This is a genomic window from Mesorhizobium sp. M0030, from assembly GCF_040323695.1.
In the GTDB taxonomy this organism is placed as follows: Bacteria; Pseudomonadota; Alphaproteobacteria; order Rhizobiales; family Rhizobiaceae; genus Mesorhizobium.
The window spans coordinates 55137-221618 of record NZ_JAMYVE010000012.1 but is presented as its reverse complement, the minus strand read 5'-3'; the positions used below and the strand labels follow the sequence as shown (position 1 = coordinate 221618).

164 protein-coding genes, 1 tRNA gene and 3 pseudogenes are annotated in these 166482 nt (G+C 61.8%); 94 read left to right on the top strand and 74 right to left on the bottom strand.

Translation table 11 applies throughout. The annotated features are described in order from the left end of the window. Positions 1-349 precede the first annotated feature (349 nt). Entirely contained in the window at positions 350-1564 is a 1215-nt protein-coding gene (locus NKJ80_RS23500; protein WP_023834259.1) for an AI-2E family transporter, read from the top strand. On the opposite strand, the pseudogene NKJ80_RS23495 reads toward NKJ80_RS23500, so the two are convergent. From NKJ80_RS23495 to NKJ80_RS23485, 3 genes and pseudogenes are all read right to left on the bottom strand, one after another. After that, positions 1552-2447, bottom strand: a pseudogene (locus tag NKJ80_RS23495) (DMT family transporter). The gene NKJ80_RS23500 and the pseudogene NKJ80_RS23495 sit on opposite strands and share 13 nt — an antisense overlap. 119 nt (positions 2448-2566) lie before the next feature. Then, the gene (locus NKJ80_RS23490; RefSeq protein ID WP_023682417.1) at positions 2567-3331 is read right to left on the bottom strand and encodes an arginyltransferase; all 765 of its coding nucleotides are present in this window, start codon (positions 3329-3331) and stop codon (positions 2567-2569) included. 139 nt (positions 3332-3470) lie between these two features. Beyond that, the gene (locus NKJ80_RS23485) at positions 3471-3941 is read right to left on the bottom strand and encodes an RDD family protein (RefSeq protein ID WP_023673020.1); all 471 of its coding nucleotides are present in this window, start codon (positions 3939-3941) and stop codon (positions 3471-3473) included. A gap of 190 nt (positions 3942-4131) precedes the next feature. Between NKJ80_RS23485 and sthA the strand changes: the two genes are divergently transcribed. Continuing rightward, complete coding sequence (sthA, locus tag NKJ80_RS23480) at positions 4132-5520, top strand: Si-specific NAD(P)(+) transhydrogenase (protein ID WP_352498391.1); 1389 nt, start codon at positions 4132-4134, stop codon at positions 5518-5520. A 57-nt stretch (positions 5521-5577) separates the two neighbouring features. Here the strand turns inward: sthA and NKJ80_RS23475 are convergent, their stop codons facing one another. Beyond that, positions 5578-6249: an alpha/beta hydrolase gene (locus NKJ80_RS23475; RefSeq protein WP_023682414.1), complete on the bottom strand. Its 672-nt coding sequence runs from the start codon at positions 6247-6249 to the stop codon at positions 5578-5580. A 217-nt stretch (positions 6250-6466) separates the two neighbouring features. Here NKJ80_RS23475 and NKJ80_RS23470 point away from each other — a divergent pair, with 217 nt between their 5' ends. Beyond that, positions 6467-7702 carry an OpgC family protein gene (locus tag NKJ80_RS23470; protein ID WP_352498390.1) on the top strand — a complete coding sequence of 412 codons (1236 nt, stop codon included), beginning with the start codon at positions 6467-6469 and terminating at the stop codon, positions 7700-7702. Between the two features lie 15 nt (positions 7703-7717). Here NKJ80_RS23470 and NKJ80_RS23465 read toward each other — a convergent pair whose 3' ends face one another. Beyond that, positions 7718-8800 (bottom strand): LacI family DNA-binding transcriptional regulator, encoded by a 1083-nt coding sequence (locus NKJ80_RS23465; RefSeq protein ID WP_023682412.1) that lies wholly within the window; start codon positions 8798-8800, stop codon positions 7718-7720. 146 nt (positions 8801-8946) lie between these two features. Here NKJ80_RS23465 and NKJ80_RS23460 point away from each other — a divergent pair, with 146 nt between their 5' ends. Both NKJ80_RS23460 and NKJ80_RS23455 read left to right on the top strand, forming a co-directional pair. Then, positions 8947-9090: a hypothetical protein gene (locus NKJ80_RS23460; RefSeq protein ID WP_023673015.1), complete on the top strand. Its 144-nt coding sequence runs from the start codon at positions 8947-8949 to the stop codon at positions 9088-9090. A gap of 63 nt (positions 9091-9153) precedes the next feature. Next, positions 9154-9297, top strand: coding sequence for a hypothetical protein (locus tag NKJ80_RS23455; protein ID WP_023673014.1), 144 nt, complete (start codon positions 9154-9156; stop codon positions 9295-9297). Between the two features lie 39 nt (positions 9298-9336). Here the strand turns inward: NKJ80_RS23455 and NKJ80_RS23450 are convergent, their stop codons facing one another. Further along, positions 9337-9711: a DUF423 domain-containing protein gene (locus tag NKJ80_RS23450; RefSeq protein WP_023673013.1), complete on the bottom strand. Its 375-nt coding sequence runs from the start codon at positions 9709-9711 to the stop codon at positions 9337-9339. A gap of 43 nt (positions 9712-9754) precedes the next feature. Then, positions 9755-11020, bottom strand: a complete 1266-nt coding sequence (locus tag NKJ80_RS23445; RefSeq protein ID WP_023734152.1) for a multidrug efflux MFS transporter — start codon at positions 11018-11020, stop codon at positions 9755-9757. A 149-nt stretch (positions 11021-11169) separates the two neighbouring features. On the opposite strand from NKJ80_RS23445, the gene NKJ80_RS23440 reads away from it, so the two are divergent. Both NKJ80_RS23440 and NKJ80_RS23435 read left to right on the top strand, forming a co-directional pair. Beyond that, positions 11170-11835 (top strand): GntR family transcriptional regulator, encoded by a 666-nt coding sequence (locus NKJ80_RS23440; protein WP_023689520.1) that lies wholly within the window; start codon positions 11170-11172, stop codon positions 11833-11835. A 109-nt stretch (positions 11836-11944) separates the two neighbouring features. Continuing rightward, complete coding sequence (locus tag NKJ80_RS23435; RefSeq protein ID WP_245259900.1) at positions 11945-12178, top strand: DUF982 domain-containing protein; 234 nt, start codon at positions 11945-11947, stop codon at positions 12176-12178. 72 nt (positions 12179-12250) lie between these two features. On the opposite strand, the gene NKJ80_RS23430 is transcribed toward NKJ80_RS23435, so the two are convergent. Next, positions 12251-12409, bottom strand: a complete 159-nt coding sequence (locus NKJ80_RS23430) for a hypothetical protein (protein WP_023673009.1) — start codon at positions 12407-12409, stop codon at positions 12251-12253. Positions 12410-12587: 178 nt separating this feature from the next. On the opposite strand from NKJ80_RS23430, the gene NKJ80_RS23425 reads away from it, so the two are divergent. After that, positions 12588-13559 (top strand): glycosyl transferase family 90, encoded by a 972-nt coding sequence (locus NKJ80_RS23425; RefSeq protein ID WP_352498389.1) that lies wholly within the window; start codon positions 12588-12590, stop codon positions 13557-13559. A 20-nt stretch (positions 13560-13579) separates the two neighbouring features. On the opposite strand, the gene NKJ80_RS23420 is transcribed toward NKJ80_RS23425, so the two are convergent. Then, positions 13580-14623: an aldo/keto reductase gene (locus tag NKJ80_RS23420; RefSeq protein ID WP_352498388.1), complete on the bottom strand. Its 1044-nt coding sequence runs from the start codon at positions 14621-14623 to the stop codon at positions 13580-13582. Positions 14624-14866: 243 nt separating this feature from the next. Here NKJ80_RS23420 and ppk2 point away from each other — a divergent pair, with 243 nt between their 5' ends. Then, positions 14867-15787, top strand: a complete 921-nt coding sequence (ppk2, locus tag NKJ80_RS23415) for a polyphosphate kinase 2 (RefSeq protein WP_023682405.1) — start codon at positions 14867-14869, stop codon at positions 15785-15787. Positions 15788-15972: 185 nt separating this feature from the next. On the opposite strand, the gene NKJ80_RS23410 is transcribed toward ppk2, so the two are convergent. Continuing rightward, positions 15973-16617 carry a dihydrofolate reductase family protein gene (locus NKJ80_RS23410; protein ID WP_352498387.1) on the bottom strand — a complete coding sequence of 215 codons (645 nt, stop codon included), beginning with the start codon at positions 16615-16617 and terminating at the stop codon, positions 15973-15975. 109 nt (positions 16618-16726) lie between these two features. After that, positions 16727-17422, bottom strand: a complete 696-nt coding sequence (locus tag NKJ80_RS23405; protein WP_023697455.1) for a winged helix-turn-helix transcriptional regulator — start codon at positions 17420-17422, stop codon at positions 16727-16729. Between the two features lie 176 nt (positions 17423-17598). Here NKJ80_RS23405 and NKJ80_RS23400 point away from each other — a divergent pair, with 176 nt between their 5' ends. Beyond that, positions 17599-17925 (top strand): DUF1330 domain-containing protein, encoded by a 327-nt coding sequence (locus tag NKJ80_RS23400; protein ID WP_023673003.1) that lies wholly within the window; start codon positions 17599-17601, stop codon positions 17923-17925. Between the two features lie 140 nt (positions 17926-18065). Beyond that, positions 18066-18830: an imm11 family protein gene (locus tag NKJ80_RS23395; RefSeq protein WP_023713510.1), complete on the top strand. Its 765-nt coding sequence runs from the start codon at positions 18066-18068 to the stop codon at positions 18828-18830. Positions 18831-18832: 2 nt separating this feature from the next. On the opposite strand, the gene hemB is transcribed toward NKJ80_RS23395, so the two are convergent. Both hemB and NKJ80_RS23385 read right to left on the bottom strand, forming a co-directional pair. Then, entirely contained in the window at positions 18833-19888 is a 1056-nt protein-coding gene (hemB, locus tag NKJ80_RS23390; protein WP_352498386.1) for a porphobilinogen synthase, read from the bottom strand. Positions 19889-19976: 88 nt separating this feature from the next. Continuing rightward, positions 19977-20483 carry a pyridoxamine 5'-phosphate oxidase family protein gene (locus NKJ80_RS23385; protein ID WP_352498385.1) on the bottom strand — a complete coding sequence of 169 codons (507 nt, stop codon included), beginning with the start codon at positions 20481-20483 and terminating at the stop codon, positions 19977-19979. 179 nt (positions 20484-20662) lie between these two features. On the opposite strand from NKJ80_RS23385, the gene NKJ80_RS23380 reads away from it, so the two are divergent. The 18 genes from NKJ80_RS23380 (at position 20663) to NKJ80_RS23295 (ending at position 39799) form a co-directional block, all read left to right on the top strand. Next, positions 20663-21700: an enoyl-CoA hydratase/isomerase family protein gene (locus tag NKJ80_RS23380; RefSeq protein ID WP_023689512.1), complete on the top strand. Its 1038-nt coding sequence runs from the start codon at positions 20663-20665 to the stop codon at positions 21698-21700. Further along, positions 21697-22119 (top strand): DUF6163 family protein, encoded by a 423-nt coding sequence (locus NKJ80_RS23375; RefSeq protein ID WP_023682398.1) that lies wholly within the window; start codon positions 21697-21699, stop codon positions 22117-22119. Before NKJ80_RS23380 ends, NKJ80_RS23375 begins: the two co-directional genes overlap by 4 nt. 202 nt (positions 22120-22321) lie before the next feature. After that, entirely contained in the window at positions 22322-22837 is a 516-nt protein-coding gene (ldtR, locus tag NKJ80_RS23370; protein WP_023672997.1) for a transcriptional regulator LdtR, read from the top strand. A 378-nt stretch (positions 22838-23215) separates the two neighbouring features. Next, complete coding sequence (locus NKJ80_RS23365; RefSeq protein WP_023682396.1) at positions 23216-24469, top strand: L,D-transpeptidase family protein; 1254 nt, start codon at positions 23216-23218, stop codon at positions 24467-24469. Between the two features lie 182 nt (positions 24470-24651). Beyond that, positions 24652-26298, top strand: a complete 1647-nt coding sequence (locus tag NKJ80_RS23360; protein ID WP_352498384.1) for a Na+/H+ antiporter — start codon at positions 24652-24654, stop codon at positions 26296-26298. A 171-nt stretch (positions 26299-26469) separates the two neighbouring features. Then, positions 26470-27783 (top strand): serine hydroxymethyltransferase, encoded by a 1314-nt coding sequence (gene glyA, locus NKJ80_RS23355; RefSeq protein WP_352498383.1) that lies wholly within the window; start codon positions 26470-26472, stop codon positions 27781-27783. 79 nt (positions 27784-27862) lie between these two features. Further along, positions 27863-28447 (top strand): invasion associated locus B family protein, encoded by a 585-nt coding sequence (locus NKJ80_RS23350; protein WP_023753655.1) that lies wholly within the window; start codon positions 27863-27865, stop codon positions 28445-28447. 136 nt (positions 28448-28583) lie between these two features. Further along, positions 28584-29078, top strand: a complete 495-nt coding sequence (gene nrdR, locus NKJ80_RS23345) for a transcriptional regulator NrdR (RefSeq protein WP_023669351.1) — start codon at positions 28584-28586, stop codon at positions 29076-29078. Between the two features lie 2 nt (positions 29079-29080). Next, positions 29081-30211, top strand: a complete 1131-nt coding sequence (ribD, locus tag NKJ80_RS23340; RefSeq protein WP_352498382.1) for a bifunctional diaminohydroxyphosphoribosylaminopyrimidine deaminase/5-amino-6-(5-phosphoribosylamino)uracil reductase RibD — start codon at positions 29081-29083, stop codon at positions 30209-30211. A 1-nt stretch (position 30212) separates the two neighbouring features. Further along, positions 30213-30830, top strand: a complete 618-nt coding sequence (locus tag NKJ80_RS23335) for a riboflavin synthase (protein ID WP_352498381.1) — start codon at positions 30213-30215, stop codon at positions 30828-30830. A gap of 93 nt (positions 30831-30923) precedes the next feature. Beyond that, entirely contained in the window at positions 30924-31418 is a 495-nt protein-coding gene (gene ribH / locus NKJ80_RS23330) for a 6,7-dimethyl-8-ribityllumazine synthase (RefSeq protein WP_352498380.1), read from the top strand. After that, a complete protein-coding gene (nusB, locus tag NKJ80_RS23325; protein WP_023682390.1) occupies positions 31415-31915 on the top strand; it encodes a transcription antitermination factor NusB in 501 nt (166 codons plus the stop codon). Before ribH ends, nusB begins: the two co-directional genes overlap by 4 nt. Next, positions 31912-33129, top strand: a complete 1218-nt coding sequence (locus NKJ80_RS23320) for an MFS transporter (protein WP_023682389.1) — start codon at positions 31912-31914, stop codon at positions 33127-33129. The genes nusB and NKJ80_RS23320 overlap by 4 nt, the downstream gene beginning before the upstream one ends. A gap of 177 nt (positions 33130-33306) precedes the next feature. Then, positions 33307-34218, top strand: a complete 912-nt coding sequence (osmF, locus tag NKJ80_RS23315; protein WP_023689505.1) for a glycine betaine ABC transporter substrate-binding protein OsmF — start codon at positions 33307-33309, stop codon at positions 34216-34218. 316 nt (positions 34219-34534) lie between these two features. Continuing rightward, the gene (locus tag NKJ80_RS23310; RefSeq protein ID WP_023689504.1) at positions 34535-35698 is read left to right on the top strand and encodes an ABC transporter permease; all 1164 of its coding nucleotides are present in this window, start codon (positions 34535-34537) and stop codon (positions 35696-35698) included. Beyond that, entirely contained in the window at positions 35695-36633 is a 939-nt protein-coding gene (locus NKJ80_RS23305) for an ABC transporter ATP-binding protein (protein WP_023689503.1), read from the top strand. The genes NKJ80_RS23310 and NKJ80_RS23305 overlap by 4 nt, the downstream gene beginning before the upstream one ends. Further along, positions 36630-37397, top strand: a complete 768-nt coding sequence (locus tag NKJ80_RS23300) for an ABC transporter permease (protein WP_023689502.1) — start codon at positions 36630-36632, stop codon at positions 37395-37397. Before NKJ80_RS23305 ends, NKJ80_RS23300 begins: the two co-directional genes overlap by 4 nt. A gap of 260 nt (positions 37398-37657) precedes the next feature. Then, positions 37658-39799 (top strand): sodium-translocating pyrophosphatase, encoded by a 2142-nt coding sequence (locus NKJ80_RS23295; RefSeq protein WP_023689501.1) that lies wholly within the window; start codon positions 37658-37660, stop codon positions 39797-39799. Positions 39800-39876: 77 nt separating this feature from the next. Here the strand turns inward: NKJ80_RS23295 and NKJ80_RS23290 are convergent, their stop codons facing one another. Further along, the gene (locus NKJ80_RS23290) at positions 39877-40875 is read right to left on the bottom strand and encodes a glycosyltransferase family 2 protein (protein WP_352498379.1); all 999 of its coding nucleotides are present in this window, start codon (positions 40873-40875) and stop codon (positions 39877-39879) included. 1 nt (position 40876) lies between these two features. Then, on the bottom strand, positions 40877-41422 hold the full coding sequence (locus NKJ80_RS23285; RefSeq protein WP_245259899.1) for a dTDP-4-dehydrorhamnose 3,5-epimerase family protein: 546 nt from the start codon (positions 41420-41422) through the stop codon (positions 40877-40879). A gap of 299 nt (positions 41423-41721) precedes the next feature. On the opposite strand from NKJ80_RS23285, the gene NKJ80_RS23280 reads away from it, so the two are divergent. Further along, the gene (locus tag NKJ80_RS23280; RefSeq protein ID WP_352498378.1) at positions 41722-42183 is read left to right on the top strand and encodes an anthrone oxygenase family protein; all 462 of its coding nucleotides are present in this window, start codon (positions 41722-41724) and stop codon (positions 42181-42183) included. A 75-nt stretch (positions 42184-42258) separates the two neighbouring features. After that, entirely contained in the window at positions 42259-42816 is a 558-nt protein-coding gene (locus NKJ80_RS23275; protein WP_023682381.1) for a hypothetical protein, read from the top strand. A 43-nt stretch (positions 42817-42859) separates the two neighbouring features. On the opposite strand, the gene NKJ80_RS23270 is transcribed toward NKJ80_RS23275, so the two are convergent. Beyond that, on the bottom strand, positions 42860-43774 hold the full coding sequence (locus tag NKJ80_RS23270; RefSeq protein ID WP_023700544.1) for a LysR substrate-binding domain-containing protein: 915 nt from the start codon (positions 43772-43774) through the stop codon (positions 42860-42862). Positions 43775-43983: 209 nt separating this feature from the next. Between NKJ80_RS23270 and NKJ80_RS23265 the strand changes: the two genes are divergently transcribed. Continuing rightward, positions 43984-45024: a helix-turn-helix domain-containing protein gene (locus tag NKJ80_RS23265; RefSeq protein ID WP_352498377.1), complete on the top strand. Its 1041-nt coding sequence runs from the start codon at positions 43984-43986 to the stop codon at positions 45022-45024. Positions 45025-45124: 100 nt separating this feature from the next. Here NKJ80_RS23265 and NKJ80_RS23260 read toward each other — a convergent pair whose 3' ends face one another. Continuing rightward, on the bottom strand, positions 45125-45637 hold the full coding sequence (locus tag NKJ80_RS23260) for an outer membrane protein assembly factor BamE (protein ID WP_023669368.1): 513 nt from the start codon (positions 45635-45637) through the stop codon (positions 45125-45127). 115 nt (positions 45638-45752) lie between these two features. On the opposite strand from NKJ80_RS23260, the gene NKJ80_RS23255 reads away from it, so the two are divergent. The 7 genes from NKJ80_RS23255 to NKJ80_RS23225 all read left to right on the top strand — a co-directional run bounded on the left by NKJ80_RS23255 (position 45753) and on the right by NKJ80_RS23225 (position 50551). Beyond that, the gene (locus NKJ80_RS23255; protein ID WP_023689497.1) at positions 45753-46295 is read left to right on the top strand and encodes a ubiquinol-cytochrome C chaperone family protein; all 543 of its coding nucleotides are present in this window, start codon (positions 45753-45755) and stop codon (positions 46293-46295) included. 15 nt (positions 46296-46310) lie between these two features. Beyond that, on the top strand, positions 46311-46859 hold the full coding sequence (locus NKJ80_RS23250) for a YceD family protein (protein ID WP_352498376.1): 549 nt from the start codon (positions 46311-46313) through the stop codon (positions 46857-46859). A gap of 147 nt (positions 46860-47006) precedes the next feature. Then, positions 47007-48077: a phosphate acyltransferase PlsX gene (plsX, locus tag NKJ80_RS23245; protein WP_023669372.1), complete on the top strand. Its 1071-nt coding sequence runs from the start codon at positions 47007-47009 to the stop codon at positions 48075-48077. 9 nt (positions 48078-48086) lie between these two features. After that, complete coding sequence (locus NKJ80_RS23240) at positions 48087-49058, top strand: beta-ketoacyl-ACP synthase III (protein ID WP_023669373.1); 972 nt, start codon at positions 48087-48089, stop codon at positions 49056-49058. 104 nt (positions 49059-49162) lie between these two features. Continuing rightward, a complete protein-coding gene (locus NKJ80_RS23235; RefSeq protein ID WP_006201891.1) occupies positions 49163-49486 on the top strand; it encodes an integration host factor subunit alpha in 324 nt (107 codons plus the stop codon). 134 nt (positions 49487-49620) lie between these two features. After that, positions 49621-50163, top strand: a complete 543-nt coding sequence (locus NKJ80_RS23230; RefSeq protein ID WP_352498375.1) for a MerR family transcriptional regulator — start codon at positions 49621-49623, stop codon at positions 50161-50163. A gap of 85 nt (positions 50164-50248) precedes the next feature. Further along, positions 50249-50551 carry a hypothetical protein gene (locus tag NKJ80_RS23225; RefSeq protein ID WP_023669375.1) on the top strand — a complete coding sequence of 101 codons (303 nt, stop codon included), beginning with the start codon at positions 50249-50251 and terminating at the stop codon, positions 50549-50551. A 73-nt stretch (positions 50552-50624) separates the two neighbouring features. Here the strand turns inward: NKJ80_RS23225 and NKJ80_RS23220 are convergent, their stop codons facing one another. Continuing rightward, positions 50625-50894 (bottom strand): hypothetical protein, encoded by a 270-nt coding sequence (locus NKJ80_RS23220; RefSeq protein WP_023669376.1) that lies wholly within the window; start codon positions 50892-50894, stop codon positions 50625-50627. 36 nt (positions 50895-50930) lie between these two features. Between NKJ80_RS23220 and NKJ80_RS23215 the strand changes: the two genes are divergently transcribed. Together NKJ80_RS23215 and NKJ80_RS23210 are read left to right on the top strand one after the other, a co-directional pair. Next, positions 50931-51119, top strand: a complete 189-nt coding sequence (locus NKJ80_RS23215; protein WP_352498374.1) for a hypothetical protein — start codon at positions 50931-50933, stop codon at positions 51117-51119. A 188-nt stretch (positions 51120-51307) separates the two neighbouring features. Continuing rightward, positions 51308-51511: a hypothetical protein gene (locus tag NKJ80_RS23210; protein ID WP_023669377.1), complete on the top strand. Its 204-nt coding sequence runs from the start codon at positions 51308-51310 to the stop codon at positions 51509-51511. A 233-nt stretch (positions 51512-51744) separates the two neighbouring features. Here the strand turns inward: NKJ80_RS23210 and NKJ80_RS23205 are convergent, their stop codons facing one another. Both NKJ80_RS23205 and NKJ80_RS23200 read right to left on the bottom strand, forming a co-directional pair. Next, the gene (locus tag NKJ80_RS23205; RefSeq protein ID WP_084559020.1) at positions 51745-51951 is read right to left on the bottom strand and encodes a hypothetical protein; all 207 of its coding nucleotides are present in this window, start codon (positions 51949-51951) and stop codon (positions 51745-51747) included. Positions 51952-52112: 161 nt separating this feature from the next. Next, entirely contained in the window at positions 52113-52727 is a 615-nt protein-coding gene (locus tag NKJ80_RS23200; RefSeq protein ID WP_352498373.1) for a hypothetical protein, read from the bottom strand. 296 nt (positions 52728-53023) lie between these two features. On the opposite strand from NKJ80_RS23200, the gene NKJ80_RS23195 reads away from it, so the two are divergent. Further along, the gene (locus NKJ80_RS23195) at positions 53024-53305 is read left to right on the top strand and encodes a helix-turn-helix domain-containing protein (protein WP_023689492.1); all 282 of its coding nucleotides are present in this window, start codon (positions 53024-53026) and stop codon (positions 53303-53305) included. A 77-nt stretch (positions 53306-53382) separates the two neighbouring features. Here NKJ80_RS23195 and NKJ80_RS23190 read toward each other — a convergent pair whose 3' ends face one another. Continuing rightward, positions 53383-53835, bottom strand: a complete 453-nt coding sequence (locus tag NKJ80_RS23190; protein WP_023730864.1) for a cupin domain-containing protein — start codon at positions 53833-53835, stop codon at positions 53383-53385. Positions 53836-54079: 244 nt separating this feature from the next. Between NKJ80_RS23190 and NKJ80_RS23185 the strand changes: the two genes are divergently transcribed. Then, positions 54080-54541, top strand: coding sequence for a YbaK/EbsC family protein (locus NKJ80_RS23185; RefSeq protein ID WP_352498372.1), 462 nt, complete (start codon positions 54080-54082; stop codon positions 54539-54541). Positions 54542-54592: 51 nt separating this feature from the next. Here NKJ80_RS23185 and NKJ80_RS23180 read toward each other — a convergent pair. Then, positions 54593-54669 (bottom strand) — tRNA-Pro (locus NKJ80_RS23180). Between the two features lie 143 nt (positions 54670-54812). Here NKJ80_RS23180 and NKJ80_RS23175 point away from each other — a divergent pair. Both NKJ80_RS23175 and NKJ80_RS23170 read left to right on the top strand, forming a co-directional pair. Then, the gene (locus NKJ80_RS23175) at positions 54813-55781 is read left to right on the top strand and encodes a glycosyltransferase family 8 protein (protein ID WP_352498371.1); all 969 of its coding nucleotides are present in this window, start codon (positions 54813-54815) and stop codon (positions 55779-55781) included. A gap of 23 nt (positions 55782-55804) precedes the next feature. Continuing rightward, a complete protein-coding gene (locus tag NKJ80_RS23170) occupies positions 55805-56812 on the top strand; it encodes a glycosyltransferase family 8 protein (RefSeq protein WP_352498370.1) in 1008 nt (335 codons plus the stop codon). A 108-nt stretch (positions 56813-56920) separates the two neighbouring features. On the opposite strand, the gene NKJ80_RS23165 is transcribed toward NKJ80_RS23170, so the two are convergent. The 5 genes from NKJ80_RS23165 to NKJ80_RS23145 all read right to left on the bottom strand — a co-directional run bounded on the left by NKJ80_RS23165 (position 56921) and on the right by NKJ80_RS23145 (position 62391). After that, positions 56921-57610 (bottom strand): FkbM family methyltransferase, encoded by a 690-nt coding sequence (locus NKJ80_RS23165; protein WP_352498395.1) that lies wholly within the window; start codon positions 57608-57610, stop codon positions 56921-56923. A gap of 217 nt (positions 57611-57827) precedes the next feature. After that, positions 57828-59072, bottom strand: coding sequence for an O-antigen ligase family protein (locus NKJ80_RS23160; protein WP_352498369.1), 1245 nt, complete (start codon positions 59070-59072; stop codon positions 57828-57830). Continuing rightward, a complete protein-coding gene (locus tag NKJ80_RS23155) occupies positions 59069-60604 on the bottom strand; it encodes an undecaprenyl-phosphate glucose phosphotransferase (protein ID WP_352498368.1) in 1536 nt (511 codons plus the stop codon). The genes NKJ80_RS23160 and NKJ80_RS23155 overlap by 4 nt, the downstream gene beginning before the upstream one ends. 85 nt (positions 60605-60689) lie before the next feature. Next, positions 60690-61820 (bottom strand): glycosyltransferase, encoded by a 1131-nt coding sequence (locus tag NKJ80_RS23150; protein WP_352498367.1) that lies wholly within the window; start codon positions 61818-61820, stop codon positions 60690-60692. Positions 61821-61827: 7 nt separating this feature from the next. Next, positions 61828-62391, bottom strand: coding sequence for a polysaccharide biosynthesis/export family protein (locus NKJ80_RS23145; protein ID WP_023669390.1), 564 nt, complete (start codon positions 62389-62391; stop codon positions 61828-61830). Between the two features lie 264 nt (positions 62392-62655). On the opposite strand from NKJ80_RS23145, the gene NKJ80_RS23140 reads away from it, so the two are divergent. Then, positions 62656-64881, top strand: a complete 2226-nt coding sequence (locus NKJ80_RS23140; protein ID WP_352498366.1) for a GumC family protein — start codon at positions 62656-62658, stop codon at positions 64879-64881. A 98-nt stretch (positions 64882-64979) separates the two neighbouring features. On the opposite strand, the gene NKJ80_RS23135 is transcribed toward NKJ80_RS23140, so the two are convergent. The 6 genes from NKJ80_RS23135 to NKJ80_RS23110 all read right to left on the bottom strand — a co-directional run bounded on the left by NKJ80_RS23135 (position 64980) and on the right by NKJ80_RS23110 (position 70964). After that, positions 64980-65816: a GNAT family N-acetyltransferase gene (locus NKJ80_RS23135; RefSeq protein WP_352498365.1), complete on the bottom strand. Its 837-nt coding sequence runs from the start codon at positions 65814-65816 to the stop codon at positions 64980-64982. A gap of 5 nt (positions 65817-65821) precedes the next feature. Beyond that, a complete protein-coding gene (locus tag NKJ80_RS23130; RefSeq protein ID WP_352498394.1) occupies positions 65822-66568 on the bottom strand; it encodes an aspartate/glutamate racemase family protein in 747 nt (248 codons plus the stop codon). 2 nt (positions 66569-66570) lie between these two features. Continuing rightward, positions 66571-67389 carry an ABC transporter permease gene (locus NKJ80_RS23125; protein WP_352498364.1) on the bottom strand — a complete coding sequence of 273 codons (819 nt, stop codon included), beginning with the start codon at positions 67387-67389 and terminating at the stop codon, positions 66571-66573. A 1-nt stretch (position 67390) separates the two neighbouring features. Further along, on the bottom strand, positions 67391-68302 hold the full coding sequence (locus NKJ80_RS23120; protein WP_023693286.1) for an ABC transporter permease: 912 nt from the start codon (positions 68300-68302) through the stop codon (positions 67391-67393). A 237-nt stretch (positions 68303-68539) separates the two neighbouring features. Next, positions 68540-69829, bottom strand: a complete 1290-nt coding sequence (locus tag NKJ80_RS23115; RefSeq protein WP_023715413.1) for an ABC transporter substrate-binding protein — start codon at positions 69827-69829, stop codon at positions 68540-68542. Between the two features lie 34 nt (positions 69830-69863). Beyond that, entirely contained in the window at positions 69864-70964 is a 1101-nt protein-coding gene (locus tag NKJ80_RS23110; RefSeq protein WP_352498363.1) for an ABC transporter ATP-binding protein, read from the bottom strand. Between the two features lie 264 nt (positions 70965-71228). Here NKJ80_RS23110 and NKJ80_RS23105 point away from each other — a divergent pair, with 264 nt between their 5' ends. Then, the gene (locus NKJ80_RS23105; protein ID WP_352498362.1) at positions 71229-71939 is read left to right on the top strand and encodes a GntR family transcriptional regulator; all 711 of its coding nucleotides are present in this window, start codon (positions 71229-71231) and stop codon (positions 71937-71939) included. A gap of 3 nt (positions 71940-71942) precedes the next feature. On the opposite strand, the gene NKJ80_RS23100 is transcribed toward NKJ80_RS23105, so the two are convergent. Beyond that, a complete protein-coding gene (locus NKJ80_RS23100; protein ID WP_352498361.1) occupies positions 71943-73172 on the bottom strand; it encodes a GNAT family N-acetyltransferase in 1230 nt (409 codons plus the stop codon). Between the two features lie 91 nt (positions 73173-73263). On the opposite strand from NKJ80_RS23100, the gene NKJ80_RS23095 reads away from it, so the two are divergent. Next, complete coding sequence (locus NKJ80_RS23095; RefSeq protein ID WP_352498360.1) at positions 73264-74322, top strand: polysaccharide deacetylase family protein; 1059 nt, start codon at positions 73264-73266, stop codon at positions 74320-74322. Positions 74323-74337: 15 nt separating this feature from the next. Here the strand turns inward: NKJ80_RS23095 and NKJ80_RS23090 are convergent, their stop codons facing one another. Continuing rightward, the gene (locus tag NKJ80_RS23090; RefSeq protein ID WP_023669401.1) at positions 74338-74553 is read right to left on the bottom strand and encodes a DUF2842 domain-containing protein; all 216 of its coding nucleotides are present in this window, start codon (positions 74551-74553) and stop codon (positions 74338-74340) included. A gap of 150 nt (positions 74554-74703) precedes the next feature. Between NKJ80_RS23090 and NKJ80_RS23085 the strand changes: the two genes are divergently transcribed. Continuing rightward, entirely contained in the window at positions 74704-75828 is a 1125-nt protein-coding gene (locus NKJ80_RS23085; protein ID WP_352498359.1) for a COX15/CtaA family protein, read from the top strand. A 53-nt stretch (positions 75829-75881) separates the two neighbouring features. On the opposite strand, the gene NKJ80_RS23080 is transcribed toward NKJ80_RS23085, so the two are convergent. The 3 genes from NKJ80_RS23080 to speB all read right to left on the bottom strand — a co-directional run bounded on the left by NKJ80_RS23080 (position 75882) and on the right by speB (position 78740). Then, positions 75882-76721: an aminoglycoside phosphotransferase family protein gene (locus NKJ80_RS23080; RefSeq protein WP_023669403.1), complete on the bottom strand. Its 840-nt coding sequence runs from the start codon at positions 76719-76721 to the stop codon at positions 75882-75884. Between the two features lie 61 nt (positions 76722-76782). Beyond that, positions 76783-77709, bottom strand: a complete 927-nt coding sequence (gene argC / locus NKJ80_RS23075; RefSeq protein WP_023669404.1) for an N-acetyl-gamma-glutamyl-phosphate reductase — start codon at positions 77707-77709, stop codon at positions 76783-76785. A gap of 29 nt (positions 77710-77738) precedes the next feature. Then, positions 77739-78740: an agmatinase gene (gene speB / locus NKJ80_RS23070; protein WP_023669405.1), complete on the bottom strand. Its 1002-nt coding sequence runs from the start codon at positions 78738-78740 to the stop codon at positions 77739-77741. 98 nt (positions 78741-78838) lie between these two features. On the opposite strand from speB, the pseudogene NKJ80_RS23065 reads away from it, so the two are divergent. Beyond that, positions 78839-79058: pseudogene (locus NKJ80_RS23065) on the top strand (glycerophosphodiester phosphodiesterase family protein); the annotation flags it as partial. 188 nt (positions 79059-79246) lie between these two features. Here the strand turns inward: NKJ80_RS23065 and NKJ80_RS23060 are convergent. Then, the gene (locus tag NKJ80_RS23060) at positions 79247-80119 is read right to left on the bottom strand and encodes an aldo/keto reductase family oxidoreductase (protein WP_023819361.1); all 873 of its coding nucleotides are present in this window, start codon (positions 80117-80119) and stop codon (positions 79247-79249) included. A 91-nt stretch (positions 80120-80210) separates the two neighbouring features. Between NKJ80_RS23060 and NKJ80_RS23055 the strand changes: the two genes are divergently transcribed. Then, positions 80211-81110 (top strand): LysR family transcriptional regulator, encoded by a 900-nt coding sequence (locus NKJ80_RS23055; RefSeq protein WP_023693291.1) that lies wholly within the window; start codon positions 80211-80213, stop codon positions 81108-81110. 267 nt (positions 81111-81377) lie between these two features. Here the strand turns inward: NKJ80_RS23055 and rpsI are convergent, their stop codons facing one another. From rpsI to NKJ80_RS23040, 3 genes are all read right to left on the bottom strand, one after another. Then, positions 81378-81860: a 30S ribosomal protein S9 gene (gene rpsI / locus NKJ80_RS23050; protein ID WP_023669408.1), complete on the bottom strand. Its 483-nt coding sequence runs from the start codon at positions 81858-81860 to the stop codon at positions 81378-81380. Position 81861: 1 nt separating this feature from the next. Then, on the bottom strand, positions 81862-82326 hold the full coding sequence (gene rplM / locus NKJ80_RS23045; RefSeq protein WP_023669409.1) for a 50S ribosomal protein L13: 465 nt from the start codon (positions 82324-82326) through the stop codon (positions 81862-81864). Between the two features lie 216 nt (positions 82327-82542). Further along, complete coding sequence (locus tag NKJ80_RS23040; RefSeq protein WP_352498358.1) at positions 82543-83007, bottom strand: PaaI family thioesterase; 465 nt, start codon at positions 83005-83007, stop codon at positions 82543-82545. A 146-nt stretch (positions 83008-83153) separates the two neighbouring features. On the opposite strand from NKJ80_RS23040, the gene NKJ80_RS23035 reads away from it, so the two are divergent. The 6 genes from NKJ80_RS23035 to NKJ80_RS23010 all read left to right on the top strand — a co-directional run bounded on the left by NKJ80_RS23035 (position 83154) and on the right by NKJ80_RS23010 (position 87721). Then, a complete protein-coding gene (locus NKJ80_RS23035; RefSeq protein ID WP_023689473.1) occupies positions 83154-83975 on the top strand; it encodes an enoyl-CoA hydratase in 822 nt (273 codons plus the stop codon). Between the two features lie 11 nt (positions 83976-83986). Beyond that, positions 83987-84409: a VOC family protein gene (locus NKJ80_RS23030; RefSeq protein WP_352460135.1), complete on the top strand. Its 423-nt coding sequence runs from the start codon at positions 83987-83989 to the stop codon at positions 84407-84409. Positions 84410-84417: 8 nt separating this feature from the next. Then, positions 84418-85194: an AAA family ATPase gene (locus tag NKJ80_RS23025; protein WP_023693294.1), complete on the top strand. Its 777-nt coding sequence runs from the start codon at positions 84418-84420 to the stop codon at positions 85192-85194. Next, a complete protein-coding gene (locus NKJ80_RS23020; RefSeq protein WP_023669414.1) occupies positions 85191-85712 on the top strand; it encodes a CoA-binding protein in 522 nt (173 codons plus the stop codon). The genes NKJ80_RS23025 and NKJ80_RS23020 overlap by 4 nt, the downstream gene beginning before the upstream one ends. A 167-nt stretch (positions 85713-85879) precedes the next feature. Further along, positions 85880-87160 carry an O-acetylhomoserine aminocarboxypropyltransferase gene (locus NKJ80_RS23015; protein WP_352498357.1) on the top strand — a complete coding sequence of 427 codons (1281 nt, stop codon included), beginning with the start codon at positions 85880-85882 and terminating at the stop codon, positions 87158-87160. Between the two features lie 228 nt (positions 87161-87388). Beyond that, positions 87389-87721 carry a cupin domain-containing protein gene (locus tag NKJ80_RS23010; protein WP_373420123.1) on the top strand — a complete coding sequence of 111 codons (333 nt, stop codon included), beginning with the start codon at positions 87389-87391 and terminating at the stop codon, positions 87719-87721. Between the two features lie 20 nt (positions 87722-87741). Here the strand turns inward: NKJ80_RS23010 and NKJ80_RS23005 are convergent, their stop codons facing one another. The 4 genes from NKJ80_RS23005 to NKJ80_RS22990 form a co-directional block, all read right to left on the bottom strand. Continuing rightward, positions 87742-88269 carry a type 2 periplasmic-binding domain-containing protein gene (locus tag NKJ80_RS23005; RefSeq protein WP_352498356.1) on the bottom strand — a complete coding sequence of 176 codons (528 nt, stop codon included), beginning with the start codon at positions 88267-88269 and terminating at the stop codon, positions 87742-87744. Then, the gene (locus NKJ80_RS23000; protein WP_348625504.1) at positions 88154-88456 is read right to left on the bottom strand and encodes a transporter substrate-binding domain-containing protein; all 303 of its coding nucleotides are present in this window, start codon (positions 88454-88456) and stop codon (positions 88154-88156) included. The genes NKJ80_RS23005 and NKJ80_RS23000 overlap by 116 nt, the downstream gene beginning before the upstream one ends. Before the next feature lie 18 nt (positions 88457-88474). Beyond that, positions 88475-89722, bottom strand: coding sequence for a cytochrome P450 (locus NKJ80_RS22995; RefSeq protein WP_023693297.1), 1248 nt, complete (start codon positions 89720-89722; stop codon positions 88475-88477). A gap of 107 nt (positions 89723-89829) precedes the next feature. Continuing rightward, positions 89830-90420 carry a hypothetical protein gene (locus tag NKJ80_RS22990; protein WP_023689466.1) on the bottom strand — a complete coding sequence of 197 codons (591 nt, stop codon included), beginning with the start codon at positions 90418-90420 and terminating at the stop codon, positions 89830-89832. Between the two features lie 310 nt (positions 90421-90730). Here NKJ80_RS22990 and clpP point away from each other — a divergent pair, with 310 nt between their 5' ends. The 4 genes from clpP (at position 90731) to NKJ80_RS22970 (ending at position 96084) form a co-directional block, all read left to right on the top strand. Next, positions 90731-91360 (top strand): ATP-dependent Clp endopeptidase proteolytic subunit ClpP, encoded by a 630-nt coding sequence (clpP, locus tag NKJ80_RS22985; RefSeq protein ID WP_023682306.1) that lies wholly within the window; start codon positions 90731-90733, stop codon positions 91358-91360. A gap of 295 nt (positions 91361-91655) precedes the next feature. Next, complete coding sequence (clpX, locus tag NKJ80_RS22980) at positions 91656-92930, top strand: ATP-dependent Clp protease ATP-binding subunit ClpX (RefSeq protein ID WP_023682305.1); 1275 nt, start codon at positions 91656-91658, stop codon at positions 92928-92930. A 273-nt stretch (positions 92931-93203) separates the two neighbouring features. After that, complete coding sequence (gene lon, locus NKJ80_RS22975) at positions 93204-95615, top strand: endopeptidase La (protein WP_023682304.1); 2412 nt, start codon at positions 93204-93206, stop codon at positions 95613-95615. A 196-nt stretch (positions 95616-95811) separates the two neighbouring features. Continuing rightward, positions 95812-96084, top strand: a complete 273-nt coding sequence (locus NKJ80_RS22970; RefSeq protein ID WP_023669423.1) for an HU family DNA-binding protein — start codon at positions 95812-95814, stop codon at positions 96082-96084. A gap of 91 nt (positions 96085-96175) precedes the next feature. On the opposite strand, the gene NKJ80_RS22965 is transcribed toward NKJ80_RS22970, so the two are convergent. After that, positions 96176-97198, bottom strand: coding sequence for an aldo/keto reductase (locus tag NKJ80_RS22965; protein ID WP_023669424.1), 1023 nt, complete (start codon positions 97196-97198; stop codon positions 96176-96178). 185 nt (positions 97199-97383) lie between these two features. Between NKJ80_RS22965 and NKJ80_RS22960 the strand changes: the two genes are divergently transcribed. Beyond that, a complete protein-coding gene (locus tag NKJ80_RS22960) occupies positions 97384-97950 on the top strand; it encodes an SIS domain-containing protein (RefSeq protein ID WP_023693299.1) in 567 nt (188 codons plus the stop codon). Positions 97951-97953: 3 nt separating this feature from the next. Further along, a complete protein-coding gene (locus NKJ80_RS22955) occupies positions 97954-98697 on the top strand; it encodes a creatininase family protein (protein WP_023689463.1) in 744 nt (247 codons plus the stop codon). Positions 98698-98930: 233 nt separating this feature from the next. Here NKJ80_RS22955 and NKJ80_RS22950 read toward each other — a convergent pair whose 3' ends face one another. The 3 genes from NKJ80_RS22950 to NKJ80_RS22940 form a co-directional block, all read right to left on the bottom strand. After that, positions 98931-99848, bottom strand: a complete 918-nt coding sequence (locus NKJ80_RS22950; protein WP_023669427.1) for a carbohydrate ABC transporter permease — start codon at positions 99846-99848, stop codon at positions 98931-98933. Between the two features lie 9 nt (positions 99849-99857). Then, positions 99858-100973, bottom strand: coding sequence for a carbohydrate ABC transporter permease (locus NKJ80_RS22945; protein WP_023689462.1), 1116 nt, complete (start codon positions 100971-100973; stop codon positions 99858-99860). Between the two features lie 98 nt (positions 100974-101071). After that, a complete protein-coding gene (locus NKJ80_RS22940; RefSeq protein ID WP_023669429.1) occupies positions 101072-102736 on the bottom strand; it encodes an ABC transporter substrate-binding protein in 1665 nt (554 codons plus the stop codon). Positions 102737-103008: 272 nt separating this feature from the next. Between NKJ80_RS22940 and NKJ80_RS22935 the strand changes: the two genes are divergently transcribed. From NKJ80_RS22935 to rbsK, 3 genes are read left to right on the top strand one after another with little or no spacing between them, the layout of a single operon-like run. Continuing rightward, entirely contained in the window at positions 103009-104064 is a 1056-nt protein-coding gene (locus NKJ80_RS22935) for an ABC transporter ATP-binding protein (RefSeq protein WP_023697414.1), read from the top strand. Between the two features lie 42 nt (positions 104065-104106). Beyond that, positions 104107-104559, top strand: a complete 453-nt coding sequence (locus NKJ80_RS22930; protein ID WP_023669431.1) for an RbsD/FucU family protein — start codon at positions 104107-104109, stop codon at positions 104557-104559. Positions 104560-104563: 4 nt separating this feature from the next. Next, a complete protein-coding gene (gene rbsK, locus NKJ80_RS22925; RefSeq protein WP_352498355.1) occupies positions 104564-105493 on the top strand; it encodes a ribokinase in 930 nt (309 codons plus the stop codon). A 412-nt stretch (positions 105494-105905) separates the two neighbouring features. Here rbsK and NKJ80_RS31495 read toward each other — a convergent pair whose 3' ends face one another. The 5 genes from NKJ80_RS31495 to NKJ80_RS22900 form a co-directional block, all read right to left on the bottom strand. Then, a complete protein-coding gene (locus NKJ80_RS31495) occupies positions 105906-106379 on the bottom strand; it encodes a DUF892 family protein (RefSeq protein WP_488439205.1) in 474 nt (157 codons plus the stop codon). 243 nt (positions 106380-106622) lie between these two features. Further along, positions 106623-107843 (bottom strand): O-antigen ligase family protein, encoded by a 1221-nt coding sequence (locus NKJ80_RS22915; protein WP_245260010.1) that lies wholly within the window; start codon positions 107841-107843, stop codon positions 106623-106625. A 285-nt stretch (positions 107844-108128) separates the two neighbouring features. Beyond that, entirely contained in the window at positions 108129-110099 is a 1971-nt protein-coding gene (gene asnB / locus NKJ80_RS22910) for an asparagine synthase (glutamine-hydrolyzing) (protein ID WP_023734115.1), read from the bottom strand. Positions 110100-110169: 70 nt separating this feature from the next. After that, positions 110170-110964, bottom strand: a complete 795-nt coding sequence (locus NKJ80_RS22905) for a class I SAM-dependent methyltransferase (RefSeq protein ID WP_023734114.1) — start codon at positions 110962-110964, stop codon at positions 110170-110172. Between the two features lie 46 nt (positions 110965-111010). Continuing rightward, on the bottom strand, positions 111011-111529 hold the full coding sequence (locus NKJ80_RS22900) for an NAD-dependent epimerase/dehydratase family protein (protein ID WP_352498393.1): 519 nt from the start codon (positions 111527-111529) through the stop codon (positions 111011-111013). Positions 111530-111931: 402 nt separating this feature from the next. Here NKJ80_RS22900 and NKJ80_RS22895 point away from each other — a divergent pair, with 402 nt between their 5' ends. Both NKJ80_RS22895 and NKJ80_RS22890 read left to right on the top strand, forming a co-directional pair. After that, entirely contained in the window at positions 111932-113062 is a 1131-nt protein-coding gene (locus NKJ80_RS22895) for a glycosyltransferase family 4 protein (RefSeq protein ID WP_023734113.1), read from the top strand. Beyond that, positions 113059-113898 carry a class I SAM-dependent methyltransferase gene (locus tag NKJ80_RS22890; RefSeq protein WP_023713500.1) on the top strand — a complete coding sequence of 280 codons (840 nt, stop codon included), beginning with the start codon at positions 113059-113061 and terminating at the stop codon, positions 113896-113898. Before NKJ80_RS22895 ends, NKJ80_RS22890 begins: the two co-directional genes overlap by 4 nt. A 71-nt stretch (positions 113899-113969) precedes the next feature. Here the strand turns inward: NKJ80_RS22890 and NKJ80_RS22885 are convergent, their stop codons facing one another. Then, entirely contained in the window at positions 113970-115778 is a 1809-nt protein-coding gene (locus tag NKJ80_RS22885; RefSeq protein ID WP_245260009.1) for an ABC transporter ATP-binding protein, read from the bottom strand. 141 nt (positions 115779-115919) lie between these two features. Here NKJ80_RS22885 and NKJ80_RS22880 point away from each other — a divergent pair, with 141 nt between their 5' ends. From NKJ80_RS22880 to NKJ80_RS22870, 3 genes are all read left to right on the top strand, one after another. Then, positions 115920-116828: a hypothetical protein gene (locus NKJ80_RS22880; protein ID WP_156937208.1), complete on the top strand. Its 909-nt coding sequence runs from the start codon at positions 115920-115922 to the stop codon at positions 116826-116828. Between the two features lie 116 nt (positions 116829-116944). Beyond that, complete coding sequence (locus NKJ80_RS22875) at positions 116945-118207, top strand: glycosyltransferase (protein WP_081731240.1); 1263 nt, start codon at positions 116945-116947, stop codon at positions 118205-118207. After that, entirely contained in the window at positions 118208-120232 is a 2025-nt protein-coding gene (locus tag NKJ80_RS22870; RefSeq protein ID WP_155923178.1) for a hypothetical protein, read from the top strand. Here the strand turns inward: NKJ80_RS22870 and NKJ80_RS22865 are convergent. Beyond that, on the bottom strand, positions 120162-122237 hold the full coding sequence (locus NKJ80_RS22865; RefSeq protein WP_352498392.1) for an acyltransferase family protein: 2076 nt from the start codon (positions 122235-122237) through the stop codon (positions 120162-120164). The two genes, NKJ80_RS22870 and NKJ80_RS22865, sit on opposite strands and share 71 nt — an antisense overlap. 5 nt (positions 122238-122242) lie before the next feature. After that, positions 122243-124258, bottom strand: coding sequence for an acyltransferase family protein (locus NKJ80_RS22860; RefSeq protein WP_023734107.1), 2016 nt, complete (start codon positions 124256-124258; stop codon positions 122243-122245). A gap of 359 nt (positions 124259-124617) precedes the next feature. On the opposite strand from NKJ80_RS22860, the gene NKJ80_RS22855 reads away from it, so the two are divergent. The 4 genes and pseudogenes from NKJ80_RS22855 to NKJ80_RS22840 all read left to right on the top strand — a co-directional run bounded on the left by NKJ80_RS22855 (position 124618) and on the right by NKJ80_RS22840 (position 128279). Then, positions 124618-125631 carry an NAD-dependent epimerase/dehydratase family protein gene (locus NKJ80_RS22855; RefSeq protein ID WP_196813567.1) on the top strand — a complete coding sequence of 338 codons (1014 nt, stop codon included), beginning with the start codon at positions 124618-124620 and terminating at the stop codon, positions 125629-125631. Positions 125632-125789: 158 nt separating this feature from the next. Further along, positions 125790-126416, top strand: a complete 627-nt coding sequence (locus NKJ80_RS22850) for an MraY family glycosyltransferase (protein WP_245260008.1) — start codon at positions 125790-125792, stop codon at positions 126414-126416. Positions 126417-126647: 231 nt separating this feature from the next. Further along, positions 126648-127504, top strand: a pseudogene (locus tag NKJ80_RS22845) (alpha/beta fold hydrolase). Positions 127505-127634: 130 nt separating this feature from the next. Beyond that, on the top strand, positions 127635-128279 hold the full coding sequence (locus NKJ80_RS22840; protein WP_352498354.1) for an SGNH/GDSL hydrolase family protein: 645 nt from the start codon (positions 127635-127637) through the stop codon (positions 128277-128279). Positions 128280-128331: 52 nt separating this feature from the next. On the opposite strand, the gene NKJ80_RS22835 is transcribed toward NKJ80_RS22840, so the two are convergent. Further along, on the bottom strand, positions 128332-129345 hold the full coding sequence (locus NKJ80_RS22835; RefSeq protein ID WP_023682293.1) for an NADP-dependent oxidoreductase: 1014 nt from the start codon (positions 129343-129345) through the stop codon (positions 128332-128334). Between the two features lie 92 nt (positions 129346-129437). On the opposite strand from NKJ80_RS22835, the gene NKJ80_RS22830 reads away from it, so the two are divergent. From NKJ80_RS22830 to NKJ80_RS22810, 5 genes are all read left to right on the top strand, one after another. After that, positions 129438-130370, top strand: coding sequence for a LysR family transcriptional regulator (locus NKJ80_RS22830; RefSeq protein ID WP_023689456.1), 933 nt, complete (start codon positions 129438-129440; stop codon positions 130368-130370). Positions 130371-130565: 195 nt separating this feature from the next. Next, positions 130566-130970 carry an MAPEG family protein gene (locus NKJ80_RS22825; protein WP_023682292.1) on the top strand — a complete coding sequence of 135 codons (405 nt, stop codon included), beginning with the start codon at positions 130566-130568 and terminating at the stop codon, positions 130968-130970. 645 nt (positions 130971-131615) lie between these two features. Next, positions 131616-132521, top strand: a complete 906-nt coding sequence (locus NKJ80_RS22820) for an SMP-30/gluconolactonase/LRE family protein (protein ID WP_352498353.1) — start codon at positions 131616-131618, stop codon at positions 132519-132521. Positions 132522-132589: 68 nt separating this feature from the next. After that, a complete protein-coding gene (locus NKJ80_RS22815; protein WP_023724766.1) occupies positions 132590-133762 on the top strand; it encodes an alpha-hydroxy acid oxidase in 1173 nt (390 codons plus the stop codon). Beyond that, a complete protein-coding gene (locus NKJ80_RS22810; protein WP_023682289.1) occupies positions 133755-134444 on the top strand; it encodes an RraA family protein in 690 nt (229 codons plus the stop codon). Before NKJ80_RS22815 ends, NKJ80_RS22810 begins: the two co-directional genes overlap by 8 nt. A gap of 13 nt (positions 134445-134457) precedes the next feature. Here the strand turns inward: NKJ80_RS22810 and NKJ80_RS22805 are convergent, their stop codons facing one another. The 7 genes from NKJ80_RS22805 to NKJ80_RS22775 form a co-directional block, all read right to left on the bottom strand. Further along, the gene (locus NKJ80_RS22805) at positions 134458-135411 is read right to left on the bottom strand and encodes a response regulator (protein WP_023669440.1); all 954 of its coding nucleotides are present in this window, start codon (positions 135409-135411) and stop codon (positions 134458-134460) included. A gap of 64 nt (positions 135412-135475) precedes the next feature. After that, positions 135476-136495, bottom strand: coding sequence for a chemotaxis response regulator protein-glutamate methylesterase (locus tag NKJ80_RS22800; RefSeq protein WP_023705673.1), 1020 nt, complete (start codon positions 136493-136495; stop codon positions 135476-135478). Positions 136496-136517: 22 nt separating this feature from the next. Next, entirely contained in the window at positions 136518-138791 is a 2274-nt protein-coding gene (locus tag NKJ80_RS22795; RefSeq protein WP_023705672.1) for a hybrid sensor histidine kinase/response regulator, read from the bottom strand. Beyond that, a complete protein-coding gene (locus tag NKJ80_RS22790) occupies positions 138788-139492 on the bottom strand; it encodes a chemotaxis protein CheW (RefSeq protein ID WP_023705671.1) in 705 nt (234 codons plus the stop codon). The genes NKJ80_RS22795 and NKJ80_RS22790 overlap by 4 nt, the downstream gene beginning before the upstream one ends. Beyond that, positions 139492-140733, bottom strand: coding sequence for a CheR family methyltransferase (locus NKJ80_RS22785; protein ID WP_023705670.1), 1242 nt, complete (start codon positions 140731-140733; stop codon positions 139492-139494). The genes NKJ80_RS22790 and NKJ80_RS22785 overlap by 1 nt, the downstream gene beginning before the upstream one ends. After that, positions 140730-141197: a chemotaxis protein CheW gene (locus NKJ80_RS22780; RefSeq protein ID WP_352498352.1), complete on the bottom strand. Its 468-nt coding sequence runs from the start codon at positions 141195-141197 to the stop codon at positions 140730-140732. Before NKJ80_RS22780 ends, NKJ80_RS22785 begins: the two co-directional genes overlap by 4 nt. A 23-nt stretch (positions 141198-141220) precedes the next feature. Continuing rightward, entirely contained in the window at positions 141221-142858 is a 1638-nt protein-coding gene (locus NKJ80_RS22775) for a methyl-accepting chemotaxis protein (protein WP_023705668.1), read from the bottom strand. 1103 nt (positions 142859-143961) lie between these two features. On the opposite strand from NKJ80_RS22775, the gene nanR reads away from it, so the two are divergent. The 13 genes from nanR (at position 143962) to ligD (ending at position 156807) form a co-directional block, all read left to right on the top strand. Beyond that, the gene (gene nanR / locus NKJ80_RS22770) at positions 143962-144669 is read left to right on the top strand and encodes a transcriptional regulator NanR (RefSeq protein ID WP_023734096.1); all 708 of its coding nucleotides are present in this window, start codon (positions 143962-143964) and stop codon (positions 144667-144669) included. After that, on the top strand, positions 144669-144974 hold the full coding sequence (locus tag NKJ80_RS22765) for a putative quinol monooxygenase (RefSeq protein WP_352498351.1): 306 nt from the start codon (positions 144669-144671) through the stop codon (positions 144972-144974). Before nanR ends, NKJ80_RS22765 begins: the two co-directional genes overlap by 1 nt. Positions 144975-145021: 47 nt before the next feature. Next, the gene (locus NKJ80_RS22760) at positions 145022-145798 is read left to right on the top strand and encodes an HpcH/HpaI aldolase family protein (RefSeq protein ID WP_352498350.1); all 777 of its coding nucleotides are present in this window, start codon (positions 145022-145024) and stop codon (positions 145796-145798) included. A 14-nt stretch (positions 145799-145812) separates the two neighbouring features. Beyond that, positions 145813-146865: an NAD(P)-dependent oxidoreductase gene (locus tag NKJ80_RS22755; protein WP_352498349.1), complete on the top strand. Its 1053-nt coding sequence runs from the start codon at positions 145813-145815 to the stop codon at positions 146863-146865. 120 nt (positions 146866-146985) lie between these two features. Further along, a complete protein-coding gene (locus tag NKJ80_RS22750) occupies positions 146986-148641 on the top strand; it encodes an extracellular solute-binding protein (protein ID WP_023734092.1) in 1656 nt (551 codons plus the stop codon). 111 nt (positions 148642-148752) lie between these two features. Next, positions 148753-149667, top strand: coding sequence for a carbohydrate ABC transporter permease (locus NKJ80_RS22745; RefSeq protein WP_245260838.1), 915 nt, complete (start codon positions 148753-148755; stop codon positions 149665-149667). After that, on the top strand, positions 149667-150515 hold the full coding sequence (locus NKJ80_RS22740) for a carbohydrate ABC transporter permease (protein WP_023827582.1): 849 nt from the start codon (positions 149667-149669) through the stop codon (positions 150513-150515). Before NKJ80_RS22745 ends, NKJ80_RS22740 begins: the two co-directional genes overlap by 1 nt. A gap of 12 nt (positions 150516-150527) precedes the next feature. Continuing rightward, positions 150528-151622: an ABC transporter ATP-binding protein gene (locus NKJ80_RS22735; RefSeq protein WP_023669457.1), complete on the top strand. Its 1095-nt coding sequence runs from the start codon at positions 150528-150530 to the stop codon at positions 151620-151622. Further along, complete coding sequence (locus tag NKJ80_RS22730; RefSeq protein ID WP_023689442.1) at positions 151619-153592, top strand: D-apionate lactonase family protein; 1974 nt, start codon at positions 151619-151621, stop codon at positions 153590-153592. Before NKJ80_RS22735 ends, NKJ80_RS22730 begins: the two co-directional genes overlap by 4 nt. A gap of 97 nt (positions 153593-153689) precedes the next feature. Next, entirely contained in the window at positions 153690-153995 is a 306-nt protein-coding gene (locus tag NKJ80_RS22725; protein ID WP_023689441.1) for a DUF6894 family protein, read from the top strand. 36 nt (positions 153996-154031) lie between these two features. After that, the gene (locus NKJ80_RS22720; RefSeq protein ID WP_023682271.1) at positions 154032-154526 is read left to right on the top strand and encodes a YidB family protein; all 495 of its coding nucleotides are present in this window, start codon (positions 154032-154034) and stop codon (positions 154524-154526) included. Between the two features lie 55 nt (positions 154527-154581). Beyond that, positions 154582-154941, top strand: coding sequence for a DUF4112 domain-containing protein (locus NKJ80_RS22715; RefSeq protein ID WP_032905106.1), 360 nt, complete (start codon positions 154582-154584; stop codon positions 154939-154941). Positions 154942-155037: 96 nt separating this feature from the next. After that, positions 155038-156807 carry a DNA ligase D gene (ligD, locus tag NKJ80_RS22710; protein WP_023805135.1) on the top strand — a complete coding sequence of 590 codons (1770 nt, stop codon included), beginning with the start codon at positions 155038-155040 and terminating at the stop codon, positions 156805-156807. A 13-nt stretch (positions 156808-156820) separates the two neighbouring features. On the opposite strand, the gene NKJ80_RS22705 is transcribed toward ligD, so the two are convergent. The 5 genes from NKJ80_RS22705 to NKJ80_RS22685 form a co-directional block, all read right to left on the bottom strand. Then, positions 156821-157015 carry a DUF3606 domain-containing protein gene (locus tag NKJ80_RS22705; protein WP_460221718.1) on the bottom strand — a complete coding sequence of 65 codons (195 nt, stop codon included), beginning with the start codon at positions 157013-157015 and terminating at the stop codon, positions 156821-156823. 575 nt (positions 157016-157590) lie between these two features. After that, positions 157591-158631 (bottom strand): sensor histidine kinase, encoded by a 1041-nt coding sequence (locus NKJ80_RS22700; RefSeq protein ID WP_023669464.1) that lies wholly within the window; start codon positions 158629-158631, stop codon positions 157591-157593. Beyond that, positions 158628-160115: an ATPase domain-containing protein gene (locus NKJ80_RS22695; RefSeq protein ID WP_023669465.1), complete on the bottom strand. Its 1488-nt coding sequence runs from the start codon at positions 160113-160115 to the stop codon at positions 158628-158630. Before NKJ80_RS22695 ends, NKJ80_RS22700 begins: the two co-directional genes overlap by 4 nt. Before the next feature lie 174 nt (positions 160116-160289). Then, positions 160290-160493 carry a CsbD family protein gene (locus NKJ80_RS22690; RefSeq protein WP_352498348.1) on the bottom strand — a complete coding sequence of 68 codons (204 nt, stop codon included), beginning with the start codon at positions 160491-160493 and terminating at the stop codon, positions 160290-160292. Between the two features lie 273 nt (positions 160494-160766). Beyond that, positions 160767-161531, bottom strand: a complete 765-nt coding sequence (locus NKJ80_RS22685) for a CGNR zinc finger domain-containing protein (protein WP_156940987.1) — start codon at positions 161529-161531, stop codon at positions 160767-160769. Here NKJ80_RS22685 and NKJ80_RS22680 point away from each other — a divergent pair. Further along, positions 161518-162489, top strand: coding sequence for a DMT family transporter (locus tag NKJ80_RS22680; RefSeq protein WP_023805137.1), 972 nt, complete (start codon positions 161518-161520; stop codon positions 162487-162489). The genes NKJ80_RS22685 and NKJ80_RS22680 overlap by 14 nt on opposite strands. A 274-nt stretch (positions 162490-162763) precedes the next feature. Here NKJ80_RS22680 and NKJ80_RS22675 read toward each other — a convergent pair whose 3' ends face one another. From NKJ80_RS22675 to NKJ80_RS22665, 3 genes are all read right to left on the bottom strand, one after another. After that, entirely contained in the window at positions 162764-163024 is a 261-nt protein-coding gene (locus NKJ80_RS22675; RefSeq protein WP_245260004.1) for a hypothetical protein, read from the bottom strand. 1007 nt (positions 163025-164031) lie between these two features. After that, on the bottom strand, positions 164032-164922 hold the full coding sequence (locus NKJ80_RS22670) for an adenylate/guanylate cyclase domain-containing protein (protein WP_023805138.1): 891 nt from the start codon (positions 164920-164922) through the stop codon (positions 164032-164034). A gap of 419 nt (positions 164923-165341) precedes the next feature. Continuing rightward, the gene (locus tag NKJ80_RS22665) at positions 165342-166370 is read right to left on the bottom strand and encodes a LacI family DNA-binding transcriptional regulator (protein WP_023689433.1); all 1029 of its coding nucleotides are present in this window, start codon (positions 166368-166370) and stop codon (positions 165342-165344) included. Positions 166371-166482 lie beyond the last annotated feature (112 nt).

The window sequence follows — 166482 nt, the reverse complement described above, 5'->3', positions numbered from 1 at the left end:
TCGGCGCGAGAGCGTCGGCCGGTCGCATGGTGCCGAAGGGATTCCCGCGGACCGGGAAATTTGGTTGAAGCTGCTGATCTCCCCCCAAGTGGGGGAGATGGCCGGCAGGCCAGAGGGGGGCGCTGTCCCGCCAGCGCATCAAATGGTCATGGCTCGCCACTCGGTCGCAACTCTTGGGTCTTCAATGTGGGGTGCCAGGCTGGCGATCCTTCGCGCCCCCCTCTGTCCTGCCGGACATCTCCCCCACAAGGGGGGAGATTGGCAGCTTCACCAACCATTTGGACTATCGTCACGATTGCGGCACTATAACAGTGCATAAACGCTGTGTAGGCTGGGGAGAATTGACCGTTTGAAGGAAGCGAAGATCCAGAAGCCGGAACGTCAGCAGCGCCTGTTCGGCCTGTCGACACCGTTGCGATCCGCCGTCATTCCGCCGCTGTCGGCTGCGCGCTGGCTGTTGGTGCTGATCGTCGCCGCCGGCGTCTATTTCTTCCACGGGTTCCTGTTTCCCGTGCTGGCAGCCCTCGTCATTGCTTTTGCCAGCTGGCCGCTCTACCGCCGGCTGCTTGCCGGTGTCGGCGGTAACCGCACCGTCGCCGCGACGCTCGCCATCCTGTTCATCCTCGCCTTCCTGGTGGTGCCGATAGCGCTCGCCGGCACCTACGCCATCAACGAGGTCCGCGAATGGGTGGGCTGGGCGATCGAGACCAACAGGCACGGCGCGGTCACACCGCACTGGATCACCTCGCTGCCTGTCGTCGGCGAGTGGCTGAACGAACAGTGGATCGACAATTTCGGCCATCCCGGCGGCATCGGCGAGCTGATCCAGCTGGTCAGCGGCGCCAATATCGGCAGCATCTATCGCGGCGTGCTGGCTGCCGGCGGCAGCGCCTTCGGCCTGTTGCTGACGCTGCTGTTCATGATGATCGCGCTGTTCTTCGCCTACCGCGACGGCGAACACTTTGCCAGCCAGATCGACCGGCTCGGCGAACGCATCCTGCCGACGCGCTGGGAGCGGATTTCGCGCGTCGTGCCGGCGACCATTTCCTCGACCGTTACCGGCATGACCGTGATCGCCATCGGCGAGGGGCTGGTGCTCGGCATCGCCTACTGGCTGGCCGGGGTGCCGTCGCCGGTGACGCTGGGCGCATTGACCGGCGTGATGGCGCTGATCCCCGGCGGCGCGCCGCTGTCGTTTACGCTTGTGTCGATCTACCTCGCCGCCAGCGGCTCGCCGATGGCGGGTCTGGCGCTGTTCATCTGGGGCGCGGTGGAACTGTTCATCGTCGACAAGACCTTGCGCCCGAAGCTGGTCGGCGGACCGATCAAATTGCCCTTCCTGCCCACCTTTTTCGGCCTGATCGGCGGCGTCAAGACGATGGGCTTTCTCGGCCTGTTCATCGGCCCCGTGCTGATGGCGCTGCTGGTGGCGATATGGCGCGAATGGCTGCGCGAGGTGGAACTGGCCGAAGAAACCGTTCCCGACGGGGCGGCCGAGCTCGAAGGCGGGCCGCCGCAGATCGAGATTGTCGCCGGCCCGGCGAAGAAAAGTCAGGCTGGGTAAGCGACGGCGGGCGCTGCCCGGCGCTTGCGCCCTTCATGCAACTGCCACAGGGAATGCGCGACCAGCGTGACGATCAGGATCACGCCGCCGATCAGGCTGTTGCGCGACGGCGCCTCGGCAAAGATCATCCATATCCAGACCGGCGCCAGAACCGTTTCCAGGAGATAGAACATCGCCACTTCCGGGCCTGAAATGTATTTCGGCCCATTGGCCAGGCAGAAGAAGGCGAACGGCATGATGACGGCGCCGTTGAAAACGATCCACCATGGCGCTTCCACCTGGAACCGGTCCTGGAGACCATGAGCGCCGCCAGCCCGAACGGCAGCAGGACGCCGGTCAGCGCGGTGAATCCCATATCCCTGCCGCTGGCGCGTGAAACGGTGATTGCGCAGGCAATCGCCAAGGCCGAACACAGCGCCATCACATCGCCGAACAGATTTCCCGTACCGACGGAATCGCCGACGATGATCGCGATGCCGACGATCATCAGCGCCATTGCCGCAAGCGTCAGCGGCTGCGGTCGCTCCTTCAGGAACAGCCACGACAGCAGCGCCGAGAACATGGTGGAGAAGGCCAGGATGAAAACCAGATTGGCGGTCGAGGTGTTGTAGACGGCAGTGATGAAGGCGATTGCGCCGAGCCCGTAGAGTGTGGCGACCACGAGCCCCGACCAGCCGGGTATCAGCTGCGGAGCATTCTTGCTGAACGAGCGCCAGATGGCCCATACGATCAGCCCTGCCACGAAGGTGCAGCCGGTGCGCAGCAAAAGGATCGTCCAGGCTTCGCCATGGGCGAGCCGGATCAGGGGAATGTCGATGGTCAGCGCCAGCCCGCCAAGCGCGGTGAGCAGAAGTCCTTTGGTGTGGGCATTGTGAGAGGACATGCAACGGCTTCGCAATGAGTTGAGCAGATGCCGGTCGGCGCAATCGCCCCGCCAACGGGCGGAAGACCAGCATCGTCTCGGCTGAAAATGTTTAGATCAGGATCTGGTAAGAAGAAAAATCAGCGCGTGACCGCTTCGTGGTCGTAGCGTTCCCAGCCCTTCGGGCCGAGATGCTCCTGCGGCATGAAGCGCATTTTATAGTTCATCTTGCGCGAGCCGTTGACCCAGTAGCCGAGATAGACATGGGGCAAGCCCATGGCCCGGGCGCGGGCGATATGGTCGAGGATCATGAAGGTGCCGAGCGAACGGTCCTCGAACTCGGGATTGAAGTAGGAATAGACCATCGACAGGCCATCGGCCATCTTGTCGGTCAGCGCCACGGCGATCAGCTCGCCCTGGCCCTTGCCGGTGATGAATGTGTCGGGGCCGCGGCGCCGGTATTCGATCACCTTGGTGTCGACATGGGTATCCTCGACCATCATGGCGTAGTCGAGCACCGTCATGTCGGACATGCCGCCGCGGCGATGGCGAGCGTCGAGATAGCCGCGAAACAGCGAATACTGCTCGGTCGACGGCTGCGCGTCGTGCATGGCGCCGATCAGATCGGAATTGCGCTGGATCACCCGCTTCATGTTGCGGCTGGCGGTGAACTCCTGCGCCAGGATGCGCACCGAGACGCAGGCGCGGCAGGTCTCGCAGGCGGGACGGTAAGCGATGTTCTGCGAGCGCCGGAAACCGCCTTGCGTCAACAGGTCGTTCATCTCCGGCGCCTTGTCGCCGACCAGATGCGTGAACACCTTGCGTTCGAACTGGCCCTCGAGATACGGGCACGGCGATGGCGCGGTCAGGAAGAACTGCGGCGACTGGGTCGGATGGTGCGTCATCGAACCTTGGGAACACTCCTGCGAATCGCTCTACCTTTGGCTTGGCTGGCGAAAAATTCAACAGGATTGTGAAGGCGGGGTTGAACGGACCCCTTCACATTTGCGCACAAATGCCTGTTGGCGTCGGTTGAACGCCGGTTCAACGGTCGCTGCGGCTGACGACCGTGCCAAGCAGCAGGTCGTGCAGTGTGCGCTTGCGATCGGAAAAAAGCGTCACCAGGAGGACGAGCGGCGTCAGGATGACCGTGCTCGCCCAGAACAGCACCGAATGGACAACGGCGGTGAGGCCGTCGATACGGCTGCCGTCGAGACGATCGAGTCGAATGCCCATCATCTTCATGCCTGATGTGGCCTGGTTGCGACCGCCCAGCGTGTTCCAGATGTAGAGAATGGCGACCGCCGGCACGAGGATGGAATACAGCGCCCAGCCAAGACCGAATGTCAAAAGGCCAAGCACGGCCACCAGGATCGCGAACGGAATGGTGAGCAGCGCCACGATGCAATAGTCGATGATGAAGGCCAGGATGCGCCGCGTGCGCACACCGTCATAGGCCCTGACGTCGTCGAGCCTGCTGGTGATGATTTCGCCGTCAAGTACGCGCGCGTTCATGTCATGTCCTCGCAACAGGCGCCACGCTAGGGTGCGCCGCCACTGAAATGGTGAAGACCGCGGGCGGAATCAAGATCGGTTCGTCCATCGGTCCGGGTCGGCAGTGTGACGCGGTTGAGCCGATTGAATTTGGTGGACGGATGGCGTTAGCTTGCTGCGGCGCAACAAGACGCCGAGGGGACGGGGTTACATGGATTACGACATGCTGGTCATCGGCAGCGGCCCTTCCGGGCGCCGCGCCGCGGTGCAATCGGCCAAGCTCGGCAAATCGGTGCTGGTGGTCGACAGGGGCCGGCGCCTCGGCGGCGTCTCGGTGCACACCGGCACCATCCCGTCGAAGACGCTGCGCGAGACGGTGCTGAACCTGTCCGGCTGGCGCGAGCGGGTCTTTTACGGCCGCGGCTACCGGGTCAAGCAGGACATCTCCATCGCCGACCTGGTCGAGCGGCTGCACAAGACGCTCGACCACGAGGTCGAGGTGCTGCAGCACCAGTTTATGCGCAACGCCGTCAAAAGCGTGCGCGCCATGGCGAAATTCGTCGGCCCAAACAAGGTCAGCCTGACGGCAGACAATGGCGACTACTCGGAGGTTGGTTTCACCAATGCGCTGATCGCGGTCGGCACCAGGCCGCACCGGCCGCGCGACGTGCCTTTCGACAAGATCCGCGTCTTCGACAGCGATGAGATGCTGGAACTCGACCATCTGCCGCGCACGCTGACGGTGATCGGCGCCGGCGTCATCGGCGTTGAATATGCGACGATCTTTTCGGCGCTCGACGTGCCGGTGACGCTGGTGGAGCCGCGCAACACCATCCTCGATTTCGTCGACCGCGAGATCGTCGACGACTTCATCCACCAGATGCGCGACCGCGGCATGACCATTCGCCTCGGCAGTACGGTCAAGGAAATCGTCTCAAAACCCGACTATGCCGAAGTGACGCTCGCCGATGGCCGCACCATCCGCTCCGAGATCGTGCTTTACGCCGCCGGCCGCAGCGGCAATCTCGGCAGCCTCGGCCTCGACGTGGTCGGCATCGAGGCCGATTCCCGGGGCCGCATCAAGGTCGATCCGCAGACCTTCCAGACCAGTGCGCCCAACATCTATGCCACCGGCGACGTCATCGGTTTCCCCAGCCTTGCCTCGACATCGATGGAGCAAGGCAGGGTGGCCGCCTGCCACGCCTTCGGCGTGCAACTGCCACCGCCGCCGGAAACCTTCCCCTATGGCATCTACGCCGTGCCGGAAATATCCACCGTTGGTCAGTCGGAGGAGCAGGTGCGCGAGAGCGGCGCTGCTTATGAAGTCGGTCTGGCGCGGTTCCGCGAAACCTCGCGCGGCCACATCATGGGCGTCAACTCCGGCTTTCTGAAGCTGCTGTTCTCGGTCGAAACGCGCCGCCTGCTCGGCGCCCACATCGTCGGCGAAGGCGCCACCGAACTGATCCATATCGGCCAGGCGGTGATCAACCTCGGCGGCACGGTTGATTTCTTCGTCAACAACACCTTCAACTATCCGACGCTGGCCGAAGCCTACAAGATCGCCGGGCTCGATGCTTGGAACCGGATGGGACAGGGCTAGGCGACGAGCATCTGCTCAGCTGTTCCGCCGGGCGCCGATGCGGTCTACCAAGGTCTCTTAGCCTGCCTGGCGTGCGACCAATGCTGGTCCCGCCAGCCATTGCCGGACGATGGCGGCATCCGGGTCGCCGATTTCGTGACCTGAAGGCACGATGCGCGCATCGACCTCGGCGCCATGTTTGTTGAGCAGCCTCACCAGTGGCGGCGCAAACGGCCCGTAGGTCTCGTCCGCGGCACCAGCGACAATCAGGACGCGCCTTCCTGTCAGATCGGTTGCCGGCGCATCGTCAAGCACGGGCATTGCTCTCAGCAACGCCGCTTTTCGGACGAGGCCGGAGTTGAGCAGCATCAGGCTGGAAACCAGATTGGCGCCGTTGGAATAGCCGAGGAAAGTCGCCCGGGCGAGGTCGAGCCCGTGGCGCTTTGCGGCCTCGCTTGCGAAGGCGGCAAAGTACGATGTTTCGGCACGGATGCTCGCCTGTTCGAAACTGGTCGGCGTGATCCGCTCGAACCAGCGGAAGCCGTCTTCTTGGCGGATGCGGCCACGCACCGCGACCAGCGTGGCGTTAGGGGCGATCTGCCTCGCAATCGGGACCATCGTCGTTTCGTCGACACCCGATCCGTGCAGTAAAAACAGGCTCTCGCCGCCGGCATTCTCCGGCTTGAGGAGGCGGTAGGGAAAGGCCAGATCCTGGTGCAGAAAGGCGTTCTCGTCGCTATATCGATCCACGCTCATATCTCGTTGTTTTCACGGAGACATTGGTCCTTTGCCAGCTTCAAAACGGAATATTTTCACGCTCCGCCAAATGTGATTGCAACAGGCTCATTTCAGACCGTTTCTGCGCCGATATGCTCCCTGCGGGAGGAATCGAAGCGGTGTGCGCCGATGGTCGCATCCCGGCATGAACAACGCGAGCATCCTTGCTCTCCTTTGAGGCCTTTTGTCGATGACCCTGCCAGTCCCGCCCGATCGCGCCCCGCGTATCGCCGATCGCGCTCCGCGTATCGCCGATCGCGCTCCGCGTATCCCCGATCGCGACACGCGCATTGACGTGTTCCGTGCGCTCGCACTCCTGACCATCTATATCGACCACGTGCCGGGCACCGTCTTCGAAACGCTGACCTACAAGAATTTCGGATTCTCGGACGCGGCGGAAGCCTTCGTGCTGATTTCCGGCATGTCGGTCGCACTCGCATATGGCACCAAGTTCCAGCCGGGCGGCCGGCTGCTGGCGATGTTGAAGATGTGGCGCCGGGCCGGCGTGCTTTACAGCGCCCACATCGTCACCACCATGGTTGTGATGGCGTTGTTCTGCGCCGCGGCGGTGTTCGGCCGGCGGCCGGAACTGCTCAAGCTGATCAACATCGAGCCGCTGATGAAGAACACGCCGGAGGTCATGATCGGCATTGTCACGCTCGGCCACCAGCTTGGCTACAACAACATCCTGCCGGTCTATGCGGCGCTGCTGTTGATGGCGCCGCTCTTCCTGCTCTTCGTCAGCTACCGGCCGCTGCCGGCGCTGGTCTTTTCCGGCGCGCTGTGGCTCGTCGCCGGCCTCTGGCAGATCGCGCCGCCGAACTATCCCGAGCCCGGCTTCTGGTTCCTCAACCCGCTGTCCTGGCAATTCCTGTTCAACATCGGCCTTGCCGGCATGCTGCATGTCAGGCGCGGCGGCACAATTCCCGTCAATCGTTGGCTGGTGGGCGCCGCGGCGACCTATGTCGCGGCAGCGGCGGTCTGGGTGCACAGCCCGCTCTGGGGCGAGATAACGTGGTTTAACCTGCCCGTGGTGATCGGCGGCTTCGACAAGACGTTCCTGTCGCTGCCGCGGCTCCTGCACATATTGGCGGTGAGCTATCTGATCGTCGCCCTGCCGGCTTTCACGAACCTGTTCCGTCTCAGCCCGGACCATCCGCTTGCCCTGCTCGGCAAGCGCTCCTTGCCGGTGTTCCTCGCCGGCACGCTGATCGCCATGGCGGCGCAGGTGATGAAGCTGATCAATCCGGGCGGCTTTGCCTATGACGTCTTGCTGATTTCGGCCGGCATCGCCATGCAATTCGCGCTCGCCTTCTATCTTGAGTGGCTGTCCGGCATCGGCTTGGGCAAAAAGCCGGTTCGCAAAGAAGCGCCAGCCGTTCACCAGACCTTCGGCATGCCCGCGATGCCAAGGCTAAGCCGATGATCCCACATCAGCCGCCTAGCTAGCAGGCGAGGGGCCGGACGACCCCCGCACCACAAGATCGACCGGCAGCAATTGCCGGTGCTGCGAGCCGTCATTTTCGAGGATCGCCTTGACGGCCAGCCGGCCCATCTCGGCGATCGGCTGGGCGACAGTGGTTAGTGGCGGCTCGGAGTCGGCGCCTTCCGGCACGCCGTCGAAGCCGACGATTGACACATCGCCCGGCACGGCAATGTTACGCTCGCGCAGCCAGTCGAGCGCATGCAGCGCGATCTTGTCCGACATGGCCAGGATTGCCGTCGGCGTCTGCGGCAGCGCGAAAATATGATCGAGGCCGGCCCGAACGCTCGCCTCGTCATTGAGGGTTTCGTAGATTGGCACTTGCGAGACGTCGATGCCGAAGCGGGAGAGCTCGCCGAAATAGCCACGCAGACGGTCGCGTGTGCCCGAGTAGAGGGATGTCGTCTCGACTTGCTCCTGCGTGACGGGACCAAAGCCAGCGTCGGCAGATTCCAGGGCGAGTACGGCAAAGCTGCGATGGCCGAACTCGGCCAGATGGCGCGCCGCCAGACCCGCGCCGGCGACGTTGTCGACGCCGATCGCAGCGACCGCCTCATTTTCCGAATCGAGATCAAGCGCCACGAAAGGCAGTTTGCGTTCGCGCGCCAGTTCGACCAGCCGCGACCCACCCTCGATGCAGAACACGATGAAGCCGTCGACCAGGGCGCTCTGGATGTTCCAGGCGAGCTGCTCGCTGTTGGCGGCCGAGACCAGCGAAATTCCGGCGCCGGTGGCGTCGCAGGCCTGCGAAATGCTGGCCATCATGACGCGGGCAAAGGGATCGTCGAAGAAATAGGACAATGGTTCCGCCGTTGCCACGCCGATGGCGTTGACCTTGCCGGCGCGCAGCAGCCGGCCCTTGGGATCCGGGCCGGCATAGCCCATCGCTTCCGCCGCCGCCTTGACCCGCTCGCGGACCTCTTCGCGCACGATTTCCGGGCGAGCGAACACGTTGGACGCGGTACCGTGCGAGACCCCGGCCGCCTTGGCGATGTCGGCAAGCCGCACTGGTCTCGTCTTGCCGGAGGTCAATGCCGTCATTTTCGTCTCCTGAACCGGAGCCTGTTTAGCACTTTCGTTGGATCGGTTCAAATTTTCCCTTGATCGGACGGCGGAGAGGGTCTATATTTGAATCGATCCAAGGGATTCACCAAGTATAACTTGGATCGATTCAAGAGGAGGGTGCCGTGCATCCCGTGAATTATCTGTTCGAAGACATCTACGGCAATGATTGGGGCATAGTCTCCGACGCCGCCACCCGCAGGCGCCGCGACAAGGTCGGGCCGTGGAGGCGTGACCTGCAATACCTTGTGAAACGCAAGCGCAGCTGATCGGCCCCGGCATTTTCGTGCCAGCTGATTGGATCGATTCAAGTTCTTGAAGAGGAGACGAACATGCATCCCGTGAAGCATCTGTTCGAAGACATTTATCGCAATTACTGGGGTATCTCGCCTGCCACGGAGCAGCCGGAAAGGCGGCGGCCGACCAAGTCTGCCAAGCGCAACCGCGACCTGCTGCCGCAAAACCGGCAGGATTAAGCCTCGTGTGATATCTGATGGGACAGGGTTCTTGGCTCGTCAGGACCGTTGCCGCACGAGCGCCGAGGCCGCGATCACCAGCCAGCCCGCGATGAGCAAGGTGCCGCCGATCGGCGCCGACATCGGGAACAGCCGCGATCCCACGAAATCCCGTGCCAGCAGATCGCCGCAGAACAGAACAAGCCCGACGAGCAGCACCAGGCTGCCGATCCGCAAGATCCGGTTTGCGCCGGCGAGGCCGACGGCCAAAAACACCGGCGCATGCATGAGCAGGAAGGATGCGGCCGTGCCGACGAAGGCGCCGCCGAGATGCGCTGATGCCGCCGACAGCGCCACGCCCGCCGCGCCGGCAATGCCGCCGGCGAAAACGAGGATGCGCGCGCTGTTTGCTGGTGCTGACTCGGCGATGCTCATGTCTCGGGCTCCGTGATTGACGATAGGCGGCGCGACCTGTCTGTCAGGATTTTTCCGATATCGCCAGCATGTCGCGCGTGCGGCGCGCCTGGGCCAGCCAATTATACGCGGCACCGCCCGCCATCAGCAACGACGTGCCGAGAAACACCGCGCGCATGCCGAAATGGCCGCCGACGAAGCCGCCCAGCAGCGGCCCCGCAACCTGGCCGACATATTGCGCCGAGATTGCCAGGCCCAGCACATTGCCGCCGACCCCATCGGGAACATTGTGGCGGATGACGCTGGTGATGCAGGGCAACAGCCCGCCCAGCACCAGACCCATAAGGAACCGCAGCCCGACCAACTGCCAGCTCTCGGTGACGAAGGCCTGCGGTATCAACAGCAGCGCCGAGACGGCCAGCGATGCGACGATGACGTTCCAGTGGCCGATGCGGTCGGCGAGTTTGCCCAGCCGTGACGCCGACAGGATGGCGCCCAGCGCCGCCGCCGACATGACGACACCTGAGACCAGGGTCACCCGGCTTGCCTCCGCGACCAGTTGCTGGACGTAAACGGTGATGATCGGCTCGATCGACATGTTGGCGAAGGTGAACAGCATGCCGGTCGCCAGCATGGCCACGACAGGGCGTTTGTCGGGGATCTGCGCCCAACTTCCCTTTGGTTTCTCCTCGCGTTTTGCCTGTACTGGCGGGCGAGGCATCTCCTTTATCAGGAACGTCGTCGCCAGCGCCGCCAGGAAAATGACGCCGCCCGCGATGAGGAAGGTGGCGCGAATACCGATCAATGGCGGCAGCGCGCCGCCAAGCAACGGGCCGACCAGGGAGCCTGCGGTGATGCCGGCCGACAGCACGCCAAGCGCCCAGCCGGAGCGCTCCTTCGGCGTCTGCATGGCGACAAGGATCGTCGAGCCTGAGGAATAACCGCCGGCAAAGCCGATCAACAGGCGCAAAAGCACCAATTGCCAGACGGTCTGCACCATGCCGGTCAGCGACATGCAGATCGCCATGCCGAAACTGGCGCGCACCAGCATCACCTTGCGGCCGTAGCGGTCGCCGAGCCGCCCCCACAGCGGTGCGACAAGGGCCGCGGCAAGGAAGGTGGCGCCGAAGGCGATGCCGGACCATTGCACGATCGCCGCGTGGCCCAGGGCGCCCAGCTGTTCGACATAGAGCGGCAGGAACGGCAGCAACAGCGTCATCGCCACAAGCGTGCTGAACGATCCGGCAAAGCACACGAGCAGGTTGCGCCGCCAATGAATGTTGTAGGTGGAAGGCGCTTCGGCGGCCTGCGCTGCACTGTCCTGCGGCATGTCCTGTCCTGTCCGCTTGCTGCGGATACCATTTTGGGATACCAACTTGGTACCTCATGGACGCAAAGCCCGGCTGCTGTCAATCAGGCGCTCTCAATGTGATCGGCAAGACCAACGGGCAAGGCCGATCGCCAGCAATGGAAGCAACTATGTCGCAGATGCAGATCGTCGAAAAAGCGCTTCGCGAGATGATCCTTGGCCTCGAGGTCGGTCCTGGCGAGCGGCTGACGGAGCGCTGGATCGAGAGCCGCTTCGGCGCCTCGCGCACGCCGGTCAGGGCAGCCCTGCTGCGGCTGGAGACGGAAGGGCTGATCTGCCGTGACGGGCGCGGCTGGACCGTGTCGCCGATCAACCTTGCCGAACTGGAACAGATCGCGGTGTACCGCGAAGCGGTCGAGGTCGCGGCGGTCAGGCTGACTTCGGCGCTGGCCGACAGGAGCGCAGCCGATGTCATCGAGGCGATGCTGGACTCCTGCGACACTGCCACGCCGCGCGAGGAATGGCACCGCGTCGGCATGGATTTCCATATCGAACTGGCGCGGCTCTCCGGCAACGAGTTCCTGTTTCGGGCCGTGCGCGATGCCATGACGCGGCTGTCGCGGGCGCGCTGGCTGGAGGTGCGCGACGAGGCGGCCCTTGGCCGCGCCTGGAGCGAGCATCACGCCATTCTGGCAGCGGTGCGGGCCGGCGATGCCGATGCGGCGGCGGCGCGACTTTCCGCCCATATAGCCGGCAGCCGCGCCCGCCTGGTGACGTCGTTGCACAATGACCGGCGCGGCCTACGCGCCAGGGGTTTTGCCGTCGTCGCCGCTTGATACTGGTCACGAAAACGAAAGAATGCCGTCGCGATCCGCTTTCGGCCTCGCTTCGCGGACGCCGATGGCGTAAAAGGCGGCCATGGAAAACAACCGATTTGAAACACCCGTGACCGTTAAGTCGGGCACGGAGGGAAGCACTCAGCTCTTGCGTACGGTGCGCGAGGCTTCCGATTACCTGCTCAACAGCTGGCCCGGCAAGCGCAGCCCCAAGCACCGCGAAGCGCTGCAGGCCTGCCATGACGCGCTGGCCGGCGACAAGCCGGCGATGATTGCAAGACGCGCCTTCATCGCCGCCGCGCGCGAGGTCAACGTCTTCGTCAGCGACAAGGCCCCGGCCTGATCACATCGGCCTGATCAGACCGGCATTTTGCCAGGATCCGGCCCGTTTCGCGGGCCGGTGATCCTGTCTTGCCTATTTTTCTGTCTCGGTGTCGGTTTTCGAACTTGCCTCGTTCTCAGGCTCGGCGCGCTCCTTGGCCGCGACCTTGGCGGCGAGCTTCTCCGCCTTCTTGGCGGCCTTCTGCCGGTCGCGCTCTTTGCGTTCCTGACCGTAATTCGGTGGTCGAGCCATATCGTTTCCTTTCGCTGTGCCTGATCCTGCCTAGAAGCATTGGCCGGCAAACACAACAGCGCCGCGAGGGCAGATGCCAGCGGTTCTGGACTTGCGTGATGGCGAACACAATGGTTTAGAAAAGGCTGCGGGACAGTTGCTGGAGCCGCCGCCGACCGATTTCGAATCAAAACGACCGATGGCCACGCTTCAAAGAAACGCACAGAAGCTGATCTACTATGCGCGCAACGCCATGCGCGACATCGCGCCGCCGGTTCTTTTCCGGCGCCGGCTCGGCCGGCTGCTCGATCAGGCCAGGCTTTCCGACGCATCGGTCCGCCAGCGGCTCAATTACTACAACACGCTGCGGGAGCCTTTTAGCTCCAGCCCCGAGGCCGTGCCGGTCAGCCGGCTGCCGTCGGACCGCAGCATGTACTATTACGATCTGAAGGAGTTCACCCGTTATTTCGACCCAGATCTGCGCATCGACCTGGAATTCGGCGACGTCATCGAAGTGCCGAAGATGCCGTCGATCGTCAAGGACCGGCCGATAGCCGGCGACAACAGCAACGGCGTCCTGTTCAAGTTGAACAAGTTCCGCCATTTCCACATGCCGGCCGACGATGTCGCCTTCGCCGACAAACATCCGCTCGTCGTTTGGCGCGGCGAACTCAACAATCCGATCCGCACCTTGTTGCTGGATGCAGCCCGCAATCTGCCGTTCTGCGATGTCGGCACGCCGAGGGCGACAGCACCGGCGGAATACCGCAAGCCCTATCTCAGCATCGATCAGCAGCGCCGCTACCGCTACATTATCTCGCTCGAAGGCAATGATGTCGCGACCAATCTGAAATGGATCATGAGCTCGAACTCGCTCTGCCTGATGCCGCCGCCGACTTACGAGACCTGGTTCGCCGAGGGGCAGCTCGAGCCCGATGTCCATTATGTGCCGCTGGCGCCCGACTTCAGCGATCTGGCCGAGCGGGTGCATCATCTCGAGCAGCATCCGGCCGAGGCCCAGCGCATCGTTGCGGCGGCCAACGCCTATTGCCGCAAATTCGCCGACGAGCGGGCCGAGCAGGCGATCTGCCTGCTCGTGCTCTACAAATATTTCGTGCTCAGCGGCCAGATCGAGCCCGATCCGCAGGTCTGGCGGTTTATCGCGGGCTAGCGGCTTCCGGCGCCCTTAAGTCAGATGACGCTGCGGTCCATAACCAGATCGGCCGGGCCGAAGCGGTCCTTCGCCGTAAACTGCTGGTGCCAGTAGGGATAGAGCACCGGCGGCCGGCTGACGGCATCGAGACGCTGGCGTTCATCAAAGGACAGCGTCAGGCTTGCCGCGGCGAGATTGTCTTTCAACTGGGCCTCGTTGCGTGCGCCGATCACCAGCGAACTGACGGCTGGCCGGCCGAGCAGCCAGGTCAGCGCCACCTGGGCCGCCGAAACGCCGCGTGCCGCACCGATATCGACCAGCACATCGACGATCCGCCACAGCCGGTCTTCGTCGCGGATCGGCGGTTCCGACCAGCCGCCGATCTGGCGCGCCGTCGGGCTGTCGCGGCGGTATTTTCCCGACAGGAGGCCGCCGGCGAGCGGGCTCCACACCAAAACGCCAAGGCCCTGGTCGACCGAGATCGGCAAGAGCTCATACTCGGCCTCGCGTGCTTCCAGCGTGTAGTGGATCTGCTGGGTGACGAAGCGCGGCTGGTGCTGGCTGTCGCTGATGCCCAGCGCCTTCATGACCTGCCAGCCGGAATAGTTGGAGCAGCCGACATTGCGGATCTTGCCCTGGGCAACCAGCGTGTCGAGCGCGGCGATGGTTTCCTCGAGCGGCGTCGCGCCATCCCATTCGTGCAGGAAATAGATGTCGATGACATCTGTCCTGAGGCGCTTCAGGCTCTTCTCGCATTCGCGGATCAGATGATGGCGCGACAGGCCTTCGTCATTGGGGCCCTTGCCGATCCGCATGCGCGCCTTGGAGGCGATCAGCACGTCGTTCTTGCGCTTGCCGCCGAGCGCCTCGCCGATGATCTCTTCCGACAATCCGTTCGAATAGACATTGGCGGTGTCGATGAGATTGATGCCGGCATCGATGCAAGTGTCGATGATGCGCGAGGCCTCCGCGAGATCGGAATTGCCGACGGCAGCGAACGGCCCGCTGCCGCCGAAGGTCATGGTTCCCAAGGTCAGCGCCGAAACTTTCAAGCCGGAACGGCCAAGCGTGCGGTATTCCATGTCAGATCCTCGTAGTTTTGGTGGGGAGGCGGTTTTAGCAGGAAAGGGCGGGGAAGCCCGAACGGGTCCGCCATTTGTAGGACAATTTGAGCGGCTTGTCGCCATCCCAGGGCAATGGATCGGCAATGCTCGCTGGTTTGCAGTGATCACCGGCTGGCCGGCGGCTTGCAATAAAACCGTCATTGGCGGCCTATATCGAGTCGGCTCAGGGTTTCATGTCAGCCGGCAAGCGGAGCAGTCGAAATGACCGAGTTGAAGCAGAATTCTCCGGCCAGGGATTGGCTGGAAGCCGAACTCGCCGACATGCTCGACGAGGACTATGAGCTTGAAATGTCGGAGCCGGCGCTGTCGCTGGAGATCTCCAAGATCTACAAGAACGCGCATCCGCCGTCGATCGACCGCATGCAGTATTTCCGCGACCTGATCGGCTTGCAGTCGGAACTGATCAAGCTGCAGTCCTGGGTCGCCTACCACAAGAAGAAGCTGGTGGTGGTTTTCGAAGGACGCGATTCCGCCGGCAAGGGCGGCGTCATCAAGCGCATCACCCAGCGCCTCAACCCGCGCATCTGCCGCGTCGTGGCGCTGCCGGCGCCGACCGAGCGCGAAAAATCGCAGTGGTATTTCCAGCGCTACGTGCCGCATCTGCCGGCCGGCGGCGAGATCGTGCTGTTCGACCGCTCCTGGTACAACCGCTCCGGCGTCGAGCGGGTGATGGGCTTTGCCGAACCCGATCAGGTCGAAGAGTTCTTCCGCGATGTGCCGGAGTTCGAGCGCATGCTGGTCCGCTCCGGCGTCACGCTGGTCAAATACTGGTTCTCGATCACCGACGAGGAACAGCAGATGCGCTTCATGATGCGCATCCACGACCCGATGAAGCAGTGGAAGCTGTCGCCGATGGACCTGCAGTCGCGCGTGCGCTGGGAGCAGTACACCAAGGCCAAGGAAGAGACGTTTGCCCGCACCAACATCCCAGAGGCACCGTGGTACATCGTCGAAGGCAACGACAAGAAGCGGGCGCGGCTGAACTGCATCGACCATCTCCTCAAACAGCTGCCCTATGAGGACGTGCCGCACGAAGAAATCACGCTGCCCGAGCGGGTGTTCAACCCGGAGTACGAGCGCCAGGTCCTGCCGCGCGAGCTTTACGTGCCGGAGAAGTATTGAGCACTTTTCCTTCTCCCCGTTTCACGGGGAGAAGGTGCCGGAAGGGCGGATGAGGGGCAGCTCCGGCGACGAATTCACAGCCGTCGGACGCTGCTAACCTCCAAAGCAGCGCTGCCCCTCATTGCCTGCCGGGCATTTCTCCCCGTAGAACGGGGAGAAAGAAGCCTGCGCCTATCACTTCGCCACTACACCCGCTTGATCGTCACATGCGTGGCGAGCGCTGTCGCCACCTGCTCGGTGCACTGGTAACCCAGCTTCAGCATATCCAGCCCGGCAAACAGGCTCTCGCCCCTCCCGAGCAACACTGGCGACACCGCCAGATGCAACTCGTCGATGAGCTTCTCTTGCAGATATTGCCGGATGGTGGAAACGCCGCCGCCGACGCGGACATCCTTGCCGCCGGCCGCGGCCTTTGCTTGTTCGAGCGCGGCGTGGATGCCGCCGGTGACGAAGTGGAAAACGGTGCCGCCTTCCATCGCAATGGGGTCGCGCTTGTGATGGGTCAGCACGAAGGTCGGCACATGATAGGGCGGGTTGTCGCCCCACCAGCCTTTCCAGCTCTCGTCCGGCCATTCGCCGCGGATTGGGCCGAACATGTTGCGGCCGAGGATCCAGGCGCCGACATTGTGGAAGCTGCCGATGGTGAACCGGTCGTCCACATCGGTGGTGCCGCCATCCTTGCCGACCATCTCGTGGAAGGTGCGGGTGCCGGTCATCCATTTGTGCAGATCTTCGCCACCAACGCCGAGCGGATTTTGCAGGTCCTGGTCAGGACCGGCGCCGAAACCGTCGAGCGACAAGGTGGAGGCATTGACGCGCAGTTTGGACATGGAAGACTCCCTTTGGTGACCAGTTGTGATTTGCAATCAGTATTCAAACTGATTGCATTTTGCAACTAGTATTTTTAGAGGCAAGCGATCTGTGGAATGCGCAGGGACCTCAAGCCGCCACGCGCTTCGGCATCACCGCAAACGGGCTGAGCCCAAGCCAGATCTGCATCTTGCCGGCGACGTCGAGATCGCCGGTCAGGCTGATCTTGTCGCGTTCCTTGTGAACTGTCGTCAGCCCCATCCAGATCGAGGTCATGGTGCACAGATCGGTCGAGACGTAGAGATCGACGTCGAAGCCCGGATCGTACCAGCAAAGATCGACCTCGCCCTGCTTTTCGACGATCAGCCACCACGATCGTTTTGACGCCGGCAGGTCATGGTACAGGAATTGTATCACGGTGCGCCCGTCCGGCAGCGGACTGGGGTTCAGATTGCGCCGCATGTCCCACATCAGCAGCGACGGATCGAGGTTTTTGAGCGACAGCCTGGCCTCGACCCATTTCTGGCCCCAAAACCCCATCGCCTCGACAACCGGGCGCAAATCCCGGCCCGCCTCGGTCAGCCGGTATTCGAACACGCCCTTCTCGGTCGCGATCTCGGTCCGCTCGACGATGCCTCCCGCTTCGAGATCCCTAAGCCGTTGCGACAGAAGGGTTGGCGACATTTTCGGCACGCCGCGGCGCAAATCGTTGAAGCGGGTCGATCCCGCCACCAGTTCGCGCAACAGCACCATGGTCCAGCGTGTGCACAACAGCTCCGCCGCCATGGAGAGCGGGCAGAATTGCTTGTAACCGGCTTGTGTCATGTGGTGAGCTCCAAAAGATGTTACCGGACCTTATTCAGAAAACCTGAGTTCAGCCAGTACAGAAGCTGTACTGGCACCCCCGGTACAGTTCTGTGACTGGAGCGGTCCGGCGCCGCCATGCGAGGCAGCGGTCACGTCACCGGGCAGTCCGGTGCCGATCCATGAGGAGTTGGACAATGACCGCTTACGTGATCGCAGACATCAAGGTGAAGGACGACAAATGGGTGCCGGCCTATGCCGCTTCGGTGCATGACCTCGTCCACAAGCATGGCGGCAAGTATCTCGCCCGCAGCGGCAATGTGAAGACGCTGGAGGGCAAGCCGCTCGACACCAGCCTGATCGCCATCATGGCGTTTCCGTCGGCAAAGGCAGCCGAGGCCTTCACCAACGATCCGCAATACGCCCCGTTTGTGGCGGAGCGCCGGAAGGGCAGCGACAGCCGCTTCCAACTGATCGACGATACCGATCTCGCTGGAACGATCCCTTATTTGCCGAAGGCGTGAGGAAAAGCCGGAACCCGGTGTATCAGGGTTCCGGCTAACCCTTCAGCATTTGCGCCACTTCGGGCGCGAAGCAGGTGGACGGGTACTCTCACGCGATTTAGTCTTGAACTCGAAAGTCGGTAAACTGAGCAGGCGCGCACGTGACCATTATTTCACTCATTGCAAAACTGTTTGCCAACCGGAACCGCCCGCAGAATAGGCCAGCTCAAGTCCCAGAGCGGGTTTTCCGCAAAGAGGCGAAATTCAAGAAACATGGAAAATTCTTCCAGATCGGACCGACATATCGCGGCGGGTCCCATTGTCTTCAGCTGGAAAACGCCCAAGCTTTGGTGCCGCCACCCCGCATACTGCTCGGGCCGACGGAGTTTGGGGGATACGGCTTTCCTGAGTACCCGGAGACGCCCAGGCTACGGCCTGAAGCGACAGCCTATTGCAGGCCACCAAAAGACTTAGAAGATTTTCATTGTTACTGGCTTGTATCCGAGCGCCTGAAGGAAGTTCTGCAGTCAGTCGACCCCGATGGGGTCGTGTTTAACGACTGCGACGTATTCTATTTGAGCGGAAAGCCGATCGAACCAAAGCACTACCTTTGCGACATCGTTCGCAAGATTGATGCCGTTGATCTCGAATCGTCGAAGTTTAGGCTTTTGATCGGCGAGAATGGAGGCGTCCACTACGACCGCGCCGGAGGCGCGTGCTTCTATTTCAAGGAGGAGATTGTTGGCGATGCGCATATCTTCAAACAGAAGAACATGGGCATCGTCATTTGCACCGCCAAATTGAGAGAAGCCTGTGTCGAAGCAGGCATCAAGAAGCCCGACTTGTTCCAAGACATGTCGGTTTGCGGGCGTGGTCGGCTGGACTTCGAAACAAGAAATGTCAAAGAGAGTTATGTGCTGGAGTGAATTTATCCCTTCAGCATTTGCGCCACTTCCGGAGCGAAGTAAGTCAGGATGCCGTCGCAGCCGGCGCGCTTGAAGGCGAGCAGGCTCTCCAGCATTGCCTTTTCGCCGTCGATCCAGCCATTGGCGGCCGCCGCCTTGATCATCGAATATTCGCCTGACACCTGGTAGGCGAAGGTCGGCATCTGGAACTCGTCCTTCAGCCGGCGGATGATGTCGAGATAGGGCAGGCCGGGCTTGACCATCAGCATGTCGGCGCCCTCGGCGATATCCTGCTCGGCCTCGCGCACCGCTTCGTCGGAATTGGCGTGGTCGAGATAGTAGGTCTTCTTGTCGCCCTTGAGCAGGCCGGCGGTGCCGACCGCCTCGCGGTAGGGGCCGTAGAAGGCGGAGGCGAATTTCGTCGCATAGGACATGATCGCCACATCCGAAAAACCGTTGGCGTCGAGTGCGTCGCGGATGGCGCCGATGCGGCCGTCCATCATGTCGGACGGCGCGATGATGTCGGCGCCGGCCGCTGCCTGGATGACGGCCGCGGCGGTCACCTGTTCCACTGTCTCGTCATTGACGATGATGCCGTCGCGCAAGATGCCGTCATGGCCGTGCGAGGTGAACGGATCGAGCGCGGCATCGGTGATGATGCCGATCTCGGGCACTGCGTCCTTGATGGCGCGGGTGGCGCGGTTGATGATGTTTTCCGGGTCGAGGATGTGCGATCCCGTCTGGTCGCGCAGGCTGAGTTCAACATTGGGGAAGGTGGCGATCGCCGGAATGCCGAGCTTAGCGGCCCGCTCGGCCTCCTTGACGGCGAGGTCCAGCGACAGGCGGAAGACGCCGGGCATGGCGGCGATCGGCTCGCGCGTGTTCTTGCCGTCGATCACGAAGATCGGCCAGATCAGATCGTCCACGGTAAGCCGGTTTTCCTGCACCAGGCGGCGCGACCAGTCGGCCTTGCGCATGCGCCGCAAGCGGCGGCTGCCGGTGATCTCGTCGACGCTGCGCGCACCGGCGGGCTTTGCCGGTGCGAATTTGTTGCTCGTCGCGGGGGTGAATTTGTTCATCGCAAAAACTCCGGGTCGAGGCGGCTTTTACCACGAGGCCTTGCCTCTGACCAATGCGACACGATTGTGCCAGTCGATAACGCGCTGCTTACGGCTTCGGCGGCCACGCCAGCTCGGGGCCGGTTTTGAAGAACGACACATTGTTGGTGAAGATGCTCTCCGGGGCGGGCCGGATCAGGCGCCCGTCCGGATGGTCGATGTCGGCCACATTGTCGATGAACCAGCGGTTCCAGGTCGCCTCCGGGCCGAGATATTTGTGCAGCAGCCGTTTGAAGCGGTTCGGCGCCATCGCTTCGATGGTGGCGACGCCGCGCAGGCCGAGATGCAGCAGGATGCCGGCCTCATTGTCGAAATGGACGATCTCCACGGCGCAGCGCGGGTCACGTTCGAGGTGTTTGACAGCACTTGCGCCGGTCGAGCCGAGTAGCCAGATCGCAGCGTCCTCCCAGATGAACCACATCGGCGCGTTGCGCGGCGCGCCGTCAGCGGTCACGGTCGCCAGATTGGCCATCAGCGGGCGGCTGAGAACATCATCCGGGTCGAACTTTTTCGGCATCTCCCAGCCATGGCTCGGCGCTGCGGTTTCAAGCGTCATGCGTTTGTCCCTGCATCAGAAGAAAGGCTGTTTGCCCGGCAATTTTGCGCGCATTTCTGTCGGGGGCAAAGCACGGTCGCGTTGCCTTGCGAAAATCCAAACCGCGCCCGCCGGTTGACGCACCCATGCGCCACCTTTAGCACTTCAGTCCCGCAGGCGCGGGGAGGGATTCTCTGACGATGGACTTTGGCGGCGGCGACGAGATCCGCTTCGAACGGTTGGGCAAGGCAGGCGTCGTCACGCTGACGCGGCCGCAGGCGCTCAATGCGCTGACACATCGCATGATCAAGGCGCTGGACAAGGCGCTCGACGCTTTTGAACGCGATACCGGCGTCGATGTCGTCGTCGTCAAAGCCGAGGGCAGAGCGTTTTGCGCCGGCGGCGACATCATGCACGTCTACGAGGCCCGCGCCGGGAAGCCGCCGGTCGAGTTCTTCGCCGACGAATACCGGCTCAACGCCCGCATCAACAGTTACAAAAAGCCCTATGTCGCGCTGATCGACGGGATCGTGATGGGCGGGGGCGTCGGCATCTCTTTCCACGGCTCGCAGCGCGTGCTGACCGAGAACGCCCAGTTCGCCATGCCCGAAGTCGGCATCGGTTTCTTCCCCGACGTGGGCGGCAGCCATCTGCTGCCTGACCTCGGCGGCAGCTTCGGCATGTATCTGGCGCTGACCGGCAACCGCATCCGCTATGGCGATGCATTATGGTCGGGCCTGGCCACCCACACCATCAAGGCCGCCGACCAGGCTGCCTTTCTCGACCGGCTCTGCGCCAATGGCGATCCGGAATCGGTCCTGCGCGGCTTCTTCGTGCCGGCCAGGCGCGAAACCGCCCAGCCGGTGCTGGAAGCCATCGCCCGGCATTTTTCCCAACCCTCGCTCGCCGAAATCCTCGAGAGCCTGGAGCGGGCGGCAGGCGCCGACGAGTTTGCCGCCAAGACGCTGGCCACCATCCGCACCCGCTCGCCGACCAGCCTTAATGTCGCGTGGCGCCAGATCAGCGCCGGGCTGACGCTGTCGATGGAAGCCTGCATGAAGATGGAGTTCCGCATCCTCAACCGCATGCTGGCCGGGCACGACTTCTATGAAGGCATCCGCGCCGTCCTCGTCGACAAGGGTTCGACGCCGCAGTGGCGGCCGGCAAGCCTGGCCGAGGTCGACGCTGCTTCGGTGGACGCCTATTTCGCGCCGCTCGAACGGGAGCTCGAACTGTGAGCGAGGTCACGTCGCGGCGCATCGTGCTGCAGCCCTCGGGTGTCGAGATCATCTTCGCCTGGTTCCAGCGCGTCATAGCGGGCTATTGCCTGCTGTTCGGCATCCTGTACTGGATCCGGCTGATCGGCTTTTATCCCGGCCCGCTGTGGCGCTTCGACCTGATGCCGGTGCACTGGCAGGTCGTGGCGGTGATGCTGGCCGTGTTCTTCCCCTTCGCCGCCGCCGGCCTCTGGATGCTGGCGTCGTGGGGCCCGGTGATCTGGTTCATCTGTGCTGTCACCGAGACCATCATGTATGCCGGCTTCCCCGATCTGTACGGCCACCGGCCGCTCATCGTCTTCTCGCATGCCGCGGTCGCACTGCTCTACATCGCCTTCCGCGTTGTCATCTGGATGCGCAAGCGCCCCGCTCGCGCCTGAAACGCCGCCCCGCAGCCATTGGGTAAATCTTTAGGTTAATTATCCTTGCTCGGGTGACCGTTCGTTAAGCGTCTTGCGAAACCTATTACCGGTAAGCTCTTGTTAGCCCTAGCGTTTAAGTCGAATTTTATGAGTATTCGATAGTGTCGCAATCAAGGTGAAAAACAAAAAATCACCAGGCGACAAACGAGAGGCAAAGACAATGATCAATTCGCGTCCGGCGGCGAAGACCGCCAACGTATCCGACGATCGCCGCGAGGCTATCCGTTCGCTTTACATGGAATCGCTGCAGCTGGTGGAGCGTCTGCATCGCCGTCTGCTTGACGTGATCAAGGACGAGTTCGACCGCAATGGCCGTTCCGACATCAATGCCATCCAGGCGCTGCTTCTGTTCAACATCGGCAACTCCGAGCTGACCGCCGGCGAGCTGCGCTCGCGTGGCTACTATCTCGGCTCGAACGTCTCCTACAATCTGAAGAAGCTGGTCGATCTCGGCTTCATCAACCACCAGCGCTCGCGCATCGACCGCCGTTCGGTCCGCGTCTCGCTGACGCCGAAGGGCAATGAAGTGGCCGAAGTCGTCGCCGGTCTCTATGAGCGCCATGTCGGCTCGATCGAACAGGTCGGCGGCATCAACAGCGAAGAGTTCAAGCAGATGAACCGCGCGCTGCAGCGCCTGGATCGCTTCTGGAACGACACCATCGCCTACCGGATGTAATCAGCGGGCCATTGAATAGCAGCTGCGCCGGAAGAAGCGCGGCCGGAGGAAAGTCTCAGCCAACAGGCCGGTGCCGAAAAGCACCGGCCTTTTCTTTTCGAGCCGCCGGCGCTTCCAAATTCGTCGTAAGCCACGTTGCCGCCATATTCGCGGTGGAAGCGGGGATGCGGGTGATGCGGCGGCGAAAGCTGTTCGCGCGCCTGTAATGTCGCATCGCGGTCCGCTTTTGACGGCCAGGTGACGCAGGTCATGGTTGGCTAATTGTTAACAGTGCCAACTTTAGAGTGCGGGCGATATCGCCCAACATCGAGCACGTAGCCGAACGCTGCAACAGCCAAACGCTACAAGCCAAACACGACAAGAATGTCTGGAACGTCCATGAGAACCAGCCGCCGCTTTTTTCTTTCCGGAGCTTCCGCGCTCGCCGTGGCCATGGTTGCCAATGCCGCCAGCGCGCAGGATGTCATCGATGATATCCTGAAATCGTCGAACCGCGGCAATTGGGACGACCAGTTCGATGCCCGCGCCTCGGAAGGCGGCAAGGTCGCCTCGACGCTGCCGATCTTCAGCCTGCAGACGGTCGCCTTCACCGAACAGGCTGTGGCGCAGTATCAGAACATCGTCGCCCAGGGCGGCTGGGGCGAGGTGCCGGCGACAAAGAAGCTGCAGCTTGGCGTCGACGATCCGGACGTGGTGCCGCTGCGCAAGCGGCTGATGGTTTCGGGCGACCTGGCGCAGAGCGCCGGCATTTCGACGTCGTTCGATTCCTATGTCGACGCCGCGGTCAAGCGCTTCCAGGCGCGCCATGGCCTGCCGGCCGACGGCGCCATGGGCAAATACACCTATGCCGCGATGAACGTTTCGGCGCAGATCCGCCTCGGTCAGCTGCAGACCAATCTGGAGCGCCTGCGCGAAAAGGCCGGCACGCTGGGCAGCCGTTATGTGCTGGTCGATATCCCGGCGGCACAGATCGAGGCGGTCGAGAACGATCGCGTCGTGCTGCGCCACACCGCAATCGTCGGCAAGATCGACCGCCAGACCCCGGTGGTCAATTCCAAGATCAACGAGATCATCGTCAATCCCTACTGGAACGCGCCGGTCTCGATCGTGCGCAAGGACATCATTCCGCTGATGCGGAAGAACCCCGACTATCTCAAGGACAGCCATATCCGCCTGTTTGCGCCGGATGGCAGCGAAGTCGATCCGATGACTGTCGATTGGTCGACGGATGATGCCGCAAAATACCGCTTCCGCCAGGATCCGGGTTCCGGCAACGCCATGGCCTCGGTGAAGATCAACTTCCCCAGCCCCGACGGCGTCTACATGCACGACACGCCGCAGCAGAGCCTGTTCGGCAAGATGATGCGCTTCGATTCCTCGGGCTGCGTGCGTGTCCAGAACGTGCGCGACCTCGTCACATGGATCCTGCGCGACACACCCGGCTGGGATCGCCAGCATTTCGAGGCGACCATCAAGACCGGCGAGAACACGCCGGTGCAGGTCGTCAACCCGGTTCCGGTCCACTTCCTCTATGTGTCGGCCTGGTCGACGGGTCCGGGCGTCGTGCAGTTCCGCGACGACGTCTACGCGCTCGATGGCGCCAGCGAACTGCAGATCACCTCTTCGCTCTAAGCGGCTGATCTCCTTCAGGAAAGGCCACCGCAAGGTGGCCTTTCCGTTCGACATCCCAACAGAAGAAGACTGGTGGCCGCCAGCCATGCAGGCCATGAACACTGCCGGACGTTGCGCCGCAGGCCCATCTGGACGGACTAACGGCAATTGCGCATGGTCCTCAAAACAGCCGGAATCGCGCCATGCAGGTCGCAATCTTCATCCTCGCCGTGCTGGTCTTCGTCGCTCTTTCCGGCGCACTGGTGCGGTTGGTTCGGGTGCCGCTGCCGGTGCTGCAGATTGCCATCGGCGCCGCGCTCGCCTGGCCGGTGAAAGGCATCCATGTCGAGATCGACCCCGAACTCTTCCTGCTGGTGTTCATTCCGCCGCTTTTGTTCGGCGATGCGTATGGAGCGCCCAAACGCGAGCTGATCGCGCTGCGCGGACCGATCCTCGATCTGGCCATCGGGCTGGTCTTCTTTACCATTGTCGGCTTCGGTTATGCCTTGCACTGGTTGGTGCCGAGCATCCCGCTGGTCGTCGCCTTCGCGCTCGCCGCCGTGCTGTCCCCGACCGACGCCGTCGCGGTGTCCTCGATCGTCGACAGAAGCCTGGTGCCGGCGCGGCTGATGCATATTCTGGAAGGCGAGGCGCTGCTCAACGACGCCTCGGGCCTGGTCATGTTCCGCTTCGCCGTCGCCGCCGCCGTGACCGGCAGCTTTTCCTTCGCCGATGCATCGCTGTCCTTCGTCTATGCCGTCGCCATCGGCATCCTGGCCGGCATCGCCGCGTTGTTCATCGCCGCCAGGCTGCTGCAGCTTCTGAATCGCATCGGCGGCGTTCCGGCCGAGGCGCAGGTTCTGGTCATGGTCCTGCTGCCCTTCATTGCCTATCTCGTCGCCGAACATCTGCATGCCTCAGGCATTCTGGCGGCGGTCACCGCCGGGCTTTTGACCGGCGGCTCCGGCGTCTTCCGCTTCCTCGGCGTCTCGGCGCGCATGCAGACGATCTCGCTGTGGACGACCTTGTCCTTCGTCTACAATGGCGCGCTGTTCATCGTGCTCGGCATGCAGCTTCCCGAAATCATTCGCCGCGTGCCGCCCGAACTGACCGGCCATTACCCGATCATCCAGCCGGTCGCGACGGTGATAGCGCTGACGCTGTGCCTGATCGCGCTGCGCTTCCTCTGGATCTGGGTCGGCGATATCGCGGCAGGCCTCAAGGCAAAATGGGGAAAGCGCAAGGCCGAGCCGTTTGGCATGCGTGTGCGGCTTGCCGGCTCGGTGGCGGGCGTGCGCGGCGCGATCACGCTGGCCGGCATCCTGTCGCTGCCGGTTGCCATGCCGGACGGCTCGTCTTTTCCGGCGCGCGACCTGGTGATCTTCCTCGCCGCCGGCGTCATCATCTGTTCGCTCGCCATCGCCAGCGTGGCGCTGCCGAAGATAGCGCACGGACTGGTCGAGCCGGGCGAGGATGGCAGCGCCATCGAGGAGCGTCTCGCCCGCATCGGCGCCGCCAAGGCGGCCATCGCCCGCATCGAAAGCATGGCGGGCGCCAGCGACGACGACCAGGGCGAGGTGCCCGGCGCCAGGCTTGCCGCCGCCGAAAACATCGTCGCCGGCTACCGGCGCCGCATCGCCACCTCGGACGAGGCCGACGACGCCCGGGCGGAGGCCCGCGAAGCCGGGCGGCTGGAGCTCGAAATGCGGCTTGCCGGCATCGAGGCCGAGCGCATCGCCGTGCGCGACATGTTAAGCAGCGGCGCGATCAACGACCATACGGCGCGGGCGCTGTTTACCGAGATCACGCTCACCGAAGCCTTGCTGCAGGGGCGGCAGGAGCGAAAATAGCGGTTCAGGGCCGCTCCGGCGCAATCCGGCCAGCAAATTTCGCGCTGCAGACGTGGCGAGGCGAAAACAACTGTGTTAATGGCGCGGCAATGCATGTCGCCCGGAACCGTGCAGCGGTTTCGGGGCAACGATATGCATAGATAAATGCCCCGAACCGAAGGATTTCAGGCCATGGCAACTGCAGCGGCAGCGTCGAACAAAATCGAATCCTTCTTCGAAACCACGCTGGAAGATGCCGATCCGGAGATCTTCGGCTCGATCCGCAACGAGCTTGGCCGCCAGCGTCACGAGATCGAGCTGATCGCCTCGGAAAACATCGTTTCGCGCGCCGTGCTCGAGGCGCAGGGCTCGATCATGACCAACAAATACGCCGAGGGTTATCCGGGCAAGCGCTATTATGGCGGCTGCCAGTTCGTCGACGTCGCCGAGGAACTCGCTATCGAGCGCGCCAAAAAGCTGTTCGGCTGCAACTTCGCCAATGTCCAGCCGAATTCCGGCAGCCAGATGAACCAGGCGGTCTTCCTGGCGCTGCTGCAGCCGGGCGATACCTTCATGGGCCTCGACCTGAACTCCGGCGGCCACCTGACGCACGGCTCGCCCGTCAATATGAGCGGCAAATGGTTCAAGGTCGTTTCCTATGGCGTGCGCAAGGACGACCATCTGCTCGACATGGACGCGATCGAAAAGACCGCGCATGAGACCAAGCCGAAGCTGATCCTGGCCGGCGGCACCGCCTATTCGCGCATCTGGGACTGGAAGCGCTTTCGCGAGATCGCCGATGCGGTCGGCGCCTATCTTATGGTCGACATGGCCCATATCGCCGGCCTGGTTGCCGGCGGCGTGCATCCGTCACCGCTGCCGCACGCCCATGTCGTGACCACGACCACGCACAAATCGTTGCGAGGCCCGCGCGGCGGCATGATCCTGTGCAATGACGAGGACATCGCCAAGAAGATGAACTCGGCGGTTTTCCCCGGCCTGCAGGGCGGCCCGCTGATGCATGTCATCGCCGCCAAGGCGGTCGCCTTCGGCGAGGCGCTGAAGCCGAGCTTCAAGCTCTATGCCGAGAGTGTCGCCGCCAACGCGAAGGCGCTGGCGTCGAGCCTCAAGGAAACCGGCCTCGACATCGTCTCCGGCGGCACCGACAACCATCTGATGCTCGTCGATCTCAGGCCCAAGAACGCCACCGGCAAGCGCGCCGAGGCAGCGCTCGGCCGCGCCAACATCACCTGCAACAAGAACGGCATCCCGTTCGATCCGGAAAAGCCTTTCGTCACCTCGGGCGTGCGTCTGGGCACGCCGGCCGGCACCACGCGCGGCTTCGGCCAGGCCGAGTTCCGCGAAATCGGCAAGTTGATCGCCGAGGTGCTGGACGGGCTGAAGGTCGCCAATTCCGACGAAGGCAATGCGGCTGTGGAAGCAGCCGTGAAGGCCAAGGTCGTGGCGCTGACCGATCGTTTCCCGCTCTATCCCTATCTCGGTTGACCGCCAGCGGCGCATCGTCTTTTATCCCGCGCTCTGCGCCGCTTGCTGTCCGGGCGGCGCGGCCTGTGGAGATCTGACGATGCGCATGTTCCATCCTGCCGTTCTGGCCTTCCTCGGCTTGCTTGCCACCTTCACTGTGTCGTGCGCGATCGCCGAGGAGCAGACGCAGCCGGGCACGGATATCCCGGCCACCAGCACCTTTGGCAGGTGGACCACGATCATCGATGCGCTCGACACCGGCCAGGATTCGCACAAGACCTGTGCGGCCTCGACAGCCTTTGTCGACGGCAACGGCAATGCCGGCACGCTGACGCTTTCGATCTCGACTGGCGACGCCCTGCCGCCCGATGCCTATCCGGCGATCATGTTCACCATCGCCAACAAGGAGCTGCCGACCGGCAAGAAGATCGCCGCGACCTTTGGCGACCCCGGCGTCAAGGTTTCCGCGACCGTCTATTCCAATGATGCCGGCCGCCCGAGCTGGACCGTCGACAACCAGGTCAAGACCAGTCTCGCTTTGTTGCGGGCCATGCGCCAGGTCATCTCGCTCGATGTGACGTTCGGCAAGCAGGCTGTCGCCAGCATCCCGATGGATGGCTTCACCAAGGCCTACCGCAACCTCGGAACGTCCTGCGGCTTCCCGACCAAGGACGTCGCCCCCTGACATATCTGGCGCGGCTGGCAATTTTCCTCCCGCCTCGCTATCTCTGAGGGCGAGCGGCCGTTGCCGAACCTTTGCCGTCCCGGCAAAAACCTCTAAGCCTATCGTTCCGCCAGAATCGCCAACCCGAAGGCTCTCCATGCGCTGTCCCTATTGCCAGTCCGAAGATACGCAGGTGAAGGATTCGCGCCCCGCCGAGGATGGCGCCGCGATCCGCCGGCGGCGCGTTTGCCCCGATTGCGGTGGCCGTTTCACCACCTTCGAGCGCGTCCAGTTGCGGGACCTCGTGGTGGTCAAGAAGTCCGGCAGAAAGGTGCCGTTCGACCGCGACAAGCTCTTGCGTTCGGTGGAGATCGCGGTGCGCAAGCGCAATGTCGATCCCGAGCGCATCGACCGCGCCGTCACCGGCATCGTGCGCCAGCTCGAAAGCTCCGGCGAGACGGAAATCGCCTCGGGCGAGGTCGGCCGGCTCGTGATGGAAGCGCTGAAGTCGCTCGACGACGTCGCCTATGTCCGCTTCGCCTCTGTCTATCGCAATTTCCGCGAGGCCAAGGATTTCCACGATGTGCTGGGTGAGCTCAAAGGTGACGAACTCAAAGGCGACGAGCTGAAGAGCGAAGAGGACGCCGGCTGAGCATGGCAAGCCAAACGTCAGGGAAGGCCGATCAGCAGGCCCTCGATCGCCGCTTCATGGCCGCAGCGCTGAGGCTCTCGCGCAGAAATGCCGGCCGCACCTCCACCAACCCTTCCGTCGGCACCATAATCGTTCGCGACGATGGCGCCGGCCCGATGATCGTCGGCACCGGCGTCACCGCTGTTGGCGGCCGGCCGCATGCCGAGACCGAAGCGCTGGCTGAAGCCGGCGAGTTGGCGCGCGGTGCCACCGCCTATGTCACGCTGGAGCCCTGCGCCCACCATGGCCGCACGCCGCCTTGCGCCAACGCGCTGGTCAATGCCGGAGTGGCGCGGGTGGTAGGCGCCGCCAGCGATCCCGATCCGCGCGTCTCCGGCAAAGGCTACGCCATCCTGCGCGCCGCCGGCATCGAAGTGGTCGAAAAGGTGCTGGTCGAGGAAGCCGCCGAGCAGATGGCCGGCTATTTGATTCGGTCCCTGAAAAAGCGCCCGGAAGTGATTCTGAAGCTTGCGCTTTCCAGCGACGGCAAGATCGGCAGGCACGGCGCCGGCCAGGTCGCGATCACCGGCGATATCGCCCGCCGCGAAGTCTATCTGATGCGCGCCGAAGCCGATGGCATACTGGTCGGCATCGGCACGGCGCTGGAGGATGATCCGGCGCTCACCGTGCGGCTGCCGGGGCTGGAGAACCGCTCGCCGGCGCGCATCGTGCTCGACCGCCAGATCAGGCTGCCGGAAGCCTCGAAGCTGGTCTCCGGCACCGACCGAGTGCCGCTCTATGTCGCCGCGAGCCTGGGGGCCGATCCGCTGCGGCGGTCGGTGCTGGAGCGTGCCGGCGTGCGCTTCATCGGCACCGAAACCCATGAAGGCGGCATTGCCTTGCCGGAACTGCTCGAGGATCTCGGCGCGATCGGCATGGCCAGCGTTCTGGTCGAAGGCGGCGCCAAGGTGGCCAGCGCCTTCCTCGCCGAGGGATTGGTCGACCGCATCGTGCTGTTCCAGGGACCGGAAGCGATCGGCGAGGGCGGCATTGCATCGCCCATCGACGCCAACCATATCCCGGCAGGCTTCCGCAAATTGCGCGAGATGCGCTTCGGGGAAGACAGCTATGCCGAATGGGTGAGAGATATCTGAAATGTTCACTGGAATTGTCACCGATGTCGGCACTGTCGCGGCCATCAAGCCGCTGAGCGAAGGCGTCGGCCTGCGCATCGACACTGCCTATGATCCCGCGACCATCGCTATTGGCGCCTCGATTTCCTGCGGCGGCGTCTGCCTGACGGTGACGGCGCTGCCAGATGGCGGCTCGAACGCCCGCTGGTTCGAGGTCGAAGCCTGGGAAGAGGCACTGAGGCTGACCACGGCGTCGGGCTGGAAATCAGGCACCAAGGTCAATCTCGAGCGGGCACTGAAGATCGGCGACGAACTCGGCGGCCACATCGTGTCGGGCCATGTCGATGGCATGGCCGAAATCATCGAGCGCAAGGACGAGGGCGATGCCGTGCGCTTCACGCTGGAGGCGCCGCGCGAACTGGCGAAATTCATCGCGCCCAAGGGTTCCGTCGCACTCGACGGCACCTCGCTCACCGTCAACAAGGTCGAAGGCGCCCGTTTCGACGTGCTGTTGATCCATCATTCGCTGACCGTGACCACCTGGGGCGAGCGCAAGGTCGGCGACAAGGTCAACCTCGAGATCGACACCATGGCCCGCTACGCCGCGCGACTGGTCGAGGCGGCGAAAGAGGGGCTTTGAGCCCCCTGGGAAATTAGCCGGGCCTGAGCGTCGGACAAAGCTTGCGAATGCGGCCGCTTCGGCCTAAGTCACCGGCTACCCCCGGAGACATTCATGGCAGGCACATCCCAACACGGCAAAGCGTTCATTCGCCCGAAGAAGAAGGCCCACCTTCTGATCATCGAGGCGCGCTTTCATGACGACCTTGCCGACGCGCTGCTCGACGGCGCGACGACAGCACTCGACGAAGCCGGCGTGACCTATGACGTCGTCACCGTTCCCGGTTCGCTGGAAATTCCAGCAGTGATCACTTTTGCGCTCGACGGCATGGGCGAGGGCGGCAAGGACTATGATGGTTTTGTCGCGCTCGGCACCATCATTCGTGGCGACACCTATCATTTCGACATCGTCGCCAATGAATCGAGCCGCGCGCTGATGGATCTCTCGGTGCAGGAAGCGATTGCGATCGGCAACGGCATCCTGACCACCGAGAACGACGCGCAGGCCTGGACGCGCGCCAAGCGCTCGGAGGGCGACAAGGGCGGCTTTGCCGCGCGCGCGGCGCTGACCATGATCGCGCTCAAAGAGAAGCTGGGAGCGCAATCGTGAGCGAACCCGCTTCGCCCGGCCAGCCCGCGATACGCCACGCCAACAAGCGTGGCGCCGCCCGTCTGGCCGCCGTGCAGGCGCTTTACCAGATGGACGTGGCCGGCAGCGGCGTCTTCGAGATCACCGCCGAATACGAGGCGTTCCGGCTCGGCAAGGAAGTCGACGGCGCGCTTTATCGCGAGGCCGACGCGCAGTGGTTCCGCGCCATCCTGGCCGGCGTCGTCGAGAACCAGACGACCATCGATCCGATTATACGCCAGGCGCTGACGGAAGACTGGCCGCTGTCCAGACTCGATTCGACGTTGCGCGCCATCCTGCGGGCTGGCGTCTACGAACTGATGAAGCGCGACGACGTGCCGGTGGCCGTCATCGTTTCGGAATATGTCGACATCGCCAAGGCCTTCTACGAGGAAGACGAGCCGAAGCTGACCAACGCCGTGCTCGACCGTGTGTCGCGCCGGGTGCGGGGCGAGGGGCGCGGCAAGGACGCATTGTGACCGGCACCGTCCCCGGCGCAGCAAGGGAAGCGCGCCGCACGGCGATCATCCTGGCGACGTCGCAGGCGATTATCGGTTCGGCCGCGCCGATTGCCATTTCCATGGGCGGGCTGGCCGGGCAATATCTGCTTGGCCCCGATAAGTCGCTGGCAACGGCGCCAATCACCGGCTTCAACATCGGCGTGGCGCTCGGCGCGTTGCCGGCCGCGGCCATCATCCGCTGGCTCGGCCAGCGCGGCGGCTTCATGACCGGCACCATCGTGACCGCGCTTGGCGGCGTCATCTCCACGCTGGCACTGTTCCACGCCAGCTTCTGGCTGTTCGCTTTCGCGCTGCTGGTGATCGGCGTCGGCGGCGCCTTCGTCCAGCAGTTCCGCTTCGCCGCCGCCGATAATGCTCCGCCCGAATTCAAGGCGCGCGCCATTTCCTTCGTGCTGGCCGGCGGCGTCATCACCGCGATCCTCGGGCCGCAGATCGTCATCTTCACCCGCGAATTGCTGGCGCCGGTGATGTTTGCCGGCTCGTTCGTGGCCATTCCGGTTCTGGCGGCGGCCGGCGCCATCATCCTGTCATTCCTGCGCATCCCGGCCAAGGCTCCCGGCCACGCGGAAGTCGCGTCAAGCGACGCCCGGCCGCTGTCCGATATCGTCACCCGGCCGCGTTTTGTCGCGGCGCTGTTTTGCGCCGTCGGCAGCTATGCGCTGATGAGTTTCGTCATGACCGGCGCGCCGCTGGCCATGGTCGGCTGCGGCCTGTCGACAGACGACGCCACGCTCGGCATTTCCTGGCATGTGATGGCGATGTTTGCGCCGAGCTTCTTCACCGGATCGCTGATCCATCGCTTCGGCGCCGAACGCATCGTCGCCACCGGCCTGGTCCTGCTCATCGGCTGCGCCGCGGTGGCATTGTCCGGCCTGCATTTGTGGCAGTTCTGGACCGCGCTGATCCTGCTTGGCCTCGGCTGGAATTTCGCCTTCATCGGCGCCACCTCCATGGTCGCCGACAGCTACCATCCGTCCGAAAAGAGCAAGGTGCAGGGCTTCCACGACTTCGTCCTGTTCGGCTCCGTCGCCTTCGCCTCGCTAATGTCGGGCGCCATCTACAATGCCTGGGGCTGGGAGATGCTGAACTGGCTGGTTTTCCCGGTCGTCGCCCTGTGTTTCGTCGCCCTTGGCGCGCTCAAACTGACCGGATCGCGCAAAGCCCGCGCCTGATCCGGTTCTATCTTTGGCTTGGCACGACCTGTCAGCATGGCGCCGACCGAATCGCGGCGACCGCACAAAATTATTGCGTCTGTACCCATTGTTATGAAACCGTGTGCCCCGACGGGGCGTTGAAGCCATGCTCATATGCGGCCACCGCATTTCGGTCCAAAGCAAGGGGTTTTCACAATGTTTTCAGTCAAGATTCTGGCCGGCGCGGCGTTGGCGCTCGGCATCACGGCCGCCTCCGCCAATGCCCAGGTGGTCGTCTCCTCGAAGATCGACACCGAGGGCGGCGTGCTCGGCAACATCATCCAGCTTGTGCTCAACGCCAACAACATCAAGACCACCGACCGCATCCAGCTCGGCGGCACGCCGGTGGTACGCAAGGCGATCACCGCCGGCGAGATCGACATCTATCCCGAGTACACCGGCAATGCCGCTTTCTTCTTCGAGAAGGCCGACGATCCGGTCTGGAAGGATGCCGCCAAGGCCTATGAGACCGCCAAGAAGCTCGACTATGACGCCAACAAGATCGTCTGGCTGTCGCCGTCACCGGCCAACAACACCTGGGCGATCGCGCTGCGCAAGGAGGTTGCCGAGACCAACAAGCTGGCGACCCTGACCGACTTCGGCAAATACGTCGCCGGCGGCGGCACGGTGGTTTTGGCGGCGTCGGCTGAGTTCGTCAATTCGGCGGCAGCCCTGCCGGCGTTCCAGACCACTTACGGCTTCACGCTGAAGCCGGAGCAGTTGATCACGCTTTCGGGCGGCGACACCGCCGCGACAATCGGTGCTGCCGCCAACCAGACCAACGGCGCCAACGCCGCCATGGTCTACGGCACCGACGGCGGCATCGCGCCGTCCGGCCTGGTCGTGCTCGCCGACGACAAGGGCGTGCAGCCGGTCTACCAGCCGGCGCCGATCATCCGCGAAGCGGTGCTGAAAGAGCATCCGGAGATCGAGACGCTGTTGAAGCCGGTGTTCGCCAAGCTCGACCTCGTCACGCTGCAGGAACTCAACGGCCGCGTCCAGGTCGGCGGCGAGCCGGTCAAGGGTGTCGCCGAGGACTTTTTGAAGAAGAACGGGTTTTTGAAGTAGTCAGCGCATAGCTGATCGTGACGCTGGTGCGAGACACCCCTCTCTGGAAGCTGCTGATCTCCCCCCTTGCGGGGGAGATGTCCGGCAGGACAGAGGGGGGTGCTGTCCCGCCGACCTCACAACCGGTAGCAGGTGCGTGCCTCGACAGGGTTGCTTCCGAACAGGCCGACGCTCGAGAGCTGACGATCCTTCACACCCCCCTCTGGCCTGCCGGCCATCTCCCCCGCAAGGGGGGAGATCGGACTTCGCGTCGGCTTGCACCGATCACCAGCGTAGTCTGCGCAACGTGGAAAATCGCTCCTCATGAGGGGCATCCATGACCCTGCGTTTCGACAAGCTCGGCATGGTTATCGCGGCGATCGTTGCCTATGCGGCGTTTCTGGCTCCGTTCGCCACCTTCCGCGCCAATCGTATCGTTCCCGGTCAGGCGCGCTCGATCCTGGAGGCGCTGCCGGCCACAGTCGGGCCGCTACTGCTGGCGATCGTCGTCGTGGCCGCAATTGTTGCCTTGCTGAAAACCCCGCTTGTCCTGCGCCTGGCCGCAAGCGTCGTGGCGCTCGCCGCCCTTGCCATCCTGATCGGTGTCGCCGGCACCTTCCTGACGCCGGCCGGCAACACCTTCGCCCGCATCTCGCCGGCTTCCGGGTTCTGGCTGTTGATCTTTGCCTTCACATTGTTGCTCGCCGACGTGCTGACCAGGCTCAATCTGTCGCCACCGGCCCGCGTCGGCGTGCTCGTCCTCGCGGCGCTGGCCATCGGCTTGTTGCTGATATCGGGGCAGTGGGACAGCCTGTCGATCCTCAAGGAATATGCAAACCGCGCCGATAGTTTCTGGGCCGAAGGCTCCAAGCACATCACGCTGGCGCTGGGGTCGCTGGCGGCGGCGGTGATCGTCGGCCTGCCGCTCGGCATCCTGTGCCACCGCGTCGAACGGTTGCGGGCCGGCGTGCTCAATGTGCTCAACATCGTCCAGACCATACCCTCGATCGCGCTGTTCGGCCTGCTGATCGCGCCGCTGGGCTGGGTCGCCGCGCATGTTCCGGGTGCCGCAGCGCTCGGTATCAGAGGCATCGGCACCGCGCCCGCCTTCGTGGCTTTGTTCCTCTATTCGCTGCTGCCGGTGGTGGCCAACACCGTGGTCGGGCTTGCCGGCGTACCCCGCGCGGCCAATGATGCAGCGCGCGGCATGGGCATGACCGATGGCCAGCGCCTGTTCGGCGTCGAGTTTCCGTTGGCCTTTCCGGTGATCCTCACCGGCATCCGCATCGTGCTGGTGCAGAACATCGGCCTGGCCACCATCGCCGCACTGATCGGCGGCGGCGGCTTTGGCGTCTTCGTCTTCCAGGGCGTCGGCCAGACCGCAATGGACCTGGTGCTGCTCGGCGCCGTGCCGACGGTGGCGCTGGCCTTCGCCGCGGCCATCATCCTCGACGCAGTAATCGAGATGACCGCCACCAGGCGCAGGGTTGAAACGGCATGATCGAGATCGAAGGCATTACCAAGCGCTATGACGCGACGACCGTGGTCGACGACGTGTCCATGGTCGTCGAGCCGCGTACGGTTTGCGTCATTGTCGGTACCTCCGGTTCCGGCAAGACGACGCTGCTGCGAATGATCAACCGGCTGGTCGAGCCGACCGCCGGCGTCATCAAGCTCGACGGCAACGACAACCGCACGCTGCCCGGCTACGAGCTGCGCCGCAGCATCGGCTACGCTATCCAGGGCCACGGCCTGTTCCCGCACCGCACCGTTGCGCAGAACATCGCCACCGTGCCGGTCCTGCTGGGCTGGGACAAGGACCGCATCAAGGCCCGCGTCGATGAGTTGATGACACTCTACCAGCTCGACCCCGAGGCCTATGGCCCGCGCTACCCGCACGAACTGTCCGGCGGGCAACAGCAGCGTGTCGGCGTCGCCCGCGCGCTCGCCGCCGAGCCCAATGTGCTTCTGATGGACGAACCGTTCGGCGCACTCGACCCGATCATCCGCACCAAGGCGCAGGAGGACCTGCTGGCAATCCAGAAGCGCTTCGGCACCACCATCATCCTCGTTACCCACGACATGGAGGAGGCGGTCCACATGGGCGACAAGATCGCCGTCATGGATGCCGGAAAGCTGGTGCAATACGCCAAGCCGGAAGAGATCCTGGCGCGGCCGGCGAACGCCTTCGTCGAAACCCTGGTCGGCGCCAGCGAAAAGCCGTTCCGGCTCTTGTCGCTCGGCCGCGTGCGCGACGCCGTGGAAAAGGGGACTGCCGAAGGCGAGGCGATCCCAGGCGACGCCAGCCAGCGCGACGCGCTGGCCGAGCTTCTGTGGTCGGGCCGGCCGGCGCTGCCGGTCAAGGGCGAAGACGGCAAGCTGCTCGGCCGCGTCACCGTCGACGGGCTGGTGAAGCGCGCGGCGAGGCCGGCATGAAAGGGGCCGGTCTAAAAGCCTGGCTGCCTTCGCTGCTCAGGCTTGCCCTGGTGGTGCTTCTCATAGCCTTCGTCACCAATCCCGGCTGGTTCGAGCCGCTGTTGAAGCCGCTGACCGAAAACAATGCGCCGGCGATCTACAATCAGGGCAGCCTGCTGACGCTGACCCTGCTGCATCTCAGGACCGTGCTGATCGCTACCGTCGCCGCAACCATCGTTGCCGTGGCGCTTGCCATCCTGGTGACCAGGCCGGCGGGCGCCGAATTCCTGCCGCTGTCGCGCAGTCTGGTGAACATCGGCCAGACCTTTCCGCCGGTGGCGGTGCTGGCGCTGGCGGTGCCCGCCGTCGGTTTCGGCGAGAAGCCGACGCTGATTGCGCTGTTTCTCTACGGCCTGCTGCCGATCTTCGAGAACGTGCTGACCGGCCTCACGACACTGCCCGGCAACATCATGGAGGCCGCGCGCGGCGCCGGCATGACGGGCTGGCAAAGGCTGATCAAGGTCGAATTGCCGCTGAGCGCGCCGATCATTCTGGGCGGCATAAGGCTGTCGGTGGTGATCAGCCTGGCCACGGCGACGATCGGTTCGACGGTTGCCGCCAAGACGCTGGGCGAGGTGATCATCGCCGGCCTGCTGTCCAACAATCTCGCCTTCGTCCTGCAAGGCGGCCTGATCGTCGCGGCGCTGGCGGTGCTGATCTATGACGGACTGTCCGCCATCGAGCGCTACACGGCGCGCAAGATGGGGCAGGAGACTGGCGACTGACCTTCGCTGGACTGCGGGCAAAGCATTGACTGACGCGGCGTCATTTCAATCGATCTAATAGCAGGGCATCGGCAATGGGAATGTTGTGGCCTAAACCTTTTGGCTGAAAGCGGGGCAAAAACCGAACAATATCTTGACGTTCCGAGCCCTGTTTCGCATACACCGCTGCGAAGGACGGATTCCGCCTAGGCTTATCCGCTCCCCGCACCAACGGCCCAGGGAGGGGTTCTTTTGGGCCATCAATCGAGGAAAATTCGGCAATGACCATCATTTCTGCCGTCATCGCCTGCGGCTTGCTTTCAATCCTTTACGCCATCTGGGCGACACGATCGGTTCTTGCAGCCGATCAGGGCAATGCACGCATGCAGGAAATCTCCGCCGCCATCCGCGAAGGCGCGCAGGCCTATCTGGCGCGCCAGTACACCACCATCGCCATCGTCGGCGTGGTGGTGCTCGTGCTCGCCTGGTGGCTGCTTTCGATCACCGCCGCGGTCGGCTTCCTGATCGGCGCCGTGCTTTCGGGCGCCGCCGGTTTCATCGGCATGCACGTCTCGGTGCGCGCCAATGTGCGCACCGCGCAGGCTGCGTCCAACAGCCTCGCCGCCGGTCTCGACATCGCCTTCAAGTCGGGCGCCATCACCGGTATGCTGGTGGCTGGCCTGGCGCTGCTCGGCGTGTCGATTTACTACTATATTCTGACCGGCCCGATGGGCCTGCAGCCCAATGACCGCATCGTCATCGATGCGCTGGTTTCGCTCGGCTTCGGCGCTTCGCTGATCTCGATCTTCGCCCGTCTGGGCGGCGGCATCTTCACCAAGGGCGCCGACGTCGGCGGCGATCTCGTGGGCAAGGTCGAAGCCGGTATTCCCGAAGACGATCCGCGCAACCCGGCCACCATCGCCGACAATGTCGGCGATAATGTCGGTGATTGCGCCGGCATGGCCGCCGACCTCTTCGAGACCTATGCGGTGACCGTCGTTGCCACCATGGTGCTGGCTGCCATCTTCTTCGGCGGAACCGCCGCTCTGGGTGCGGCGATGCTCTATCCGCTCGCGATCTGCGGCGCCTGTATCCTGACCTCGATCGTCGGCACCTTCTTCGTCAAGCTCGGTTCCAACGGCTCGATCATGGGCGCCCTCTACAAAGGCCTGATCGTCACCGGCCTGCTGTCGATCGTCGGTCTCGGTGTCGCTACCTCGGCAACCGTCGGCTGGGGCGAGGTCGGCACCGTCGCCGGCATGACCATCATCGGCAAGAACCTGTTCATCTGCGGCCTGATCGGTCTCGTTGTGACCGGTCTTATCGTGGTGATCACCGAATACTATACCGGCACCAACAAGCGCCCGGTGAACTCCATCGCCCAGGCCTCGGTGACCGGTCACGGCACCAACGTCATCCAGGGACTTGCGGTGTCGCTCGAATCGACCGCACTGCCGGCAATCGTCATCGTCGGCGGCATCATCTCGACCTACCAGCTCGCCGGCCTGTTCGGCACGGCGATCGCGGTCACCACCATGCTCGGCCTTGCCGGCATGATCGTCGCCCTCGACGCCTTCGGCCCGGTCACCGACAATGCCGGCGGCATTGCCGAAATGGCCGGCCTGCCCAAGGAAGTGCGCCACTCCACCGACGCGCTCGACGCGGTCGGCAACACCACCAAGGCGGTGACCAAGGGCTATGCCATCGGTTCGGCCGGCCTCGGCGCGCTGGTGCTGTTTGCGGCCTATTCGAACGATTTGAAGTTCTTTGCCGCCAATGGCGACAAATATCCGTACTTCCAGGGCATGGGCGATGTCTCCTTCGACCTCTCCAATCCCTACGTCGTAGCCGGCCTGATCTTCGGCGGTCTGATCCCGTATCTGTTCGGCGGCATCGCCATGACGGCCGTCGGCCGTGCGGCCGGCGCCATCGTCGAGGAAGTGCGCAAGCAGTTCCGCGAGGATCCGGGCATCATGGCCGGCACCTCCAAGCCAAACTATGCCCGCGCCGTCGACCTTCTGACCAAGGCGGCGATCCGCGAAATGATCATCCCCTCGCTGCTGCCGGTGCTGGCGCCGCTCGTCGTCTATTTCGGCGTGCAGCTGATCTCGGGCTCCAAGGCGTCCGCCTTTGCGGCGCTCGGCGCCTCGTTGCTCGGCGTCATCGTCAACGGCCTGTTCGTCGCCATCTCGATGACTTCGGGCGGCGGCGCCTGGGACAATGCCAAGAAGTCGTTCGAGGACGGTTTTGTCGACAAGGACGGCGTCAAGCACCTCAAGGGGTCCGAAGCGCACAAGGCTTCGGTCACCGGCGACACGGTTGGCGATCCCTACAAGGACACCGCCGGCCCGGCGGTCAACCCGGCAATCAAGATCACCAACATCGTGGCGCTTCTGCTGCTGGCCGTGCTCGCGCACGGCTAAGGCAACGCCACTGCTTCAGGAACAAACCCGCGGGAGCGATCCCGCGGGTTTTTGTTTGAGATTTACGCTGGTGGCAGTCAACCCTCATCCGGCTCGGTCCCGGCATCGCCGCGCTTGCTGTAGCGATCGAGCAATTCGCTCACGCCAGGTTCGCGCTCAGGCATCGGCGCCAGGCCACGCAGGCGCCGCAGCTTGGCAAGGAAGGCGCCACGCTTATACTTGCGGCGGAAGGCGCGGGCGCGGGGATGGATGCCAAGAGCCGCCATCAGCCTGCGCCTGAGATAACTCGATGCCGCCAGGCGAATGGGTTCGCCCGCGCAGCCAAGGATTTTCACGCGCAAGGCGTCTGGCGTCTGCATGGCATCCAGAAGATCCTTCTGTTCCTGCGCATTGTCGCCGAGATAGGAACCCTTGCGTATGCCGGAATGCAACTTGATCACCGTGAGGTGCGGCATCGTCGCGATCACCGCGCCCTTTCGCCATGCCCGAAACAGCCAGTCCTGCGAGCTTTCGCAAAAGCACTGGCTGGCGGGTCGCCAAGGTCCGAGCAGGCTGAACGAAGCGCGGCGAAACATGTGTGCCGAGCCAAATCCTTCCGTCGTGACGGGGTCGTAAAAACCATCCTTGCCGATCCCGAAGATCGAATTGACAGGATTGCCGGCCGCCGACGGCGGCTGGATGACGGCACCGCGCGCCAGCACCACGTCGGCGCCCGAGGCGTCGATCCAGCCGGTCATCGCCGCCAAATGGTCGGGAAACCACAGATCGTCGTGGTTGAGCAAGGCGACGAAGCGGCCACGCGCCCTGGCAAAGCCGATATTGTTGGGACCGGACTGTTCGCCGAAATTGACAGGAAGATCGATGTAGACGATGCGGGCATCGTCAAATTCAGCGACAACGGCCGCCGTATCCGGCCTGCAATCGTCGCCGATGACCAAGGCTTCCCAGCCTTGCAACGTCTGGCGCATGACGCTGGTCAATGCCTGCCGCAGTGCTGCCGGCCGGTTGTGCGTCGCGATCACGATCGAGACCAGCGGTTCGCCGCCGGCCTGATCGCGCTGCGCCGATGCTTCCACGCTACACCAGTCTGTAGGGAATGTGGTCAGTGTCTGGCGGCAGGCGCCAATGGTCGGGCTGATCGTAGGCATAGGCCTTGTCGACGAGGTTGAGCAGCACCGCCGTCTCCGCTCCGAGCGAAACAACACCGTGCCATATTCCGGGTGGAATGATGACGACCGCCGGGCGCAACGGGCCGATAATCTTGTGCCAGACGGCGCCGAAGGTCGGCGAGGCCTTGCGTCCGTCAAACAGCGAAATGCGAACGCTGCCGACGCAGCAGAACAGCCGGTCGGTGGTCACCGCGTGTGCATGCCAGCCAGTCACCGCGCCGGCATACAAGGTCCGTTGGAAGACCTGGCCGACCGGCTCCGAATCGAGCTCCCACTCCTCGCGAAAGATCTCGGTCAGATAGCCGGTGGAGGTTGCGACCGGCCTGATCTCCTTGACCCTCACGCCATCGATCGCCACCGGCTCGATGGGTATCCAGTCAGGCGTGACCACCTGGCCGTCAGCCGTTCCGGTCGCCATCCAGCCTGTCGGTTTTGTCCGGGTTTTTTCCGGCACGGATGCTCCTCCCAATTCAGCGTGATGCGCCATTGGCCAGCACGGTCTGATACGAATTTGACCGGTCGCTGGCAAGTACGCGTCAAGGTTTGCTGATGGGTTTCGATCTCACGGCACTTGATGTTTTGATGCAATCGGAGGGCCGCATTGCCCAAACATCGTTCCGTTCTGCCCAAGCCCGGACCGTTCGCCTGCTTTAATACCCCGGTCATTGGCCAGGACATTGCGATCGACGCGGTGTCGGGCTCGCCTCTGCGGCGATTTTGGCCAGGGAAACGACATTCGGGCAGGGAAAAGACATGGACATTTTCTTGATGGCGGCTTCGCTTGCGCTGGCTGGAATTATTGCCGGCATCTACGTCTCGGGCGTAATCCACGATTTTCGCATCGATGATCTTACCGCCGGCCAGTACATGGCCATGCATCAGATGCGCGACCGGACGTTTACCCGGGTGATGCCGTTCGTCAGGCTGACGACGCTGGTGCTGATCGCGGCGATGGCGATGTTTGCGGTCGATGCCGGCCTGCCGCGCATCCTGACCATCGTCGCCGCGGCGCTGGTGGTGCTCGACATTGGCTTCACCGTCAGCCGTCAGGTGCCGCTCAACAAACAGGTGCAGAGCTGGACGCCGGTGACCATCCCCGATGATTGGGCGCAGACGCGCGACAGCTGGGCGGCCAACCACAATTTGCGCCTTGTGCTTGGACTGGCCGAATACACCTGCCTGTTTGCCGCGGTCATCCTGACGCTCAGCCGGTGATTCAGTTTTTACGGAACGCCGCGGCATGGGTCGGCACTTCTGCCGGCCGCCGCCGTTGAAAACAGGAGTATTGCCATGCTGCATCACGCTTCATTCAACGCCCGCGATCCGCAGGCCGTCGCCAGCGTCCTTGCCGAAATGCTTGTCGCCACCGCGGTTCGTGCGCCGTCGCCGCCATTTCCTGAGGGCGCATGGTTTGTCTGCCTCGGCGACGATTTCGGCTCGCTGATCGAAATCCTGCCGTGCGGCACGGTTCTGGACCAGCAAGCGCCGCTCGGCATCGGCTTCGACCCGAACATGCGCCTGCGCTCCGGCTCGCATGTGCTGCTCAGCACGCCCAATTCGACCGAAACCATCCAGGGCATTGCCGCCCGCATGGGCTGGCATAGCGAGCTGATCGATGCCCGCCTGTTCAAGGTGCTCAAGGTCTGGGTCGAGGACGAAACCCTGGTCGAATTCCTGACGCCCGAGATCGCACCGCTATACCGCGCGACATTCGCCTGGGGCGGCATGGCGACACTCGACGCCAAGCTGCGCGAGCTGGAGAGCCAGATGGCGGCAGCGCTTGCCGCCAAGGCGGCGAACCAGTCGGGCCGCAAGGATGAGCAACTGGCCGATACGATGAGTCCGTGAGCCCCGACGCCTTCCGATGAGAGCTCCTGGACGGCCGCCGAGGTCAACCGGCGCCGGTGTTGTCGCCGGCTTCCGCCTTCAGCCAGTTGATGAACGATCTGGCAGGCTCCCAGGCGGAGATGGACGGGTGGACGACGACGTAGTGGTTCCAGTTCGTCGGTATGTCCGTCGTCAGGAGGCGGACGAGCCTGCCGGTCCGCAAATCGCTCTCGACCAGCGACTTCCTCGCGATAGCGACGCCCAGACCGCTCGCCGCCGCTTCGACCGCCAACAAGGTGCCATTCAGATTCATGCCGTCGCCAACCGTATCCAGCGGCAGATTGTTTCTCTCGAACCAGTGGCGCCAATTGGCGCCGCTCTCGTCATTTTCGGCCGTCGTGTCGAGGATGCGGAACAGTCGCAGCACATCGTGCTGGTCTCTGACCGGGCCGTTGGCGGCGAGATAGTCGGGACTGACGACAGGAAAGATCGCATCTGCCATCAGCCATTCGGTCTCGACGGCCGGATAGTGTCCGCCGCCGAAACGCAATGCGATGTCGACTGTTCGCTGCGAAAGGTCGACGACTGCAAGATCCGCATTGATGTCGATCTCTGTTTCGGGATGCTTTTTGCGAAACCTGTGCAGGCGCGGGGCCAGCCAGCGTACGGCATGCGAAGGAATGGCAGTGACCCTCAGCCTCGTGCGCTCGTTGCGCGCGACACTCGCGACCGTGCTCTGGATTTCCAGCAATGCGCGTCGCACGCCCGCGGACAATCGTTCGCCTTCAAGCGTTAGTTCGACGCGGCGGACATGGCGGGTGAACAGAAGCACGCCGAGATCGGCTTCGAGATCGGCGATGCGGTGGCTGAGCGCGCTTGGCGTAACATTCAGCTCATCGCCGGCGCGCTTGAAGCTGCCCAGCCGGGCAATGACCTCGAAAGCCCGAATGGATTCCAGTTGTGGAAGCCGTCTTGTCATCTGCCGTTACCCTATCCTGCCCCTGGGTTTCTTAGCATGAATGAACTAAGCTCATCCATAGCTTCGTAAATAGTCTTTTGTCCAAGTGCGCAAATCATTGTAGCCATCCACTGCCCCCCGATTGCCGCCGTCGGAATGAGAGGCCGTTCATGGAACGAGCCTCGACTACGAACGACAGTGAAATGAAGACAATCGCTTGGGAGTACCCCATGACTATTCGACCCCCCGAGTTTGCGCATGCGCGCTTTTCGACCGCCATGTGGCCGCGAGCGGAATGGCGAAACGTCTATTGCGACCTGTTGCGCCGGATGGTGACCGACATGGATTTTAACGTCACGGAGGAAAAGCTCTCCGTCGACGCGACCATCCTGCGGCTGCCGGGCGTCGGCATTGCCGATTCGAGGACCACCGCCTTCCGCACCATCCGTTCCCGCGCCATGGCCAAGGGGACCGATGATTACATTTTCTTCATGTGTCTGGAGGGCGCTGCCACCTTCTCGCATCTCGGCCGCGAGGCCAGCATCGAGGCCGGCCAGGCAATCCTTCTGTCCTCCTCTGATCCGCATGTGATCGAGCGGGCGATGTCGCATCATCTCTTCATCACCATCCCCAAGGCAGCGCTCGGGCCCATGGCTGCGAATGCGGATGCCGCCCTGATGACGCCGATGTCATGCGTGGGCGAAAAGTTCTTGCTGCTGACCAGCTATGTCCGTCTGCTGATGCAGGAGCCGAACCTGGCCGCGTCCGAATTGCGCTGGCTTGCCGCCAAGCACATACAGGACCTTATCGCGGTCGTGGTCGGGGCAACGCAGGACGCCACCGAGGTCGCCGCAGGCCGCGGCATACGCGCCGCGCGGCTGCGCGCCATCAAAGCCGATATCGAAAGCAATCTGGCTTCCGGCGATGTCGGGTCCGACGCGCTGGCCGGGCGCCACCGCGTCAGCGCGCGCTATATCAGAAAGCTGTTCGAGGGTGAGGGTACCTCGCTGTCGCAGTTCGTGCTTGGCCGGCGGCTGGCGCTGGTTTGCAGCAAGCTATCCGACCTGCGCCTGGCACACCGCACCATCGGCGCCATCGCCTTCGACGCCGGCTTCGGCGATCTCTCGACCTTCAACCACGCCTTCCGCCGGCATTTTGGCATGACGCCTTCGGAAGCGCGGCAGAGTGCGGCTGTGCACCGCGCCTCGCTGGAGCCCGGCGGCCGAACAGGCCACGCGCGGCAAAGCGCGACGGGTGTTGCGGCCGCATGACCTCAAAACAAAAGCCCGCAGGATCGCTCCCGCGGGCTTTTGGTCGCCTGAGATGGTGTCGCTTCGGGGGAAGCAAAAATCTAAGGAAGGCGGTCGCTTCTTAGGCGCCGCCGCCAGGAATGGGGGGCGCCAGTTTGCTGGCGCCTTTGATGATCTGGCTGAGGAAGTTCTGGTCCTTGCCGCCGGTCGGCGTGGTGCGCGAGATGAAGTCGAAAATCTTGCCGTCCTTCAGACCGTAATTGGCAATCTGGGTGACGCGCCCGTCCTCGCCAAAATAGACCGCGAGCACTTTCTGGTCGACCAGGCGCGGCTTGTCGAAAGCGACATAGCGCTTGCGCGTCTGCGAAATGTAATAGAACGCCTCATTGTCGAAGGTGGCTTTCGTCGATGGCGTGCCGAGCGCCAGAAGCACCTGTTCGCGGCTGGAGCCCACCGGCACCGAATCGACCGCCTGCTGGTCGATAACATAGCCCTGCGTCAGCGTCTCGCTAGGGTTAAGGTCGCCGAACATCTTGGACGAATTGCAGCCCGACAGCGCGGAAGCCACCAGCACCAGCGAAACCGCGGCGGTGGCCCCAGGCAGAAAAGTCGACTTGAATTTCAGCGCGCGCAACAACAACTCCATTAGCTGGCCGCAACTTGCGCTGGGCGGCAAAACCGGTAAACCAGCTTGCTTGCCGATGCAACAAGGCCCATTCAAACAATCGGTCCCCAGGAGACCACCCTCAATGTTCCAGCGCCTTTTTGGCCGCGAACGCAACGCCAACCGCGCTATCACCGAGGCGCTTTACGCACAAATCGTGGCGGCGGCGCGGCAGACCGTGTTTTATTCCCACTGGAATGTGCCGGATACGCCGCTCGGCCGTTTCGAGATGTTGTCGCTGCACATGTTCCTGTTTCAGCACCGGCTGCGCGGCGAAGAGGGCGTCGCGCAAGAGGTCGCGCAGGTGCTGATCGACGAGTTCTTTCTCGATGTCGAGCATTCGCTGCGGGAACTGGGCGTTGGCGATGTCGGCGTGCCCAAGCGCATGAAGAGGCTGGCCAAAATGTTCTACGGCCGTACCGCCGCCTATGACGACGCGCTGGGACGCAGCGACCGCGACGCGCTTGCTGCCGCCCTGGCGCGCAATGTCAGACCCGATGCCGGCGCCTGGCCGCAAGCCTTGCCGCTGGCGTCCTATGTAATCGATGCCGCCAGGCAGCTTGAAGCACAGCCGTCCGAATCGATCGTTTCCGGTGCCGTGGCGTTTCCCGTCGCGAAAGCGGAGTGAGGAGGGGAGACCAAGATGAAACATGTGGACACGCCTAGCCTGGTCTCATTCGCGGCCAATGTCGGCCGCCTGCCGCACAAAGGTTTGCAGGTGGTGATCGACGCCGACGCCGCGCAGCGCGCAATGATTGCGCGCGAGCACGAGCTGCTTTCTGTCGAAAACTACCGTGCTGAGCTTTTGGTGGCGCCGTGGAAGCGCAATGGCGTCAAGGTCAGCGGCCGCGTCGAGGCTGATATCACCCAGGCCTGCATCGTCACCCTTGAGCCGGTCGCGGCCCATATCGACGAAGAGGTCGAGGCGCTGTTCCTGCCCGAACAATCCAAACTCGGACGGCAAGGTTTCGAAGGCGGCGGCGAGATCCTGCTCGACGCCGACGGGCCAGACGGCCCGGAAACATTCTCCGGCGACACGATCGACGTCGGCGCGCTCGCCGAACAGTTCTTCGGGCTGGCGATCGATCCTTATCCGCGCAAGGCAGGCGCCTCGCTCGATGCCGCCGGCCCGAACGAGTCCGTCGAGAATGAATTCCAGCAAAAGCTGCGATCCTTGCTTGGAAAATCCTAAAACACAAAGCGATCGGAGAAAAGCCGGTTGTGCGGCAGCCCAAAACCGCTATTTTCGCCGAACCTTCGCGAGCCCCCGAATTTCGCGAGTTTAGTATTTCTTTCGCGGGCCATGTGCCCTGGCCCAAGCTAGTGAGATAAAGACCGCGTGATCAGGATTTCCATCGATGCCATGGGTGGCGATCACGGGCCAAACGTGGTCATCCCGGCACTCATGACGGTCGCCGTCAGGCGTCCCGACATCCGCTTCGTCATCTATGGGCGCGAGGAATTGGTGCGCCCCGAACTCGCCAAATTCCCCAAACTGGCCGAGGTCAGCGAGTTCCACCATTGCGAAGTCGCGGTCAGGATGGACGACAAGCCGAGCCAGGCGCTGCGCCACGGCCGCTGGAAGTCGTCGATGTGGAAGGCTGTCGAAGCAGTCAAGAGTGGCAGCGCGCAGGCCTGCATTTCGGCCGGCAATACCGGCGCGCTGATGGCGATGTCGAAATTCTGCCTGCGCACGATGGCGACCATCGACCGTCCGGCGATCGCGGCGATCTGGCCCACGATGCGCGGCGAGAGCGTGGTGCTGGATGTCGGCGCCACCATCGGCGCCGATGCGCACCAGCTGATCGACTTTGCCATTCTCGGCACCGGCATGGCGCGCTCGGTGTTCGGCATCGACCGGCCGAAAGTCGGCCTGCTCAATGTCGGCGTCGAGGAGATCAAGGGACAGGAAGAGGTCAAGGAAGCCGGGCGCATGCTGCGCGAGGCCAACATGGCCTCGATGAATTATCACGGCTTCGTCGAGGGTGACGACATCGGCAAGGGCACGGTCGACGTGGTCGTCACCGAGGGCTTCGCCGGCAACATCGCGCTCAAGACGGCAGAAGGCACTGTGCGCCAGATCTCAGGCTATCTGCGCGCCGCGATGAACCGCACGCTGATGGCTAGGATCGGCTATGTCTTCGCCAAGGGCGCTTTTGACCGCCTGCGCGAAAAGCTCGATCCGGGCCGCTCCAATGGCGGTGTTTTCCTGGGTCTGAACGGCATCGTGGTAAAGAGCCATGGCGGCGCCGATTCGGACGGTTTCGCGGCGGCCATCGAGCTTGGCTACGACATGGTGCGCAACAATCTGATCGACCGCATCGAGGCCGATCTCGACCTGTTCCATGCGCGCAACCCGCATGCCCAGGCAAACAGGAAATCCGACGCCACCGTCGACGAAAAGGAATAGGAAAGAGCTTTGATCAGATCAGTCGTGCGCGGCACCGGTGCTGCGCTGCCCCGCCGCATCATGAAGAATGCCGATTTCGAAGGCATGGTCGAGACCTCGGACGAGTGGATCGCCCAGCGCACCGGCATCCGCCAGCGTCATATCTCCGCCGATGACGAGACGACGGCGTCGCTGGGCGAGGCGGCGGCGCGCGCAGCGCTCGACAATGCTGGTCTTACGCCTGCCGACATCGACCTGATCGTGCTGGCGACCTCGACACCCAACAACACCTTTCCGGCGACCGCCGTCGAGATCCAGAACCGGCTCGGCATGCATCACGGCTTTGCCTTCGACCTGCAGGCGGTGTGCTCGGGCTTCGTCTATGCGGTGACCACCGCCGACCTCTACATCAGAGGCGGCCTCGCCAAGCGCGTGCTGGTGATCGGCGCGGAGACCTTTTCGCGCATCCTCGACTGGAGCGACCGCTCGACCTGCGTGTTGTTCGGCGACGGCGCCGGCGCGCTGGTGCTGGAAGCGGATGAGGGCACCGGCGGCATTGCCGACCGTGGCGTGCTGGCGATGAGCCTGCGCTCCGACGGCGCCCACAAGGACAAGCTTTTCGTCGATGGCGGTCCCTCGACCACCGGCACGGTCGGCCATCTCAGGATGGAAGGCCGCGAGGTGTTCAAGCACGCCGTCGGCATGATCACCGACGTTATCGAGGCGACGTTTTCGCAGGCCGGCATAACCGCCGACGACCTCGACTGGTTCGTGCCGCATCAGGCCAATAAACGCATTATTGACGCTTCGGCCAAGAAGCTCGGGATTGCTGAGCAAAAGGTGGTGGTCACCGTCGATTTGCACGGTAACACCTCGGCTGCTTCCGTGCCGCTGGCGCTTTCGGTGGCTGTCGCCGACGGTCGCATCAAGAAGGGTGATCTCGTGCTCCTGGAAGCGATGGGCGGCGGCTTCACCTGGGGCGCGGTTCTCGTTCGCTGGTAAGTGCCGAACGGTCCGGTTTCGGTCCTTGACCTTGCCGGATCAATTACTTAGGCTCTGCCTTTACCTGTATCGATTTATGTTTTTTGAACTGATGGGACGGTCGCATGGGGGGAAAGACACTTACGCGCGCCGACCTTGCCGAAGCTGTTTACCGTAAGGTCGGCTTGTCACGCACTGAATCGGCAGAACTCGTCGAGGCGGTGCTGGACGAAATCTGCGAAGCCATCGTACGCGGCGAGACGGTGAAGCTGTCGTCCTTCGCCACCTTCCACGTCCGTTCCAAGAACGAACGCATCGGCCGCAATCCCAAGACCGGCGAGGAAGTGCCGATCCTGCCGCGCCGGGTGATGACCTTCAAGTCGTCGAACGTGCTGAAAAGCCGTATCCTGCGCTCGCACCAGAACAGCAAGGCCAAGGGCGGCAAATAGGTTCTGCCGCAGGCTTCGGTTGAAAACGCCGGGCCGTTTTGACGCCGGGCTTGAATATTGTTTCATAAACCGCTGAAATGATACCCGATTCGGCAGACTGGGCCGGATCGCCGTCCAGCGTGAGGATTTCGCCCATGGACAAGAGCCCCGACGCTTTCCGCACCATCAGCGAGGTCGCGGAGGATCTCGATCTGCCGCAGCACGTGCTGCGCTTCTGGGAAACCCGTTTCAACCAGATCAAGCCGATGAAGCGCGGCGGCGGCCGCCGCTACTACCGGCCACAGGATGTCGAACTGATCAAGGGCATCCGCCACATGCTCTACGACCAGGGTTACACGATCAAGGGCGTGCAGAAACTGCTGCGCGAGAACGGCAACCATTTCCTGGTCGCCATCGGCAATGGCGACATGGCTGCCGTCGAAGCGATCTCGCAGCGCAGGCAGGCCGATCAGGTGCCGCTGACGCCAGCCGCCCAGCCGCGCGGCATGGATGACGAGATGCTGGTCGGTCAGCCCAAGGTAAAACCCAGCCGCCGCTTTTTCGGCCTGGGCAAGAACGAGGAGGAAGGTCCGGTCCAGCCCGGCGCATCGAAACTGTCGCGCGACAACCGGGCCTTGCTGCAGGAGGCGCTGTTTGACCTCCTGGAGTGCAAGCGCCTGCTCGACCAGGTGCGCTAACCTTTCCGCTGCCCTCGGGCAAGCAGACCGGAACCGGTTCTGCGGCCATGCGTTTGGCCTTCTCTCAAAAGAAGGAAAAACAATCATGGTATCGCTTTCGACCCTCTCCGATCTCGATCTCGAAAAGCAGGTCGCGACCCTTTCCAAAGAGCTCGCCGCGTTGCGCAAAGTCGTGGCCAAACGCGGCGGTGCTTACTACGAGGACGGGCGCGATGCCGCTTCGGACTATTATGGGCAGCTTGCCGACCTTGTCAGCGATGCGCTGCCGGCGATCAGGAAGCAGGGCAGGGCGATCGAAAAGACGGCGCGCGATCGTCCGGCAACAGCCGCTGCTGTTGGGTTGGTCGTGGTCGGCCTTCTCGCCAGCCTGTTGCTCAGCCGGCGCTAAAACAATTCACGAAAACAAAAAGAAAATGGCGGCCGTCCCGCGGACGACCGCCATTTCCCTGATCTGCGGCCGATTACTTGGCGAGCTTGATCTTGGCCTGCGGCGAAACCTGCGCGGTCTGGCTGCACTTGCCATAGACAGTGCCATTCTTGTCCGTGGCGTCGGTATAGGTGCCTTTGCACTCGATCGAGAGCACCAGGCAATGACCGGAGCCCTTGCAAACCGCGCCGCCGTCGCCCGTGGGATGCGTGCCGTTGGCGAAAGCCGAGGTCGGAACGGAAGCCGAACCGAAGGCCGAGACGATGAGGGCCGCGGCGAGCGTGATGCGCTTGAAGTTGGTCATTTGAGCATTTCCTTCTCTGGATCGAGGATCGCCACCATGGCGTCCTTCTATGTTGGGATCGCCTTCTCGGCGTCCATGCCGGTTAGTGCGGCCTCCAAAGCAAAGGTTCATGCGTGGTTCGAATTTTCTTCGCGTTTTTTCGCGACGTCGATTTTTAGCCTTCGCCAACGGACGGCGCTTGACGGGGCCGGCATCGATCATGCATTTTCGCGTGAAGGCCGCTGACGTAGCGGCGCGGCATCCCATGCGAAGGTCACACCGTGGCGTGCCCAAATGGCCGGCCAAGACCGAGTCCGCGCCCGGCTCTTGTCAGGTGGCGGCAGCAGTCATTGCCGCCACTTGGCACCGCGCTTTCTGCCACTCCCGGCTGCGACTATAACGCCAGTCCAAAGGTACCGGCGGAGGAGACGGGCGTGGTCGCAAATTACATCGACGAGTTCATCATGTTCTGCGCTGGGCTGTGGATGACAGGCGTTGGTTTTGGGCTGCTCCAAAGTCCTTTTCAGGCCCAGAAAGGTCAGCAGCCATGGTGGCTGCAGGTCGCGAAGCATTTCAAATGGATGGGACCGCTTTTGATTTTGATCGCAATAGTGCTCGCGTTCGCGGCGCCGTCCTAGCGGGTCCGACAGCATTGAGAGACCCGTGGTGTCCTGCAACTGGCAACCGCTGTGTTGTCGGCCTTGCGCCTGATACGTTGGTTGGGGTGCGCTGTGGTTGCTCGCGTTCTGGCGCATCGGCGCCATCGAATCCTGCCTTCAGCTTTTCCACATGTCGCCTGGCAAAAACCAACGGGAAGGCGGCCTTGGCGAGGACTCCAGGGCCAGCCTTCCCGTTGGGCAAGTCGGCCGTGTCAGGCCTTCTTGGCCTCCACCTTCTTGTGGTGGTGGTGGTGGTGGTGATGGTGATGGTGATGGCGGTGATGCTTGTTGTGATGATGATGATGGTGGTGATGCTTCTTGTGCAGCGGTGCTGCGTCGGCGCTGCTGGCGCCGATGAGCGGCAGAGAGACAGCCAGGGCAAAAGCCAGCCCGAGAGCCGACAGGAGGGACTTCTTCATGACTTCGTTTCCTTTTCTGCGCGGGCTGAATTTGGCCGTCACCGAGCAAGATCGGTGCCGGTGAACCCCGCAGTCATGACTATCGCCTCCGAACTTTTCGACAGTTTTTCCGGACTGTAGAATTTTGTTTCTGGATTGTGTCTGGCGGCTTCGTCGGCAACTTACATCGGCGGAATGACGCCGTTTATGCCGACAACGACCCGGCCCGCGGTCAGCTTGCCGTCACTGCCGCGCTCGGCGTTGACGAACACCACAGCGCCAGGCTTGAGGTCGGCGGGCGTCGCCGGCGCGAAGGTCACCACCGGCGTCGTCTGCGGGATCGCGATCTGCTTTTTCTGGCCATTGTCGTAGGTCAGCGTCACCGTGCGACCTGCAATCTCGGTGACATCGGCGACCGTGCCGTTGGTCATCCGGCTGTTGGGCTCGAGATCCCACGGGCGGTCGCCTTCGCCGGCGCCCTTCAGCGCGGCCGGGAAGATCACCACCTCGAGCGCGCCGCTGCCGCCATCGGCCTTCGAAACAGAGGCAATGCCGAGGAAATCGCCTTGCTTGATATCCCCGGCATCCGCCTTGGCGACGCCGGAAATCTTCCACCCTTCAGCCAGCGCGATGGCGTCGGTAGCGCCTTCGCGGGTCTTCACCGTCAGCGTCGCTCCGGCAAAGGCGGTCACCGTGCCGCGAATGCGCACGGCCTCGGCGGCCTGCGCCGCGACCATGCTCGCGCCAGCGAGGCCTGAAATCGTGGCGAGCACGATGGCTGATGTCTTGAATGTCATGGATCTGATCCTCTTGGGAAAAGCTGGCCCGATGCGGCTGCCAGCAACATCAGGCTAACGCGCGAGCGGCGCAAAACCGCTGAACACTTCGGCGTTCGGCCCTTCAAAAGAACTTGATTGGGAGATCGGGGCGGAGATCCTATATGTGCCCTGGCGCCTGCGGTTTTGACGCCGGTTCACGATGCTGTGACGGTCGGTTTGGGCCTTGGCAAATCGCCGTCAAGCGGGCATTGTCCCGGCTCTCAGGCAACACCCTATCATTTGATCCAAAACTCTTTAGCCCCATGGAGTTGCCAATGCCCCAAACTGCAAAACACGAACCCTTCTCCAGGCTGGCGGCCGACGTTGCGCTCGAGCACCCCGGCCTCAAAGCCATCCGGGAGACAAAGGGATACAGTATTGAAGAGCTTTCCCTGACCTGCGGTCTGTCGACCAGCGAGATTGCCGACATAGAGAGCGGCAAGGACACCGATCCGACGAAACTTCGCCGGATCGCCGCAGCATTGCAATTGCCGGAAACGGCCCTGATCGATGCCCCGGCGCCCACGGCGCCTGTGGAAAACCGGTCCGTTTCATAAACAACGGCCAAGCGTCGTTCAACAAGCCCGCCATGGTTTGCCCTGGCGGGCTTGTTGCATTCGCCCAACGGCGAATGTCACTTCTTGCTCGGATCGTCCGCCGGGTTGACGTAGGTGATCGCGAACGGCCCCTCGCCATGAACCTGGACGATCGTAGCGCTTGTCGTCCAGGCGTAATGGTTCATTCCCTGTGGGGCTACGCCGAAGCCGCCGGCGGTCAGTTCGATGCCCTTGGTCTCGTCGAGCTTGTCGCCCATGCCGATATGAAAATTGCCGGAAATCACCGTCACATATTCCGAGGTGGGATGGTTGTGCGCGGCAATCCTGTAGCCGGCCGGCAGCTTCAACCGCAGCACGTAGATGCCATCCTTCGAGGGGTCCCCGGCGATGACAGCCATGTCCGCGCCGGCGGGCAAGACAGCAGGAGCAGGGCCCCATTTGATGGCGTCCGCGTTTATCGGCATGTCGTCGGCAAGCAGCGGCGCCGTCCCGATAAGCAGCAGCGCCAGAGCCGAGGCGAGCTTGAGCATGATGATCTCTCCGGTTGGTCGTGGGAGCACAGCATCAGCGCCGGCCCTGATCCATTGCGACCTACCAATGCAGCAGCCCGAACACATCTCCCGCACGGGGGATGCGCCTTGTGTTGCTGACATGCGGCGCGACCCGCCCGGCCTGGTACCGCTGCAGCCGTCGAGGGGCGGGGAGGTTGCCGCCGACCGAGCGTGAAGCTATCCAGTGTGAACGCTAACCGTTTTCGAATGGGACAATGCCGAGATGAGCCTTGAATCTGTGCGCGCCTTCCTGGCTGCCCATGCGCCCGATGTCGAAGTGCTCGTCACCGAAGCGAGTTCCGCGACGGTGGCGCTGGCGGCTGAGGCGCATGGCGTGGAGCCGGCGCAGATCGCCAAGACCATCTGCCTGCGCGTCGGCGGTGAGACCATGCTGATCGTGGCCGGCGGCATGTCGAGGCTCGACAACCGCAAGTTCAAGGACCGTTTCGGCGGCAAGCCGCGCATGCTTGACGCCGACGAGGTTGTCGCGATTACCAGCCATCCCGTCGGCGGCGTCTGCCCATTCGGCCTGCCGGCGCCGCTGCCAATCTATTGCGACGTCTCGCTGCGCGCCTTCGATGAAGTCGTGCCCGCGGCCGGCGCCACCAACGCCGCTGTAAGGCTCAGCCCGCAGCGCATGGCACAGATTGTCGGCGCCGAATGGGTTGATGTGTGCCAAGGATGAATGTTGGTGATTTGAGAAGCAGGACCTTTGGGGGCATGTCCTGTCTAAAAATGGTCGGAGTGGCCGGATTCGAACCGACGACCCCTTGACCCCCAGTCAAGTGCGCTACCGGGCTGCGCTACACTCCGGACCGCGCAAAGCCATATATTTTCAAGGGGTATGGTGCAAGCGCTAAAACGGCGCGCCGGGCCTGAAAGTCGCCAGCATTCGGCCTTGTCGCCGCAACGCCAAGGCGATATGGCTCGCGCAGTATCGATACGAAGGATTGCGCGTGGCAAATTCCTGTTTTTTTCTGGCGGCCGACGCCAATTATTTTCCGTATGCATGCTTGGCGGCGCGCAGAATTCTGGATGTTTCGGGAGACGCAACGCCAGGCTTCATCCTGCATGTCGGCGCACGTGATGCCGATATGCGTGTTGCTGAACGCCTGCTGAAGAACCGTCTTCGCATAATGGACGTTTCGGGGCTGTTTGCGGAGGCTGGCCATACTTTCCGGCCAAGCAATGTCGGCACTTTTGTTCGGCTTTTCGCCGACCAACTGCCTCAGTTCGCGGACTATGACCGCATCGCCCATGTCGATTGCGATGTTCTGTTCAATCGAGATATCGCGAATCTCGTGGGCCAGACACTTCATGCTCCGTTGTTGGCCGCTCACGACGATTACATGTATTTCCGCCCGGGCTATCGGAACAAACTGTCGATGCAGCCGGGGGCCCCTTATTTCAACGCCGGCATCATCGTCTTCAACATGCCGCCGGTGCGTCAACAGGGACTTTTGCACCGCGCGAGAGATGTTGCCGTTGCTGGGCAAATGAACGATCAGAACGCGCTGAACATCGTCTTCGAGGGCAAGTGGCAGACGATGCACCCGAACTGGAATTTGATGTCCAACGATACGAAGGAGTTTCGGTTCGCCCAAGCCTATGCGCGGCATTTCGCCGGCGGCAAGCCATGGGGGAGCCAGGTCGATGTGGAGCCTGAGGCGCTTGCCGTCTGGCGCGATCTGGCAAGGGATACGCCGTGGCTTGAGCCCTTCCGGCAGCGTATTCCCTTCGAGCGGGGCGTCATGAGGCGGTTCGCCCGCAGGTTCGACGGTATCATGGGGATGTTGCCGAACAAGGACCGGTATCGGCGGCGCGCACGGTACGACGGCAGCAAGGTGCATAAGATATATGCCGAGCATGCTGACGCCGGGGCGATGGCTGTGCAGTTTCCGGAAGTACTCGGTGGTTTCGCCTGAGACCCGCAACGGAGCTCTCGTGAATGGGTCAGGCAACAGGTTGTAGCATGCCGCAAAAATCGTGTTTCTTTTTCGCCACCGACCAGAGGTATTTCCCGTATGCCAGCCTGGCGGCGCGCCGCGTGCTGGATGTGTCGGACCACCTCGACGGCTTTATTTTGCACACCGGTGTCATCTCCAACGAAGACCGAGCTATCGGAGAGCGTCTGCTCGGTGGGAAGATCCGCATCCTGGATGTCACGAAATTCATGAAAGCGACAAACTTCAACCGCGGAACGCACCCAACCCTTGCGACCTACATCAGGCTGTTTGCCGATCAATTGCCGGAGTTCGAACCATATGACCGCATCGCCTATTCCGACGCCGATGTGCTTTTCAACAGATCGATAGAAGACCTCTGCAACGTCCCGCTCAACGCTCCGCTGCTGGCCGCACACGATGAGCAGACCTATTTCGACGTAAAGTATCGACAGCATTTACCGATGCAGCCAGGCGCGCCGAAGTTCAATGCCGGCGTGCTGGTGTTCAACATGCCACTGGTCAGGCAGGAGGGGCTTCTGGAGCGTACCCGGCAGTTGGCCTCCGAGCAGGTTTACGGGATGGATCAAGGTGCATTGAACGTGGCTTTCGAGGGCAGGTGGCAGACGATGCACCCGTTCTGGAACGTGATGACCAACTACACCAGCCAGATTTCTTTCAGCCGCTGCTACGCCCGCCACTTCGCCTGGGGCAAGCCCTGGGACCGTCCGCCGATCGGTGTCGAGGTCGGCGCCATGGCGATCTATCGTGATCTGGCGAAAGGCACGCCCTGGGCCGGCCGTTTCAACAGCAACTGGCCGATCAAGAGAGGCATATTGAAAAACCTCGGCCGCAAGTTCGACGCCATCAGCGGGATTTTGCTGAACGACGAGAAGCGCAAGCGACGGGCGCGGTTCGACGCCGAAAAGGTCAGCGCCATCTTTGCCAGCCATGCGGACAATTCGATGTTGGCCGTGCAATACCCCGAACGGGTAGCTGGCATAGCCAGATAGAACTTGACGCTCCGCCGGGCGCGGTTCCTCCCGCCAATCTTCCTCGATAAGTCTATTGCCTCGCTGGTTGATGCCCTCCGGCTAGCACGCTCAAGGCCGAGCCGATACTTAGCTCCAATCCAGATTGATGTTGCGGATGCCTTCCTGCGCGATCCGGCCCCGCAGCTTGCCGATCCGGTCGGCCAGGTCTGGCGAGAACCGTTCATGTGTCTCGACCAGGATTTGTCCAATCAAACGGTGAATGCTGGCGTCCAGCATGGCTTCGATGCATTCCGCTTCGGCCCCTTCTATGTCCATCTTGACGATGGCGATCGGCTCATGGAGACCTTGCAGGAACTGCACCAGGTCAACCACCTCAACTTCAAAGCTTTTCCCGTTCGTGTGTTCGTGTGTCTGGATCAGGGACGACGATTCGGTCCTGCGGAGATCGCTGACGTCCGGCCTCTGATGGAATGTGGCCGCTCGCGCTGATCCACCAACAGCCTTCGGAATGATCGTCACCCGGTCGTTGTTGCCAAACCTTTTCGTCAAAATCTGGCGAGCAACAGGGTCAGGCTCGAAAGCAATCACCCGCATCCCATAGGCTAGTACATGTCCCGTGACGTCGCCAATATTGGCGCCGAGATCGATGAACAGACTATCGGCGGGAAGCTTTTTCATAAGCTGATGGAAGTCGTATTCGGCCTGCCGCACACGCCGCGGGGGCCTGTGCCATCGGCGATACGCGTACCAGCGCAGCATGAATTCGAAATAGCTTTCCCTCAGCATAACCACGCCCGTCAGATTAGTGGCGCCCACCAACCCGGAATATTATCCAGCCCGGCAAGCACGCCAACTCAATTGGAATTTTGTCAGTCGCGTTTAGCGACGTTTTCCCACCATCACAACATAAATGCGCCGCCGGCAACCGTGCTCAATTCGACCAGGGTTGGAGCAAGCAGATCAAAGCCTGCGAGGGCCTGCACAACCCCGGTATTGGCGTGCGCGGCTGTTCCTGTCCTTTAGGATTACTCGGCTACCTCGGTTGCGCCACCGCCCGCAACCCGCGCTGATGCCTGTATTCCAGCGCGATCGCGCCCCAGATTAGGCCGAGCAGCAGGTAGACATGGCGCCAGTGGTCGATGTCGATGAAGGTGCCGAGCCCGATATTGCCGATGAAAGCGACGTAGGCGCAGAGCAGATAGGGCTGCCACGGCCGGTCGCGCAAAAGGATGCGGAAGCCGGCCGCGATCGTCCACAGCGTCAGCGACAGGAACGAGACGAAGCCGAGCCAGCCATAATCCATCAGCGTCTTCAGCCAGATGTCGTGCGTGTCTTCGCCGAAAATGGTGCCGAACACCAGCGGGCCGATGCCGAGCGGATGTTCGAGCGCCATCTCGAAGCCGATCGTGTAGCGGGCAAAGCGGCCAAGGCGCGCCGTGTCGTAGCTCTGTTCGAGCTGGGCGCGGCTGGAAAACATCTCGCCGACGCCGGGCAGCTGCAGGATGACGATCATGGCGACCACCAGCAGGGTGACGGCGGCAATGCTCATGATGATGACGCGCAGCCGGAACTTGCCGCTGTTGCTTTGCAGGAACAGGGCGCCGGTGAGCAGGATGGCCGAGACGGCGAACATGCCCCAGGCGCCGCGCGAGAACGAAAAGAAGATGCCCGCGGTGATGATCAGCAGCGGCACCGCCAGAAGCGGCATGCGCGCGATTGAGCCGGTCAACAGCAGATAGAGCAGATAGATGCCGGGCAGCACCAGGAACGGCCCGAACACGTTCGGATCCTGGAAGGCGCCCTGGGCGCGGTCGTATCTGGTGAAGATTTCAGCGCCCGGGAAAGCGTGGAAATAGCCGGCAATGCCGAGCAGCGAGGTCACCACCGCGGAGACAACATAGGCGATGAAGATCAGCCGGTAGAGGCCGGGCTGCACCGCCGTCACCGACGAGAAGAACACCGCGGTGAACGCGAGAAACAGCGAGACCGCGAGATAGAGCGGTGTGTTGGCGAGATCGGCCATCTGAGTCATTGCAATCATGCCGCCGATGTTCATCGTGATCAGCAGCACCAGCAGCGGCACGGCCGCGCGAGATATGCGCAGGCCAAACAGCCCCCACACCCCGATCAGCCCGACCATGAAAAGATCGTAAGGCGCCGGCTCGTCGATGACGAAGCCTGACAGGAAGACGCCGAAAAACACCGCGCCCGACGATATCAGCGCGATCAGCTTGGCATTGACCGCAGCCTGCGACAAATCATGGGAAATCGCGCTCAATAGGCGTTTTCCGTGTTGAGCAGCCGCAGCGGCGTCATGAGCAGGATGCGCAGATCGAACAGCATCGACCAGTTCTCGATGTAATAGAGGTCATATTCCGTGCGCATGCGGATCTTCTCATTGGTGTCCATCTCGCCGCGCCAGCCATTGATCTGCGCCCAGCCGGTAACGCCGGGCTTGACCTTGTGGCGGGCGAAATAGCCGTCGACCACCTCATTGTAGAGAAGGTTGTGCGACTGCGCGGCAATCGCATGCGGGCGCGGGCCAACCAGTGACAGCGTGCCGAACAGCGAGTTGAAGAACTGCGGCAGCTCGTCGATCGAGCTCTTGCGGATGAAGCGGCCGACGCGGGTGACGCGCGGATCGTTCTTGGTCACCGTCTGCTTGGCGGTCGGGTCGGAGCGGTCGGTATACATGGAGCGGAATTTGTAGACTTCGACGATCTCGTTGTTGAAGCCGTGCCGCTTCTGCTTGAACAGCACCGGCCCCTTGCTGTCGAGCTTGATGGCGATGGCAGTCGCCAGCATCACCGGTGAGAACAGGATGATGCCGATCAGCGAGAAGACGATGTCGAAGGCGCGCTTGGCGACCGAATCCCAGTCGTTGATCGGCCTGTCGAAGATATCGAGCATCGGCACCGAGCCGATGTAGGAATAGGCGCGCGGGCGAAACTGCAAAGCGTTCGAATGCGCCGAGAGCCGGATGTCGACCGGCAGCACCCAGAGCTTCTTCAGCAGCTGCAGCACGCGCGTTTCGGCAGTCAGCGGCAGCGACACGATCAGCATGTCGATGCGCGCGATGCGAGCGAATTCCATCAGCTCCGAAATGGTGCCGAGCTTGGGATAGCCGGCCACGATCGGCGGCGAGCGCTTGTCGCCGCGGTCATCGAAGATGCCGCAGATGCGGATGTCGTTGTCTGGCTGCTTCTCGACCGAGCGGATCAGCATCTCGGCCGCCTTGCCGCCGCCGACGATGACGGCGCGGCGTTCCATGCGGCCGTTGCGCGCCCAGCGCCGGATCAGCTTCGACATCACCAGCCTGAGGCCGAACAGCAGAAGCAGGCCGACGACAAACCAGGTGCCGAACAGCAGACGCGAATAATCCTCCGACATTTTCATGATGAAAGCCGTCAGCGCCATCAGCGCGAAGGTGCCGGCCCAGACCATCAGTACGCGGCCGAGATTGGAGATCGGTCGCATCAAGGCGGAGATCTGGTAGCAATCGCTGACGTCGAGCAGCACCACGGCCACGAATGACGCCGCGGCAATGGTCAGCGGATATTGCCAGGCGAGATAGTTGAAGAAGCCGACAAAGTGGAAGTAGAGCGCGAGCCCCGACAGGAACAGCAAGCCGAATTCGACGATGCGCAATACGCCGCTGACCATGACGGGCGACATCGTATCGCGACGGTATTGCGAGGCGACCTGGCGGGCAACACTGTTCATGCCGCTGGGCGTGGGGCTCTCGGCAGGACTGTCGAATTTGCGCACCGCATCGGCCGAAAAGCGGCGCGTGGGGTCGGTCTCGTTCATCGGGTTTCCCACAAGCTTCCGCGATGACGATAGCAGAAAGAGAGCTAAAAAAACCTTGAGACAACTTGTGGTTTTGGAGGGTCGTCTATCTGTTGAGCGCGGCGAAATAGGCCTTTTCGATTTCGGCGGCCATCACATCGGCGCCGAATCGCGCCTTGAGGCTGGCGGTATCGGGCATGACGCGCCGGTATGCGTCGAGATCGCGCAGCGCTTCACCCATCTTGTCGCCGAGTTGGCGCGGATCGGGACGGATCAGGGCAGGGGATCCCTCACCGAAGATTTCGGGAATGCCGCCGACGGCCGTGGCGATCATCGGCCTGCCGGCCGCTAGCGTCTCCAGAACGATATAGGGCATGGCTTCCGCGCGGGAGGGGACGACGACCAGATCGGCCAGCGAAAATGCCTCCCTGGCTGGCATAGGCGGCAAGAAGCGGACCTGTTTTTCGAGGCCCAGCCGTTTCACCTGCGCATGGTAGCGCGGCAGGTCGTCGCCATCGCCGACCATGACCGCGGTCAAGCGGCGCTCAAGCTGGGACCCGGCCAGCACCAGCGCCTCGATGAAAATGTCAGGCCCTTTGAGGTCGCGCATCATGCCGATGTAGAGCAGGTCGGCCGCGTCGGGCTGTGCGACCACCGGTTCGAACTCGGCGGCGCGCAGGCCGTTATAGACCAGCGTGTTCGGGATAGGCGGTTCGCCGACCTTCCTGCGATAGGTGCGCCGCTCATAGTCGGAGACGAACAGCAGGCAGTCGGTGAAGCGCGCCATGAAGCGCTCGAGCGCGAAGAACAGCTTCCCGGTCGTCGTCGTTTCATCATAGTGGAGGGAGCCGCCATGCGGCGAATAGAGGCGGGCTACGCGAGACCTAGATACCCGCAACAATGAGCCGAACAGACGGGCATAGGCGCCACCTTTGGCGCCATGTCCGTGCAACACGTCCGGCTGCAATTCCTTGATGATCCTGTAAGTGCGCCAGGCCGAGGCGAAGTCGCCCGGCCCGACATGGCGCTGCATCGGCGTGCGATGGATGCCGAGCGCCAGGCTGTCCTTCATCTGGTCGAACAGGCGTTCCTCGTATTCGCCGCCGGTGGTCGAATCGCAGACGATGCCGACAACATGTCCGGCGGCGAGCTGGGCCTCCGTCAGGTCGCGCACATGCCGGAAGATCCCGCCGACGGGTGAGCGAAAGCAGTGGACGATCCTGAGCTGGTCCGCCACGTTGATGTCAGAACAGGCGTTCGCGAACGTAGACCGTGTCGCCCGGCAGCAGCGGATCGGAGGTAACCACCCGGCCTGTCATCACCTTGCCGTTGATGTCGCGGGTGATGTCGACGCTTTCCTGGTTGGCGCGCGGCGAGAAACCGCCGGCAATCGCGATGGCCTTCTGCACGGTGAGGCCCGGCACGTAGGAATACTGGCCGGCGGCACCCACTTCGCCCATGACGAAGATCGGCCGGTAGCGATCGATCTCGACCGACACGTCGGGGTCGCGCAGATAGCCTTGGCGCAGTTTGTCGGCGAGCGCTTTTTCCAGCTGCTGGGCCGTGTGGCCACGCGCCGGCACCGCGCCGACCAGCGGGAAGGACATGTAGCCGGACTGATCGACACTGTAGGTGTTGGTCAGACCGTCCTGTTCGAACACGGTGACGCGGACACGGTCGCCGGCGCCGAGCCGATAGGGCTGGTCGAGTACCTCGTGGAAGGCCGCCGGCGTCGGCCGGTAGCTGGAGCAGCCGGCGAGCATCGACACGGCCAGCAGAGCGCGAAACAGACCAGCAGCGCTTTTCATGATCGGACACACACCTTCGTCGCTATGGCCGCCAGGACACGGCGGCAAACCTTAAGGATCTGGGTTCGTTATCATCCTGTTAGGGTTAATGGCCGGTAAAGGGACGCGGCCGATTTGGCGGCAATCGACAAAAAGCCGTATAGTTTTGCTGGCTTTGTTTACCGGATGTCAGCAAACCCTAACAGCTGCTTGCCGCGATCTTAACGGCTGAGTTACCATAGTTGTTTACGCTACCATCTAGCCTCATGTCCGGAGCAGGAATGCATGTCCGACCAGTCCGCGGCCGCAGATGTCGATGTCGACCTGAGACAGCTCTTCGCCAGCCTGGCGCGGAACTGGCTGCGCATTCTTGTGATCACGCTTCTCGTCACTGGTCTCGCCTTCGCGTTCGCGTGGCTTGCCACGCCGCATTATAAGGCTACGACGCAGCTGAAAATCCAGTTGAGCGAATCGGCCTATACGCGGCCTGCCGGCACCAATGAAGACGACAAACCTGTGCTCGATGCGGAAGGTGTAGCAACCGAGGTTCAGGTCATTTCCTCGTCCGACATTCTCAAGCAGGTGGCTGCCGACCTTAAGCTGGGCGACAAGTCCGAGTTCAACGATGCGCTCGGCATGTCGCCGGTCACCCGGCTCCTGGTCATTGCCGGGCTGAAGAGCGATCCGGAAGAAATTCCGCTCGAAGAGCGCGTGCTGACGAAGATGCGCGACAAGCTCAATGTTTATGGCGTGGAAAAGACCCGCGTCATCGCCGTCGAATTTTCCTCTGAAGATCCCCAGCTTGCCGCTGACATTCCGAACGCCATCGCCAAGGCCTACCTGGCCTACCAGGCGGACGCCAAGACCAAGTCGAACGCCGCCGCGACCGCCTTCCTCGGGCCGGAAATCGACGATCTGCAGAAGCAGGTCAGGGATGCAGAGGCCAAGGTCGCGGCCTTCCGCTCCGCCCAGTCGGACCTGTTGATGGCTGGCAACAATTCGGTGCTGGCGACGCAGCAATTGTCCGAGCTATCGACCGAACTGTCGCGTGTGCGCGCCAGCCGCGCTTCGGCCGAGGCAACGGCCGAAAGGGTGCGCCAGGCTTTGCAGAATGGCGGTTCGCTGGACGCTGTACCCGAAGTGCTGTCTTCCGATCTGATCCAGCGGCTGCGTGAGCGTCAGATCGAGCTCAGAACCAACATCGCCGATCTTTCCACCACCTTGCTCGACAACCATCCCCGCCTGCGGGCGATGAGGTCGCAGCTTGCCGATCTCGACGGCCAGATCCGCAACGAAGCGCAAAAAATCATGCGCGGGTTGCTGACGCAGGCGCAGACCGCCCAGGCGCGCGAAAACCAGCTGATATCGGACGTCAACAAGCTGAAAGCGGCGTCGTCGCGGGCCGGCGAGGAGCAGGTCCAGCTGGATGCGCTGCAGCGCGAGGCGAACGTCCGGCGCCAGCAGCTTGAATCCTATATGGCGAGCTTCCGCGAAGTGTCCTCGCGCAAGAATTACCTGCCGGTCGATGCCAGCGTGTTTTCCGAGGCGCGCGTGCCGTCGGAACCCTATTTCCCCAAGCTCGTGCCGATCGTCGGCGCCGCCTTAGTCGGCTCGCTGCTGCTGATGTCGGTCATCACGCTGCTGCAGGAGCTGTTTTCCGGCCGCGCCATGCGTCCGGCCCCAGGGGCCCGCTTGGACCGCATCGAACAGGTTGCGATGCCGGCAATGTCGGCGCCGGTCGTCGACCCGGAACCGGCCGCAGTCGTGGCCGAGGAGGTGGTCGATCAGCGGACGGCCATGGAGTCTGAACTGGCGCCCGAGCCGGAGCAGGAGCCGGCTCCTTCAGTGCTGGAAGGAGCAGCGGCTGCCGATCCAGAACCGCAATCCGAACCCGAGCGGGTACGCTCCAGCCTTGGCGAGATCGATGTCGAGAAGGCGGCGGAAAAGCTGATCGCCAGCGGTGCTGCGCGCGCCATCTTCGTGTCGCCCGAAGGCGATGAGGCGGCTGCATCGGCAGTGCTGGTAGCGCGCGAAGTCTCCGACGCTGGCCTGCGTGTGCTGCTGCTCGATCTCACGGCGTCAGGTGCCGCCTCGCGGCCGATGCTGGACAGCGGACTTTTCCCCGGCATCACCAATCTGCTGGCTTCGGAAGCGCAGTTCAGCGACGTCATTCACGCTGACCTCTATTCCGACTGCCATGTCGTTCCCGTCGGCACCGCCGATCCGGTTCGCGCCATGCGCGCCGCCGACCGGCTGCCGATCATCATGCAGTCGCTGACCACTGCCTATGATCTGGTCATTGTCGAATGCGGACCGGCCGATGCGCAAGGCATCAGCCGACTGGTCGGCGACAGCACTGAGGTCTTCATGTCCATGCTGCAGGCGGACGATGAGGTGGCGCAGGCCGCCGTCGAGCTGATCGAAAGCGGCTATCCCGACCTCACTCTGGTGACGCCGATCGGCCACGAGACGCCGGGTAACCCCGTGCCGGGACGACGTAGCGCCGCCTGAGACATCAGACAATTCGACTTAGGCGGCGCTACTACGGATCGGCTCGTCCATCGCCCGCCGGCTCCCGAAAAACCAAGCCTGTCAGTCGGCGCCGGGATCTACCCCAACTCCAGGGTCGTCACGCCAAATATTCGGCGCGAGTCGACCTTCGGAGGCGGGCCCTTGTACATGCGCGTGGTGGTGAAGGTCGGCCTGAAACCAATTGCTGAAAGCGCCGTGGTGAAATCGAAATTTTCGGCAGGAACGTCGATATGCAGGTCGCCACCTTCGCATGCGGCAGCCAGACTGCCCATGAGCTGCATCGCCGTCTCGGTGTCGTCGGCAAACAGCGGGCCGATCTTGTAACCCGAACGGCAGGGACGAGCCACGGCGTAGCCTATGGTGCCGAGTGAACTGATCGCGGCGAACCCGCAATGCGGCGGCTGCGCCCAGCGGTGCAGGAAGGCTCGTCGAGGCGCGGGGAAACAGCGGGCGTCATAGGCGATGATGTCGGGCACGAGTTGCGTGGTTGTCATGCGCACCCCTTCGCTTCGGACGGGCGGGGTCGCGATACGGCCGCTGAAGCGGATGGTTTCGTACGCCGAGCTGAATCCCGTGCGGCGATAATTCGCCAGCTGCGCGGCGACCCCGTCGAGGCCGACCGTTCGGCCGGCCAGCCTGGCCATGCCCGCATTCCAGACTGCTTTGCCATGGCCTTTGCCGCGCATGTCTGGTCGGCAGATGTAGAGACCGATGAAACCGAAGTTGCGGCCATAGGCGACAGCCGAGATGGCGGCGGTCATCTCGTTGTCGACAAAAGCGCCGATGAACCCTTCAGGATCGGTTGGCCGGAACGCGGCGGCATCATCAAGGCCAGGGTTCCAGCCTTCAGCCGCCGCCCAGTCGATGAGAACGGTCAGTTCCGGCGGAGACAATGCGCGGACGGTAGGCTTCATAGCGTTCACTCCGCGGCGATCACCCCCGGCGAGAAGGATTTCAGCACGCCGCGATAGGGCTTGGCCAGCGGACTGGCATAGGCGCCGCGCTTCGAGGTCGACAGGCCCAATGCGATCAGCGCCTCGGCCTGTTTGAGGGCGGCGCCGACGCCGTCGATGACGGGCAGGTCGAACTCTTGCTGCAACCGGTGTGCCAGGTCGGCCATGCCGGCGCAGCCGAGCACGATGGCCTCGGCGCGGTCTTCCGCTATGGCGCGGGCGATCTCGGCGCGCAGTTTCTCGACAGCGCCGGAAGCAGCGTCTTCAAGCGAGAGTACGGGAATGTCGGCGGCGCGCACGCGGGCACGCCCGGCCATGCCATAGCGCTGCACCAGCCCCTCGACAGGGACACGCGAGCGTTCGGTGGTCGTCACCACTGTGAAGCGCTGGGCAATGTAGGAGGCGACACTGAGTGCGGCCTCGCAGATGCCGATGACCGGAATGGAGGCCATGGCGCGTGCCGCATCCAGGCCGGTATCGTCGAAGCAGGCGATGATGGCGGCCTGAGCCCCGGCACGTTCGCCGGCGGCGATCTCCATCAAAAGGCCGGGCACGGCCAATGCCTCGTCATAATAGCCCTCGATCGAGGCCGGGCCCATCGAGGAGGTGACCGCGATCACCTCGGTCCCGGCGCCGGCAACGCCGCGCGCCGCCGCCGCGATCGTCTCGGTCATGCTCGCCGTTGTGTTGGGGTTCACCACCAGTATCTGCACAATCAAACCCTGGCCCGCCTGCGGCCAACATAGAGGATGGCGCCCAGTGTGGCCAGGATCACCAGGAAGGAGAACACGGTGGTCACCGTGCCCAGCGCGTAGAGCACCGGCGTCGTGACATTGGTGGTCATGCCGTAGATCTCGAGCGGCAGCGTGTTGAAGGTGCCCGACGTCATCAGCGTGCGGGCGAACTCGTCATAGGACAGCGTGAAGCCGAACAGGCCGACGCCGATCAGGCTCGGCGCGATCATCGGCAGCACGACATGGGCGAAGGTCTGCCAGGAGTTGGCGCCCAGGTCACGCGCGGCTTCCTCATAGGCGGGCGAGAAGCGGTTGAAGACGGCGAACATGATGAGCACGCCGAAGGGCAAGGTCCAGGTCAGGTGCGCGCCGAAGGCCGATGTGTACCAGGCTGGGCGGAAGCCGACCTGCTGGAAGACGACGCCGATGCCGAGCGAAATGATGATCGAGGGTACTACGAGGCTGGCGACCGCCAGGTAGAACAAAGCGGTGGCGCCACGAAATTTTTGCCGGAAAGCGAGCCCTGCCAGCAGCGACACGACGACGGTGACGATCATCACCATAAGGCCGAGCACGAGCGAGCGCTTGAAGCTGCCGCCGAAATCGCCGACCGCCTGGCGCTCGAACAGATTGGCGAACCAGTGCAGCGACACGCCATTGAGCGGGAAGGTGAGGCCGCCGGTCTCGCCTTGGAAAGAAAGGATCAGGATCGCCGACAGCGGGCCGTAGAGGAACAGCACGAACAGAGTGAAGAAGACCGCAAGCACATAGAACTCGAAGGTGCGTTTTTCGTGGCTCACCTCAAAGCTCCTTGCGGATGTCGACGATGCGCAGGATGCCCGCGACCATCAACAGTACCAACACCAGCAACACTACGGCATTGGCGGCGGCTGCGGGATACTGCAGCAGCGACATCTGGTTCTTCATCATCAGTGCGACCGACGCGCTCTGGCCGCCCGACATCACCTGCACAGTGGAGAAATCGGCCATCACCAGCGTGACGACGAAGATGGTGCCGATCGCCATGCCGGGCTTGGCCAGCGGGATGACGACGTTCCACAAGACCTGCCAGCCGGACGCGCCGGCATCGCGCGCGGCCTCGACCAGCGAGCGGTCGATGCGCATCAACGTGTTGAAGATCGGCGTTACCATGAACAGCGTGTAGAGATGCACCATGGCCAGCACCACGGCGAATTCCGAATAGAGCAGCCATTCGATGGGTTTTGGCACCAGCCCCAATTGCACCAGCGTCGAGTTGATCAACCCGTTGCGGCCAAGCACCGGGATCCACGAGATCATGCGGATGATGTTGGAGGTCAGGAACGGCACCGTGCAGACAAGGAACAGCACCATCTGCATGGCGGTGGTGCGGATATGGAAGGCGAGGAAATAGGCGACCCAGAAGCCGATGAACAAGGTCAGAGCCCAGACGATGGCAGCGAATTTGATGGTGTTGAGATAGGTCTTCCAGGTGACCCATGATCCCAGCACGTCGGAATAGTTCGTCGTCAGGAAATCCGGATACATGGCGGCGAAGTCGTAGTCCCAGAAGGAGACGACGGCGATCATGATGATTGGCAAGAGCAGGAACGCACCGAGGATGAGCGCCAGCGGCGCCGATTGGAGGTAGGGCGTGACGGCACTGATGGAGAAGCGCCGGCGTCTGGCGGGCTTGGCTGCTGCGATGGCGGGGCGTTCGAGCGCGACTGTCATTGGGAAAATCCTCCGCGTGATCGCGATGACTTGCGATCCTTCGCGCCCCCCTCTGTCCTGCCGGACATCTCCCCCACGAGGGGGGAGATCGAACTCTCATAACGGCCTTCGCCAAACTCCAACGTTGCTAACGAAGAGCCGGCCATGACGCTGCCAATCTCCCCCCAAGTGGGGGAGATGTCCGGCAGGACAGAGGGGGGCGCGAAGGATCGCAACATCACAGTGAACGCGTCCGCTCTACGCCGCGATGAACTCGTTCCAGCGCTTCACCATGTAGCGGTCCTCGTCCATGACCGAGTTCCAGCAGGCGACCTTGCCCATGCGCTCTTCGAACGAGCCGCCGTCGCGCACGGCGCCGGCCTTTTCCATGACGGTGCCGTCCGGCGCCTTGATCTCGCCCTTGGCCGGCTTGCCTTCGATCCAGTAGCCCCATTCGTCGTCGGACATGAACTTCTTGGCCGAGACCATATTGGCGGAATAGTAGCCCTGGCGGTTGAGATAGCCGCCGACCCAGCCCGACGTATACCAGTTGATGTATTCGTAGGCCGCGTCGAGTTCGGCGCCCTTGAGATGGGCGGCAAGGCCAAGGCCGCCGCCCCATGAGCGATAGCCCTCCTTGAGCGGCTGGAAGCGGCAGGCGATGCCTTTGGAGCGCACGGCAGCGACGGCCGGCGACCACATAGACTGGATGACCACTTCGCCCGATGCCATCAGGTTGACGCTCTCGTCGAACGACTTCCAGAAGGCGCGGAACTGGCCGGCCTGCTTGGCCTTGATGAGGAAGTCGATCGTCTTGTCGATCTCTTCCTTGGTCATGTTGCCCTTGTCGGCATATTTGATGCTGCCTGTGGCCTCCATGATCATGGCCGCATCCATGATACCGATGGACGGGATGTTAAGGATCGCGGTCTTGCCCTTGAAGGCCGGGTCCATGATGTCGGCCCAGGTGGTGATGTCGCGGCCGACGAGGTCGGGCCGGATGCCTAGCGTATCGGCGTTGTAGATCGTCGGCACCATGGTGAACCACTTGGTCGGCGCCTTGGCGAAGGTCTTTGAGTCCTGCGCTTCGACATAGCCGACCGTGTGCGGCGCGGTGCCCTGGGCAATGATGCTGTCGGGCGTCAGCTTGCCGGTTTTGAACAACGGCACCAGCTCGTCGTAATATTTCAGCTTGCTGACATCCATCGGCTGCAGCACGCCGCTCGGGAACACCTTCTTGCAGATCCAGTATTCGATGTCGGCGATGTCATAGCTGTCGGGCTGGGTCACGGCGCGCTGGGCGGCCGCGTCCGAATCGGTCGCCGTCATTTCCAGCGTGATGCCGAGGTCGGCCTTGCACTTGTCGGCGATCGCGTTCAGGTTCGACACGCCGGTGCCGAACTGGCGCAGCGTGATGTTGGACTGCGCCCAGATGGTCGGGAAGCCTGTAATGGCGCCCGAGCCTGCGGCGAGGCCGACGGCGGCCGCACCTGTCTTGAGCAACGAACGGCGCGAAATTCCGGTCTTTGTTTCTACTGTTTTTGTCATTCCTATTCCCCTGTTTTGTTTTGCTTCGTTGAATTCATGAATGAAGGCGGCCGAGGACGATGGCGTCCTCGGAATCCCAGGCGAGCGGTACGGCGTCGCCAAGGGCGACGGGTTTGGCGAAGAAGTCGGAATCGTCGATGATAACGGTGAAATCGTCGATGCCGCCGCCGGTGACCGACAGCTTCACCGTGGCGCCGCGATATTCGATGTTGGAGACGATGCCGGTGAAGCCGAGGCCGGGAGAGGGTGCTTCGCCGATGCGCACATGGTCGGTGCGGATGGCAATGTCGATCGGCGTGCCCACCTCCTGGCCCGCCTCCCGGCCTTGCCGGCGGGCGGCGAGCGAGGCGCCACTATTGACGTCGAAGACGACCATGCCGCCACGCTCGCCGGTGACCCGGCCGGAGATGACATTGTGGTCGCCCATGAAGCGCGCGACAAAGGCCGTGGCCGGCCGCTCGAATACATCGCGCGGCGGTGCCGCCTGTTCGATGCGGCCGTCATTCATCACCACGATCAGGTCCGCCAAGGCCATGGCCTCTTCCTGGCTGTGGGTGACGTGGACGAAAGTGATGCCAAGCGAGGTCTGCAATTTCTTCAGCTCGGCGCGCATGCGTATCTTCAGGAACGGGTCGAGTGCCGACAGCGGCTCGTCGAGCAGCAGCGCCTCGGGATCGGTGATCAGAGCGCGGGCGAGTGCAACACGCTGCTGCTGGCCGCCGGAAAGCTGCGCCGGCCGGCGCGTCGCATAGGCCTCCATCTGCATCAGCTTGAGCATGTCGAGCGCCTTGGCACGGCGCTGCTCCTTGTCTACGCCCTTCATCTTCAGGCTGAAGGCGACATTGTCGACAAGGTCGAGATGCGGAAACAGCGCATAGGACTGGAACATCATCGCCGTGCCACGCTTTGCCGGCGGCAGGTCGGTGACGACAATGTTGCCGAGGCGGACATCGCCCGACGAAATGCTTTCGTGGCCGGCGATCATGCGCAGCGTCGAGGTCTTGCCGCAGCCGGAGGGGCCAAGCAGGCAGCAATAGGTGCCTGCCGGTATTTTCAGGCTGATGGCCTCGACGGCAGTCGTCGTTCCGTACACTTTCGAAACGGAGACGATGTCGATCTCGGCGGCTTTGGACATTCAGGCTTCCCCGTTTGGTCGCATTAACCAATGCATTATGCGTGCCAATCGGCGGCAATCGGCCCAAGCGTTTGAATCGACAGCAAAATCGGGGTTCTTGCCCACTGCCTAGCCGGTAGGCTATCTTGTGCATTGCACAAATTATGGGCGATTGTGCGCGATCTGCACAAGAATCGTATGCAATCTTTTTTGGCTTCGTGTCCACTTTGCCTCTCGTGCGCAGGCGACGAGTTGCGCTAGAAGAGGCTGGGAACCATCATCGCCATGAACATTGCCGATCAGATCCATTCCGCCGACAGCGCCAACCAGGATCGCGCCCAGGCGATTCGCGACAATCTGCGGGACGCCATCGTCGACCGTCGGCTGACGCCCGGCACCAAGCTGTCGGAAGGCGAGGTCGGCACGCTGTTCGACGTCTCGCGCACCGTCGCGCGCGCGGCGCTGCAGATGCTGTCCTTCGAGGGGCTGGTGCGTACCGAGCGCAACCGTGGCGCCTTCGTCGCCAACCCTTCGCCCGAGGAAGCGCGCCAGGTGTTCGCATCGCGCCGGCTGATCGAGCCGGGCATCGCCATTGCCGCCTGCGGGCGGGTCACAGCCACCGATATCGCTGCGTTCCGAGCGCAGCTCGACGAGGAAGGGCGCTTCATCGCCGAGCGCGGCCCAACCGCCCGGCGCTCCGAAATCAAGGCGTCGGGCGATTTCCATCTGCTGCTCGCCTCCGTCGCCGGCAATGCCATCCTGCAGCGCTTCATGGAGGAGCTGGTGGCGCGTTCGTCGCTGGTGATCGCCCTTTACGGACGATCCGGCGTGTCGGCCTGCGGGCACAATGAGCACACGGAAATGGTCGGCGCGCTGGAGAGCGGTGATTGCGGGTTGGTGAGCCGGCTGATGCTGCACCATATCGACCACATCGAGGCGGATCTCGACCTGCGGGTCAGGGCCGGCCCGGCGCTCCGCGAAGCGCTGAATTTCTGAACGCTAGTTTTCGTCGTCCGTGGGAGCGGGCGCTGCCTGTCCGGCGGCCTTGCGGCGCAGCATCTTGGTCAGCTTCCAGACCGTCGGGTTGTTCTTGATGAAGGCTTTCGCCCGTGCGCCCTGCCGCAGCGCCGACGCCAGGGCGCGTCCCTTCAGCGTCAGGGGCGCCAGCACCTCGAAATGCTGGGTCTCGATATCGCACCAGAGCCGCTTGTAGGGCTCGTCGCCGACCGAGAAATCATAGACATCGAAGCCTGTTTGGCAGGCTTCCTCGATGATGTCGAAGAAAAGGAAATCGCCGGGGCTGGTGTGGCCGAGATCGTCCTCAGCGATGGCGCCGAATTCGCAGATCAGGCGTTTGCCCGAGCGGCTCGAGCCGGTAATTGCGCGCAGCTTGCCGGCCACTTCGAGCCCATGCAGCACAAAGGCCGGTTTCTCCTCGGCCAGCGCGCCGGCGAAGAGGGCACGGAAGAAAGCCTGCACCTCCGGCTCGCCGAAGACATTGGCGATGCCCATCTTGGCGAAGCGGAACTCCTTCATCTCGAAGAAAGCGTCGAGCAGCCGGTTCACGTCTTCGGGTGTCTGCGCCTCGATGCGGCGATGAACGCCGACCGCCTCGAATTTGCGTGTCTGCGAACGGTGCTTCTTGCGCTTGCGCTTGCCGCCCACACGCGACAGCAGCGCATCGAAACCACCGTCGAGATTGACGGCGAGCGACAGGTTTGGGCTCGGAAAGTTGGAGAACGCCACCAGCGGATTGGCAACGCCATCGAGGTCGGGCAGAAGCCTTTCCAAGGCAACGAGATCGATGTCGGGACGCGCCTTGCCGATCGCCGTCACCAGCCTGCGGATCCCCCCCGCATCTGCCTTTGCCAGCCATGCCGGATCGGCGGCGGCGAAATTGCCGTTGGCATGGCGCCCGCCCATGAAGCGGGCGACGCGGAATGGACCAGTTCGCGTGATTTCCAGTGCCAGTGCAAAGACCGGCCTGTCCTCGATTGTCAGCGTGGCAATGACGGCATCGGGATTAGCCTGCGCCGTCCAGGCACGAACCCAGTCCGCGCTTTGCGCCGGCGCAAACAGCGCCGAACGGCAGAATTCGCCGTAAGAGGCGAGCGCGGCAGCATCTGCGATCGACACCGACAGACTGGTCTGGTCGGCAGCCGGCGTGCGCGCAGACGCCTTGCTTGCCGCGAGCCGATTGCCGTCAAATGACGCGGTGGCGTCAACCATACCTCAATCCTTAAGGCGTATTCGTCGCGATCAGGAGTTCGCGTCGGCGCGTTCCGTGCTTGGATCGAGCCTAGGCGCAAAAGGTGAATGAATGATCGACGGTGGTGAGGCAGTTCGGAAACTGGCGCTTAATATCGCCCGCTTTACCGGCCTTGCACCGCTGGCCAAGCCGTTTGTCGGCGGCATTGGCGCCATCCTCATGTTGCATCGGGTCACCGCCACGCCGGAGAAGCCGGACGGCGTTAACCGCCACCTCAACATCGCCCCGCGATTCCTCGACGCTCTCGTCGCCGACATGAAGTCGAGGGGCTATGCCTTCGTCACCCTCGACGAGGCGATCGAGCGCATCAAGGCCGGCGGCAAGGACGGCCAGTTCGCCACCATCACCGCCGACGACGCCTATCGCGACAACATGACCGAAGCGCTGCCAGTGCTCGAAAAGCACGACGCGCCGATCACCATCTATGTCGCGCCGGGTCTGATCGACGGCAGCGCCGATTTATGGTGGGACGTGGTCGAGGATATCGTCAACGCGCGGGAGCGTTTGACGCTGGCGACGCCGAAGGGGCCGGTGACCATAGACTGCTCGACCCACAGCAAGAAACTCCACGCCAATGCGCGTCTGCATGCCTATCTGACGCTCGAGGTGCGCGAGGAGGATCAGCGCGCCGTGCTGCGCGATCTGGGGCACTCGAACGGCATCGACCTCGATGGCTTGCGCCCAAGCACGCTGATGACTTGGGACGATATCCGCGCCGTGGCCGGGCACAGGCTGGTGACGATCGGCGCGCATACGGTCAACCACCGCAACCTGAAGCGGCTCGACGAAGCCGATGCGCGCCATGAAATCGTCGACGTCAGGCGCCAGCTGCAGGCGCAGCTCGGCGAAGACCCACGTCATCTTGCTTACCCCTATGGTTACGCCAGCGCTGTCGGCTGCCGCGAAGTGGGCTTTGCCCGCGACGCCGGCTACGCCTCGGCGGTGACCACTCGCCACGGCGTGCTGCACGCCGAGCACGCCGGCTTCCTGCACGCGCTGCCGCGCATTTCGATCAACGGCCGCTACCAGCGTGTCGCCCATATCCGCACCATGTTGTCGGGCTTAACGACGCCGCTGGCCAATGCCGGCAAAATGGTGGTCACCATCTAACCTGGGGCGGGCTCTTCAGCCTTTCGGCGGCGGCTCCAGGATCAGCCATTTGATGATGCCCATCGCAGGCAGCACCCAGAACAGGCCGCTGAACAGGAAGAACAGGAAGTGCACCAGCGGGCTGGATTGCGACAGCTGCGCGACCGCTATGATCGACGCGACCAGCGCATAGATGATGACCAGCGCCACCAACAGGAAAGTTCCGATCAGCTTTTTCAGGCGGATGGGCATGAGCGTTCTCGTTGATCGCCTCCGCTTAGGCCCAACCGCGCGCCTGTGCAACCCGGGAGATGCGGCGCGACGGCGTGCCGCGCCGTCCGGTCTTGTCAGCCGGGTTGCGATGGTTCACCAATCCGCCACGTCAACCTGCCGGGACCAACCATGGCCGCCATATCAGCCGCCGCGCCTTACATTGACCGCGATCGCGACTTGAAAAATCGGGCGCTGGTGCGCGGCTGTCTGTATGTCGTGCTTCTGGTGCTGTTTGCGCTGGTGCTGGTCGGCGGCGCCACCAGGCTCACCAATTCCGGCCTGTCGATCACCGAGTGGAAGCCGATCCACGGTGTGATACCGCCGCTCAATGACGCGGAGTGGCAGGAGGAATTCCAGCTTTATCAAAAGATTCCGCAATATGCCGAGCTCAACAAGGGCATGAGCCTGGACGCCTTCAAATCGATCTTCTGGTGGGAATGGGCGCACCGCATCCTGGCGCGCAGTGTCGGCCTGGTCTTCGGCCTGCCGTTGCTGGTCTTGTGGGCGACGCGCCGCATCGAGCGCGGCCTTGGGCCAAAGCTGGTCGGTATTCTGCTGCTTGGTGGCCTGCAAGGCGCCATCGGCTGGTGGATGGTGGCCTCCGGCCTGGTCGACCGCGTCTCCGTCAGCCAGTACCGGCTGGCGACGCATTTGACGCTTGCCGCCCTGATCTTCACTGCCACCATGGTGGTCGCGCGCGGGCTGGCGCCGCATTCGGAGCCTGCCGCCGGCCGGTCGACGCAAAGACTGGCCGGTTTCATCGTGCTGCTGGCGCTGGTCCAGATCTATCTCGGCGGGCTGGTCGCAGGGCTCGACGCCGGCCTGAGCTACAACACCTGGCCGCTGATGGACGGCAAGATCATCCCCGGCGAGCTGCTGCTGCTCGAACCGGCCTGGCGCAATTTCTTCGAGAACCCGAAGACGGTGCAGTTCGTCCACCGGCTCGGCGCCTATACGGTCTTTGCCATCGCGCTCTGGCATATGATAGCGACGCGCCGGCGGCTGCCGGGCACGACACACGCACGCCGCGCAACGCTGCTGTTTCTGCTGGTGCTGGTGCAGGCCTCGATCGGCATCGGCACGCTGCTGATGCAGGTGCCGCTGCACATGGCGCTGACCCATCAGGCCTTCGCGCTGGTCCTGCTGGGATTTGCCGCCGCCCACTGGCGCGGCAACAAGGGCGCCTATCCACTGCCAACGCGGCCGCCCATGAACGCAGGTACATCGTCTACGGTGTCTTGGCCGTCGCAATAATCTATTTCGCGAACGAACTGCCTCGCTACGTCTAAAGCGCGAGGCTGCGCCGGTCAGAAGCTGAGCCGCACCTTTCGGATCACTCCCGCAACCGACAGCTCGCGGTTCTCGTCGACCGCATTCTCGTCCTCATGATGCCATGCGGCCGACAGGCAGCCATAGGCGATGGCATGGTCGAGAATGGCAGCCGGCGTCTGGCCGAGTGTCCTGGCGAAGATCTCAGCCATATGCGCGATGCGCTCGGGATCGAGGCAGAGGTCGTCGCGCCCCAGTGGGTTGTAGAACAGATTGGCGGCGTCGAAGCCGGGATCGCCGAGCACGCCCTTCGGGTCGATCGCCAGCCAGCCGCGCGCACCGTGCAAAATGTTGTCGTGATGCAGGTCGCCATGCAGCGGCTTGACCGCATGCGGGGCATCGAGCAGCCGGTCCGCGATTTCGGCGGCCTCGATATAGAGGCTGTGCTCTCCGGCGTCGCGATCGGCTCCGGCCTTTTTGAACAGGCTGGCAAACCGTGTCCGCAGCGGCTGCAGGTCCGGCGGGGCAGGGTGTCTTGAGGGCGAGAACAGTCTCCCCATCAACTCGGCCGCGATTGCGGTCGCGGCGTTGTCGCCTTCTTTGGCCAGAACGTCGGAAAGCAGGGTGTCGCCGGCATATTCGAGCAGCATGCGGTGGCCGTCCCGGCCAAGCAGCCGCACCGCGCCTTCGCCGCGCCGCCATGCGAGATAGTGCTCGCCGCGCAACTCGTCCTCGACATCGTCGAATGGTTTGAGCGCCTTGACGATGGCCGGCGAGCCGTCCTCACGCCGCACCTTCCAGATGCGGCTCGAAAACGTCTCCGCAATGAGCTCGGGCGCGCTGATCTTCCAGCGCTTTGGAAATGCAGGCGCGTCCATTCAGAGCGTGATGCCGAAAAGTGTTAAGCGGTTTTCGGGCAACATGCTCTCTCCAACTGAATTAAAGGCCGAGCATCAGATCCATGTTCTGAACGGCAGCACCCGAGGCGCCCTTTCCGAGATTGTCATAGACCGCAATCAGCAGCGCCTGCGCCCTGTCGTCATTGGCAAAGACATAGACCTTCATGCGGTTGGTGCCGTTATAGACCTCGGGATTGATCTCGGGCAGGCGCTCCACGTGCTCGTAAGGAGCTACCTCGACCACGCCGCCCTTGATGGCGGCAAAATGGTCGGCGATTGCCGCGTGCAGTTCGGCGCCGGCCGGCACATGGTCGAGCCCGCCGAGCTGCAGCGGCACCACTGTGATCATGCCTTGGGCGAAATTGCCGACCGCCGGCTGCATGATCGGATCGTGCGACAGCTTCGCATAGGTGCGCAGCTCCGGCACATGCTTGTGCTGCAGGGTCAGCCCATAGACCTGGAATTCAGAGGCATCCTCGCCCTTGGCGACATAGTCCTCGATCATCGGCCGGCCGCCGCCCGAATAGCCCGAAATGCCATTGACGGTGATCGGGAAATCCGCCGGCAGCAGGCCGGCGGCGACCAGCGGCCGCAGTGTCGCGATCGGTCCTTGCGGCCAGCAGCCGGGATTGGCGACGCGTTTTGCATTGGCGATGATCTTGGCCTGGCCCTTTTCCATCTCGGCAAAGCCATATTCCCAGCCCTCGGCTACGCGATGCGCCGTGGAGGCGTCGATCACCTTGGTGGTGTCGTTGGCAATCAGCGATACGCTTTCCTTGGCAGCCGCATCCGGCAGGCACAGGATGGCGACATCGGCTGCATTGAGGAACTCGGCGCGCGCCGCCGTTTCCTTGCGGCGCTCGGCCGGGATCGAGATGATCTCGAGGTCGCCGCGCTCGGCCAGCAGCGCCCGGATCTGCAGGCCGGTGGTGCCGTGTTCGCCATCGATGAAGATTTTCGGTTTCATGTGCCCGTCAATTCCCTGCTAATTCAGGCCTATATGCCCTGGCCATGGTTTGCCGCGCCATGGTTGCCGCTGTTCAGCTCTTCCGCCCGCGCTTTTCGCTCGGCCACCAGGCCGAGATAGTGCATGGCCACCATCGAGCCGGCGATCGCCGTTATATCGGCGTGATCATAGGCCGGCGCAACCTCGACGACGTCGGCGCCGACAATATCGACTTGGCCGAGCTGGCGCAGCGTCGACAGGATTTTCGCCGAGGACGGTCCGCCGGCAACCGGCGTGCCGGTGCCGGGCGCAAAGGCCGGGTCGAGGCAGTCGATGTCGAAGGTGAGATAGGTCTTCCTGCCGCCGGTGCGGTCGACGATCGCATAGGCGATGTCGGAAGCCCGCATCTCCTCGATCTCGTGACCGTAAAGGATCTTGATGCCGAACGTATCGGGGGCATGCGTGCGGATGCCGATCTGGATCGAACGATCAGGATCGATGATGCCCTCATTGACGGCGCGCCCGACGAACGAACCGTGGTCGATGCGCTTGCCATCGTCAGGCCAGGTGTCCTGATGCGCGTCGAACTGCACCAGCGCCAGCGGCCCATGGATGGCGGCATGCGCCTTGAGCAGCGGCCAGGTGACGAAATGGTCGCCGCCGAGCGACAACAGGAAGGCACCCGATTTCAGGATCTTCGCCGCCTCGCGCTCGATCGTGCCTGGTGTCTTCTGGTGATTGCCCGAATCGAGCAGGCAATCGCCATAGTCGATGACGGCGAGATGCTCGAACAGGTCGCGCGAGAACGGATATTGCGGGTCGTTGTCGAGGATCGCCGAGGCGCGGCGGATCGCCTGCGGCCCGAAGCGCGCGCCCGGCCGGTTGGTGACGGCGGCATCGAACGGAATGCCCCACACGACGGCGTCCGCGCCCTTTGCATCCTTGGTGTATTTGCGCCGCATGAACGACAGCGCGCCGGCATAGGTCGGCTCGAAGGAAGGCCCCGTCTTGGAGCGGGCGGTGAACGCGTTGTCGATGGTCTGGTTCGCCATTACGGGTCCTTCTTTGTTCATCGGGCTGCCACAACTACAGAACCGGCACGCAAGATGCCAGTCACAGCTTGGCGAAGGACTTGTATCGCCAAGGTGCAAGGCCCGGCGGCTTCCTCTCCGGCGGCTGCGGCGATGAACTGGCGGTGCAGGCCGGCATGCCGGCCGAGACCACGGTTTCTGGGCCGAACGCGGCGCCACCATCATCCAGACCGACGAACCGAAGGCTGCCATTGGCTGGCTGGGGGCCAACGGGTTTAGGGTGCCTTATGTGGATGAGGCGAAGCCGGCCGAGCCGCGAATACGGCGAGTATCAATTAGAAATCGTACGTCGGCGCCATCACCCCACCCGGCGCTGCGCGCCGAGGGGAGGTAGGGCGTTGGCGCTTTAGATCCCGACAGTCGTAGCGATTGCGAGGCATGCAAGGCTGCCGCGACCTCCTACCTCCCCTCGATGGGGAGGTCGCGCCGAAGGCGCGGGTGGGGTGACAGCGCCGCCCGCAAAATCTTCACGCCGCTTTCGCCACCCCATCCAATTCCCTTAGCACATCGGCCGACAGCTCCAGTTCCGCCGCCGCCAGGTTCTCTCTCAAATGCCCGATCGACGACGTCCCCGGGATCAGCAGGATGTTCGGCGAGCGGCGCAGCAGCCAGGCGAGCGCAACCTGCAAGGGTGTGGCGCCGAGCCGCGCGGCCACATCCGACAAGGTCGACGACTGCAGCGGGCTGAAACCGCCGAGCGGGAAGAACGGCGTGTAGGCGATACCGGCGCGCGCCAGTTCATCGATCAACCCGTCGTCGTCGCGATGCGCCAGATTGTACTGGTTCTGCACGCAGACGATCTCGGCGATCCCACGGCCTTCCTCGACCTGCGCTGGGGTGACGTTGCTCAGGCCGATATGGCGCACCAGACCCTTGCGCTGCAGTTCGGCAAGCGCGGTCAACTGCGGCTCGATCGAGCCCTCGGCGGGACCCATCACCCCGAACATGATGCGCAGATTGACGACATCCAGCACCTCAAGACCGAGATTCCTGAGATTATCGTGCACGGCCTGCTCAAGTTCCTTGGCGGAATAGGCAGGCAGCCATGAGCCGTCGCTGCCGCGCCGCGCCCCGATCTTTGTGACGATGACGAGGTCTTGCGGATAGGGCGCCAGCGCTTCGCGGATCAGCTGGTTGGTGACATGCGGGCCATAATAGTCGCTGGTGTCGATGTGGTTGACCCCGGAGGCCACCGCTTCGCGCAGCACTGCAATGGCCGCGTCATGATTCTTCGGCGGACCGAAAACGTGCGGGCCGGCAAGTTGCATGGCGCCGTAGCCGAGCCGTCTCACGGTGTGGCTGCCGAGGGTGAATGTGCCGGATTTTTGGATGGTGGACATGGTCGGTCTCCTTTGAGGAGGCGAAGATAGACGCTGCTCAACCTCGGGATAATAAGGTACAATCCGTACAGCTTGTGCGGAATGGCGAACAATGATGGACCTTGGCGACCTGAACGCTTTCGTGACGGTGGCGCGTGCCGGCGGCTTTCGCGAAGGGGCTCGCGCCGGCGGCGGCAGCGCGTCGGGCCTGAGCGAAGCGGTGCGCCGCCTGGAGACGCAGCTCGGCGTCAGGCTGTTCAACCGCACGACACGCAGCGTCGTTCCGACCGACGCAGGTCTCAGCCTGCTCGGACGGCTTGGCCCGGCGCTGTCGGAGGTGGAGGCGGCCCTCGACGTGGTCAATGGCTTTCGCGACAGGCCGGCTGGTTCGCTGCGCCTCAACGTCCCGGTCAGCGCCGCGCGGCTGATATTGCCCGACATCGTTCCGGGCTTCCTCGCCGCCTATCCCGGCATTCGGCTGGAGGTCATCGCCGATGAGAACTTCGTCGACGTGCTGGCGGCGGGCTGCGACGCCGGCATCCGCTATGACGAGCGACTGGAGCAGGACATGATCGCGGTGCCGATCGGACCGCGCGTCCAGCGCTTCGCCACTGGCGCCAGCCCCGCCTATCTCGAGCGCCATGGGCGGCCGCAGCACCCGAGCGACCTGCTTGGCCATGCTTGTCTGCGCGGTCGTTTTGCCAGCGGTGCGATGCTGCCGTGGGAATTCGAGCGCGACGGCGAGGTGGTGCGTGTCGACACGACGGGGCCGTTGATCGTGCGGATCGGCGGGGCGAGCGATCTTGCCGTCCATGCGGCCATTGCCGGCAGCGGCATCGTCGCTCTCTTCGAGGGCTGGCTTCGCCCTCACTTCGAAAGCGGCGCCCTGGAGCCCGTGCTCGAACCGTGGTGGCAGAGTTTTCCCGGACCATTTCTGTACTATCCCGGACGGCGTCTGGTTCCAGCGCCGCTACGGGCGTTTATCGATTACATCAAGGCCGGCAAGTTCTGAGACTTGAACCGAGGCCGGCGCCATCACCCCACCCGGCGCTTCGCGCCGACCTCCCCATCGAGGGGAGGTAGGGTGCCGCGTTTTTATGGTCGAACTGGTTTGCTAGCCGCTGGACCATCGTGGATTGTCCGGGCGGCAAAACTGCCGCGACCTCCTACCTCCCCTCGATGGGGAGGTCGGCGCGAAGCGCCGGGTGGGGTGACTGCCGAGACCCAAAAGAAAAGGCCGCCCGGAGGCGGCCTTTCGATGTCTGGAACGTCGCAGCGCTTAGCGCTTCGAGAACTGGAAGGAACGACGGGCCTTCGCCTTGCCGTACTTCTTGCGCTCGACGACGCGGCTGTCGCGGGTCAGGAAGCCGCCCTTCTTGAGCACGGCGCGCAGTGCCGGCTCATAGTAGGTCAGCGCCTTGGAGATGCCGTGACGAACGGCACCGGCCTGGCCGGACAGGCCGCCGCCGATGACGGTGGCGACGATGTCGTACTGGCCGGCGCGGTTGGAAGCGATGATCGGCTGGTTGAGGATCATCTGCAGGACCGGACGCGCGAAATAGGTCGCGAATTCCTTGTCGTTGACGACGATCTTGCCCGAACCCGGCTTCACCCAGACGCGGGCGATGGCGTTCTTGCGCTTGCCGGTGGCATAGGCGCGGCCCGACTTGTCGAGCTTCTGGACATGGACGGGTGCTGCCGGCTGGGTGTTGGTGTTGCCGGTGGCGGCGCCCAATTCTGCGAGCGAGGAAAGCTCAGCCATCTTATGCAACCTTCTTGTTCTTGGCGTTCAGCGCGCCGACGTCGAGGGTGACGGGCTGCTGGGCGACATGCGGATGTTCCGTGCCTGCATAGACGCGGAGGTTCTTCATCTGACGACGGCCGAGCGGCCCGCGCGGGATCATGCGTTCGACGGCCTTCTCGACGACACGCTCGGGGAAACGGCCCTCGAGCAGCTGGCGCGCGGTGCGCTCCTTGATGCCGCCGGGGTGACCGGTGTGCCAGTAATAGACCTTGTCGGTGAACTTCTTGCCGGTGAACACCACCTTGTCGGCATTGATGACAATGACGTTATCGCCGTCGTCGACATGCGGGGTGAAGGTGGGCTTGTGCTTGCCGCGAAGATGATTGGCGATGACAGTGGCGAGACGGCCGACGACGAGACCCTCGGCGTCGATCAGCACCCACTTCTTCACCACATCCGCAGGCTTCTGCGAAAAGGTTGCCATGGATTTTCTGCTTTCGATTTTGACCTTCCGAAGAAGGCGTTTCTTGTTGCTTGGATTGGCGACAAGGCACTTGCCCGCCGCCAATAACAAAACGGCGGCCTTTGCGGGCCGCTGCTTCGTGACGGCTTATAGGCGAGGGGGTGGTGCACGTCAAGGCTCGGGAAAAGCACGTCTGCTCGTAAAGTGTAATAAAAACAAAGGTTTGATCAAAAGGTATTATTTTACCACATCGGCGGCGCGCTTCGGCGGGATCGAATAGGTGCCGGTCGCATGCGCTACCGTGTGTCCCTTCGGTCCGGCGACGATGTCGATATCGAACACCATCAGGCTCTTGCCCAGATTCAGGATGCGGCAATGGCCGTCGATCGGCCCGGCTTCGGCCTTGCGGACAAAATTGATGTTGAGGTTGACGGTAACCGAAAGCGCATCCGGCCCGGCATGGCTGAGCACGCAGACATAGCCGCCAATGTCGGCCAGCGTGAACAGCGAGGGCCCGGACACCGTGCCGCCGGGACGCAAATGCCGTTCGCTGGCGTTAAGCCGCACCGTGCAGCCGCCGGGAAACACATCGAGCGCCTCATACGACGTGAACTCGTCGTTGAGCTGGGGGTAGACGCTGGCCATCAGCGCATTGACTTCAGCCGCCGTCAGCACCGGCTTGAGATTGTCCTGGGCGGGCATGTCGGTCTCTCGTTCTATGCCGGGCCTGTATGAACGCAATGATGCGCTTCTGGCAACACCTCTGGCGCAAGCGATGGGTGTTGATGAAACTCGATCCGATATTAGATAGTCTGGCGGCGCCCGGCGGAATCGCGGAGACCCTTGTCATGGCCGAAATCCTTTCGATCAAACCTGTTGCCATAGACGGGCCGGTCATCGCCGGGCTGGACAAGGGCGTGCTGCGCCTGACGCTCGCCAATCCGCCCGCCAATGCCTTGTCGCTTTCCGTCATGGCGGCATTGAGCGCCGAGCTCGACCGTGCCAAGGCCAACAAATCGGTCCGCGTCATCGTCTTGGCGGCCGCCGGGAAAGTCTTCTGCGCCGGTCACGATCTCAAGGAAATGACCGCGCGCCGCGCCGACGCCGACAAGGGCAAGGGGTTTTTCGAGCAGACATTTTCGGCTTGCGCGGCGTTGATGCAGCAGATCGTGCGCCATCCGCTCCCGATCATCGCCGAAGTCGATGGCCTAGCCACCGCTGCGGGGCTGCAACTGGTTTGCAGTTGCGACCTCGCCATTGCCTCGCATGAAGCGACCTTCTGCACGCCGGGCGTCAATATCGGCCTGTTTTGTTCGACGCCGATGGTGGCGCTGTCACGCAACGTGTCTCACAAGCACGCCATGGAAATGCTGCTCACCGGCGAGACCATCGATGCCGCAACCGCCAAGGAATTCGGCCTGGTCAACCGCGTCGTGCCGCGCGAATACCTGAATCAGATCGTCACCAAATACGCGCAAACCATTGCCTCCAAATCATCTCTGGTGGTCAAGACCGGCAAGGAAGCCTTTTACGCGCAGGCCGAGATGGGGTTGGCGGACGCGTATGCCTATACCGGCCGCGTCATGGTCGAGAACATGCTGGCCCGCGACGCCGAGGAAGGCATCGGCGCCTTCATCGGCAAGCGCAAACCGGAATGGACGGACGAATAGGTTTTCGATCCATGGAACCGCGCATCTCCATCATCACCATCGCCACCGACGATCTCGAGCGCGCCGTGCGCTTTTACGAAGGCATGGGCTTGAAGCGCCACGCCGGCATCACCGATGGCGTCGCCTTCTTCCAGATGGGCGGCGCCATTCTCGGCCTGTTCCCGAGGCCAAGCGCCGAGGAGGATTCAGGCATTGCCTTCGCCGCAGCACCGTCGGCGGTCTACCTCGCCTACAACACCCGCTCCGATGCCGAAGTCGACGACGTGCTGGCGGCCGCCGAGAAGGCCGGCGGCAGGATCGTCAAGCCGGCAGGCCGCGCCTTCTGGGGCAGCTGGTATGGATATTTCGCCGATGCCGACGGCCATGTCTGGGAAGTCGCACACAATCCGGCCTTCCCGATCGCGGATGACGGCACCATCTCGCTGCCGGACTGAGCGTCCGCATGGGCTATCGCAAGCAACTGACCCGGCTTAAGGCGCCTTATCTCAAACGCATCCTGATTGACCCCGAGCGCGTGGAAGATTGGGACAAGTATCCCTGGAACCTGCCTCTGTTCCGCGGCCGCGAATTCGAGCTCGAATTCACCACGCCGATCACCATCATTGTCGGCGAAAACGGCACCGGCAAATCGACGCTGCTGGAAGCGATCGGCGCGCTGGCCGGTTACGACGAAGCCGGCGGCGGCAAGGGCTACATGCCCGTCGACCACTCCGGCGCCATCGACGAGAGTGGTGCAGCGCTTGCCGACACGTTGCGCGGCCACTGGCTGCCGAAGGTCACAGCGGGTTGGTTCTTCCGCGCCGAATCTTTTTACTCGGTTGCCCGCTATCTCGATCAGGCGGCGCTGGAATCTGGCGGGGCGCCGCCGGATTTCCTGTCCTGGTCGCATGGTGAAGGGTTCATCCGCTTCTTCGAGGAGCGCTGCCGCCGGCAAGGTATCTACATCCTCGACGAGCCCGAAAGCGCGCTGTCGCCATCGCGGCAGATCGAGCTGCTGAAGATGCTGCGGCGCATGGACCGGTCCGGCACGGCTCAAGTGATCATGGCGACGCACTCGCCGCTGCTGATGGCCTGTCCGGGCGCGCGGCTGTTCCGCATCAGCCGCTTCGGCCTCGACCCCACAGATTTCACCGATACCGATCATTTTCGCATGATGCGCGACTTCTGCACGGACCCGCAGTCCTTTATGGAGGAAGCACTGAGGGAGACCGACGAGTGAATCACGATAGCTACGACAATGCCTACATCGGCGGCATCCTCAATTCTGTGAAGACCATCGCCATGGTCGGCGCGTCGGCCAACGATGTCAGGCCGAGCTTTTTCGTGCTGAAATACCTGCTGGCCAAGGGCTTTTCGGTGTTTCCGATCAATCCGGGGCAGGCCGGCAAGGAAATCCTCGGCCGCATGACCTATGCCAGCCTTGCCGATCTGCCTGAACCGGTCGACATGGTCGACATCTTTCGCGCCTCCGCAGCGGTGCCCGGCATTGTCGATGAGGTGCTGAAGCTCGACCCCTTGCCGAAAGTCGTCTGGATGCAGCTTGGCGTGCGCGATGACGAGGCGGCCGCGCGTGCCGAGGCGGCCGGTATCAAGGTGGTGATGAACCGCTGCCCGAAGATCGAATATGGCAAGCTGTCGGGCGAGATCGGCTGGACCGGCGTCAACTCCGGTGTGCTTTCGTCGAAGAAGCCGCTGATGCGGTCGGGATTCCAGAGTTTCGGTGTGCGCCAGAAGTAAGGCAGTGAATGGTGAATGGTGAATAGAAGGATTTTCCTGGAAGCCGGGTAAAGCCGCATATGAGCGGCTTGCAATCAAGGTGGGACTGGCCGACTTTGCGACCACCATTCATCGCTCACCATTGACCATTTCATCATTCACACGTTTACCGCTCAGGGAGGTTTTCGATGACCCGCACGCCCGGTTTCAACACGCTCGCCGTCCATGCCGGCGCCAAGCCCGACCCGGCGACGGGCGCACGCGCCACGCCGATCTACCAGACGACCTCCTTTGTGTTCGACGATGCCGACCATGCCGCCTCGCTGTTCGGGCTGAAGGCCTTCGGCAACATCTACACCCGCATCATGAACCCGACCCAGGCGGTGCTGGACGAGCGGATCGCGGCGCTCGAAGGCGGCACGGCTGCACTTGCCGTTGCTTCCGGCCATGCCGCACAGGTGATCGTGTTCCACAATCTCATGCGGCCTGGCGATAATTTCGTCGCCGCCACAAGGCTTTACGGTGGTTCGATCAATCAGTTCGGCCATGCCTTCAAGAATTTCGGCTGGGAGGTGCGTTGGGCCGACACCAACGACGTCTCCACCTTCGAAAGCCAGATAGACGACAAGACCAAGGCGATCTTCATCGAGAGCCTGGCCAATCCCGGCGGCACCTTCGTCGACATAGAGAAAATCGGCGACATCGCCCGCAAGCACGGCTTGCCGCTCATCGTCGACAACACGCTGGCCTCGCCCTATCTGGTGCGGCCGATCGAGCATGGCGCCGACATCGTCGTCCATTCGCTGACCAAGTTCATCGGCGGCCACGGCAATTCGATCGGCGGCGCCATCGTCGATGGCGGCACGTTCGACTGGTCGAAATCCGGCAAATATCCGATGCTGTCGGAGCCGCGCCCCGAATATGGCGGCCTTGTCCTGCACGAAACCTTCGGCAATTTCGCTTTCGCCATCGCCGCGCGCGTGCTTGGCCTGCGTGACATCGGCCCGGCGATTTCGCCGTTCAATGCCTTCCTGATCCTGACCGGGCTGGAGACCTTGCCACTCAGGATGCAGCGCCATTGCGACAATGCGATCACCGTAGCCGGCTGGCTGTCCAACCACCCCAAGGTCGCCTGGGTCAACTATCCCGGCCTGCCCAGCGACAAGAACAACGCGCTGCAGAAGAAATACTCGCCGCAAGGCGCCGGTGCTGTCTTCACCTTCGGCCTGAAGGGCGGCTACGACGCAGGCATCAAGTTCGTCGAGGCGCTCGAACTGTTCTCGCACCTCGCCAATGTCGGCGATACCAAGTCGCTGGTCATCCATCCGGCCTCGACCACGCATCGCCAGCTTTCCGACGAGCAGAAGGTCAAGGCGGGTGCCGGACCGGACACGGTCCGGCTTTCCGTCGGCATCGAGGATGTCAACGACATCGTCGCCGATCTGGAACAGGCTTTGACCAAGGTTTGATTTTTTGAGTGAGTAGTGAGTAGTGATTAGTGAGTAGTGAGTAGTGAGTAGTGAGTAGTGAGTAGTGAGTAGTAGTCGGTATTCACTAGTTAGCAGTGATTAGTGATCAGCCACCCGCTCGAGGGAGCGCTTTCCGCTCACTACTCACTAGTCACTACTCACTGCACTACTCACTGCACTACTCACTACTCACTAATCTGTTGGAGGCAAACCCTGTCCGCGCATTACTTGGCAATATCGACCGACAGCGTCGACGCCGAACATGGCGCCCCGGCGCCGGATCGTCTGATTGCGGGCGATCCGAAGTTCCGCACCTGGAATGTCGAGGAGCGCGATGGCCGCCTCTATGCCGGCATCTGGGAAGCGACGCCGGGCAAATGGCGCATCGAATATGACGAATGGGAGTTCTGCCACATCCTGTCCGGCGTCTCGGTGGTTGCCGAGGATGGCGGCGAGGCGCGCACGGTCCGGGCCGGCGACAGCTTCGTGCTCAGGCCAGGCTTCAGGGGCAGCTGGGAAGTGCTTGAAACGACCCGCAAGGAGTATGTGGTCAAGCTCTGATCTCGCGGCGCGCTTGGACTTCACAAAAGCCGATCGATGTCAGTGTCGGAAAAGCCGTATCCGCTCATCATCTCCCTGTGCCAGGGACTGCCAAGCAAATCACTGAGGCATAAGTCGACGCGCTGGAGCAGGGTGGCACTGCCTTTGGCGAGAGCGAAAGCGCCGGGCGCTGGCTGTTTTTCGACTGCCGGGACGTCGACGACGTCGAGAGGCGCGTCGGGTCGCCGGCTCAGATAGCCGCGATGCGCGAGCGCTACACTCGCATAGGCATGCACCACGCCGGCCGCGACGGCGTTAGCTGCTTCGGCCTGGATGGCAAATATCCTTAGCCGTTCGGGCTGAATAGCGTTTTGCAGGGCCGTCCGGTGCTGGATCTGGCCCGATATGACGCCGATCAGCGCCGTCCGATCATTGGCGACGGACCGATAGCCATCAAAGGCGCGGGGATTGTCTTTCGCGACCAGCAATCCATCCGCCAGCATCCAGATCGGCCTTGTGAAGTCGACCAGCTTCCGGCGGTCTTCGGAAATGAACAGGCCGGTGGTCATGTCCCACCCCTTCGGCAAGCCCAGGCAGCAGCTCGGCAAACTCGGTCTCGATGGGCAAAAGTTCCAGCCCGAGCGTCAGGCAGACCCTCTTGGCCAGTTGGGCATCGCTGCCGCCCAGACGTCCCGATCCGTCGATAAAGCAGAAGGGTGGTTCCTGTAGAAAGGCGAATCTCATTTTCTCGGGCATGCGTCGGCTCCGCCGTCCTCACAAGCTCACAGTGAGCTTTTCCAGCCCATGGAAATGATAGGTGTCGCGGAAGCGCGGCTGCTCCGCAAGATGGAGTTGCGGCTGCCGCTCGAACAGGGTTTTCAGCGACACCTGCAACTCCAGCCGCGCCAGCGGCGCACCGATGCAGAAATGGATACCGGCGCCGAACGAGACATTCTTCTGGTCTAGTCGGCCGGGCCGGAAGGCGCCCGGTTCGGCAAAGGCAAGCGGATCATGATTGGCCATGCCGAGCAGCAGGCCGACCGTCTCGCCCGGTTGTACGACAACCCCCGATGTCACCTCGACCTCCTGATAGGCGTAGCGGGTGAACATGTGCAGCGGCGCGTCGAAGCGCAGGCACTCCTCGACCGTTGCAGCGGTTGCTTCCGGCGAGGTGAAGAAACGGCCGGGGTCGCCGCCTTGCGCCAGCAACGTGCGCACGGCGTTGCCGGTTTGATGGACGGTCGCCTCGTGGCCTGCATTGAGCAACAGGATGGCAGACGAGACCAACTCGTCTTCCGACAGCTTCTGGCCATCCTCTTGTGCCGCGATCAGCAGCGATAGCAGGTCGTCGCCAGGCTTCTTCCGCCGCTCGGTGACATAGCCGCGCAAAAAGTCGGAAAAATCGTGCGCGGCGCGATTGGCCGCTTCCTCGGTCTCGCGCGTCCGGCCATGCATGTACATGGCCACCATCCGGTGCGACCAGTCGAGCAGTTGCGGCCCCATTTCGACCGGCACACCGAGCATTTCGGCAATGATGGTGATCGGCAAAGGTGCGGCGAAGCTGGGCAATAGATCGACCTGGCGCGGTTCGAAACGGTCGATCAGCTCATTGGCCAGCGCCTCCACGCGCGGCCGCAGCCGCTCGACCTGGCGCGAGACGAAGGCGCGGTTGACCAGGGTTCTGAGCCTGGTGTGCACCGGCGGCTCCAGCTCCAGCATCGAATTGCTCTCGATGCCGTCGAAAGCGGCCAAATGCGAGCGATCCTCGCCGATGCCGCGGCTGTCGGGAATGCCGGCCGGGTTCTGGCGACCGAAGCGGCGGTCGCGCAACAGCCGGTTGACGTCGTCGAAGCCGCCAAAGCACCAAAAGCCGAATTCCTCCCAGAAGAAGGCATTCGATGCGCCATGCAGGACGGCATAGGCGTCGTAGGGGTTCTGGAAAAACGCCGGTTCGTGCGGATCGAGCCGCAGGCGGCGCGTAGCTGGATCAAAGGCGAGGTAGGGCGGCATGGATGTGGTCATGCCAGACCATTACCGCGGCTTGCCGGCTTGGTGCCAGACCGGATGTTGGCACCCGACGGCCCTATGGATTGAGCCAACCGAGGCGGACCTCGGCGAAGTACCGAAGTCTAATCCTCGCAATGCCTGGCAATATGCACGCGGCGCCAGCTGGTCGAGCCTTCCTGCACCACCACCCGGCGCGCCATCCTCTGGTATGACGGCGCTATCTGGGTGACGTGCCGCCGCTCGGGCCGCACCAGCACTTCATGGGCGACGCTCTCATATTCGGCCGGCAGCACAACCCGGCGGGTGCGCTCCGGTTCAACCACCACTGTTTCGGCCACACGCGCGTAGCGGGCCTTGCGCCACACCTTGCACAGCACCTTGCGGCCGTGGATGACGCGCCATTCCCAGGCATAGCCGCCATCGTCGACCTGGACCGTGCGGTAAACGGTGCGGGTTCTCGCCGGTACGATGTCATAGGTGACTCGGGGCGGCGCGATCTGCTCGACGCGCTCCATGGTGCCATAGATCGGCGGATCATAGTCGACCAACTGCCCGCCGGGACTGACCATGACGTCTTCATAGACGGTGTCATAGAGCGCCGGCCTGTGCACCGGCTCATAGCATTCGGCGGCCCGGCCGCCGGCAACCGCATCGGACACCATGCCGAGACCGGCAAGGCCGGAGATGGCGAGGCAAGCAGTTTTCCTGATCATGGCACTCCCCCTGTTTGAACCCGAAACGTGAGGTTCAATGTTGAATTGTAGGGGAAGGTTCTCCGGGGGAAAGCGGTTTCGCCGCATTTCGTTAAGCGACGCGGTTAAGGAATTGCTACACCGCAAAAACGCCGCTGGCCGCGTTCGGACTTTCCCTTGCGCGGAAACCTTGATTCGACTTAACCAGATGGCTAGGAGGAGGCGGCCTTGCGCTAGGGTGAGCCGGCATCCTATTTACATTCTAACCATCAAGAACCGATTCTGCCCGATGTTCCGGCGCCGGAATCCCCATCTCCAAAAAGGGTAGTCCATGAAGAACCCCGTCGAAACCTACATGAACCTCGTTCCGATGGTGGTCGAGCAGACCAATCGCGGCGAGCGGGCCTACGACATTTTCTCGCGCCTGCTGAAAGAGCGCATCATTTTCATCACCGGCCCGGTCGAAGACGGTATGGCGACGCTGGTTTGTGCACAGCTTTTGTTCCTCGAGGCCGAGAACCCGAAGAAAGAGATCAATCTCTACATCAACTCGCCGGGCGGCGTGGTGACCTCGGGCATGGCGATCTACGACACCATGCAGTTCATCAAGCCGGCGGTGTCGACGCTGTGCATCGGCCAGGCGGCGTCGATGGGCTCGCTGCTTCTGACCGCCGGCCACAAGGACATGCGTTTTGCCACGCCGAACGCCCGTATCATGGTTCACCAGCCTTCCGGCGGTTTCCAGGGCCAGGCCTCCGACATCGAGCGGCACGCGCAGGACATCATCAAGCTGAAGCGCCGCCTCAACGAGGTCTACGTCAAACACACCGGCAAGAGCTACGAAGACATTGAAAAGACGCTTGACCGCGACCATTTCATGACAGCCGACGAAGCCAAGGATTTCGGCCTCATCGACAAGGTCATTTCGTCGCGCGAGCCGGTCGAAGGCGCTGCGGCATAATCGCTGCATGGCAGTTGGGTGGCGGGATAACGCGCTTTTGCTGGGATTTGCGGCATTTCGGCCACAATTGGCTGTTCCCTCGGTGGATGGGATTGCCTACGTTAAGGCTATGTTGATTTTCGACGGCTTAGCTTTGTGCAGGGTTGGCGCGAATCATTGCGACGTTTTCTGATTTGTGTTTCGTACGGAATGCGTTGCGGGAGCCGGGACACTGGCGGCGGCGAATTCCCGCGATAGATAGAATATGCGCCCTTTCAGCCAGACCATCGGCGGGCGGCCATGAAAGGACAGGAAAATGAGCAAAGTCGGCAACAACAGCGGTGATTCGAAGAACACGCTTTATTGCTCGTTTTGCGGCAAAAGCCAGCACGAGGTGCGCAAGCTGATCGCCGGCCCAACGGTGTTCATCTGCGACGAGTGCGTCGAGCTATGCATGGACATCATCCGCGAGGAGAACAAGACCTCGATGGTGAAGTCGCGCGAGGGCGTGCCGACCCCGCAGGAGATCCTGAAGGTTCTTGACGACTATGTCATCGGCCAGCCCTACGCCAAGCGCGTGCTGTCGGTGGCGGTCCACAACCACTACAAGCGCCTCGCGCATGCCGGCAAGAACAACGACGTCGAATTGGCGAAGTCCAACATCCTGCTGATCGGCCCGACCGGCTGCGGCAAGACGCTGCTTGCCCAGACGCTGGCCCGCATCATCGACGTGCCCTTCACCATGGCCGACGCGACGACGCTGACCGAAGCCGGTTACGTCGGCGAGGACGTCGAAAACATCATCCTGAAGCTGCTGCAGTCGGCCGACTACAATGTCGAGCGCGCCCAGCGCGGCATCGTCTACATCGATGAAATCGACAAGATCTCGCGCAAGTCCGACAACCCATCGATCACCCGCGACGTGTCGGGCGAGGGCGTGCAGCAGGCGCTTCTGAAGATCATGGAAGGCACCGTTGCCTCCGTGCCGCCGCAGGGCGGCCGCAAGCATCCGCAGCAGGAGTTCCTGCAGGTCGACACCGCCAACATCCTGTTCATCTGCGGCGGCGCCTTCGCCGGGCTGGACAAGATCATCTCGGATCGCGGCAGGAAGACTTCCATCGGCTTCGGCGCCATCGTCGCTTCGCCCGAGGATCGCCGCACCGGTGACGTGTTCCGCCTGGTCGAGCCCGAGGATCTCTTGAAGTTCGGCCTCATCCCCGAGTTTGTCGGCCGTCTGCCGGTCCTGGCGACGCTGGAAGACCTCGACGAGCCGGCTCTGATCCAGATCCTGACCGAGCCGAAAAACGCGCTGGTCAAGCAGTATCAGCGGCTGTTCGAGATGGAAAGTGTCGACCTGACCTTCCATGAGAATGCGCTGTCGGCGATCGCCAAGCGCGCCATCGAGCGCAAGACCGGCGCCCGTGGCCTCCGCTCGATCATGGAAGCGATCCTGCTCGACACCATGTTCGAACTGCCCGCCCTGGAAGGCGTGCGCGAAGTGGTGATTTCGGAAGAAGTGGTGACCGGCAGCGCCCGGCCGCTCTACATCTATTCCGAGCAGAAGGAAAAGAAGGGCAACGTCAGCGCCTGATCTGGCATCTGGCCTAACCTTTTTATGGAACGGCGCCCGCGGGGCGCCGTTTTGCTGTGGTGAGGTACCGATCCTTGTGACGGAGTGGATGAACGAACGTGTCGACCCTTGATCTTTGCCCCTCGTGCATCCAACTAACATCGGAAGGCCGTGGTGCCGAATTCTGTGCTGTAAAACTCCCGTCACAAACGGTGGTAGGCGGAACGATCCTCGGTCGTTAATATGAGATTCGCGGTTGGCTCGATTAGCGGCCGCGACATGAAAGGTTGGACAATGGCCAAAATATCCAAGGCTCCCAGCGACGGCGTCTTCGCAGTCCTCCCACTGCGCGACATCGTGGTGTTCCCGCACATGATCGTTCCGCTCTTTGTCGGGCGTGAAAAGTCGATCAAGGCGCTGGAAGAGGTTATGGGTCAGGAAAAGCAGATCCTGCTTGCCACCCAGATGAATGCCGCCGATGACGATCCCGAGCCCGATGCGATCTTCGACATCGGCACGCTCGCCAATGTGCTGCAATTGCTGAAGCTGCCCGACGGCACCGTCAAGGTGCTGGTCGAAGGCGCGTCGCGTGCCAAGATCGTCTCGTTCACCGACCGTCCGGACTTCCACGAAGCTACCGCCACGGCGCTGGTCGAGCCGGAGGAGGAAGAGGTCGAGGTCGAGGCGCTCGCCCGTTCGGTCGTCACCGACTTCGAAAACTACGTCAAGCTGAACAAGAAGATCTCGCCTGAAGTGGTGGGCGCCGCCAGCCAGATCGACGACTATTCCAAGCTCGCCGATACGGTTGCTTCGCACCTCGCCATCAAGATCCCCGAGAAGCAGGAGATGCTGGCCACGCTGTCCGTCAAGGAACGGCTGGAAAAGGCGATGGGCTTCATGGAAGCCGAAATCTCCGTCCTGCAGGTGGAGAAGCGCATCCGCTCGCGCGTCAAGCGCCAGATGGAGAAGACGCAGCGCGAATATTACCTCAACGAGCAGATGAAGGCGATCCAGAAGGAGCTCGGCGAAGGCGAGGACGGCCGCGACGAGGCCGCCGAGATCGAGGCGCGCATCAAGAAGACCAAGCTCTCCAAGGAGGCCCGCGAAAAGGCGGAAGCCGAGTTGAAGAAGCTGCGGACGATGTCGCCGATGTCGGCGGAATCGACCGTCGTGCGCAACTACCTCGACTGGATCCTGTCGATCCCGTGGGGCAAGAACTCCAAGGTCAAGCAGGACCTGGCGTTTGCGCAGAACGTGCTCGACACCGATCATTTCGGCCTCGACAAGGTCAAGGACCGCATCGTCGAGTATCTCGCCGTGCAAAGCCGCCAGAAGAAGCTGAAGGGGCCGATCCTGTGCCTCGTCGGCCCTCCCGGCGTCGGCAAGACCTCGCTCGGCAAGTCGATCGCCAAGGCGACCGGCCGCGAGTTCATCCGCATGGCGCTTGGCGGCGTGCGTGACGAGGCCGAGATCCGTGGCCACCGCCGCACCTATATCGGCTCGATGCCCGGCAAGGTCATCCAGTCGATGAAGAAGGCCAAGAAGTCCAACCCGCTCTTCCTGCTCGACGAGATCGACAAGATGGGCCAGGACTTCCGTGGCGATCCGTCATCGGCTTTGCTCGAGGTGCTCGATCCCGAGCAGAACTCGACGTTCATGGACCATTACCTCGAGGTCGAATACGACCTATCGAGCGTGATGTTCGTGACGACGGCGAACACACTGAACATCCCTGCGCCCCTGATGGACCGCATGGAGATCATCCGTATCGCCGGCTACACCGAGGACGAGAAGATCGAGATCGCCAAGCGTCACCTGATGCCCAAGGTGATCCGCGATCATGCCCTGCAGCCGAAGGAATTCTCCGTCGGCGAGGACGCGATCCGCGGCATCATCCAGACCTACACCCGTGAAGCGGGCGTCAGAAGCCTGGAGCGCGAGCTGATGAAGCTCGGGCGCAAGGCGGTGACCGAGATCCTGAAGACGAAGAAGAAGACGGTGAGCATCACGGCGGCGAACCTCGCCGATTACCTCGGTGTTCCGCGCTTCCGCTTCGGCCAGGTCGAGGCTGACGATCAGGTCGGTGTCGTCACCGGTCTTGCCTGGACGGAAGTCGGCGGCGAGCTGCTGACGGTCGAAGGCGTCATGATGCCCGGCAAGGGCCGCATGACGGTGACCGGCAATCTGCGCGACGTGATGAAGGAATCGATCTCGGCGGCGGCCTCTTATGTCCGCTCGCGGGCCATCGATTTCGGCATCGAGCCGCCGCTGTTCGACAAGCGTGACATCCACGTCCACTTGCCCGAAGGCGCCACGCCGAAGGACGGTCCGTCTGCAGGTGCTGCCATGGCGACGGCCATCGTATCTGTCATGACTGGTATTCCGGTCCGGGCCGATGTGGCGATGACTGGCGAGATAACGCTTCGCGGCCGCATCTTGCCGATCGGCGGCCTCAAGGAGAAACTGCTCGCCGCACTGCGCGGCGGCATCAAGAAGGTGCTGATCCCGGAAGACAACGCCAAGGATCTGGCGGAGATACCGGACAATGTGAAGAACGGTATGGAGATCATTCCGGTCTCACGTGTCGGCGAGGTTCTGAGGCACGCGCTGGTGCGCATGCCGGAGCCAATCGAGTGGGTCGAGCCAGTCAATCCGCCGGCTTCCACCGATACCGTTGACGATGCTGGAAAGTCGCTTGCACATTAGAAACTACTAAAGTTGCAGTGCACAAAGAGAGAGCCGGGCCTTGAGCCCGGCTTTTTCATGTGAAAAACCCACCATTTCCGGGCTTTTTTCAACTTTTTTCCGGCTTTTTGACTTGGGTTTGCGAGCGCTTCTTTCTAAAGTCCCTCTCCTGCCGGATGAGTCGAAAGTTCCGGTTTTCTCATGGAAGGGAATTTTTATGAACAAGAACGAACTGGTTTCCGCTGTCGCTGAATCCGCGAGCATTTCGAAGGGTGACGCACAGTCGGCGGTTGAGGCGGTGTTCTCCGTCATCACTGGCGAACTGAAGAAGGGCGGCGATGTACGGCTCGTCGGCTTCGGAAATTTCACAGTCTCCAAGCGTGCGGCATCGACTGGCCGCAACCCGCAGACTGGCGCGGAAGTGAAGATTCCGGCGCGTACCGTGCCGAAGTTCTCGGCCGGCAAAGGCCTCAAGGACGCGGTCAACTAAAAATTTTTTCAGAGAATGTTGAAAAGCCGGGTTCGCCCGGCTTTTCTTTTGCCTCAATCGCGGCAGGCCGTCAGCCCGCTGAGGCGAGCCTTCAGCCCACCGGCGCATCCGCACGCATCAGGCCTTCCTGCTTGAGGTCGGCCCACAGCGCCGCGGGCAGCTTGGCATCGAGCAGGGCGCGGTTGCTTTCGACTTCACTCGGCCGCTGGCCGCCGGGGATGACCGACACCACGGAAGGGTGCAGCAGCGGAAACTGCAGCGCCGCCTCGATCAGCCTGACGCCATGGCGCTGGCAGACGGCCTCGATGCGCCCGACGCGATCCATGATGTCCCTTGGCGCCTCGGAGTAATTGTAATAGGCGCCTGGCTTCGGCCCGGTCGCCAGGATGCCGGAATTGTAAGGACCGCCGAGAACGATGCCGATGCCGCGTTGCTCACAGAGCGGCAGGAAGGTGGCAAGCGCTTCCTGTTCCAGCAGCGTGTAGCGCCCGGCCAGCAGGAACAGGTCGAAGTCGCCACGCTCCGCCAGCGTCTGGCAAACCTCCCATTCGTTGATGCCGCCGCCGAAGGCCTTGATCACGCCCTGGTCGCGCAGCGCAACCAGTCCGTTGTAGCCCGAGGCCATGAATTCCTCGATGCGCTGGTCTGACGCCTCCTTGCTGCCATGGGTGAAGATGTCGAGGTCATGGACGAAAAGGATGTCGATGCGGTCGACGCCAAGCCGTTCCAGCGACGCCTCGAACGAGCGCATGACGCCGTCATAGCTGTAGTCGTAGACCTCCTTGCGCGTCGGTGTGTCGAAGAACTTGCCGATGCCGGTTCGTTCCTCCGGCGGGCAGGCGCGCAACAGGCGACCGACCTTGCTCGACAGCACATAATCGTCGCGCTTCCTGCCGCGCAGGAAGGCATTGAGCCGTGTTTCGGCAAGGCCCAGGCCATAGAGCGGCGCGGTGTCGTAGTAACGGCAGCCGGTCGCCCACGCCGCCTCCAGCGTGGCGTTGGCATCCGCGTCGGGGACGGCGCGGTAAAGGTTGCCGAGCGGCGCGCTGCCGAAGCCAAGCTCGGTGAAGTCGAGGCCGCCATTGCCGATGCGGTCGAAATGCCGTGTCTTCATGTCGTGCTGATTTCCTGGATTGATTTGTCTGACATGACACTATCACGCCGCTGGCTCAGCAAAAGCCGCCATGGCCGTTGGACAGGCATTTTCGCGGTGATAGCATGAACAAAAACAAGCCTTTTTCCGAAAGCGCGCAACCCGAAATCACCGGCCACAAACCCAGCCGGACAGATGGGACTCTCATGACGAATGCCGGCTCGGATATGTTTTCGACCGCCCTGCAAGAGCTGGGCGCCGTACTGGCGCGCGTCGACGAAGCCGGCATCGACACCGCCTGCGAAACCCTGGCCCGCGCGCAAAAGATCGTCGTCTATGGCTGCGGCCGCGAGGCCTTGCAGCTCAAGGGTTTCGCCATGCGCCTCTATCACCTTGGCCTTGAGGTGTCGGTGGTCGGCGACATGAACACGCCACCGCTTGGCCCAGCCGATGTCTTCCTGGTCAGTTCCGGCCCGGGCGAGACGACGACGGTGCTTACCTTGATGCAAGTCGCCCGCCAGGCCGGCGCCACCGTGCTTTTGCTCACCGCCGAGGCAGGCAGTAGTGCGGTCGCGCTTGCCGACTTCACCTTGCTGATCCCGGCGCAGACCATGGCGCGTGACCAGGGGCCACAAAAGACATCGCTGCTGCCGATGGGCTCGGTCTTCGAAGGGGCGCTGTTCCTGCTGTTCGAGGTGATGGTGCTGAAGCTCAAGGCGCTGACCGGCCAGTCGTCCGAGGCCATGCGCACCCGCCACACCAACATGGAATAGATCATGCGCTACGAACTGATGTTGCCGCACCAGATCCGCAAGGCGATCGCCGAGAACTGGCCGGTCGCTCTCCCGCTCGGCGTGCTCGAATATCACGGCGAGCACATGGCTGTCGGCATGGACACGCTGGCCGTCGTCAAGACGCTGGAGCTCTACGAGAAGGAGGCCGACATCGTCATCCTGCCGGCTTTCTACTACGGTGCGGCGAGCTATGTGGTGGCAGCACCTGAAGGCAACGGCTCGGTGCAGGTCGGCGGCAACCAGCTGGCGCCGTTCGCCGAAGAATTGTTCTACAGCCTGCTGCGCATCGGCTTTCGTAACATCAACGCCATCATCCACCACCAGACCGAGAACTTTGCCGCCGGCATGCCGACCGATCTCGCCTTCAAGGCCGCCGGCCGCCAGGCGATTTTCCGCTTCCTCGAGAAGCAGCGCGGCGAGGGCTGGTGGGGCTCAGACGAGATGGCCGATTATTATGCCGGGCACGCCGCCGGCGAGAATTTCTTCAACTGGGTGCAGGTGCACCCGCTAATGTCGGCTGCCATGAACGGGAAGTATCCGTTCGATCACGCCGGTGTTGGCGAGACATCATTGATGCTGGCACTGTGTCCGGAAGCGGTCGATGCCGGGCGTTTTGGCGAGAATACCGCGTGGTATACGGCCAGTGCGCCGGAGGCCTCGGCGGAGCTAGGGCAGAAGGGCGTCGCGATGATCATGGATCACCTGAGGGCGATATTGGGGCGCTAGCAGACAAAGTCGCTCTGTAGCGATCCTTCACACCCCCTCTGTCCTGCCGGACATCTCCCCCGCAAGGGGGGAGATCAGATGTCATTTCCGCTTTCGCCAATCACCTACGTCGCAAGAAAAGCGATGCAGCCAAAGCTGCCGATCTCCCTCCTTGCGGGGGAGATGGCCGGCAGGCCAGAGGGGGGGTGCTGTCCCGCCGAGGTCAACAGTAGAGGGGCACGCCGCCTCTCGCCCTACTTCACCGCGCCCGCCGTCATGCCCATGATCAGATACCGCTCAAGCGCAATCCCGATGACCGCCAGCGGTGCGATCGCGGCGGTGGCAAGCGCCGCCATCGACCACCAGTTGATGCCTTGCGAGCCGGTCTGGCTCGCCACCATGACCGGGATGGTCTTGGCGTCGGTCGAGGTCAGCAGCGCGGCGAAAAAATACTCGTTCCAGCACAGCACCATCGCCAGGATGAAAGCGGCGACCATGCCCGGCAGCGCAATCGGCATGACGATGCGGAAAAAAGCGCCCCAGATCGAGAGGCCGTCGACCAGCGCTGCCTCCTCGAGCTCGACCGGGATCGAGTTGAACTGGTCGCGCATGATCCAGATGACGATCGGCAGCACCATCAGCGTGTAGAGCAGGATCAGGCCGATGCGTGTGTCGAGCAGACCGACTTCCCGGTAGAGCACCAGGAAGGGCAGGGCCAGCACCACCGGCGGCAGGATCAGCTGCGACAGGAAGAAGAAGGAGATGTCCTCGTTCTTGAACCAGGCGAACTGATAGCGGTAGCGGGTCAGCCCATAGGCGGCGAGGCTGCCGATGACGATGGCGAGGCTCGACGCGCCGACCGAGGTGATGACCGAATTCATGAAGCGCTTGAAAAACTCCTCGCGCACCGTCGAGGTCTGGAAGATCGAATCCGGCGACAGGCCGAGCGAGCGCCAGCCCTTCCAGTCCGGCTGGAAGTCGACGAACGGGATGAGGTGTCCTTGCGTGACGTCGACCGCGGTCTTGAACGAGGTGGTGATGGTCCAGTAGATCGGGAACAGGCAGATGAAGGCCCAGAACGCCAGCGCGCCATAGATGAAGATGCGATTGGCCAGAAAACCCAGCGGTGAGCGGATTTCCGAGGCAGCATAGTCGGTGGTCTGGACGCTCATTGTGCCTCGTCAGTTCACGTTGCGCACGAAGCGATTGGCGAATTTCAACAGCCAGGTCACGAACACGACGATGATGACGAGATAGGCCATCGCCAGCATGGTGCCGTAGCCGACATTCGAGCGGTCGCGGTATTCGCGGTAGATGAAGCTCGACACCGAATCGGTGGCGCCGCCAGGCCCGCCGGAGGTCACGGTGATGATGATGTCGGCGAGCTTCAACTTGAAGATGATGCGCAGGATCACCGCCGTGACCGACACCGGCAGCATCAGCGGGAAGGTGACCTGCCAGAAAGTCTGCCAGGGCGTGGCGCCATCGACGCGCGCCGCTTCCAGCACGTCGCGCGACATCGCCTGCAGGCCGGCAAGCAGCATGATCATCATGAACGGGATGAAGGTCCAGGCGTCGAGCACCATGATCGAGATGCGGGCGGTGATCGGGTTGGAGAAGAAGGCGGGGTTCTCCCAGCCGAGATGGCGCGCCAGCGTCGCCGCCGGCCCGAAACGGTACTCCATCAGCGATTTGCCGATCATCCAGGATACCGCGACCGGCGACAGCATCAGCGGCATCAGGAAGACGACTCGGAAGAATTTGCGCGCCCGGATCTGCGCGTTGAGCAGCAGCGCCAGGCCGAAGGCAATCACATACTCAACCAGCACGGCGAGCACATAAAGCACCATGTTGAACAGCGCGTTGCGGTAGTAGGGATCGGCCAGCATCTGCCAGAAATTGTCGAGCCCGTTGAACTTGCGGCCGGAAAAGGACGACAGGTTCCAGTCGGTCAGCGCGATATAGAAGCCGAACAGCGTCGGGAAGATCACCATGGCGATGGTGAACAGCAGCGCCGGCAGCAGGAACAGCGCGCGCTGGCCGTCCTCGCCGCGCGTCAGCACCTGGCCGATGCCGAGCGCCACGCCCCACAGAACATAGGCGTAGACGATCGGACGCCAGGTCTCGAAGCCGAGCGTGGTGATCTCGTTCTTGTAGAGGATCTCAAACGCGATCACCGCCAGCAGGCCAAGCGTGGCGGCCGCCATCAGGGCAAAACCCGCCCGCTTGCGGGCCGGCGAGATCAGATCGGCTGGGCCGGCGTTGGCCGGCCATGCATTGGTGGTCTGGTCTGCCACGCGTCCCCGTCCGTTTAAAAAATCAAGCCTGCGACCGGCCCGAGCCGGTCAGGTCCGGCGGCTTGCACCGCCGGACCTGTTGTCACGATAGGATCAGCCTACACGCCGAGCGAGGCCTTGTAGAGCTTGATCTGGTTTTCGCGGCCGATCTGGTCGGTCAGCTTCTCCCAGGCCGCGGCAATGGCGTCGGCGCCTTCCTGCGCCTTCATCTTGCCGGCGAATGTGTTGGCCAGAATGTCCTCGGCAGCCGAATAATACTGGAAGATGCCGGGGATGCGCGGCTCGATCGCCGCGTTCGGATGGTTGTAGCTGTCGGCTTCCGACTTCAGATACGAGGTGATGAACGCCTCGTCGTAGCCTGCCGCCACCCATTCGGGAATGTCGAAATGCGAGTTGCGGTAGGGCTGGAAGCCGGACGGATACATCGCCGTCCAGATTGACAGGTCCTTGCCGCCGAGATGAGCGGCGGCCGACCATGCCGCTTTTTTCTTCTTTTCGTCAGTATCGACGCGGGCCATGACGTAGACGCCCCAGCCGAGATAGGCGCAGTTCGGCGCATAGTTCGGGCCGCTGGCGAGTTTGTCCCAAGCGCCGGTCTTGGCATTGTAGACGTCGTCGGACCCCGGCAGGATCGAGAAGCCGGTGACGTCGCCGATGACCGAGCTATCATTGGTCTTGACGTTGGAGCCGACGTCGCCCCACCAGGTGACCATCGAACCGGTGCCGGCCAGGAACTGCTGGAAGGCTGTCGTGTTCGGGTCGGCGTTGATCTGGTCGGCGGGCTCCGACGGCAGCGCGTCGATGACGTCCTGGATGGCGCGCACCCAGGCCGGATTGTTGATGCGCGGCTTCATCGTGTCGGCATCGAACAGCCAGGCCTTGTCGTCGGGATGCTTGGCATAGGCGGTGGCGCGGCTGCCGAGGAAGTAGAAGCCGAAACCGCCCCAGGCCTTGGGCGCATCGAGATAGCCGAAGACGTCCTGATCCTTGAACTTCTTGCCCTTGAGGAATTTTGTGACGGCCTGGACTTCCTGCCAGGTCTTCGGCACACCCCATTCGGTGGCCGCGCCGCCGTCCTTCCACGCCTTGGCGAGGTCGGCATCGGCAAAAACGTCGGTGCGGTAATTGAAGTTGTGCGCATCGCCATCGACGGTGATCCGGTACTGCTTGCCGTCCCAGGTGCCGACCGGCGGCTGCAGATAGGCCACGACATCCTTCATGTCGATCTGCTCTTTGACCCAGTCGGGCATCTCGGACGTCAGGCCCTTGCCGCAGACATCGCCTTCGAAGGGCGCGCCCATCTCGATGATGTCGAAGTCGACGGTGCCGGTGGCGATCGACTGCTGCAGGCGGGCATTGTAGTCGGCCTGCGCCAGGTCGATCCAGCTGATCTTGGCGCCGGTATAGGCCTCCCACGGCTTCAGGAAGCCGCGGAACAGCACATTGTGCAGGTTCTGGTTGTTGAGGCCCATGAAGGTGAGCTCGACGCCGGCGAATTCGCCTTCCTTGACGTTGGCCTTGGTGGCTTCCAGGCAGAGTTCGCCGACCTTCTGGAAATCGGCATCCGTCGGCTGACCCTTGCCGACGCCGGGGATCTGCAGAATTTTGGAGCGTAGCTCGCTGGCGGCTTCAGCCGGGCGGGTGAAAGCGCCGAGCCCAGCGCCCGATGCGGCGGCGATCGCGGCCATCGAGGCCGCGCCTTTGAGTATGTCACGCCGGGTGGCACCCGCGCGGACGAGTTTTTCGTACAGACCGACTCTCATCTATTCCTCCCAGAACAACAGTCGTGAATTAAATGCCAATCCCTCCGACGCCGAAACGTCGGCGGTTCTCCTTTATCATACGGGGACGTGGGACCCCACCCTGCGTCGCCTGGAGCTCCGATTTTCGGATAAAAATCCGACTGCCGGATTGGCAACAGCTAATATTTGCGTAATCGATTACCTTGTCAACACGAATGGCTTTTTATCGATAACATACCGACTTGCCCTTGCCGTTGGCAATGGCTAGCTTCACCGCGAGAAAAGGGGGGACGATGGCTCAAGTCGCGATCAGCAATGTGGCCAAGGCATTCGGAACCGTCAAGGTCCTGCACGAGGTCAGCGTCGATATCGCCGATGGCCAGTTCGTGGTGTTGGTAGGCCCGTCGGGCTGCGGCAAGTCCACGCTGCTCAGGATGGTGGCCGGGCTGGAGACCGTCTCCGGCGGCACGATCGCCATTGGCGAGCGCATCGTCAACAATCTGCCGCCGGCCAAGCGCGACATCGCCATGGTGTTCCAGAACTACGCGCTCTATCCGCACAAGACGGTGGAGCAGAACATGGCGTTTGCGCTGAAGCTGCGCAAGACCGATCCGGCCGTGGTCGCCGAGCGGGTCAAGCGCGCCGCCGACATTCTCGACCTCAATCCGTACCTGAAACGTTATCCGCGCCAGCTCTCCGGTGGCCAGCGCCAGCGCGTCGCCATGGGCCGCGCCATCGTGCGCAATCCGCAGGTCTTCCTGTTCGACGAGCCGCTCTCCAATCTCGACGCCAAGCTGCGCGTGCAGATGCGCACCGAGATCAAGGAACTGCACCAGCGGCTGAAGACCACCACCATCTACGTCACCCACGACCAGATCGAGGCCATGACCATGGCCGACAAGATCGTCGTCATGCGCGATGGCCGTATCGAGCAGGTCGGCGCGCCATTGGAATTGTTCGACCGGCCGGCCAATCTGTTTGTCGCCGGCTTCATCGGCTCGCCGTCGATGAACCTGCTCAAAGGCGTGGTGCGCAAGGGCGACAAGGTCGAGATAGCAGGCACGCTGTTCCCGATTGCTGCCGGCAGCGCCGCCAAGGAGGGCCAGGCCGTGGTCTATGGCGTGCGGCCCGAGCATCTCGAAATCCATCCCGACGGCGTGCCGGCAAAGATCTCGGTGGTCGAACCCACGGGTTCCGAAACGCTGGTCTTCGTGCGCTTCGGCGACAGCGGCGAGATGGTGGCGCTGTTTCGCGAGCGCCACGACTTCAAGCCCGGCGACACGCTCAATCTCAAGCCGCGCCTCGACCAGGTCCATCTCTTCGACGCCGAGACCGGCAACCGGCTCTGATTTCCAATCGACTTTGACCAAACCTGTTTGACGAGGACTGCCATGCTCAAAGGGATCAACCCATTGCTCAATGCCGATGTGCTCCAGGCGCTCAGGGCAATGGGACACGGCGACGATCTGATCATCGCCGACACCAATTTCCCCGCCGATTCGGTGGCAAAGCAGACCGTGCTCGGCAAGCTGCTGCACATCGACGCCTCGGCGGCCGATGTGGTCAAGGCGGTGCTGTCGCTCTATCCGCTGGACACTTTCGTCGACGATGCGGCCGCGCGCATGGAGATCGTCGGCAAGCCGGACGAGATCCCGCCGGTGCAAAAAGAGGTGCAAAAGGAGATCGACAAGGCCGAGGGCAAGGCCTGGCCGATGATCTCGGTCGAGCGCTACGCCTTCTACGAGCGCGCCAAGAAAGCCTATTGCGTCATCCAGACCGGCGAGCGCCGCTTCTATGGCTGCTTCGCCTTTCGCAAGGGCGTCGTGCCGCCGGACGCCGAGTAGGGCCATGGCGTCGGGCAAACCTGTCGTCATTCTGGGCGTTTTCGTCGCCGACACCGCCTACCGCGCCGATCGACAGCCGCGCATGGGTGAAACCATTCTTGGTAATTCCTTCAAGCTGGGACCGGGCGGCAAGGGCTCGAACCAGGCGGTGGCGGCAGGCAAGCTCGGCGCGGACGTCACCTTCCTGACCCGGCTTGGCGTCGATGCTTTCGCCGACATGGCCAAGGCGACCTGGGCAGAGGCGAGCGTCAAATCCGCCGTCATCGAGACGCCGCAAAGCTATACCGGCGCGGCCTATATCTTCATCGAGGAGACAACCGGCAACAACGCCATCATCGTCAGCCCGGGTGCGGCGATGCTGATCTCGCCTGAAGACATCGAGGCCAACGCCGGCCTGATCGGCGGCGCCGGCGTCTTCGTCACCCAGCTCGAGCAGCCGATCGACGCGGCACTGCGCGCACTCGAAATCGCGCGCGGTGCAGGGGTGACCACCATCCTCAATCCGGCGCCGGCGGCCAAGCTGCCGGACCGCATCTATACGCTTTGCGACTATGTCACCCCCAACGAGACCGAGGCCGAAGAGCTGACCGGCATCAAGGTTTCTTCGATCGACGAGGCTCGCCGCGCCGCCGACAGCCTGCTCAAAAAGGGCGTCGGCGCGGTCATCATCACGCTCGGCGAAAAAGGCGCGCTGCTGCACACGGCCGCTCGGTCCGACCATGTTCCCGTGGTCAGTGCCGGTCCGGTGGTCGAAACCACCGGCGCGGGCGATGCCTTCAATGGCGGCCTGGCCGCCGCACTCGCCAAAGGCGTGGAGCCGCTGCAAGCCGTCCGCTTCGCCTGCGCCGTCGCCGGCATTTCGGTGACAAGGCCGGGTACGGCGCCATCCATGCCGACGCTGCATGAGGTCGAGGCGCTGCTGGCCGAGGGGTGAGGTCGTTGCGGGAGAGATCGAGTTCAGATCCGACCGGATCTGAATTGCCTCATGCAAGACCATGATTCTAGACGATTATGTCACATTTCTCCTGAGGAGAAATGGCGCGAGTGACGGGGCTCGAACCCGCGACCTCCGGCGTGACAGGCCGGCGAAAACGCCTGATTAATCAACGAATGGTTTCAATTCCTCACGCTCTCGAATTTGCGGGAAAAAGCGCGAAATTGAAACATGCTTATCAGAACTCCTCGTCGTAATCCGCGAGTCATTAACTTCCGATCCTCAGCTTATCGACGACGCGTCCGGGGGGTGCACGATCCTTCTGACGACGACGGGCACTGCGCGCGCGTATTTGTAGCAAGCCGCCAGGCTGAAGCTACACAACCGCCGGGCATGTTACTGCCTCGGATCATTAATTTTTCGCTAGCGTTTGATTAAGCCCCTTAGGGCCGGACGTCTGGGCGTTTTGTAATGCACGGCAATAGCCGGGCGGGCGCCGGTCGCCTCCGTCATGTCGCCGCTGCGCCGCGTCAGGCTTCTTTCTCACCAAGCCCGAAAAGTGTTTTCGAGAACTCCCATATCGTCTCCGCGCAAGGTTTCGCACCAATGCAGCGCGAGAGCTTGGGACAAGGAGCCCGGCATTGATCGCCAGGGCTCCTGAGAGAACGGTAGACTCGGCGTCAGAGTCTCGTCGGTGGCCTTTTCCAAGTGCCAGATTGAGGAGCGACACAGCTTCGTCGCGGCCAAGTTCGGAAGCCCATGTGTTGATCGTGCAAAAGCGCGAAATCTCGTAATGCTCGAGGGCTTGGGAAACAGCTAGAAGGCCGGCATCTAGTGCAGGCGCGCCCTTGTATTCTTCCATGATCTCGGCGCCTTCATCCGTGATGCCGACGATAGCCGCGCAGGTCTTTGCCTGTGGCTTCTTGCCGATCTCTTCGAGAACCTCCGGGGCCTTTTAGCTGCCGTTCAGCATTCGATACGCCCCGAAATCGCGGTCACGCGTCTAGTGCCACCGTCGCCCATTGCTCGCCCAAATTGCAGATCCTTAGCGGGAGAGCGCTTCTGCTCTCACCACTCGCAGGCACGAGATATTTCGGTGTTGGCGTGATGCACCTTTTTTCTCCGTCGATCAAAAATGGTGGGGCGGGAGATTCGCTCCCTTTTCGCGCCCCCTAAAAGCAGACGCTTGATTTGTTGACTGACCCTTGGGCGAAATTGTCTGCCCGCAAGCCAAGTATGTTCCGGAAACCAACAAGACCATCAGCGTCGAGTCGAGAATATCATGGCCGACAAGGATGCCTGTCATCCCTCCAGCAACGTATATTATGACGGTGACCACCATTATGGTGGCGCCAAAACGTTCCAGCGGATCAGCACTGATGCGCAGGACTCTTGTCGCATTCCGGATCGTCACGACGAATATTGCAGCCAATGTCAGCGCACCTGCGAGTCCGGCCTGCACCAAAGCCGTAAGGAAGCCGTTGTGAAAGTGGTTGAAGCCTTCGGTGGCGCCAAAGCGCTGTTTGAACCCCTGCCTTGAAAGCATCCGGCCGGCGGCCATTCCGTGACCAAAAACGGGCGCTTGGCGAAAGGCATCGAGCCCGACGTCCCACAACCCGACCCGCAACCCGAGCGGCGTGGTATAATCGCCGTTGACGGCGAGGGCATTCCAGTCCTCGAACAGGACATGTGTGCGATCGGCGACAATCGGAGACGTAATTGCCGTGATGATCAATGTCGATGCGCCGGCAATCACCAGCAACTGCTTCATGTCTGATCGGAAGACCCTTTCGCGATGGGTCACAAGCACCGCTACCAGCGCGATGAGCAAGGCCACCCAGACCATGCGCGAGCCCGAGTAGAGTGTTGCCACCACACCGGCAAGCGCGGCGGCCGTGAGCGGCTTCCACGCTTTCTCGACCCCAGACAGAGCACCTGTAAGACACATCATCACGGCCAGGCAGGTGACCGTGGCAAACACGATGGGGTTTCCGGCCCCACCTTCGGGTCTCAGCATCCCAATCCAGTGGTATTGGACGATGGCCAGCACCAGTGCCCCGACACATGCTGCGGCGCTGGCACGAACGGCAGTGCGTGCGAGGCTCTCCTTGTCCATGATGCTCCACGTCGAATAGGAAATCGGGAACAACAGCAAGGTCATCAGGGGCAAGAAATGAGTGGCATCGGCCCGCAGCGTCCCGTTTACGATCGACGCCAGGATCTGGGCGGCGCAATAGGCATAGATGGCAGTGGTCATGGCAAGCATAGGCCGATCAATGTTAAGGCGCCGCCGGCCGGCCGCCAGCAGCGCCAATGACCAGAGCGCGCCGCCATGGAAGACGAAGCTCACCACCGAACCGAATACCGGCGGCGAAAAGAAGCAGGCGATCGAGAAATACTGGTTGACCTGGTCAGTCGTGAAATGGCGACGGAGCGATTTAAACAGGGTTCAATGCCTTTGCTTCGTTGGCTTCCAGGTCCCTGAGGGTCGGTTCGAACGACCCTGGCGCACGTCGGTTCGCCCTCTCCCTCCCGTATAGCTGCTCGCTTTCGCGTCTGATAGTGCCGAACGTCTCGTCCCTTCCGACGGCATGAGCGGCACCGCAAAGACTAAACCGCCCGGGCTCACCACCCATCACGCTGCGATCGCGTTTGAAAATCCCTTGGTCGCTCCCCGCCAGGACTGGAACATCAACACGTCCCAGAGTAGATATTGGTTGTTTTGGTGCCCGGAGAGGTGCTCGAACCAGGCACGCCGGATCGCTTCAGGCCGGAAGAATCCGTCTTCGCGCAGCCGGCGCTCGTCGAGCAACTCCTCGGCCCATTCGCGCAAAGCGCCGCGCAACCAGGAATCAATGGGCACGCCGAAGCCCATCTTGGGGCGTTCGACAAGCTCTTTTGGAAGATGCCTGTAAAGCAGCTGTCGCAGAGGCCACTTGGTCTGGCCGCCGGCGCGCAGAATTGAGAGCGGTAGCGACAGCACGAAGCTTATGAGTCGATGGTCGAGAAACGGTACACGTGTTTCAAGACTGACGGCCATGGCGGCGCGATCGACCTTCACCAGTATGTCGTCGGGTAGATAGCTCATAAGATCGATGTACATCATCCGCTCGACGCTACCGGGCAAATCCGGCAACGGTTCCAGGCCGGTCAGCATTGTTGGCGGCTCGACCGCATCCGAGATGATCTCGGTCGGATCCCAGTGCGAGCACAGGCGACGGTAGACATCGTCCATGGTCCGCAGCGAAAGCACAGACGCGGCTTTGTGGATCATGTCGCCCACGCGTTCGCGGCGCAGGCGTTGCGGGAGGAGCGGCATGATCCCGCCCGCGAGGTTGTTGTAGAGGCCGGCCGACGGCAATGTCGCCAGGCTAGCAGACGCGCGGCGCAGACCGACCGGAATTCGGGACAACTTGTTCCAGAACGCATCGGCGAGCGCGTATCGGTTGTAGCCTGAGAACAATTCGTCGCCGCCGTCACCCGACAACGCCACGGTAACGCTGCCACGTGCCAGTTTAGAGACGAGGAAAGTCGGGATTTGCGAGGAGTCGGAGAAAGGCTCGCTATAGATGCCCGACAGTTGCGGCACCACGTCGAGCGCGTCGCGCTGGTTGAGATAGAGCTCTGTATGATCGGTGCCGAGATGGCGCGCCACTTGCTTGGCATGGTGCGCCTCGTTGTAGCCGACGTCCTCGAAGCCGATTGTGAAGGTGCGCACCGGCCGCGCACTGATCGACTGCATGACTGCCACGACCGCGGAAGAATCGATGCCGCCAGATAGGAAGGCGCCAAGCGGCACGTCGGCGATCATCTGCCCTTCAAGTGAGCGGCGCAGATGACGCTCGACCTCGTCGACCACCTCTTCAGAGCTGCCCAGGAAAGGCTCGCGCCGGCCTTGCGCTGCGACGTCGCTGGCGCGCCAGTAATTTTCGACGCGCGGCTCATTCATAGGATCGGAGAGGACGAGTAAGTGGCCGGGTCTCAGTTTCCGTATGCTCTGATAGATGCTGTAGGGCGCGGGGATGTAGTTGTGGCGCATCATCAGCGCCAACGCATTGCGGTCTATCTCCGGGCGCCAGTCCGGCAGAGGTTGAAAGGCGCTGAGTTCCGAGGCAAACGCGAAGGCCTTGCCGACACGGCCGTAGTAGAGCGGCTTTTCACCCACGCGATCGCGACCGAGAACCAGAGTTCTTTCACGCCGGTCCCAGACGCCAAAAGCAAACATACCGGCGGCCAGTTCGAGTGCTTTTTTGGTCCCTAGCTCTTCGATTGCGACCAGGAGGACCTCGGTATCGGAATGTCCACGCCACGCATGTACACCAAATTGCTGGTCAAGGTGCGCCCGCATCTCGCCGTGATTGTAGATCTCGCCATTGAAGACAATGACATAGCGGCCTGTGTGAGAGATCATTGGCTGGGCGCCAGCCGAGGACAGGTCGATGATGGCAAGGCGGCGCTGGCTGAGCGCGACGCCCGCCTCGGCGTCGCTCCAGACCCCGTCGCCGTCGGGTCCACGATGTCGGATGTTGTCGGCCATCCGACGCACAGTATGGCCGCCGCCGCTCGTCGCAGCCGCTCCACCCACAATGCCGACGATACCGCACATCCGCCGTTACAGCTCCATATCGGCTTGCCCAAGTTATCCGCGCGTCACCAGACTGGGAAGAAGCCGGTGGCTATAAATCTATCCGCTCGAAACACCATTCACCACAGCCGGTGCCGAAAAGGCCAACTCCCGGCAGCACATTGAAACGCCGATCCGTGCGAAACCCAAGATTTTCCACAGTCCGCTCCAACTCGCTGGCTAACGCGGATTGATAGGGATAGCCGCCAAGCCAGTCGTCGACATCCGCCAGAAATTCCATGCCTCGGCGCGCGCGGTAGTTCCTTACAAACGATATCGGGTCCCGGTGGCGCAGGGTCCTTGCGACCATATAAGCCGAGACAAAGACCGCCTTGATCGGCGGCCGTACCCATCGATGCGAGGCGTAGAACCTCTTTTCGACCGTCCATAGTCCGCACAGCGGCGTCTTAAGATAGATCGCAATACCCAGTCGCCCAGAGCGGCCGACCAAGCCAGCCGCATTGGCGATCGCTGTCCACATATCTCCGGTATGGTGGAGGACCCCCCATGAATAGACGACATCGAACGTGCCGGTGGGCAGCGAGGATCTGTCAAGGATATCGGCCCGCTCAACGGTCCAATCGGCATCGGGTGCAAACCGGGACAGGACGGCCCTGGTCGTCTCCACGCAATCCGCGTCATAATCGAGTGCTGTGACTTTCGCCGCGCCGAGCCGGAGTGCGGCCGCTGAATGCAGCCCCGAGCCGCAGCCGATGTCCAGAAAAGTCATGCCGTTGAGGTCACCCGCCAGTCGACCAAGATCCTCACACGCCCGGTCCAGATGTTCGGCCTCGAAACGCGCGGCAAGCTCGGACCAGTTGCGGCCGAAATCATAGCGCACGTTCATTTGTCGCCCACCTGTCGTCCTTTTTGCGTGGCACCGCCTCTGCGGATCATACCCGATAATACTCCCGATACCATTCGCAAAGCGGAGAACTCCGACCTCTATTGGAATCCGGCCTGGATCCCGTCGCCTCCTCGAGCGAACTGACATCGACGAAAGTTGCCGGCACGTCACCCGGCTGCAGCGGCATGGGATTGCGGTTCGCCTTTAGTCGGAGCGCGTTCTCCAGCACCGCGATCAGCCGTTCAGCTGAACTGGCGAACTGCCGTCGATATTGTGGATTCTGAACGGCGCGTTGCTGATCGCCGGATCCGGCGACGCTTTCCCACTGCGGGTTGGGTGTCGCGGGCTGACGCATGGCGCGGACGATGCCTTCGACAATATCGCCGACATAAGTGAAATCGCGCTGCATGTTGCCATGGTTGAAGAAGTCGATCGGCTCGCCAGCGACGATGGCCTCAGCGAAGATGAGCAGGGCCATGTCTGGCCGTCCCCACGGACCATAGACGGTGGAGAAGCGTAATCCTGTCGTGGGCAGTGCAAACAGATGGCTGTATGTATGGGCCATCAGCTCGTTTGCTTTCTTGATGGCGGCGTAGAGGCTGAGCGAATGGTCAGCCGAATCGGGCACTCAAACGGCATGCGCGTGCTGGGGCCGTAGATCGAGCTCGATGACGCATAGACAAGATGGTTCACCGAGGCGTGCCATCCCAGGCCGATAACAGCAATGCGTTCGGACATAGGCAGGTTTCCTCAGGTAGTGAGTCGACGTCCTTGTATGGTAGGCGTTACGTCAATTCAACGACACGCTGTTGCCAAGGGGCAAGTCTCCGCTCGAAAGCAACTCTGAGGCACTTTTGGCGAAGCATCTGCTCGATGTTGTGGATAACATGCGCCATGATTGGGTTTTGCGTGTCAAAAATCTACAAGGGTCGAATGGGTCGCGAGCAATCTCCCAAGAAATGACTGCATGAAACGAATCGTCGTCATCGTCAGCGAACCAACGTCCCTCGCAAGCACCAGGGGACACTTGCTTCTTGCGCTGCGCGATTCCGGGTACGAAGTCCATGCCATGGCGCCGGTCGACGCCATGACCATTCGTTGGCTGGCCGAGAACGGCGTCCACTTTCATCCATTGCCAATGGAACGAGCCGGGATTGCTCCGTTCGGCGATACGGTGTTGGCTTTTCGTCTCCACAACCGGCTAAGAAAACTCAAGCCTCAGGTGGTGTTGACCTGTGCAATCAAGCCGATCGTCTACGGCATGCCGGCTGCGTTGCTTGCCGGGATCCAGCGACGGCACGCACTTGTCACCGGCCTCGGCTACGCCTTCACGGACCGGCACAAGTCACCACGCTGGAGGATGGTAAACGCAGTGGCTCGGCTCCTCTATGCCGCAAGCCTTCGGGTTGCCACCACGGTCACCTTCCAGAACGACGATGACCGCAACGACTTCCGTCGCCTTGGGCTGCTCGGGCGGACCCAAGCTAATGTCGTCAACGGCTCGGGAGTCGATCTAGACCGATTCAAAGTCGCGCCATTACCCGATCAGCCGCGATTTCTGATGATTGCACGCCTGCTGCGTGACAAAGGCCTCGCCGAATATCTGGGTGCGGCGACGCTGGTTAGGGCTGTCAGACCTGACGCCCGTTTCCACCTCGTCGGAGATATGGATCCAAACCCCTCGGGGTTTCCATTATCGGAGGTTGAGGAGGCAGTCGCCGGCGGAGCCATCCGTTATCACGGACCGGTCGAGGACGTCCGTCACATCATCGCGGATACGCGTATCTTCGTGCTTCCGTCGTATCGCGAGGGGACGTCGCGATCGGTTCTGGAGGCCATGGCGATGGGGCGCCCGGTGATCACAACGGATGCGCCGGGTTGCCGGGCGCCAATCGTGCCCGGGGTCAACGGGCTGCTGGTTCCGGTTGGTGCCACCACATCGTTGGCTGAAGCCATGATCCGCTTGATAGACAACCCCGACGAAGCCCTATCCATGGGCAAGAACAGCCGATCGATTGCCGAACAGCGCTATGATATTCAGAAAGTTACAGCTGACATGATGGGCATCATCGAAGGGGGAGTCCGAGCCGCAGGATGACATTCACAGGCAACCCATCGTCGAATCGGTACGAGTTCGGAGCCAATTGGGCGTCGTTCGTCGACAAACACTACTCGACTGAACGTCGGCAGGTGGCGGCCGACAAGCTTCTGTCCTTCCTCGGCAAGCAGAGCCTGGAAGGAATGGATTTTCTCGATATCGGCAGCGGCAGCGGGCTACACTCGCTTGCCGCCTTCGACGCAAAGGCGGATCGGATACATTCCTTCGACTTTGATCCTCTTTCGGTAAGTACCACCGGCAGGCTTCGCAAATTGGCCGGGGACCCGCCGAACTGGGCCGTCGAACGAGGTGACGTTCTCGATGCCGACTATCTTGAGGCGCTGGGCACTTGGAGCTTGGTCTATTCATGGGGCGTGCTCCATCACACTGGCGCCATGTGGCAAGCAATTGAGAATGCTGCACGAAGGGTAGGGCCTGGCGGCCTTTTCTTCATCGCTCTCTATTCGTCGAATGTCGTAACGCCTTCCGCGCAATTCTGGCTCAATGTGAAACGTCGGTACAATGCCGCCAACCCTCGTCAAAGGCGATGGATCGAATGCTGGTACATATGGCGTTTCGGCCTTGGCAGAAATCCACTTCGGCTGCCAATGCTCCTGAAGCAGATTCGCGAGAAGAAAAAAGGTCGCGGCATGAGTTACATGACCGACGTCCGCGACTGGCTGGGAGGGTGGCCGATGGAGTTCGCCGACGACCAGGCCGTGATCGACTTCTTGAAGCAACGGTTCGATTTCGAAATCGTCAGGATATCCACCGGTGAAGCCTGCACGGAATTTCTCTTCCAGAACCCTGGCAAGGTGCAATCCAAACCGAACTGACGTGGCGGCCTTGCTGCACCGGCGGCGCCAGCCCGATCAGGCACGTTGCCGAACCCGTCCACGCGATGCATTCAAGCGATCTGTCCGCCGGTTGTCGTCGAGATATGCGGCTGGCGGTGTTCAAGGGTTACGATCTCGTCGCAACTTTCAACTGTCGTGAGACGGTGTGCGATGATCAATATTGTCAGATCGGTGGGCAGTTCTCGGATCGCCTCCATGACTGCCGCCTCGGTCTCCATGTCGAGAGCGCTCGTCGCCTCGTCGAAGACGAGCACAGATGCCTGTTTGTACAAAGCCCTCGCGATGCCTATTCGCTGGCGTTGACCTCCCGACAGGCGGACGCCGCGCTCGCCAACACGCGTCTCGTAGCCCTGCGGCAAGCTTTCTATGAAGTCCGCCAACGCGGCCTGCTGCGCCGCGCTGCGGACGCGCTCGTGGTCGGTCCTGGCAGGGTCGATGCCGAAGGCGATATTGTCTGCGATGGACGCATCCGCCAGGAATATGCTTTGTGGCACATGTGCGATCTGTCTTTGCCAGGCACGTCGCGTAGCGCCGTCCAACGTCTGCCCGTCGATCTCGATCGCTCCGCTGGTCGGTTCCAGCAAACCCATGATCAGATCGACCGTCGTGCTCTTGCCGCTGCCGGTCTTGCCTACGAAGCCGACCTTGGTCCCCTTCGGGATTTTGAGATTGAAGCCTTCGAGTATCGGCGGCTGGTCGGAGGCGTAACGAAACGACACGTCCTTGAGTATGATCGCTTGTTCGAATGGCAGGCGCCTGGCTGGAGGCTCGTTCCATTCGGGGCCAAGTGGTGCTTCCAGCGCCTGGAGCACAACTTCGGCGCCGGCAAGATTGCTGAGTATCAACGCCCAATTGCCGTATACAAGCTGCATCGATGGCAGCAGACGCTGGGCTCCCAGCACGAATGTTCCAAGTATTGGCAGTACCTCGCCGGCATTGTTGGATCGGATGATGAGGAAATAGGCGAGGGCCGCGATGATCACCATACCCGCGGCTTCAATCGCGAAACGCGGAGCGCTGGCTGCAAGCGCGTTCGTTGCGTTGGCGCGTTGCAGGCGCAGGTCGAGTTCGCTGTAGCGGGAAAGAAAATATGGCTGTGTGTCGTTGATAATGACATCGCGGATACCGCCCAGCCCCTCCTGTACAGAACGAATGCCTTCGGCCTGCGCGCTAGCGATGATCCGCGCATTCTGCTTGAGGTGTTTTCGGATCACAAGCGACATGGCGAGATACACCGCACCAAAGCCCGCGAAGATAACGAAGGTGATGATCGAACTTAGTATGAAAAGCGCTGCGACGACGAAGACACCGATGATTATGCCGCTGATTGATTGCAACAGTGGCAGCATCACGCCAGCGGTGATTGCTTGTACCTGTCGTAGCGCCGCCAACACCGAACTGGAGTTGCGCGAAACGTGGTAGTTGTAGGGCTGGCGCAGCACTCGGTCATAGACGGTCACGCCCACCTCATGTCCCAGCGAGAAGACGTATGAATTCGTGGCCCAGGTGAGGAGTATACGCACGGCACCGGCCACGATGGCCACTACGGAAAACAAAACCGTGAGCCCGAGCAGGCTGTCAGAAGAGCCGGTCAGCCGAAAGCCTGCAAGCTGACGCGCCAGAAACGACTGTCCGCCAACCGTCTCAGGATTGGCGATGCGCGCAAGAAACGGCAGCAAGGCACCAAGCGTGGCCGCTTCCGCCAGAGCACCGAACACCATCAGGACAAGGAGGCCGAAAAACTGCCTTTGCCGCCGCTGCGATACCTGCCGCCACAAGCGCCGCATTGTGTCGAAAGTGCTGCCCGAGTCTCGGTTTCCGCTCAACGCCAAATCGATGTCCGTATTCAGAGGGCCCAATGCACACGTCCAGCGGGCCACGACAAGCCACAACCGACGTCGATTGGCAATTTATCACAGAAGCGCCGAAGGTGGTCCGTCCACAAATTTCCTCGCAATGGACTAGAAGCCACGGCCGCGACGAGGTGATAGTCTTCGACCATGAATGATGCCTTTGAGATTCGGTATCAAAAGTTGCGGCCAAGCTTAACTGCTGCATTGCTGTGCTCATTCGGCTTCTTCTCGGCAGGGGTTGGGGCGGCTTTCCTGCTGTTTGTCTCGGCCTATCCGCTCGGATTGATCAGCGCTTACCCGGCACCACCTGCCGAGGCAACCGAAGGGCCGCTGGGATTCCAGCAGAAGGTGGTGGATGTCGATGACCTCTACCGCGCTACGGACGAACCCATGCAGGCCTATCTCGAGCGCCTGACAAAGGCTGTCGCGGGTGGAATGGTGCATTATTGGACGGTAGGCGACAGCTGGGCGGCGACCGACACGTCCTACACGCGCATCAGCGTTTTTGACAACTACCTGCTCTGGATGCTCAGCTTCCGGCCGCAATATCGCGAAACGCTGCAAAATTATGAGTTTGTAACGCCCCGCAAAGGGCTTGCCCGGGGGTATGGGTTCTGTTCCCAGGTGTCCAAAATCGTCTATTCCATCCTTGCCGATCAAGGCATCGAGGCGACGATCTACAGTGTCCCCCAACACACCGTGGTAGTGTCGAACGGCAATATTCTGGATTCCGACTACGGCGTCTTTGTTCCTCGCTCGCTTGAGGACGTGCAGAGGGAGCCGTCAATCATCGACACCTACTACGCGCAATTCGCGCCGATGTTGCCCCTGCTGAAGACGGCTTATGGTGGGGCTTGGCAACCGGCTGGCACCATAGAGGACCTCGACGGCGTGCGTGCATACGAGGCAAAGTTCGAGCGGCTCAAATGGGCACCGCCACTCGCCCTCCTGGCAACCGGAATGGTGCTTGCCACGTTCGGGATGATGCTGCGGCATCGTGAAGGACGCAGCCCGTCTGCTGCGCGGCAGGCTGGAGCTGATCTTGCCGGCTCGTGACCTTTTGTGGATTGTATGCGCAATACGACTTCTTCTTGCCGGCTCTGGACGCTATGTGGAAGCGGGACGGGCGAGAACAGGCGGAGGGGTGAGCGACGCTGCGAGAAGACCTTGCGTTGACTAATGCTGAAAGCCGACAGCGCGTTGCCGCGCCTTCCACCGCGCGCCTGAGAAGGACCCGTCGCAACGTGCTCTTCATTATCGGGACGCTCGATCTCGGAGGCACGGAAAGCCAACTGGTGCTGCTTGCCAAGGAGTTGAAGGCGCGGGGCTGGCAGGTCGAGGTCTTTGCCCTCTCGTCGGGCGGTGTTCTTGCGGAAACGCTGAATCGTGCCGGTATCCGAATATCCTACGGGCTTCATCGCCCCAATCCCTTGCCCGCATCACTGACAGCGGCGGGGGCGGAAGAAAAATCGAGCGTTGCCCCCAAGACGCGGCCGAGCGTCAAGGCAATGCTGGTGCTCGGCGCCGCGATCACTTTGCTCGTTGGTCGCATCATTTTGACCCGGCCACGCGTGGTTCACGCCTTTTTGCCATTGACCAACTTTCTGGGCGCGTTGGCAGGTCGGTTTGCGCTGGCCCCACTCGTCATCACCTCCAGGCGCGGTCTCGGCAACCACCAGGAGCGATGGCCGCGGCTGAAGCGCATGGATCGAATCGCCAATCGGTTTTCACATGTGGTGGTCGCTAACTCGCATGCGGTCGCGGCCGACATGGCGGCCCGGGATGGCTATGATCTCGCCCGCGTGCGCGTGATTGCCAATGGTCTCGATCTGAGCCGTTTCGATGGTATCAGCCATCGCCGTGATGAGATCAGGCGCAGCCTTGGTCTTGAACCTGACGATGTCGGGGTCGTCATCGTCGCCAATCTTATTCCCTATAAGGGACACAAAGATCTTATCGACGCTTTCGCAAGCGCAAGCCAAAGTCGGCCGGAGCTGAGGTTGTTCATCGCCGGACAAGATCGAGGTATTGGGCAGGCGCTGATGGAGCAAGCCCAGCGGCTTGGCGTCGGATCGACAGTTCGGCTGCTCGGGGCTCAGGACGACGTACCAGGCCTGCTTGCCGGCATGGACATCGGCGTGATCGCCTCCCACGAGGAAGGCTTTTGCAACGCCCTGATGGAAAAACTCACCGCAGGCCTCCCAGTGGTGGCCACCAATGTCGGTGGAAATCCGGAGGCAGTTTCGGGGATGCCGGGTTGTGTGCTGGTGAAGCCTCGTGACCCTGCCGATCTGGCCCGCGGACTGCTTGCCGTTCTCGAGCGGTTGCCCGAGCAGACAGTGGACCGAAAATTTCGTCAGCGGGCGATGCGCGAACGCTACTCCATAAGGGCTATGGTGGACGCTTATGAAACCCTCTACCTCGCGGGCAAGTGAATGAGCGGGATTGCTCACTTCCAAGGCCCGGTGAATTCGGCGTCTACGCCGCGCAGCATCCTGCCATGTGTCGTCGCCGGGCTGTGTGCATTTGCCATAGTTATCTATCAGTCGTGGTTCATGCCCTATTTTCTGCCGTTCTTTACGGGCCGGGACGAGTTCGCCAGACTGGTTTTCCATGCCCTCTACGGCAGCGTGTTGATTGTTTCGATTGCCGTTCTTGCAATCCGTCGGGACGTGCGTGGCGCGATCCTCCTGCTCGCGATCGCCGGGGCGATGGCGGTTGCCCCGGTTGCGCTTCATCCACTTGGCATCGTCGCAAAGTGTTACCTGATTACCCTTTTCCTTGGCGGCGGGGCGATTGTCCTCATGCTCGCCTCATCGCCCGCAATGGTGCTGCGTCTATGTGCGTCGGTGACGGCGCTCAATGCGGTGGTCTGCTTCCTCGACCTTCTTTTTGCCAACGGCTTCACCAGTACGCTTGGCAGAGCCGCCGGCCTGGCGATCAATCCGAATGTGGCAGCCGCCGGCCTGCTTCTTGGCGCCGCGGCGAGCTATCGCGCCGTCGCGCCAAAATGGCGTGCCACTTTCCTTGTTCTCGTAAGCGCCGCTCTGCTCGTCACGCTTTCCCGCTCGAACATTCTTGCAGCCTGTGGCACCGTGGCGGTGCCGTTTGCCGTTGATATTTGGCAGCAATTTCGGGGTCACCGTCGTTTAAGGCTCGATCCAAGGGGCTGGGGTCGCCCGCTCGCCGTCGCATTAATACTGCTGGGGACAATCGGTGTCGCGCTCGCCACAAATGTTTATTTTCGCGTTTCCGTCGGCAACTCCTTCGCCGGGATGATCTCGGTTGGAAAGGCGCTCGATGAGGCGGCGGATGCTGTCGATTCATCACATAATGAGGTTGCGTCGTCCGCCTTAGACCCGGTTGCGCCGTCGTCTCAACAAGCTCTGGCTGAATCAAGTTCGGCTGCGACGATTGACCAGCCCACGGCAGAACCTTCGATCAGATCAGACCCTCCGCAAGCCGATCCTGCGCGAGCCACTGCCTCATCTGCGCCTCCGTTCAGCGGCCTGCCTTCGTCCGCGACAGGCCAATCCACAAACGCTGCCAAGATCCAGGCGCTAGGCGAACGTCTCGTGGACGAGGGCAAGAGAAATTCGATCTCGGCAAGAGCACTCTTTCTGGAGCGAGGCCTGCTCGCGTACAGAGAAGGCGGCTTCTTCGGTCGCGGCCTTGAGGTGGCGCAGGCTCTCGCGCCTCACAACACCCTTGTCCTTTTCGCAATTGCTTTTGGGCACATCGGCTGGTTGATCCCGATCGGCCTGGTCGCTTCCGCTTTCTGGTATGTCCGCAGCGCCGGCGATCTGGCCCTTGGTGTCGCACTCGTGGGGGTCATGCTGACATCGCATGACCTCTTGCTGACGCCCTCTCTCTTTCTTCCGGTCGCGCTGGGAATTGGTGGGATGCTTGCCGAGCGGCGGGGATTTACTGAAACACATTCCTCAGCAAAAAAAGGCGAGCATCGCAGCTTTGCTTTTGGAGCTAATGCAGGCGTGATGGCCTTTGCGGCTGGCTGCATTGCGATATTGCTCATCACACCGTCGCTTGTTACCGGACGGCTGCAGAACGAGACCATGTTTACCGCAAGAGGCGGGTACGAGACGCTGCTACCACGCTCGCAATTTCCTGGCCTTTTCCAATTTGACAACCTTGTCCTCGATCCCCTGTTGAAGGCTTCAGACCTGCGTGAAGAAGGGACCCCGCTCCACCAAGTTGAATGGGCGCCGAACGCATGGCCGGCTGTTGGCCCGGGCGAATATACTTTTCGCCGGCGGGACGCGGTGCTGTTTTCGGCCACGGATTCGAGCGACCCTCGCCAAAACGGACGAACCTACGCAGTCGCCGTTCCGCTCTCAGTCAGCGCGCTGTGCCTTGCTCTCCTGGGCACAATCATCGCTTGGTCGATTGTGTCGACGTCTGCCTTGACGCCACGGATAAGTCGTCGCGAAGCCTCTCTATGACTTTCGGAACAACAAGGCGTGCCCCGTAGATGGAGAAGTGGTTCTCATCCAGGTAGAGGCTATGCCCTGCGCCGTCCGTCACATCACAGCCATTTGCCGAACAGATGGTTTCGCCGGGATCAAGCAGGTGAAAGCTGGAATGGCTGGCGAAAACCATGAATGCCTGGTCGAAGGCGACGTTCTCCACCCGGGTGGGAACCGGGCAGGGCAAGGAAAGGTAAGTCGGTCTCAAATGGCAGACCACATTGGCGTCCGGCGTGTGCCCGATCAGGATCACCGGACCGCGAAAAGCGGCATAGAGTTTCGCTAAGTCCCCAAGCATGGTCGCATACAGTTTTGCCAGGTCGGGCATCTCGACAGGCGCACCATCCACTTTCCGTTCGAGAAGAGTGCGATATCCGGGCCAGCGCTGCGCTTGGACAATGGCGAGTATGTCACCGGCCTTCAACCAGCGAGCCGCCTGGTCGGTAGCATTCCGGCAGTGCCGCGTGACCGCGCCGTTTGTTCTGGTCTGGAACTCTGCTCCGAAATAGCAATTGCCGGCATCGGCCAGCAGGAAATGGAATTCTTGACCGCCGAGTTCTTGAAGCGCCCGCGTGTATTGGTCGATGTGCGAATCGCCGACCACGAGTATCTTCTTTGGACTTTGAAGGTTGCCGAATTCGCAGAAATCCAAGCAGGCCAACGAGCCGGTGATCGCCTTCAGGGCTGCGCTGTTGGCAAGTTCGTTCCCCGCGACGGAATGAAGACGCCACGGCATTCCGCCCGACATCGCGTAACTGACCACGGAACATGAGAGCAGGCCAGTCAAGGCAAGTCCAAAAGAGGGGAGCAAGCCATGGCCAGCGCGAAAAGGCTGCTCGACGAAATGAAACATCGACATGGCCATGACGAGGGCCAGAAGCCCGACGAAGAGCGCTTCGGTCGGAAGCAGGGGGCGAAGCAAACCGTATTCGCAAAACACGATCAGGGGCCAATGAACGAGGTAGAGCGAGTAGCTGATGCGACCAAGATAGCCGACTGCGCGATTGCGCAAGGCGAAACCTCCCAATCGCGAACGGTTCGCAGACAACACCATCGCGGCGCCGGTGGCAGGGGCAAGCACGTTCCAGGCGGGCGCGCCCGAACGGCTGTCGAAAGAGAACACTGCAAACGCTATGAGGGCCAAGCCCAGCCAGGCGAGCAGCTCGTGGACAAGGACAGGTCGCGGCTTGGGAAGCCAGACCAGCGCCGCGCCACAGGCGAACTCGAACACGCGAAATGGCGTGTTGTAAAACACGGTTGCACGGCCGTCGGCGATCCAGTCCGCCGCCGGGGTCCCCGCAAACGGCCAAAACGATCCGTCCTGGAATGCGACAATGAGCCAGAAACTGAGAATGGCAATCGTGATGATCGACCAAACCATTCGTCCTGGGAATGCGGCAAGCAAAACTGAAAGCAGCATCGGCCAGACGAGATAAAACTGCCACTCCACACTGAGTGACCATGTATGAAGGAGCGGTTTCATCCGCGCGGCGAGATCAAAGTAGCCGGACTCGCGCCAGAAAAAGATGTTCGAAACGCCGTAACTCGATGCCACCAGCGATTTCGCGAAGGTCTCCAGATGTTGAGGCGTAAGCAGAAGAAACGCGGCGATGCATGACAGGGAAAATGTCGCGAAAAATGCCGGCAGCAGGCGGCGAGCCCGGCGCGAATAGAAATGCGCCAGACTGAAACGCCCTGCCTCCACATCGGTGGCCACAATGCGGGTGATCAAAAAGCCGCTGATTACGAAAAACACATCGACGCCGACAAAGCCGCCGGAGAAACCTGCGAATCTCAGGTGGAAAAACAAAACAGCCAGCACCGCGACCGCTCTAAGCCCGTCTATGTCCGTGCGGTGACCGTCCCCAGCCGCTGCCGCACATGACGGGCTGCCGAACTGTCCTCCAACCCGCAACGCGCGGCTGTCTTCCGAACAGGCCATTCCAGCCGTGGTCGAGAGCGGAGCCTGGCCGCTTCGCATCCCGTTCAATTGCTCTTGCCAGCCGTTTGAGACGGGGTGGTGTTGGCGGCCGACAATCGGTTTTGCTCCTGGCCTTTCAGGGCCGGATAGAGACCCATCATTCGCGCGACGGCTTCGTCTGTCTCGGGCTTCAGGTTTCTGCGTATATGCGAACCATCTCGGTAGATGAACTCGCCATTGACGTAGGTTGCGCAGTGTCTGTCTGGACACATCCCTTTGAGCGGATTGACGAAGACGACGTTATTGTCATGAACGAGCGATGCGAGCGCGGACACCATAGGCGACCAGATCCGGAAGACTTGCTCGCTATTCATCTCGGTCGAACAACGCCTTAGCATACCGCTTTCGAGCATCGCTGCGCATGAAGTCAGGTCCAGGCCGGGACCAGGCACTTGGCCAATGATTGCGACGCGCCGATCCGCCCTTTCGACTTCCTGGATGAGGCTACGCAGGCCATCGCGCAACAACAGGACTTTGCTGGTCTGCCTCTCACCATTGTCAGCAAGGACATTGGTGTCGGCAAGGCTTGTCCAGGCTGCGGAGAGCACCACGAGGTAGATGTCATTGCGTTGTTTCAGCATGGCGACCGCGGCCTTTCGCGACGATGAGCAGCTTTCCCGATATCCGGCCAAATCCGGAAAGTCGCGGTGGACACCTTCTCCAAAGGCGGCCGGACAGGCGCGGTAAAGAAAGAAAGCCGTGTTTTCTCTTTTACCTGCGCTGTCTAACAGCGGCGCAAGATGCTCGGCATGGCTGTCGCCCCAGAGCACGGCGTGGCGCGCCGCTTTGTCCCAGGGCGCACCGAACGCGCAAAAGGTACTGCCCAACTCAGCGATGCTGACCATCTGCGGGCATGACCAGTCCCACATCACATCGAGGCTGCGCATTGCCTCGACTTGCTTCGAGATCCTGCTGGTGAAACCACGGGCTTCGAACACGGCATTGGCACTCAGGCAAACCATTGCCACCGCGGCGGCACCAGCGAGAAGCACGCTGGATGGCGGCGCCCGCAGGCGGCGAACGGGTTCCTCGATGAACCGCCAGGACAGATACGCCACCAGCCAGGCAACCGCTACAAGCACGCACGATTCAACCGCCGAGGGCATTGCGGTGCCAATATAATGGCGAAAGAACACGAGGATCGGCCAATGCCAGAGATACAGGCTGTAGGAGATTCTGCCCGTCGATCGCAACGGCGCGCTCGCAAGCACGGCCGAAATCGTCGACTGCGACCGCGGCCAGACGACCAGAGCAGCCCCGATCACAGGACCGAGCGCGAAAACGCCTGGAAACGGTTGGCTCGGCGAGAGAAAAAGGATGCTTGCGACTACAAGACCAAGGCCGCTCAGCTCAAACCATTTGGACGTACGCCCGCGGCCTTTCGGTGGCGCAAAGACGAGCAGGCCGCCGATAGTCAACTCCCAGGCTCGGCTGAAGGGAACATAGAATGCCTGCTTCGGATCGGCCTCCACCAGATTGAGGGCGATCGAGAAGCTGACCAGCGCAACAATGCAGATCAGCGCGACAACGGGGAGCTGGCGGCCGCGTGACAGCCGGTTGGCAACCAGAAGCAACAGCGGCCATACGAGATAGAACTGCTCTTCGACGCCGAGCGACCAGAGATGAAGCAGCGGCAGCAGCGCCGCCTCGCGATCGAAATAGCCGGTATTCCAAAGGAAATAATAGTTTCCCAATCCGAACGTGGAATATGCCGCACTGCGTCCCAGACCTTCATAGTCGCCCGGCAGCAACAGAAACCAGCCGGCAACGAGTGAGAAGCAGATCATCACCAGCATCGCCGGCAATATTCGACGCATGCGTCTGCCGTAGAATTCCACAAGGGACAGTCCGCCGCCTTCAGCCATTAAAAGGCGCGTGATCAGGTAACCGGAGATAACAAGGAAGACATCAACGCCAGCAAAGCCGCCCCGAAAACCGGGCACGTCAAAATGGAAAAAAACCACTGCGACCACTGCGATAGCGCGCAACCCGTCAATATCTGGGCGATAGTCGGACTTCAAAGCTCCCCCCCGGAACAGTCCCTCGGCCTCTTAGCCTAATTGCGCGATATGAGTCGATGGCCTGAGTTATGCAGTGGCGGCACTCGCTGTTGGAGGTGCAAGTTGCATTGCGAGAAACGTGGAGATACCCCCACAATTTGTTTCGGCCAGAACGACGGAAATCTCCACATTGGTGGGGATGTGCCAGAATCAGCTATGGTCTGGTGACCAAAGGACGGAGAACTGGCAGGATTTCGGGTGGGTGTTTGTTCGCTGATGATATCGAGGGCGACGAAAACTCGCCAGCCTTGATATGAAAGTGGTTGTTTGCCCCATCCTCGACTGTATAGATGACGCTCCCGTGGGAGGACGTGGCAACCTTGGACAACCATAGCGCGGACTTGGTCGAATTTGGCCAGCACACACATGTGCTGGTTACTGGCGGAGCAGGCTTCGTAGGGTCGGCGCTTGTCGATCTTTTGCTCGCCCGCCATTGCACCGTAACCGTCATCGACGATCTCTCGAACGGGCTGCTGCCCAATCTGCCCACCGGCAATTCCCGGCTGACGATCCGCACTTTCAGGGTTGGCGATCCGGCATACGGCGCGGCGGTCCACAATGAGGTCGGGTTGGCCGATGCAGTCTTCCACCTGGCGAGTCCGATCGGCGTTCAGCTTGCCCACATGGAGCGTTTTGCCGTCACCAGCCGCATTCTCGAATCAGGCTGTGCGATCGTGGAGGCGTGCAGAGTACACCGACGTCCGCTGCTTTACACGTCGAGTTCAGAAGTCTACGGCTCCGGCCGGGACAGGCCAATCACGGAATCCGATCCGGTGACGACGGACCTGCGACCGAGATGGGGCTACGCAGCTGCCAAGGCCGCGATCGAACATTTAGTGGCGGGACTGTTTTTTGAATTCGGAATCCCGACCTGGATCGTTCGACCATTCAACATGGCCGGACCGCGCCAGCGCTCGGCGACCGGCCTCGTCCTGCCGGTGTTCGTCGATGCAGCGCTGCGTGGTGAACCACTCGTAGTCCATGACGATGGAGAGCAAAGGCGGGCGTTCCTGCACGTTGCCGACGCCGCCGAAGGTCTGCTGCTGGCAATGCAGTGCCCGTCATTGCGTGGCCGGCCAGTCAACTTGGGCGGAAGCGAAGCGATTCAGATTGGAAATCTTGCAAGAATGGTGATTGAGGCCACCGCGACGACCGCGCCCATTATCATGAAACCATCCAGCACGGTGTTTGGTGATCGGTTCGCCGTAACATACGACCGAGTACCTGACACAAGCCTGTTAACAACCATGACCGGATGGCGACCCGTGCGAAGCACGAGGCAGATGGTCCTCGACTGCATAGAGCACATGCGTACCGAACGAGTGGTTGCTTGACGTCTGGCTCCTTGGTCTCGTTCATCGGGGCCCTGCTCATCGCGGTTCCCGGCGTCTGGCTGTTTGCGCGTCTTGCGCGGCGTATCGGAGCCGTCTCCAAGGTCACGAAAGATCGGTGGCACACATCAGGCGAGGTTCCCCGGCTCGCGGGGCCCGCCATGCTGATCGCGATGTCACCATGGCTCCCCGTTGAACATACTCTCCTGCTATCAGCCTTCTGTTTGATCGGGGCGCTCGATGACCTCCGATCTCTTTCTGCCGGTGCCAAGGCAGCAGCGTTGGCCGCCGCAGCTGTTTTGGCCGGTATCATTACGCATCTGTGGTGGGTTCCGATCATCATTTGGATCGCTTGCAACGCCGTCAATATGCTTGACCATGCCGATGGTCTTGCCGCGAGCGCAATCGCGGCCGCCTTCCTCGGGCTGGGCGGCGCTCTCGGTATGGCGGGCGTCGGAGCATGCCTGGGATTTCTATTCTTCAACTATCCGCCGGCACGCGTTTTCATGGGCGATAGCGGCAGCCTTCTCCTCGGAGCGGCAATCGTGCTACTCGCGTCGCAAAGAGGGTTTGACGCTTCCCTGGCGTGGATTGCCGTACCGCTGATTGACGCCGTCTTCGTAATCAGTCGCCGCTTGCTGCAGGGGCGAAAACCTTGGATCGGCGGCACAGATCATCTTGGTCACACCTTGCTCCGCCTGGGCGTGAACCGCCGGGTTTTGCCCGCCCTATATGCAGCGACGGCACTGACGATCGGGCTTATGTTCTCGGTCTGGGCAAACACATAGGCACTTGAAGGCGTTGGGTCGAAGCTTCGGACACACGCCAGCGGCGTGTCGGCTTGCCGTGACTTCAGCCTAAAAGCTGACAGTCCGCTCGCGGCCCCAACTTGTTCTTGGGTTGCTATGACCCATCTGGCGGAAGATGCAACGGCAGAGCTTTGCATCTTGTCGGGGTAGCGCGCGTTGATTTAAAAATATGTGCGCTGGATCGCTTTGGCGACAACCGCGTTGCCAGCGATGGTCTCACACGCGCCTGAACATCGGTTTGTCAACACCGGGAGCATTGGGCTTCACGTCGTCCAGGTTGGGCCTGCCGAAGGCAGGCCGGTCATGCTCCTGCACGGCTTTCCCGACTTCTGGATCGGCTGGAGACGGCAGATCGATGCGCTCGCTACCGCCGGATTCCGGGTCATCGTTCCCGACCAGAGGGGCTACAACACCAGTGACAAGCCGAAAGCCATCCGTGAATACACGCTCCCCAAGCTCGTCGGCGATGTCGTTGCCATCGCCGACGCGCTCGGCATCGGAAGGTTTCACCTCGTCGGTCATGATGGGGCGGTATCGTCGCCTGGGCCGCAGGCGCAAAGCTGCCGCACCGCCTGGAAAGGCTCGTCATCCTGAACGCGCCCCATCCCGAGGTGCTGCTTGCCCATTCCTTGCGATCTCCGACCCAGTTCCTGCGGAGCAGCTATGCGGCCTTCTTCCAGCTCCCCTTGCTGCCGGAGGCTTTTCTGGGGGCGGGGCGCTCGGCTCTGCTGGCACGGGCGCTCATCAAATCCAGCCGAACAGATGCCTTCACGGCGGAGGAAATCGCAGAGTATCGGCAGGCCTGGGAACGGCCGGGGGCGCTGACAGGCATGCTCAACTGGTATCGGGCGCTGCGCTTCCGCCCAAGCCTGAAGGAGCGGATCACGACGCCGACCCTTGTACTGTGGGGGATGCAGGACCAAGCTCTGGAATATGGCCTGGCCGAGCGCAGTCTGGCCCTTTGCAACGATCGGGGCCTGCAGACGTTCGAGAAGGCGACGCATTGGGTACAGCGCGAAGAGGCCAGCGCGGTGAATGCCGCGCTTCTGGCGTTCCTGGACGGCTGAGATGCCGTTCCGTTCTGCAGGTGGCCTGACTCGCCGTGATCTCCTGACCGTGCTCGCTGCCGCGGTCACAACCCACCACCTTACCTCCTCTGCTGATGCAGCATTGGCAGAGGCCTCAACGGAGCATCCGATGCCACACGTCGTCCTTCTCGGGGATTCGATCTTTGACAACGCTGCCTATGTCGCGCACGGGCCCGACGTAGTGCGGCAGCTGCGGGAGCGGTTGCCGGAGGGGTGGCGTGCAACGCTAAACGCCGTCGACGGCGCCGTCACAAGCGGCGTCGAGCGGCAGCTTGAACGGCTCCCCCAGGATGCTAGCCATCTTGTCGTCAGCGTCGGTGGCAATGATGCTCTTCGTCATGCAGGGATTCTGGAGCAGGGGGCCTGTTCGGTGGCCGAGGTTCTGGACAGGATCAGCGATATCCGGGAGGAATTCGAGCACGACTACTGTACGATGCTCGAGGGGGCGCTGGGCCAAAACCTACCCACCGCTGTCTGCACGATCTACGAGGCGCGCTTTCCCGACCCACAGCGTCGTAGACTTGCCGCAACTGCCCTGACGGTCCTCAACGACGTCATCACCCGGGCGGCGTTTTCGCGCGGTTTGCCGCTCGTCGACCTGCGCTTGGTATCGAATGAGGACGCGGACTTCGCCAATCCTATCGAACCGTCAGTGCAAGGCGGCGCGAAGATCGCGGCAGCCATCGCGGCACTTGTAGTCGAGCACGATTCAGCCGGACGTCGGTCGGTGGTCTTCGTCGGCCAAACGGCGTAATCCCGCCCGATCGTCTGCACTCCCGATGGTCGGTCGGACTGAAAGCAACAATTCAGACGGCCAGCACGATCTTGCCTTGAATACTGCCGTCGGCGGCGCGCTCATGTGCGCGCGATGCCTCGGCCAGCGGGAATGTGCTGTCGATGACGACACGCACAAGGCCGTCGTCGAGCAGGCGGGCGGCTTTTGCCAACTGCGCGCCATTGGATCGAACCTGTGTGGATGAGACCGTGATCCCCAGCCTCTCTGTCTCTTCGTGACCAGCGAAGCCCAGTGGGTTGACCAGGAACAGCGCGCCGCCCGGCTTCAGAACATGGAAGAAGCGCTCCATGCCCGCGCCGCCCACCGCGTCGAGGACAAGGTCGACGTCTCGGACGACATCTTCCGCCGCGGTTGTCTTGTAGTCGATGAATTGATCCACGCCGAGATCGCGCATCAGCGCCTCGTTCTTGGCCGATGTCACCGCGATGACGCGCGCGCCCCGCCATTTCGCCAACTGGACGGCCAGATGCCCGACACCGCCTCCGGCACCATTGATGAGCACCGTCTTGCCGTCGAGGGGCACCGGCTCATGCGGTAAGGGCTGGAACGGATTCGGCTCGTCGTGGCCAAGTTCGATCAAGAACTGCCATGCCGTCAGAAGCGACATCGGCGCACCAGCCGCATGAATATGGTCGATGCCGGCTGGTTTCAACGCAACATGCGATGCCGGCACACTGACATAATGCGCGTAGGCATTGCTACCCGTCATCAAGTTATCGGGGAAGCGAACCATTGCGTAGACCTCGTCACCGATGCTGAACTCAGCGACGTCAGCGCCAACCGCTTCAATGACGCCCGACACGTCCGTGCCGAGAATCAGTGGGAAGGACGCGTTGGGTCGCCATTCTGGCGGCAGTGCGCGATAGCCATCCCGCAGATACCAGTCGGGCGGATTAAGCCCGGCCGCCTGGACTCGGACAAGCACCTCGCCGGGCTTCACACCCGGCCTAGGCGCGTCTTCGTACACCAGCATCTCGGGACCACCGAATGCGTGCAGACGGACTGCCTTCATCTTATCGCTCATTGGTGAAATCTCCGCTCATCCATGTCATTGGAGCGAATCTAGCGGCATGACCGCCGGTTGATAATCGGTCTGGATGGCGGTTAAGTAATGCCATGGCGGAACATATCACTTTGGATCGGCTCACTGGCATCATCGCCTTCGCGCGTGCGGGATCGCTGGGCAGCTACACGGCAGCGGCGCGCGCGCTGTCGATTTCCCCGTCGGCGGTCAGCAAGAGCGTCCAGCGGCTCGAGCGGCATTTAGGAGTGTCGCTGTTTACCCGTACAACGCGCTCGCTCACCTTCACGCCCGAAGGGCGCGACCTGCATGAGCGCGCGCTGCGTCTGCTACGCGAGGCGGAGGAAATCGAGCAGGCGGCAATGACCGCGCGCTCCGAACCATCGGGCACGTTGCGCGTGGCCGCGTCGCTGCCGATCGGACTGCATCTGATCGCTCCGGCTTTACCGGCTTTCCGTCGGCTCCATCCGAACCTGATCGTCGATCTCAGGCTGGGTGACCAGATGGTGGACATGATCGAGGAAGGGATCGATGTCGCCATACGCATCGGTGATCTGGCTGACACCCGGCTACTATCACGCAAGCTCGCACCTCATCGGCTTTGCTGCTTCGCCTCGCCAGCCTATCTCGAGGAACGCGGCACACCGACCCATCCCGATCACCTGGAAGGGCACGACACCGTCAACCTTCGATATCAGAGCACAGGCCAGGCCTTTCGCTGGCCCTTCCGGATTGGCGACCGTGAAATCGAGATCGTGCCCAATTCCGGTGTGGTCGCCGATGCCAGCGATGCCGTGCTCATCATGCTGGCAGCCGGCGGTGGGATAGGCATAGGCGCCTCCTTCATGGCGGCTCCCTATGTGAAGCGCGGCGAACTGGTCCCAGTGCTGTCCACGTTCGCGGTCGAGCGAAACAATGTCACCGTGCTCTGGCCGGCAAGCCGACGCGCCAACCCCGCCGTGCGCGCCTTTCTGACCATGCTCGACGCCGCGTTCACTCTGCGAATGGCAGCTTCAAGCATCGACTGATCTGGCGCGGAAGGGTCGCTAAAGGGCGAAAGCGGTCAATCACTGCTGATTGGCTGAACGGCAGCTATTCCGGGCACAACGTCCAAAAGCTGCTATTCCGTTTCGGTCCCACTACAGGCCGCCCCTCCTCGTCGAATAGCATTAGACTAGTTGATCGGCTACAACGACCTAGAGTGCTAGCAACGGGGAGGGCACATGTCGGCGAGTGCTTACGCATTGACTGGCTTCATCTCGTGGGCGCTGGCCCTGCTGATCGTGATGGAAGTTATCCGGAGCTACCTGGTGATCTCTGGGCAAGTCCCGGCAAACGGCTTTACGCCAGATAACGGAGCCCTCTCCCCGTTTATGCGGAGGTTAGCCCGTGCCCACGCCAACTGCATTGAAGGGCTTCCAATCTTCGGAGGTCTGCTCGGAGTCGCGATCATCATTTCAAAGACAGATGTCACGGATCCCTTGGCCTCCACGATGTTAGGCGCACGTATAGTGCAGTCGGTGATCCACCTCGTCTCAACCAGCCAACTCGCGGTCAGTCTCAGGTTCACCGCGTTCGCTGTGCAAATGGTGATTGGTGCGTATTGGTGCTGGTTGCTGTTGATCTGAAGAGTGGCGGAGCCCCGACGCAAAAGTGGGCCACCTCGATTCCGGGAGCCTTGGCAAACCCACTCCGGATCGTGACCCGAAAGACTGTCCCTTTTGACAAGCGAGCGAACCGCAAAACTGGTAGTGGCAAAACCGCCGTTGAGGCATGATATTGCTGTTGGATTTTGGGGCTACTCCCCAGCTTCGGAGAAGGATCGGCGTTCAGAGAGCAATTTGCACGCCTGGACGCTGCGGCGCTCCCCAGCTTTTGGCCACACGCACGCCCTGCAAACGCTCGGCTCAAGAGCGCCTGGCAGCGGAGCAGAGAATTGTTGGACTTTGTGAGTGTTAGAGTGAGAGGAACTGAGATTCAACCTTCTCCACCTGCACTTGGTCCTTGCACGCTGGCCTCAGCAGCACCTAATCCTGCCACGCAACCTGGAGGAGCAAGCCAGTGCTACCGAGCTATGTAGACACCGATCGGCTCGCGCTGTAGCCATAGGCCTCCGCCCGTCGGGGTTCACCGGCGCCGGGGTGGGGGGCCGGCCTAGGGGGCCCAGCAACGCGCACGTCAGCCTAGCTATCTTTGAGTCGCCGGGTCCGGTGACCGCCAGGCTGGATTATACCCGACAAATCTTGATAGGCTGCCGTTCTGGGGGTCGCACGATGAACGAGGTTGAAAAGATGGCCGTCGAGGTTGTCGCGACCGGCCTTGGCTGGCCCGAGGGCCCGACGGTGCTGCCCGATGGCCGAATTGTCATCGTCGAAAGCTATCGCAGCCAGCTGACGGCCATAGATCGCGACGGAAGTGCTCGCCAGTTCGCGTATGTTGCCGGAGCGCCCAACGCCTGCGTTCTCGGATCGGATGACCTGCTCTATGTCTGCCAGAACGGCGGCACGACCGGACCTTGGCGGGCCGCGGACATGACGACGCCATCGATCCAGCGGGTTGCCGAAGGCGGAAAGCCGGAAATCCTGCTGAGCGAAGTCGCGGGCATTCGGCTCAATGGGCCAAACGATCTTGTATTTGCTGCTGACGGCCGGCTCATCTTCAGCGATCCCGGCACATACAACCCGGGGAATCCGGACCCAAGCTACATTTTTGCCGTCAACCCCGATGGCAGTGCTTACCTTGCTCTCGGTTTCGACAAGCCGACCTTCCCCAATGGTGTGGCGATCGAAGCCGACGGCTCGATCATTTGGGGGGAGTCCTATACGGGGCGCGTCAAGCGGCAGCGTCCGGATGGTTCCGTCGAAGACCTGGGCCGCTTGCCTGGGGCCAATCCGATCCCGGACGGGCTGAAGGTCGGAGCCGATGGCCGCCTTTATGTCACGGATATTGCCGCCAACGGCATTCACGTTCTGAAGCCCAACGGCACAGCGGAGGGTTTCTTCGTCTGCGGCAAGGCAACGACCAACTGCGTCTTCTCGGGCGAGATGCTTTGGGTGACAAATGCCGGCGTGCTGGCGACCGGCAGCGATCCCTCCTTTGAGGGAACACTCTCCTGCGTGCGTGTTCCGGGAGGCGGTGGACCGACGCATCATGGTCGCATCGGCGGAAAGCAACCGTGAGTAGCTCGTCGTCCGCCTCAAACACAGGCGATGACCGCGGTGCCGGCGGTGCGGCATCGTCTGCTTCGATGGCGGCGTTGAAGTGCCTGTACAGCGTGGCCGCGGTCCGCGTCGCCGCGCGGCGGACTTTGCCACGCCCGGTGTTCGACTTCGCCGATGGCGGTGCCGAGGATGAGCGAACGCTGCGCCGGAACGAGCAAGCTTTTAACGAGGTTGCCATTCTGCCGCGACCACTCAACGGTGCAACGACGCGAGACCTTTCCCTTGACCTCTTCGGCGCGAAACTTGCCATCCCGCTGGGCATAGCGCCAACCGGCCTGGCTGGGCTGTTCTGGCCCGACGGCGAGCGCGCAGCCGCCCGAGCCGCAGCGGCCGCAGGGACATTCTACTGCGCCAGCCACGGATCGGTCTGCACGCTGGAGGATATAGCAGCCACCGGAAGTAGCCCACGGTGGATGCAGGTGTTCGTCTATACCGATCGCGGCTTCACCCGAGAAATGGTGGATCGGGCGCGTGCCTCAAGCTACGACGCGCTGGTGCTCACCATTGATAACCAGATGCTTGGCAACCGTGAACGCGACATCCGCAACGGTTTTGCCATCCCGCCGCGCTTCGGTGTGGCCGGAACCCTCGCGGCCGCCACCAAGGCGGCGTGGCTTCTTCGTATGCGCACCCGACTCCCGAAACTGACTTTCGGCAACTACGCGCGCCCCGGAGATACGGCGACGGTCGGTGCATTGGCGGGCCGAATGGCCGCAATGCTCGATCCCGGACTCTCCTGGGCCGATGTCGACTGGCTGCGCACTGTCTGGTCCGGACCGTTGTTGCTGAAAGGCGTCCTGCATCCCAGCGAAGCCGCCGAGGCTGTAGCCCGAGGAATCGACGGCATCATCGTATCCAATCATGGGGGACGTCAGCTTGACGGCGCCGCCGCATCCCTGGACGCGTTGACGGCGGTTGTCGCGGCTGTCGCCGGCCGCGTACCAGTGCTTATCGACGGCGGCATCAGGCGAGGCTCTGACGTCGTCAAGGCCCTGGCGCTCGGCGCCTCGTGCTGTCTGATCGGGCGGCCGCAGTTGTGGGGGCTCGCGGTCGCCGGCGAGGAGGGGGTACGCCACGTGCTCGAACTCTACCGCAAGGAGATCGACCGCGTCATGGGACTGATGGGCGCGCGGAGCCTGCGCGACCTCGGGCCGGACTGTATTTCGTTCGTTCAGGGAATGGGGCCGCTACATGATTGAAGACCCACCACTGCTCACCATCAAGCGCCGTTTCGAACGGCCCGCAGCAGAAATCATCAGTGCTTTTGCGGGCGTGCCGGTTAGCCAGGTCGTAGACGCGATGGGGGGACGCGGCGCCTTGCATTATGCGATCAAGCCACTGTCGCCAGCTACTGCGACGATGGTCGGCGTCGCCGTGACCTGTCACTGCGGTCCCGCCGACAACCTCGCCCTGTTTGGAGCACTGGATGCCGCAGCAAGTGGCGATGTCATCGTCGCGGCCACCGACAGCTTTGCCGGTACCGCGGTAACTGGCGATCTCGTGCTCGGCATGGCGCGCAACAAGGGGGTCGCCGGCTTCATCACTGACGGCCTGGTGCGCGACGTTGTCGGGATCGAGGCGGTCGGGTTGCCGGTTTACTGTGCCGGGGTCATTGCGAATTCGCCTGCGCGAAATGGTCCAGGCACGGTCGGATTCCCGGTGGTGTTGGGAGGAGTGACTATCTCGCCGGGAGACATACTGGTCGGCGACCGCGACGGTGTCGCCGTGGTGCCTCGCCTGGAGGCTGAGACTGTGCTGGCCCGGCTCTCCGCCATCAGGGCGGCTGAGAAAACTCTTGATGGCCTGGTGCGGCAAGGTCTCGAGATGCCCGACTTTGCCAAGGTCGTCCTCAAATCGAACAGGGCGCGCTTCGTTGACTGAGATGTGAGCTTCTCTAGCTGCGGGACATATGAAGCGCAACACGATTTCGTCCTTCCGATTTGGCACGAAACAGAGCCAAATCGGCGGCATTGACGAAATCGTTTGGCGTCTCGTTCTCGGTGGGCACCGCTGTTGCGACGCCGACGCTGATGGTCACGCGATCCGGGCCGTGGGGTATGTTCAACTCCCGCACGCTCTGGACGAGCCGCTCGGCGATCGCACTGGATTGTTCCAGTATAGTGTCGACCAACACGATGACGAACTCTTCGCCTCCGTACCGCGCAGCGAGATCGGTGGAGCGGCCGGAACCGCTCTGGATTACGCGGGCGATTTGCTTGAGCACATCGTCGCCGGCCATATGGCCATAGGTATCGTTGTATCGTTTGAAGTTGTCGGCATCGATCATCAACAGCGACAGTGGGGACTGTGCGCGAAAAGCGCGTTTCCATTCAGCCGCCAGATATTCGTCAAAATAGCGCCTGTTGCCGAGACCCGTCAGGCCATCGATCCGCGTCAGACGTTCAAGCTCTAGATTTGCACTGATCAGCTGTCGCTGGCTTTCCCTCAGCGCTCGGTGTGCCGAGTCTCGCTGGACGTGATCCAGATAGGCCCGCGTGTGATATCGAATGCGTGCAATCAACTCGATACGATCCGGCAGTTTGACGAGATAGTCGTTCGCGCCCGCAGCGAAGGCTTCGCCCTTGGTGGCTGGATCTTCCTTGCTCGACAGCACAATGACTGGCACCGCGCGTGTCGACGCATGCTTCCTGTATTCTCGCACCAGATGCAGCCCATCGACCCCTGGCATCACGAGATCCTGCAGGATAACGGTTGGCTTTACCTCATCCGCGACCGTCATCGCTCTCAACGGGTCGGTGCAGAAGTGTAAGGAAATATCGGGCTCGTTGGCTAGAGCGCGCCTGACCGCCTCGCAAACCATGATCTGATCATCGATGAGCAGAACCATGGATGAATAGTTATCTGCGAGTGGCGGGACCAACTCTGGTTCTTGCGTCATCGGAAGGGGCCTTTCACGTGGAGCGCTCGCAGGCTTCGATTATACGTGAGCCGATCGCACCCAAAGGAAGAATATCAACAGCCGCGCCGATGTCGGCGGCGGCCTTCGGCATGCCATAGACGGCACTGGTTGCTCTATCCTGCGCGATTGTGAGATGCCCCTTGTCACGGAGCTGTCTCAGCCCGCGCGCACCATCCCTGCCCATGCCTGTGAGCAGAACACCAATCACCGGGCCAGGCCACCATTGCGCCGCACTTTCGAAGAACACATCTACGGACGGCCGATAAACATTGTCCTTGGGGCTGGGCGTATAGCCAAGTTGCTGAGCTGACTTGAAAACCAGATGATCCGCAGAACTGGCAACGAGAACGGTGCCCGCTTGAGGGCTATCCCTTTCCCCCGCCGGACGGATCGGGAGACGCGTATGCTGCCCTAGCCAATCAACAAGGCCTGGAACGAACTGAGCATCGAGATGCTGGACGAGCACAATCGCGCCGCCAAAATCAACGGGAAACGCGCTCAGGACTGCGGCAACGGCAGCCGGCCCGCCCGCAGAGGCGCCGATTGCTATCAGGCGTCGAGTTGACGGCTCAGCCGCACGTGACATCCGCCTTTTTGCCTGGGTAGGCGCATCACCGATCAGCTTGCCTATCGTTAGTATCTTGTTCGTCAAAAGCCGGGCGGATTGCGAGGACGCGTTGCCTTCAATGCCCACTGACGGAATATCGACTGCGTCAAGCGCGCCATGACCCATTGCTTCGTAGACGCCGGCGAGGTTGGCTTCGATACTGGCGGTCACCAGCAAGATTGAGCACGGGGTTTCCGCCATGATTCTGCGGGTCGCTTCCACGCCGTCCATCTCTGGCATCGCTAGATCCATGAGTATCAGATCCGGCAGATCACGTCTGCAGACCTCGACCGCCTCACGCCCATTAGTCGCGATCCACGCGACCTGATGTTCGCCGGTCAACAGAACCAGTCGACGCAGAAGTTCAACCGCCATCGGCATGTCGTTAACTACGCCGATTCTCATTCGCTGGCTTCCAATCTCGATCTCATTCAGCCGCCTCGCCAATCATGTCCACGACGGCATGGATCAGCGCCTCGTCCTGAAAACTACTCTTGGTCAGATAATAGTCCGCACCTGCGTCGAGCCCGCGCGCGCGATCTTCTTCCCGATCCTTGTATGAAACGATCATAATGGGTGTGTTCTTGAGATCAGCATCCTTTCTGATCAAACTCACCAGCTCGATGCCATCCATGCGAGGCATGTCGATGTCGGTGACGACGAGATCGAAAGGACCAGACCGGACGGCATTCCACCCGTCCATGCCGTCTACCGCCACTTCGACCTCATAACCGTAATTGCCGAGCATCTTGCGCTGGAGTTCGCGAACCGTCAGTGAATCGTCAATCACGAGCACGCGCTTGCGCCTGCTCGCTTCGGGACCGCCCGCGGCGCGCCGAAGAGCTCGAAATCCGCTGGACGATGCAAGCTTTTCCACCGATCGGATCAGATCGTCGACGTCGAAGATCAGAACAGGCGAACCGTCTTCCATCAGGGCCGCTGCGCTGATGTCCTTGATCTTGGCAAACCGTGGATCGAGAGGTCTGATCACTAACTCGCGTTCCCCGAGAAAACGGTCAACGATCAGGCCGTACGCATCGCCCCGACCCGCATCCACGACGACGACCGATAGTTCGTTCGGTTCCGATCCGGGCTCACCTCGATCGAGCACCTCGCGAGCGGTGACCAGCCCGATCTGTCGATCGTTCAATCGAAAATGCGGCCGGCCCTGCAGGACGTTGATCTCCGTCCGTTGCAGTTTCAAAGTCTTGGAAATGGCAGCGAGTGGAAAAGCATAGGGCTCTCCATCGACATCGACGAGCAGCGTGCGGAGGACCGACAGTGTCAGCGGCAATTGCAGTTGAAATCGGGTTCCGTGGCCAAATTCTGAGGAGACGCTTGCGACTCCCCGGACTTCCTTCGTCATGGCTTGCACTGCATCGAGCCCCACACCGCGACCTGAGACGTCGGTAAGGCCCGCTTTCATGGAAAAGCCTGGCAGAAACAGAAACGCGAGCAATTCGCTTTCGCTGAGTGTTTCAGCACTTTCCCTGGTTGCAAGTTGCCGGGCGACGACGGCCTCGCGCAGCTTCGAGAGCTCTATCCCCCTGCCGTCGTCCACCACGGCTATCTGCAGCAGCCCGGCATTGTGCCTCGCTTCGAGCCTGATGAGCCCCTCTTCGGGTTTGCCCATCGCGAGGCGCTCCTCAGGCGGTTCAAGCCCATGGTCTACAGCGTTGCGCAGAAGGTGCCCCAAAGGGGCATCGAGCTGCTCGAGGATATCGCGGTCGATGCCGGTCGAGCCGCCTACGATCTCCAGTCGCACCCGCTTGCCAAGGGTACGACCGAGGTCGCGGATCATTCTCGCATAGTGTCGCACGCCGTCCTCAAAAGGCCGCATCCGGCTCGCCAACGTTTCGTCGTACAATCTGTTGGCAAGATCGGTCGCTTTCCGATCCACTGAATCCAACTCATCGAAACGCTCCGCCAGGAACGCTTGGCTCAACCGAAGCTTTCGCTGCGCTTCAGCCAGCGCCTCCACCACCGCCGCATCGTTTGAAACCGGCGGCAGCACTGCATGAAGATTGTCGAATGCACTTGCGAGGTCCGATTGAAGTCGCTTCAGCCGTAGCAGCCCGTCAGCGAATGGCCTGAGCCGCCGAGCTTCCATCAGCGACTCGCCAGCCAGCCCGAGCAATCGGTTCAGGCTGTCTGCCGTCACCCGAACCATTCTATCAGAGCTGATGCTGCCGTGGGCTTGCGGCACCGCCCCAACGAGGAGGTTCGCTGAAGAGGTCGTCGCCAGTTGCTCCTGGGCATGATCTGGAGTTGCGAAATCAGCTGCAGAATCTTGGGGCCCGGGCTTTGCCTGGGGGAGGGACAACCCCTCGAACTTCGCGAGAAAGGTTTCGACTTCTGAGTTGGCGCTTTCGCTCGATGATCCCGATGCGATCAATTTCAAAAGGTCAGAACCTTGCAGAAGCGCGTCTATATGCTCCCGTCGCACCCTCAGATGCCCGCGTTGCGCTGCGACCAGGCAGTCTTCCATCGCATTTGCAACTTTGACTGCGGGCATCAGGTCGATGATGCGGGCAGCTCCTTTCAGGGAATGCGCGGCACGCATGCATGCTTCCAGGGCGTCGGCGGCGATAGGATCGCGTTCGAGTGCCAGAAGTCCAGAGGTCAGAGCCCGTGACTGCGTCTCCAGTTCGGCCTGGAAGAGGCTGAGCATCGAAACCTGGCTGAAGTCTTCATCTGTCATGCGATGCTCCGATCCAGCATCGTGAGCAGTTGTCGTGGATCGAGACAGCCAACGGCTCGTCCTTGCCATGGCAGCACGGCAACCGTAGCGGCCGACAGTGCCTTGCCAATCATGGCCGGAACAGCGAGAGTGTCGCGTTCCTGGTACCGATGTAAGCCGTGGATCTCATCAACCATAAAAGCAACCCGCTTGTCGCGCTCGCCTACCACGACAAGGCGGCGAAATACCTTGGTTCGTGTGCCTTGTTCCCCTTCCTTGCGCTCGTCTATCCCGAGCAATTCGGCCAGGGACAGGCAAATAAGCAATTCACCACGGACATTCGCAATGCCGAGCAGTGCACTGTTCCTGCGATGTGGAAGTGAATGAACGCGACGAGATTCAGCCACTTCATGAAAAATACCGACCGGAAGTGCCAGCCATTCCTCCCCCAAACGGAAGAGAACGGCCGTCTGCAGCGCGTCGCTGTCTGCCGAATCGATCCCTGCACGACCAGCCTTGTCAGGCCATTCGTCGCGAGATGCCGAGGGAGCTGCACGGTCGAGGAGGCGTCGTGCGATCTTCTTGTAGGTCGGGCAATTGCGGCAGTGGAGATGCTGCTCTAGTAGCGGACATGACTTGTCACCCCGTACGCCTATTTGCCGCCAGCAGTCGTTGATTTCGATCTCCTCCACCGGCTGAGCGATCCTTGTCGAAGCCGCCATCAACTGCCGCTCCTTTTCTGGACCCGACCCAGCCGGCCGGCCAGCGCCTCGGCGCCGTTATGGTCGCCTTGCTTGCTAAGCAGCAAGGCCAGATGGACAAGAGCTTCTCGATGATTTGGCGCGAGATAGAGCGCCTTGCGATAACTTTGCGCGGCTTCGGGTGCAGAACCATCCGCATCCTGGACGAGGCCCAGCAGGTAGAAGATTTCTGCGGAAGGACCGAACTCCCTGAGATGCGCCAGGGCGACCTCCTGTGCCTCCTTTACGCGTCCTGCATTGGCGATCCGTTCAACCGCGATGAGGCTTTCCGAGGCGCGTGCAAGCGGCTTGGCCGGAGCCTGCCCGCGGCCTTCATTGCCACTTGTCGGTCGGAACGGACGAAGAGGCTCGCTCTTGTTGACCTTAGGGCTTGGCGTCCGCACCGGGACGGCGGCCGAAACCTTCGGCGCCGTGGTCTTGACGGGCTCCGATTTCAGAAAGGCGAAGGCCAATGGCCATTCAGCGGAAAGAAAGCCATGCACCCTTGGAAGAGCTGCTTCCGCCGGACCGACCAGAAGAAGTCCGTCTTTGGCCAGCAGGTCCTTCAGGCAGATCAATGCGCGATCCTGCAGCTCTCGATTGAAATAGATCAGCAAATTGCGGCAAAGCAGGATGTCATAGACCTCTTGCCCGAAAGGCGCGTGAGAACCGAACAAGTTTCCTACCATGAACCGAACCTGTTTCAGCACCCCAGCAACAGGCCGCAACCCGCCCTCGGCCGCTTCGAAATAGCGATCCTTGAATTCTAAATGGCTGCCGCGAAACGAATTGCGGCCATAGATGGCGTGTTCAGCCGTCGCGATATTGCGGCTGCTGACGTCCACGCCATCGATCTTGAACTCATGCGCCTCAAAGCCGGCATCGAACATGGCCATGGCGACCGAGTAAGCCTCTTCGCCGGTTGAACATGGCAGGCTCAGGATTCTTATCGGCTGAGCAGGCTTGTGCGCGCGCGCATGCCGCGCCAGCATCGTGAACGCTTCTCGGTCGCGAAAGAACCAGGTCTCTGGGATCACCACCGCATTGATCAGCTCCTGCAGCTCCTGCGAGGAACCGGCCAAGTGTTGCCTATAGGCCTGAGGGTTGGTTATCCGGCATGCTTCCATCCGTTCTCTGACCGCCTGACGAACCACTGTCGGACCAACGCTGGCACTGTCCAGTCCAATGGTTTCCGTCAGGAGCTTTTCTATTGCTCCGGTCATTGATCACCTATTGCCGCCTGGCGGAGCAAAGCGGTACGAATCTCTTCCGAAAGCAGCGCTTCCACTTTGACCCACTGAATGATCTCCAAACCATCGGAAGCCACCGGCCCAAGATAGGGCGGGGTTCCTGGTTCCAGTCCGAACGGCGCGAAATCGGCCGGGTCTCGCTCGATCGTATCCGTCACCCGTTCCGCGATCAGCCCCAGCAGGCGTCGCTCGCCATCATCCGCCGGATAGCGCGTCACAACGATCCGGGTGCTCAACAGGCGCTCCGATGGTCGGCCAAGCGCAAGAAGGGTGACATCGATCAGGGGGATGGGTATTCCGTTATAGCTGACCAAACCCACCACACCAGTTGGCGCACCCGGAAGAACTTTCACGTCGATATAGGGCAGCACCTCTTCCATTTTGTGGACATCGATCAAGTAGCGATCCGGACCCATGCTGAAGGCGAGGAATAGCATTGTCACCTCCTACTGCCGGCTCGCTATGCTCGTAGCTTGAACCTCGATATGCTACTTCGCATGCCGCCTGAGACTTGATTGAGCTCGTCGATCGCGAGCGTCGATTGCTGAAGGGACTCGACTGTTTGCTGAGCTGCCTCGCTTAGCTGGGTTAGCGTGTCGCTGATCTGCCCCGCGCCGGTCGCCTGTGCTTGCATGCCTTCATTGGCGACTTCGAAACGTGGCACCAGCCCCTGAACCTGCTGAATGATCTCGAAGAGTTGCCCGCCGACCTGCTGGATGTCCTGCATACCCCGACGGACCTGCTCGGAAAACTTGTCCATGCCCATCACCCCGGCCGCGACTGCCGACTGGATGTCCTTGACCATTTGCTCGATATCGTAGGTGGAGACAGCTGTCTGGTCCGCGAGCCTTCGGATTTCCGTCGCCACCACTGCAAAACCCCGGCCATATTGGCCTGCCTTCTCCGCCTCGATGGAAGCGTTGAGCGACAACAGGTTCGTCTGATCGGCCACTTTGGTGATGGTCGTCACCACCTGATTGATGCTGCCGGCTTTCTCGCTCAGGATCGCCAGTTTGGAATTGATCGCGCCAGCCGCTTCCATGACCTGCTGCATGGTTTCTTCCATACGGGTCAGCCCCGCTTGCCCCCCGCCAGCCACGGCAGCGGTTTGTTCGGCAACTGTGGAGACCTCGTTCATCGTGCGGACCAGTTCGTTTGATGTGGCGGAGATTTCCTTGGCTGTCGCTCGGATTTCTGTTGTGGTCGCTGCGATTTCAGTCGCAGTTGCCTGCTGTTGCTTGGAGGTGGCGGCGATCTCAGTTATCGACGTGCCGACCTGTATGCTGGACCTTTGAACCTGACCAATGAGGGTTGTGAGATCGTCCGCCATTGCGTTGAAGCCGTCGGCAAGCACGCTGAATTCGTCTCGGCGCCTCAGATCGAGCCGTTCGCTGAAGTCGCCTTGCCGCATCAATTGAACCGCGTCGACCAAACGGGTGAGCGGACCTGTAATGGCGCGAAACAGCTGGTAACCCAAAAGAAGGGCTAGCCCGAGGGCTATCAACAAGCCAACGCTCAAACCGACTTCGGCCGTTCTGACGATCGAGCTGATCCGCTGCGTCGCGCTGTTTGCCTCGCCTCTGTGATCCTCAACCATGGCCTGCAGAGCGGACTGCAATTTTACAAAGATCGGCTCTACTTCGTTCTTGATAGCTGGGCTTTCATTGGGAGTTTCACCTTTCGACAAGGCAGCCCGGCTTGTTTCCAGCACAGCAGTTTCAGCCAGACGGAATTGGTTGGCGAGTTGTTTGACGGCTGCATAATTCTGCTTGTCGATATCGGAGACGATCGTTGCCTCATAGTCGTCCATCGACCGCTGCACCTGGTTGCGATTGGTCGTGATCGCGTTTGCAACCGTGCTTCTGTCTGACGGGTTGTCCTGAAGGGCATATTCCTGAAGCAGACTATGGGCCGCCATCTGGCCCGTCATGATCTCGGTACTGTGATAAAGGTCCGGAAGGATGCCCTTCTCGACCTCAGTCGCCTCCTCCCCCGCCTGAAGAAACCAGGCGTACGCGATGAGGGCTATCACGGACATGACCACCAGAACGGCTGCGAAACTGACGAGGATGCGGTGGCGTATTGTCAGACTCTTCATGGAACCGGTTCACCAATGGGGGGCATCGTGGGCTGCGCGACAAGCGCTCGTTCCGACATATTCGAAAAGGTGCGTCGAAAAGCGGTAGTCTGATGCTGAATGGTTTCTTTTCCGTTCCATAGCTAATGATGGCGAGGCGGCTCGCCAATCGGCGCCGCCAGAAGCGGTGGTCAAAGGACGACTGCCGTCCACGCACATCAGCCCGAGATCGGCTGGATGGCACGCCGCGTCAGGAGGAGCGTGGACGAGCTGCTTGAGGCCACGAATTGAATGACTGCTTAGGCCAGGTCGAGGCAAGAAAGCCGACGTCCTGCTTGCTGCCCCTAAGCTGCCAGGCGGGAACGCGCCTCATATCAGCCGTCCAGCATGATCGTCGCACTGAAAGCGGATCGCCGAAACCACATGTCGCAAACTGGCCAGCGCGTAGATTGGCGCCGAGTACGGGTTCGACATGCGCAGGTGACGATAACTAAATGGCAAGCGCCCCCGCCTGAGGCCCCTCAGGACTAAAATGATCTTGAGACAGTTTCAAATGCGCATCCTCAAGCGGCGGCCGCCAACCGCACAAGGATGAGCACAACGTGACGAGCGCTCTGGAGCGTAGAGGGGACTAACCCGACAATCCCTTCCTTTGCGACATTGCGGCGGGGAAAAAGATTACGAGATGGAGCAGGCGTATTGCCAAAGGGGTCCAGCAGCGAGAGTTCGCGTTTTCCGCCTCGGCTGTGAACCCGCTTCCATTCGCTGATCTTGCTCAGGTCGAGGTCTACTTGCCATCGAGGGCTCATGTCCCTGCTCATAAGCAGGCGGTTGGGTAGGTCTCGGCCAGCACACGGCCCGGTGGCACTCCTGGGGTCCACACCGCAGGTTCAAACTGACCACCGACCCAGGGTTCGAAGACCGTTCCCGATCGGAACACCGAGCAGATTGTGCTCGCTCTCCCTCAAGTTACTGAAATCTTCGTGAAGACATTGAAGGCGTCGCAAAGGACGCCTCGACAACGACGGAGTGCTTTAAGGGCCCGGCCACCGGATGCTTAGATCTCGTTGACAAGGGGTGCTATGGGATCATAACGTACCTGATTGGTATAACAGGTATGCCACATGATCGGAGTTCTGATCAAACAGCGGAAGCTTTCGGACGAGGTGGCAGCGCACCTCGAGCGGATGATCCGAGAGGGAGAGTTGGCCGAAGCCGACCGTCTCCCATCTGAACGGGAACTCATGCGGCAGTTCGGGGTAGGGCGGCCTTCCATCCGTGAGGCGCTGCTGCATCTGAGCAAAATGGGCCTTGTCGAGGTAAAATCGGGGGAGCGTGCCCGCGTCACTCGACCCACTCCTCAATTCGTGATCGACGCCCTTTCAGGGCCGGCTCGGCACATGATTTCGGCGCCGGGAGGGGTTCACGACTTCCAGAGCGCGCGGTTGTTTTTCGAGGTCGGCCTTGCCCGCAACGCCGCTGTGCATGCTACCCCGGAAGACATTGAGAGCCTCAAGGAGGCGCTCGAACTCAACCGTCAATCAATCGGCGACCTGGCGCGCTTCGAGCGCACGGACGTAGACTTCCATTACGTGCTGGCGGTAATCACCCGCAATCGGATCTTTACAGCTATTCACGCGGCGTTGGCTGAATGGTTGCTCGAACAGCGTCGCACCACATTGGCCAAGGGTGAAGACCGCAAGGCTTACCAGGCTCATCGCGAAATCTTCGAGGCCGTCGCCGCGCGCGATCCAGACGCGTCAGAGGCGGCCATGCGCAGCCATCTCGAATATGTGGCCAAGCGGTATCTGCAACTTGCGAGGCCCAAGTGATGACCGGATTTGTCGTCTGGGTCGATTTCCGCCTGAGGCCTGGTGCCCGGGACAGATTCCGAGAACTTGTCGACGCCAATGCGACCGCCTCGATGCGCACCGAGCCCGGCTGCCGCCGCTTTGACGTGACGGAGGCGCGCGGCGAACTGGATCGGGTCCTGCTCTATGAGATTTACGATAGCGAGGCCGCATTCGAGGACCACTGCCGCACCGCTCATTTCGACGAATTCAATACGCAGAGCGCGCCGCTCGTCGTGACCAAGTTGGTGACGACCTGCGACCTCGTTCTTGAAGCCACGCATTGAGGCGAACATAGGCGGATTGGCCCATTGGGGCGAACGGGAGGAAGTGCATGTCGGAGCCAAGTCTCAGGGCGTTAGTTTCTCACAAGCGGGTCAAGCTCGGCACGCTCGTCGCCGAGTTCGCCACGCCGGGAATCGGTCACATCCTGAAGTCAGCTGGCTGCGATTTCGTCTTTTTCGACATGGAGCATTCGGGATTTAGCTTGGAAACGCTGAAGAGTGCGATCCGTTATTTCGAGGCGGCCGATCTGCCGGTCATGGTGCGTGTGCCGTCGCAGGACTACCATTTCCTCGCCCGCGCCATGGACATGGGCGCCGAAGGCCTGATCGCGCCGATGGTGAGCAGCGTCGAACAGGCGCAGCACATCATCAACTCCATGAAGTACCACCCTGCCGGCGCCCGCGGTGTGGCGCTGCAGATCGCTCATGACCGCTACCGCCCAGGCTCGGTCGCTGATAAATTCGAGGCCGCCAACAAGCGCTCCACGTTCATCTGCCTGATCGAGACCGCCGACGGCGTCAAGAACATTGACGGCATCGCGGGACTGGACGGGGTTGATTGTCTTTGGGTCGGACATTTCGATCTGTCCGTCTCGCTCGGCATTCCTGGCGACTTCGCCCACCCCACTTTCACTGCTGCAATGGCCAAAATCGTTGCCGCCGCCAAAAAGCACAACAAATCGCTTGGACGCTTGGTGCCCAACGTCGCCCAGGGACACGAGTTCTACGCACAGGGCTTCGATTTCATTTGTTATTCAGGCGACGTTTGGGTCCTGCACGACGCGATCGCCGACGCGGTTTCCAAGATCCGGGCCGGGTGCCAATAGGAGCGGAGGAGACGATGGACGGCGTAGAATTCAGGGTGGCGCTTTCCGGTGATTTCCGCAAGCCGGACGGCTCGCCGACCTACCCAGATTTCGATCTGGAGCCGCTGCGCAATGCGACAGGTGTCGAGATGGTGTTCCTGGAGTCAAACAGTCCGCTTCGCGCCGACCAACTTGAGGATTTCGATGCGCTGATCCTCCTCGCCCATCGTTTCGATGCCACGAGTGTCCCCAGGAGCCGCCGCCTGGCCGTCATTGCCCGCTTCGGGGTCGGCTACGACACTGTCGACCTTGAGGCATGCACCGCAGCCGGTATTGCCTTGGTCATCACGCCCGATGGCGTGCGACGGCCCGTCGCCGTATCCGTCATCACCTTCATGCTGGCGCTGACCGGCAAGCTGCTGACAAAGGACGCGCTCACCCGCAAAGGGTCTGTTGGTTTTGAGAAGCGCTCCGAACATATGGGGGTCGGCCTCGTCGGGCGTACGCTTGGGTCGCTGGGCATCGGCAATATCGGTGCCGAGGTCTTCCGCTTGGCGAAGCCCTTTGACATGCAATTCATTGCCCATGACCCGTTTGCCGACAAGGGGGTCGCTGCCGACCTGGGTGTCGAGCTGGTCGGGCTGGAGGATCTGTTTCGCCGCGCCGACGTGCTGTCGGTGAGTTGCCCCCTGTCGCCCCAGACCCACCACATCGTCAATGCCGAGCGGATCGCCCTGATGAAGCCGACAGCTTACCTGATCAACACCGCGCGCGGCCCGATCGTCGACCAGAAAGCGCTGACGCAAGCGCTGCAGGAGCGCCGCATCGCCGGCGCCGGTCTCGACGTGCTGGAACAAGAGCCTCCCGAGGCAGACGATGCGATCCTCAAATTCGACAATGTCATCCTGGCGCCGCACGCGCTTTGCTGGACCGACCAGTGCTTTGCCGGCAACGGTGCCGCGGACGTCAAAGCGGTAATGGAGGTGCAGCGTGGTCGCGAGCCGCGCGGCGTGGTCAATCGCGAGGTGCTTTCGAGCGAGCTGTGGAAGACCAGGCTGTCTGGGCTCGCCGCCCGCTTTGGAACCTAGGAGGACACTGATTTTCGGCGCGCCGCCGCGGCCTCTTTGCGGCGACCTTACGGGAGGAAATGCTTGACCGCTGCGCCGGCGGACGAGTGAAGCAAAAGGAAAATGGGAGGACCAAGCACTATGAACGATCGTGAAAAACGTGACTTTCAGGCAGGCCTCGAAGCAGAGGTCGACGCCTTCATGCGCGGCGAAACCACCCGCCGAACTTTCATCACCCGCTTCGGTCAGATGACCGGTATGTTGGCCGTGTCCGGCCCGCTGCTGGGGACAATGACCGATTGGGCGCTGGCGCAGCAAACATTGGAATTGGCGGACGCCACGTCGCCGCTCGGCCAGGCGCAGGCCGCAGCCCTGAAAGCATCGAAGGAAGGGCCTGCGGACGGTTCCGCCTTTCGCGCGGCGGAGGCGGCCAAGGCGCATTCGGGCGTCACCCTCAACATGACCTACGAGGCTGGCCTGCAGGCACTCGACCCGCGCAATTTCAGTGGGCCGATGTGGGAGCAGCTTACCGGGATGAAGTCGAATGTCGTCGAGCTGTCGAACCCGGACCAGTACTCCAAGGCGGTCGCCGAGCACATCGCCGGCTCAGGTGCCTATGACGTCCTCGACATCTCGCCGGCCTGGACGCCGTCGCTTGCCGATGGCGGCGTCATCGCCCCTCTAGACGACTACATCGCCAAATACATGAACCCGGCAGACCTCGAGGACTATCATCCCCTGTACAAGGCGCTGCCGACCTACAAGGGCAAGATCTGGGGGTTCTTCGACGACGGCGACATGTTCGCTCTCTACTACCGCAAGGACATTTTCGAGGATCCTAAAATGGTGGAGGCTTACCAGGCGAAGTTCAACGCCAAGCTTGGACCGCCCAAGACATGGGAAGAATATGCCCAGATCGCCCAGTTCATCACCGACCAGATGGCGCCAAAGGTCTATGGCGCGGGACATTTCCGCAAGGCGGGCAGCCCCGGCAATCAGTTCGACTTTCTGCAGCAGTACCGGGCCAACGGCGGAAAACTCTTCGGCGACGACATGAAGGCAGGTTTGGTTTCGGATGCCGGCATCAAGACGCTGACAAACATGCTCGCCGCAAACAAGGCCTCGATCCCCGGCAACAACGAGCTCGACGCCGTCTCCTTGTGGGCGGCTTTCCTGACCGGCAAAGTCGCGATGATCTATTCCTGGCCTCCTAGCGGCCGTATGGCGGCGAACTATTCGCAGTCGGCCACGGCAATCAACTTCATTCCGCAGTCCCAGATCGCCGGCAAGGTCGGCTATGCCGTGGTTCCGGGAAATCCGGAACATGCCACCGGCTACAACAAGGCACTGTCGGCCGACTCGCCCAACCCTGAGGCGGCGTATCTGTTCATGCAGTGGGTATGCTCGCCACCCGTCTCGCTGGCACGTTGCATGCTGCCCTACGCGTTACGCGACCCGTACCGCATCTCGCACTTCAAGTCCGAGCTCTACGGCGCGCTCTTCCCGAGTGCCAAGGAGTACCTTGCCAACCTCAACAACTCGGCAAACGTCGGTCTGCTCGACCCGATCATGCCAGGCGCGCAGGACTACTTCTTGAGCATCGATCGCATGTGCACGGCGGTGTGGGCTGGTGCGGATCCGAAGGCGTCGCTTGAAACGGCGGCCGCCGAGTGGAACGAGACGACCGACCGACTGGGTGTGGATTCGCAGAAGGGCTTCTACACCGAGTTCTTGAAACTGCCTGGCGCCACCGCCGACAACACGGTGGAAAAACTTGGCATGGCGGTCACCCTCTGAAGGGAGGCGGACTCTCTGGAGCAATTGGTGTTGCGGGCGCTTGGCTCGCAACACCTCCCCGCTAAGCGGCGATAGGATACGCCTATGCAGCCCACCGCCACGATCCGTCATTTGAAGGCCGCCGGCGCACCGCCCCGGCTGTCTGCCTTTGCCCAATGGGCAGACCGTCATTTCAAGTGGCTGCTGGTCGCCCCCGCTGTGCTGCTGATATTGGCACTGTCGATCTATCCGCTTCTGTTCTCGCTGGTGGTATCCTTCATCAACTACGACTTCCAGGTGCCGGGCCACGCCTTTGTCGGATTGAAAAACTTCGAGCGGGTCGTGTTCGATCCCGTAGCACGTTGGTCGCTGTTGCTGACAGCATCGCTGTCGGGCATCAGCGTCGCTATAGAATTCGTTCTCGGCCTCCTGGTGGCGCTGACAATGGTGCGCAGCTTTCCGGGCCGCGGTGTGATCATGTCGATCCTGATCGTGCCGCTGTTCATCAGCCCGGTCATCGTCGGCCAAGCCTGGACGCTGCTCTTACAGCGGCCTTTTGGACCGACCAACTATGTCCTGACGCAACTATTGGGGCAGGAGGTTACGATCGGCTGGATGACGGAGCGCCCGTGGCTCTACGTCTCGCTGATCATCGCCGATGTCTGGCAGTGGACGCCGTTCATGTTCGTCATCCTGCTCGCCGGGCTGACCGCAATCCCACCCAATCTCTATGAGGCGGCAGAACTCGACGGCGTCAACGCCTGGCAGGTTTTTTGGGCGATCACGCTCCCGCATCTCGGGTCGATGATGCTGCTGGCGCTGACCTTCCGTCTGCTCGACGCAATCCGTATGTTCGATACCATTTTCATCATGACAGGGGGTGGCCCAGGAACACAAACCTACACGGCCTCCTATTATCTTTATACCATAGGCTTCACGCAGTTTCATCTGTCGCAGGCAACAGCAGGAAGTTGGCTGTTCCTGATCTTTACGGCGCTCATCGTGACGTTGCTGGTGCGTCGGCTCTTGAAGGTGGAACCGGTCTGATGGCCGCCGTCGCGCCCGCCCGCCGCAGGAAACGCCGGTCGTTGCCGATCGGCCGAATTCTGCTGCTGGGGTTCTTCCTGGTGTTCGTGCTCTGGCCGCTCTACTGGATGTTCAACACCTCCATCAAGCCCAGCGACGACTACCTCACCGTACCGCCTGTCTGGTTCCCCGCCGCTCCGACGCTTGTCCACTACAAAGCTGCGCTGTTCGCCTATCGTGGTCTGGACGGGCTCATCAACAGCCTGATTATTTCGCTTTCGGCCACGGTGCTTTCGGCGCTGCTCGGCACGCTGATGGCCTATAGCCTGGCGCGCTACGACACCGGCGGCAAGCATCTGTCTTTCTGGGTGCTGTCGCAGCGCTTTTTGCCGCCGATCGGGATCGTGCTGCCGGTGTTCCTGATCTATCGCCAGGTCGGGCTCTACGACACTCATGTCGGCCTGATCATCGCCTATACGGTCTTCACGCTGCCGGTCTCGGTGTGGATGATGTTCGCCTATTTCCGCGGCATGCCGAAGTCGATGGAGGAGGCGGCCCTCGTCGATGGCTGCACGAGATGGGAGGCGTTCTGGCGCGTTGCCGTGCCGCTCGCAGCACCGGGCATCGTCGCGGCGGCTGTCTTCGCCTTCATTGCATGCTGGACGGAGTTCTTCTTCGCTCTGATCTTGACCAGCCGAACTGCCTTTACACTGCCAACGGTCTTCCGCGCCTTCATCGGCTTCCAGGGCGCGCAATATGGCGAAGCCGCGGCCCTTGCCATCGTCTCCCTTGTGCCATCGATCGCCCTTGGGGTCCTTGCTCAACGTCATCTGGTGCGCGGGCTGACGCTCGGCGCCGTTCGCGGTTAGGAAAGCTCCCGCATGGCCGAAGTCAAAATTACCGGCTTGCACAAGCGCTACGGCGCGTTCCATGCCGTGCGCGGGATCGACCTGGACATTCGCGACGGCCAGTTCACCGTTCTGGTTGGACCGTCCGGCTGCGGCAAGTCCACGCTGCTCCGGACCATCGCCGGCCTGGAGGAGATATCGGAAGGCACGATCGAGATCGGCGGCGAGGTGGTCAATGATTTCCGGCCGCGCGATCGCGACGTGGCAATGGTGTTTCAAGATTATGCGCTCTATCCGCATATGAGCGTGGCCAAGAACATTGGCTTCGGCCTCAAGGCTCGCAAGATGCCGAAGCCAGAGGTCGAGGTGCGCGTGGCCGAGGCGGCACGCATGCTTGGCATCACTCCCTTGCTGGGGCGTTTTCCGCGCCAATTATCCGGCGGCCAGCGCCAGCGCGTCGCCATCGGCCGCGCCATAGTCCGCAACCCGCGCATCTTTTTGTTCGACGAGCCGCTGTCCAACCTCGACGCACAGCTTCGCGACGAAATGCGCGGCGAAATCAAACGCCTTCACCAGGACATTGCGACAACGATGATCTACGTCACCCATGACCAGATCGAAGCGATGACGTTGGCTGACCGCATCGTGCTGATGCGCGACGGGTTGATAGAGCAGCAGGGCGCGCCACTCGAGTTGTTCGAGCACCCGGCCTCAACGTTCGTCGCTGGGTTCCTGGGTTCGCCGCGGATGAGCTTCCTGCCAGGTACCCTTGCCTTGGACGCAGGCGCCGCTGCCATCCGGCTCGCGGATGCACTGCTGCCTTTAGCGCGCGGCAGGGGGCTGAAGGGCGTCGCGGACGGACAGCAGGTGCTGCTCGGGTTGAGGCCAGAACACCTCACTCGTGCGCACACTGCAACGCCGGAGCAGGGCACGTTTCGCTATGAGGCAACGATCGACCTGCTGCAGCCGACCGGCTCGCGCAGTTACGCGACATTCCGACTGGCCGGCGCGCCGGTGATGGCTGAGCTGCAGGCGCACGATGTCAGCCGTCCGGGCGAGAAGCTTGCGATCGACATCAACATGAACCGGGCCTCGATCTTCGACGCCACGACGGAGCGCGCAATTTGACCTCGGCAGCTTCCCTGGCAGTCCGCTTGTGTGGCACCGAAGAGCTCGAGGCACCGCTGCGCACGCTGCGCGCCGGATCCTTGTCGGTCGCGTTCGACAATGGGGCGTTGCGTTACATCCACGTTGGGACGATCGAGGTCTTGCGCGGAATCTCGTTTCTTGTACGGGACGAAAACTGGGGAACATGTACCACCGTTCTCGATGATCTGCGGATCGACGAGAGGCCGGATGCGTTCGCCATTGAATACCGTGCAACATGTGCTGCAACATCCGGCCGCCTGATTTACCGGGCGCGCGTCTCAGGCCGTGGCGATGGTGCGCTGTCGTTTGTGGCGGAGGCAGAGCCCGAGACCGACCTTTTGACGAATCGGACCGGCTTCGTCGTCCTTCATCCGATCGAGGGCTTAGCCGGCAAGCCGATAAAGGTGCTGCATGAGGATGGTCACGACGAGCTATCGTTCTTGCCGGACCACATCGATCCAAAATGTCCGTTCACCGACATCCGGGCGTTGTCGCACGAGATCGCGCCTGGGATCTGGGCGACATGCACCATGGAGGGTGATGCCTTTGAGATGGAGGACCAACGCAATTGGTCTGACGCCTCGTATAAAACATATGTCCGCCCTCTGCGTCGCCCGTGGCCTTACAGACTGCCCAGGGGCCAGAAATTCACGCAGGCCGTCCGGCTTCACGTGTCAGGAACGCTCCCTGCCGGGACGTCTGAAAATCGCAATCCACTCATCAACCTGACGATCGGCGGACCAGTCGGCCGAGTGCCCCGCACTGGCGTCGGCGTCGCCGCCGACGAGGCAAAGCACGCGCTCGAAACCCCCGAGCTCCTACGACGAATGGCTCCCCAGTGGATGGTCTGCCAGGTCGATCTCCGGATCGCACACGGCCAGGACGAACTAGAAAGCTACGCCGCGCTCGCACGGCTGACCGGCGCTGGAGTGGTCCTCGAGATTATCACCAAGGGCACGCGCGATCCATTCGGCGAATTGGCGCCGGTCGCGGATGCTGTCCACTCACTCGGCCTCAAACTAGAAGCTGTCTCCGTCTTTCCGGCGCAGGACATGACATCCGTACAGCCGGGAGCACCGTGGCCGACTATGCCCAGCTTCCACGAAAGCTACTCCGCCGCTCGCCGGGCTTTCCCGGGCATCGCGCTGGGCGGCGGCATGGCCGCTTACTTCACCGAACTCAACCGCAAGCGTCCGCCAGCCGAAGCGCTCGACTACGTGACCTTCACCACCTGTCCAAGCGTGCACGCCGCAGATGATGTCTCGGTGATGGAGACACTTCAGGCAATCCCCCATCTAATCCGCTCCGCGCATGCTTTCATGGGGGAACGCTTGCCACTGCGTATCGGTCCCATCCAGCTCGGCTGCCGTGAGAACCCATACGGAAAATCCACTGCGCCGAATGAAGCGAACGCTCGCGTCTGTCTATCGCGCATTGATCCTCGTCAGCGCGGGCTGTTCAATGCGGCTTGGACTGTCGGATATTTCGCGGCCTGCGCTCGCGAAGGAATCGAGGCCGTCGCGTTCGGTGACTTCGCCGGCCCCTTTGGCCAAATCCATAGGAAGGCTGATTTCGTGCAGCCATGGTATGACCAGCAGGATGGCCCAACGGTCTATCCCGCTTTCCATGTCTTGGCTGGTCTCTCAAAGCTCGGCGGAGCCACCTTGCTGTCCGTACGAACTTCCGGCGCTGACGGCGTCGCCACGATCGCGGCTGAACAAGATCGCCGCGTGACCCTGTGGGTCGCTAACCTTACCGCCAAGACGCAATCTGTGCGGCTTTCGGATTCGCCGAGCAGCGCCCGCATTGCTCTTCTCGGCGCCGAGCAGTTCGAGCGGGCGGCAACCGATCCCGACTTCATGGAAAGTTCCGCAAGACCGCTGGATGATCAAAGCATCTCGCTTGGCGCCTACGCCGTCGCGCGAGTCGACCTCGATCGATCGTCTTAGGCCTAGCCGATGTTCGCTGTTTGGCCAAACCCCCGTAAAGATGAGGGTGGTAGTTCCATACTCTAAGGCAGCGCGTGGAATCCATCTCGCTTATACGTTGTACTATCGCGACGGCGACCAGGCTCGCCAGGTTCCGCCTGCCGAGACGCCAAGTTTTGAGGCCGCTCGCGCCGAAGCGATCCGTTGCGGAATCGGCCTGTTGGCTGATCTGGGCGATGACGATATGACCGGATGGTTAGTGCGCATGCGCGATCAGGCAGGCAACGAGCTTTGCACGATCAACGTCTGCGAGGCCGAAGCCGCACCGCAAACGGAAACAAGCCGGTTAGGCAGCACCGCTCACGTCTGTGTCGATATGCCGGCCCTTATTCAATTAGATCGTCGCCGGTCGGAACTTTTGTGATGTTGAGCCCTTGTCCATTGAACAGTGGAGGTACCAATGGCTAACCTGGGAAAATTGGCGATCGCGATGCTCGGCGTCTTGGCATACCAAAATCGCGACAAGATCGGCGACATGATCCGTGGAGCGGGCGATCGCAACCCAAATGATCCGCAAGGCGGGATTCTGGATCAGCTTTCAAAAGGCGTTTCGGGGACCGCGCTTGGCGATATTCTCGACCGGTTCAGAGGGGCAGGCGCCGGATCGAAGGTCGATTCGTGGGTAGGCACCGGGCCGAACGAGCCGATCCAGCCAAGCGAGGTGGAAGCAGCCATAGACGAAGACACCCTGACTTCCCTCTCGATGCAGACCGGCCTATCGCGCGAGGAGCTCATAAGCCGGATCACGCGAGATTTGCCTGAGGCCGTCAGCAAGATGACGCCTACTGGTGAATTGCCCGTTGAGGCGCCGAAAAGCTCCGGTGAGACGACCTTGCTCGACGACGTGCCATCGCACAGGACGCAAGCGAATTCAGGCGGTCAAAGCGATATCTAAGGTGACGGCTATCCATCAGGGAGAGATACTAAATCGTACTGGCGCGCGAGTTGGCATGATCGGGCAGGGCGGTCACGATGGTCATACAGCAAACGTACTTGCCGAGTTGGATCTATTGGCCGCGCTACTCGATTCCCGCTGGCGCATTCCAGGCACATCAATTCGTTTTGGACTGGATGCGCTCGTAGGTCTGGTTCCCGTACTCGGAGATGCGGCGACGGGCATTGTCTCGGCCTACATCGTCTTGCGAGCTCGAAACGTCGGTGCCGGAAATGGGTTGGTCGCCCGCATGCTAGGCAACGTGCTGCTGGATACGCTCGTAGGAAGTGTCCCAATTCTCGGCTCGATCTTCGACGTCTATTTTAAGGCGAACAATCGCAACATCACTCTGCTGCGCCGTCACATCAACAAGTGAGGCGGATAACCAATCGTCGCGATGCAATTCTTCTAAAAGGCTCGGAACCGACAGGGGCGCTGGGGCTTGAGTCGCGATTCCTGGAGTCGCGAGCATATGACCAGTGCCATTGACCGGCTTTCGTTCATCGAGTTCCAATCGCCCACACTGGTCGAGAAAGCTCCCGAAGGCGGAGATTGGCTTCACGAGATCAAATATGACGGCTACAGGACGCAGCTGGTCGTTGAAGGCGGAAAGGCGCGAGCATTCACGCGTCGCGGCTACGATTGGTCCCACCGTTACAAGAGGATTGTTCAGGCCGCGGCAAGCCTGCCGGTCAAATCCGCTATCATCGATGGTGAAGCTGTCGTCCTGGGCGACACCGGCCTGCCGGACTATCAAGCCCTGGAACGTGAGCTGGGCAACCCAAGTTCGCTGCGGATGACTCTCTACGCTTTCGACCTCCTGTACCTCGATGGCCGTGATCTACGGGAACAACCGTTAGTGAAGCGCAAGGCTGCGCTGAAGAAGCTGCTGACCGAAACCGAGCCAACCCTGACTTATGCCGAGCATCTGGAGGTGAACGGCAAGGATATGTTCGACCATGCCTGCCGGATGGGCATAGAGGGAATCGTATCCAAGCGAGCGGATGCTCACTACCGCTCGGGCGTCCAGACCAGTTGGGTCAAGGTCAAATGTGTCAAGAGCGACACTTTTCCAATCGTGGCTTTCGTCGAGAAACTTGGCGCGCAGCCGCGCCGCATCGCATCGTTGTACATCGGCAGGCGAGAGGGCGACCGGCTGCTTTATGCCGGGAAGGCCCAGACCGGCTATACGCTGGACGCAGCCCGGCGCGTTAGGGAGCGGCTTGATCCGCTTGTAATCGCCAAGTCACCGCTGTCGGAGCCGATCAAGAAGCCCAAGGCGACATGGGTCGAACCAGACGTTCTTGCCGAGGTGCAATTCAGTGGCGTGTCGGACCGGGGCATCTTGCGTGAGGCGGTCTTCAAGGGACTCCGCGAGGACCTTCAGGCAATCCCGCCCAAGCCTCCATCGCCGTCCAAGCGGAGGTCGGAAGGACAACACGGCGTCCCGCGCGAGAACATTCTCCAGCTGCTACCCGATGCGGTTGCACCTTCCAAGGAAGAGCTGGCAGACTATTGGCGGCGGGTCGCTGATCAAGTTCTAGTTCATCTCGTTCGGCGACCGCTGAAGCTGGTCCGCCACGCCTCCGGCGCAACCTTCTATCACAAGGGACCGCTACCTCGGATACCGTCGTCCGTTCACCAGCTCCGCGTTCAAAAGCGCGAAGGCGGCGAAGGCGTTCGGGTATGGATAGATGACATGGATGGTCTGCTTGGCTTGGTCGAGATGGATGCCGTTGAGCTTCATCCTTGGAACGCGACGATTGAAGACATCGAACATGCGGACCGGCTCGTCCTCGACCTCGATCCCGGAGAAGGCGTGCCATGGGACGCTGTGATCGAGGCCACGCTGGCGCTACGGGGCATCTTGGAAGCGGCAGGCTTGGAGAGCTGGCCAAAGGTCACTGGCGGCAAAGGCATCCACTTGATGGCCCCGCTCGTTGCGAAGATGACCCATGACAGCGCCCGGAAACTGGCCAAGTCGCTCGCCCACCGTCTGGTTGATACCTATCCTGACCGATACCTGTTGTCAGCTGACCCCGCAGCCCGAGGAGGCCGGATCTTTCTCGACTATCTCCGCAACGGACGGGGCAATACCGCAATAGGCGCGTTTTCCCCGCGAGCGCGGCCCGGCTTCCCAATTGCCCACCCGGTCACATGGAAGCAAGTCGAGGCGGGCATCCGGCCAGACGTTTTCACGCTCGCGCAGCCTTTCAAGCCCGCTCGTCGAAAAGCCGCGTGATGCGTCGCGACCATCAGCCGATATCAGCCCGTTTTCTTGCCTCGCGTTCGAGCCTCTTCCGGTCGTTGCCGTGTTCTCTGATTAGTTCGCGGACCTGTTCTGGCGTGATACGATGCTGTTTGGCGAAATAGCGAACCTCATAATCTTCATCGACTGATACACGATTGCGATCTCGAAAATCACGCTTGCTCTTATCGTCTGCCATCATCTTTCCTCCTGATCAGAGAAACAACGACCGACGTTGTATGTTCCCGGCGCCTCACTTCGGCCGCCAGAGCGCGGGCTGTCCGACCGTACTGGGGCCGCAGGCATTGCGAAGGTGATCTGGCGAAAGTTGGTTGGCCAAAGGCGAGGGTGTTTCGTTTGCTGTTCGGGATAGCTGACCGTCGATCGAGCCTGTCTGCGGGCCTCTTGGTTTTTTACGACGCCAGTCGGAACCCAGACGGGTCGCGGATGATTCAGATGCGCATCCGGGCTATCAACGAGGATCGTGAGCAAAATGGCGGGGGGTGACCACGAAGGCGACAAAACTGCGCTCCGGGAGCCCAAAGTTTCGTCTAGGACGCATGACCCGGGTCACAGCGCCGCGGCACGAGTTCGACTTCATCACCAAGGTCGGCCGCATAGACCACGCCGGAGCTCTCGCAATGTTGCAGAGGCATATGGGAGATATAGAGGCGGTCTTTTTCGGAACTGATGTTTTGGCTAAAGCGCTAGACCAGCCTGCCGAGTGACGCTCAGTTAATCCCTATCGCGGCGCCCAGCCAGCCTTTCCGTTGCCGCTCAGTAAGCCGGCACAAGGCGCGTGTTTCGCAACGGCAAGGCCATGGTGAACTGCAAGCCGTCACGATGGTAGTTCAATTCGATCTTGGCGTTGCATTGCACGGTCACGACTTTTTCCAGAAGTGTCGTGCCAAACCCCCGGCGACTGGGCTGCTCGACTTTCGGCCCATCTCGTTCCCGCCAGTCAAGATTGACGATCTGTGTATCGCCGGACCCGCCTAACGACCAGCGGACATCAAGGCGGCCTCCCGTTTGCGAAAGCGCGCCAAACTTCGACGAATTGGAGGCCAGTTCGTGGAAAGCCATCCCGACAGGGACCGCAATGTCGGCGACTAGCGCTACGTTCGGGCCTTCCAGAACGATACGCGGCCTGTCGCGCGTCTCATAGTGGTCAAGCTCGCTTTCGAGCAGCTTGTGCAGGGAGGCAGTCTGCCAATAATCGTCGGTAAGCATCGAATGGGTCTGGGCCAGGGAAACGAGCCTGGCTGAAAAATCGCGTACGAAATCATCGACGTTGCCGCTCGACTTGGCCGTCGCGCCCATCATGGCGCGAACGTTGGCCAGCGTGTTCTTGACGCGGTGATGCAGCTCGCGGATGAGCAATTTCTGCCGATCGGCGACCTCCCGCTTCTGTTCGATGTAGGACTGGACCTCACGCTGGCGGGCGCGGGCACGCAAGGCGGAGCGCACCGAGTTGGCGAGGCTCGAAGCCAGAAATGGCCGTTCAAGCACGATCAGATAGCGGTCCAGAAATGCCATCCGCGTGTCGACTTCGTTCCCCCGCATCGTCAGAAGCACGATCGGAAAATCCGACCATGCGGGTTGGGCTTCAAGCCAGGCCGCAAACTGCGTTCGATCGGAACTGAGCAGGGCCTCCTCGGCCACGACAAGGCACTGAGCCTCGTCGAGAAGCGGCACTGCCTCTTCCAAGCTGCCGCACACACGCGAGGCAATCTGGTTTGTAGCCAGGATGGAGGCCGCGATCCTCGCGTCACGGCCAAGCGGCGCCAGCACGAGAACGGCGGGGCTGGACGACATCATAACGCCTTGTCCCTCAGAAGGTCTGTCGGCTTGCCTTCAAATTCCGGAGATCCCATCAGGATGCCGCGGAATTGTTCCAGTGGCTCACCTACGGCCACGCCGTTACCGCCGATTTTAAACTCACGAATCGTCTCTTCGTGGGGGCCGACACGTTTCTTGACAACGGAAATCGCGCGTCTCAACTGACCTGCGTTCTCGAAGAAGCGCAGAAGCATGATGGAATCGCAGAGATAGGTCATGTCGACCGGCGCTGCCGTTTGCCCAAACAGCCCGTGATTGGCCAACAGCAGGATCGTCGCCACTGCCTTCTGATTGAGATAGGTGAGGATCTCGTGCATCTGAAGCACCAGATGTTGTTCTTCGGACATGGCATTGAGATAGCCAGTTAGGCTGTCGATCACGACGATCCGCACATTGGATTCTTCGACGGCCGCTTGGATGCGCGAAGACAATTCGCCTGGTGAAAGCTCAGCCGGATTGACAGATTCAAGCATCAGCGTGCCGTCCTCGGCAAACGGCTCCAGGTCCATGCCGAGCCCGGCGGCGCGCGCCAAGAAGATGCGCTTTGTCTCGTCAAACAACAGCACCAGCACACGCTCGCCACGCTCGAGTGCGGCATAGCAATAGGTGCAGGCAATTGTAGACTTGCCAACGCCAGACGGCCCCATCAGCATCGTGCTGGTACCACGGGCCAGCCCGCCGCCAAGCAGGGTGTCGATCCGGTTGTTGCTCATGGCCGGCGTATCATGCTCGGCCACCTCATGCTCGGCTGCAACGAGCCGCGGATAGGCGATAACGCCGCCTGGGCGAATGACGAAATCGTGAAAGCCGCCCCGGATCTGCACGCCGCGCATTTTGATCACGCGTAGCCGCCGACGCTCTCCACCATAGACGGGCGACAGCTGCTCCATCCGAATGACGCCGTGACTGATCGAATGCAAATTGAGGTCATCCTGCTCAGCGGTCAGGTCGTCGAGCATAAGCACCGTCACATTGTTGAGCATGAAGAAGCTCTTCAATGCCAACACCTGGCGCCGATACCGCAGTGACCCTTGCGATAAAAGTCGAATTTCAGAGAGCGAATCGAACACCACGCGATCGGGTCTGACGCGTCCGATCTCGGCCATGGCAGACTGCACGGTTTCGCCGAGTTCCAATTCCGAGGAATGGATCAATGTCTGTAGCTGCGCAGGATCGAAACTGAGCTCCGGCGGCACAAGTTCAAGAATTTGCACCCCCTTCAGATCCCAGCCGTGACGGCCAGCAACCGAGAGCAGTTCGCGCTTGCTTTCTGACAAAGTGATGTAAAGGCATGTCTCGCCATTCTTGGCGCCCTCGATCAAAAACTGGAGGCCAAGAGTGGTTTTTCCAGAACCTGGTTTCCCTTCGATGAGATGGGAGCGGTTCCTGGCGTAGCCGCCACGAAGAATGTAGTCGAGGCCGCTAACTCCAGTTGTGATCGCCGAGGCGTCGTCTCTGTCCAACTAATCCCCCAATGTAATTTCGAGAACCAGATAACGACGGGCACCTTTCGCGGTTCCACGTCTCTCGGTGAGCGCCCTTGTCGTGAGACTCACGAAAAGGCGACAAGAAACGCGGCAAAAAAGGGCGCCGTACCTCTCGGAGCCCTTTTTCAAGTTCAGTTTGGAACCGGCGACCTACCAGCCTTGCCGGCCATACCAGTCATCGATGTCGCGCCGAGCGCGGTCCTTCTCAATGCCGTAGCGCTCCTGAATCTTGCCTTCCAACTGATCGCGGTTACCGGCAATACGGTCCAGATCATCGTCTGTGAGTTTGCCCCACTGTTCCTTGACCTTGCCCTTTACCTGCTTCCAATTGCCTTCGAGACGGTTCCAGTCCATGGCACCTATCCTTGTTTGTTTCGGACTGAGAAAAACGCCGTAACGCTACCGGAGTTCCCGTCAAGTTTGAGCAGATCGACCGATCGAAGCGTGGCGAGGTAGGCGGCCCCGAAGCAACCCGCTCTGGAACGCGATGATGGCTTGCCGCGCCGGCTGTGTTCTCCACACTCTTGGCCACAGTCGCTCGCGAGACCAGCTTCGTTGGACAAACAGCGACAGGGATAGCGTGAAGCCAACTATGCTGCGTTGGTCATCCAAGCCTGGCGTCAGATACTAATTCTTGCTGTCGGGAGCCATGTTCCCTGCGGCTTTTGCCCTGAAGCGCCTTACCCGGCTGCGTGTGCCGCAGCTCTCATCCGAGCACCACCGTCTGCGCCCGCCACGCGAGGTGTCGATGAAAAGCCAACCGCAGTTCGGCCCGGTGCACTCGCGCACGCGGCGGCGGTCATTCCTGGACACCAAAAACTCGGCTGTCTCAAAGGCCACGCGGTGGCCGATCGTGTTCAGACTGGCTGCGTCGGTCCACTGCCAAGCGAGGCGGTCGCCGGACGGGAAAAGCGAGCGCTTCGGCAGGGCTAGGGCGACTGCATCGCGCACGATTTGCAAGGCATCGTCCGGCACCCGGGCGCCTGCCGCCTCGGCCTGGAGAGCCGCGTAAACGGCCTCGCGCAAAATCTTGGCCTTTTCCAATGCCGCCTCCGCAAGGAGCGGGCGGGCGGAAGCCTCCGCGAGCAGTGCTCGCGCCTCATCGACGTCGATCAAATCGGCACGTCCAGCCCAGACGACCAGGTCGGCATAGGTCTGCAAGAGGTCTGGCCCCCACACATCGCGTCGCGCGTCGACCGTGTTGACGAAGTCCAAGCAGGGGTGACCGCCAACCATGCGCATGTCGACGATAGTCTTCGCACCATCCATCCCGGAAACATCGGTTGGCGGAACCGTATTGGCAAGAGGCCGTTGTAACGAAATAAACGTCTTTTGGCCGTTACGACGAACCAACAACGCCCAGCGAAGGCTGCTTCCGATGAACCGCAACACAGCGACATTTCTGGTTTTATGTGTGATCTGGGGCACCACGTGGATCGGTATCAAGGCAGGGATCGCCACCGTGCCGCCTCTGATGTTCGCAGGCACGCGTTTTACAGTAGCCGGCTTGCTGATCCTCAGCGCGACGCGCCTAAGGGGCGCTGCTCTACCACGGGTGGCGAAAAGGAGTTGGCCGCGTCTTTTCGTTGTTACGTTGTTCATGATTCCGCTTTGCTATGGCCCACTCTTTTGGGGCATGCTCTACGTCGATACGGGCACCGCGGCTGTTCTTGAGCTTTCGCTGACCCCCGTCACGCTGCTTGGGTTTGCGTTGCTTCTGGGGGACGAACGCTATGACGGCCGCAGGCTCTTTGCGATTTTGCTCGGTGCGGCCGGTCTGTGCGTCCTGTTCGGGCCCGAAGCCTATGCTAGTTGGACACACGCAGACCAGCAGGGCAGGGGGCTCCGGCTGCTGGCGATGACAGCGGTGGCGTCGGCAGCTTTAATCTATGCATGGGGTTCGGTGCTCGCGCGGCCGCTTCTTGAGGTATATTCATCGGACTTCATCGCCGGCTTCACCACCCTTTTCGGGGGCGCATTCCTAATTCTCATCTCACTCGTTGTGGAGCCAGGCGCGACCGCGGCTCTAAAAGGCAATTGGGGCTGGCCGGCCTGGGTCGGGTGGCTGTTCCTCGTGCTGTTTGGTTCGTTCATAGGCTACACTCTATTTATCCGGCTCCTGCACGAAATCGGCGCCTCGCGCGCCGGAGCATTTGCCTTCGTCTCACCCGTCATTGCCGTCGTGCTTGGCATCATCACCTACGGCGAGGAGGTTAGCCTGATCGACATCATCGGCATGGCTATCATGCTCTTCGCAGCGTTTCTTGCGCTACGCGAGCGCAAACAGGAAACATCATCCGCTTCCCCGCCGTTGATTCCACGCTCCGCGCGGGCTGATGGCAGAATATGAAAGACGGCGCGCGCATCCAGCCGCCAATCAGCCTTGAGACGGAAAAGCACAAGGTTCGCGTCTATGCGAAAAGAGGGCTGTCCCGGCAGCGTATCCCGCCTACCACCGGCGGCGAGGAAAGCTCCAGCTCATATGACAACACTAGTCGGCGAGGGATTTTGCCGAGTTGCTGTCAAGATTGCAGGCGGGATTTGATGGAAATCGCGAGGCTGCAATCAGCGAACTATTCGTTCCGATCGCGATGCAGGCTATCCGCCAACGCGTCGACAAAGTGTCAGCCGCATCGCTTCAGTTCCGCCACCTGAACGCCGAGACGGAATGCCTGACCATCGGCATAAGAACGTGCATAGCTTTCTGCTTCGAACGGAAACGTCAGGGTGCTGCCGTAGGCGGTGATGCGGACCGTCCACTTCTTGTCGCGAACGAGTTCGACCGAATTGTCGGGCGACGTCATGATTTCCTCCGGCACCAGCAAGGCGAAGGCACGGATAACGTCGCAAAGGTCGTTTGAATGCAAACAATCCGACACGCTCATGTCGCTTGTTCTATACGCCCAGACTTTCTCTCGATTAGAGCAGCGCCCGGCTGCAATGTCGGTCGCGTTAAGTCCCCTAGCTGCCAAGACCTTTCCCATTGGGTCGGTCCCCTTGCGGCCTCACGCAGCGACCTTTCTGAACCCAATCGCCGAGATCGTCAGCCCGCAGTGTCTTCGAGAGAATAGCCGGCAAGCCGCAGGGTGCAAATGGCAACTCTGCGACGACTGCTTCAACAACTTTCGCGACTGGCTCATGTGAACGTCGACCACCTGGGCGCTCACACTGGCTTTCTGCGAGCAGCCAGCTGCGATGAATTCATCACGGCTGATCACCTTTCAGGATTGTCGAGCATGTGGCGCAGCAACTTGAACTCGATCGGCCCAAGAGGAATCTCCCCGGTGCTGCAAACACGGTGGCATCGAGCTCCATCTCGACGTCGCGATATGTCAGTGGTCTGCGCTTCTGCGCCAATTTCGTGACGGTAGCCCAATCGCGAGCCTTCGCAGGTGGTCGAGGAGCTATTGCGGCGCAATGGTCTGATGAAGCGTTCGTCGACCCCGGGCTGCAACAGCCTGTGCTGACCTTCAGCACCTGGGGATATCGAGGCGACACAGGGCAGGGATGGTCCGGGCATCCCGCTTCAGCCGGCCGCTCCCGTCGCCAGCTCATTGTCTGGCCGACAGTCCAGCACAATCCCCTCGCGGCAAGACCTATCGCGTCACCGATCGAGCGGGCCAGCTTGCTGCCGAAGCCATCCACCTGCAGAATGTCGCCTAGGAGCAGGTAGAACTCCGCACCTGCGAGGGAGATGCACCGGCCGCGGCTCCGTCGAACTCAGCGAGGGAAACGGAAGTCAGCTCTTCGCAGCCCAACTTCGAGAGCGTTCCTGGATTGGCCTTGGCACATTTATGAACGGTCGATTCCAATGGCTGTCAAAGAGTACGGCGCGACATTGAGGGCGCCAGCGAACCAGCTCTAAACCGGTCGAGCTAGTAGCCGGGCCGGGTCAATCCGAGACAATTTCGTAGTGAAGAAGCTGGGCTTCGTCGAGTGCCGACTTCACTCCAGGCGAGATGACGCCGGAGCCGAAGAGGATAATATCTTCACGGCGTACGAATACTTCATGGCCGAGTCCCATGGACACAAATGTGCCCGAAGAGCTTCGTTCGAGAAGCCGAGCTCTGCCATTCAATATGGTGAAGGCGGCGTGGCGCCTCGATACCCAGGGCCGCTCGACGATGATGTCGCATTCCGCCGATCTGCCGATTGTCACGGATTCGCCGTTTCGACAGGATCGCAGCTGATCTCTGTAGCGGATGACCATATGAATCTGCCGCGGCAGGACCGAGCGTCTATCTGTAGTGGCGCCATGGCTGGTGATCTGCGTACCGGGGGCCTCATCGTCGCTCCACAGGGTATAGACATCGAAGAACTCTTGCTTCCCCTTCAAGGCCATTTTGTCGAGGAGCCGCAGGCCCTTGCGGCTTCTCGGGGAAAGGGCTTCGCAGAAGCTCTGGCTGATCAGCACCTCTCCGGGGTTCGCCGTGGTGGACAACCTTGCGGTGACATTGACAACGTCACCGAATATCGCGCCCCGCGCGCGAATGACCGCCCCGAAATGCAATCCGATGCGGGCGCTCAACGGCCCTTTAGTCAGTTGATGGGTAATTTGGCAGACGGCCCTCAGCGCCATTTCCGGGCTCTCGAAGAGGCTGAGTATGTCATCGCCTTTCGAGTAAATGAAATCACCACGGTGCTTGGCGACAATCTCGCGCATTGTGTCCAGGCAATCCGAGACCTGCTGTAGAGCGGCATCGTCTCCGATCCGCTCATAGAGCGGCGTGCTGCCCACGACATCAGCTAAGAGGACTGCGGCAAGAAGCGTCTCCTGATCCATCGATCTCGTGTCCGACCCGAAAACTCAGCGTGCGTGTATAACACACGAGGTCGCCTGCAACATATCTGCTCGAGCGCCTTTGATCGGGGCGATGCTTCAGGTGATCGTGGCGGACGGACGGGCGTATGCCATTCGTCGGCTTCGTGCCGGCGACATCCAGAACCGTCTTCGCCCCAATCGTTCGCGACTTCGGTGCTATGAGTGGACTTGGTCTTTTTAGGTTCGGAAAGGCTGACCGAGTTGCAACGGGCGACGGCCTTCTCATGCACCATCAACCACGACCCGATCTCGGCCCTCCGACTTCGCACGGAATAGTGCCAGATCGGCGGCTTTGACGAGATCATTCGGGCTCTCGTTCGTATTTGGGACCGGTGGCGACGCCAACGCTGTGCTTTGCGATACGATCACGGATCCATTGATCAGATTTCAGGTATATTCTCTTTGAAGATGACCTGAAGTCGTGGTTGATGCGGTTCATAGTTCAGGTGCCTGACAGAGTGGCTTAAAATGTTGAGCGCTTCCCGCGCCTCGACGCGCGGATTTTGATCTATGACCGCATCGAGCGTCCCATCCAACAAAAGTTCCTTGGTGCCGTCTGTCACCTCGTGGCCGAGAAAGAGAATGTCTTTGGCGCGTCCACGCTCCTTGAGCGCCCGAGCGATGCCGGTGTTGCCGGCGCCGACATTGTAGATCGCGGCAAGATCGGGGTGCCGGTCCAGAAGCGCCGATGCTTCTGAATAAGCCTTCTCTCGGTCATCCAGCATTTCGCGCATCTCGACGATCTTGAGATTGGGCGACTCCTCGGTCAAGATGTGCCGGAATCCCATCTCGCGTTCCTCATGGCCGCGGTAGGACAGCGAACCGGCGAACAGCGCCACCTTGCTTGGGCGTTCCGATCCCATGAAGCGGTTGAGCAGATAGCCGGCCAGCCGCCCCGCGGCGCGGTTGTCGATGCCGATATAGGCCACTCTCGGAACATGCAGGATGTCGGAGGCGATGGTCACCACCTTGACGTCATTGGCCGACAGCGAGCGGATCGCCTCGCGCACCGTTGGATGATCGAGCGCGATCACGCCGACGCCTTGTGTCTGTCCACGCAATTCTTGCAGCAGGCGGGCGAGCCGGTCGGGGTTGAAGCCCTCTATGGTGGCGATGTGGACGTCGAGATCGGGGCGCGCCAAGGCCTGCGCCTCGATGTGTCGATGCAGCATCTTGATGAAGGAATTGGTGCCGGCCGGCAGAGCGAAGTCGAGACGGATGACCTCTCCAGGTGAGGGCCTGGGCGGCGCTCCGTTCGGGCCCTCCGCGATGTAGCCGAGGCGATGCGCCATTTCGAGCACGATCTCACGCGTGCGCGCCCGCACACCGGGCCTGTTGTTCAGCACGCGGTCGACGGTGGCGGCGGAAACGCCGGCTTCCCGGGCTATGTCAGTCAAGGTGGAACGCACCGTCTTTCATCTCCTCAATGCATCAGATCGCACAATGCCGCTAGCCCGTCCGACGGCCACAGCTGCCAGCCATCAGCGATTCTGATGGAAAATGATGTATCCAGCCTTAGCC

What these genes read in the sequence shown, in the direction of transcription:
- NKJ80_RS22905 (WP_023734114.1), bottom strand. Translation starts at nt 110,964, where the DNA reads ATGAACGTGCGCTATGATTTCGGCCGCAACTGGTCCGAGCTTGCCGCG.
- glyA (WP_352498383.1), top strand. Translation starts at nt 26,470, where the DNA reads ATGGCAACTGCAGCGGCAGCGTCGAACAAAATCGAATCCTTCTTCGAA.
- NKJ80_RS22820 (WP_352498353.1), top strand. Translation starts at nt 131,616, where the DNA reads ATGAACGAGGTTGAAAAGATGGCCGTCGAGGTTGTCGCGACCGGCCTT.
- argC (WP_023669404.1), bottom strand. Translation starts at nt 77,709, where the DNA reads ATGAAACCGAAAATCTTCATCGATGGCGAACACGGCACCACCGGCCTG.
- NKJ80_RS23185 (WP_352498372.1), top strand. Translation starts at nt 54,080, where the DNA reads ATGAGCCTTGAATCTGTGCGCGCCTTCCTGGCTGCCCATGCGCCCGAT.
- NKJ80_RS23265 (WP_352498377.1), top strand. Translation starts at nt 43,984, where the DNA reads ATGACTATTCGACCCCCCGAGTTTGCGCATGCGCGCTTTTCGACCGCC.
- NKJ80_RS22720 (WP_023682271.1), top strand. Translation starts at nt 154,032, where the DNA reads ATGGCTAACCTGGGAAAATTGGCGATCGCGATGCTCGGCGTCTTGGCA.
- NKJ80_RS23100 (WP_352498361.1), bottom strand. Translation starts at nt 73,172, where the DNA reads ATGGTTGACGCCACCGCGTCATTTGACGGCAATCGGCTCGCGGCAAGC.
- NKJ80_RS23250 (WP_352498376.1), top strand. Translation starts at nt 46,311, where the DNA reads ATGAAACATGTGGACACGCCTAGCCTGGTCTCATTCGCGGCCAATGTC.
- NKJ80_RS23270 (WP_023700544.1), bottom strand. Translation starts at nt 43,774, where the DNA reads ATGACAAGACGGCTTCCACAACTGGAATCCATTCGGGCTTTCGAGGTC.
- clpX (WP_023682305.1), top strand. Translation starts at nt 91,656, where the DNA reads ATGAGCAAAGTCGGCAACAACAGCGGTGATTCGAAGAACACGCTTTAT.
- speB (WP_023669405.1), bottom strand. Translation starts at nt 78,740, where the DNA reads ATGGCGAACCAGACCATCGACAACGCGTTCACCGCCCGCTCCAAGACG.
- NKJ80_RS23380 (WP_023689512.1), top strand. Translation starts at nt 20,663, where the DNA reads ATGGACTTTGGCGGCGGCGACGAGATCCGCTTCGAACGGTTGGGCAAG.
- ribD (WP_352498382.1), top strand. Translation starts at nt 29,081, where the DNA reads ATGGCAAGCCAAACGTCAGGGAAGGCCGATCAGCAGGCCCTCGATCGC.
- NKJ80_RS23450 (WP_023673013.1), bottom strand. Translation starts at nt 9,711, where the DNA reads ATGAGCATCGCCGAGTCAGCACCAGCAAACAGCGCGCGCATCCTCGTT.
- NKJ80_RS23360 (WP_352498384.1), top strand. Translation starts at nt 24,652, where the DNA reads ATGCAGGTCGCAATCTTCATCCTCGCCGTGCTGGTCTTCGTCGCTCTT.
- NKJ80_RS23155 (WP_352498368.1), bottom strand. Translation starts at nt 60,604, where the DNA reads ATGAACGAGACCGACCCCACGCGCCGCTTTTCGGCCGATGCGGTGCGC.
- NKJ80_RS22895 (WP_023734113.1), top strand. Translation starts at nt 111,932, where the DNA reads ATGAAACGAATCGTCGTCATCGTCAGCGAACCAACGTCCCTCGCAAGC.
- NKJ80_RS22965 (WP_023669424.1), bottom strand. Translation starts at nt 97,198, where the DNA reads ATGAAGACACGGCATTTCGACCGCATCGGCAATGGCGGCCTCGACTTC.
- NKJ80_RS22970 (WP_023669423.1), top strand. Translation starts at nt 95,812, where the DNA reads ATGAACAAGAACGAACTGGTTTCCGCTGTCGCTGAATCCGCGAGCATT.
- NKJ80_RS23455 (WP_023673014.1), top strand. Translation starts at nt 9,154, where the DNA reads ATGCATCCCGTGAAGCATCTGTTCGAAGACATTTATCGCAATTACTGG.
- NKJ80_RS22740 (WP_023827582.1), top strand. Translation starts at nt 149,667, where the DNA reads ATGGCCGCCGTCGCGCCCGCCCGCCGCAGGAAACGCCGGTCGTTGCCG.
- NKJ80_RS23085 (WP_352498359.1), top strand. Translation starts at nt 74,704, where the DNA reads ATGGCCGCCATATCAGCCGCCGCGCCTTACATTGACCGCGATCGCGAC.
- NKJ80_RS23310 (WP_023689504.1), top strand. Translation starts at nt 34,535, where the DNA reads ATGACCCTGCGTTTCGACAAGCTCGGCATGGTTATCGCGGCGATCGTT.
- NKJ80_RS23015 (WP_352498357.1), top strand. Translation starts at nt 85,880, where the DNA reads ATGACCCGCACGCCCGGTTTCAACACGCTCGCCGTCCATGCCGGCGCC.
- NKJ80_RS22890 (WP_023713500.1), top strand. Translation starts at nt 113,059, where the DNA reads ATGACATTCACAGGCAACCCATCGTCGAATCGGTACGAGTTCGGAGCC.
- NKJ80_RS22815 (WP_023724766.1), top strand. Translation starts at nt 132,590, where the DNA reads ATGGCGGCGTTGAAGTGCCTGTACAGCGTGGCCGCGGTCCGCGTCGCC.
- NKJ80_RS23025 (WP_023693294.1), top strand. Translation starts at nt 84,418, where the DNA reads ATGGGCTATCGCAAGCAACTGACCCGGCTTAAGGCGCCTTATCTCAAA.
- lon (WP_023682304.1), top strand. Translation starts at nt 93,204, where the DNA reads ATGGCCAAAATATCCAAGGCTCCCAGCGACGGCGTCTTCGCAGTCCTC.
- NKJ80_RS22880 (WP_156937208.1), top strand. Translation starts at nt 115,920, where the DNA reads ATGAATGATGCCTTTGAGATTCGGTATCAAAAGTTGCGGCCAAGCTTA.
- NKJ80_RS22780 (WP_352498352.1), bottom strand. Translation starts at nt 141,197, where the DNA reads ATGCTATTCCTCGCCTTCAGCATGGGTCCGGATCGCTACTTGATCGAT.
- NKJ80_RS23425 (WP_352498389.1), top strand. Translation starts at nt 12,588, where the DNA reads ATGGCCACGCTTCAAAGAAACGCACAGAAGCTGATCTACTATGCGCGC.
- NKJ80_RS22750 (WP_023734092.1), top strand. Translation starts at nt 146,986, where the DNA reads ATGAACGATCGTGAAAAACGTGACTTTCAGGCAGGCCTCGAAGCAGAG.
- NKJ80_RS22995 (WP_023693297.1), bottom strand. Translation starts at nt 89,722, where the DNA reads ATGACCACATCCATGCCGCCCTACCTCGCCTTTGATCCAGCTACGCGC.
- NKJ80_RS22935 (WP_023697414.1), top strand. Translation starts at nt 103,009, where the DNA reads ATGGCTCAAGTCGCGATCAGCAATGTGGCCAAGGCATTCGGAACCGTC.
- NKJ80_RS23190 (WP_023730864.1), bottom strand. Translation starts at nt 53,835, where the DNA reads ATGCTCAAGCTCGCCTCGGCTCTGGCGCTGCTGCTTATCGGGACGGCG.
- NKJ80_RS23400 (WP_023673003.1), top strand. Translation starts at nt 17,599, where the DNA reads ATGACCGCTTACGTGATCGCAGACATCAAGGTGAAGGACGACAAATGG.
- NKJ80_RS22830 (WP_023689456.1), top strand. Translation starts at nt 129,438, where the DNA reads ATGGCGGAACATATCACTTTGGATCGGCTCACTGGCATCATCGCCTTC.
- NKJ80_RS23485 (WP_023673020.1), bottom strand. Translation starts at nt 3,941, where the DNA reads ATGAACGCGCGCGTACTTGACGGCGAAATCATCACCAGCAGGCTCGAC.
- NKJ80_RS23275 (WP_023682381.1), top strand. Translation starts at nt 42,259, where the DNA reads ATGCTGCATCACGCTTCATTCAACGCCCGCGATCCGCAGGCCGTCGCC.
- rplM (WP_023669409.1), bottom strand. Translation starts at nt 82,326, where the DNA reads ATGGCAACCTTTTCGCAGAAGCCTGCGGATGTGGTGAAGAAGTGGGTG.
- NKJ80_RS22670 (WP_023805138.1), bottom strand. Translation starts at nt 164,922, where the DNA reads ATGGATCAGGAGACGCTTCTTGCCGCAGTCCTCTTAGCTGATGTCGTG.
- NKJ80_RS22680 (WP_023805137.1), top strand. Translation starts at nt 161,518, where the DNA reads ATGAACCGCAACACAGCGACATTTCTGGTTTTATGTGTGATCTGGGGC.
- NKJ80_RS23465 (WP_023682412.1), bottom strand. Translation starts at nt 8,800, where the DNA reads ATGACGGCATTGACCTCCGGCAAGACGAGACCAGTGCGGCTTGCCGAC.
- NKJ80_RS22800 (WP_023705673.1), bottom strand. Translation starts at nt 136,495, where the DNA reads ATGAGAATCGGCGTAGTTAACGACATGCCGATGGCGGTTGAACTTCTG.
- NKJ80_RS23365 (WP_023682396.1), top strand. Translation starts at nt 23,216, where the DNA reads ATGAGAACCAGCCGCCGCTTTTTTCTTTCCGGAGCTTCCGCGCTCGCC.
- osmF (WP_023689505.1), top strand. Translation starts at nt 33,307, where the DNA reads ATGTTTTCAGTCAAGATTCTGGCCGGCGCGGCGTTGGCGCTCGGCATC.
- NKJ80_RS22775 (WP_023705668.1), bottom strand. Translation starts at nt 142,858, where the DNA reads ATGAAGAGTCTGACAATACGCCACCGCATCCTCGTCAGTTTCGCAGCC.
- ppk2 (WP_023682405.1), top strand. Translation starts at nt 14,867, where the DNA reads ATGACCGAGTTGAAGCAGAATTCTCCGGCCAGGGATTGGCTGGAAGCC.
- NKJ80_RS23040 (WP_352498358.1), bottom strand. Translation starts at nt 83,007, where the DNA reads ATGCCCGCCCAGGACAATCTCAAGCCGGTGCTGACGGCGGCTGAAGTC.
- NKJ80_RS22940 (WP_023669429.1), bottom strand. Translation starts at nt 102,736, where the DNA reads ATGAGAGTCGGTCTGTACGAAAAACTCGTCCGCGCGGGTGCCACCCGG.
- NKJ80_RS22840 (WP_352498354.1), top strand. Translation starts at nt 127,635, where the DNA reads ATGCCACACGTCGTCCTTCTCGGGGATTCGATCTTTGACAACGCTGCC.
- asnB (WP_023734115.1), bottom strand. Translation starts at nt 110,099, where the DNA reads ATGTGCGGTATCGTCGGCATTGTGGGTGGAGCGGCTGCGACGAGCGGC.
- NKJ80_RS23055 (WP_023693291.1), top strand. Translation starts at nt 80,211, where the DNA reads ATGATGGACCTTGGCGACCTGAACGCTTTCGTGACGGTGGCGCGTGCC.
- NKJ80_RS23145 (WP_023669390.1), bottom strand. Translation starts at nt 62,391, where the DNA reads ATGAAAAGCGCTGCTGGTCTGTTTCGCGCTCTGCTGGCCGTGTCGATG.
- NKJ80_RS23430 (WP_023673009.1), bottom strand. Translation starts at nt 12,409, where the DNA reads ATGGCTCGACCACCGAATTACGGTCAGGAACGCAAAGAGCGCGACCGG.
- NKJ80_RS23140 (WP_352498366.1), top strand. Translation starts at nt 62,656, where the DNA reads ATGTCCGACCAGTCCGCGGCCGCAGATGTCGATGTCGACCTGAGACAG.
- NKJ80_RS23440 (WP_023689520.1), top strand. Translation starts at nt 11,170, where the DNA reads ATGTCGCAGATGCAGATCGTCGAAAAAGCGCTTCGCGAGATGATCCTT.
- NKJ80_RS23060 (WP_023819361.1), bottom strand. Translation starts at nt 80,119, where the DNA reads ATGTCCACCATCCAAAAATCCGGCACATTCACCCTCGGCAGCCACACC.
- NKJ80_RS23490 (WP_023682417.1), bottom strand. Translation starts at nt 3,331, where the DNA reads ATGACGCACCATCCGACCCAGTCGCCGCAGTTCTTCCTGACCGCGCCA.
- NKJ80_RS22795 (WP_023705672.1), bottom strand. Translation starts at nt 138,791, where the DNA reads ATGACAGATGAAGACTTCAGCCAGGTTTCGATGCTCAGCCTCTTCCAG.
- NKJ80_RS22960 (WP_023693299.1), top strand. Translation starts at nt 97,384, where the DNA reads ATGACGAATGCCGGCTCGGATATGTTTTCGACCGCCCTGCAAGAGCTG.
- NKJ80_RS23220 (WP_023669376.1), bottom strand. Translation starts at nt 50,894, where the DNA reads ATGACCAACTTCAAGCGCATCACGCTCGCCGCGGCCCTCATCGTCTCG.
- NKJ80_RS22760 (WP_352498350.1), top strand. Translation starts at nt 145,022, where the DNA reads ATGTCGGAGCCAAGTCTCAGGGCGTTAGTTTCTCACAAGCGGGTCAAG.
- NKJ80_RS23105 (WP_352498362.1), top strand. Translation starts at nt 71,229, where the DNA reads ATGAACATTGCCGATCAGATCCATTCCGCCGACAGCGCCAACCAGGAT.
- NKJ80_RS23115 (WP_023715413.1), bottom strand. Translation starts at nt 69,829, where the DNA reads ATGACAAAAACAGTAGAAACAAAGACCGGAATTTCGCGCCGTTCGTTG.
- NKJ80_RS23225 (WP_023669375.1), top strand. Translation starts at nt 50,249, where the DNA reads ATGGTATCGCTTTCGACCCTCTCCGATCTCGATCTCGAAAAGCAGGTC.
- NKJ80_RS22850 (WP_245260008.1), top strand. Translation starts at nt 125,790, where the DNA reads ATGCTGATCGCGATGTCACCATGGCTCCCCGTTGAACATACTCTCCTG.
- NKJ80_RS23410 (WP_352498387.1), bottom strand. Translation starts at nt 16,617, where the DNA reads ATGTCCAAACTGCGCGTCAATGCCTCCACCTTGTCGCTCGACGGTTTC.
- NKJ80_RS22690 (WP_352498348.1), bottom strand. Translation starts at nt 160,493, where the DNA reads ATGGACTGGAACCGTCTCGAAGGCAATTGGAAGCAGGTAAAGGGCAAG.
- NKJ80_RS23350 (WP_023753655.1), top strand. Translation starts at nt 27,863, where the DNA reads ATGCGCATGTTCCATCCTGCCGTTCTGGCCTTCCTCGGCTTGCTTGCC.
- NKJ80_RS23215 (WP_352498374.1), top strand. Translation starts at nt 50,931, where the DNA reads ATGGCGTCCTTCTATGTTGGGATCGCCTTCTCGGCGTCCATGCCGGTT.
- NKJ80_RS22735 (WP_023669457.1), top strand. Translation starts at nt 150,528, where the DNA reads ATGGCCGAAGTCAAAATTACCGGCTTGCACAAGCGCTACGGCGCGTTC.
- NKJ80_RS22705 (WP_460221718.1), bottom strand. Translation starts at nt 157,015, where the DNA reads ATGATGGCAGACGATAAGAGCAAGCGTGATTTTCGAGATCGCAATCGT.
- clpP (WP_023682306.1), top strand. Translation starts at nt 90,731, where the DNA reads ATGAAGAACCCCGTCGAAACCTACATGAACCTCGTTCCGATGGTGGTC.
- NKJ80_RS22805 (WP_023669440.1), bottom strand. Translation starts at nt 135,411, where the DNA reads ATGGTTCTGCTCATCGATGATCAGATCATGGTTTGCGAGGCGGTCAGG.
- NKJ80_RS23200 (WP_352498373.1), bottom strand. Translation starts at nt 52,727, where the DNA reads ATGACATTCAAGACATCAGCCATCGTGCTCGCCACGATTTCAGGCCTC.
- NKJ80_RS23090 (WP_023669401.1), bottom strand. Translation starts at nt 74,553, where the DNA reads ATGCCCATCCGCCTGAAAAAGCTGATCGGAACTTTCCTGTTGGTGGCG.
- NKJ80_RS23035 (WP_023689473.1), top strand. Translation starts at nt 83,154, where the DNA reads ATGGCCGAAATCCTTTCGATCAAACCTGTTGCCATAGACGGGCCGGTC.
- NKJ80_RS22790 (WP_023705671.1), bottom strand. Translation starts at nt 139,492, where the DNA reads ATGGCGGCTTCGACAAGGATCGCTCAGCCGGTGGAGGAGATCGAAATC.
- NKJ80_RS22825 (WP_023682292.1), top strand. Translation starts at nt 130,566, where the DNA reads ATGTCGGCGAGTGCTTACGCATTGACTGGCTTCATCTCGTGGGCGCTG.
- NKJ80_RS23095 (WP_352498360.1), top strand. Translation starts at nt 73,264, where the DNA reads ATGATCGACGGTGGTGAGGCAGTTCGGAAACTGGCGCTTAATATCGCC.
- sthA (WP_352498391.1), top strand. Translation starts at nt 4,132, where the DNA reads ATGGATTACGACATGCTGGTCATCGGCAGCGGCCCTTCCGGGCGCCGC.
- NKJ80_RS23295 (WP_023689501.1), top strand. Translation starts at nt 37,658, where the DNA reads ATGACCATCATTTCTGCCGTCATCGCCTGCGGCTTGCTTTCAATCCTT.
- rbsK (WP_352498355.1), top strand. Translation starts at nt 104,564, where the DNA reads ATGGCGTCGGGCAAACCTGTCGTCATTCTGGGCGTTTTCGTCGCCGAC.
- NKJ80_RS23405 (WP_023697455.1), bottom strand. Translation starts at nt 17,422, where the DNA reads ATGACACAAGCCGGTTACAAGCAATTCTGCCCGCTCTCCATGGCGGCG.
- NKJ80_RS22755 (WP_352498349.1), top strand. Translation starts at nt 145,813, where the DNA reads ATGGACGGCGTAGAATTCAGGGTGGCGCTTTCCGGTGATTTCCGCAAG.
- NKJ80_RS23300 (WP_023689502.1), top strand. Translation starts at nt 36,630, where the DNA reads ATGAAAGGGGCCGGTCTAAAAGCCTGGCTGCCTTCGCTGCTCAGGCTT.
- NKJ80_RS23195 (WP_023689492.1), top strand. Translation starts at nt 53,024, where the DNA reads ATGCCCCAAACTGCAAAACACGAACCCTTCTCCAGGCTGGCGGCCGAC.
- NKJ80_RS23135 (WP_352498365.1), bottom strand. Translation starts at nt 65,816, where the DNA reads ATGAAGCCTACCGTCCGCGCATTGTCTCCGCCGGAACTGACCGTTCTC.
- NKJ80_RS22765 (WP_352498351.1), top strand. Translation starts at nt 144,669, where the DNA reads ATGACCGGATTTGTCGTCTGGGTCGATTTCCGCCTGAGGCCTGGTGCC.
- NKJ80_RS23005 (WP_352498356.1), bottom strand. Translation starts at nt 88,269, where the DNA reads ATGACCACCGGCCTGTTCATTTCCGAAGACCGCCGGAAGCTGGTCGAC.
- NKJ80_RS22950 (WP_023669427.1), bottom strand. Translation starts at nt 99,848, where the DNA reads ATGAGCGTCCAGACCACCGACTATGCTGCCTCGGAAATCCGCTCACCG.
- ligD (WP_023805135.1), top strand. Translation starts at nt 155,038, where the DNA reads ATGACCAGTGCCATTGACCGGCTTTCGTTCATCGAGTTCCAATCGCCC.
- NKJ80_RS23235 (WP_006201891.1), top strand. Translation starts at nt 49,163, where the DNA reads ATGGGGGGAAAGACACTTACGCGCGCCGACCTTGCCGAAGCTGTTTAC.
- NKJ80_RS23170 (WP_352498370.1), top strand. Translation starts at nt 55,805, where the DNA reads ATGGGTCAGGCAACAGGTTGTAGCATGCCGCAAAAATCGTGTTTCTTT.
- NKJ80_RS23335 (WP_352498381.1), top strand. Translation starts at nt 30,213, where the DNA reads ATGTTCACTGGAATTGTCACCGATGTCGGCACTGTCGCGGCCATCAAG.
- hemB (WP_352498386.1), bottom strand. Translation starts at nt 19,888, where the DNA reads ATGAACAAATTCACCCCCGCGACGAGCAACAAATTCGCACCGGCAAAG.
- NKJ80_RS23230 (WP_352498375.1), top strand. Translation starts at nt 49,621, where the DNA reads ATGGACAAGAGCCCCGACGCTTTCCGCACCATCAGCGAGGTCGCGGAG.
- NKJ80_RS22715 (WP_032905106.1), top strand. Translation starts at nt 154,582, where the DNA reads ATGATCGGGCAGGGCGGTCACGATGGTCATACAGCAAACGTACTTGCC.
- NKJ80_RS23280 (WP_352498378.1), top strand. Translation starts at nt 41,722, where the DNA reads ATGGACATTTTCTTGATGGCGGCTTCGCTTGCGCTGGCTGGAATTATT.
- NKJ80_RS23110 (WP_352498363.1), bottom strand. Translation starts at nt 70,964, where the DNA reads ATGTCCAAAGCCGCCGAGATCGACATCGTCTCCGTTTCGAAAGTGTAC.
- NKJ80_RS23080 (WP_023669403.1), bottom strand. Translation starts at nt 76,721, where the DNA reads ATGGACGCGCCTGCATTTCCAAAGCGCTGGAAGATCAGCGCGCCCGAG.
- NKJ80_RS22955 (WP_023689463.1), top strand. Translation starts at nt 97,954, where the DNA reads ATGCGCTACGAACTGATGTTGCCGCACCAGATCCGCAAGGCGATCGCC.
- NKJ80_RS23255 (WP_023689497.1), top strand. Translation starts at nt 45,753, where the DNA reads ATGTTCCAGCGCCTTTTTGGCCGCGAACGCAACGCCAACCGCGCTATC.
- NKJ80_RS22810 (WP_023682289.1), top strand. Translation starts at nt 133,755, where the DNA reads ATGATTGAAGACCCACCACTGCTCACCATCAAGCGCCGTTTCGAACGG.
- NKJ80_RS22700 (WP_023669464.1), bottom strand. Translation starts at nt 158,631, where the DNA reads ATGATGTCGTCCAGCCCCGCCGTTCTCGTGCTGGCGCCGCTTGGCCGT.
- NKJ80_RS22785 (WP_023705670.1), bottom strand. Translation starts at nt 140,733, where the DNA reads ATGACCGGAGCAATAGAAAAGCTCCTGACGGAAACCATTGGACTGGAC.
- NKJ80_RS23030 (WP_352460135.1), top strand. Translation starts at nt 83,987, where the DNA reads ATGGAACCGCGCATCTCCATCATCACCATCGCCACCGACGATCTCGAG.
- NKJ80_RS22675 (WP_245260004.1), bottom strand. Translation starts at nt 163,024, where the DNA reads ATGAGCGTGTCGGATTGTTTGCATTCAAACGACCTTTGCGACGTTATC.
- NKJ80_RS23385 (WP_352498385.1), bottom strand. Translation starts at nt 20,483, where the DNA reads ATGACGCTTGAAACCGCAGCGCCGAGCCATGGCTGGGAGATGCCGAAA.
- nrdR (WP_023669351.1), top strand. Translation starts at nt 28,584, where the DNA reads ATGCGCTGTCCCTATTGCCAGTCCGAAGATACGCAGGTGAAGGATTCG.
- NKJ80_RS22900 (WP_352498393.1), bottom strand. Translation starts at nt 111,529, where the DNA reads ATGGCCCATACATACAGCCATCTGTTTGCACTGCCCACGACAGGATTA.
- NKJ80_RS22990 (WP_023689466.1), bottom strand. Translation starts at nt 90,420, where the DNA reads ATGATCAGGAAAACTGCTTGCCTCGCCATCTCCGGCCTTGCCGGTCTC.
- NKJ80_RS22870 (WP_155923178.1), top strand. Translation starts at nt 118,208, where the DNA reads ATGAGCGGGATTGCTCACTTCCAAGGCCCGGTGAATTCGGCGTCTACG.
- ribH (WP_352498380.1), top strand. Translation starts at nt 30,924, where the DNA reads ATGGCAGGCACATCCCAACACGGCAAAGCGTTCATTCGCCCGAAGAAG.
- NKJ80_RS23000 (WP_348625504.1), bottom strand. Translation starts at nt 88,456, where the DNA reads ATGCCCGAGAAAATGAGATTCGCCTTTCTACAGGAACCACCCTTCTGC.
- rpsI (WP_023669408.1), bottom strand. Translation starts at nt 81,860, where the DNA reads ATGGCTGAGCTTTCCTCGCTCGCAGAATTGGGCGCCGCCACCGGCAAC.
- ldtR (WP_023672997.1), top strand. Translation starts at nt 22,322, where the DNA reads ATGATCAATTCGCGTCCGGCGGCGAAGACCGCCAACGTATCCGACGAT.
- nanR (WP_023734096.1), top strand. Translation starts at nt 143,962, where the DNA reads ATGATCGGAGTTCTGATCAAACAGCGGAAGCTTTCGGACGAGGTGGCA.
- NKJ80_RS23470 (WP_352498390.1), top strand. Translation starts at nt 6,467, where the DNA reads ATGACCCTGCCAGTCCCGCCCGATCGCGCCCCGCGTATCGCCGATCGC.
- NKJ80_RS22835 (WP_023682293.1), bottom strand. Translation starts at nt 129,345, where the DNA reads ATGAGCGATAAGATGAAGGCAGTCCGTCTGCACGCATTCGGTGGTCCC.
- NKJ80_RS23205 (WP_084559020.1), bottom strand. Translation starts at nt 51,951, where the DNA reads ATGAAGAAGTCCCTCCTGTCGGCTCTCGGGCTGGCTTTTGCCCTGGCT.
- NKJ80_RS23445 (WP_023734152.1), bottom strand. Translation starts at nt 11,020, where the DNA reads ATGCCGCAGGACAGTGCAGCGCAGGCCGCCGAAGCGCCTTCCACCTAC.
- NKJ80_RS23120 (WP_023693286.1), bottom strand. Translation starts at nt 68,302, where the DNA reads ATGACAGTCGCGCTCGAACGCCCCGCCATCGCAGCAGCCAAGCCCGCC.
- NKJ80_RS23420 (WP_352498388.1), bottom strand. Translation starts at nt 14,623, where the DNA reads ATGGAATACCGCACGCTTGGCCGTTCCGGCTTGAAAGTTTCGGCGCTG.
- NKJ80_RS23305 (WP_023689503.1), top strand. Translation starts at nt 35,695, where the DNA reads ATGATCGAGATCGAAGGCATTACCAAGCGCTATGACGCGACGACCGTG.
- NKJ80_RS22865 (WP_352498392.1), bottom strand. Translation starts at nt 122,237, where the DNA reads ATGCGAAGCGGCCAGGCTCCGCTCTCGACCACGGCTGGAATGGCCTGT.
- NKJ80_RS22930 (WP_023669431.1), top strand. Translation starts at nt 104,107, where the DNA reads ATGCTCAAAGGGATCAACCCATTGCTCAATGCCGATGTGCTCCAGGCG.